Consider the following 230,686-nt stretch of genomic DNA (forward strand, 5'->3'; position numbering starts at 1 on the left):
GGCATATACAGGAAGTATTGTGTTAGATTCAAGACCGAATAAACCTCTCCTACTAGGCGCAATATTCAGTGCAGTTGCAGCTTTAGCTCATTTGGGCTGCATTATATTTGGTGGTGATTGGTATCGCTTCTTCGGTGCGGTGGAGCAAATGGCTAAGATGGCTGAAGCCGGTGACTCTCACCCTACAATTGTTACATCTGTTTTAGTTATAATTCTTACAATTTGGTCTGTTTACGGACTGTCTGGTGCTAGATTAATAACTAAACTTCCACTTCTACGTACCGCTTTAGTTCTCATATCATTAATTTATGCATTACGTGGAGTGTCATTCGTTGCATTAATGCCTATGTTTCCTGAAAATAGCATTACATTTTGGCTTATAAGTTCTGCAATATGTCTAAGTATCGGTATGTTATATTCAATTGGTACTTATCAAAGTCGGTCAAAGTTAAGTGTAAAATGAGGCGTTATATATGTAAATCTACTTGACTCTAACCTTACGTGATAGTTGATAATTCTATTTGTTATTAACAGTATGCCTTTGGAAATTTATGTTAAATAATATTTATAGTGTAAGTAAGCTAAGTGAAATTACGGGTGTAACAATTCGAACACTTCATTATTACGATAAGGTTGGTCTGTTAAAGCCACACCGACGTGCTGATAATCACTATCGTGAATATACGCAAGAACACCTTGCCTTACTTAAGCAGATTATTATTTATCGCGAACTGGACTTTAGTCTTGCTCAAATAAAAGACTTAATTTACGCCAAAGATTTAGATTTTATACAAACGTTGAGTAATCAAAAAGCACTACTGTTAAAACGACAAGAAGAAACTCAAGTAATTATTAACAGTATCGAGGTTACGATGAATGTTTTAGCGGGTGAAAAAAATTTAGAACTACTTTTCAGTGACATGCCAGAGGGTTTTAATGAAAAAGTAATGAAACTAAAGGGAGATGATACATTTGACTCTATGCTTTCATCACTAGGCAGGCTTAGTAAAAATGAAATAGAACTATCTAAAAAGCAAACAGATGATTGGGCATTTGACTACAAGTCAGTGTTATCAGTTTCTGTAAATTCTGAACAAGTTCAGAAAAAGATAAAAGAACATTATAATCTTATGAATAGTTTATTTAGAAAAATTCATGGTGATGACTTTAAAGGTATAGGCTATAACGGTTACTTGATACTCGCAGATAAAACCATATCAGAACCAATTACTAAAGCTTTTTATGAAAATTATCAAGTTGGTATGGCAGCTCACCTCTATGAAGCGATGATTATTTTCGCTGATAAAGAGTTGAGTGATATGTTGAAGAGTATAAGTAATTAGTTTTATATGTTTGGTGGGTTTATTATCCATAAAAGCTGTTCAAGTGGGACTTTAGTCTTCCCCCGTTTAAGTGGACACCTCCTCATCACCTTGAGGAGGCTATTTTAAATAATCAATTGCTTGGCTGGTAACACATTGCGTTAAACTTTTTTGACGCTCCTCGCGAGATAATGAAGCAATAGCGCGTTTAACTAGTTTCATTTTTTCTTTACGTTCTTGCGCTGGTTTATCTGCTAATTGTTCGTAAAAACAACCTTCAAGGCCAAAATTAATTGCCACATCAGACTTTAAATCATTGTCACCTAAACACGTCACAAGCTTTTCAGCTAATTGTTCTCTGTCCATTTTAGTAATCAAATCAGTCACGCGGTAACCAATAGGGTCAACCTTGCGAGCACGATTACAGGCAAAAAACATATCAGCCACGGCAACTACGGGAATAAGCGCTTCATGTTGATTTGAAAACTTATCTTTGAGCCATTGCTGATATTGCTCATCTGATAATTGTGGCTCTTGGGCAGCTACCGCCGTAGCTAAACTCACACTAGCTAACATTAGCCCAATCAATGTAATCCTTTTCATTGATAACTCCTTTAAACGAATCATACTCGGCTATTTTAGCACGCCCACTAGCAAACGTGTTTAATTAAGACGTTTTGATTGCCAATATTTAGTGCCTTTAACGGTTGCTTGTAACGCTAAGCCATTTTCTGTTAATTGATAAACAGTAATATTCCCAACGGTCACACCATAACTAAGCTGATCACCTTTATCATTTGATTTAGCAGCAGCATCGGCCTCGGCGCCGAACGCCCAACCCTTTTCAACAAATTGATTTAATGCTTTTTCGGTATGAAAGACAAAAAGCGCTCTAAAATCTTTTGCGCCTAAGCCTAGTCCTAAACCGGCTTCTCCCATTTCCATGAATGTTTCTTTTCCGGTTAGGTTATTTTTTACGACACCATAACCAGTGCCTGCCGAAAACAAAATAATATTGATTTGCGCATTGCTAAATACCGCATAGCCTGCACTGCGTTCAATTTCTTTTTTAATGTTTGGAGACAATTTAGTGAGATCATTAACAACATTATGGCGCATTAGGCGAATCTCAGCTCGCTCCTGTGCAGGCGTTAGGTCATCTGAAGTAGATTGACAACCAACAAGTAATGATAAAAGTGTTAACGTAGCAAGAACTCTCATGGCAATCCTTAGAATTAAAGTGATTTAAAATAATTATGGCCTAACCAAATGACAAAAGCTAAACAGCCCCTAGTTAATTAGGTATCTGGCCAGTGCAAATGTTGCCAGGCCAGCTACAACCGTTAATAGCATATTGCGTCGCCACCAACTCACCAAAATAGCAACAAGCGCCGCAGGTATGTATGGGTTATTTATATCAAGCCACAACTCGCCCTTGGGCATCAATACAGCTGGCGCAATGATGGCAGACAACACAGCGATAGGCACATAATTTAGCCCGCGTTTAACGCCTTCAGGTAAAGAAATTTTGTTGGCAAAAGCAAAAAACACGTAACGTAGCGAGAACGTCACAGCCATCATACCGAAAATTAATAGCCACTCATTCATTTTGCGACCTCCGGTGCGGGAATGTTATTTTGGTATTTTTCAATCACGAGTGCCACAGCGATGCCACACAAAGCGGAAAAGAGTAGCCCTGTTTTATTTGGCCAATGGTAGGTAACGATAGAGAGTGATGCTGCCACTAAAGCACACATCAGTGTTGGCTTATTATGCAGGCTCGGTACAACTATGCCGAGAAAGGCAACGGCCATTGCAACATCTAATCCCCAGTCACTCATATTGGGCACTGTTTGAGATAGATAGACCCCAATAAATGTGCATAATATCCAATTACTGTACATAAAAAGTGCTGAACCAAAGTAATACCACGCAAAGTTTGGCGAATTAGGATGCTTTTGCAAGTAATGTGATGACACGGCAAAGGTTTCATCCGTCAACAGAAATGCCATAGGAATACGCACTTTTTGGCTGAATCTTTTTACATGAGGCAACAAGGTTGCGGCATAAAGCATATGACGAATATTAACAAATAATGTTGTAACGATAATAATGCCAACGTTAGCGCCGGCTGCAATTAAACCGATTGCGATAAATTGAGAACTTCCAGCAAAAACAAACACCGACATCGCGATTATTGCCCAATGAGACAAGCCAACCGATTGCGCTAACGCACCATAAATAATACCAAAAGGCATTGACGCAACAATCAATGGTGTAGAGTGCTGAGCACCTTTAAACATTGTATTTAGCTTTGGATTCAAAACATGTCCTTTGTCATGATAGGTTGGCAATTGGCATAAAAAAGCAAGTAACCTAAGTTACTTGCTTTATACGGTGATGACTACATTGATTTGTTATACGTTAGCACTTTGTTGATATATATGAACATCTCGCTGTGGGTAAGGAATCGTAATACCCTGCTTATCAAATGCCAGTTTAACCGCTTCAATGGTATCAAAATGCACAGCCCAATAATCTTGCGATAATACCCAAGGTCTTACTAAAATATTGATTGAACTATCAGCATGAGCTGAAATGAAAATGTCGGCCTCCGGATCTTTTAAGATGCGTTCATCGCCATCGCAAATCTCTTTTAATATCGCTTTTGCTTTAGTCAGATCGTCGTCGTAACTAATACCAAAGGTCATATCGACACGTCGCGTTTCCTCAGCAAATACGTTCTTGACACACCCATTTGACAATAAACCATTGGGTATAATGACACGCTGATTATCTAAAGTGCGAATAATCGTGTTAAAAATTTGAATTTCATCTACCGTACCAACATAGCCTTGCGCATCAATAACGTCGCCAGCTTTGAAAGGCTTGAAGAATAAAATTAATATGCCGCCGGCAAAATTAGACAGGCTTCCTTGTAAGGCTAAACCAACCGCTAAACCTGCAGCACCCAACATGGCTATTAGCGAGGCGGTTTCAATACCCACCATTGATGCAAAAATGATCACCAATATCGCTTTAAGCGTGATATTGAAGATACTTAATAGAAATTGATGCAATGTCACTTCTACTTTTTTCTTGGTCATCGCAACATCAAGCAGTTTGACAAACTTTTTGATGATCCACGCACCGATAAACCAAACAATTAGTGCGGTTAATAACTGTGTACCGAACTGAATGCCCATTTCTGTCATCATTTGAACATATTGTTCAACATTATCCGTGTTCAAGTCCATCTTCTCTCCCAGTGATTTTTTATTTACCTAAAAGTATAGCTAGTTAATTTAAAAAGATATGGTAAGTCACTTTAAGATAAAGACATTAACTCCAAAATATGACCATTAACCTTATCAACATCAAACAGCCTCATCGCGAAGTCTCGACTAGCCTCTGCCATCATCGGCCATTGTTCTTGGTTATCTAAAAACCACTGCATGCCTTGCGCTAATTCATGGCTATCTTTTACGTTTACCAATAAGCCATTTTTATTGTCGATAACCGTTTCTCTGCAACCAACAGCATCTGTCGTTAAAATTGGCCGACCAATAGACATTGCTTCTAAAACAGTACGAGGTAAGCCTTCGTGATACGAAGGTAAAGTATATATGTGACATTGTTGGATAAAAGGCACAACGTCTTTTGTTTCGCCAAGGTATTCAATAATCCCCTCTTCGTGCCAACTATGTATTTGCGCCATCTCTATTTTATCTGGCGATGTATCTTCAGGGCCAACAAGCAAGAATCTCGCACTGAGGTTTTGTTGTTTTACTTGTTTGGCTGCCGCGACATACTCCCGAATGCCTTTATCACCTAAAAGCCGAGCAATCAGCAAAAACGTAGGTGGCTGTTCAGGCAGTGGTGTCTGTGGATAATGAGTTAAACTGACCCCTGAACCATGCACACGTGCAGCTTGAGATTGCTGACACAAACCTAATTGAGTAAATAATTGCAAATTATCATTATTTTGAAAAATAACCTTAACGGCATTTTTCAAGCTTACACGATAAAGCATTTTCACTAGGGTATTGACTGCGTTTCGCACTAGCCCGCCCTTTTCAAATGCGTAACCAAGGCCGGTTATAAAGCCATAAAATTGAGTAGATTTGCGTGTTCGAGCCGCTAATCCCCCCCAAATAACAGGTTTAATGGTATAGGCGAGTATTTTATCTGGCTGAAAATCATTGACCATTTTACGCAACTGCAAAAAGGTTTTTATATCCACAATAGGGTTCAAGCCATTACGCTGTACGTCGTAAGACTGAAAAGTAGCGCCAAGCGATTCAACCCCTTTAATTACCTGTTCAGAGGCAGGAGCAGACATGACGAGCACTTGGTGACCGGCATCAACCATCGCTTTAATCATGGCGCCACGAAAACTTAAAATGGAATCAGGGTATGCACCAATAACAACTACTTTCATGCTTTTTCTCGACTAATAAGTGACTTTATAAAGTGACGCTCTGCAGCATTACAAGCAATGTAAAATGTCAGCAAGCTATAAACAACAAGCATAGTAAACACACCTGAAGACAAACCAAACCAAGACCTTGAGAATTCAGATTCTATATAGGTTCCAAATCCTATAGAGGCCAACATTACAGGCACAATAAAGCCTAAGCCTTGACTATAAAATCTCGACATTTCTAGGCCAATAACACGCGACAAATATATCCCCACGGCAACCAACTCACCTAAAATTAACGCAATCATAGTGCCGAAAGCAGCGCCAACCAAACCATATTGGTCGACAAGAGATATTGAGATAAAAATATTGAGTATCGCGGTAGCTAACAGCATCAAACTTCTCACTTTATGCTTATTCATCGCCTGTAAAACGGCGTTGGTAGAACTTTGTGCTAAGACAAAAATGAACGGAAACATTGGCAACAGCGCAACAAAATAAGCTTGCTTAAAGTCTGGCCCGACAAATAGATTAATAAACAAAGGACCAAAGACAATAAATGCAGACAGGACAAAACCTAGCACTATCATTTGCATTCGTGCAATGCGAATCAGTTCAGATGTAATGTCTTCAGCAGAGGCATTAAGGGTAACCATTTTAACGATTTTAGGTGTAAAGACGTTTGAGATGGCACTGGCAAAGGCAATAAAACTCAAGACAAGTTGATTGCCGATATTGTATATAGCAACGGCAGCACTACTCACCATTAAGCCAATAATAAAATTATCTACTCGCCAATTTATTTGGTTAACAATCACGTTTAAACCAATAAACATGGTGTAGCCAAACACCTCTTTGACGAGTGTTTTGTCGATCGATGAGAAGGATATTTTGATCTTAAGATTTATAAACACATAGTAGAGACGCATCAACAGCTGCAATGCATTGATACAGGTGTCTATAACAACAATATCAATAATATCGCCGCCCATCCAAAGCGCAAAAACAACAAACGCACAGCGTAATAAGAATAAGATAACTTGCGAGCCTTTCTCAAAAACAAATCGTTCTTTAGCGGTAATAACGCCAGTAAAGGTATTGCTCATTAATGTCATGGCGATATTAACCATCAGAATCAGAAACGTTTGTTGTAATAACAAGATTTCATTCGCAGAGAAAGATGCTGAAAACATGGCTGGCAACTGAAAATAAAACACGCCACCGACTGCCATAGCAACGATTGTAACGCCACTATAAATAATCAGCATTAACCCTATAAACCTTGATTGTGCTGATATGTCTTTTGTTGCCTGATATTTTGATAGAAAACGAATAGCGGTATTAGCTAACCCCATCTCCAAAATAATAAGATATAAAATAATTGAAGAAACCAGGCTGTAAACACCGTATTGCTCTACACCAACATAATGAATAATGAATGGAATTAACAACAGGCCAAGAATATTTCGTATCGCGATAGAAACATAACCGAGTAATACGCCAAATTTTCGTTGTTTTGCAGCTTCCATGACTACGCCTTACGATAGGTGTTATAGATGATCATCATGACAATAAAATAACTACTATATTTACCTAAGTTTTGTAGACTTAAACAATATAGAAGAAAAACGATGATAGGCAGGTAAGAAAGCCGGTAAAACGAAAAGTTTTGCGTGCGAATTTTTTCTGCTTTAAAACCTATATAAATAAAATACATAAATAAAAAGCTACCTAAAATACCAACACTGACAAGCATTTCTAAAAACGTATTGTGGGGCCCAACAACCTCTTCAAATATTTTGTCAATTTCGAAATAATGATTGTAATAGCCCAGATAACCATTAATACCAGCACCGAACAACATATAATCAGGCTCTTGGACGAGAAACATGTTAACGTATTCCTTAGCAATATCACTACGAGCACCAGTTAATTCCGACAAGTTATCACTATCAAAACGCGACATAATATCAAGGTTCATATGCTCTGTTGCTCCTGATAAAACGAGGAAAAATCCCGCTAATAATACCAACGCTCCACCAAAGAGTGTTCTGAAAAATATCTCACCGATTGCTGAACGAAAATAAAGTAAAAAGTATAAAAACAAACTAAAGAAAGAAACCAAGAAAAAGCTGCGTGAAACGGTTAATGCGCCTGCGGCTAACAGCCCTCCTACAAGTACTAAATGGCTAAACCGAATCGACTGTTTAGGCACGCTCGGCAAGTAGAAAAAAATCAACAACAAGCACAATAGACCGAAGTTATTGGGATCACCGGCACCACCTGAAAACCTCGCTATGGCATCAGCATGGTAAAAGGTAACGGGATGAAAAATATCTTTTAACAAACCATAGAAGGTTGATGTGATAAAACCTAACAATAAAACAAAGCGAAGCTGACTAAACTCAATATATTTTCGTTTATCAAACAACAATAAGGTGACAAACAGGAAAAGAATCATCCAACGTACCGTTTGCGTAGAAAACATAACGGGGTTGTTAATAACATGAGCCAGTTCATACCCGATTACAACAATCGTTGCGATAACACCAGGGATGTAATACTGCGTATTGAACAATTGAGTCATCATATAGCGACCAAATATCGCTAAAAAGATTAACGTTGCCAATGAGATAGAAATATAAGGAGAACCAACAAATACGTTTAAACAAGGCAGCAAAAAGAAAATTAGTTGAACAGAGCGGTAAAACGGCAAGAGAAACGCTACACCTACGCCAAATAGAACCACCACAATCAATAAAATTGGCACTTGTGTAATGGCAAACAAAAGAATTAATATCCCAATAACGATGAGTTCAGGGCAATAAACTAGCCGCTTCAGCATAACTATCGAGCCTTAAGGCCTTCTTGATACAAATCGACTAACTGACCGACAACTGCATCAATACTATAATTTTTATGTCTAAACGCCTGCTTAACATCGTCGTCTTCAAGGTTTTTTTCTTGTAAGTAATTTAATTGTTCAATCCACTCATTGGGGCGCTCAAGGCTCAAAAACTCTACCAAAGACAACCCCATGTCAGCTTCTAAAGAAATGGTATCTGAAACAAAACAAGGCAACTTAGCGGCTTGTGCTTCTAACATTGCCACCGAAACGCCTTCAAATAACGATGGCATCACAAATGCTTGGGCTGCGTGTAGTAACAATGGAATATCATTATTTGCTGGTAATAATGAAAAGCGATGTTGTTGTCTGGTTTCAATAATATCTTGAGCAAAATTCTCTTTTAATGGACCATCGCCTATACACACAAAATGTAAATCAGGATCTAATTGCTTAGATATTGCTAATGTTAAAAAGAACTGGTGATTCTTTACCTCACTAAAGCGACCAACATGAAGTACTAATTTTTTGTCTTTAGGAAGGTGATATTTATCAAAAACCGCAGCGACAGGATCAGCTAAGTCTTTAGAGGGTAAAAATTTTTCCACTTTAATGGCATTATTGAGCACAATAAAAGGGGCATCACCAAATAAAAATTGCCCTGCTTTCTCACCACACGCGACATATTGATTACTAAAACGTTTAGTGAGGGATTTTATTAAGCTAAAAGCAGGTGCTAGCCATGACAGCTCAAGACCTGCTGTGTGAGAATGACATACCCGAACCGGCACCCTATATTTCTTAGCAAGACTTAGCATGACAAAATTCTTGAAGCTATTATGGACATGAATAACATCATATTTGCCATCAGGTGAGAGCAAAATTTCCTTAACAGCCTTGATATGGGCAAGCGGTGATTGCCTAAATGTAGGGATACAAAAAACGCGACACCCTTTGCTTTCGAGTTCCTCGCGATATTGCCCATCGTTAAAACAAATAAAGTCAAACTGTACGCACTGTGTATCTATTTCTCTTAGCCAATTTAAAACCACAGAAGAAATCCCGCTAAGGCCAAGCTGAGGTATAACTTGTAAAACTTTTATAGGTTTATCCATCGCAACGATAGGCCTTATAAAACTGTTGTTCACTAAAACTCAAAGAAAAGCCACGCGCGCTAAACTTTTCATCAAGAACGGATTTACTTGGTACTGGAATGTCCAATAATGATAGACATTGCTCCGCCCAAACGCTGGCTGGCTCGTCTAACGATAGCCTTATACACAATCCAAGCTCAATATCGACTTCTTCAGGTAGACTGTCAGATACAAGACAGGGCAAGCCAGCTTTTTGAGCTTCCAATGCTGCAACACCTAAACCTTCAGTAAAACTGGGCATTAACATCGCATCAAAATATGGCAGCAGTTGATAGACATCATTGCGCTTTCCCCAAAACCTAACATGTTCAGATAAACCTAGGCCATCTACTTTAGCTTCAATATCTCCTTTTAACTCGCCATCCCCTATTAAATGGAGGTAAACGTCATCACGTTGATCAGCCATAGCCTTGAGTATATCAATCATAAAGTGATGGTTTTTCACTGGGTAAAATCTTGCAACAGCTACAATATGGACGCCTCCATCGGCACCTAAAACTTGCGCTTTATCGTCGATAAGGTCTTCTTTATGAGAAATTGATTGATAATTAAAAGCATTCGGTACAACGGTAAACGCAGCATCACCATACAGATATTGACCTGCTGCTTTTGAAATGGCAAAACGTTTCGTTGCAAACACATTAATTAAACTGCGGCCAGCAAATAACATGAGAGAGGTAAATGCAGATGGCGCACTCGTACTAACATTACGGGCATGACTCACTCTTGCTCGAGTACCGGCAAAAAAGGCGACCATCAAGCATAAGCCTGCATGAAACGAAGTATGCGCGTGAATGGCGTCATATTTCGGTACACGTTTGAGAAGTTGATAAAGATCCGTAATATGCTTTATCAAGCTTTTGCGAGGATTAGTTAACACATGAATAACCCCACCAGTCGAAATTACCTCGTCGGTAAAGTGGCAAGTTTCGTCGGTCATAATGGCAAAGTCGTTAGTTAATACTGTTCTATCTTGATTTCTATAGAGATCCATCATACGACTTTCCGCGCCACCTAGGTTTAAGGTAACGAGAATATGCAGAACACGTACTGGTTTCTGTACTTCTTTGTCAGTCATTATTGGAAACTATTTTTGCCGGCACACCAACAGCTGTAGCTCCGGCTGGCACATTTTTTAAGACAACTGAATTAGCACCAATTTTAGCTCCATCTCCAATAGTCACAGGGCCTAAAATTACCGCGCCAGCGCCGATAAAAACATTTTTACCAATTACCGGTGCACCATTAGCATTGCCGCTTTTCCCGTTACCACCAATCGTGACATTTTGATAAAGCACTGAGCCTTCACCAATTTTGGCATTTTTATGAATAACGACGCCTAATCCGTTGTGGAAAAAACCAACGTTTGGCCCTATATCAGCCGTGAATTTAACATCACAAGCAAAAAAGACACGAATGAATTTCCAAATTAGATTAGGAAGAAGAGGAATACCTTTAAGATATAAACGTCGAGAAAGATAATACCAACGAACTACAGCATGCATATTTATTGAAGTGGCTTTTTTTATTGTAGCTTCAATTTACTCCGGTTACAGTGGAAAATAAAGTAAAAAAGATGTAAAACAGGTAACTCAGCCGTATTAATAAATCAATAATAATAAAGAGACGACGATGTACCGATTTTTTAAACGCCTGCTTGATATTCTTTTATCAGCTAGCGCGTTACTGATTTTATCGCCACTGTATGTAATCGTATATTTCAAAGTAAAACAAAATTTAGGTAGCCCTGTTATCTTCTCTCAAGAGCGCCCTGGCCTAGATGGCAAAATTTTCAAGATGTTTAAGTTTCGGAGCATGAAAAACGCTGTTGACGACAACGGTCACCCGTTGCCTGATGAACAAAGAATGACTACTTTTAGCCACAAGCTACGTAATTCAAGCGCCGATGAGTTGCCGGGGTTGTGGAATGTATTAAAAGGAGACATGAGCTTAGTTGGGCCGCGCCCTTTGCTCGTTGAATACTTGCCCTTGTATAACGAACGACAAGCGAAAAGACATGATGTTAAGCCCGGTATAACTGGGTGGGCTCAAGTTAATGGTCGCAATACATTGTCATGGGAAGAAAAATTTGAATATGACGTGTGGTATGTAGAACACATGTCACTTTGGTTAGACATAAAAATACTTTTTTTAACCGTAAAGAAAGTGTTCATCAAAGAGGGGATTAGTGCGCAAGGTGAAGTCACCATGCCTAAATTCAAAGGCTCTCAGCCATCCAAATAATATTAAAGATAGAGTTTACATTATGTTAAATACCGCATTCTCGCCTTGGCCAAGTTTTACCAGCGAAGAAATCGAAGCAGTTAGTAACGTACTTGCATCGAACAAAGTAAATTATTGGACTGGCCAAGAAGGTCGCCAATTCGAACAAGAATTTGCTCAATTTAGCGACTGCCAATACGCTGTTGCTGTTGCAAATGGTACCTTAGCACTTGATTTAGCCTTAGCTTCACTTGAATTATCAACAGGTGATGAAGTCATTGTCACCTCTCGAACGTTTATTGCTTCGGTTAGCTCAATCATTAACGCTGGCGCAACACCCGTATTTGCTGACGTCGAATTAGACAACCAAAACATCAGTGCTCAAACAATCGAAGCGGTCATGACTGATAAAACCAAAGCGATTATTTGTGTTCATTTAGCTGGCTGGCCTTGTGACATGGATCCAATTATGGCGCTGGCCAAAGCAAATAATCTATCTGTCATTGAAGATTGTGCACAGGCACATGGTGCAAAATACAAAGGCCGTTCAGTGGGCTCAATTGGAGATATCGGCGCCTGGTCATTTTGCCAAGATAAGATTATGACCACTGGCGGCGAAGGTGGCATGTTAACCACCAATAACGAATCTATCTGGCGCAAAGCATGGGCATTTAAAGATCATGGTAAATCATATCATGCCGTTTATGAAAAACAGCATCCGCCGGGTTATAGATGGTTACATGAATCGTTTGGTACTAACTGGCGTTTAACAGAAATGCAATCGGCTATCGGTCGAATTCAGTTAACACGCATGCCTCTATGGTTTGAAAAACGAAACCAATACGCTCAAGCAATTTTTAACGCATGCCAACCATTTGAGTTTATTGACGTACCGTCAGTGCCAGAAGACATCGAACATGCGTTCTACAAATGCTATGTCCAAGTAAAACCTGATTTATTACCTCAAGGGATTAATCGCGACACTATTATTCAGCAGTTTTCTGATGCAGGTATACCGTGTTTTAGCGGGAGCTGTTCAGAAGTGTATAATGAAAAAGCGTTTGATAATACTAATTTTCGCCCGGACTCGCCTTTACCAAATGCCGTAGAACTTGGAGAGACCAGTTTAATGTTTTTAGTGCACCCAACACTGACCGATTTAGAAATAGAAAAAACATGCAATGTAATAACGGATATTTTTCAAACAATTAAAAACGGTTAAAATGTAACAAATCAGTTAATGACTTTGTAACAAAATATTGTCACAATGAGTCTAGGTAAAAGCCTTATCAATCGATAAGAGAAAGAGGCTGGATGTAATGGCAAGACCAATTGATTTAATTCCAAGCTCTGTAAAATTAACGCTAGCAATTAGTTATGACTTATTTGCACTAACCTTAGCGTTTTTTTCAGCTTATATAATTAGGCTAGGGATCGCCGATGTAACATTTAGTAGTGCCGAGCTATTTAGCTTTTCAATCACTACTGCCACCGCTATCAGCCTGTTTTATTTTACAGGCGTGTACAGCTCTGTGGTGCGTTTTTTTAATGCAAAAAACACCGTTCAATTGCTATTTTTGCTGTTGTTCACCAGCATTATTAGCTCTATTAGCGGTTTTATTTTTGACGCCTTTGTACCACGTTCAATTCCAATCATTTTCTTTGTATTATCCTTTTTCCTCATTGCAGGCGCTCGAGCCCTAGTAGGCTTAGCGTCAGAGAAGCATTGGCTAGAAGAACGTGAAGGGGTTGTTATTTATGGTGCAACATCTACAGGTCGACAATTAGCTGAGACCTTAATGAATGGCCAAAAATATCAACCACTTGCTTTTATCGACCAAAAAAGTAGATTCCATGGCAGAACATTAAATGGCTTGAAAACCTACGACCCGAATGACTTAGAAAAGCTTGTTAAAAAACATGGGCAATTTAAAGTTTTACTTGCCCTAAGCAACGTTGAGCCAGCGCGTATTCACGATATAATTGCCAAGCTAGAGCCATTTGCTTTAGAGCTACTTACTATTCCAAGTATGTCAGATATTGTTTCTGGTAAGCGAAAAATTGATGAATTACGCGAAGTATCAGTTGATGAGCTTTTAGGTCGAGAAGCTGTTACGCCAATTCCTGAGCTTCTCGCTGAGAATATTTACCACAAAGTTGTCATGGTTTCTGGCGCTGGTGGGTCAATTGGTAAAGAGTTGTGCCGACAAATTATCGGTCAAAAGCCTACTAAACTTATTTTGCTTGATGTTAGCGAAGCCTTTTTATACGAAATTAATCAAGAGCTTACAGAATATTTAAGCGAAAATTCCATTTCCATTCCATTAGTTGCACTCATTGGTAACGTGCAAAATGGTATGTTAATGACGCGTATTTTTAACCAACATAAAGTACAAACCATTTACCATGCCGCTGCCTATAAGCATGTGCCAATGGTTGAGAATAACGTCATTGCAGGCATTACTAATAACATTATTGGTACCTATGAAATTGCGCAAGCGGCTGTCTTTTGTGAAGTTGAAACCTTCGTATTGATTTCAACAGATAAGGCTGTTCGCCCAACCAATGTCATGGGTGCAACCAAACGCATGGCTGAATTAGTATTACAAGGTTTAGCCAAGCGAGACCACAACACTCGCTTTGTAATGGTGAGGTTCGGTAATGTGTTGGGCTCATCTGGCTCTGTAGTACCCTTATTTAAGAAACAAATTAAAGCAGGCGGACCTATTACCGTTACACACCCTGATATCATTCGTTACTTCATGACCATTCCAGAGGCCGCGCAATTAGTTGTGCAAGCCGGCGCTATGGGCAAAGGTGGTGATGTATTCCTGCTTGATATGGGTGAGCCAGTGAAAATTGTTGATTTGGCCTATAAAATGGCTCACTTAATGGGTTTAACCGTTAAAGATGAACAAAACCCAGACGGCGATATTGCCATCGAGTTTAGCGGTTTGCGTCCTGGCGAAAAGCTTTATGAAGAATTACTGATTGACGATAATGCCGAAGCAACCTTTCACCAACGTATTTTAACAGCGAATGAGCAATCAATCAGTTGGATGGAAGTCTCTCGTATTTTACTTCGCTTAACAGAAGCAATGGAAGAAGAAGACATCAGTAAAATAAAACAACTATTGATGGATGCGCCGCTTGGTTATCAGCCAAAAAGTAATGCTCAACCACAACATGATGAAGCGGCTCAAATAGCCGAAAATGAAGAAAAACTTAAAGCGATTTCATCAACGAGCTCAAACATTGTTGCCTTCCAGCAAAAATAACCCTATCAAACGCTCTGCACCACAGAGCGTTTTATTTTTTTATCATTAAATAAACATTAGCATAGTCAGGATAATGTTTATTTGCTTGATGATAATCGTGCCAGCCGAAGTAGCTTTCAACTAGCCAATCTAACTGAAAAAGATTGTTATCAAAAGCGCCACCTTCATCAGCCAAAATACCTAGGTGTGACTGTTTTATCTTATGTTCATTGAATGTGATAAGAAACAGCTTACCAATACCAAGCTGCCTAACATTGCCAGCAAAAGCAACTCGTGGCTTTAAATCAATTTTATTCTCGATAGTTTTTCCATAACCTTTGATACCGTTAACTTCAGCAAAATACCAATAACGAGCCTGCTCTGTTTTTCCAAGGGTATAGTCATAGGCAATACCATTGTTTCTATGAACATTAAAAAATCTAAGCTTACCACCAACCTCTAGTACACCAGTACCTTGAAGCAATACATCATGCAGACCAGCTTCCGATAACCAAATAAGCGGTTTTGCAAGTCCATCTTTTTCAAGCGCACCATTAATAATTTGTTGGCGAGTATACTTAAATCTTGTTAGCAACCCTTGTTTAGCGGCTGCTTGCTCAGGCGATAATCCGATTTCATCGAACGGCAATTGGTATAAAGCAACGGGATAATCTGGCGTTTTTACTACGCTAGCTTTTAGACGCTTTGTGTAGTATTTGGTTAGGAATATCTTATCACTGGGGATTGCCCTGAGCATTTCAGACTTTCGCTTATTGGTGCTGTTGCTCGCGATCTTGAGTGCTGTTTGATTATCAGGTTGCCATTGATAAAACGAAAAGTGTTCAAGCAAGAACATACGTTCAAGTAACTTGTTACCTTTACCTTCTTGGACAAGCTGGCATAGATAGGCCAGTGTTTCTTTTACTTTGGCTGTTGATACCTCGGCGGGTAAAATCGGCTTTTCTTGCCAAGCATTATCACCATCGACAACAGATTGATAACCCAAGACACTCTTAGCAACTAGGCATAGTGCTTTTTGATCAACGGCTGAAAGTGATTGAATATCAGGAGACTGTGATAATGTGAAAGTTGACGAATAAGCGTTCGTTGCTAGCCCGATTATAATAAAAAAAAGGAAACGTAAGAATGCACTAGGCATATAATAATCCATGACAAAAATAACATTTACTTTAGCATAACTCACTCCCCAAAAAGCAAAAAAGTAGCCGAAGCTACTTTTTAAATTAGAGAGTAAATTAACTGTTTAACTGTTCGTAAATCGACGAGCAGATATTAAACCAATAAAAGTTAATAGCATTAACACGATTGTTGAAGGTTCACTTACCTGAACCGGTAACGATGCGGGTAAACTTACTAAACGATTAGACGGAGGCTCTTGATATGAAGTATCTCGAACTAAAAAACTACCAAGCAACGTCTCAGTATAGGTAAATTTAAAAGCAAAACTAAAATGACGATAGGGATCACTATCATTAACGTAAAACAGATGATTGTATGTAGAGACACGATCTTGACCAGTTGAATCAACCATACCATATAAAAATTGATGAGTTGGTACACCATAGTATTGGTAATCAAAACCCATAAATTGAGTTAACGACTCCCATGAACTCTTCTTACTCGGCTGTTGAGCTAAACCATAATTATCATAACCAAAATTCGCTAGAAACGTTTCCGCTTCAGTGGCTGTTGCATAACGCCAGCCATCAAAGTCACCACCTTGACCCAATTCAACGAGCACGTCATTGTACGAACGATTATTTGTCTCATCCCAACGCAGCCAATCTAACTTTTGATCGGTATCAATGACAAAATTTGAATCACTAATAAGCGTAGCGTTAGCGCTAAGACTTAAACACGCGATCATGCAGATAAAAAAACTTTTCATCTTCAACTCCCCCAGCCTAGATTATTTTTGTTATTTGTTCTGGTACTACCATAGATATGGCGATTGATCTCATATTTACATTGTCTTAACAACAATTTACGTGAATTGCTTTCATATTTCTTCCTTATTTCATATAACAGTATCAAAGAAGACCAAAAACTAGACAAAAATATTAACCCTCTATAGCTTTCAAACAACTAGACAGTGTTTGTCGCTATTCAATTTCAAAGGTAATTGGAATGGTCATAGTATGAAGAAACAACAATCTATTCTAAAAACATGTCAGAGTGTTTTATGGGCTTTTTTAGGTGTACAAAGTGACATAAATAGAGAACAAGACTTTACACAAGGTAGTGCCTTACAATTCATTATTATTGGTATTGTCGCCGTTGTACTTTTTATTGTAGGCTTGATGTGGATAGTGAGCGCGGTATTACCTTAACCTTTAAAGTAAACTAACATACAAAGGCTATCGATAGAGTGCTAATAACTCACCGACTTTCTTACGATTACTGCCTTTTTGACTGATCGTACGTGCAACTTTTAGCTTTTTAATTTTTTCAGCGTGTTCGTAAATTTTGCGTGTCCAAATAGTGTCATGATTGCTAATCAACACCGTCGCTTTATCAACACTCGATGTCACCTCTTCTGCAACATTAGCTAGGTCAGCCTGTTCATCAAGACCAAAGCCGTTGCCGGCATAACTCGTAAAACTCGCTGTTTTGCTTAACGGCACATAAGGAGGATCGCAATACACTACATCGTTAGGTTGGACGCGAGCAAATGTTTGTCGGTAACTTTCACAAACAAACGTCGCAGATTGCGCTTTATCAGCAAAAAAGTTTAATTCCTGCTCCGGGAAGTAGGGTTTCTTGTACTTACCAAAAGGCACATTAAAGCCACCTGATTTGTTGTATCGACATAAGCCGTTGTAACCATGTCGATTCATATACAAAAACATTAATGAACGAAAGTAAGGGTCTTTACTCTCGTTAAAGTCTTTTCGGTACTGATAATATATTTCTGACTGGTTATGCTCTGGCGTAAAAAATGCTCTGGCATCTTCAATAAAGGCATCAGGCTTTGTTTGTAAAAGGGTATAGAGATTGATTAAGTCTTGATTAATATCGTTGAGCAAATAATGCTTATAATCACTGTTTAAGAAAATAGACCCTGCGCCAACAAATGGCTCGATTAACCTATCCCCTTTAGGCAACATTTTATTAATGACATCACTTAAGCTGTATTTACCACCAGCCCACTTCAGAAATGCTCGCTGTTTTTTCTTCATTACAGCCTTAACTGCCTAACACTAACCACAAAGGCTAGATTGTATCGCTAAATTACTTTAATTGGGAGCTTTCAAAAGCAGAGATTTCATCTTTTATTGCTGAAATATCTTTGATCCAAACATGTCGAGCTAATAAAGATGGCTCTAGCGAAGCCAAAGCTTGCTGCGCTTCAATTTTCGTTGGATAAATCTCAGATGTTAATACCTGTAGTTGTTTATCTGATAAAAGTCTTTGATAACTTAAGTAGCTTAGGCTTGGAAACTGATTAATAAACGATTGTTTAACGGATTCTTGGCTAAAGCCCCCATATTGAATGACATAGCCTTGCTGGCTTATTTTGTATATATCATGCTCAGGATAAAGTGACGGTTTAGTGACGACTTGCTTTAAACTTTCAGGCTGGCTGATTAGCGGTTCTTTAACTCGTTCTTTTTTTAAATCCGACAAGGTTAATGCGGCCAAAATATCTACTGGTTTGGCAATTTCTATCGCGGTAACTTCCTCTTCAACACGAATACCATTTAGGGCATTCAATACATCTAGAGGTTGAGCCGCAAGTTGATTAATCGTGTTTACCTGTGAATCGGCTTCAGGCGTCAGTATTTCATTAGCCATAACAGGTTTAGTAAGCTCAGTTTCAAGTGATATTGGCTCTGCTGACGTTAGGTTTGAAAAGTTAAGAACATCCATTTGCCACAAGCTATAAGTCGCAGCCAATAGAAGTCCAGAAAGCGATGCAAATAACGCAGTATACAAAGCGCCTTTAGGCAAAGAAAAAAGTGTCGTTGGTCTTTTTAGCGCTTTCGATTGTAAATTTATAAGTTGCGCATCGTCTGCCTTTACAATTGTTACTTTGTCCTTAAACAACAGTGCATTATCAAAAATAAGGTAGCCTGTTTCTGCGCTGCCGACTAACAGCACTTGGATATCTTGATGACTCTTTTTAGCGATCTGAGCAAGTTGACAAACTTCGTGAATAATTTGCAAAGACAAGCATTGGCTATGTTCAAGTACTATTGAAATCGCTTGGCGCTGTTTTTTCATCATGTTGATGATACTTACAGACAGTGGCTCTTCTGGATCAAATAATTGCTCGCCAAAGAGTTGTTCTACAATGCGACAACGCATTTGAATATTATTCAGCTGGCTTGAGCAAGATATATAGGCAAGATTGCGATTGTTATCGACAGACTCGATATAATGAGAAGCAACATGATTATAAGCGGATTGATCATTACCTAAGACATAAACAGCCGGCGTAGAAAAACGCAATGTATAGTCAACGCGAGCATGCACACTAATATTAGTGACTGCTTTAGTATTTTCTTGCGTCTCTACTGTTCTAGCATGAGCGATATGCGTTAAGTTTTTCAATGCTGACATAACAAACCTTCTATTAAGACAAAATTTGTTTTAGCACTTCCTCACTTATATCATCGCGAATTTCAGATTGGCCAATCGCTGTTGGTACAATTAAACGCACCTTACCAGCTAAATTCTTTTTATCACGGCGCATATGTTTGATGAATTCTTCAAAGCCCATTGATGATGGTGCTTTAATTGGTAAATCAAAATACGATATTAACGCTTCAATGCGTCGACAATCTGACGTACTTAACAAATTTAATGTTTCTGCTAATGTCGAAGCAAGTACCATACCAGTTGCCACAGCTTCGCCATGTAACCAATTACCGTAACCCATTTCCGCTTCAATGGCGTGACCAAAGGTATGTCCTAAGTTTAACAATGCTCGAACACCGGCTTCTGTTTCATCGCAAGCAACAATGTCAGCTTTGCATTGGCAACAACGCTCGATCATAAACGCTAGTGTTTCTTGGTCGTTCGCCTTAATTTTTTCTTTGTTTTCTTCTAACCAAGTAAAAAATTCAGCGTCGCCTAAAATGCCATACTTAATAACTTCTGCAATGCCTGCATTAAATTCCCGAATAGGGAGTGTCGATAGACTGTCGGTATCTATAACAACGGCTTTAGGTTGATAGAAAGCACCTATCATGTTTTTCCCTAAAGGATGATTAACGGCAGTTTTACCACCAACAGAAGAGTCCACTTGCGATAACACTGTGGTAGGTACCTGAATAAAATCTATGCCTCGTTGGTAACAAGCTGCAGCAAAGCCCGTAATATCACCGATCACACCGCCACCTAAAGCAATCATGGTCGTGTCTCGACCATGAGCATTAGCTAGCATATGCGACATGATTTTATCAAAGTTAGCGAGTGTTTTTTCAGCTTCACCATCAGGTAATATGACTTCATCTACATTGAAATCAACAAGCTGTTTTTTAAGTTTTGCTAAATATAACGGAGCAACAACGTCGTTTGTGACGATACAAACACGTGTTGATTTGATATGGGAGTGAATTGGGCCATTGGTAGACAATAGCCCAGTATCTATATAAATGGGGTAACTGCGATCTTCCAGATCAACAACTAAAGTAGCCATTTATTAAAAGTCTAATTTCTCAACAATTTTATTAGCAACAACTTTAGCGCTTTGATCGTCGGTTTGAACAACGACATCGGCGACTTCTTCATAAAGTGGATTGCGTTCTTTTGCCAAATTTTCTAAAACAGTTCTCGGTTCTTCTTTTGTTTGTAAAAGAGGACGGCGACGATCACGCTGTGTACGTGCTACTTGTTTGTCAATTGTTGTTTCTAGGTATACAACAATGCCGCGTGCCGATAATCGATTGCGAACTAAACTACTCACTACAGATCCGCCACCAGTTGCAAGTACAATACCTTGCATACCAGTCAAATCATCAATTACTGACTCTTCTCTTTTGCGAAAACCTTCTTCACCTTCAAGATCAAATACCCATGCAATGTCAGCACCTGTGCGGCGCTCGATTTCCTGATCAGAATCAAAAAATTCTAAATGCAACTTATCTGCTAATTCTCTACCGATGGTACTTTTGCCGGCACCCATTGGGCCAACAAGGAAAATATTACGCTTCTCTGCCATTTTCGACTTACTTACAACTCTTAAATTATTTGATTTAGGGTAAGAGGGAACTCCCTCGAGATTTTTTCAAGGGCGCAATTATCGCAATTGTTGAGGGTAAAAAGCAAGTAAGTGTTTATAAAAGTATCTACTTACTTGAGAATTCAAGTACTAGGCTATTAATCGCAACATAAAAAACAAATATTTATCAGCAGCTTACACAAGGATAACAATAAGATTCTATGTCTGGTTTAATCCATTATAGTCGGAAGAAATTGGGCGAACGATAAAGGTTTCGCCCGATTATTTAACCTCGTTCGATTAAAAACGCTCGGTTACAATGCGCGGTGTTACGAAAATCAGTAACTCTTTTTTCTCACTGAAGTTGTTGGTATTTCTAAACGCCCAGCCAAAATAAGGGATGTCACCTAACACTGGAACTTTAGAAACTGAGTTAACGATAGACTGTTGGTAGATGCCACCTAATACAATCGTTTCACCATTATTTACCAACACCTGTGTACCTATGCGTTGAGTATCAACCGCAGGAGCACTGCCATTTGAAACTTCAGATACTGTATCTTGCGTTACGATTAGGTCAAGAATAATACGATCATCTGGCGTAATGTGTGGCGTAACAGTCAAACTTAAAACAGCCTTTTTAAATTGTGTCGTCGTTGCACCACTTGAAGCAGCTTCTTGATAAGGTATTTCTACACCTTGCTCAATGTATGCTTGTTTTTGATTCGACGTAGTAATACGCGGACTCGCAATAATTTCACCTTTATTTTCTCGCTCTAACGCACTTAATTCTAAGTCGAGAATCGTACCATCAGCTAGGCGTGCTACTTGAAAGGCGATACTACCTGCTGGATTTGCGACAGGTAAGTTAACATTCATTCGGTCATTTATACTTGGGACTGATCCAGCACCTGCCGATTCATTACCTTCAACAGAGCCCGACGAGCTATTTTCACCATTTGTACTGGTTACGCCCCAACGAATACCAATCTCTTCATTTATATTATCTTTAACGGTCACCATTCTTGATTCAATGACGACTTGACGGATTGGAATATCAAGAACAGTGACCATACGCTTGATATCTTCAATACTTTTTGCAGTATCGCGAATAAGCAATGTATTGGTACGTTCATCTACACTTACGCTGCCGCGTGGCGATAGGATGCTGTTTTCTTCGGTTTTAACTAAGTTAGCAATATCAGCTGCTTTAGCATAATTAACTTGCACATATTCAGAGTATAGCGGTGCTAACTCAGCAACCTGCTGCTTAGCTTGTAAGTCTCTTGCTTCTCGAGCGGCTAATTCATCACTTGGCGCAACCATAAGGATGTTGCCTTCCATGCGTTTATCTAGCCCTTTAACTTTTAAAATAATATCAAGTGCTTGGTCCCAAGGAACACCATCTAAACGTAACGTAATATTACCACTTACCGTATCACTAGTGACTAAGTTAAAACCGTTGTAGTCAGCGATAATCTGCAAAACTGTGCGCACAGAAACGTCTTGGAAGTTCAAAGAAATTGCGCGACCAGTAAAGTCATCACTATCACCTAAATAGCCAGGTACCTTTTCTTCCTTAACAACGGCTAACGAAAATACATTTCCAACTTGCTGATGTTTAAAGGTAAATGCACCTTCAATATCAACAACTAAACGAGCGTTTCTGCCATCTTTAAAGGTTTCAATGCCTGTAACAACCGTACCAAAATCGGTTACATCTAACTTATAAAGTAGGTCTTCAGCAATTTCCGTGTTGTGAAATTCAATAAATAATTTACCAAGCTTATCGCTTACATCGACAGCGACCATTGAGTCTTCAAGAAAAACTAAAACCTGCGCTTCATCATTACGACCTTTTCTAAAGTCGATGGTGTCTACTCGGTTAATGAAGTTACTGCCAACAGGGCTAATTTTGGTTACTGGTGAATCTTTAACCGCTTTATTTAACAACAAAGAGAAAGTATTTTGACTTTGCTTTACGTCGAAAATACTGAGCGTATTTAAATGAATAGTCGCAACAACGTTACCCGCTAACTTCTGCACTGAAACATGATTTACACCAGCATGCTCGATAACAGTATCAGCTAATTTTTCATCAAAGCTATCTGCTTCAAAGGTAATTTTAATTTGTGCTGGCGACATAAAGGTACGCACACTTGGCTGAACAGAGATGGTTTCTGACAAACTAAAGCGCAATTCTATTTCGTCATTTTGCAGCGTGTTATAAGAAATGCCCGTTAATTGACTGGCAAATAGAGAAAACGGTAAAAATAGCAATGACGCCATTACCAACGTTCTCATTGCTCGAATTTTTTGCATTAAATTATTCTTATTCATAATATTATCTAACAAGTTACTTCCCTTGCCCTTGTGACTCTACATCGCTCATTGCAATAGTAGTTTCTCTTTCTGACCAACAACCCGTGCCATCAGGAATTAATTCAATTACTGTAACATAGTCGTCAGTTACACCAGTAATACGGCCATGATATAGGCCTAAATAGCTATCAATGGTGACTCGATGTAAGGTTGCGTCTGAGGCTTCAACTAATGCCCATGTTACACCAAGCTCACCTAAAGTGCCTCGCATTGTTAAGCTACTAATCGCATACTTTTCAAGTGGTTGCTTACGACGACGAGGATCTGGACTTAAACACCCTGCCATTTGTTGCATTTTTTCTTGAATAGCTTCTGGTTGCGGCTCAACAAAAGGGCTTCTTAAGGATTGTGCTGAATATTCAAAGTGATTAAACGGCATAATTTCTGGCATCGGTTGCACATAATTCGTCGTGTTTTGCTTTACCTGTTCGGTATAAGCCTGCAAGTCGCTATGATCACCAAAACAGCCACTTAATGCCAAAAGGGAAATAGATGTCATCAAGGTTTTTTTCATGATTGACTCTCCCGATAACGATACGTTTTAGCTTGAATCTTTAACGTAAGGATATCTTTGTTTTGGTCGTTAATTGTCATTTTAAAATCTTGAATCGTGACAATCCTTGGTAACCCAGCGATTTTAGATACAAAATTACCAAAGTCATGATAATTACCAACAACTTCAATATCGATTGGTAACTCTACGTAAATTTCCTGAATAATTTCAGGTTGCCAATTAATATGCTTAAAGTTCAAGCCACTCGTTGTGCCCACAAAAGTGATGTCATCTAATAAGCCAGGTGTTTCATGACTTTCAGGTAAACTTTTTAGTTGGGTGGCAAACATAGCTTCAGCATCTTCCATTTGCTGCTGGAAGGTCTCTAAGTTTGCAGCGATATGGTATTTTGCTTGATACTCTTGTTTTAATGTTTGTTCTTGTTGCGCGGTGTTTTCTAAGTTTTTAATTTTATCGCTCACAACAAGGAAAAAGCCTAATGCTAAAGTAAGTACCGATAAGAAAACGGCTAGCATTATTTTTGCAGCTTTCGGCCATTGCCCAATATTATCAAGCTCAAGGTTGTCGAATTGCGAAAGATCGATATTCACTAATTAGCTCCTTGAGTTTGTGGTTGAGTATCATTAATACCTTTGATGCGAATCTTCATTTTAAAGTTACTGAGTAACTTACTTTTCTTATCGTCATTTACAATTGATTCGAGATTTGCATCCGTTAATAAATCTGAACGCTCTATCGCTCTCATCATGTTAGCTAAATGGTTATTCGATTCACTTTTGCCGATAACCTCAAGCATATTTGCTTTTTTCTCAAGGCTAGTTAAATAAACACCAGTAGGTACAAGTTGAGCGAGTTCATCAAGCACCTGCGTACCGACATTTCGGCTTAACTGTAATTGCTCAACAACAGCAATACGTTTTTCTAACTCTGATTTCTTTTCCTTTAACGATTGAATTTCACCAATGCGAATATCAAGCTTTTGGATCTCTGTTTGCAAATACTGGTTACGCTTCAGTTGACCGTCAATTCTTAACTGATAAAACTCACCAATTAGCCATACGATTGCCAACGCACAAACCACAACAGCTGCGAGTCCAGTAAAGTACTCTCGTTGTTTTGCCTTTTGCGCTTCTTCACGCCACGGGAGAAGGTTTATATATGCCATGGGCTAAAACTCCTCATTGCCAAGCCTGCTGCAACCATAAGTTGTGGCTCAACACTGGCCAATAAATTTTTATCTACCGACTCTGCCACCATCATTTCTTTGAACGGCTGTGCGATTACGGTATGCACCCCTAACTCATCAGCTAGTAAGGTTTGTAATCCTTCAACCATCGCCGTACCACCGGATACAACTAAATAGTCGACTTTGCTCTTACCGCTTGAGGTTAAAAACATTTGAATGGCCCTGCGCACCTGTTGGACAAGCATCGTGTGAAACGGTGCAAGCACTTCAAAAGTATAATTTGGCGGTAACTCTTTAGAGATTTTTGCTAATTCAGCTTCTTCAAAAGATTTATTGTAGTAAGAAACAATCGAGCGAGTGTACTGTTCGCCACCAAATAGTTGGTCACGACTGTAAATATGCTGGCCTTTATCTGTCGCGGAAAACAGCATCATCGTTGCACCAATATCAACAATGGCAACAACTTTCTCTTCTGCATCGCTTGGTAATAGAGGTAAGCACAGATCGTAAGAACGACTCACTGCATAAGATTCAATATCAATGACTTTAGTTTGAAAGCCACCCGACGCTAACGCTGAGACACGCGCTTCGACTGACTCAGTGCGGGCTGCACTTAATAATACGTTTACCTTGCTTGGATCTGATTCGTTTACGTCGAGGGTTTCGAAGTCAAGACTAACTTCATCTAACGGGTAAGGAATTAAGCTATCGGCTTCAATTTCAATTTGGTTCGCCAGTTCTTCTTCCGTTAAGTTAACATCCATATAAATCACTTTCGTGATCACTGTTTGACCTGAAACAGCAGCAGAAGCCTGATTAACCTTTGCGGCTATTTTTTTTCTAACTTTGGAGAGAATTTTACCAACGGCTTCTATATCTTGGATTTCCCTGTCGATAACTGCGCCACGTGGCATAGCTTCAACCGCTATAGCCTCTAAGGTATAGCCATCGGTACCTTGCCCTAGCAATACTGCTTTGATACTGTGAGAGCCAATATCAATGCCCACCATCATCGGTGCTTTCTTTTTCCATAGGCTGCTTAGCATAACGTCCTACTAGCTTTTTTTATAATTATTTATAACACTTTATGTGTATAAATACATTTATTACATGGTTTTACACGATATACTAGCGATATCTGTATTTTTTAACAAATATTAGGCTTAATTTGTGTTTTCGTTAAAAAACTTTATTAAATTAGCGCTATTCGGATTTATCGCCGGTGTTATCGCCTTACTAGTAATTTATATCAGCATGCGCGATGAATTGCCAAGTGTTGAATCACTAGAAGAAGTGAAATGGCAAACGCCGATGCAAATCTTTACTGCTGACGGTAAGCTAATTTCTCAGTTCGGCGAAAAGAAACGCATTCCGTTGTCATTAGATGACATGCCTCAGCATTTAATTGACGCCATTCTTGCGACAGAAGATGAGCGCTTTTATTATCACTTTGGTATCGACCCTATCGGCTTATCGCGCGCGATATTCGGTCAGATTATTGGCCAAAATAAAGGTGGTGGTTCAACGATCACCATGCAGGTTGCACGTAATTTCTTTTTAACACGTGAACAAACTTATACGCGAAAAATTCGTGAAATTTTCATATCACTTCATATCGAAACCATTTTAACTAAAGATGAAATTCTTGCGCTTTACATGAATAAAATCCCGTTAGGGCATCGTTCATTTGGTTTTGGCGCAGCCGCACAAGTATATTACGGTAAAGAAGTACACGAACTCACTCTGGCTCAAGCTGCGGTTTTAGCAGGTTTACCTAAAGCACCATCAACCTTAAACCCTATTCGCTCACCGGAGCGGGCAAAAGCACGTCGTTCAATTGTACTCGATAGAATGTTAACGACGGGTAAAATCACGCGTGCGCAATATAACGAAGCAAATAATGCCCCGATCACAGGTAAACGCCATGGTGCTGAAATTGAAGTAAACGCGCCTTATGTGGCAGAAATGGCCCATCAAGAAATGTTAACAAGGTTTGGTCGAGAAGAAGCCTATACCGGCGGATATAAAGTGTTCTTAACAGTGCCATCTAAATTGCAACTTGCAGCACAAAATGCTGTTGTTAAAAACCTTTTTTCATATGACAAACGCCATGGCTATCGTGGACCCCTACAAGAATTGCGACCAATCCCTGATTCGTTAGAAGTCGGTCAATCGTTAGAAGTATCTCCAGATACACCACTAACAGAGGAAGAAATCAGCGAAACGTTAGCGTCAGTAAAAGGCTTTCAGTCATTGATTCCTGCAATTGTCACGCAAGTCTCGGAACAGTCAGCAACGATAATCTTTAAAGATTTAAGCCAAGGAGAAATTCCTTGGGAAGGCATGCACTGGGCTCGTGAATTTATTAGTGACTACAAACAGGGGCCACCACCTGAAACAACTGACGACATATTAAAAGTCGGCGATATGATTTTTGTTAGAGCGCTCTTTGAAAATCAGTTTGAGTTAAGTCAATTACCTCAAGTATCGAGTGCTTTAGTTGCATTAAATCCCGACAATGGTGCAATCCTAGCTACCGTAGGTGGTTTTAGTTTTAAACAAAGTGAATTCAATCGAGTAACACAAGCAAAAAGGCAAGTGGGCTCAAACATTAAACCATTTATATACTCTGCTGCACTAGAAAAAGGCATGACACTAGCGTCACTTGTAAATGATGCGCCTATTAATAAGTGGGATAGAAATTCCGGCGTTGCATGGAGACCAAAAAATTCTCCAGCAACATACAACGGTCCTATTCGCATTAGACGTGCGTTAGCAGAATCCAAAAACGTTATCGCTGTTCGCTTGCTTCGTGAGGTGGGTTTAACAAATATTATCGATCACTTGTCTCTATTTGGTTTTGCGCCCGATGAACTGCCAAGAAATGAATCATTAGCACTGGGGTCTGCATCACTCACACCGATGGAAGTTGCAACAGGTTTTGCAACCTTTGCTAATGGCGGCTTTTTAGTTCAACCTTATTTGATTGATCGCATTGAAGATGCTTTTGGCAATGTGTTATTCAATGCAAACCCTTCGATGGCGTGTGATCCATGTTTAGTTGAGAGCAAGAAAACTGACAATGAGTTACTTGAAACTGAGGGAGAAGGTGCATCCACATCAGATAACGTTAAATTACCAGTTCCTGCCGTTACGTCATTGCCAGCTACACGTAATAATAATGCCGATGTTACTTATTTGCCTCAAGCTGAAAGAGTCATCAGCCCACAAAATGCTTACTTAATAACAGAAGCACTTAATAGTGCGATTTGGGGGGCGGATTGGTCAATAAAACCAGGTTGGCAAGGCACTGGCTTTCGAGGAAGAACGCTAAAGCGACGTGACATCGCAGGTAAAACAGGCACTACAAATGAAGCAAAAGATGCGTGGTTTTCTGGTTTTAGTCGTCGCATGGTTGCAACAAGTTGGATAGGTTTCGATGATCCGTCACGCAATTTAGGCCAAACAATTAGTAACCGTAATTTAGGAAAAAAACAAATTACCGGGAAAGAGTTCGGTGCTAAATCAGCACAACCAGCTTGGATCACTTTCATGGAAAATGCCCTAGAGGATTTACCTGTCGAACCTTTTGAGCAACCAATAGACGTTGTAACGGTTCGTATCGACAAAGCGACGGGCAAGCTAACCAATAAAACAGATAAAACAACCATATTCGAATATTTCAAGTTAGGTACAGAGCCAACAGAGTTCGTTAGCCAAGACAACAGCAGCGAAATTTTTGAAGATTCTACAGCTGACGATATCTTTTAACTGCCAACCTCTGCACCATAAGGGTGCAGAGATGAGCGAACATCAATCAAATCACTGCTCCAATATCAAGCAATGAAAACATAAGCAATTGAAATAAATAGGTAATTTATTAGTGGCATATTAGTTGTAACCTTTCATACTTAGATATGAAAGGAGTACTTATGCTAGATAACTTTTTAATGCAGCACGAATTACCAAACAGCTTTGCCTACACGGCAAACAAGTGGTTCGTTCCTGTTGCAAATGAGTTATCAGATATCATTGCTAAAAATAAGCAGCCATTCTTTATTGGTATCAATGGCTGCCAAGGCTCTGGAAAATCGACACTTGCCGACTTCTTAGCCTCATACTTTCAAGAAAATCACCAGATTAATTGTGCTGTACTATCCCTCGATGACTTTTATCTCTCATCAAATGAAAGAGACCATTTAGGTAAAACGGTTCATCCACTTCTCAAAACTCGCGGTGTACCTGGCACGCATGATATTCAACATATTCATGAGGTACTCAAAAAGTTATCGAATAAAGAACCAACAAGGTTGCCGCGCTTCAATAAAGCAATTGACAACCCTTACCCAGAAACAGACTGGCCATTAGCTACCAAGGTCGATGTTGTGATCTTTGAAGGTTGGTGCTGGGGAGTAACACCTGAACAAATTAGTGCGCTAGATACGCCATGTAATGCACTTGAAGAACAGCATGATAGCGAGAATATATGGCGTCGTTACGTCAATGAAAAGTTGGCTTGCTACCAAGCACTTTACCAGTATATGGATACTTGGTTAATGCTACGCGCACCAGCCTTTTCAACTGTTCATCAATGGCGCTGGCAGCAAGAACAAAAACTCGCTGCAAAAACTTCATCATCAGCGGCAACTAACGTGATGACAGAAACCGAAGTTGCTTACTTCATCCAACACTTTGAACGTTTAACAAAACATTGTTTGAACACATTACCACAGGAATGCAATTACGTTTTTCAACTAGATTCAGAGCGAAATATCGCTGACTTAAGGAGTGCACATGCAAAGTAACACTAAGTGTATCGTATTTTCAGATTTAGATGGCACCTTGCTCGATCACTTCGACTACAGCTTTAACGCGGCATTGCCTGCCATTGCGACACTGCAGTCAAACAATATCCCAATTATCATTAACACCAGTAAAACATTCGCCGAAGTGGTTGATTTACAGAAGAACTTAACGATTAGTGCTCCCTTTATTGTAGAAAATGGTGCCGCAATTTTCTTCCCCAAAAGTTATACCTCGCAATGCCCTGATGAATGTATTGAGTACGGTGACTATTGGATGAAGACTTTTAGTCAGCCTAGGACGGCTTGGATTGAATTACTAAAACGAGAAGGCAAGGCATTCCAAGATCAATTTCAAGGTTTTTCAGAACTCACTAATAAATCGATTGCCAACTTAACGGGTTTGTCTCTTGAAGATGCAGACAAAGCCAATCAACGTCTCTTTAACGAGCCTGTTTTATGGCATGACACACCTGCGAAGGCTCAAGCATTTATTGACCACATAAGATCTCATGGCGCCAATGTATTAAAAGGTGGCCGTTTTATCCACGTCGGTGACTTTACTGATAAAGGTCGCGCCTTAAATTGGTTAACAAACCTTTATCAAAGTGCGAGTAACACAGCAATTAAAACCATTGCATTAGGAGACGGTGAAAACGACACGGCCATGCTAGAAACGGCGCATATTGCCGTACAAATACGATCGCCTGTGCACAGTTTTCCCATACTAGATGACGAAAATTTTATATACCAAACTCGCGAATACGGGCCAAAAGGATGGGCCGAAGCAATGAATTTTTTATATCAGGATTTGCTTATACAAAACGCGTTAATTACTGAGCGACAGGAGAAAAAATATGGCTGATTTCTATCAAAATGGGGTGGTTACCACCCTTCACAACTTATCAAAGCGTAGTCATGACTCCTTAGAACAAGAATTGCTGAAGTTCTCCAAGCAACGACCATTAGGGCTTATTCTACCCTCTTTGTTTTCTGAACTTGAAGGCGATGCGTTGCCAGCAATCGTTGATGAGCTAACAGATGTGCCTTACCTAAGCCAAATTGTTATTGGATTAGACAGAGCAGATAAGTCTCAGTATCAACATGCTTTAAAGTTTTTTGAAAAGTTGCCACAGCATCACCGAATTTTATGGAACGATGGTCCGCGCCTCAAAGCACTTGATGCTAAATTAGAAAAGCTTGGCTTAGCCCCTAAAGAATTAGGTAAAGGTCGTAATGTTTGGTATTGCATGGGCTACATTCTTGCCACTAATAAAGCAGAATCTGTAGCATTGCATGATTGCGATATTGTCACTTACGAAAAGTCTTTATTAGCAAGATTGCTCTATCCAGTTGCTCACCCACAATTTAACTATGAATTTAGTAAAGGTTTCTACGCTCGCATCGCCGATGGCAAAATTAATGGCCGTGTATCTCGTCTATTAGTTACGCCGCTTATCAAGGCATTAAAACGCACTGTTGGCTGTAATGAATATTTGGATTACATGGATAGCTTTAGATATCCACTTGCAGGTGAGTTTTCATTCCGACGTGATGTGTTATCTGATTTAAGAATTCCTAGTGACTGGGGTTTGGAAATTGGTGTACTGAGTGAAATGCAACGCAACTATGCCCACAATCGAATTTGCCAGGTAGACATTGCTGACGTTTATGATCACAAGCATCAAGATTTATCTTTAGATAATCAAAATGCCGGTCTGTCAAAAATGTCGATTGATATTACGAAAGCATTTTTCAGAAAGTTAGCCACGCAAGGTCAAACCTTTAGCACAGAAACATTCCGTTCGATTAAAGCAACATACTTCCGTATTGCGTTAGATTATGTAGAAGCCTATCGACATGATGCACTAATGAATGGCTTAACGTTAGATGTTCACAATGAAGAAAAAGCGATAGAAATGTTCGCTAAGAATATTGTTTCTGCAGGCCAGATCTTCTTAGATAACCCGATGGAAACACCTTTTATGCCGACATGGAACCGTGTACAAAGCGCTGTTCCTGATATTCTAGAAGAGCTCAAAGATGCTGTTGAGCGTGATCACGAAGAATTTAGCTAATTTTAGGTTTAACATAAAAAAAATAGGTAAATCAACATGACTGTGGTTTTAGACAATTTAGCACAAAAGATAAGTAGCCAATTAGCCATTATCTATGAGGATGTTGATATCGATCTCGATTACCAAGCATTTGCTAATCAACTCATTGATATTATGCAAATATCGGTATCAGTTCAAAGCCCTGAACCCTATCAAAACCATTGGTCAGAACAAGATATCATTATGATCACTTATGCCGATAGCGTGATCAGTGACAATCAATTACCTCTCGTTAATTTGCGCAGTTTTATGAACCAATATGTGGGGGCTTCCATTAATAGCGTTCATATACTGCCTTTCTTTCCGTATAGCTCCGATGATGGCTTTTCAGTTATCGACTATTCCAGCGTGAATGAAGCACACGGCAGTTGGCATGATATTAAAGCAATTGCCAATGAACGCAGGCTAATGGCAGATGTTGTTATTAATCACTGCTCTAGCAGAAGCAAATGGTTTGAAAATTTTACAAAAGGTGAAGGGACAGGTCACGACTACTTTTTCACCTGTAATGCCGATGATGATGTCAGTGCAGTTGTCAGACCAAGAACTTCACCTTTATTGCGAGCAACCGCGACAGCAAATGGCGAACAACACGTTTGGTGTACTTTCAGTCATGATCAAGTCGATTTTGACTTTAGAAACCCTGAAGTTCTTGCCCAATTCATTAAAATTTTCCGCCAATATTTAGATGCTGGAGTCAGTATATTTAGACTTGATGCTGTTGCCTTTATCTGGAAAAAATTGGGTTCACCATCAATCAACTTGCCCCAAACTCATGAAATAATTCGCTTGATTCGTTCATTGGTCGAACATGCCAAACCAGATGCCGTATTAATTACCGAGACTAATATTCCAAATACGCAAAACCTTACGTATTTCGGTAACGCTAACGAAGCACACTGTATCTATAATTTCTCGTTACCACCGTTACTCATTAACACCCTGATAACCGGCAACTGCCTTTATCTCAAACGTTGGTTAATGAGTATGCCGCCAGCACAAAACGGCACGACTTATTTTAATTTTATCGCTTCCCATGATGGTGTTGGCCTGCGTCCAGTAGAAGGTCTGCTATCTGAAGATGAAGTTGATACGTTGATTTCAACCATGCAAAGCTTCGGCGGTGTGATTTCGTGGCGCTCGACCCCTGACGGCGATCAGAAAGCCTATGAAATGAATATTGCGTTAATTGATGCCTTAAAAGGTACCGTTGACGGTATTGATGAGTTAGGTTTTGAACGGTTTATTTGTGCTCACGCCATTATGTTAGCATTAGAAGGTATCCCTGGAATCTATATTCATAGCTTATTAGGTACCAGTAATGACTATGATAAACTAAATCATACACACCATAATCGCTCAATCAATAGGCGACGTTGGTATGCTGATTTATTGGCAGAACACCTTGATGATGAAGAAAGCTCGCATGCTCGAATTTTATCGTCAATGCTGACATTGATTGATTTACGTAAAGCCCAACCCGCTTTTCATCCTAATGCAACGCAATTTACCCTGCATTTGGGTCTTTCATTATTTGGTTTTTGGCGTCAGTCACTTGATAGACGCCAAAGTATTTTCTGTATTTCTAATATAACTGACCAACTTCAATCGGTGCCTATTGGTGAACTCAATTTGGTCTTAACTGAAACTTGGTATGATCTGATTAGTGGCCTCGTAATTTCAGATCTAACTCAACTCCTAGATTTATCGCCTTATCAAACTGTCTGGCTAACCAATAAAAAACCGGAGTAGACTCCGGTTTTTTTTTCAAATATCAACGAAAATACTTCTTAGGTTATTTCAGTCAATGCGATATCTAGGTTTTCGCGAGCAACGTTAATAATTAACGCCGTTTCATCACAGTTATCTTGCCTTGGACATAAATCACAATCCTTCATGACCTTTTCAGGCAATAAGCTTTTATCACTTATTTCAAAACCTTTTTGTTCAAAAAACTGCGGTTTACGTGTTAAAACAAATACCTTATTTAACGCAAGATTTTTTGCTCTTACCATTAAATGATCGACTAAGGCTTTTCCGTATCCTTTACCTTGATAATTTATCGATACGCCTAATGAGCGAATTTCAGCGAGACCCGTTGAATAAATATAAAGTGCTGCACAGCCGCATACTTGGCCATTAACTTCGATAACAGCAAAATCACGAATCGCTCTAATCAATTCATCTTTACTGCGCGGTAAGTTCTCTTCTTTACTCGCCCAGTAGTCTACTAATTTAGAAATCGCGCGTAAATCTGTCAGCTTAGCATCACGAACAACATAGTCAGCTGCACCTAAATTATGGCGATATTTATGAATAATCTCGCCAACGGGTGCTTTACCTGTGCCACCTAAGATATTGCGTTTATCAACAAGATATTCGAGCTCTAAAATAGGATAAACATCTTGTTCAATCAGTGGCGAGAATTGCTGCAGTTCATCTAAGCGAAGACTCTCAATCGGCTCTTCTTGATTAAGTGCATAAAGTACAATTTCACCCGATATTTCATGAGCGGTTCTAAAAGGAACACCTTTAGATACTAAATAATCAGCAAGCTCAGTCGCATTAGCATAACCTTCACGCGCAGCTTTTTGGCAACGTGCACTATTTAATTCAATTGAATTAATCACTTCACCAGACATTAATAAGCAGGTATGCCATTGCTCTACCGCTTCAAACAATCCTTCTTTATCTTCCTGAAGGTCTTTGTTATAAGCCATTGGTAAACCTTTTAAGGTAACCAACAAGCTTTGTAGTGCACCGTATACACGACCGCATTTACCTCGAATGAGCTCGAGTGCATCTGGGTTCTTCTTTTGTGGCATCAATGATGAGCCTGAAGTCACTTGATCACCAAGCGTGATGAAATTCGCTTCACCAGAATTAAAGAAGATAAGGTCTTCAGCAAACCGTGAAAGGTGCATCATCGAAGTACTTGCACTAAACAAAATATCGAGTACAAAATCTCTATCTGAGACAGCGTCTAAACTATTTACACAGGGGCTATCAAAACCTAACGACTGCGCTAATTGATGGCGATCAATCGGATAGGTAGTGCCCGCTAAAGCGCCTGAGCCTAACGGACATTGATTCATACGTGCTCGAGCATCAACTAATCGGCTAGCATCACGCTTAAACATTTCAACATAGGCTAAACACCAGTGAGCAAAACGAATAGGCTGAGCACGTTGCAAGTGGGTGTAACCCGGCAGAATATGTTCTTGATTATTCTCTGCTAACGTCAATAGCTGCTGCTGCACTTTATCGAGGGCATCAATCAATATATCGACTTGTTCACGTGACCAAAGTCGCAAATCTGTCGCGACTTGGTCGTTTCGGCTTCGCCCCGTATGGAGTTTTCTCGCGATATCTCCTAGCTGCTCTGTTAAGGCTGCCTCTACCCAGCTATGAACATCTTCTGCACTTGATTGGGTAACATCAATATCGCCCTTTGCCACTTTTGCTGACAAATCAATAAGTGCTTGTTCCAATTGCTCTTGCTCAGACTGAGTTAAAACACCTGCCTGACATATTGCTTTAGACCAACCAATTGAGCCTTGAATATCTTGTTGAACCAAAATATGGTCAAAAGGTAATGAGTCATTAAATGCTTTAAACAACTCACTACTGCCTGCCTTAAATCTACCACCCCATAACGCCATAACTATTTCTCCGACGATGCTTGTTTTGATAATGCTGCAATACGGCTTGATAAACTGTATAAACGAATGAAACCCTCTGCGTGTTTTTGATCATAAACGTCATCTTCACCGAAGGTGGCAAACGCCTCAGAATATAAACTGTTCGGTGATTGACGTTGAGTAACCGTTGCTTGACCTTTATATAACTGCACAACGACATCACCTGTCACATCTTGTGCTAACGATTCAGCCGCAGCAAGTTGTGCTTTGGCCAAAGGTGTAAACCAACGACCATCGTAAATGACATGTGAAAACTCTAAACCAACCGACTCTCTAAACTTCAGAGATTCTTTATCTAAAATTAAGCTTTCAAGCCCTTTATATGCTGCCATAAGCACCGTACCACCTGGTGTTTCGTAACAGCCTCTTGATTTCATACCAACAAGACGATTTTCAACAATGTCGATACGGCCAACACCTTGTGCTGCCGCTTTATCGTTTAAATACATGAGCGCTTCAAATGGTGATAATGCTTTATCATCAACTTTAGTCAGCTGACCTTCTTCAAAACTTAAAGTGACGTAGTCTGGTGTGTTTGGTGCATCCAGTGGATCAACTGTCATTGTCCAAACTTCTTTAGATGGCTGGCACCACGGATCTTCTAATTCCCCGCCTTCATGTGAAATATGCCAAGCATTAGCGTCACGTGAGTAAATTTTAGTTAACGATGCGGCACAAGGAATATCACGCTCAGCTAAATAATCGAGCAAATCTTCACGCGATACCATATCCCACTCACGCCACGGGGCTATCACTTGTAAATCTGGAGCAAGTGCGGCGAAACATGCTTCAAAGCGCACTTGGTCGTTACCCTTACCAGTACAACCATGACAAAGGGCATCAGCGCCCACTTTACGTGCTACTTCAACATGTGCTTTAGCGATAACAGGACGTGCCATCGACGTACCAAGTAAGTATTGGCCTTCATAAACCGCACCGGTTTTAATTATTGGGTAGATATACTCACCAGTAAAGGCTTCTTTGAGGTCAACCACATGACACTCGCTAGCGCCTGATGCGATAGCTTTTTCTTCAATTCCAGCCAACTCTTCTTCACCTTGGCCAACATCGGCACAAAATGCGATAACTTCACAGCCATCATAGTTTTCTTTTAACCATGGAATGATTGCTGAAGTATCTAATCCACCGGAATAAGCTAATACGACTTTCTTTACTTTTTTATTTGTTGATAACGCCATTTTCGTCTACCTAAATTCTGTTCACATCTTTAAATTAATTGCTTAATAAGTCGCTATGATGACGACTCACTAAATAACGTAACTAGCACAGCATTTTGTGCCCACATTCTGTTTTCTGCCTGCTGAGTCGCAAGTGAGTAGTCACTATCAAACAACGCTTCGGTAATTTCATGGCCAAGATGTGCCGGCTGACAATGCATAACAAACTTAGCACCTGTAGTTTTCACCATCTCGTGATTGACTTGAAATGGGGCAAATTTTTCGAGGGTTTTTGCCCCTTTTGACTCATCGCCCATCGACACCCAAGTGTCAGTATAGATGACATCTTGTTCACCAATATCTTGGGCATTATTGACTAAACGAATTGTTGCTCCTGACTCTTTCGCAAGTGCTAATGCTTGGCTATATATATGCGCTTCACCAGAAAAACCCATTGGGCTAACAAGTGTAAAGTCGATACCAAGAACGGCTGCCGTCAACATCAAAGAATTAGAGACATTGTTGCCATCACCAACATAGGCAAGTTTCACATCACTTAAATCATCAAACTGTTCCGCTACCGTTAAGAAGTCAGCTAATGCCTGACACGGGTGATACAAGTTGCATAACGCATTGATAACCGGAATATCAGCGTGTTCAGCAAGCTCCTGTAATACTTGATGCTCAAAGACCCGTGCAACAATTGCATCAGACCAACACGCTAAATTTTTAGCAACATCAACAACACGTTCGCGTTCACCAAGTTGGCCATTTTGTTGACCGATATATAACGCGTGACCACCTAATTTTTGAATGCCAATATCAAAGCTAATATGTGTGCGCAATGAAGGCTTTTCGAATAACATAACAATTGATTTACCTGCCAGCGCTTGATTGAAATTCGCAGGATTTTGTTTTATTTGCTTAGCCAATTTAATTAACGACAAAACCTGTGCTTTTGTCTGCAAATCATCAGCTAAAAAATGAGAAAACGACATTGTACTTCCTTAAAAATACCTATTTAAAACGAAATTTGTTTGGGTTTGGTTAACAAGAAGGCTGAATTTTTGTGCCAACTGATTGACCTGCAACGAGCGATAAAATTTGCTCGGGCGATTGCCAACTAGCAACCGCGATACTTCGTCGTAAATGATTTGCCGCTTCAAACGCAGCGTTTACTTTAGCGGTCATGCCACCAGCAATAACACCATCAGCAATGAGCTGTTGCGCTTGAGATTGATTTAATTGAGAAAGATATTCACCATCGGCACCTTTGACACCGTTTACATCCGTCAACAGTAGCAGCTGCGCATTAAGCAATTGGCAAATAACGACCGCTGCATCGTCTGCATTTACATTAAGCAATTGGCCATCTGGTAGTGCACCGATAGAGGATATTATTGGTAAACACCCAGATTTTAATAAGGTATCTAATAACTGACTTGAGTTGGCACTGACTTGCCCGACAGCTTCAAGCTTTTCATCAGCCAACTGACACGTAGTCATCGCACCATCGGCCAAAGAGAGACCAACGGCTAGTAATTGCTTTTTATTAGCAGTGGCGACTAAGGTTTTATTAACATAGCCAGCTAAAGCTCCACTAATTACGGGTATTTGGTGCCTTGGCGTTACACGCAAGCCATCTATTTTTTTCGTGCTATAACCAGCCTGACATAACATGTTGTCAACCACATACCCGCCACCGTGAACCAAAACAATGTGTTGATTTTCTGCTTGTTTAATCACATTAAACAACGACGACAACGCTTCCTCTTTCGTAAGAATAGCACCGCCAACTTTAATCACTAGGGGTTGTTTCATGACAGACTTCCTATATTAGATAAACTCACTGTATTGGGTACTAAGTATTCAGTTGATGACCATCCATAACTTAAATTAAAGCACTGAACCGCTTGTGCAGCCGCGCCTTTAAGCAAATTGTCAATCGCACAGCTAACTACAGCTACCTGCTTTTCTTCATCTACTTCAAAATAAACATCGGCAAACGGCGTATGAGCAACATGATCAATTTGGGGCCATGACTGCTTAATACGTACAATGGGTTGGTCTTGATAAGCATTTTCAAATGCTTGAGTAACATCACTTTTATTAACGCCATTTTTTAATGACAAGGTAACGGTTGCTAATAACCCTCGTTTAAATGGTGCTAAGTGAGGATTAAAGATTACTTGTGCGCCAGCTTCTTGGGAAATTTCAGGCTGATGACGGTGAGCTAAAATATTATACGGCTTGAGACTTACTTCGTTAAAGCTAGTTGCTAGGTTCGCATTTCGACCGGCACCACTTACACCGCTAATACCATTGATAACAATAAGTTGATTTTCATCGACTAATTGATTTGTCATAAGTGGCTTAATAGCTAATAGACTAGCCGTAGGGTAACAGCCTGGCACAGCAACTAATTTTGCTTTGGCAATGGCTTCAGGGTGCCATTCAGCTAAGCCATACTGAGCATCTGAGACAGCACTTGGGTATTGGTGATCAAAACCATAATATGTAGGATAATCATCAAGCGATTTAAGACGAAAACCACCTGATAAATCGAACACTTTAACGCCTTTTTCAACGAACTTTGATGCCCACTGTGCACTAAATTCATGTGGCGTTGCAAAAAAAACAGCGTCTAATTGACTCCCAAAGGTCTCGAACCATTGAGTAGAAAAAGTGAGCAGAGGTACATCTATAACCCCCTGCCAGCGAGCATGTAAGTCCGCAAAGTTCTTTCCGTTGGAAGTACTGTTTTCCGATATGACTAAGTGTTCTATCGAAACTTTTGAATGCTGAGCTAATAATCCAGCTAACTCAGCGCCGACATAACCACTGGCACCGATAATTGCGACCTTCTTCATGGCAAAACCCTAAAATGCAAATTTATTCACTAAAACAATAATTGACGATATAAAAACCATGTTATGAAATTGAGTAAAAATTCATAACTAATTAAGGTATTAAAGCTTATCGTCGTAATTTCAGAGAAAACATTTCAAACACCTAAAGATATGGCTATGTAACAATTAGGGTAAACCTTAACAAGAGAAAAATATAAATGCAATAAAATTGCATAATTATTTATAAGGGAGTTTCTTTTGATTATCGCTCTTGTTCGTAAACAGAACGATTCCATAGTTTTTGATGGTTTTTTATTGAGAAGTAGTCATTAGGGAGCCAGCATCGAGGTAAAACATCCAACTCTCTGCGCTCTTCATAGTTGGACGAGATTACTTCTAAAATCTCAAGTAAACGTTTCTTACTAACACGAGCAAGACGTTTGGCAGTTTGAGTAAAGTGTAGGTTACTTGTTGTTTCAATAACCGTATTTTGACCATGACTTATAAAGGTTAAGCCACGAGTTGCTGGCCGACATATCGGTTCTTCGGGGTTTTCAGGGTACAAAGAACACACAATAGCATATTCGTAAGTATCCATATCATTGCCATCAGAGGCTTTAGGGATATACGTAACACCGTAACCTTGTGGAAACATGCCAACCACTTTATAAAAGCTATCTACAACACGCTGGCTACAAGCACCTCTTTCGGCATTGGTATTTAATACGCTAAATACTTTAGGAATTACTTTATAGTTATAACTATCTTTCGTTGATAGCACTATAGACGCATAAATTTGTGGGACTTTAAGCAAATTACCGATACTGTTTTGTGGATTAACACCGCGCTTAAGTAACTTTTTAACAAACATCAGTTTAGCTTTTTCGTCTTTAACGAAACGATCTCTATCTTCTTTAGAGTTACCAATATAGTTGAGTGTGCCAATGCCTTCATTGACATATTTCATCGTTTCTCTAAAGGAAACTTGCAAGAGTGCCTTACGCTGCTCAATGTCTAACGTTCGATAAGGATCTTCTTTACCATTTTTTCCGCATAATATTTCACGTGCTTCTGGATGAAAGTTACCAATATCTTGTGCAAGCGCAGCTGATACCACGGCAACCTTTACCTGCTCACAAAAATACTTATGTGCTGCAGGATTAATTTCTATGAAGTCCTGGTAGCGCTCTGCAGGAATGTCATTTAGGTATTGATTGATAAATTCGTCGTTAAGTTGCTCTTGTGTTAGTAAATCATCTAATAGGCGTAGGCACAACACCGCCTTATACAAAGGCTTATGTTGTTCATTTTTTTCAGCAATTTTACTGCCTTCAGTTGGGCTAAGTAGTTGAATAGTACCTAAAACTAGTGACGATTTTCGAATGGTATCTTCAGCACTATCACCTTCGGTTAAACCAATGATTTCATGAACAATTTCCAAGAAGTGTCGATGCCTATCAAAACGCTCTGCAGAAAACTCTTGCTTAAATTCTTCAAGCTCAAGTTGGGCATGTTCTAAGGCAATTTGTCTATTTTTAACTTTACTGGTTTGTGCCACTTCTAACTTGGCTTTTTGCTCAATAATATTGCTTTCGAGTTCTCGTTGTCGTGTTTCTCTAGCTGGTTGTAACTCATAAAACTCAATAGCACGTTTCAAGATCGAATCATCACTAGGTGCTAAACCATAAATTTTGTTTAGCAGCCCTTTGATTTGTGTTGTGATAATTAAATCTTGTAAAACTTTCTTTGCCATTTAGTTCGTCAACTAGCCTAAATTTTTGAAAATATACAAAAATGCTAGTTAATAAACGAAACAATCACAAGCAAAATTAATGATATTTTACACCTTGTTACGTGAGTGTTTTAATAATTGACGGAATAGCGAATTATTTGTTAACCCGTTTTTCGCCTCAAAAGCCTAATAAAGTACAAATAATACGGGTTACCGATATGAACGTTAGAAGTTAGCGGTGCTAACTGCGCTGCATTTGAAAGAAAGAACTAAAAAATCCAGTATTAACCATGTCGTTAATACTGAATTTAAAGACTCTATTTGCGTTAGCGCATGAGTAACTTATTCGTTTAACCCTTTAATTTTAACTTGATGCTGTTTAGTTGATAGTTGTTCACAGATCGCAACCAAATCAGAGTGTATGCCACCTGCCGTAACATCTCTGCCTGCACCCGGTCCACGAATGATTAATGGGTTATCTTGATACCATTGGCTTTCAATTTTGAAAATATTATCGCAAGGATTTAAGCGAGCAAAAGCATCATCAGTATCAAGAAATGCCAATCCGACGTTAGCTTGATAGCCGTCTTCATTAATTTCAAATTTCGCGATATAACGCAAACATTTACCTTCAGATTTGGCTTGTAATAATTGGTTTTCAAAGAGTTCATCAAGCAAATGTGATTGCTTAAGAAAATCTTGCGTTGATAACGAAACCAATTGTTCAGGTACCAAAGATTGGCATTCGATATCTTCCAAAGACAAAGTAAAGCCGGCTAATCGCGCTAAGATCAGTAATTTTCGCTGAACATCTCGGCCAGATAAGTCTTCACGAGGATCAGGCTCTGTTAACCCTTGTGATAAAGCATTCGTTAATAACTCAGAAAAAGGCACGCTGCCATCGTATTGTTCAAATAGCCAAGATAAAGTACCTGAAAAAATACCTGAAATAGCTTTGACTTCATCACCACTGCGTCGTAAGTCATTAATCGCAAAATTAATTGGTAAACCAGCACCTACCGTCGTATTACCTAGCCAAACACTACCATTTTGCTCTGCTAATGCCGTTAAGCCATTGTAATACTCAGTAGAACTAGACGCTGCCCACTTATTCGCACCGATAACATGAATACCTTGTTGAAAGAATTCACGATATAGCAAACTAAACGTTTCACTTGGCGTAATGTCGACCACTATCAACTCATCATATGGGTGATTTTTAAGCCAGGTTAGTAATAAGGTTTCATCATAATCTTTTGCTTGTTTTTCAAATTGCAATAGTGCTTGTTTCGGGCTAATGCCATCTGTATTAATGAGCGCTTTTTTAGAGCTAAGCAAACCGACTAAGTGGACATTTTCCAATACGGATTGACGTTTAATTTGATTCGGTAGCAAGGATAGAAAGCGCTCACCAATATTACCCAAGCCAGCTACGACAACACCGATATGTTTAGCATCTTTTGTCATTTCATGATGCACAACATTGGTTAGCTCAGGACTACAACTATCAGGTAGCACGCTAATGATGCTGTGCTCTGAAGTAGAAGAAACAACATCAAGTGTTCTTGTGTTTTCTAATGCGCGTTTAAATCTGGCTTTAACATCACCTCTTTCAGCAACCTTATGGCCAACGACAGCAATGATTGCAACAGGTTTAAAGGTAACGTCTCCTACTTTGCTAGCAAACCATTGACTGACTGCTTTTTGCTGCTCTTGTTTGATTACCATGAGTGCTTGCTTTTCATCAAAGCAAATAGGTGAGAATCGGGTAAATGCTTCAGGCTTTGACAACGCAGACAAATGCTCGCTACTCACTAACAACACGTCATTGGAGTAGGTAACTGACAGTTCTTGTTTAGCTAAAAAGCCAAACTTGCCAATTTCGGTACCACTGATTTCACTATCAAATGAACTAGCAACATGTAAATGCGTAGCATGCTCTTCTAGTGGTTTTAAGGTATTTACATGAAGCACAGGATTACCTAATCGACCAAGTTCTCGTGCTACTCCATTAGGTAAACGATGCAATTTTCTAGCTGCAGGCACAACGCGCGGATCTGCACTATAAATACCGTCGACATCGGTCCATAACGTAACATTAGCAGCGCCAGTTAACGCTGCCATAATTGTTGCCGAATAATCAGAGCCATTGCGTCCTAATGTACAAGACTGCCCGTTAACGTCGCGCGCAATATAGCCCGTTGCAATGGTCAGTTGATGAGTTTGCTTAAGCTGATTGAATTGGTCGCGACTATAGTCATAATTAACTTGTGGCTCTTGCTCTGAGGCTATTTGAATAAAATCTCGCGAATCAAGCGCATGACTAGGACAAATACGTTCATTAAGCACTGCTGATAATAAGCGTGCTGACCACACTTCACCAAAGGCTAAAATGTTATTGCGTTGCTGCTTGTAATCATTTGCGAGCCAATCTGATAGCTGTAAAAAATCATCACTTAGCTGTTTTGTTAAATAGCTACTATTTTGCTCGTTAAGCAGCTCAGCAATTAACCCTTTTAGCTGAAAATGCAGGTTATTTAGCGCTTCAGTATAATCAACTTCGTCTTTTGCTAACTGGCATAGGTTGAAAAGTTGATCGGTGACACCACCGTTTGCTGAAACAACAACAATATCGTTGATTTGGCAATGACGACAAATGATATCGATAACTCGCTCAATACACTCGCTATTAGCAAGGCTACTACCGCCAAACTTATGAACATTAATGGCTAATTTCCCAGTGTGGGTATTTGCGTGTTTAATTAAATTTTCTATGGTCATTACTTATATCAACTAACAATCTGGGAATTCAAAACAATTTACGGATTTTGGCTACACTGTAGGCCATGGGCTAAATCAGCAATAATATCATCAACATGTTCAATGCCGACAGAAATTCTTACCAATGACTGGCTAATACCTGCCGCTTTTTGTGCCTCAATATCCATGCCGGCATGCGTCATCGTAGATGGGTGGCTAATTAAGCTTTCAACACCCCCCAATGATTGGGCAAGCGTAAAGAGGGATAAGTTATCAAAAAGCGCTTTAACTGCTTCTACACCGCCCTTCACTTCGAAGCTCAACATAGCGCCAAAGCCATTTTGTTGTGTTTTAGCAAGTTGATGCTGTGGGTGGCCAGTTAAGCCTGGGAAATAGACTTGTTCGATTGCTTCATTGGCGTCTAAAAACTTAGCTACGGCAAGTGCGGTTGCTTGATGCTGTGCAATACGCAATGGCAGTGTTTTAAGACCGCGAAGCGCCAAATAGCTATCAAAGGCTGATCCCGTAATACCTATACAGTTCGCCCACCAAGCAAGCTCTTCACCAAGCGCTGGATCTTTTGTCACAAGTACACCACCTACAATGTCACTATGACCATTTAGATATTTGGTTGTTGAGTGGAAAACAATATCTGCCCCCAACAACAACGGCTTTTGTATAACAGGCGATAAGAAGGTGTTATCAACGGCAACTAAAGCCCCTGCTTGCTTAGCCTGTTCGCTAATTTTTTGAATATCAACAATCCTCAATAACGGATTGCTTGGTGTTTCAATCAATACTAGCTTAGGTTGAGATAACAATGCTTGTTCAAGTGCTGCGTCATCACTTTGATCAACGACAATAAGATTAAAATTACCTTTTTTCGCTAGAAACGAAAATAATCGGTAGCTACCACCGTAACAGTCGTGAGGAATTACGACGCTATCACCAACGCTGACTAGCTGTAATAACAAATGAACTGCAGACATACCTGTACTGGTAACAATGCCTGTAGAGCCTTCTTCTAGGTCAGCTACAGTTTGTCCAAATGTGGCACGTGTTGGGTTACCAGTGCGCGAATAATCAAAGTCTCGCTTCTCATTAAAGCCTTTTAAAGCGTAGGTGCTAGACAAATGTATTGGTGCAACAACAGCACCATGGTGCTTGTCGATATTAATGCCACCGCGAGCTGCTTGCGTTTCAATATGTGGTTTGCGCATCTTTTGTCCTGCAATAAAGTATCATAAAAAAATAGGCGTTTAGACGTCTATAACTCTAAACGTATTGGATTAGCGGGTCAAGCTATTTTTAGACGTCTAAACTTCTACACATTCATAGTTGACTGTTTTCTCACAACCAGTACAATTCCAATGGTTTAAAAACTTTTAGAGGTATTTTCATGGCGAAGTGGAATGGTGAATATATAAACCCATATGCCGAACATGGTAAAAAAAGCGAACAAGTAAAAAAAATAACGGTATCCATTCCTTTACGTGTATTGAAAGTGTTAACTGACGAGCGTACAAGACGCCAAGTCAATAACTTGCGTCATGCAACAAATAGTGAATTGTTATGTGAAGCGTTTTTACATGCCTTTACTGGGCAACCATTACCTGATGATGAAGACTTAACAAAAGATAATCCTGAGAAACTACCAGCGAGTGTTCGCAAGGTGCTTGCAGAAAATGGGATTACTGATTTTAGTATCTTTGAAGATGATGAAGAATAATCATCTTAAATAAAAAAACGCGCCTGTTGGCGCGTTTTTTTGATCTAATACTCTCTAGATAAAGTAGTTTTCAGGCAATTCAATTTGAGCAACGCCAGATTCAATTGCCGCTAATGCGACAGCGCGAGCCACTCTTGCACATAGACGAGAATCCATTGGCTTAGGAATTATATACTCTTTACCAAAGATCAGTGATGTTTCACCGCTTGCTAAAAGTACTTCTTCAGGAACAGGTTCTTTAGTTAATTCTCGAATTGCATTCACCGCAGCAATTTTCATTTCATCATTTATTTTCGTCGCACGAACATCTAATGCCCCTCTGAAAATAAACGGGAAACATAACACGTTGTTCACCTGATTTGGATAATCAGAACGACCTGTCGCGATGATCACATCGTCACGCGCAGCTTTGGCAAGTTCGGGTTTTATTTCTGGATCTGGATTTGAACAAGCAAAGACAACTGGGTTAGGTGCCATCAATTTTAGTTGCTCAGCAGACAGTAAATTAGGGCCTGAAACGCCAACAAAAACATCTGCGCCATCAATCGCTTCTTCAAGTGTGCGTTTGTCTGTATTATTAGCAAAGAGCTTTTTATATTCGTTCAAGTCATCACGGCGTGTGTGCACAACACCCTTGCGATCAAGCATGTAAATTTTTTCACGTTGTGCACCACACTTAATCAGTAGCTCCATACAAGCGATTGCGGCAGCACCTGCGCCCATACAAACAATATTAGCATGCTTGATGTTTTTACCTTGAATCTCTAGTGCGTTAATCATACCCGCAGCAGTCACAATCGCCGTACCATGCTGATCATCATGAAACACAGGTACCTTGCAACGTTCAATTAATGCTTTTTCAATTTGGAAACATTCTGGTGCTTTAATGTCTTCAAGGTTAATACCACCAAAACTATCAGCAATATTAGCAACAGTAGAGATGAACTCTTCAACCGTATTGTGGGTTACTTCAATATCAAATGAATTAATGTCAGCAAAACGTTTAAACAGAAGGGCTTTACCTTCCATTACCGGCTTTGACGCCATAGGACCTAAATTACCTAATCCTAAAATTGCAGTACCATTTGAGATAACGGCAACGGTGTTACCTTTACCTGTATATTTGTAGACATCATCTGGATTCTCTGCGATTTCTCTTACCGGCTCTGCTACACCTGGGCTATAGGCCAGTGAGAGATCTTTTGACGTTTCAGCAGGAGTAGTAATTTCAACGCTAATTTTGCCTGGCGTTGGAGCGGCATGGTAATCAAGAGCTTGCTGACGTAAATCGGCCATTAGTATTTCCTAAAAAGTCTACGATGATAAAGAAACTGTGTTTGAAAGTTTTCTTGAAAAGCTTCAAGTACGCATATGGTAAGTGATTGCTTTCTCGCAATTCAAGAGCTGACAAAGCCTACCAGTTAGTATGACACTGAAAATAGTGCAACAGCTCTAAGCTAAATTCACATTATTTTGTTAAATATTCGCTATGCCTTTTTGCAATATTTCATTAATGTGTTTCTAGAGGATCACAACTAATGACAACATTTGGTGAATTTTAAAGCTTTTTAGATACTATTTGATTCGTGTTTAAGTTATCAAATAACAGGGAAATCAATGCGTATTAGCGCCCAGTTTTGAAAGCAATAGATGGATAAATATGTAATAAAAAAATTTATATTTTTTTGTTATGTAATAGAAAGTTTGGACAAAAAAAAGCCAACACGATGGTTGGCTTTTTTTCATTTTTAATATCGAATCGATTATTCGAAAGGGTTTACCAAGATCATTGTTTCAACACGATCTGGGCCTGTTGAAATAATATCAATTGGGACACCTGTAATTTCTTCGATTCGCTTAATATAAGCGCGAGCATTATCAGGTAATTGCTCTACTGTTGTAGCACCAACAGTTGACTCTGACCAACCAGGCATAGACTCATAAACTGGTGTGATTTTCTCATAACCTTCAGCTGCTGTCGGTGGCACGGTAATGATATCGCCTGCTTCAGTCTTGTAGCCAGTACAAATCTTTAACTCTTTAAGGCCATCAAGTACGTCTAATTTAGTTAAACAAAAGCCACTAATCGAGTTAACTTGAACAGCACGATGCATTGCAACAGCATCAAACCAACCGCAACGGCGTTCACGACCTGTTGTTGCGCCAAATTCATGACCAACTGTACCTAAATGATTACCAATTTCATCATCTAATTCTGTCGGGAATGGACCTGAACCAACACGCGTTGTATAAGCCTTAGTAATACCTAAAACATAGTCAATATGACGAGGACCAAAACCACAACCCGTTGCTACACCACCAACGGTAGTATTTGAAGAGGTTACATATGGGTAAGTACCGTGATCAATATCTAAAAGTGTACCTTGTGCACCTTCAAACATAATAGATTCGCCAGCAATACGTGATTGGTCTAGTAATTCAGCAATATCAGCAACCATATCTTTAATGATATCTGCTACTGCCATTACATCAGCAAGTACTTCATCATAACTTACTGGCTCAACCTTATAGTAGGTTGTTAGTACAAAGTTATGATATTCCATAATTTCTTTTAACTTAGCAGCAAAAGATTCTTTACAGAACAAATCACCAACACGTAAACCACGACGAGCAACTTTATCTTCATACGCTGGGCCAATACCACGACCTGTTGTACCGATTGCTTTGCTACCACGTGCTTTTTCACGAGCTGCATCTAGTGCGTTGTGATATGGAAGAATTAGAGGACATGCATCACTGATAAGTAAACGTTCACGTACTGGTACGCCACGCTCTTCTAGCATTTTGATTTCTGTCATTAACGCTTTTGGACAAAGTACAACACCGTTACCAATTAAACATTTTACGTTGTCACGTAAAACACCTGATGGAATTAAGTGAAGTACGGTTTTTTCACCGTTAATAACTAATGTATGACCTGCGTTGTGACCACCTTGATAACGAACAACAAATTTTGCTTTATCCGTTAAAAGGTCAACAACTTTACCTTTACCTTCGTCACCCCATTGGGTGCCCAGAACTACGACGTTTTTACCCATTTTCACATGTTGGTAAGAAAATTAGGCGGGGATTCTAACAAATATCTAAGGTCAGTAAAAGTGTTAATTGCACACTTATTAACCAAATCATCATTTTAATTTTCATTTAGGAATAAGTAATTGTTTTAGTTAAGCATCCAAAGTAAGACAGCACCTATAACCATAATAGACAGACCTATATTTCGAATATTAGCTGTCGGCTCTTGTGCTATTTTCGCTACATAGGCACGCCATTTATTAGGGAATAAAGCAGGAACAATACCTTCAATAATCAAGGCGATAGCAAATGCTGTTAGGAGTAATTCTAGTGACATAAATTAACCCGAAAAAAAAGCCATGACATGGTCATGGCTTTTTGATTTATTTTGAAGATTTACTATCTTTTAAATAATTAAAGAAGTCTCCATCAGGTTTCACCACCATGATGTCATTCTTGTTACTGAAACTCTTTTGGTAGGCTTCTAAGCTTCTATAGAAAGAAAAGAACTCTTTATCTTGATTGTAAGCATCAGCATACACTTTAGCTGCAAGTGCATCACCCTCACCTCGAATTTCAAAAGCTGTCTTCTGAGCCTCTGCAAGCATAACCGTAACTTTTGCATCAATCGTTGCACGGATAATTTCCGATTGCTCTTGACCTTCAGAACGGTGTTCTTTTGCTACTGCTGTACGTTCAGCTCTCATACGGTCATAAATTGAATTACTCACCTCAGTTGGTAAGTTAATCGCTTTAATACGCACGTCGATAACTTCAATACCTAAGTCTTCTTTTGAGCTTTCTGCACTTTCTAACGCTTTTGACATAATGCCATCACGATCACCAGAAACAATTTCTTTTATTGTGCGTGCACCAAACTCTGTACGTAAGCCGTTATTAACTTTTTGCTTAAGTAACGCAGATGCATTATCAACATTACCTGATGTACGTAGGTAGAACGTTGAAAAATCAACGATTCGCCATTTTACGTACGAATCTACCATTAAGTCTTTTTTCTCTGCTGTTACAAAACGATCAGGTGCTTCATCTAACGTTTGAATACGCGCATCAAACTTGGTCACATTTTCAATCATTGGGACTTTGAAGTGCAAACCTGGTTCATACACCAACATTTCTTGTGTATCCGCATCACGTTTAATTTTCTTAAATTGGAAGGCAATTGCACGTTGCCCTTCGTTGACAACAAACACTGACGATACAAACATCACTAACAATAGTGAGATAACAATCATTACAATATTTTTCATTGTTTAGTTTCTCCCACTATTAAAACGATCTGAACGGCCAGAAGCACTATTCATCGTCGTTGAAGGTTGTTGTTGTGACGTTGCCGAGTTCATCGGTTGCGATGTGCGCGCTGGCGCAGTGTTTTGTTGATTGATCATTTTATCAAGCGGGATGTACATCATATTATTACCGCCTTCAACATCAACCATTACTTTGGAGGTATTTGCATACACTTTTTCCATCGTCGCTAGGTATAAGCGCTCTCGTGTCACTTCAGGTGCAGCTTGGTATTCTGGTAACAGCTTTGTAAAGCGTGCTACTTCACCTTCTGCGTCTAAAACAGTTTGTTGCTTATAAGCTAACGCCTCTTGCTCCATGCGGCTCACTCGACCACGAGCGCGAGGCTCTATGCCTCTTGCATAGGCTTCAGCTTCACGTATGTAGCGAATTTCATCTTCTTGTGCAGAAATAGCGTCATCAAATGCGTCTTTCACTTCTTCAGGAGGACGAGCATCTTTAAAGTTAACGTCAACAACCATTAAGCCCATGTTGTATGGCTCAATAATCTTCTCAAGTTCTTGCCAAACACTTTGACGAACTTGCTCACGACCACTTGTTAGCACGTCATCCATTTCTGAATGACCAACAACATAACGTAATGCACTATCTAATGCTTCGCTTAAACTACTATCAGCATTCGTAACGCTGAAAATATAATCACGGGCATCAATAACACGGTACTGCACCTGCATTTCTACACGTACTACGTTCTCGTCTTGCGTTAACATGAAACCAGATGCTGGCAAATCACGTGTGGTTTGCACATCAACAGGAATAATGTGTTCGACAAACGTCCACTTCCAACTTAAACCCGGCTCTACTAAACCAACATATTCACCAAAACGTAATTTAACACCTCGTTCCGCTTCTTTAATTGTATAGATACACGAGTAGGCATAAACAACTAATGCCACAAGTAGGGCTACAATAATAACGGCACTTGGGAAACTGTTGCTTGATTTATTTGATGAGCCATTGGAGCCACCAAATACGCCGCCAAATTTATTGCCTAAGTCTTTAAACAAATCGTCTAAATCAGGTGGACCTTGATTATTGCCACCTTTGTTTTTCCAGGGATCTTTATCATCTTTCCCCGGTTCATTCCAAGCCATGATGCTCTCCGAATAGTCACTAAAAAAATTATTTTGCTGATATTAGTATCATTTTCGACAAATTAAGAAGAAAAGACAATAGATCAGACTGTTAATGCTCAATAAAGTGTTCAATCGTTGCTGTTTTTGCAATTCGATTCCACTCTCTTTCTGGTAATTTGACGGCTAAGATGCAATTACCTTGGTCGTCATAGCTTTCTTTTGTAATACAGTTTAATTGATAAAACTCACCACGAAGCTTGCCTGCTGAAGGAGGTATTCTCAATGTATGCTGAACAATTTGAACGCCTAAACGTTCTGCTAACGCTTTATATAACAATTCAACGCCTTGGTTAGCACGAGCAGATAACCATACACGAATTGGTAACCCATTCTCATCTCTATCGATACGTGGCGCAATATCATTTAGGTTATCTATTTTGTTACAAATTAATAACTGGGGCACATCGCCAGCATCAATCTCGTTAAGTACTTCTTCGACTTGTTCCATGTTTTCTTGGCGACGTTCATCTGAAATATCAACCACATGCAACAATAAATGAGCCTCACGTGTTTCAGTTAACGTTGCTTTAAACGCCGCAACTAAGTCATGAGGTAAATGGCGAATAAAACCTACGGTATCTGCGAGGATAACCCGACCAACATCTTCAACATCGATGCGCCTTAACGTTGGATCGAGTGTTGCAAATAGCTGATCAGCAGCATATACGTCAGCTTGCGTAATCGTATTAAATAATGTTGATTTACCAGCGTTAGTATACCCGACTAAAGAGACAGTCGGTATTTCAGCGCGGGTTCTTGAGCGTCTACCTTGCTGTCGCTGCTTCTCAACTTTATCTAAGCGCTTTTGAATATTATTCATGCGCTCACGTAATAATCGGCGGTCTGTCTCTAACTGAGTTTCACCAGGACCACGCAAGCCAATACCACCTTTTTGACGTTCAAGGTGAGTCCAACCACGTATGAGTCGAGAACTAATGTGACGTAATTGCGCAAGTTCAACTTGTAATTTACCCTCATGGGTACGTGCTCGTTGAGCAAAAATATCTAAAATAAGCGTTGTACGATCGACAACACGACATTCACACAGTGCTTCAACATTTTTTTCTTGAGATGGGCTAAGGCTGTGATTAAAAAGAACAACGTTTGCGCTATGTAGTTTTACCGCTTCTGCTATTTCTTCTACCTTACCTGAGCCGACAAAATATTTGCTATGGGGGGTGTTTCGCTTGCCAGTAATCACATCAAGTGCCGAAACACCTGATGATGACACTAACATTTCAAATTCTTGTAGATCTTCTCGACTGCTTTCGTCAGGAAAATCTACATGAACTAAGATTGCTTGCTCACCTGCCTGATAACGATCAAACAAATGAAGTACTCCTAATGGTTGGTACTACAAGCATTAATCCTGATTGTCCATTGGCTGGTTAAAGCCACCTTGATTACTTGTTGGAGCAGGATTAGTGTTTACAGCACGAGACGGCACAACCGTTGAAATAGCGTGTTTATACACCATTTGGCTTACCGTGTTCTTTAATAAAATAACAAACTGGTCAAATGACTCGACTTGGCCTTGCAGCTTAATGCCATTTACTAAGTAAATTGCCACTGGAATGCGATCACGACGTAATGCATTCAAAAATGGGTCTTGTAAAGATTGCCCCTTTGCCATTATTGGCCCCTTTTTTTTATTGTTAGTGAAATAAATTTTTTTAATTCAGCAGGTTAACTAGCTGTTAACATTCATTATACACAATTGTTTATAATTTGCTTATTTGTGATGTAATTACTTGTAAATTGTTGTTGTCTTCCATTTCCAACCAGGTGAGTTCATCCCAACCTCTTAACCACGTTAATTGACGTTTAGCCAATTGTCTAGTAGCACATACACCTTTAAAGATCATTTCATCAAAATCGTACTCACCATTGAGGTGTTGCCACATTTGACGATACCCGACACATCGAATCGATGGTAAGTTTTCATGTAAATCACCACGGGCCTTTAATTGCACAACTTCTTCTTTGAAGCCTTGTTCGACCATTTTATTAAATCTTATTTCAATACGTTCATGCAAGGTTTTTCGATCTTTAGGCGTGATTGCAAATTGTAAAACATCCCCGGTTAAACGTTGACCTTTTATTGCGGTTAATTGTGTCAAAGTATTTCCTGTAATACGGAATACTTCTAACGCACGTGTTAGCCGTTGCGGGTCGTTCGGATGAATACGATTTGCAGATTCAGGATCTATTGTTGCCAATTCGGCATGTAATGCGTCCCAGCCCTTTTCTTGCGCTTCTTTTTCAATTTGCGCCCGAATATCTGCATTTGCTTCAGGCAGCGGAGAAATTCCATCAATTAAGCTTTTGAAGTACATCATAGTACCTCCTACCAACAAAGGAATCCGACCACTTTGGCGAATTTCCTCAATTGCTTGCAGTGCGTCCTTACAAAACTCAGCCGCAGAGTAGCTTTCTAATGGATCAATTAAATCAATTAAACGATGTGGATACTTAGCCAACTCTTCTGACGTTGGCTTAGCCGTACCTATATCCATCCCCTTAAAGACAAGGGCAGAATCAACACTAATAATCTCACACGGCAGGGTATCGTATAGCTCCATCGCTAACGCAGTTTTACCTGACGCGGTTGGCCCCATCAAACAAATGACAGGTGGTAATTTATTATCAGCGGACATAACTTACATCTTTAATTGGCTTGTACTGGATGTAAGGTCAACTATAGACGAATTCAAGGCAATATATTGATTAAAGTCATTTTGATGTTGGTTTTGCATTTGACGCCAAACAGGTAAATAACTATCTGTATCAATTTGCTCAGGCACAAGACGTGTTGCTAAAAAGTCTAACCAGTATTCAGTGATCGTTTCTTGTTGCTGTTGAACGTCAGTTAATTGCGCTAGGAAATTTAAGGCTTTTTGAATAAACTCGTTGATATCAAGTGCCCGCAATAGTGCTGGAAATTGCTTGATAACCACACCTTGTTGATAGCTTAAAACAATACCAGACTGCTTAAACAGCGCCTCAAATTGTTCGATTAAACTGATATGTTCTTGGACAATGTTCACTTTAATTGGCAACAATAAAGGTTGGCTCACTAAACCCGTTGCCCACTTTTCTTGTAATGACAATAAATAGGATTTTTTGGCTAAATTAATCGCGTCAAATATTTTCAGTTTACCTTCATCAATAATCAGTCCATATTGATTTTCAACAACAGCTAACAAAGATAGTTGCGGTGTACTAGCTTCGCCATCAACTAAAGCGTGTTCTCGCTCGGCAACAAATGCCTTAGCCGGTGTCATTAACGATTGGTAGTTTTGGCTCGCCTGTTTTGACACTTGGCTACTACCATAATGGCTAACGTTACTTGCTTGACTTGAATGGTGATTTTGACTGTTCGTAGATGCCAAAGGCGTAACGTAGCCTCTAACCTCATTAGTTTGTTCAGGCCGATTTAAAGGAGAAATAGCTGGCGATGAAACCACTGCAGGTTCTTGAACTGGGTATTGGTCTTCATCCTGATATAAAGCAGGTTCGCTAACACTTGCTAACGCTTTGTTGCATACCGAAAAAATAAAGTCGTGAATATAGCGCCCTTGATGAAATCTAACTTCATGTTTAGCAGGGTGAACATTCACGTCTACTTCACGGTGATCAAGCGTTAAATATAAAACAAACGCTGGATATTGATCACTTGCAAGGTACTCGCTGTAGGCTTGTTTAATCGCGTGATTAATTAATTTATCACGCATCATCCGCCCATTCACATAGCTATAGCATAAGTCGTTTTGACTGCGTGAAAACTGCGGTAGGCCTATCCAACCCCATAACGTTAAATCATTGTGATGAGTTTTGACTTCAATGGCATTGGCTAAAAAGCTTTGCCCGCAAACTTGCCCGATACGTTTGGCATAGCTTTCTTCATTTGCACACTGGCGATAGTGTTTAATCTGCTTACCATTATGCGTAAGAATAAAACTGACATCGAAATAGGCTAATGCGATGCGCTTGATCACTTCTTCAATATGAGTAAATTCTGTTTTTTCCGTACGCAAAAATTTGCGCCTTGCTGGTGTATTAAAAAACAAGTCAACGACATCAACAGTTGTACCATTGGGGTGCGCTGCTGGTAACACCTCAACAGCCATATCTCGACCTTCAGCTTTGGCTTGCCAGGCTTGTTCCTGTGCTTCGGGTTTTGATGTCAACGTTAAGCGTGCAACTGAGCTAATACTGGCTAATGCTTCGCCTCGGAAGCCTAAACTAGCAATGGCTTCCAAATCATCTAAATCTTTTATTTTTGACGTTGCATGTCGACTTAACGCCAACGTTAATTCGTCTTTAACGATGCCTTTACCGTTATCAACGATACGGATGCGCTTTGAGCCACCTTTTTCAATGTCGATACGAATTTTGGTTGCACCGGCGTCAAGGCTGTTCTCAACCAACTCCTTAACAACAGATGCTGGGCGCTCAACAACCTCACCTGCTGCGATTTGGTTAGCAAGGCGAGCGGGTAATATTTTTATTGTCATTTATGATTTCTTAGCAAAGGTTAATCGGCGCGGGGAATTTTTAAGGTCTGGCCAATTTTCACCGTATTAGAACGCAAATTGTTAGCCTGTTTTAGTTTACTGACAGACACATTATATCGTTGCGCTAATACCGATAAGGACTCACCGCGACTAACCGTATGCTTTTTAACAGCAATGGAAGCGTAGTGACTACCAGCAGGTGGATTATTTAAAAAGTAGCTTCTAATACCATCAAACATCGCTTTGGCTAACTTTTGTTGATGCTTAGGGTTAACGAGATTTCGCTCTTCTTGATGATTTGAAATAAAGCCAGTTTCCACCAAAACAGAAGGAATATCGGATGCTTTTAAAACGGCAAAATTACCATTTTGTGGCGTCTTTTTATGCATTTTAGTAATTTTGCGCATACGGCTAATAACGCTAGAGGCAACACCATGGCTAACTTCTAATGAATACTCTTTATTCATATCAGCTATTGTAATCGCGAGGTTATCGTCATTGGTATTTTTGATCACACTACCGCCACCACCCAGTAACTCTGAGTTTTTCTCTCGGTTAACCAACCATCGCGATAATTCGGATTCAACACGTCGGTTAGTCACTAGCCACACAGAGCCACCGCTCGGTTGTGGCGTGTGAAATGCGTCAGCGTGAATAGAGACTAAAAAATCTACATTTTTCTTACGGGCAATTTTAGATCGATCATTAACATGAATATAGTAATCGCCTGAACGAATAAGCTCGCCCTTTAGGCCTTTTTCTTTATCAATCAGCTTCTTTAATCTTTTGGCAATCGCTAATGTGACATTTTTTTCATAATTGCCACGATAACCTATTGAACCAGGATCTTCGCCACCATGCCCGGCATCTATACCAATGACAATATCTTGTTTTTGCTTCGGTGATTTAGCGGCGGTGTAAGACTTTTTTTGTTTGTCGTATAAATCGATTACCAAACGGTGACCATATTGGCCCGCTGGTGCTAAAGGAAACACAGAAGTTTTGTAACTCGCGTTAAGTTCAAGCACAAGCCTAGTTGTACCGGTTTTCTTTGATTTACTGGTGCGAATTTTTTTTATTCGGGGATCATTTTTACCAATATTAGCTAAATTAACGTTGCGCTTTGAATTCTCAAAATCGATAACTAATCGATGAGGGGCACTTAACGAAAAATATTTATATTTAGGTTGTTTGTCTAGATCAAACACTACGCGAGTATTTTCTGGCGCCGGCCAAACACGAATAGAGTCGATACTATTCGCTGCCAAACCTTCAAATGAGGCTAGCAATAAGACGAACAATAGTGCTCGTTTTAGCTTGTTTAATTGACGCTCAAGATACATATCTTTCCTACTACTGCGCGTTTAACCACTCAACTAATTGCTCACCTAACGACGATTGAGCAATCAACTCCACTTCACGTTGTTCACCACTATACGACAAATTAATAATGAAATCAGGTGCTGGAATCATTCCTTCGCCACGCTGCGGCCATTCGATAAATGAACAACTATTTTCATTAAAATAATCTCGTATGCCCATATATTCAAGTTCTTCAGGATCAGCAAGGCGATATAAATCAAAATGATATACCTGCCAAGGCGCTAAATCATAAGGCTCTACCAGCGTATAGGTTGGGCTTTTAACATGACTATCATGCCCCATCCCTTGAACAAAGCCACGAGTTAGCGTTGTTTTTCCAGCGCCTAAATCACCATTTAAATAGGCGACAACCCCATGATTCAATTGTTTTTTTACGGCCTGCGCGATCAATGACCCTAGGGCTGTGGTTGCTTGTTCATTTTCTAAATTAGCTTGATACTGGTTCATAAACACTTTGTAGTAATGTTGGAAATACTGAAAATAAGTCACTTGCTAAAAGGCCAACATAGCCTTGTTCAGCGGCGATATTATCACCTGCTTTGCCATGAAGATAAACTGCTAATCGCGTTGCGTCGAGTAAATTATCTGTTTGCAAAATCAACGCACCAATCATGCCGGCTAGCACATCCCCCATGCCACCAGTCGCCATAGCATGATTGCCCGTCGTGTTGATAAAGACCTGTTTACCATCACTGACCAAGGTACCAGGTCCTTTTAATAAGCAAACACATTGATATGTATTAGCTATCTTTTTTACAGCATCGAATCGATTGTTTTCAATAGCCGCTATACTACAACCAAGTAAAATGGCAGCTTCTTTTGGGTGTGGCGTTAAAACGCGAGCACCAGTATGACCTTGCATTAACGTTTGATTACTTGCTAGCAAAGACAAGGCATCTGCATCGATTACAAGATCAAGATCAGAACATAACATAAAATCTAATAATGACTGTGCCCATTCACTCTGACCAAGACCAGGGCCAATCACCGCCGCTTTAGCTTTTTTCAACGCTATGTTTGCTTGTAAATCTGCAACATCACTACCCGCAAGCATTAACTCATAACGATTGTTCATAATCATCGAATGATTTTGCTCAGCGCTTAACACACTGACTAAAGGCGCTCCGCACCTCAACGCTGCTTCACTTGCTAATCGGATAGCGCCTGGCATACCGGATTGACCACCGATCGTGAGTAAGAGTCCAATATGACCTTTATGCTGATGTATCACCCGTGGTAGTAATGTTGGTAGGTTTTCCGTTGTTTGACGTTGGGTCGTTGTTTTTACTAGCTGACAAAACCGATGCGCGAGTGATAATGATTCAAATACCAGCTCACCAACATGATGACAAGCCTCTCCCGTTAACAAGCCTTGTTTCATCGCCATGAAAATTACCGTTGCTTTAGCGATAATTGCATGGCTTGATACCTCTCCTGTTGTTGCGTTAACACCAGACGGTACATCGATACTAACCACAGGAAGTTGACGTGCCTGTATCATGGCAAAGAAATTGGCGACTAACGATGGCAACTGGCCTTTGAAACCAATACCGAACACAGCATCAACGACCAATTGATAAGCTTCATACTTAGAATCGTCTGGAACAAGTACATCTTGATCAACTTCTTCGATTTCACCGCCGATTGCTAAATATTCGTCACATGCCTGTCTCGCATCGCCCTTTAATTGAGCAATACGGGCGAATAACACGACTTTTACTGTAATCGATTGCTGCAGTGCTAAACGCGCGACCACAAAACCGTCACCACCATTATTTCCTTTACCACAAAGCACCAACAGAGAATGGTTTGGGTATACGCTATCGATATAATTAAACACTGCTTGGCCAGCACGTTTCATCAACTCATACAGCACAATACCTTTGCTTTGAGCAACCTCGGCTTCTTTCGCTAGGACAGTTGTGCCTGCATAAGCAAGCTGTGGTAAACTTTGCATCACCATGTATCATTCAACTTCTATTTTTCGTGAACTCATCTATTAACTATCAAGCACTTGCAGAAAAAATCAAGCGTTGGGGCACTGAACTTGGCTTCGCACAGGTTGGCATTTGCGATATTGACTTAGCAGAGCACGAAGAAAAACTGCAAGCTTGGCTAGATAATAGTTATCACGGCAACATGGACTATATGGCCAAGCATGGTTTAGCCAGAGCAAGACCTGATGCGATTCATCCAGGCTCAATACGTGTGATCAGCGCACGGATGAATTACCTACCACAGCAAGCTAAATTTGCCAAAATACTGAATAAACCCAAACATGCATATGTTAGTCGTTACGCTTTAGGTCGTGACTACCACAAACTTGTGCGTAAACGCTTAAAACAATTAGGTGACAGAATTAAGCAATATTGTGAAACGTTAGACTTTCGCCCGTTTGTTGACTCTGCACCTATACTCGAGCGCCCACTAGCAGAAAAGGCAGGTCTTGGTTGGGTTGGCAAACATAGCTTGTTGATTAATCAGCAAGCTGGCTCATGGTTTTTCTTAGGAGAGTTATTAGTCAACATTCCACTACCTGTTGATACACAAGTGCCCGAACAATGTGGTCAGTGTGTTGCCTGTCTTAAAATTTGCCCAACACAAGCAATTGTCGAGCCTTACGTTGTTGACGCAAGACGATGCATCTCCTATTTAACCATTGAACTACGTGATGCGATCCCTGTTCAATTAAGACCGTTAATCGGTAATCGAATATATGGCTGTGATGACTGCCAGCTTATTTGTCCTTGGAATAAGTATGGCCAACTGAGCCAAGAAGATGACTTTCAAGCGCGACAAGACCTCGATAATATTGAATTACTCGGTGTGTTTTCATGGGATGAAGAAACTTTTCTTGAGAAAACGCAAGGTTCTCCGATAAGACGAATAGGTTTTGACTGTTGGCAAAGAAATATCGCAGTTGGCCTAGGCAATGCTACCTATGATCCTGACATAGTGGCAGCATTAAACCAAAAGCGAGAGTCAGCTAGTGAGATGGTTAAAGAGCATATTGATTGGGCATTAGACCAGCAGCTTAGCAAGGCGCAGCAGCAAATAATCCCAGTGAATCAAAGGCTGCAAGCACGCCTGGTTCGCAGCATAGAAAAAGGCCTACCTAGAGACGCTTAAATTGCCTCGGCAAATGCGACGAGCCCTTTAATATCTCGCTCTATCTCTGGCATTAGTCGATGTGCATCATTAAACGCTTGATGTTCAATGCAGTGCAACAATTGCTCACTCCATGCATACAAGGCTTTACTGGCAATGATTTGACTCACTTTTTGTAAGGTTTGTGCTTGTTGTTTTGCATTATCCGTTGATTTGACCGCCAACGCATACTTTAACTGTTCGCAGGTTGTTGTCAGTTGCTCCATATAATCATCAACCATCAGTGCAGCTAATTCTGGTCCACCCATGTTTTGTGCATATTTTTCAATATCAAAACTCACCTCAACTGGCTCAACTTGTGCGTTTTCATCAGTAACTGGCTTTGTTGGTCTAGCTGTTTTTTGTTTTGCTAGCTCAGGCTGTTTCACTGATTTAACTGCTAACCACGGTTTTAACAACTCAACCCATTGCTCAGCCGTTGACGATAACGATAGTTGCTTTATTTCAATGACATCGGTTGCATTAAACGAGTGTTCTGATAGTGATATCACTAAACGCTTAACCTTTTTATGATGTGCAAGCTGATCAATATCCGCTAATGCCATGTCTGTTACTAATACACGATGAAGACCACAGCCCCATTGGTTTTGTGCTTCAGTCGATGAGCTTACGATGGTTACATTTAACCCTAACCAATTCAGTAGTGACGCTAAAGGTTGATGCTTCACTGTATCTTCAACAGCGACCAGCACTTTGATATTGGTGTTAACCGTATCTATCGATTGAATTTGGTCATGTTGATATGACAAATTATGTTGCGCTTTTGAAGATAAAAAACGATTGAGCTCAGCTAATAAACAAGCAGCCAGTTTCATGTTTATATTGAATGAATAACTATCATATTGGCTTTGAGGTAATTGAGGTGCGTCGTTTAATATAAACAACTTAGGCATCAATCGTTCAGGCAGTTGTTTGATCAAGGTATTAATTTGATGTGCATCATGATGCCCTTGTTCATTGGCACTAATCACTAAGCCAATTTTTTGTTTTTCTAGACGGCTTACTTCAAAGAAGCTTTGAGCATGCTCTAAACTGCTCACCGCAATTACATCACTACATACTGGCTTTAATAATGCGTCCAGCCATTGTCGATTCGCTTCCTCTTTAACAATCACAACGACACGTGTGCCGAGTTTAGGTAGTTCCCACTGCGCTTTTAGTTTTTCAACGTTGTCTGGTGTCGCATGTGGTAAATCAAACGCAAATTGCCAACCATGGCTTTCTTGCACTAATTCTATATTGTCGGCATGCAAATAAGTTAACAAGCTGCGGGCAAAATACGCTTGGTCAAAGGTGAGTGTCTTAGGCTGTTTTTCAAGTTGATGACTGACTAACAACATGGCTGGTGGGATTGACGATAACGCTTCTTTTTGCTGATAGTTAAATTGATACCGAATAACCAATTGCCCTGCATTCTGATCAACAATATGTGTACTTAGCGCTAAACCACCTGGCTGCTGTGTAAACTGCGCCTCGATTAAATACGCGATAACGTAATGATAAGTTGGTAAATCCAATAAAACGTTGATAGTAGATAAACCAAGTTGTTCACTAGTTAAGTGCTCAAAACTAATGTGTTTATCAGCGCCTGCTTTAAGCTGAGCATTATAGACATGTGCGGCGATGGTCTGTGATAGGTCAACGGCGGTTAACGATAAATTAGTGTCGTCAATATGTGTTTGTGCCCACAATCGCCCACCTTCACTCCATTCAATTAATTGATTAAGTTGTTGACCAAGTTTTAAAGACGTTCTATCACTTCGCTTAATACTTTGTTGGCTAAGATGGCTTCGAATCAGCTGCTGCTGAATATGGCTGAAGATTTTTTGTTCGCCCAACCACTGCTTTTGTTGTGCCTGAGCCAATTGTTCTGCAGAGCCAGTGAACTCTGATTCCTGCAGTAATTGCGCTGAAGAGTTGTAAGCTAAGGTAAATAACTTACTGTTAACGACACTAAACTTAATCGTTATTTGATGGCTTTCGTCAATCTTCACGTTAACTTGCACACTATTTTCAGGTGTTAGCGCTCGCAGTTTTTCAATAATTTCATGACATTGAGCTTGAGTAAACAGGCGACGCCACGAGTTAAGTTGGCTTAATTGATGATCACAATTTGCTAGATTGTTAAACCAATTCAAGTGTTGCTGCTCAACATCAAGCATCGGATTGTTTTCGGCGTGCATAATGGTTATGACGTTATGCCCGATAAGCCCATCGAGTAAATCTTGGTATTCGCCTAACAGACTTTGATAGGCGACCTCGTCATGCTCGGGCTGAAAGACATGATTTAGTTGTTCTAAAATGGTTTGTTGTGTATGAGTTTCAATCGAAATCGCAACATCTTGCTCTTGATTTTTGCTCACTAACGTCGTGACTAGTTGCTGTGTTTTCTCATCTGTTTGCTTGACCCGTTTAAGCATGCCCGATAGCAATAAAAAGATGGTACATAGGCTCAAGCCCAGGATTGCGACTAACCCTAAATAAAGGTGACGTTGCGTAAGCGACACGCCAAACTGCTCAATTAACTTGGCAAGCCCAAGGATAGGCTTATTAATAGGTCGTTTATTAATGTCTTCAACTTTTTTCAGCTTTTCATTTTGCTGAACCAGTTTATCGAGATAATCATGACTAACACGGATATGTCCACGCCATTTCGCGATAAGGCGAATCTCGCTAAAAAGATTATTACTTAACGCATTGAGGTGGTTAGCTAATTCATCATTTTCGGCCTGTAATTGATCTTGGTAAACGCCCTGCCATTGACTAAATTTTTCAGCATGTAACTCAAGCTCGTCAATTTCATTAATCGACGATAAGTAGGTTAATTGGCTTAATGTATCTGCTACTTGGTTTATATGACGATTTGCGTCTTGGTAGGCTTGAATATCATGGCTAACATTGGTGTGAGCAATTGCGCGAGAAGCCGTTACTCGATCACTGACTTTGTCGGCTAACACTTGATTGTATAAATTTGCTTGGCGATCACTCATCACCGCAATTAGGTCAATCATCGAGTGATTTACATAATTAATTAAAACAAGCGCATCATCGGTAATTGTCGCATTACGAGCTTCGTTGTTGGTGATTCGCGAGACTAAATTATCAAGCTCATCATCATTTAAAAAAGGAAAGTAACTGCGTCCAAAACCGCTAATTTTTTTTATGTCGTTGAGTTTTTCTTCTAAGCTCTGGTGACGATCGGCAAAACTTAATTCGCTTTGCTTTTGTTGCAGCTCAGAGATGGCCTCATCAGCCTCCTCAAGTAAAACAGATAATTGTTGTTGGCGTTCAAGTGCCGGCAGATATTGCTCAGAAATAGCTTTATCTTGCTGATAGCTTTGCCAAAGGAAAAGGCCACAACTCCCAACAATAAGTAGAGAGAAAAACGTAATACCAATTACTTTGTTATAGAGCAGTTCAAAACCTGACTTTTTATCAGCCAAAACAATTTCCTTTCATTTGGTACGTTCAATAAAAAACCTACTTACTATAAAGTAAGTAGGTTTTCAGGGAAATTGAAATTTATCAAATCGTTAACATTTAATCTCGGCGTTTAGCTACCCACGCCCATTCCATGAAGCATTCAATTGGCTGCTGACCCGACTCATCAGTAATAGACACTGGCACCATCATGTCACCTTTATCTTGCGTTTCAATTTGCGTAATTTGCTCTTCGGTTAATGTAGCGTGAGCCGTTAAATCACCTACCATGCGTCGTTGATATTCAATTTTCATCGACTTTAGCAATGGAACATGGCTATCGGGAACGTTCATGCCGAACACAATACCCGTTGCTGACTCCGCCAACAAAGACGCGGCAATGGCATGAACACCACCAATATGGTTTTGCACGCGTTTTTTGTTTTCAATTTTCAACTCAACAGCGCTGTTAGTCACCGATAACAACTTTACGTTTGATGTTTTTGCATATTTAACTTGCGAGTTAAATACTTTGGTTAGCAAAAATGGACGAAGAGACGCTGGCCCTTTATTGATTTTATTAACTACCTTTGAAAACTTATTCGCCATGACAATTACCTTTTAATCATTTTTTAACATTTTGCCTTAAACTGGTCTGACCTGCAATAAAGAAAATTTTGCCATAAAAAAAGCCCCTTTATTGATAAAGAGGCTCTTTGTTAAGCATTTTTTTTATAGTTTAAAAAAATGTTCTTGGTAAACTTTTAACTCTTCAATTGACTCACGAATATCATCAAGTGCCAAATGCACGCCTTTCTTTTGCACTTTCGCTAACACGTCAGGCTTCCAACGACGAGCTAACTCTTTAACCGTTGACACATCTAAGTTGCGATAATGAAAGTAGTCTTCAAAATCAGGCATATATCGATTAATAAAACGACGATCTTGGCCAATACTATTGCCACACATCGGTGACTTACCCGCTGGTACAAATTGAGAAACAAAAGCGAGTGTTTCTTTAGTTGCCGTTGCTAAGTCAATTTTACTGTCGCGACAACGTTGGGTGAGGCCAGATTTACCATGATGTTCAATACACCAGTCACTCATATTATCTAGCACATCATCGCTTTGATGAATCGCAAATACAGGGCCTTCCGCTAGAATATTTAGCTGGCTATCAGTAACAATAGACGCAATCTCTAAAATAACATCAGTCGCTGGTTCCAAACCCGTCATTTCTAGATCTAACCAAATTAAATTGCTGTCATTGCTTTGGCTCATAACTTTCCTTAAATACGCTGCTTCTTTAAATGTAGACAAGCATTAGATGAATTGACAATTAAACAGTATAATACGCCAGATGTACCCTAGTACAACACTAAAATCACTAACAAAATTGAGTTTACGTGGCTAAATCAAAAAAATTAACAAAAGGTCAACTTCGTCGGATCAAAGCGAATCAAGCGAAGAAAATTGAAAAACAAGACCAAATACAATGGCAAGACGACGAATTATCAGAGCCGATTCAGGGCCTGGTTATTAGCCGTTTTGGTCAACATGCAGATGTAGAGTTATCTGATGGTACTATATTCCGTTGTAATATTCGTCGCTCGATAGACTCGTTAGTGTGTGGCGACAAGGTCATGTGGCGCCAAGGTAAAGAAACTCAACATACGATATCAGGCGTTATAGAAGCCGTTCATGAACGCCAAAGTGTACTATCGAGGCCTGATGTCTATGACGGCGTAAAACCCGTCGCAGCCAACATCAATCAAATATTTATCGTGTCGTCGGTGCTCCCCGCTTTTAACCCTGATATTATCGACCGTTACATTGTTGCTTGCGAACAAACTGATATCACTCCGATTATTGTGTTAAACAAAATTGATTTACTCGATGATGATATTTTCAAAACCATCGAAGAAAGCTTGCAAATATATCGAGATATTGGCTATCAAGTGATTCTTGCAAGTAATAAAACCAGTGACGGTTTACATGACATCAAAGCGCATCTAAAAGATAAAGTGAGTATATTTGTAGGACAATCTGGCGTTGGTAAGTCCACACTAACAAACAGTTTAATGCCTGAATTAGGCTTAGAAACAAAAATTGTTTCTGAAAACTCTGGGCTAGGCCAACATACAACAACAGTTGCTAGGCTTTATCACTTTCCAGAAGGTGGTGATCTTATCGACTCACCAGGCATTCGAGAATTCGGCCTGTGGCATATGACGCCAGACCAAGTCTGTGACGGCTTTATAGAATTCGAAGATTTCCTAGGCACGTGTAAATTCAGAGATTGCAAACATAAAAGCGATCCTGGTTGTGCGCTTGTGCAAGCAGTAGAAGAAGGCAAAATACACCCTGAACGCCTAGCAAGTTTTCAACGCATCATGGAGAGCATCCATGAAAATTTACAAACCACCCGATTTAACCAATAGTTTTAAAGGATCATTAAGTGTTCATTGATAAATTAAAAATCACTTTACAATACATTATGCCTAAGCATTTGATTTCTCGTTTAGTCGGCAAGTTTGCCGCCGCAGAAATGGGCACTATGACAACCAAAGCAATAGAGTGGTTTATTAAAGCCTACGGCATCAACATGGCAGAAGCGAAATTCAAAAATGCCAGTGACTTCAAAACGTTTAATGATTTTTTCACCCGAGAATTAGAAGAAGGTGCTCGTCCAATTTTAGCCGACGAAAAGAGCATTTGTTACCCAGTAGACGGGGCAATTAGTCAACAAGGTGATATTGTCGATGGTCAACTTATTCAGGCAAAAGGCTTTGAATACAGTTTACAAAGCCTTTTAGGTGGTGACGAAGAAACATCAGCGCCATTTCAAGGTGGTAAATTCTCATGTATCTACCTTGCGCCTAAAGATTATCATCGTATCCATATGCCGATGGATGCAACCCTAAAAGAGATGATTTATGTGCCGGGTGATTTATTTTCAGTTAACCCACTAACGGCAAACAATGTTCCTGATTTATTTGCCCGCAATGAACGTGTCGTTGCAGTCTTTGATACTGAAAAAGGCCCAATGGCAATGGTACTTGTTGGCGCAACTATTGTCGCAAGTATTGAAACGACATGGGCAGGCACTATCACGCCACCAGCAGGAAAAGATATTTTTAAATGGCGATACCCGACAACTGGCCATGGCGCCATCACGTTCAAAAAAGGTGATGAAATGGGACGCTTTAAATTAGGCTCAACAGTCATTACGACTTTTGCACCTAATATGGTTACGTTTAATCAAGACGCAGGCCCTAAAACGGTAACTCGTTTAGGTGAGCATTACGCAGATTTAGTATAAATCATGAAGATCATTGCACACCGTGGCGCTAGCGGTACACATGTTGAAAATACGCTCCCCGCGTTTAAACAAGCCATTATTGATGGTGCTGATGCGATAGAACTCGACGTTCAGTATCATCACAGTGGTGCTTTGATCGTTTCCCATGATACCTATCTGTTATTTAAATCTGATGTAAAGCACATCAATGATTTAACACTTGATGAGCTGTTATCGATTGAATTTGCCGATGGCTCATCCTTAACGACGCTAGAAAAAGCATTGAGTGTGATCAAAGGACAATGTGACGTTAATATCGAGGTGAAGTCTGCTCCTTTGTTTTCAGTTGAAGCACCTGATGGACTAATCGACGAAGTCCTAACACGCATTGAACAGGTGATTTGCGATGCCATAGAACAGCATAGCTTTCAATGGCACCAATTTACCTTGTCGTCATTTAATCACACGTTAATTACATCAAGTTTACAACGTATGCCTGCACTCAAATTAGGTGCGTTATCAGCATCAAGTCCACGTAGTTATGCGAAATTTGCACAAGATTTATCGGCATATTCCATCAACTTGGCGATAGACTGTATTAACCCGGCAATGATTGACGATGCTCATCGTCGTGGGTTGAAAGTTTGGGTCTATACCGTTAATAATACGCAAGATATCAAGTGGTGCCACGCTTTGGGCGTTGACGGTATATTCACTGATTTTCCCAAGCAAAGTCGTGCTTTTCTCGACAAACTTAGATAATGTAAATGTTACGAAAATGTCACATTTTACTTGCTGATATTTTCGACAACGTATACGATTGATATCGTATTACGTCTTAGAAATTGGTAAAGGATCCTCAAAATGGCTCATGATAAGTCTGAAATCAAGCCTACAGAAGCTGAGCTCTCGCTGTTAAATGTACTGTGGGATTTAGGCCCGGCAACAGTACGCGAAGTGCATGAAAAAATTAGCCTGTCGCAAAAAACTGGCTATACAACTGTGTTAAAAATTTTACAAATCATGCATGACAAGAATTTAGTCATTCGAGACGAAAGTAAACGTGCTCATGTTTATGCTGCGGCAAATAGTCAAACCCATACCCAATCGTCTTTACTCAAAGATTTAATTACCAAGGCTTTTGGTGGTTCAAGATCAAACTTAGTAATGCGTGCCTTGGATGACTCAACGACCAAGCAAGAAATTGAAGACATTAAAACGATTTTGAATAAATACGAGCAGGAAGTTAGCTAATTTAAACTATGCAAATACTTTTAGACGAAAGCATCTTACTTTCTAGTATTGGTCTTACTCTTGTACATTTTTTGTGGCAAGGGTTGGCGGTTGCCTTCGTGTTAAAAATAGTATTTTGGTTACTACCTAAAGCTAACGCCCAATTGCGCTATATCGCTGCAACGATTGCCCTGTTTAGTTGCCTACTCCTGCCATTTATAACGTTTTTCTATATCTATCAGCCAGAAAACATCGTCAATCAAGCTGTTCAATTGTCGCCTATTGCAACACTATTCGATCTAAACCAGAACCAAAGTGAACAAGCACTGTGGCAACAAAGTTTTGCAGAGACTCTGCCACACCTCACCATTATCTGGTTAAGCGTTGCAGCACTGCTTGCCTTAAAGATGTTATTGGAAATGCGCAGTGTTAACCGCTTACCTTATGAGCAAAGCGTTGAAGCGAGTCTAAATCTTGAGCGACGTTTTACACAGCTTTGTCAACGTATGGGCTTTGATAAACTGCCCAAACTCCGTATTTCCTTGAAAACAAAAGTACCGATGGCAATCGGCTTTTTGAAACCGGTCGTCGTGCTTCCAGCATCAATGGTCACCGGCTTAACACCCGCACAGCTAGATATGTTGATCTTGCATGAGTTAGCTCATATTCGTCGACACGATTACTTGGTTAACTTGTTGCAGTCATTTGCTGAGATCATTTTGTTCTTCCACCCAGTTATATATTGGATTTCTAAGCAGATGCGTGTTGAGCGTGAATTCTGTAGTGACGACATGGCGGTTAAGCAATGTGGTAATGCGATCGCTTATGCACATACGCTTGCCGACACCGCAAGCTTATGTCACAAGCATCGTAATCAATCAATTCCTATGATGGCAATGGCAGCGTCAGGTGGAGACTTAAAAGAGCGCATTTTACGTTTAGTGCAACCACATCATTGCACACAATCTAACGATACCAGTAAATGGTTAGCGTCTATTGTCGTGATTGGCTCAATTGTATTATTTGCTGCCAGTCAACTGGCCAAAGTGAATAACCTGGTATTAAGTTCAACGCCAAGCATCTTAATTAATAGTGTCGCTAAGCCACAAAGTTTAGCGGTATTTGAAGCCAGTAGCGCGTTATTTGAAAACGATACACTTCCGCCATTATCAATCGCTAAACAACTGTTGGGTGAAGATGACTATAAATCATCACCTAATAGCTACTCTCGCCCGGCAACTTTGCAATCTGATCAAGAAGATGAACGTCCGTCGCCTGCGATTGAAGTTGTTGAGCAAAACAGTAAAAGCCCCGAGCTCAAGAACGCAACTCGTATTGAAAAACCTCATGAGGTTGTAGCGCCTAAGAAAGAAAAAACCATTGTTACTAAAGTGCCTGAAGTCGCAAGTAAGCCATTAGATATCATTGCCCAATCCAAGATTCCTGAAAGCAAATATGCAAAAGAAGTACAATCACTCGGGCAGCCTCAAGCCAATGATATTAAGCCTATTTCAAAGCCACAAAAAACAGTTGAAACAAAACAAATAGAAATACTCCCGAAAAGTATTGCACCTAAACTGGTGAAATCAACTGAGCCGAAATACCCAATCGTCGCGAAACGTAAAAAATTAGAAATCGAGATGTTGGTCAATTTTACGATAGATAAACAGGGTTACGTAAAAGACATCAATTTTGAGTACAAGCCTAAAGTAAGTTACTTTAGAACAGCGATTAGAAATGCGTTGAGCCAATGGCGATTCAAACCTGCAGAAGAAAACGGCAAAGCAGTTGAAAGCAAAATGTCGAAAATCTTTTCATTTAGCTTAGCTCACTAACACCAACAAACAGGTAAATGGATTTACAATGCCAGCATTTAAGTACTTTACATTATTCAGCCTTATACCTTTACTATTTGTTATGAATTTACATGCCAAGGGCTATAGCCAAGAAGAAAGTTTACCTGCAAACACACCGACCATTTTAAGTGCTTGGCAACAAGGTAATTTTGACACCTTCCAAGGCGTTAATGATCTTCGTGTTAACTATGCTAGTTTTACAAACCCTAACCACAAGCAATGTATCGTGTTGGTGCCTGGTCGCACAGAAGGTTATTTGAAATACCAAGAGCTTGCCTATGACCTAACGAATCAAGGCTTTAACCTCTTTATTATTGATCATCGTGGTCAAGGGATTTCTGAACGTATGTTACAAAATCCACATAAAGGCTATGTAGCAAGCTTTGATGATTATGTCGAAGACCTAGATTATTTTATAGATAACATTGTCTCACCTAACTGCCCTGCCAACACTAAGCCTTTTTTGCTTGCTCATTCAATGGGTGGAAATATTTCAGCGCTTTACTTGGCAAAACACAGTGAAAAGATTCAAGCTGCGGTGCTGGCTTCACCAATGATAGGCATTAACGCGGGTGGTTTACCTTTGTGGCTAGCGAGTGCTGTTATCAACGTAAGAGTATGGTGGGATAATAATTTTAATGACGAAAGTCAGTATTTTCTAGGCCAGCAAGGCTATGGACAATACCCTTTTGAAGATAATGCGTTAACACACTCTAAAGAGCGCTTTGATTTCTTTAAAAACGTTTACGACAACACTCCTGAGATTCAACTAGGTGGGGTGACAAATGCATGGTTGAAGCAAGCATTAATCGCTCGAGAAACTATTTTCGCTAGCTTATCAAACATCACGACACCTTTAACAGTGCTTCAGTCTGGCGGTGATACCGTCGTAGACAACATTGATCAGTTTAGTTTTTGTCAGCAATTGCACCAAGCACAGCCACAGTCGTGCCCAGAGGGTAAGCCGCAAGTTTTTGATAATGCTTACCATGAGTTATTTTTCGAAATAGATGAGATTAGAACACCTGCACTTGACGCAACCTTAGCGTGGTTTGAAAAACACCAATAGATCAATTGGTGAGATTGTGCTGAAGGATTAATTTGGATCTAAATGGATAATAACGTCAGCGTTTGGAAACTGAACTTTCAATAGTGCTTCTACTTCATCACCAATCCCATGTGCCACTTTTAATGGTAGATCTCCTGAAACTTCGAGATGAAACTGAATAAACGAGACTGGGCCAGAGGTTCGTGTTCTTAGATCATGAAAGCCATATACTTTCGGATGACTTTTGATAATACCAACGATTTTATCTTTATCTTCCGGCGATATCTCCTCATCCATCAGGCCTTTAACACTCGTTGAAACTATCTTAAATCCGCCCCAAAACAAATAGATTCCAACCAAACAAGTAAATATACCATCAACTTCAGGTGCTAAATATTGCGTTAAACCAAGCGACAATAAAACACCAAGGTTTAAGATAACATCTGATTTGTAATGCAAAGCATCAGCACTTATCGCGACACTTTTTGTTTTTTTAATGACCATTGATTGAATAGCGACCACAACAAAAGTTATTGCTAATGACGCTATCGTTACCCAAACGCCAACACTCACTTGGCTAATAACCACTGGCGATAATACTCTTTCTATACCTGCTAGCATCAAAATGCCCGCTGATCCCATAACAAAAGCTGATTGTAAAAGCCCAGCAAGACTTTCCGCTTTGCCATGGCCAAATTTATGTTCTTCATCGGGTGGTGCTAATGCAAAGCGTAAAATGACTAAATTAATACTTGAAGCAAAAAGATCGAGAATAGAATCACTTGCCGATGCAAGCATGGCACTCGCATCGGTAACAAACCAAGCAAATAACTTAATAGCAATCATCAAGATGGCACCAAAAAAAGCACTAAACGCCGCAAGGCGAACTAGTTTGGCATATTGTGCGTGTGTCATTTGCATTTTTACTTAGTCGCCAACGAGTTATCTATTTATACAATAGCATAACCTACATTCGCTAAATCAAAACGATTGGCTAATACTTGTTTGCGCTAGCGCAAGTTATTGCAGCAAGAAATCATAAACATCTAGTGATATACTCTCGCCACGAGTTTTGATAGAGAATTTTGTATGTTAGACGTTGTATTATTTCAACCAGAAATCCCACCTAATACAGGTAATATCATTAGATTGTGTGCCAACACAGGTTACCGACTACATTTAATCGAACCGTTAGGATTTGATATCGATGATAAACGCTTAAAACGTGCAGGCTTAGACTATCATGAATTCGCTAACCTAAAACGTCATGCTAGCTACGAAGACTTTGTTAAAAATGAATCACCAAAGCGGGTATATGCCATTACAACCAAAGCCACAAATTATCACCATAATGTGAGCTTTGAGGCTGGCGATTACCTATTATTTGGTAGTGAAACTAAAGGGTTACCTGAATCGGTAAGACAGCAAATACCTGACGAGCACAAAATTCGTATTCCAATGTTAAAGGAAAGCCGCAGTATGAACTTATCCAATGCAACTGCAGTAATCATTTTTGAAAGTTGGCGTCAGTTAGGTTTCCCAAACGCGGTTTAATGGGATTTTTTTAAGATACGCTTGAGCACCATCTAATTGGCGAGAGAGTAAAACTTGTTTGGCTAATAGAACATAGCAAGCGGCTATTGTAGCCGCTAGAGACTATTCAGTTTTTGGCGTACGTGCGAGTAATTCTTGAGCCGCTTTTTGAGCAGACTTATTTTCATAAAGCACTTGATAAACTTGTTCAACAATAGGCATTTCAACGCCTAAACGTTTAGCAAGCATACTAACTTCTTTGGTATTACGAAAACCTTCAACAACTTGCCCTATTTCTTCTTGGGCAGTGTCTACATCTTGGCCTTTACCTAGCGCTAATCCAAAACGTCGATTACGCGACTGATTATCAGTACAGGTTAAGACTAAATCACCTAAACCAGCCATCCCCATAAAGGTTGTTGGGTGTGCACCTAGCTTTTCGCCTAGGCGAGTCATTTCCACCAAACCTCGGGTAATTAACGCGGTACGAGCGTTAGCACCAAAACCAATACCGTCAGCCATACCGGCAGCGATGGCAATAACGTTCTTCACAGCACCACCGAGTTGAACACCGATAAAGTCATTATTTCGGTAAACGCGAAAACGCTTTTCACAATGTAAACGTTGCGATAATTCACTAACAAAGTCTTCATCAGTAGATGACATCGAAATAGCGGTTGGCATTCCCGCAGCCATCTCTTTTGCAAAGGTTGGCCCTGATAACACAGCTAACGAAATAGCTTCACCAAGAATTTCTTGCGCAACATCTTGCAATAAACGACCGGTTTCATGATCTAAACCTTTAGTTGCCCAGGCAAGTTTTGCCTCGGGTAGCAAATAAGGTTTGATTTGATTCAACATGTCGCTAAAAGCGTGGCTTGGCACGACCACAAGTATATTAGTACTTGCAGAAATCACTTTGCTAAGATCAGCAGATAGCGCTAACTTTTCAGGGAACTCGACACCCGGCAAATACTTCTCATTGCTGCGCTGTTTTTGCATTTGCTCAATGTGATCATTATCACGCGCCCATAATAGTGTTTTATTACCATTACGCGCTAAACAAATAGCTAAAGCAGTGCCGTACGAGCCGGCACCAACAACAACAATATCATGCGACGTTTGCATACGAATTAGTGCGTTTCTGTGTTTTGTGTTTGAGCTTGTGCACGTTGTTGTTCAACGTATTGTGCAAATAGCGCGTCAAAGTTGACAGGAGCTAGGTTTAATTGTGGGAATGAACCTTTATTTACTAAGCTAGCAACCGTTTCACGTGCATATGGGAATAATGTTGCTGGGCATAAAGAACCAATAGCATGTGCCATTTGGCCTTCTTGCATGTTTGCAATAGCGAAAATACCCGCTTGTTGAACTTCTGCTAAGAATGCAACTTTACCATCAATTTCTGCAGTAACTGTTACGGCTAACACAACTTCATAAGCGTCATCAGCTAAACGGTTTGAGCGAGTATCAAGATCTAACTTAATTTCAGGCTTCCACTCTTGTTGAAAAATAGCTGGTGAATTCGGCGTTTCAAAAGAAATATCTTTTGTGTAAATACGTTGAACGTGGAACTGTGGTGCTTGTTCGTTTTGCTGTGCACCTGATTGAATATCGTCAGCCATTTTTTACTTCCTATTTTAAATTTTGGGCTTTTAAAGCGTTGAATTATTTATTTAACAATTCATCAAGTTGATTACGCGCATGTAACGCAAATAAATCGTCACAGCCACCAACATGATGATCATTGATAAAGATTTGTGGCACTGTATATCCACCTTGGCTTCGGTCGATCATTTTTTCACGCAACTCTGGTTGCTGATCAATTTTATATTCCGTGTATTGAACTTGCTTTTGTTCTAATAACGCCTTCGCGCGAACACAATACGGACAATAAACTTTAGTGTAAATTTCTACAGTTGCCATAATTTACTTCTTAACGGTTGGTAAGCCTGCTGCTACCCAAGCACTCATACCACCTTTTAATAAATTCACAGAAGAATAACCTGCTTTTAATAACTGACTTGCAGCTTTATTCGCAGACATTCCTTGCGCACATACCACAATGATGGGTCTGTCTTTATATTTTTCAAGGGTAGTAAGCTCACCTTTTGTGATTTTTTCATTCGAACAATGTACCGCATCAATAATATGTTGCTTGGTAAATTCATTGTTAGCACGAATATCAATGACCACACCATTTTCTTTATTTACTGTGAAGGTTAATTCTTGTGGTGATAACTGCTTGATTGGCGACATTTTAATTTTGATGCTTGTAAAAATTATCAAACCAAATATCACTAACCAAACACCCGTTAATACAGCGTTATTTGCTAAAAATGTAAAAAATTCTTCCATCAAAAATTCCAAGGGTTTTAGTTATAAAAAAATTGGCTACAGTATACAGGCTAAACTGCTAATACCAAACTGAATAATAATTTCCATTTCGGCATAGAATTTATGCAATTTTGCCAGTGAATTTTAAACCGTTGTGTGTAAAATAGAGCTCAGCTTTCATTTCAAATATACATTCACCTAAGTAGGGATATGGCGATGCCAAACAAGAAGTCAACGGTATTATTAATTTTAGATGGTTGGGGATATAGCGAAAAAACAGAATCTAACGCTATTTATCATGCAAAAACCCCAGTGCTAGACGAGCTTAATGCCCGTGTGCCAAATATGTTAATTAATACCTCAGGCATGGCCGTTGGTTTGCCAGATGGCCAAATGGGTAACTCTGAAGTAGGCCATGTTAACTTGGGTGCAGGTCGCGTTGTTTATCAAGATTTCACGCGAATTACCAAATCAATTGACGACGGTGATTTCAATGATAACCCTACCCTAGTTGCTGCTGTTGAAAAAGCGGTAGAGAAAAATGGCGCCGTTCATGTCTGTGGTTTAATGTCACCCGGCGGCGTTCATAGCCATGAAGACCATATCTTCGCCATGATAGATTTAGCCATAGCAAAAGGCGCGACTAAAATATATTTGCATGCTTTTTTAGATGGTCGTGATACACCGCCACGTAGTGCGAAAGCGTCACTTGAAAAAGCACAAGACAAGTTTAATGAAATTGGCGTTGGGCAAGTGGCATCGATTAGCGGGCGATACTTTGCAATGGATCGTGATCAACGATGGGAACGTGTTGAACAAGCATATAACCTCGTTGTTGATGGTGAAGCCAATTATCAATTTACCAATGCTGTTGATGCTTTAGAGGCAGCATACCAACGTGATGAAAATGATGAATTTGTTAGCGCCTCAGCTATTACCAATGCGGCTGGTGAAACAATAAGCATGAACGATGGTGACAGCTTAATTTTCATGAACTTTAGAGCAGACCGAGCAAGACAATTCACCCGCTGCTTTACGGAAGAAAACTTTTCTGGCTTTGCTAAGAAGTCAGCACCTGCATTATCAGACTTTGTCATGCTGACTGAATATGCCGCTGACATAAAAACGAGTTGTGCTTTCCCACCTACATCATTAAACAATGTACTTGGCGAGTGGCTTGAAAAACATGACAAAACACAATTACGTATCTCAGAAACTGAAAAATATGCTCACGTGACCTTTTTCTTTTCTGGCGGTAAAGAAGATGAATTTAACGGTGAGAAACGCGTATTAGTGCCTTCACCACAAGTTGCTACTTACGATTTACAACCTCAAATGAACGCTGAAAAGTTAACTGATGAGCTTGTTTCAGCTATCGAAAGTGGCGACTATGACTTTATTGCATGTAATTACCCAAATGGCGATATGGTTGGTCATACCGGTAAATTTGACGCCGCTGTTCAGGCCTGTGAAGCGGTAGATGCGTCAATTGGCCGAGTACTAGCTGCTTTAGAGAAAATCGGTGGAGAATGCTTAATTACCGCTGATCACGGTAACGCAGAGCAAATGGTAAACCCTGATACCGGCCAAGCACATACTGCCCATACCTGTGAGCCAGTGCCTTTACTTTATGTAGGTAGAGATGCAACGCCAGCAAATTCAGGCACGCTAAGTGATATTGCGCCAACAATTTTAAACCTGATGGGCCTACCGCAGCCTGAAGAAATGACAGGCACAAACTTAATGCAGATTAAGTAGTTTATGCCTAAAGTTTCACTGTTTATTGTTATTTGGGTGTTAAGTAGTATTTGCTACTTAACACCTTTTGCCGTGGTCGCCAATGATGAGGCGCGCACCAATGAACAGCTTGAAGCGGTAAAAAAAGCCATTGCTAAACAACAAGCGAGCTTGAAGCAGTCGAATAAAGCTCGCGATAAAATTCTAGCCGAATTAAAACGTGATGATATTGCGATTGCTAGGGCTGCAAAGGCACTGAGCAAAACTCAAACGTCATTAAAACAAACGGCTGAAAAGCTCGTAGCATTAAAAAAGCAAAAAAAGCAGTTAACCGAACAAAAAAAATCACAAGAGCAATTACTGGCCAAACAATTAAGAGCAGCTTATTCAAGTGGTCAGCACGATTACTTAAAATTGCTACTCAATCAAGAAGATACGAGCGATGTTCAACGCACCTTAAAATACTACCAATATTTAAATGATGCTCGTATTGAAGAAATAGAAGCCTTTCAAGCTACAATTGCTGAGTTAATTGACGTAACAACCCAATATCAGAATCAATCAACAAAGCTTGAAGAATTGCGTGTCGTACAAACTCAACAGCAAGAAAAGTTAAAACAACAAAAAAGTCAACGAGCCAAAAGCATCGCCAAGCTCAATAAATCGATTGAATCGAGTAATGACAAAATCGAGCGCCTAAAACAAGAAGAAGATAGCTTAGTTGCAGCGCTTGCCGAAATTGAAAAGCTTGCCCGAAAAGAAGCTGAATTAACCGGTTTAAGTCAACTTAAAAAGAAGCTCACGTGGCCAGTTTCAGGCAAACACTTGAATCGCTTTGGTACGAGAAAACAAGGCTATTTAAAATGGAAAGGCATTATGATTGCCACGCCTGTCGGTAGAACTGTATCCACCATTCATAGCGGCACCGTATTATTTGCTGATTGGTTAAAAGGCTATGGCTTAGTGATTGTTGTTGATCACGGTGATGGCTACATGAGTTTATATGGCCATAACCAAACATTATTGAAAAATGTTGGCGATCGTGTTGAATCTGGTGAGCCAATTTCGTTAGCAGGGCAAAGTGGCGGTAAAGCTGATTCTGGGCTCTATTTTGAAATCCGCCACAAAGGAAAAGCCGTTAATCCTAGACTATGGTGTCGATAATCGGTTGGTTTACTCTCTTGTAACTGACTGTTAAGCTAACTACATTAAACTATAAAAATAATAATTTATTACTCGTGCGTATCATCCTCATTTTACTTATGATTTTCCCATTAGCCTTTAGCGCTCACAGCGCTAAAGTGGCAATTATCATTGATGATATTGGCTACCGTAAAACAGACCAGAACGCGCTAACGCTGCCTGGCAAAATATCCTACGCGTTTCTTCCTCACACCCCCTTTGCCAAAGAACTAGCAGAACAAGCAAATAGCTCTAAAAAAGATGTTTTATTGCATATCCCAATGGAATCAACCAGTGGAAAACTATTAGGTCCTGGCGCCATTACCAGTGAAATGAGTGAAGAGAAAATCAATGCACAATTAGCACATGCATTGGCTGAAATACCTTTTGCGGTAGGTATCAATAACCATATGGGCAGTCATTTAACCAAGCTAAGAAAACCGATGGCAAGTACGATGAAGTTTTTGAAGCAACACCAACTGTTTTTTATCGACAGCATGACTACTTCTCAAAGTAAAACCCGTGCATTAGCCCATGTTTATGGTGTGCCGCATCTACAACGTCATGTATTTCTGGATAACCATACCGACGCTCATTATATTGAGCAGCAATTCAAAGTGCTCATTGATAAAGCCCAACTTGATGAGTTTGCTATTGGTATTGCTCACCCACACCCAGAAACGATAACAGCTCTGAAACAGTTAATTCCTCATTTAGCTGCACAAAATATTGAATTAGTGCCCGTTTCGACGCTATTTAACCAATTAAATAACACGCGCACGGCTCAACTCACGTCCGAATAGCGTTAATTAGGCACCTTGTGCTTAATCATTAATTCACGCAAATGCTTCACAGGAATAGCGTAAGTAATACCGCTAGGTTGAGAGATCACACCTTCTTTGCTTTTTTGAACAAACACTTTATTAATAATACCAATCACTTCACCGCTCTCGATGTCATACATTGCAGAGCCACTATTACCGGGATACGCCGTCGCATCTAATTGATAAACTAGATAAGGGTTTCTTAGTTTTTTCAACATATGGATATTCATTTGTCGACTATCTGCTACCGGCGAGATAGTTGGCGTTATACTGGCAATGATGCCACGATGTGTAACTGGATAAAGCCCTAATACACTGGCAATGGGAAATCCTGTAAAGGCAATATCTAACCCTTCATCAACAAATTCATCATCAGCTAGTTTAAACGTGGGTAGTGAAGTATTTTGTAATTTTAAAATAGCTAAATCGTATTCTTTAGAATAACCAACAACGCTTGCTTTAATCGTTTTAACTTGTTTACCACTGCCCGCAAAAACAACATGTTGTTGATTAAGCGATTGATCAAGAGACTCAGGTAACACATGATAATTAGTTGCCACATATTGACCGTTACCAATAGCAAAACCAGAACCACGAATTTCAGCTTGTGGCCTACCCGTTGGTGTATAAATGCCAATACCAACAACTGAAGGTTTAACTTGTTTTAACGTATCTACTAAATTACTTGCCCACAATGTAAAAGAAAGTAGGTTCAAACCAAGAAAGAGCAGTACAAAGCGCATTTGAAAATCCATGTTAATCAATGAAAAAGATAAAAATTATTTCTAATAGTGAGCAAAAAATCGCTTTTTGACCATACTTGTTTATACCGAAGAAGTTTAACACTATTAATAAGGTATTATGCAAAAGCAAAAACAAGTTGTGCCTATCTTTGCAGGTGGAGGCACTCGGCTACCAGCGCATGTCGGTATTTTAAAAGCCCTAGAAGAGCATAACATCGCCTTTGATCATCTTGTCGGTGTATCAGGTGGCAGTATCATCAGTAGCTTATATGCTAGTGGCTTAAGTTGTGAAGAAATCAAGCTAATAGCACTTGAAACCAACTACAATAAATTTAGAGAGTTTTCCTTATTTAAGCTGCTACGCAATGGCGGCTTAAGCTCTGGTGATGTTTTTGAGCAATGGATAGACAGACTGCTGCGCGGTAAAACCTTTAAAGAGCTTGATAAACAACTGCACATTGTCGCGACTGACGTTAAAAAGGGCTCGCCGGTAATTTTTGATGCTGAGCACACGCCAGATCTTAAAGTATCGATGGCGGTGCGCTTTTCAATGTCGATTCCTTTAGTGTTTAGTTTCAAACCGTTCGGTAATCACCTAATGGTAGACGGTAGCATTTTATCAGAAGATGCACTGCATCGAGATTGGGCGAAAGATGGTACGCCTGTGCTATGCTTTCGGTTAAGAGGCGAGCATGAAACTGACGATTTAAACACGAATGGTATATTTCCAATTTTTAATTATATAACGCTATTAATTCGTACCTTTATGACAACGATTTCTCGCGAATATATTAATGATGCCTTTTGGCACAATACCGTTGTAGTAAATACCGGCAATAGCTCAGCCGTAGATTTTACAATGAGCAGTGAAAAGAAAGAGCGCTTATTTCAAACGGGATATAAAACAGCATGTGACGTTTTACCCGTGAAAGTTGGCATTGAGCACATTTAATGCTAATTAATCACGAAAAAAGCTAGCTAGGTCAAAAATGTACGATATACTAAATTTACATGTAGTTTGCGAGCTAGCAAGTAATTTTAGCTCTCGAGAGAAGTTTAAGGGGTCAAACTCAGGATGAATTGGAGTAAAAAAATACTCAACGCTCCCATCATTGGCGACGTAACTAAAAAAGTCGCGTCAATGAAAGCTAATAGTGATGCGCAAAACATTGCCGCGCATTTCACTCAGTTTTTACAACCTGTATTTGCTGATACTCCAGAACTTAAGGAAGAAGTATTTAAAATTCGCCATAACGTTTATTGTGAAGAGTTAGGTTTTGAGCCTATTCGGCCAAACGGTATGGAAACCGATGAATTTGACGAACAGTCAATGTTCGCCATGATCAAACACAAACCGTCTGATAGCTACGCTAGCTGTGTGCGTATAGTGCGTGCAGCAAACGAAGGTGAATTACTGCCCATTGAAAAATACTGTGCGGCAGCGATCGAAAACCCTAAATTAGATCCGCGTAACTTTGATAGAAAAGAAGTGTGTGAAATATCACGATTAGCAGTTAGGGCAGAGTTTCGTCGTCGTCGTACCGACCAATTTACAGGGTCGGCAACCGGTGTTATCAGTGAGCACAGTTACTCAGAAACTGAACTTCGTTGCTTTCCATTTATTGCTATTGGTTTATATATGGTTGCTGCTTCTATGGCAATAGACTCAGGCATCAGACACGTTTACGTTATGATGGAACCTCGTTTAGCTCGCAGTATGAAGTTCGTTGGCATTAAATTTGAAGCCTTAGGTACACCTGTTGAGTACCATGGTACGCGCGGACCATATTACATCAACCCAGATATTTTCTTGAACAACCTGACACCAGGTTTCAAATCTTTATACGATGCCATTCATGACGATTTAGCTACACAGCTAGTAGATACCATAGAATAATAAGGATATTGCATGTTCGACTACGATAAAGCGTTTAGCCGTAATATTGGCTGGGTTACCAAAGAAGAACAAGCTGAACTAAGAACAAAGCGCGTTGCCATTGCCGGTGCAGGTGGTGTTGGTGGCGCTCACTTGCTAACACTCGCCCGATTAGGTATTGGCAACTTTTGCATTTCTGACTTTGATGATTTTGAAGTCCACAACTTCAATCGCCAATTTGGCGCGTTTATGTCTACCATTGGTGAAGATAAAGTCGCCGTCATGGAAAGAATGGCGCGAGACATCAATCCAGAAGCTGACATCCGCTCATACCCTGAAGGCATTTTCGCTCACAATGTAGATGACTTTTTAGAAGGTGTTGATCTTTATGTCGACAGTCTAGATTTTTTTGCATTGGAAGCGCGAAAGGTTGTTTTCCAAAAGTGTTATGAAAAGAATATTCCAGTTGTTACCGCAGCACCATTAGGCATGGGCTGTGCTTTTCTATGTTTTATGCCTGGAAAAATGAGTTATGAAGAATATTTTCGTTTTGAAGGTAAATCTGAAGACGACCAGCTTATCCAATTTTTAATTGGCCTGTCACCTGCCATGTTGCAGCGCCCTTACCTCGTTGACGAAACAGCCGTTAGCTTCCATGAAAAACGCGGGCCATCAACAGGTATGGCAGTAAACCTTTGTGCCGGTATCGCAGAAACCTACGCATTAAAGATTTTACTCAATCGCGGTGAAATTTTGCATGCACCTCACGGTTTACACTTCGATGCCTACCGAAACAAGCTAGTAAAAACTTGGCGACCATTCGGTAATGCCGGTTTAATGCCAAGAATCATGTTTATGATTGCTAAAAAGGTAGTTGCAAAGTAATATTTAACGTTACATAACATGGACTTTCAGGAAGTTTCACATGGTTTCGTTAAGCCGCATTCTCACTATTTTATTCACCTTATTCATTTTTGCTTGCAGCCAGCAAAAATCTGTTGAAGAACAGCTTTCTGAAGCACAAACCTACTATAACAATAGCGACTACCCTGCCACTGTTATCACATTAAAAAACTTACTCCAATCATCCCCTGATAGCGCTCAAGCTAGGTTATTGCTAGGCAAAACTTATTGGCAACAAAATAACGTGATTGCCGCAAAGAAAGAACTCGATCTTGCAAAACAAGCTGAGCTTGAATCAGAAGAATTGGTTATTTTATTGGCTAAAGTCGCTTTGCTAGAAGGCGAGCAAGATCAAGCGATTGCTTTGTTAGATGATGAGGCGTTTTTACAAAACAATACCCAAATTGAAAGTTTAATCATCAGAGAGCAGGTAGCACTAGAAAAGAAAGATATTGCTCAAGCTAAACAATACTTGATTCAAGCACAATCGATTGACAGTGAGCATTATGAAGTATTAATGGGCGAAGTTTTACTGTTAGCACGAACACAGACTCCTGATTTAGCGTTAGAGAAGCTTAATCAATACGCTCAGGCCAAAGAACTCGATAAAAGAGCGCTGAACTTAAAAGCTCAGCTAGAAATGTACACGCAAGATTATAATGCAGCGGCGCTCACGTTCTCAAAGCTTTATAGCCAATATCCTCAAGAGTTAAATTACGGTATTTTGCAGTCTGAATCATTGATGAAAGCACAAAAGTATGAAGATGCTAGTTCTGTTATCGCAAGTTTAAGTAAAAGCTATATTGATCATCCTGCCGTTTTACTTCAAGAGGCTAAGTTAGCAATACAGCAAAAAGACTTTGAGATTGCTAAAGACAAATCGTCTCAAGTACTAAATATGACTGAAAATCAAACGGCTCAGGTCATTCTTGGCTTAAGTCATTTCTATTTGGGGAACTTTCAAGACGCTTATTATCAACTTTCTCCCCTAGCAGAAGCAACGCCTGCTGAACATATGCTTCACAAAGTGTTAGCGATAACTCAACTTGAACTTGGCTACACAAAAGACGTGCTAGAAACGATGGAAAACATCAGCGTAGAGAATGAAAATAACCAAGCATTCTACAGTGAGGTTGGCAGCCAATTAGCACTTAAAGGAAAGACCAAAGAAGCTGAGCAATTGTTTAGTCAAGCAAAGCAGTCGGCGCCCAATGATCCGCAAGTTTGGCTTAAGCATGGTGTTGCCAAACTTGCGACCAATGATCAATCTGGCATAGACGATCTAATTTACGCTCAATCTATTTCACCAGAGTCTACTCAATCAAATTCACTACTCATTTTGGCTTACGTTAAAAGTGGTGATTTAGAAACTGCGGCCAAGCTAACTGAAGAATGGTTAGCATTAACACCGGACAATAACGTTGCGCTGTTGTTAAAGGGTAATATTGCACAGCAAACAGGAAAAAGTGCCTTAGCAAAAAGCAGTTATTTAGCTGTTTTAGAGACTGATAATACGAATAATACCGCGCTATATAACCTTGCAATCCTTGAAAAAGGAGAAGACAACTTAGTAGCGTCTGACACTTATCTGAAACGCCTATTATCATCAAATAGCAGCCAACCAAAGGCATTTCAGCTTTATCTTAGTAACCAAGTAACCAAGCAAAACCGAATAGATGCCCGTGCATTTTTGCAATCACTTGTTAGCGAGACCAATGAGTGGCCAGAAATATCAATTGGTCTGACTTATATCCAAGATAATGACATAGACAACGCAATTAAAGTGTTGGAATCACTAAACAATAAACTAAGCGAGAATTCACCTAACCAATATTTCGCCACGTTACTCGGTTTGTATGCCCAGACAGAGCAAAAAGATAAGTTTGAATCACTATTTGCAAACTGGGTGTCTATTCAGCCAGATAATAGGAATGCGCTTGTTTTATACGTTGAATACCTAACAAAGAACGCAAAACACACTGACGCGCTACGATTAACGCAAGAAAGCTTAAATAGATCATCTTTAGCAAGTAACAACGCGCTAAAATTTTATGAAAGCTATTTGTTAATGGCAACGGAACAAGTAGAACAAGCTCAGCGAAAAGCGAATGAATTGGATAAACTTATACCAAATAATTCCGCCGTGAATAAACTATTAGGGCAAATATCTATAAAGCAAAAGCAATTCTACAAAGCGGAAGGTTATCTGTATAAAGCTTATACATTAAAGCATGAAACTAGTTCAGCGATGCTTTATGCGCAATCACTTGCCGCTCAGAATAAGAAAAGTGATGCTATTTCGTTTTTAGAATCAGTATTGGAAACAGAGCCTGAAAATGAATATGTTCATAAATACTTAGCTGAACTTTATATCGGCGTAGATAAAAACAAAGCCATAGAACATTATCAAAATATGGCGACTTTGATAGAAAATGATCCGGTTACCTTAAATAACTTAGCTTGGTTGCTTAATGAGGATGGCCAGGCAACTAAAGCTCTTAACTATGCGCAACAAGCATATCAACTACAACCTAATAACCCCGATATCATTGATACATTAGCTGTTGTTTTAAATGACAACAATCAAACTAAACAAGCCATTACACTGTTAGAAGAAGCACACACTAAATTCCCTAACCATCAAGGTTTAAAGCTAACTTTAGATAAGTTGCTTGGCAAACCGACTGACAATTAACAGCCTAGGATTAGCCTTGTAAAACAAAAATGCCTCGACCATATGATGATCGAGGCATTTAATTGATAAAGACGAAAACCTATTTACTTTGAGAAAGTTCTTTATTCTTTTGTTTAAGCAATTTATCTACATATCTTGCCATTTTCACTTTCTCTTTTATGGTGGTATCTAAAATGTCTTCAACTTCTTTTAACGTTGATTTTATTGAATCTAAACTTGCTGCTTCTATTTCAGTTGTGATGGTTTGAGTTGCTGTACTTTCACTTATTGGTTTAGCATGAAGCGAACCGGTTAACTCAATTTCCATTTCTTCAGCTACTTGGTTAACCGCTTCAACGTCTATCACGTTCAAATCTTCTAAAAAACCAAACAGTAAAATACGATCTACAAAAATATTAATCTTTCTTGGTACACCGCCAGTTTTATCATGAATAACCGCATAGGCCCCTTCATCAAAAACATGTTCCTTATTACAATTTGCTTGCTGCAAGCGGTGATCTATATATTCTTTTACTTCTGCTTCTGATAGAGGCTTTAAATGTGCAGATGCAATAATTCGCTGCCTAAACTGTTCCATATCTGGCGCTTGAATAATGCCTTTTAATTCCTCTTGTCCTAATAGGAAACTTTGAATTAACGGCTTATTGTCAAGCTGAAAATTAGATAGCATACGAAGTTCTTCAACCGTTTCAGAAGGCAAATTCTGCGCTTCATCAACAATTAATAACGCCCTTTTACCCTGTTGATTAAGTCGAATTAAAAACTGTTCAATACCTTGCAATAACTCTGCTTTACTTGAACCTTCAACCTCTATTTGAAATTCTGCTGCTACCAAAGCTAATAGTTCATGAGGGTTTAAAATTGTTGTCACTAACTGCACAGCAACAATGTTAGCGTCATTAATATTATTGAGTAGATTACGTGCAATTGTTGTTTTACCAGTTCCTATTGGCCCTGTAATAACAATAAAGCCCTCGCCTTGGTCAAGACCATATTGAAGATACGATAAAGCTCTTTGGTGATGATTAGAGGCGAAAAAGAATCGCGGATCAGGGCTCAACTGAAATGGTTTTTCTTTAAAACCATAATAGCTTTCATACATCTGGTTAGAAGTCCTTAATAAATTTCAACGTTACACGACTTTCTTTATAGTTGAAGGTTTCTTGACTAGAGTCGCGATTAACATGAGCTAACGTTACATTAAAATTAAACTTAGCATTCAAGTCACGTTTGTAATTAATCGCATATTGGCGATATCTATCTGTTCGTTCATTTTCGGTTTGGTAATCAAAAAGCTTCTCGGTATACGTTAGCTTTAAATCAACCGTTGAATAACCACTAACCCGTCTATCAATTTTAAAGTTTGCCCCTGAATTTCGATCTGAAATACGTGTTTCAAGGCTTTCTCTGTCATTAAAATTCAAATCAAAACTAAATGTGGTTCTAGGTAACTTTAGTTCCGACGTCCAAGCAACACGTTTGTTTAATGAAAACTCATTATCTTCAATAATCTCAAAATCATTAAATGTCACTAAGTTATAATCATCAAAATTAAAGTTATCACCCGGCTCTACATAACATTCACTTGATTCAATAAAGTCGATAGGACACCAAAATGCACCTTGAGGTAAGTATTCGTAGTTATCACGTGTAAAAACTTGTACTTCTTCTGAATAACGAATGCTGTTGGTTAAACGCTTATTGCGGTGCGTTAAATCTAAAGAGTAGCTTTCACCATAAAAGCGCTGTCCGTAACTTGCATTCAAGGTCGTGCGACTTGTAGGCTGCCAATTCACTTCAGCATTTACGTACTCTTCTTGCTCTTCACCATCAATATTCTGTTGTTCATCTTCAGGCTTGTTATAACTAACATCTAAATAAAAGCGCGGTGTAACTAACCAGCGTAAACCTACCCCGTAAGAGTTAGACTCATATGAATTATTGTTACCAACATTACCCGTGTTATCTTCGTTATAAGCGCGAATAAATGGATTAATTTTGTAATTCGTTATCCAACCTAACTTCAGCTCTGCGATATGACGTTTTGAGTCTTGATCGTTATTGGTGCGCTCCAGATAATTGGCATTAAAATCCCAAAATACATTTCTAGAAGCATTACCATTTTTGGTGAGAATTTGGCTAGAAAAACCTTCTTGTTCACCTATATCATCGTCAGCTTGGTTCAGGTTATACGTGGCATTAGCAAAAAATTGAAAGTCACTGTTATCTATTTGATATTCGAAGCCGCCGCTATATCGCTCAGTTTGCACAGTATCACCGGACACAATATCAGCTAACGCATTTCTAGCGCCATTTCTTGCTTGGTTTTCAACCGTGGCACTAAAAACCAATGCAATACCATTTGGCCAGAGGGCAAAACGACCATTGGTATCGAGCTCTAAAAAACCGTCATCAAGATCGTGATCATGGGAATACGTGGCATAAATACTTGAAGAATTGAAAGTAAATTCAGCGCCTTGCGCTAAATAATCAAGACTGAAGTCAATTCCTAACTGACTGACTAAACTCTCTGTTTCGCCAGCATCCACTAATTCAACATTGTCAGTATAATTTTCTTCCAATGTTAAACTTGGTGTAAAGTCCCACTCACCTGCGTGAGCGGTATGTAAAGATGTAAGAATCGCTAAACAAATTACTGATAATTTTTTATTTGCCGTACCCATAGCCATAGTAGCCATACATATCCTTGTGTGATCTTATTGCTTTATTCACCACAATACCGACAGCAAGATCTTCATTAAGATTTTCAGTCGCTGCCTGAACATTTTCTATTCTCGTTTTTGACTCTTCTACCACGATTAAAGCCTGTCCCATTAAACTAGCTACAACAGGCGTCTCAGTGACACCAATCAATGGTGGACTGTCGAAGATTACAACACGATCTGGGTAACGTTTAGCCAACTCTTCGGTGAGGTTAGCCATTCTACCACTTGCCAACAACTCATTAGAAAGGTGATGAGGGTTACCTGCGGGTATCAATTTTAAATTAGGAATATTAGTGCCGTAGATAATTTCATTTACTTGCTCTTTCTCGCCAAGTAAATACTCAATCAAGCCCGAGTTATGATCTAAACCTAATTCTCTTGAAATACTCGGACGCAAAACATCTGAATCAACAAGAAGCACAGTTTTATCTTGCTCTAAAGCAATACTTAACGCGAGGTTTATTGCGACGAATGTTTTCCCTTCGTTTGGTGTTGAGCTTGAAACCATAACCAAATTACTATTTTTTAATGTTTTCGATGCAGGACCAAAAGCATTATTAAACAATTTACGTTTTATTTGGCGAAATTCGTCCTTAATGCTTTTTCTTGTCCCGTTATCTATTAAGTAACCGCGACTTTCAAGGCTCTCAATGTCAATTTCCAACAATAAGTCTTTAGCTGTTATCACAGAAGATTTTTTAGCAGGTTGAGAATTTTCGGTTTTCTCCTGCGCCGCCTCAATAGAACTTTTAGATTCTACACTCTCTGAATCTGAATTACCTTTAGCGTTTCTTTTCGCTAGTGCTTTTTCTATCGTACTCATTAGCCCATTAAACCTCTAATTGGTTCCTTAATTACACTTGGAAATAATGAATAAATCATAAAAAACGTCAATAAAAATAAAAGTAACATATTCGATAAAATAAAGAGCCAAGTTTTCTTTTTGTGCCATTCTTGAAGGCCTAAAGATTCAGTTGCTGAAACAACACCAAATACTGGAATACCTGTAGCGCGAGACACTTGTGCACCAGATGTCACAACAGGTTTCAACTCACTAATCAATAACGACAAACCAACGCCTACACCAAAACCAAGTACTGTGACAATTATATAGAATAATGCTCTATTTGGCCCTGCAGGCTCACTGCTAACTCTAGGAGGGTCTATAACTCTAAATTGTATCTTATTGGTCGTTTGATCGGCCTGCTGTGCCAAAGAAGCGGTTTCTTTTCTTACAAGTAATTCTTCATATTTTTGTTGAGTAATTTCATATCCACGATTTAGTGCAACTAATTCAGCTTCAATTTCAGGAAGGGTATGGATCTTATTTTCTAAATCAACAACTTGCTCTCGATAATTTTGCGCTCGAACTTCAAGGGAAGCAACAAGGTTTTCGAGATTATTAACTTGAATTTGCGCCTCTTGAACAACTGGGTTTTCACTATAAGCCAACGTGTTTTTGCTTGATGAATTGGTTGAAGCAATATATTCATTAATTTCTTTAGTCCGTTGCTCTTTCAAGTGTGCTAAACGTCGATTAACTTCAATCACCTCAGGGTGCATTTCGGTATACTTAAGTTGCAGTAAGTCAAGGTTTACTTCTAGCTCAGCGATACGGTCATCATATGTTGTTTTTATTGTAGATGAGTTTTGTACCGCATTGCCTGGAGATAATTCGTTTTGAGCGGGTATAGTTAATTGTTGCTTTGCTGACTTGAGTTGTGTTTTGGACTCTAACAATGATAATTCAATGTCTTTCAATTGCTCTTTGGCAGTACTTAGCTTTTCGTAATATCCACCATTTTGATTAGGCAATACATCACTATATTTTTGTTTAAAATCCGTCAACCGGGCTTCTGCAGCTAATAATCGGCTCTCATACTCTCGAATTTGATCATCTAAGAACTCTTGCGCTGCATCTGCGTCTGTCCTGTTTTCTCCTAGTGTATTTTCAATAAAAACCGTTAAGGCAGATTGCACAACAATACGAGCAACCTCAGGATCTTTATTCTCGTAACTAATCGTATAAATATTCTCGTCGCGCCCTCGGCCAACTTTCTTAATATCTATATCTTCTTTCAATCTTTCAATTAAATTTTCATAGTCCTGAGCGGTCGTAGCTTGAATATCAAGGTCACTCATGCGAGTAATTTTTTCAACGTTTGGACGACTTAAAAGCGTTCTAACCATCAGTTGGATTTGAACATTAGGGTTGTTCTCTACGGTAATGCCTTTTAATAAAGGGCGTAAAATCGATTGTGTATCAGCATACACCCTAGCTTCTGACTCATAAACATCATCCATTAACGTGACATAAGCCCAACCAATTGGACAAATAACCCAAGTCGCTACCATTAAGTAGCGACGTTTAATCCAGATACCTTTTAAATAGTCAACTATTTGTTCGAATAGTTCTTGCATTCCTGACCTCTAACTACTAGGAAAAATTAAAACCATGTTTCAGGGATTACAATAATATCGCCTGGTAATAAATCTGCGTTTGCAGAAATATCGCCATTTTTAATTAAATCTTCTAAATAAATGTTGTATTGCTTTTGCTGACCATTCTCTACACGCACTAAAACGGCGTCGTTACCATCGGCGAACTCCGTTAAACCGCCAACTTGAATCATCACATCGAGTAATGTCATGTTTTGCGTGTAACTTAATGCCTGGGGCTCAGCAGCTTCACCTATGACTCTGATTTGCTCACTGAATGGGCCATTAAAGTCATTCACGGTGACAGTGACGATTGGGTCGCGTAAATAAGTTGAAAGCGTTTGTTCGATCGAACGCGCTAGTTCCGTTGGTGTTTTGCCTGAAACAGGGATATCTTCAACCAATGAAGTCGTAATCATGCCATCTGGGCGAACAACGAAACTACCTGAAACTTCAGGGTTTCTCCAAACGAAAATATTTAAAACGTCTCCCGGACCAATTAAATATTTATAGGAGGAAATGTCTTTAGTTACGGATGGTTGGATTGTTGCACTAGGCAAATTAGGGTTACTACTACAACCACCAATTATAAGCGTTACAAGGACCAAATTTAATATTTGACGATATTTTGTTATTAGTTTTTCCATGGTGCTGACCTGTCAATGACATCAAAATTAACGATTTTGTAAACAACGTAACAGATTGTATTTGATTTTCATATATCTTTCACTTAATTATGGCGTTATTTATAAGCTACGTTTTTATTACACTAGGCTAGCATTCTTTACATTCATACAACAATCGATTCTAATAGCGATGTTAGAGGAACTTTCATTATTCATTAGGACGATAGTTAGCTTATGGCAAGCCCCAAGTTTCGTGATGTATCTACAGGTAGTAAATCGCTTGTTTTAATTGAGTTTATTATATTTGCTTGCGCATTAATTTTCGCGGTATATATCAACACGGCATTTAATCTTTTTAGACACGTTGAAATTGAAAACAATGTTATTTTTGTTTATGCCATGGTTTTCGCCCTAGTAACCCAATTATCCTCTTTAGCATTAGGCTTATACAACTCTAAACTGAGAGAAAATTTTAGAGGGGTACTTCGACGAGTTCTGATAGCGATTTCAATTAGTTTTTTTATTGTAACGATAATAAACCCGTTATACCGTCCTAACGAATTACCAATAGAAGCCTTAGCACTGGCTTCTTTAATTAATTTTGTTTCTACTAGCCTGTTCCGAGCATTTACCTTCAAAGTTGACTTTTTCGGTTTAAATAAACGTAAAGTGTTAGTGCTTGGCGCTGGAGAAAGAGCGTCGATAATAGAAAGACGAATGCGACGTGATGTTGACCGTCAGAATTTCAATATCCATGGATTTGTAATTATGCAAGGCGATATTGAAGATGGTGTAAAGCATGAAACACGCATCCTTCTAGAGGATTCTTTAGTTTCTTACGCGTTAGAAAATAACATTGATGAAATAGTTGTAGCGGGTGATGAAAGAAGAAACAACTTACCTGTAGACGAGCTGTTTGCATGTAAAATTCGCGGCATTGAAATCACTGAAATTTTGGATTTTATAGAGCGAGAGACCGGGCAAATAGCCGTAAACCTTATTTACCCTAGCTGGGTAATATACTCTAACGGTTTTGCATCTAACAACTACCTGAGAAACACACTAGATTGGATTTTTAACGCCTCAATGGCCTTCTTTTTAATGTTGCTAGTTTGGCCTATTATGTTAATTACTGGCATCCTAATTAAGTTAGATGAAGGATTTGATGCACCGATATTTTACTTTCAACAGCGTGTTGGACTAGATGGACAAGCGTTTAACATCATTAAGTTCAGAAGTATGCGCATTGACGCTGAGAAAGATGGCGCTCAAATGGCGTCAGAAGATGATGACAGAACCACAAAAATTGGCAAATTCATACGCAAATATCGCATAGACGAACTCCCTCAAATTTATAATGTAATGAAAGGTGACATGGGCTTTGTTGGCCCAAGGCCAGAACGTCCAGAATTCGTTCAAGGCTTAATTAAAAACCTGCCATATTACAATGAACGCCACAATGTAAAGCCAGGGCTAACAGGGTGGGCACAGCTTAAATATCCTTACGGGTCAACTGAAGAAGATTCTTTAGAAAAGCTAAAATATGATCTGTACTATATTAAACACAGAAGCTTTTTATTAGATTTACTCATTTTAATTAGAACGGTAGAAATCGTTTTATTTGGCAAAGGGCGTTAAACGGAATGAGCAGTATAATTACCAACGCCATGACGGTAGATGTAGAAGACTATTTTCACGTATCCGCTTTTGATCAAGTTATTGATCCTAAAGACTGGTCGAATTACCAACCTACAGTCGACTATAACACGAGAAAGCTTCTAGATTTATTTAGCAGACATAACACCAAGGCGACATTCTTTATTTTGGGTTGGGTAGCTCAAGCTTTTCCTGAGCTTATTAAAGAAATAGCAGACCAAGGCCATGAAGTCGCTAGCCATGGTAGTAATCATCGAAGAGCTACAACTCAATCACCACAAGAGCTAGAATTAGATATTGCAACGAGTATTGATATATTAGAGCAAGCTTCTGGACAAAAAGTTACTGGCTATCGTGCACCTAGCTTTTCAATCAACAAGTCTAATGAGTGGGCTTTTGAGTTATTGGTAAAGCTTGGAATAAAATATAGCTCGAGCACTTACCCCATTGAACACGACTTATATGGCACGCCAGACTGGCCAAGATTTAAATATTGGCGTGATGAAGGGTTATGGGAAATACCAATCCCAACATTGCGAATAAACAATAAAAATACTGGCATTGGTGGCGGAGGATATTTTAGGCTTTATCCATATTTTCTATCGAAAAAAAGAATTAATAAATTCTTATCAACTGAAAAGCAGCCTTATAGCTTCTATTTTCACCCTTGGGAAATTGATCCTAATCAGCCAAGAGTAAAAGGGGCTTCATTTACATCAAATGTTCGTCACTATATAAACTTAGCATCAATGGAAAATAAAATTGAAAGACTGTTAAAAGACTTTCAATGGTCTAGCATGCACTCTGTTTATAATATTAAATAAAATATGGGCGATTGACTTGGCTAAGCTACCTGTAAATAAAACAATCGAAGTGAAGTTATTTATCTACTTAGCTATCTGGTTGCTTACCTTCTATAAAGGCATTGAAACAGCAGTAGATGTTTGGATAACCTCTGAAATTTATAATCATTGTTTGCTCATTTTACCGATTGTTGCCTATTTCATTTATTTAAAACGTGCAGACATAATTCAAAAATATCAACAAGAGAGTATGCTTTGGGTAGCGCCGTATATATTACTGCTAGCCATTTATACTTTTGCTAGTTTTGGTGATATAAAAATATTAATGCATGGCGCCGCGTTTAGCTCCTTGATTGTTATTATTTATGGTGCAATTGGATGGCCAGCAACCAAAAAAATAATTTACCCGTTAGGCTTGATTCTTTTTTGTATTCCGATTGGCGATCAGCTTGTGCCATTTTTGCAAGAATTAACCACTGATATCGCAGTTCCATTATTGGAATGGACCAATGTTCCGATATACAGGAGTGGGCTATACCTTGAAATCCCCGAAGGACGCTTTCTAGTAGCTGAAGCTTGCTCTGGTATTAGCTTTTTAATCTCAACTTTTGCATTTGGCTATATTTATAGCTACGTATCATTTAGTAGCATTAAAAAGCGCGCTATATTCATTTCACTTTCCATCATTGTTCCACTATTAGCTAATGCCTTGCGTGTTTATGGCATTATTCTCACGGGCCACTTGACCAATATGGAGCATGCTGTTGGTGCCGACCATTTGATTTATGGTGGCGTATTCTTTGGTGTAATCTTATTTATTTTGATTTTCCTTGGAGAGATATTTAGAGATAAAGACCGCAAATTAACTAGTTCATCGGCTTTAACGACAAATAATAATGTAAGCATAAAATTAGTATCAATAGCTTCTGTGCTATTTGTTTGCTTTTCAGTGACAACTGCGATTTGGATATCTAAAGGGACAAGCACAACACAGTATGACCTATCGCCTGTAAAACTAACCAATATCAACATTCAAGAGGTTAGCAAGCTAAAGTGGCTTCCCCCTATTAATAATGCTTCACTAGCGCAATATTTTAATGTGGGCACTGTGGAGCAACATACACAATTGTTCATCGCTCAATTTAATGAAGCAGAATCAGAATTAATTTCATCGCAACATAGATACTTTAATGACGATTCTTGGACGCCAACAAAAGCAGCAACATTATCGCATGCTTTCGGTGAAGCTAAACAATTAGCATTGGTGAATAGTGACGATAGAAAGTTATTTTTATATGTAGTATTTGAGGTTAATGGCCGCTTCTATGCAAGTGAAACAAAGACGAAGTTATATCAAACATATTTAAAAATGATTGGGCGAAACCCTAACGGAAAATTAATAATTTTGGCTAATGAAAATAGCGAAATAGAGTTGCCGAGGCTCAATGTTATTTTTGGCTCGATTACAGAAGTAAAAAATACTAATCAAGGTAACTCTTGATAAGATCTTTTGTTAGCTTTTCGTTCGTTACATTACCATTAAAAACGCCTTGAGAACCGCCTCTTAGGGTAAACCTTTTATTCGAAATATTACCTTCAACCCAAATGCCTGTTGTAGGCTTAAACCTAAGTTCAATAGCATTAGGATAATGATGATTGAGTAGAATTACATTCCCTACTATCTGAGTATCTATAGTATCTTCAACTATGATCCCAACATCGGCATACGGGTGTTCTTTTACTTTATCATGATAAATAACATTTCCTTTAATCTTGCCTCCCTGCGCATTTAATTTTCCACTCCACGGTCCTTTACGCATACCAAAGCCAATACCACGATCAGAATTGAGAATAACGTTGTCTTCAACAGTGTTGTTCTGAGAGTTATTCCACAAATGAATTGCATGCTCGGCAATGTGTTTTCCTGGGCTAGCGATATTTGCAAAAACATTATTATTGATTCGCCAATTATGGGCAACGTGAGCGTCTATTCCACCAATATACCAATTAGGGCCAATGCCTTTTGAATACCAAAACAAGCAATTTTCGATCACTACGTTGTCTGAAGTAACAGACAAATTCTTGCTATTAGAAGAAGACTTAAGCAGCTGTTCATAGCTATCTTGAAAGACAACGTTTTTAATAGTGATATTTGACGCGCCGAATTCCCCACGAATTTGAACTAAATGGTTACCCACATTTTTTAATGTAACCCCATGTAAAGAAAAGCCACTCGCATTAACGTTGATCAAATTATCAACACCCGCTGTTTGTTTCATTCCTTGCCCGCTAATAACAGTGCTAAATGGTTGACTTGATTCACCGTAGATATGAATATTAGGGGCATTAATTACGAGTGGTTTATCTAAAGTATACAAGCCCGGCTTAAGCTTAATTTTGGTATTCCCGTTCTTATTTGCTATAGAAAGCGCACTTTTAAACGCTTCAGAGTTATTTACGGCTATGACTGGAGATTCAGGACTTGATGCATCATTATTGATTACTACTGATTGCAACTTTTTTAAATATAGCACTTTGATATCTATCGGCTTAGCTACGGCAATAAGCGGCGTAACTAGCCAAAAGAATAAAATAAATTTAAAACAATTAATCATTTCTCATCTTTATTATTTTTGCCGGGTTACCGGCTACAATTGCGTAATCTGGAACGTCATTAACTACCACAGCACCAGCGGCTACTATGCATTGCTTGCCAACATTCGCCATCACTATAGCTCCATTGCCAATCCATGAATTTTCACCAATGACAATTCGTTGGAAAACGCCACCTTGTTCTCTAATAGGTATGTCGAGATCACTGATGTTGTGCTGAGATTTGCCACTTAAAATATGCACACCACTACCAAGTAGGCAATCTTTCTCAATTTGACACTTCCCAATATTACCTTGAGGACCTATATAGACACCTTCTTCTATCTTAGTATCCTGGTGAGAGAAAATTGTACCAAATCCGATAAACGCAAAGGGTGAGCAGTGATTCAATGTAACCCGATAAAAATTTGCTCTTAAATAACTACCTAATTTACCAGGCACCAACGACAAAAACTGGGAAAAAGATGCAATCAAGCTATCTGCATTTGCTACCCCTTTAAAGCAATAAAATAAAATAATGAATGGAAATATGGCGACCAAACAAATAATGGAGATTAGTTGCTTTAATAGTAATTTCATTTTTGTTTCATTTTATCTGTTAATTTTAAACCAATAATAAAGACGATACTCATCGATCTTTTATGAGCAAGTTAATGTAACTTACGGCAAACTCTTTGCAAAAGAGCCAGCCTCAGTTTCATAAATTAGATACTTCATCTATACATCAAGAGCATATATGAATATAGACATTACTCTTGAGTAAACTGTTTCAACGGTTCAAGTTGTGCCTGCCAAGAGTACTCTTCAACAATCAGTTTGTATGCATTCTCTTTGATTGAGCTTTTAAGCTCTGCATCATTTTCTAACTGATTAATTGCAACGATAAATTCGTCTGGTGTATTCGCTATTAAAATTGATTCATTATCATGACAATTTATACCTTCGGCACCCATCGGAGTTGAGAGAACAGGTAATTTACAAGCAAAAGCTTGCAACACCTTATTTTGAACACCTCGAGCTAACCTAAAAGGTGCAACAAAATAATCAGCTTGATGATAATACGGCAAAATATCATCAACAAAGCCTGTTACATCTATTCCTTTATACTTTGTTAATGCCTCGACTTCTGATGAAGGCTTCATACCAGCAATAATAAACTGAGCATTAGGGTATTCATTCAAAACACTTAACCAACAATTATCGACAAACCAAACAACGGCATCAACATTAGGTTTATAGTCCATCACTCCGGTAAAGATGAATACAGGATCTTCGTTTTGATGCGACTTCTCAGGAGGATAAAAACTTTGGGTATCAAGCCCATTCCCTAACACTTTAACATTAGGAGCGTTACAGACCTGATCATTAAACAATTCCACTTCTTTTTCAGAAATTAAGTAACACTCATCAAAAACTTCGGTAATTCTTCGCTCATAGTCTGCAATTAATTTATGTTCACGACTATAAATATAGCTCATTGGCAACGATGAAGATTGAACATATTGCAGCCATTTGTCTGAGTCTACGTCCATGAAATCCATCACTAGTTTAGGCTTATAACCTAATTTACTAAATACTTTAGAGCAAAAAATATATTTAGCCATTGCTGAGCTAGTACATATCACGACATCCATTCCTTCTTGGCGCAATTGCTCATCAAAAGCTTGTTGAAGGTGCGCAGAATAAAAATTTGTGACACTCAGAGATTCACCTGTAAGCATTCCCTTGATTAGCCTATTAACTTTGTGTTTTAAAGAAAATAAAGAACATGAGACATTGTCTAATTCACATTGTAAACCGACACTATGAGCTGTATCTGTTGTTTCATTCATTGGAGAAAAGACTGTAACAGCGCACCCTAATTCACTTAAATGTTTGACTTGGTTGAACGTGCGAATTTTTTCGCCTTTGTTCGCTGGAAAGGGGATGCGTTGCGCTAATACTAGAAAATTTAACATTAAAATTTTAAGGGTTACTGATAAACACCCACTAAGATAACTATTTCCTAGAAAAAAAGTAAGCGTTAATAAATTTGTTTTTAATTTGTTAACAAATTCAGGCATTATAGGATTTCTTATATCCCTTTTATTTGCAGTGTAATTCGCAATGTCTTCTATTATAAAAGAAAAAACATTAGTACTAACAGAAAACTTCCCCCCTATATCAGGAGGCAGTGGGCGTTGGTTTTGGGAGCTTTATTCAAGATTACCAAAAGAAGAATATTTGATTGTAGCTGATAACATTGAAGGCGCTGCTGAATTTGATAGCACCCATGATGTTTCCATTATCAGAATCCCATTAAAATCTGCAGAATGGGGCATTAAAAGCTTTCAAGGGTTAAAATTTTATTTCAACACGATAAAAAAGCTTAGAAAGATAATTAAAGAACATAACATCACTAAAATTCACACAGGGCGTGTCATTCACGAAGGGGTTACAGCTTGGTTATTAAGCTTATTTACCAATGTAAAATTCATAACTTATGTTCATGGTGAAGATGTAGAAACAGCAGCAACAAGTGGCGAACACAACTTAATGGTAAAACAGGTCTGTAAACATGCAGAAACCATTATATGTAACAGCCTGAACTCTGCCGATATTGTCAAAAGGCTTGGATATGCCACAGATGAAAAAGTTAAAGTATTACACCCAGGGGTAGATGCTTCGAGGTTTGTTCCTGCGGAAACTGACGATAAGTTTAAGCAAGAAATGGCGTGGACTAATAAAAAAGTGATCATCACAGTAGGTCGACTGCAGCAACGCAAAGGTCAAGATATGATGCTCAAAGCTATGCCTGATATTTTAAAATCACATCCCGATGCTTTATATGCGGTTATTGGTAGAGGAGAATGTAAAGAGCAGTTGACTCAATTAGTAGACGAGTTGAACCTAAAAGATAATGTTCAGTTACTAGACGAGATTACTGATCAGCAAATGATTCAATGCTATCAGCAATGTGATTTATTTATTCTTCCTAACCGAACAATAGGTAATGACATCGAAGGTTTTGGCATGGTACTAGTTGAAGCACAAGCTTGCGGAAAGCCTGTTATTGCTGGTGATTCTGGTGGCACAAAAGAGACAATGGTAGTCAATGAAAGCGGATACATACTTGACTGCACGAATAACGCAGTTATAGCTAATAAAATCAATCAATACCTTGAATACCCTGAGCAGTTAAAAAAAATGGGCTTAGTTGGCCGCTCACATGTTGAAAATGAACTCGATTGGGTGGCTCATGTGGAAAAGGCGAAACAGATATTCTCAAATAACTAATGAGCGCTAAACTAATTAATAGTGCGCTTTTGTCATCAGGAGCGCAATTTCTTAATAAACTCCTAGGGTTAATTAGTACTTTAATTTTAGCGCGAATCCTTACACCTGAAGATTTTGCGCTAATTGCTCTTGTATCAATCACATTATATTTTTTTGATGTCTTATCTAACGCAGGAAGTGAGCAGTATTTAATACAAAAGACTCGTGTTACATTCAATGATTTAAACACAGCTTGGAGCCTAGATGTGCTTATTAAAAGCATTATCTTTATATTGGTCGTCATTTTCGCTCATCCCATTGCGATGTTTATGGAGCAACCTGAAATATCCCTAGCAATAATTGTAGCGTCAAGCGTATTAATTATACAGGCGTGTAAACCACCTCAATTAATATTATTAAAACGACAATTAAATTACGCTTTATTGTTTAAACTCTCGCTATTGCAAAAAATTACTTCGTTTATGGTGGTAATCCCCTCCGCTCTATATCTCAAGAATTTTTGGGCATTTATTATTGCAGATATTGTTGCAACCGCTATTTATGTTGGTATGGCATACATGGTGATAGGAAAACGACCTAAATTCAGGTTTACCGAAGTGAAAAATCAATGGTTATTTTCTAAGTGGTTGCTGGCAAAAAGTGTATTGGGCTATATGAGATCACAAGTAGATACAATAATAGTTTCTAAACACTTTTCCTCGACGATACTTGGTAATTATCATATTGCTCGTGATATCTCTATGATGCCGGGGCATTATTTATTAGCTCCAGCAATCGAACCATTATTAGCTTCTTTCAGCCAGTTAAAAACAAAAACCAAAAAATTTTTTCAACATTTTTGCAATGTAACTTTGGTAATTTCATTACTTAGTGGTCCAATTGCTGTTTTTATACTATTTAATGCTGACTTAATTATCACCGTTTTATTAGGAAAACAATGGCTAATAGCACAAGGAATTTTACAAGTGTTTGCCTTTTTATTTCTTTATTGGGTTTATTGGTTATTAGTAGAGCAAGCACTGGTTGGGCAAGGTAAAGTAAAATTGCTCTTTTGGTTTGATTTTATATCGCTAGCTTTAACAATATTTTGTCTGCTAGTGCTATTATCTCAACGTCAGCAAATTGTTGAAGTTGCTGTTTTACGTGTTGTTACAGGTATTTTCTTAACTTTTTTTGCTCTTATGTATTTGCTAAAAAACCAAGTCACAGAGTTGTTAAAAGTTATCGCATTCATTAGTTGGCCATTATTAGTTAGTTTGATGGTCGCTTTAATTTTACAGGAATTACCATTATTGGATAATGCTGTTGCGGACTTGCTGCTCAAAGGAGCAAGCTATTTCACTTTATTGGGAGGTTTATTTTTTTTGTTATTGGCCTGCTTGAAACATATTTCAGTAGAACATAAGTTAGTTTATGAGTTCATAAAAATGAAGTTAAGATTACCTTGAATCGACCAGAATAACCTAGACATTTTTTGGGTTCATATGGACTGCCCAGAGTCTCCTAGACAAATTTAGCCTATTCTTTTTGCATAGGAGAGATAGTTATGAGCGGACAAAGATATACCCCAGAATTTAAAGAAGAAGCAGTCAAACTGATCATTGAACGAGGTTGCTCAGTAACCGATGTTTCAAAACGATTAGGGGTTTCTCAGCATAGTATTTATAAATGGATTAAAGCGGTACAACCTCCGGTAAGTCATAAAGAAGAATTAGAACTTATCGAAGCAAAGAAGGAAATCCTTCGACTTAAAGGGCAACTCAAGCAGACTGAAGAAGAACGAGATATTTTAAAAAAGGCCGCAAGGTACTTTGCAAGCCAGCCCGAGTAAAGTATCTGTTCATTCTCGAGCACAGCAATGAATTCAAGATAATGACGATGTGTCGTGTATTGAAGATTGCTCGAGCGGGCTATTACGCGTGGCTCTATGAACCCGAGTCTCAGAGAACGAAGGAAGATAAAAGGCTGCTACTGCTCATTCGTTCTTCTTACGATGCAAGTTACGGAATTTATGGTTATCGCCGTATAACTCTCGATTTAAGAGAGTTAGGTGAATGTTGCAGCCAAAACCGAGTTCATCGGATTATGAAAGCCAATGGCATTGCCGCTGTTAGAGGTTATAAACGGCACAAAAGCTACCGCTATGGTCGACCCTCCATTGCCATGCCAAACCACTTAAATAGAGAGTTTACAGTTGCCGCGCCTGATAAAGCCTGGGTCACGGATATTACCTATATCCGTACCTGGCAAGGCTGGCTTTATTTGGCGATTGTACTCGACCTGTATTCACGAAAAGTGGTCGGATGGTCGATGAAATCAACCCTGGCTAAAGATATCGTATTAGACGCGCTGTTAATGGCTGTTTGGCGTCGTAGACCACATTCGTCTGTGATCATACACTCAGATCAAGGCTCACAGTACAGCAGTGGAGACTGGCAAAAGTTCTGTCAACGGCACAATTTAACACCCAGCATGAGTCGTCGTGGCAACTGCTGGGATAATGCCGTTGCCGAATCTTTTTTCAGCAGTTTAAAGAAGGAAAGAGTTAAAAAAAGAATCTACAAAACACGTGAAATGGCCCGTGCCGACGTGTTTGATTATATCGAAATGTTCTACAATCGAATAAGGCGTCATACTCACCTCGGCGGTGTGAGCCCTGAGGTGTTTGAGGCAGCCTCAAAATAAGGCTATTGAGTGTCAGGAATTCTCTGGGCAGTCCACTCCGCTATTTGAAAAAACCGTTTTGTCGTTTTGCTTTACTATACATTTTCCATATTTATCTTAAACACGTTTATTATTTCTTTAGTTAAAACGTGTCATGTGTTACAACATTTTGAAAGTAAATATTTAGTTTATGGTATCTCTAAATTCATTTTAGTAATGATATCTAGCTGCCTTTAAGTGCCTGCTTTTTCTCAATTGTGTAATTCAGCAACTAATTTTGTTAAATTGAAGCTTCTTCGGATAAACCTAACCTACGTTTGGTGAAGGCTAACAAATCAAAAGAGAGTGTCATTTGGTGTCTTATAAATTAGTTTTATTTTCATTATGTATTATATCTAGTATCTACTTTTTCGTTGGTGTCGGGGATCAAAATGAGATAAAGAAAAAGCAAGAGAAATCGACTGTAATTGAATCAAAAGGGGAAAATAGTTCAGAAAATTCAAAGGCACTCAATCACAGAAAAGATAAAGTTTTACTCAAAGGTAAATATTTGGAACTAGTTGGTGGCTTTGAAATCCCACGAGTTGCGATTGGTAATAAGCATACTAAAGCTTTTTATTTTGATTTATTGCCAAATAGTAACCGGTGGGTTTCGGGGCATGAAAAAAAACATTTGGTGTTTTATCAAGAGCCCGTAGGTTTCTATTCAAAAGATCCAGCTGATTGGCCTGCACTAGAGGTTATTCGTACTGTTCCTGTTATGGAACAAAGTAAAAAGATATCCCCAACAGGCGTGTTATGGCTTGACGAATTTAATGTGTTGGCGTCAGGTAGAAAACATTATCGTAGTGGTTATGAAAAAAATTGGTTAATTAATTACAATCTAACAACTGGCAAAGAAACCCGCTTTGATATTGATTCAGCAAATGACGAAAGTTACAAACCTTTTCAGATTTTACAGGCTTTAGGTGGCGGATTTATTCGATTGCATGATGACGAACTTAAAAGCAAGCTTGCTGACGGTAATGGTTTTCTATTAGGTCGAGGTGGATACGACACCTTAGGGTCACCTTTGGGGCCAGCTATAGGAGCATGGGATAAAAAGTCTTCAAGTGTTGAATTCCTACTCCATTATCCTCGAGAATTTCCGGCAACACGTGATTCGTATTATTTCTTTCCAAATAAAGATCCAAAGACTTACAGCAAAGCACGACTTCCAATTTGGAAGTTTCCAAATAAAGAGCATGGTTATTGGATTGCAGGTGATGTTGGTGGCATCACGCAAATTAATCACCCACAAGTAAAAGGTATCTTAGTAACAAAAAATCAAGCGCGTGGATTGATGGATTACCGAGCACAAGGGGATAGCGGCTCAGGACGATTTTTTCTTGTAGCCAATCCGATGGAGTTTTATGGAGCTCAGGGAAAAGGTAATCGAGGTAATCATCGACAAGAAACATTAAATCAAAATTATGCAGAAGGAACTTATGGCAGGCTAGGTTTAGTGATTGCCCCTCAGCAGCTAGTTGAGGTTAAGCAGGGAGTTCGTAAAGTACATGACGTTACTTTTAGTGAATTTGAGTGGCCTCAAATGCATATACCATGGGTTGAATCAGCTCGCGTTCCTACTTTTTTAAGCTCAGTGACTTGGGATGATGCTCGCCAATTACTATGGTTGTCAGTAGGCACGAGAAAAAAACGGTATTTAGTTGCATATAAGATCGTAGTTGATGAGAATAGACCTAGTGAGAGAAAAAATTTACCCTTATATATAGAATAATTATGAATTGTCCTAATTTTATTGTTATCGGTGCACAGCGTGCAGGTACTACTTGGCTACATTTATGTTTAAATGAGCATCCCGAAATCTTTCTGCCGGAAGAAAAAGAGATTCATTTTTTTGATTTACACTACGAAAAAGGTTTGCATTGGTATTTTGAACATTTTAAAGGTGAAGATAAGGTTTTAAATGGCGAGATCACGCCAAATTATTACCAATACCCTGAAGCCTTGGCAAGAATGAAACAAAATGTGCCAGATGCCAAAATTATTTTTATTTTAAGAGAACCAAAATCGAGGGCGATAAGCCAATTTGATTTATTTAAGCAAGATAACTTCAAAAATTTTACTTTTGCGCAAGCCATAGAGAAACATCCTGTTATTATTGATTTAAGCCTGCAAGGACTTCATTTACAGCGCCTATATGAACACTTTGAACACGATCAAGTTTTGGTGTTACTGTATGATGAACTAGCCAATAACCCACGTAAACTATTGCATAAGGTGACTAAATTTTTAGGTATTAGCAGCCAGTTTACCCCCTCACTGCTACATAAAAAAATGAATAAAGTCGTATTCCCTAAAACTCAGGCGTTTATTCGGAAAATAGGTCTGAGTTGGCTTATTGAGTTGGCCAAAAAGTCACGTTATTCAGAAAGGGTAAAAAAACTAGGTGAACGTAAACCAGTTAATAATAACTCATTTAAGATTGATGATGATGTTCAACAATGTTTTCTAAAAGATATAGAATTGATCGAACAATTAACCGGAAAGAATTTATCGCACTGGAAGCTTAAAGTGTCTTCTTAATTTAAATAAGCTATAGAGTAATAAGATAATCGGCAGTGGCCATTTTAACCAGTAAGTCACTTTTTCAAAATAGTACTTTTTGGTAATAAAGTGTTTTACGCTTTGCCAATTTTTGTACTGTAAACCGTATTTTTCAACTAAGTTTTTGATTTCTTTTTCACTATAGCCTTTATCTTCATAGAAAGGTCTTATTATATTGGGCGATTGGTTTATTTCTTTAATTGAATACGGTAATACTACGCCAAAATCTGGGTCATAAGTATAATTAGATTTAGTGCCGATTGTTTCAACAATGACGTGACCAGGGAATGTTACAATTTGATTCTGAATATTATTTTTACTAAGTAGTTGCGACATTATCATTGAAGCATCACCGCAAATACCAATACCACGGTAAAGGCTTCTATCATAATCTGCAAAATGATAACGCTTATATTCAGGTATTGTTGAAAACTTACCCATTAAATATAAAAAGTAATTTTCCCATATAGGAATTAACTGATTAAATTTAGTGGCGTCGTATTGTAGCCAATGGATATGAGCAAGGCGTTTAGATATAACGTGCGTTACCCTCTCGCTATAACTTATTAAATTGTCTTCACTCTCCCACACCAATAATGGAATAGCTTCTTGATAGGTATAATTTACGTCATCGTGAAAACGTAAATTTTCTTCTTGAATATTAGTTGGTTCGATACTCATAAAAATACCAACAATATTTACTGATAGCAATAATATTGCTAGTGAAAATATAACGATATAAAAGCTAATACTTATTTTAGGTGACATCTTTCGGCCTATTGGTTGACTGGTTATCTTCTCTAGAAGCAGACCTGACGACATATATATTATATACCGCGGCAGCAAACATTATTAACCAATATAAAATTTCAGCACGCATTCTATTTAGAAAAGTCATGGTTATGATGAAAGTCAGAAATCCTCCTTGTATAGCGACCACTTTATAATATTCATCAATTTTATTTTGTCTTTTTAATTGTGTCCTGCATTGACTAAGACATCGCCATGCACTAAAAAGCATTAATAGAAATAATGCCAAGCCTAAATAGCCAACCTCTGTTAACACTTCAAACCAAGTTGAATGAACACTTCTACTTTTTTTAGTAATACTGTTTGTGTCTGGCATATATAGTGGAGCGTAGTAGTTGAAAGTTCTATACCCTTCTCCTAATGGGTAATCTTTCGCCATTTCCCACGCCGCAACCCAGTATAATGTCCTTGTTGCACCAGTCTCCCGTTCGTCTTTAGCTTCAATTTGCTCACTAATACCTTTAATTCGAGAGATAAAATCATCATCAGCTAGGTAAATACCACCACTTAAACCAAGTACGACAATTAACATAGCAATTTTCTTTTGGTGTGCTTTCTTAAATGAAGATGACAACATAAAAAAGAGGTAAAAACTAACGCCTACAAGCACACCTAAAAACGCACCGCGACTATTTATTAAAATAATAGCATTAGCAATAAATATACCCGCAATGGCAAATAATGCTTTTTGAAAAAGCGACTTTTTAACCCACATGTAGTGCAGTGTTAAAACTAATGTAGGGGCTATTGCTGCAGCCAAGCCATTAGCATCAGGTGAATCAACTAGTCCGACCCCTTCTACACGGTTGCCAGAGTTCCTGCCAACTTGGAAAACGTAAAAACTGACATACCAAGCACCAAAAATAAAACCATATAACATTTTATTAATGTCTTCATGCGAGCACACCATTTTATAAACAATTGCCATTATGATGATAGATTTCAGATAAAAAGTTGCAAACTCAGCATGGTATTCTGGAAATACAGCATAAAAATAAGTAACCCAATATAAAGCCACTAGTATAATTGCCCAGCGCAACGGTGGCGCTTTGAGGATCTTATTTTCTTTATATTTTTTATAGTTAATCAAGAAAAGTGAAAAGATAACTAAGACAATGAAAAACGAGTAGCTTAGATCTGGCACTTGTTGTCCCCACCACCTCGTTGCAGGGTTAAAAAAGTACACAGCTTGATAGACACAAAATGCGACAATAGCGGCATTACGGTAACTATATATAACCCCACCAATAAGGACACTATAAAAAATTAAAATGCTAATCATATTAGTTCTTCAATCTTTGCCATTTGTTTTTTAGCCAAACTCGTTTAAGTTGGTATTGTATTTGAAATTCACCTAATACTTTTTGATGAATTTTGTACCATAATACGCAAAGTTTATTGGGTTTAATGGTAGTTCCGTATAATTGGTAATCACAAGCAAGCATCTCTTGTTCTGTAACGTAATCAATGATACCTATTTGTTGTGTATTTAAACCTTTTTTCCATTTATCTGAATATGATTTGTCAGGTTTTTTATTAGTGTTTATATTAGATTTATTGGCTTTATATTTTGCAGATTGTTTGTAATATTCCGTAATAGAGTCATCGTAACTACAGCCAATAAATCCACATACTTTTTTCATTATTGTTTCGAGATCCGAAACAAGATCTTCATAACGAATAATCAATACTTTATCAGGGTGCTCGACAGCAAATTTACGCTGTAATGCTACCTCGCTGCGCCATCGCAATGCACCAGTATACGCATTAGTCCCCAGCCCCCACTTATTTTCTATATATGAACGGACTACGGCACGGGGGTCTCGTAGAATAATAATAAATTTGGCATCATCAATGAATAGTTGAAGTTTATCTAGGTGCTCTGTTAGTTGAGGGTCTTTCACTCCCCAGTGGGTTTTATTTTCTTGCTTCATTAAATCGATAATATTGTGCTGATGACGCTTTTGTATTTCTAGGTCAATCGCATGGCAAATAGATGATTTATCATGGTTCGCAAATACATTATCGACACTAATTTCATTTTGAATAAATAACGCGGGGTGTGCTGATAAAATTCTTGTCAGCAAAGTGGTGCCGGAACGTTGAGTCCCTAAAATAAATAAATTTGGTATAGATTTCATTGTATTCAAGTTACTTATTCCCTAGCTTCGCCGTTATTTTTTTAAAGAGTAACCGGCATTCATCAAATAATGGAGATTTGAATAGTTTCAAACTTAGTAACCATAATGGTATTAAAACTATCATGAGAGATATTAACACTAACAAAGGGTTTGTACTTTCAAAAGGAAGATAGAGGCTAACTATGTAACACCCTAAGGCACAAATTGTAGAAATAGCAATGATTTTTAACAATGAAATAGCTAACTTTAACAAAGCGATGTTCAGTATTTTCCATAACATCAAAGAGGTTAAAAGGTAATCTACAATGCCAATCAAAGCTAAAAGCTTTGCTACATAAATTAGACCTTGTTGAAAGCCGAAAAATACCGCAATAGTGGTAATGCTTAAAATTGTTAATTCTTTTAGAAAAAGTAATTTTTCAAAACCTTGAGTAATGAATAAACTCGGTGAGAAAATGTGGAAATTTCTGAATATTGCCCAAAAGACTAAATACTGAATAAAAGTAACTGCTTCTAGCCATTGCTCTCCAAATACTAATAATATGAGAGAATAGCTCGCTAGTCCACAAACTAATAAACAAGGCACCAACATGCTTGCCATGATTTCTTGCACTTTGATGTAAGCATTTTCAACGTTGCCTGCTTGGCGCTTTTCTTTAGCTAAATAAGGAGTAACAACCGGGCGAATGCCCTTGGTCAGTATTCCAGTAGTAAATTCTAAAAATCCGGTACCACGGGAAAACTGAGAAACTTGTGACAAAGACCCTTGTTTACCAATAATGAGATCGATAACACTGATAGACATACGTCGACAAAGGTTAGTAAAGGTGACAAATATACCAAATGACAATAAATCTGTTCTTTTAGAAAAGCGGGGTTTTAGGGAATATTTACCATTGTAGAGCTTGAGTATTAATAATAATTCTAAAACATGGGCGCATAAAATTGCGACAACCATAGAGAAATAACTGAAACCTAATAAAATTAGAGCCAAGGTTATAATAAAGTTAAGTAGTGGCGGCAATATGTTTACAAAAAATAAAGATTTAAATTCAAAGTTACGAAACATTAAAGCCTTTGCAGTACCAATAATCGGGGTAAAGAAAAAAGTAAGGGATAATAAGCGCAATAAATTATCGATATTTTCATGCTGATAAAACTGTTCGACAAAGAATGAAAAGGCAACCAACAATAAAGCTAAGCTCCAGCAGATAAGGCCATTCAAGCCTAAAACTTGTTGCACATCTAACTCGGTTAATTTTTCCTTTCGAACGAGATAACCTCCAAGTCCAAATGATTTTAATTCATTAGCAAAAAAGACAATTGCCGTCGTAATCACATAGACACCAATTTCTTCGGGCGTCAATAAACGAGCAACAGTCACTACAATGGCAAAACCAATCATAGTAGCAATATATTGGCTAGAGGCTGAATATAACGTGGATTGTCTGATATTACTCAAAGCTTTATTTCCGTGATATTTATAGATGAAATAATATTATTGCTCTAAGAGTAAAATAGCCTTAAAGCTCATAACCATGAGATTGTATTATGTCGCCATATTTTGTATGGAAATACTCGGTTATTTCATCTGAAAAATGCTTTTTCCATTGATTACTTTCAGGGTCACGCATGTGTGTGGCGAGATGGCCTTTTGCTTTTTTAGCAACAGAGGCTGAATATTTCTTCGCAAAGTGCTCGCCAATTTTAGTCGCTAACCAACCTAATTGGTAAAACTCAAAGACTTCTTGGAATGTCGCCAGCTCATTACCGAGCATTTCTTCATAACGAATGAGCTTAATATTTGGATTATCAACGGGCCAATAGCGCATTGATTCAAAATGAAATTTCCTGAATTCTATCTCAGCCATTAAACCTTGTTCAAAATCTAAGCGATTGAGTAGTTGTGCGTAACTTTCACCTGCTTTCATTTGGCTAGGAATATTACCATTAACAACTTGCCAATCTTGCTCACTTGGATCAACAACTTCACACCAAGGCTCAGCGGCTTTTTTATGATAAAAATAGCCAGAAATAATCATATCTCTAGGATCTCGAATAAAACGTGTAACGCGATAGTTGTCTCCTAGCGATGTTAAATCGATAGCATGATTATTAACGGAAGTGAGTTGGTAGTGTTGCCTTTTATCGTAGAAGTCAGCCAACACACTGTTAAAATGAACATAACCACTTGATTTAAATGGGCTTTTATTATAAATCCCTTTAAAAACTCGAGCAAAATATTTAGTCAAACATTTATGGTATGAGCAATGTACTAATATTGGTGGTTTACTTTGTATCATTATTTGTCCCGTGATTCAGCTTGGCTATTTTCAAAAAAGTACTCAGTACTAACTCACATTCCTTTTCTAGTGGCTCGAACCATTGAAAGTCAGCATAGCCCTGCCATTTGTTTTTTTCTGATGGGTTGATAACGTTACAAGCTTTGGTAAATTGTGATGCTGGCAAATCTAACAATTTGGCCATCTTTGCGAGGTTATTTTGTGGGTTTTCAGCCATGTTTTCATAACTAATTGAAAGATTCGCGTGAGCTAAACCATGTAAATAAGATAACTTCCATAAATAATAAAAGCGTTGGTAAGGATGTGGTGTTTGTTTTAAACATAAAAATGGATAAAACTTTTTCAAGTCTTCACACCAGCTATCAAGATAAAAACTATCACAATATGTTGTTAGGACATCATCTTTATTCATCAACTGTTTATCAGTTAGAAAAGAGCACCATTGATCTCTTGGGTTACGATAAAGGTGTATTATTTTTGCATTAGGAAAGTTTTTTCTTAACCAAGGTAGTCTAAAGTCAATACGGTTAAATTGAAGCACAGGTCTTCCTTCAGCACTTTCAATTAGCTTCTCAATATACTGCTTCATTTTAGGATGCCACGAGTCTTCGCTTAGTAGTAAATCTTTTCTAATCCAATATTCCTCGAAGTATTGCTTTAGTTCACATAAACCTTCATATTCATCCCAGTAGGTTTCCACTCCTTTATGTGTTCCATCTACACCGCTTCCTCTCATATTAGAATCAAACCATTGCCTTTCATTAAATGGTTCATAATAAGCAGTAACATTTTCCATTTGTCTAAAAAAATTCCAAAATACTGTAGAACCAGAGCGAAACCTACTTGTTATAAAAATAATATCATCTCGATCACAAGTATTTTTTTCCACTGGAGTATAGTCGTAATATGGGTTTTTTAAATTCTCAATAGCATCTACATTAACAACATTTCTACGTATAGTTTTTGTTAAAGTCTCTTGGACATTTTCATGCTCTAAAAACTTATTGAATACTGAAATCAAATGTTTTTTTAACATTTAACACCTTTATAATGGGTTGAGTATTGATTAACCATTTTTGTGGTTTGGAAACGATTATTGAAAATTTTCAAACAACTATCGTTCCAATGTTTTTTATTAAAAGTATCTAATAACTTAAGTATATTGTGTGCAAACTCACCCGTTTCATCATTTAAAGACACAAACCCATTAAACTTATCTTCGATGACTTCAGGGTTGCCACCCGCATCAGTCACTGCACAAGGTGTTCCTAATGACATAGCTTCTAACAGAGTCATCGAAGTTCCTTCACTTAACGATGAAAGTAAAAAAATGTCCATCAAGGCTATATGGTTGACCGGTTTAGCGATGTAGCCCGTAAAGATAACTTTCTCGTTAATTGCTAGCTTTTCAACGAGCTTTAAGAGTTTTTCTTTTTCTTCACCGTCACCAACTATGAGCAGGTATGTATTAGGGTGTTCTCTAAGCACCATATCAAACGCTTCAATCATCATTGTTTGGTTTTTAATAGGATCAAGCCTTGCAACGGTACCTAGTATTTGGGCTCCTTTAGGAATATTTAATTCGTCACGAAGTTCTTCAATCTTTTTTTCATCTGCAACCAAAGGTTTGATGCCGTTATAAATAACTTGAATTTTATCTTCAGGAATAAACTCATAATCAACTAATGCTTGCTTGGTTGCTTTTGAAATCGCAGTTATATGGTCGGTTAGCCCAACTAGAATCGGGTTGATGAATTTCCGTTTCCAACTTGATGAATCAGGGTAAAACCGGCCATGTTCAGTAAAGATTACTTTTGCGGTTGTGAAAGCCGAAGCCAAAGCACCGTATACCCATGGCGTGTATTGGTGACAATGTAAAATATCAACGTTTTGAGATCTTATGTACTTTCTAATATCTTTGATCACTTTTATGTCAAAGCCACCAGTCCAATTAAGATGAGAAACCTTGTAGCCCTCATCAATTAACTGCTGACCAAATGGACCTATACTTGGCTCGATGCACAAAATTTCCACATCGAAGTTATCTTTATCTAAACCTTCTACTAGGTTTTTAATTACTGTTTCGGTGCCACCTATTCGCATATCGTAAGTGAGGTGTAAAAGCTTTATTCTTTTTGTCATAACTATTGCCGCATCTCTTGAAGTTTATTACCGTAGACTATTCTGGTAGTGTGGTGCTGCTAATAAACATCCAGTTACGCCTAGAATATATTGACCGATAAACCAGCTTTCAAAGAGCTTAGCTATATATTTCTTTTTTTTCATCGGCTTCATGGTGATCATTTTTAAACCTGTCATTGATTAAAATAAGCCAATGTATCTTCATGCACTTGTGCTGGCGGCACATCCTCCAACAATTGTTGTTTACCACCCGGTTTCTTAAACCAATAAATGCCTCTCGGGTTATGGCCACCAGCTTTGGTTTCATTCATTTTATAAAAGTGCTGTTGGAATGTGTAGCGTTGCTCACCTGAGCTAAATTCTGCTTCGGCCTTAACCTCTTTAGTACAACGGCATTGAACATGAACTACATTTTCTTTGACACTAACTAAAAAGAGTTTATTGGTTCCAACGTGGAAATATTCATTGCTATCTAATTCGAAGCTATTTAAATGAGCTTCTATTTCTTTAGCTTGCTCAGGGGAATTAGCATGTAAATGAAATTGCTCTGCCATGACTGCACGGTATTTAACATCTGAAGGAATATCAAAGGTATCGTAGAAGGCTTTTTCACTATTAATATGATAATAGAAGCGCTCACTTTCAGTATAGGGTTCTTGGCTTAAAGCCGTAACAAAAATAATAGCAGTATCATCACCCACAAGGTTTAAAAACTCACCCAATAATTTATCGGTGTTTTTATAGGCAAGTAAAATCGCATCGGCTTTATCGGCATCGATATCAGCAGAGGTTAATCCAAAAGCTTGAGGGTCAAAATCTCGCCAATAGTGATGCTGGTAATGTGCGACCGCATTGGAAAAAAAAGTACAGTATTGTGGTTGCTCTTTGCGGAAATAATGTTTAAAGATATCAAACTGCACCCAATCTAACATCATCGCTCGTTTCCATGAGAGCTCAGCTTTAAATTTTTCACTTATGACCTGCTTGGTTAATTTACAGAAAGTAGAAAGTGATACACCTTGTTTTAATATGCTTTTAAGAAAAGCTTTTGATGAAACATTTGCTGCTTGTGAGTGCCCTTGAACCGATTGACTTACAAAATTATAAAAGGTATTCATTTCACCACTAGGGAATGGGGCAACATCTTGTGTCCAAGGATCTGGTAAAAATCGACCTGAAAATTTTTCAGAATAAGAAGCGTTCATACTGCCACAAACCCAGCTTTTTATTCCTTGTTTTGTTAGTTCATCCCAAGTGAAAGTACCTTTATATTTTTTAATTTCATTCAGACGATAAATGCCATGCTCATCTCTGTTCTTACCAGTATGGACATCTACCCATTGAATCCAAGGATTTAGATCATCACCTGTGGCATCGGTAATGGTTTCCCTTAATTCACTCTGTTGTTTTAATTTAGCAAAATTCGGCAACTGTCCTTGTTGAATGAATCTATCCACTAAATCTGGGCATAATTCATTAAATTCTAGAGTTAATAGTTTTTTCATTGTATCAGTCCTAATCGAATATTTGGCTTTTACTGGGTTTGTCACTAGGTTTGTGTTAATTTCCGTATTCATCCCACCACATTTGAAACATAAGCATGCTCCATAATAAGCTAGCGTGATCGTATTTGCCCGACTGATGCTCTTGCCAAAGCTGATTAATGCTATCTCTTCTAAAATAATTTATCAGACCATCGGTGCTAGCAATTAACTTTTCTTGCGCTATGTCTTTTATTTCACCTCGAAGCCATTGTGCTAATGGCACAGAAAAGCCCATTTTTTTCCGGTATAAAATATCATTAGGAAGCATGGGTTTAAAAAGCTCTTTTAAGATGTGTTTTTTCTCACCTTTAGGGTTTTCTTCATTTACCTTAAACTTGCTGCTTGAAGCGATGCTTGCAGATTTTTCAACTACCGTATAATCAAGAATTGGCGCTCTCACCTCTAACGAATTTGCCATACTCATTCGGTCAACTTTTACCAAAATCCCGCCCGGTAGGTAGGTTTTCATATCTGTATAAAGGATTTTAGATAGGTGGTCTTTACCATCCGCTTTTTGATACTTATCTATTGTTACTTTCGACGGATGATAATCGCCTAATTCAGCTGAAACATTCTCTTTTACGATAAAGCTCCACTCATCATCAGTCATAAATGAATTAGAAATATAAAAGCCCATTGCAGCATCTACACTCAGTGTATTCAACAACGATTTAGCTTTTTTAAATGGGGCTGCATTAATACTGCCAGCCAATTGCGCGCCGATTGGAAATAGCGATTTGCGCATCCAGTTAGGGAATTTGTCTCGTAACTTGTTTTCCAAGTAATCTACCGAATACTTTTCATAGCCGGCAAACACTTCATCGCCACCATCGCCTGCAACAGCTACCGTTACCTTTTGTCGCGCTAATTCGGATACAAAGTATGTCGGTACTAAAGATGGGTCAGCAAATGGCTCGTCAAAAAATTTAACAATGTGCTTTAAGTTGTCTTTTACATTTTGATGAACAGTAAATTCATGATGATCGGTTTGATATTTGTCGGCGACGATTTGTGCGAATTCAGTTTCGTTGAATTGTTCATTGTCGAAGCCTATTGAGCACGTTGTTATTTTATGTGGTTCGTTTTGGGGATTCTGACCTTCGTCAGAATGACTCTGTGTATTATGGGTATCACAGGCTTGGTTTTGACGGTCTTCGTTATTGCCGTTTAGATTCCCGCCTTCGCGGGAATGACAATTAGGGACGCCGGAATTATGATTGAGATTCCCATTTTCATGGGAGTGACACCCCAGGGTGTTGGAATGATTGGCCTGTTCGCTTTCATTTGCCACTTGTGACATTAAAGCAACTACGCCACTAGAGTCTACACCGCCGCTTAAAAACGCGCCTAATGGCACATCTGACACCATTCGGTTTTTAGTGCATTGTTTAAGTAACGCTGTTAGTTCATCAATGTTCTGTTCTTCGGTTAAATCATTTACGTTTGCAAATGAAACATCCCAATACTGCCATGTTTTTACTTCTTCTCTAGTCACTGTCATACAATGACCAGGCTCTAGTTTATAAACGTTCTCAAAAATGGTTTTAGGATCAGGGATGTATTGATAGGCAAAAAAATCGTAAACTGCATCCGTTCGAATATTTTTAGGAAAAGCATTAATAGCCATTAATGATTTAAGCTCTGAAGCGAAGTAAACATCACCTTCATTTTGATAATAATAAAGTGGCTTTTTACCTAAGCGATCTCTTGCAATAAATAAGGTTTGTTCTTGAATATCCCATAAAGCAAATGCAAACATGCCATTTAAATAATCAACACATTGCTCACCATGCTCTGCAAATAAGGCAAGAATAACTTCAGTATCGGTATGAGTATTAAAGGTATAACCTTTGTTAATTAAGGCTTCTCTATGTTCTTGGAAATTATATATTTCACCGTTAAAGGCAATTACGTAGCGTTTATCAGAAGAAAACATTGGCTGCACACCGGCTTCTGATAAATCAATGATCGCTAAACGTCTATGGCATAAACCAATATTTTCATCATAATAAACATTACCTGCATCTGGGCCACGATGAATTATCGCTTCACCCATTTTTTCAAGTGATGCTTTTGTCGCAGGCTCGGCGTTAAATGTTGTATATCCAGCTATTCCACACATAATTAAAGGCTTATATATTTCCTTAAAGAACTTCCCATGCCAGTTGCTACGCCAACAGGTAATTTACACCAAAGCTTTTCAATTAAAGGGCGTAATCTGTTATTGCCAACGCCAGCACTTTCAATTACGGGTTTTCCTTGGTAAAAATCATACCAATCTAACCCTTGAGGCTGAGCCCCCCATTGCGCTTTAAATTTGTATGTACCTTCACCAGGCGTTGAGCGACCAAAATCAAATGAAGTAATGCCATTATCTGAGGCATAACTTAATAATGTCCAATACAACAACATGTTAGGCGCTAGCTTGTTATAGTCACCATTAGTTGAAGCCCAAGGAATAACACAAGCTTGGTTATTAACAAGAATTAAACCTGCCCCTATCACTTCACCTTTAAAGTAAACATTGGCAATCACCGCGTTTTCTTTATAGTTTTCAACAATTGATTGAAACCATTGAAAGCTATGTGCGGGAGAGCCTAAATCACGCATATTTTTACAATAAACTTGGTAAAAACCATCTAAATGAGCTTTATCGTTTCCTGTAGAAGCTGTTAGGCCATTTTTAGTCGCTTTTCTAATTTGGCTACGTAATTTGGACTTAAAGCTTTGCATTAATTCTTCAGAAGAAGATGGTAAAGGCAATACCATACGCACTTTTTGCAATGTCGAAGGCTCTCTATCACGTGCAGCATGGGTACGATATTCTATTTTAGCAATTGACTTTTCAGCACCTAATTTAAAAGCTTCAGCTAAAAGTTGTTGCTTAATTTCATCAGAGTCGGCCAGCACACCACCTAAGTCACAATAGGGTAATGATGATAACTTACCCGCCATAAATGGTTTTTTAATATAAGCCAATGGAAAAACGCCAACCGTTTTACCATTTTCGATTGCCATTAGTCGATATACCGAAAATTTATAAGCTTGTTCCACCGTAGCTAACCAAGCCCATTGATGGTATGCCGATGCATTAGCATTATTACTCACGTATTCATCCCATGAGTTATGGTTACTGCTAGATGCAAAAATTACTTCCATATTATGCCCTCCCCGTTGTCATCGATGCTTTAACTTGCGACAAGGTACAAAACTCAACATCTGCTACAGAAGTTAAATACTGCACAACGTGTTGAATACGCTTACAAATAAGTTCACGGGCATGGGGCTCATTATTTAGCCCGGTAACTCGTTCAATTAAACTCGAGCTATGAAGGTACATATGAAAAACACTATGGTTATTCTTTAATTTTGACTTGACTAAACGAACCATGTCGTTTTCAGAACATAATTCCGGGCTTAAATAGAGTTTTCTAAGTATAAGTGTATGCCACAGCAGGCCATTTATTCTTAGCCAATTAAAAGGTGGCTTCTCGCATAATTTATGGAGTTTTTGTGCTAAAGATGTTGATGAGCGATTAAAGCCACAGGTTACAGGTATTTCAAAAATATCACGTTGTTCCCCTGCCTCATTGGTGTTTTGAAAATCAGGCCAATAAGGTACTCGAGAGGCATTTTCACAGGTAAAATGGTCGTTAACGTAGAGCGGATAAATACTAGTATCTACATCAATACCTTGGTCAATCAGTAATTTAAGCACATCACCATTTATTCCCCAGCGCCCAGTTCTAAATGATTTTGGCTCTACGCCAATGTTTGCTTCAATTTTTTCTATCAGCTGGTTTAGCTTTTGCTTGGTTTGTTCAACAGATAAATTAATAACGTGGGAAGTAAAATCACTGGTTTCATTGAAAAATGGTGGATTAGCCCATGGATGTAAATGCGCACCAATTTCACAGTTATCGCTACCAAATGACTTTAGTACCTGTGAAGCGTATTCGTCATTGGCTACAGGGTAGTCAACTAAATAAGTAGGTTTGATTTGTAGCTCTTGGCAAAAGTTTTGAAAAGCAGGTAGCTCCTTTGTATTGTCTACACAAAAGTTATCATTAGGAAATGGTCCTGACCAATCCCATTCTTCTTCTGTGTCTACACTTAAAACAAAGAAAACCTTTGGCTTATCCATTAGCTAACAAGCTCCTGAAACAGCTCTGCATATTCATTAGCCATACGTTGGGCTGAATAATGCTGATTAACATAGTCCCGCGCATTGTCAGCTAGTCGCTGTGCTTCTTCTTCATTAAACAATATGGTTTCCCAATATTGCGTAAGTAATTGCTTATTACCTAATGGCGCAAGCAAACCTGATTGTTCATGTGTAATAAGCTGATCAATGCCTGGTATGTTATAAGCGGCGACTGGAATTCCCATTGCAGTAGCTTCCATCAAGCATCGCGGAATACCTTCTAAAGAAGAGGTCATGGCAAATAAATCAAATGACTGCAAGAGCTCTAATCGGTCATCTCTAAAACCCAAAAAATGAATATCGGCATTAGATGAAAGTTTACTGGCGTAAACCTCTAATTCGGCTCTTTGTTCGCCATCGCCAAGTAAGCTTAATTTAAGGTTGCCATGCTTTTGTTGCAACTCATCAAAAATATCGAGCAAGTCGAAAATATTTTTACGGCTAATCATTTGGCCTACAAAACCAATATGCTTAACTTTTGTATCTTTATTTAAAGGCTTTAAACGTTGCTCATCAACTTCTGATAAGTCTACACCATTTTGAATATAAACAAGCTTAGGCTCTTTAATACCGTATGGTTTTACGTCGGTACAAAGCTGTGGAGACAAAGGTACAACTTTGTCTGCAAAACGCATAGCCTGGCAACCCAACCATATAAAGCTACGTAATTTTATATCTTTTGCATTTTCAAAACCGTGCGGCGTAACAACTACTTTTACCCCTGCCTTTTTTGCAGCAAGTATTCCTAAAATATCTGATTTGTAACCGTGAGTATGAACAACATCTATAGCGTGTTCTTTAATTAAGCGAGCAAGCTTACCAACGACAGATAAATCAAAAGGGTTACTCATTGGTACTTCGTGAGTTACGCCACCTAGTTGCTTAAAGTGCTTAACCAGCTCTAAATCTTGAGAGTTTTCTTCTAAGGTAATGGCAAGTTCGCTTGTGAACTTGTCTGAATCTAGGTGTTTACTTAACGCTAATACCCAGCGCTCGGCACCATAAAAACCGGTAGAACAAATAAACTGCAGTACTTTAATTTTCTTATTATTAGCCATTATTTGTATGCTTCCTTGACGCTAATAGTGCGTATCACTCCCAAAAATGTGCCTTTTGCTCTAGCAGGAAAATAAACCAAATAAAACTTCAACACCTCGATAAAAGGGATACTGCCTTTTGCCAATGAATGAAGCCTAAAGGTATAGGCTAGAACCGGAAGTAAAAATATTGTTAATCCAAATAGCGATAATAAACTGTTATGTATTAACAATCCAATAGCAAATAATAAAACACCAAACATAACTGCGGGCGGTATGAGAAAACTCGGCACTTCTCGTAATGGAATGTTGCGACCTTTGATGGATTGAAGATTCGACTGCCCTCGCCAAACCTCTTTTTGAAACATTGGTTTAAGTTCTTTATCTTCACCTAAATGAACATAATTGGCTTTAGAAGAGTAATACAATGTTCCTAATTGGTTTACCTGATCAGTAAAATAATAATCTTCACACGTTACTAAATGCGCAGGAAACCCGCCAACCGCATCAAATGTATTGCGTGATAAAAACAAGTTTCTCCCTGGTAAAAAAGATACATTTTGGTCTAATTCTGCATTACTTAATACCGTTCTAATTTGCTCTAAATAAGGAGGAGCCTCACCGTTTATTTGCATTGCAGAAACCAGCTTTCTCTCCTTGTTCTCCTCTAATAACTCAAGCATGGTCGATAACCAATTATTCGATAACTTCACATCAGCATCTAAGAAGGCTAAATACTCGCCCGAGGATTGCTGAGCGCCTAAATTGCGTAACTCAGATATGGTTAGGTTGTTATCTGCGAGCAATGTGGTGAATGACAATTGATTAAAATGCTCAGCACAGTCAAGCGATTCATTTTGGCTAACTACAATCACCTCAATTGAAGCAAGGTCAAACGATTGAGATTGGATTGACTCAATCGTTTGCACCAACATTTCTTCTCGCCCTTTATGAGGGATAATAAATGATACCAACATTAATTGAGTCGCTCCGCGAGTTTCTTGAATTTGGCGTTTCTTGTTGCTAGCCACTGAACTTCTTTCTTCAATGATGTTTTTGCTAGCGTAGCAAGAAAAGTCGCTACATGGTTATTTGAACTTGATGCATACAAATACTTTTGTTTACTATGCTCAATATTCATTGCTTTATTTAAATTTTTATTCAAAAAATAACGAGATCGAGCGCCAACATTTTGCATTAGCAACACTAATATTCGGGTGTAAGTATTTGTTGGTTCGTTTTTTAACTCATTATGAACATAATGATAAAAGTATTCTGCTTTTTCAAAGAGCTTTAGACTTACGTCGTTATCCATGCAAAGCTCACTCGCCGTATATAAAATATTTGCTTTTCTCAAGTCTTGGGCAACCCAGGTATGATTTGGGTATTCAAGCTTTTCTGGGGTATTTAAATAAGGCTGTTCATTCTCAAGCATCCACTGCGCAAAATGAGCTAATAACGAATCACTATAGGCAAATGATTCATCAAATTGGCCAATTGAGCGTTTAATTTCTAAATACCTAATAACCGCTTGTAGATAAACGGTATAAAACCATGATGCCTCTATGTTGTCTAATTCTCTCAGTGATAGGTCTTCACTCGGTGACGCTGTATTTTTAATGACAAGGCTCGCTTTATCTAAATAACTTTGAGCGCCTGTGAGTTCGTAACTATCAAGCAATGCAACAATGAAGTGGCCTGTACCTCTATCTAACGGGTATTGCCCAGTTAGCTTGTTTTTATATCCTGGCAATGCCTTGTTTTTAATAGAAATCAGCAATTCGCCAACGGTCCCTGTACCATCATAAAAATTGCCAATCCAATCAGTTAATTTAATGACTGATTGTTTTGACGTTTCATCACCCGTTAAAAAGTAATGAAGCATTAAGCCTGATGTATAGCAGTGCTGCCCACCAGGGCCACCGCCTCCAGCATGATCTTCATAAACATCACTTTGCTGAAGCTTTGAGTATGTTCTGTGTGAACTTGTTTTTGCAGGCACGTAATGGTCTGTATGCCAAAACAAACCATTATTGTATTCGGGCTTATCTAATTCTGTTTGGTATATATCAATATCTTTTACATGCTGAGTAAGATCGTTGGCTAATTCAAGCCACTGTTTGTTTCCAGTAAGCAGGTATTGTTTTAAAAAACCAAGCAACGGATCATACTGGTTATTATAATGAGAAATCATTTCATCATTCCCATCAAACTCTGCTGCTTCATGATCGGCGAATAGTTCTCCAAAATTGCGCCAACCATATTCATCTATCACTTCTCGCTTAGCAAAAAAGTTATCCTCACCATTTAAGCCTAATTTAATAATGTTTTGTAATTCTTGATCATGCTCAGATCCGAGGTTTTGAATGACTGCCGAGTTGATTAAGTATGACTGGCATACAGCAATTTCAGTTTTCTTGGCATTAGGTGCTGCTTGACAAGGTGTCAAATCAAAATGAATGACATGCGTTTTTTTCTCACCCGGTTGAAGCTCATGCAGACCATGCTCACTTTTAGGAAACAAGCCAATCGTTAATCGTTCGTTATTTAATTCGAGTTTCTTTGGGAAGTTCTGCCAGAATTGCTCTACGCGCACTGCTAAAGGGTTAGCATTATGCTTTGCTGACAACGTAGGTTCTGCTCTTAGGCCATCAATGCTGTCAATCGCGTTTAATTTGTACCCTCTAAATGGCAATACGTTTTCATTTTGTGAATTAACATGACTATCTGATTGCCAGTTGTCACCGCCACTACTTGCTTGATACAAACTAAAGTCACCGGTAAGTGTTTTATCAGGCAGGTCGTTTAACGTTAATTTTGAATCTGTAATATTTTCTAAATTAAGGCTGAGCTCAGAAAATAGCACCGAGTTTTCGTTACCTAAATCCCATTTTCCTTGATGATGAACCATAGGCTTTGGGTTGTGGATTACAAACTCAACTTTGACTATGTTTTCAATAAAATTAATAAAGAAACGACAAACGAAATTTAAAAAGTTACCACTGCTACTATCTAGTTTACCTGAGTACTCAGCTTCAGCGATAAAAGATGTCTGTTTTGTAGTTAATGAAGTGACTACCGCATCCCAATGAACTAAATCACTGTCACAGAAAAATGGCGTAAATGGTATCTCATGACACATTAAGGTTGTCTTAGAAAAGCTAAACAGCCTGTTATCGAGTGAAAAAGTTACTTCTTGCGCAGTTTCTCTTTTTTCTACCTTTGGCAAAATACAATTATTCGAATGAAATTCTGGTGCGCTTTTAATAAATGCACGTTTAATATCTGCATTTTGGGGTAAAATGAAATTACATCTTACCCACTTTAATGACCCATTAGGCCAAACAGATAGCGGTAAAAATTCACTTGAATATAATTGCCCCTGAGGATCTATTACGGCATAGTTAGATAAATCAAATACTTCCCCATTTTGAATCGGGAAAGAAAAAGTTATCAATTGATCTTTCGAGCGAGTATTTCCATGCTCGTTTATTTTTATAGGGACTTCCAACATTATCCAAAACAGATTGACTAGTTATTAACGTTCAAGTTACAAATAGTGCTAGTTCAACTGCTTGAAGTCAATGGTTTGCAAGGATATAACATTAAAAACACGATACATGATTCAAATCTAGATGTTTCTCTTATTTCTTGCCATGAAATGCCTTTCAATAAACTCAATCAAATTTGGCTTGAAATAGAGAATAATGCCGAATGTCATGTGTTTCTCTCATGGTCTTGGATTTCATGTTGGTTAAGATCATGCCCGCAAGAATATAAAATATTGCTATTTAGCGATGAAGGAAAACACAAAGGCATTGCAATTATTTTTGAGTCTAAACGAAAGCTCTTTAAGCTGCTTAATGTCAAACAATGGTTTTTAAATAGAACAGGTAATGAAAAGTACGACCAATGCTGGATTGAGTATAACGATATACTTGCTGTTAAAGGCTTTGAAAAGCAGGTCGCTGAATCATTTCAACGTTTTATTGCTTCATCAAGCCAGTTTGATGAACTTATCATTGGTATGTCCAACGATAATAGATACCAAAAAATTAATGGTTATAGCACAGAGACTCTTTTAGCTGACCAAGGCTATTTAGTGAATTTCAACGAAATAAATAACGACTATCTAGAAGAAATACCATCAAGAAATACTCGGCAAAAGATAAATAAAACTAAACGTTTACTTGAGAGCAAAGGCGATTTAGGTTTTGAAATTATTAGCGATAAAACGAAGAAACTAGGCTTACTCCCATTTATTAGTGAAAAGCATAAGAAAAAATGGGATTCCACTAAAACTCCAAGTGGTTTTAACAACCCTGTGTTTCTGAAATACTTTAAAGCATGCTTAGAATCTGATTTTTCACAATTGGCTACCCTGTCTTTAGATGGCAGGCCAATAGCCGTATTAGTTAATTACATTTATCAGCAAAATATCAATTTCTATTTATCAGCAATAAATTACGACCAACATGCTAAGTTACAACTAGGGATGCTTGTGCATTCACTTGCGATAGAACACTACAGAAAGCAAGGTTTTATAGTTTATGACTTTTTAGTGGGAGATGCTCGATATAAAAAGTCATTATCCACTGATAGTTATCAGCAGATAATGACTCGTATTTATAACAATAAGTTTTCGTTAAACTTAGAAATGAAGCTAAAGTCACTTAAAAATTAAATCATAATGTTCTTCAATTTGTTTATTTCGTGGCGCAAGCTTTCTAGCCTTGGTAATCAATTGCTTACTTTCTTCTAATTTTCCATTTTTTAATTTAATCATTGCCGCCGTATCAAAAATATCTGGGCTTTTGGCAACCAAGCTTAATGCAGTATCAATATACTCTTCGGCTTTTTGCAATTGATTTTTTTCATATAGTTGCCATGCTGCATTGTTTAACGCGATGACATTTTTAGGCTGTACCGCTAGCAATACATCATAATATTTTAGCGACAAATCAGCGTCAACAGTCATCAAAGCAGTAGCAATGAAAGATAGTATAGCCGTATCCTCCGGAGAGCCATTCAAATGCTCATCAATAAATAATTCAGCACCTGATAAGTCGTTGTTGTCAATATAGGCAGCTGCAATTAATGTCGCATATTTCGACGTTGGAAAGACCGAATAATAGGCCAGAAGTTCAGGAAGGGCGTCATTGAATTTACGCTCACTTTGAAGTACTCTTCCGTTCAGTCCTCGGTATAAATAATCAGCTTTATTGTCCGAAAATTTATTTAAAATACTTTTAGTTCTCTCTAAGTTTTTATCTTCTAATGCAAACTCACCAACCCTTATATTTAAAACAAAAGAGTCTTGATTGTCCTTCACTGCATCATTAAATACCTGTTTAGCTTTGTTTAAATCACCACTAAATTCATAAAACATGCCTAAAGCTAACCATGACTCTGCTATATTAGGTTCATATTCGACCCAAAGTTTAAAGTGATTCTCAGCTTTGTCTTGTTCTTTTGATTGAACATAGCTTTGGCCAAGCAACATCCAATACTCTTTACTATATGTAAACTCTCTACTTGGTTTTTCTTGCCCCAACGATGCAATGACTGATGAAAATTGACCGTCATTAAAAAGTGCCTGAGCTTCATATAGCTTAACATTTGGATTGTTTTTGGCCTCAGCTGGCATATTAGCAAAGTAAGTAACAGCATCTTTTTGAAGTGAAAGCGCATTTGTTAACCAAACATAACTTTTCAATAACTGAGCATTTCCCGGTTGGATATCAAGTGCCGCCGTTAAATAATTTAGCGCTTTATCAAAGTCACCGCTTTTAAGGGAGATCTCATGAGAGTAAACTAAATATTGAATATTCTGATTGTCTTGCTCATAAACTTCTTTATATAAGCTTAACGCTTGTTCTTGATTGTTAGTTTTTCGATAAAGGCTCGCTAAAATAAGCGTCGCGACTTGACTATCAGGAGCATGTTTTTGCCATTCTTTTGCAGCATTTATCGCTCGATCATACTTTTTTTCTGCAGTGAAAGCATTGATTAAAAAAACATTAGCATGTTCCAATGTTGGTTCTTGCAGAATAGCCTGTTCAAGTGTATCAATTGCATTTTCACTATTAAATGCAAGTTGAATAAGTGCCTTTTGTGATAATAGCTTAACATCAGAACTTTGATATTCATCAAGCTTATCTAAACTGGTTTTTGCCGCCGCTTTATCACCTTTTTTTAGCATTTCATATCCGGTTTTCGCTATAAAATATGCATCATCGTCGCTGCTAGGTGCTTCAACCAATGCCACCAACTTTTCGGCTTCGTCAACATTACCGTTCATCATCTCTAAAGAAATTAACAACTTCAATGCAGGGTGAGTTGGCGAAATTTTATCTTTCACAGAGATTAAGTATGAGTACGCAATCTCATATTTTGCTTGGTAATAGGCACTAACTCCAGCAAGAACACGGCTGCCGTCATCGTCAAGACCATTTTGAAGTGCTTTAGTTAAATATGATTCTGCAGACACAAAATCGCCGCGTTTATATCGACTAACGCCAATAAGGTTATTTGCTAAAGGATGATTTGGGTAAACACTAATAATCCCACTTAATTCTTTTTCAGCTTCTTCATCCTTTTCTAACTCTAACAAAGATTTGGCTATAACAAATGACACGCGATGATCATTGATAAAGCTTGTTTGGTATTCTCTGAGTAGCTCAATTGCTTGATCATATTCACCGGTAATATATGCTAGTTGGGCTTGAAAAAACTTAGCTTCTGATAATTCTGGATTACTTTCTATAATCTCATTGAGTATCGCACTAGCAGCTGAAGTATTTTCACTTTTTAATTCAGAGAAAGCACTTCCGATTCCTTGGTATACTGATTCACCCGATAAGTCGTTTAATTGTTCGAGCATATCGTTAGCTTGCTCTTCCTTTGATTCGGCTATATAACCTAGAGCAGCATATAAATAAGCTATATATTGATTATCTTGACTTAATTGAGGTAATTGTTGAGTGCCTGATATTAGTTCTTCACTTTTCCCTTGTAAGTCATAAGATTTTAATAAATTATGAAAGACAGGGTTAATATCCTGCGTTAATGTGATGAAAGTGGTGTATTCCTTTTCAGCTTCTGCTCCCATACCCTGGGTTAAATATAAATCACCCAACGCCTTTCGTAGGTTTGCAGAATTAGGATATTTAGAAAGGCCACTTTTTAATATTAGTATCGACGTTTTAGGGTCAGAAATATTTTCTTTCGCATCTATAGCATATTCATTTTCTGATTTATTAGGTGTGCATGCCATCATAAACGCTAAAATAATTGCAACACTTGAAGTTCTTTTAATTGATCTCATAAATAAAGCCAATCCATTCGCATTAGATAATTCATATTACTTGTTCACAAAAAAAAATCCAACGCATTAGCGTTGGATTTTCAAATACTTTCAATTAACTGACGATTATTTAACTTTTCTGCGTCTCGCTGCAGTTAAGCCTAATAAACCTAAACCTAATAGCGCAATTGAAGTTGGCTCTGGAACATCTTGCACTAGTCGTGAACCTAATGTTGTAGAACGTGCTAGTAAGTCGTACGAATTACCTTGGTCATCTTCACCAGCTGCACGAATCGTATCACGCACATCTCTCCACTTGTTTGTAATTTCAGCAGGAATACCATTTACACCATCTGTAGCAGGATTACCAACACAACCACCGAAAGTGCCATCTGGACAACCATTACCCATAGCTGTTACTTGAGTCGCGTTTTTACCAAACGGTGCTAAATTGTTAAGGTCGTTAACAGTACCACCATTAGCATTATCTGCATATTGCCATTGACCAGGTACTGGAGCATTAACACCTAATACGTCATCTGTGCGGAATTGACTACTTAAAGTACCTTCCCAAATACCGCCCATAGCAACTGCGTCATTAAACTCATCGCCTGCATAGTTGTAAAATAAATCGTCAGCTGCATAAGTACCAGATGCTTTCATATCTAAAACAATGTTGCTAATAGTGTTAGGCACTAAACTGTTTACGTCGTAGCTTGCACCTAACATTTTGTTGCCCGTTTCATTACCATTACCGTCGAGTTCAACAACAAATAAATTGATCATACCGTCTAAGATGTTAGCTGCTAAGCTTTCATTTGGTGTCGTACCTAAAAGAGGTAGGTCAGTTGTTCCGAAATCGTTGTAGATACCATCAGCTGAACCTAGAACACCAGCACCTAAAATAGTTGCATCAAAGTTTGTTACGATAGCCTCACCATAAATTAGGTAATCAGCCTGTAATTTCCATGTGTCACCATAGTTACTGCCGAATGCATCTGGCGTGAAACCCGTAATGTCAATTCCTAAACCGAAGTCAAAAACAAAGTCACCGTCTTCAACAAAACCGTCGCCGTCAGCATCTACATAATATGAAACAGCTTGATAGCTTTCAGTTACCATATCCGAGATTGTGATACCATTAGTACCGCTATCACCGTCCTGATCCTGATCAATTGTTACTACACCTGCAAAAGCTGATGTGCTTAACATTAATGCAGCTACTGCACTTAACTTGAATAATCCTTTCATAATAAAACCTTTTTTAATTTTGTTACGCTCTGACCTGTTAATGCATACACCGCGCCAACTTTTCAAGCCGCTGTTTTACAAGGGAAAAATAAAGATCGTTTATTCTTCAACACGATCATTGTAAAAAATATAGACACTTATTTACGCTTTATAGAAAGCTTGATACCAATCCACAAACTTAGTTACGCCAGCTTCAATCGAAGTATTCGGTTTAAAGCCAGTTATTTCAAATAAGTTATCAACATCTGCATATGTTTTATAAACATCGCCCGGTTGCATTGGCATATAATTTTTCTGTGCTTTGATATTAAGCGCGCTTTCCAGTGAATCGATAAAGCTTTCTAGCTTTACTGGATTACCATTACCTATGTTATAAACTTTATAAGGCGCAGAGCTTTGTGCTGGCGATCCTGATTCTACCGTCCAATTCTCGTCTTTTTGAGGGATAACATCTTGAATACGGATAATACCTTCAACAATATCATCAATATAAGTAAAGTCTCTGCTTAGGTTACCGTTGTTATATACGTCAATAGGTTTCCCTTCAGTAATTAGCTTGGCAAATTTAAACAACGCCATATCAGGTCTGCCCCACGGGCCATAAACAGTAAAAAATCTTAAGCCAGTTGTAGGAATACCATACAAATGGGAGTAGGTATGGGACATAAGCTCATTTGATTTTTTCGTCGCCGCATAGAGAGAAATTGGGTGATCAACGCTATCAGACGTTGAAAACGGGGTTTTACTATTTAAGCCGTATACAGAGCTAGATGATGCATAAACTAAGTGTTCAATATTGTGGTGTCGACACCCTTCTAAAATAGTTAGATGGCCTACGAGATTTGAATCGGCATAAGCCATCGGGTTATCAAGTGAATACCTAACACCGGCCTGTGCTGCCAAGTGAATAACACGCTGAAATTGTTCAGCTTCAAATAACTTAGCAACTCCCTCTCTATCGGCTAAATCTAGCTTTTGAAAACGGAAGTTTTGATATATTTCGAGCTCTTTTAACCTTGCATGTTTAAGGTTTACATCGTAATAATCATTCAAATTATCAATACCTACAACCTCATGGCCTGCTTCACATAGGCGTTTAGTCAAATAAAAACCAATAAAGCCAGCGGCACCAGTTACGAGATACTTCATTAGCCTGCCTTTTTAACACTATCGCCACGGCCAATACCGTAGTATGCAAAGCCACGATCTTTTAGTAGTTGCGGATCGTATAAGTTACGACCATCGACAATAACCTTATGATTTAGCATTGCTTCAATTAAATCAAAATCTGGTGCTCTAAACTGGCTCCACTCTGTACATACAACAAGAGCATCAGCACCTTTTAATGCTGATTCTTTGGTACCGACTAAATCAAGGCCTTGTTGAGCGCCAAATATACGCTGACATTCTTCCATTGCTTCAGGATCATATGCTTGCACTTTTGCACCTGCCTTCCATAAAGCTTTCATAAGTTCGATTGAAGATGCTTCTCGCATATCATCTGTCTTAGGTTTAAATGATAAGCCCCAAACAGCGACAGTTTTACCAGCTAAGTCACCATCAAAATAGTCATTAAGGTTTTCAAAAAGCTTCTGTTTTTGGGCGTAATTAACTTTTTCAACTGCCTCTAAAATCGAAGGTTGGTAATCTATGCCATTAGCCGTACGAATTAATGCTTGAACATCTTTAGGAAAACACGAGCCACCGTAACCACAGCCAGGGTAAATAAATTGATAGCCAATGCGAGAATCAGAGCCAATACCGTGACGAACCGCTTCAATATCGGCGCCAAGTAATTCCGCAAGGTTTGACATTTCATTCATGAATGAAATTTTTGTCGCTAACATACAATTCGCTGCATATTTAGTTAATTCAGCAGAACGTACATCCATAAATATCATACGATCGTGATTACGATTAAATGGCGCGTATAACTCACGCATAACCTTACGAGAATTTTCATTTTCTGTACCAACCACAATGCGATCTGGTTTCATACAATCACCAACCGCAGCTCCTTCTTTTAAGAACTCTGGGTTAGATACCACATCATAGTCAATATCAACTTTACGAGACGCTAATACCGATGCGACCTTTGCAGATACTTTATCTGCCGTGCCCACAGGTACAGTAGATTTATCAATAATAACCTTTGGTGAGTCCATATAAGAGGCAATCGTTTCCGCTACTGCTAAAACGTATTTTAGATCAGCTGAGCCATCTTCATCTGGCGGGGTTCCTACCGCAATAAATTGGATTTGGCCATGTGAAACACCTTCTTCAGGATTGGTTGTAAACTTCAACATGCCACTTTGGTAGGTTTCTTCAACTAGTGGTGTTAAACCTGGCTCATAAATTGGAATAATACCTTTTTTAAGGTTCTCTATTTTATTTGCATCAATATCAACACACATCACATCATGGCCGACAGACGCCAATACAGCAGCCTGAACAAGCCCAACGTAACCAATACCAAAAACTGTTACTTTCATTTATTTTTCTCTCAAAACTTTATTAATTATTCATCGCTTTGTAAGTGCGTCACTATTAAGTTACAAAGATTCCGTACAAAAACATTACGGAATGACGAATTACATGATTCCCTATAAAACCGCTAGGGAATGACACACTACTATGCATTTATCTCTAAGTTATATTTTTCAATCAAGCTATACAAGGTAGGTCTTGTAACGCCCAATAACTCAGCCGTTTTAGACATATTACCTTCTGAGAGCGCATAAGCTTTTTGTATGGCGATAGTTTCCGCAGATTCACGTACAACGCGCAAGTTTAAATCTAACGTATAATCGTCATTCACTTCATCAAAAAAACCTAAATCTAACGCCGTTACTTGAACGCCAGTACTCATGATCACGGAGCTTTTCACTTTATTTTGAAGCTCACGAATATTACCCGGCCACTGATGATTTCTTAGCGCTTTTATTGCGTCTTCAGAAAACCCTTTAGCCTTTGAATTATATTCTTGGGCATATAAGGTTAAAAAGTATTGGGCAAGTATCAAGATATCTTCTTCACGATCTCTCAGTGGTGGAATATCAAGGGTAAACTCACTAACACGATAAAATAGATCTTCACGGAAGGTTTTATCTGCCACCATTTCTTGTAGGTTTTGATTGGTTGCACAAACAACGCGTACATCAACAGAAATTTCTTGCCTGCCACCTAAACGCTCTATCTTTTTCTCTTGTAAAAAGCGCAGTAGCTTAGCTTGCAGATTAAATGGCATATCGCCAATTTCATCTAAAAATAATGTACCGCCTTCAGCACATTCTATTTTACCTTTTGTCGTTTTATGCGCGCCGGTAAACGCGCCTTTTTCAAAGCCAAATAATTCGCTTTCTAATAAGGTTTCTGGAATAGATGCACAGTTAATTGCAATAAAAGGTTTAGATTTACGATCACTTGCTAAATGCACGGCGTTTGCGGTGACTTCTTTACCTGTACCACTTTCACCGAGTAATAACGCGGTAATCGCCGTTGGCGCTATGCGCTTTACCATCATTCTTAAGCGTTCAATTGGCGCGCTGTTGCCGATAATGCCTATATCGCTACCGGCAACTGAGCGCATTTTATGATTTTCAGCTTCAATCGCAGCAAGCGTGAAAGCGCGAGAAACAATCACTTCAATGACTTCTTGGTCAATTGGTTTTTGATAAAAATCGTAGGCACCAGCCGCTATTGCCTTTAATGCATTCGTTCTATCGTCATTACCTGTAATAACAATCACTTTAGTATGAGGGGCAATAGTTAATATTTCTTGTAGGCACGCTAACCCTTCTGATGCGTTAGCTTCATCTGGCGGCAAGCCTAAATCTAACGTCACTACTTTAGGTTCAAAACGTCTTACGGCGGCTATAGCACTTTCACGATCATCAGCTAACGCTGCATCATAGTCAGATAAGCTCCATTTAAGCTGCTTTTGAATGCCTTTGTCGTCATCTACGATCAGTATTTTTTCCATGTTTATACTTGTAACCTTTTTATTTATTCTTATGCGCTATTCGGTAAACGAATAGAAAATTTACTTCCTTCACCTGGCCTACTTGTTACCACAAGTTGACCAGATAAACTCTCCGCAAATTGTTTGGCTTCGTATACGCCAATCCCCATACCAGCATTGCCTTTTGTTGTATCGAACGGCTTAAATAAGCGATTTTCAATAAAACTTTCCGTCATGCCACTGCCATGATCTTCAATTGTAATATCTACTATACCATCGTGACAACGTAACAGCACATTAACTTTTTCATCTGATTCTGATGCTTCTTGTGCATTTTGAATCAAGTGATTCAGCACTGAGGAGAGTGTTTCACCATCGACAAACATCTCTATATTTGAATGCTCTAAAAACTCTACTTTGGGTTTTCTGACGTTACACTGCTTAACCACTTTTTCAATCAGATTAACAACATTGACTGTCGATTTATCGGCGCCCATCGCTTGCTTATTTCGTAGCTGATTAAGCATTTTATCTAGCCGGGTAGTTGCCGATTCCACCGTCTCAAAAACGTCGTCTATAAAAGCGGGATTATCTCTATGCTTAACGGCATTCGCATTTATCAAGGCAAGTTGCGCCTGCACATTCTTAAGATCATGAACAAGAAAAGCAGACATACGGTTAAACGCATCAAATTGCTTTGATTCTGCAAGCCTGTCATTAGCTTCGTTCAGCGAAATATAGTTTGTTAGCTGTTTAGTAATAGCAAAAATAAGATCACGATCTTCCCAATTCAACGCTTTTTGCTCTTTACGCTCGCCAATTAAAAACAAGCCATAAAATGCTTTACCAACAAATAGCGGAATAACCAAGCTAAGCTTTTGTTGCTGACACCATGATTGATTTAAGAACAGCCCTTCATACAAATTTGGCGATTTCTGATATTCGTAAATATCGATAAGCCAACTTTGATTTTTAAAATAAAGCAAAATGTCGGCTAAGTTTTGTTGAAAATCTTCCACTTCATATTCAACCCAATCTTGCTGATATTTAATTTCTCCTTCGCGAAAGTTAATCGCCTTAACCAGCATGATACTCTCAGCATTAACTTTTTTACGAACAATCTCACACGCCATTTGGTGTGGCGACTCAGCGCTGGTTGTTTCTAACTGCTCAATAAGCTCTAACCATTCCTCGCGATATTCATATTTATTGGCGAAAAAGTTTTTAGTAATAAATACCTTTACTTGCTTCCTGAGGTTTTCTGTCATCAAAAGTGCGGCAAGTACTACCCCACCTAACACGAGAAATGAAACCGAAATCAATCGCCCCCATTCACCACCAAAATAATTAATGGCATAGCCGGCAAAAGCCATAACGAGTAGATATAAACCTGCAATTAATAACATTGAGGAATAGAAAACAACATTACGCGAAACAAACACGCGTACTTGTCCGTTTTGGATACGGCGCGTACTAATAAGTAGAAGTGGTGCAACAATAACAGCTATAAAACCACGGCTATACCAAAAGTCAAAATCAAGCTGCCCGAGCATTGATGCTTGTGCGTAAATAACGAAATCAAAAAGAGATAACGCCGCTACAGCAATAACCAGCGGCCAGATAGCCCATCGAACTTCACCGGTAGAGCTTCGATAAAGTTGTTCGAGTAGCACTAAACTCCATAAATTTAGCATGATGAACAATAGGAATAGATAACTTGTAGAAAGTCCAGCGCCGACGGTTAAGCCAAAACAGCAAAGTGTCAGTGCACTCCAAATAACAATGTATTGCCTAACATAGTGGTTTTTTAATAACTGAGAAAAAGACTTAAATTCTACGTTACAGCTAAGAATGAGGATTGACCAAGCCGCAATTTTTATCGTATCAATCGCCATTACCCATAATAGGCTATAACCAAATTCAATTTGTGCAGCAGCAACGACATTGGCACCCGCTGTTATCAGTACACAACCAATTAACCAAAGCGCCAATAAACTATTATTGCGAGCTGCAAATAATAATAAGGCAAAAACAACATACGCTAGCCCAGCAAGGGCATAACCAATAAACCCTACATACTCCATTTATTCGTCCATATTTTTAGCTTTGGTAAATAGCTCCGTTAATACGGGTACCAAGAAAAAACTTGATAGCGCAGATACACATAAACCTGAAATGATAACTATGCCTAAAGGCTGCCATAAACTACCACCAAACATGGTTAACGGTAATAAACCACCAATGGTCGTTAACGTTGTTAATAAAATAGGGGTGAATCGAGTCGCACTGGCTTGGGTTATTGCGTTGACTTTATCGTCGTCAGTTAATAAATTTCGATTGGCTGTATCAATTAAAATTATCGCGTTATTAACGACAATACCGAATAAACTAATTAAGCCGATAAACGCCATCATAGAAAACGAACTATTTGTTAAAAACAAGCCAATAGCGCTACCTGCAATTGCAAATGGAATCGAGGTAAAAATTATCATCGGCTGCAAAATAGAGCGGAACTGCAATACCAAAATAGCAAAAATACCTATTGCCGTGACTAACAATATTTGTGACAAGCCAGCAAAGTTCTCTTGGCGAGATTCTTCTTCTCCCCCTAAGTTGTAGCTCATGCCTATTGGCATATCGTAGTTATCTAAATAATTTACAACTTGCACCGTTAATTCATTAATTGAATATCCGGTGTCGGCATCCGCTGAAACTTTTGCCATTCTTAGCTTTTGATAATGGAAGAACTCTGGCTGACCTTTCATGAGTTGAATATCGGCTACTTGGCTCAACGGCAATAACTCATTGCGAATATTGCTGATATACACCTTGTCAAAACTCTCAACTTCAGGTGATTGATTTCTAACAACAATAGGATAACTTTCACCATTAGGATCGTTAAACCAGCCAACAAACGCGCCAGAAAGCACCGTTTGTAATGTCGTATCTAACCCTTGAATATTGACGTTGGCCAAGCCGGCTTTTTCATAATCAATCGCCATATTAACGATGGTATTCGCTTCGCCAATTGGGTTATCAACATTAATCATGCCTTGCTGTTTTATCATAAAGGCTTCAACGTCTTTCGCTACTCGCTCGAGATCTTTTAAGTTTTCACCCATCAAGCGCACGGTTACCGGTTTGTCAGTGACAGGCCCTTGTGTGAATTCATTGACGGTAATTTTTGCCTGATGCCAATTAGCGAACTCCTTTCGTAAATCACCGACAAAGTTGCTCATGGTGTCTTCTTTGTAGTCATTTAAGACCACAACAATTTGCCCATATTTAGACACACCACGTTTCGGCACTTGATTGTAATATATTCGAGGGTTAGCAGAGCCAACATTCAATCCAATACTTTCAACAAAATCAAAGCTATCAATATGCTTAGCTACCGCCTGCATGACCTCATTAGTGCCTTGCAATGCCGTATTAGCGGGCATTTCAATATCCACCATTACCATAGGCTTTTCTGCTTTGGGAAATAAGCTGACGCCTACTTGGCCAAATACTGAAAACATACCGACTAACGCAATAATACCAACGGCTAAGACAATGTACTTAAATCGAATCAGTTGCACTAAAACAGGCGCATAAATATTTTCCGCAAAACGATTTAGATACACTTGCAAGGTTTTAATCTTGCTGGGTTTTTGACTAAACGTTAAACGCGCTAGTAGTGGAGTAAGCGTTAACGCTAACAATAAAGACGCGAATAATACTAGAACAACGGTAACCGGCATTGAACGTAAAAAATCACCGGTAGAGCTCGATAACATCAACATCGGCAAGAAGGCAAACATCGTCGTTATTGTGCCACTAGTAATAGCCCAACCTACAATACTAGCCCCTTGAGCAGAGGCTTTCATTTTGGTTGTGCCCGGTTTAGCCATTTCTCGATGAATACTTTCAGTAACAACTATCGCGTTATCAACCAATAAACCAAGCGCAATGATCAAGCCGACTATCGACATCTGCTGTAAACCAAAGCCACTCATATCCAGCCAACCAATGGCGATCATAAAGCTTAACGGGATAACAGAGACAACGACTAGCGCTTCACGCAAACCTAAAAAGATCAGCGACATAACCCCAACAAGCACCAAGCCCTGAATTAAATTGTCAAAGAAACCGTTTACACGATATTCAACACTTTGCGCCTGCTTGAATAATGCATCTATTTGAATATCTTTCGGGATACTTTCTTTAAACAAAGCTATCTCATCATCAATCGCTTTAGTGAGATCAAAAATATTGGTATTTTCTCTTTGCTCAACAGTGATAAAAATAACCGGTTTTTCATTGTAATACGCCAAATATGACGGCTCATAATTGGTTTCGCTCACTTGAGCGATATCTTTTAGTCGTAAAACATACTCATCGTTAGTAACAATTATCGTATTTTTCAGCGACTCAACATCTGTAAAGTTACCACTGGTATTTACATTGAAACGACGGCTCGACGCATCAACAAATCCTGGCGTAATATTCAGAGCCCTACCCTGCAATACTGAATTCACATCATTTACACCAATACCGTAGTGCTGAAGCAAGTCTAAATTTAAATCGACAGCAACCACTTGCGGTGGATAGCCCCAAATATCAGATTTTCGTACCGAAGGGATCGCCTCTAAGCGTTTCTCTAACTGCTTAGCGTAAAACTCCATTGATTTATAATCAGTTGGCTCACTCCACAACGCTAGTTGCATCACCGCGACACTCTTTGGCGTCGCTTTTAAGACTAATAGCTCTTGAATACCTTCTGGTAGGGTCGGCTTTACTTCGGCAACCGCTTGTTTAATGCGGTCATAAGATAAATCAGCATCAACACCATAAATAAAGGTAACTTCTATACGAGCACCGTCATTTTTGATTTGCGCTTCAATTTTTTTGATATTTTCAATTTCAGAAAATGACGCTTCAATAGGGTCAACCACTAAGGTTTCGATATCTGCTGGAGACGCGCCAGGATAAACAATCTCCAACAAGGTGATCGGCATATCAAATTGCGGATCTTCCGAGCGCGGCATCGTGAGATAAGAAACAAGGCCCAAAAGCACCATTAAAATAATAACGGTCAGCGTAAATTGCGCGTTTTTTAAGGCAACTAAAGGTAACTTCATGGGCTACTTCACCACATCTAAATGTTGCCATCCACGAACAACCACCTCAAGTTTTGGCTGGTTGCTGGTCGCCGTTAAGTAAATATATTGGTTATCGAGTTTATAAATACGAAATGACTGATGACTCACGTTATCACCAGATTTAGTCATAATAATAGCTTCACCACTATCATCTATCGCAACCAAAGCGTCAATTGGTAAACGATATACCGAGTCGTTAGAAGCAATATCAATAGTTACTTGAGCAATTTGCCCTGCAACGACACCTTGTTCAAGTACTAATTTTGGCAATAAAACATCGACTAAAAACAAGTTATTTGCCGTATTGGCCATCATCGGAACTTTACTAATTTCACCAATCACTTTACCTAAACTCGGCAGTAATACATCGACTTGTTGACCTAGCCTTACTTGTGAAATTTCGCTATCGGTTAGTGCTATTTTTACCACCCAGTTTTTTTCTAGCGCGGCAACACTCAATGCAGGAGTACCAGGAGACTGTAATTCGCCAAGATCGGTATGGCGGCTTAACACCACGCCGTTATAGGGGGCAAAAATTTTCGCTTTTTCTAGATTGTAATAGGCTGCTTGGTAAACATTACGAATGGTTTCAACATTTGTTTGTGCCAAATCTAATTCTTGTTCTGTATTAAGCTCTTTTTCGAATAAATCCTTAGCACGATTATATTCTCTTTTAGCTTGCATTAACTCAGCGAAACGACGGTTTTTTTCCGCTTTTAATTCTTCATTATCAAGGGCAGCCAATAGCGTACCTTTTTCAAAGTAGTCACCTTCATCTACCGCTAAATAATCAAGGTATCCGCTTGCTTTAAACGATAAATTAGCCGTTTTCTTAAAGCCTAAACGGCCTGTTCGGGTAATTGATTGCTGATACGGTTGAACCTCTATTTGTTCAACTGCATAGTTTTGCGCGAGAGACCCATTAGCCCCTCCTAGCCAACAAAGAAAAAATATGGCTACCAAGAATAACGATTTGAAAATATTCATCTGCTTACTAAGTGCTTTAACCATAAAGTAATTATAGTAAATACTTTAGGCTTATTAACAATTAAAGTACATCAAATTTACGTTAAATCCCGATTAAAAGTTACGCCAAAAACAAGCGTTATATTTACTAACAATTATCCTCTTTAGAAAATGGCTTACGACTAGTGCTAATTCAGGGCACGTGTTAACGTAATAAAGTAAAAATAAACACAAGGAAAACAAGATGATAAAAACAATATTTAAACGTCTTGGTCAGCTACTCTTACTAGTGGTTGTCTTGGCCGGCAGTTTTGCCGCCCATGAATGGTATGCCCAAAAACCATTTATGTTTAGAGCGTTTCTCGACCGTACCATGGTAAAAATGGCATTTGATAGCCCTGAAACCTTAACATCACTTGGCTTTTTAGAGTCGATGGGCATTAAAGGTCATAATGCTGAACTTGATGATGACCGCCCAGAAAAAGGTGATGAACTTTTTGCACAAGTAGAGCAAATTCATCAAACATTGCTAACTTACCAAGATGAAGACTTAAGCGAAGATGACCAATTATCAAAAGAAATTGCCTTGTATTTGCTTGAATTTGCCGACACAGCGAAGGCATTTCGATACCATAATTACCCAGTTAACCAATTGTTCGGTATACAAAATGGTTATCCAAGTTTTATGGAAGCACAGCATCAAGTAAACGATGTTGAAGACGCAGAAAACTATTTATCTCGCCTACAAAAAGTCAAAGTAAAGTTTGAGCAAAACCTACAAGGGCTAAAAATTAGAGAAGACAAAGGTATCATCCCTCCACGTTTTGTCATTGATCGTGTATTAGAGGAAATGACTACCTTTGTTGAAACGCCGGTAGAAGAAAACATTCTCTATACATCACTTGAACGTAAAATTGATGAAGCAGAAGATTTCCCTGCAGAAGAAAAAGGTAGAATTTTAGCTTCAGCACAGGAAAACATTACTCAATTCGTACATCCTGCTTATCAACTGTTTATAGACTACTTCACAAAACTAGCGACCAAAGCGACGACTGACGATGGTTTCTGGCGATTGCCACAAGGTGATGAAGCGTATCGTCAATCGTTGAAATTTTTTACAACGACCGATTATACGCCTGACCAAATTCACCAAACTGGTTTAGTGGAAGTTGATCGTATTCAAAGTGAAATTTTGACAATTCTGGCTAGCGAGGGCTACAACGCAAGTAATGGTTTTACCGCCGCAATTGATGAACTTGCAGCCGATGAAAGTCAGTACTATGCAGATTCTGACGAAGGTCGCGCGCAAATCCTTGAAGATTATCAAAAAATCTTAGACGAAATAGAAGCAGACATCGACAATGCCTTTAGAATTCGACCAAAAGCAGGCATGGAAGTTGTGCGTATTCCTGAATTTAAAGAAAAAACTTCACCAGGTGCTTACTATCAACAACCTGCAATTGACGGTTCACGACCAGGTCGTTTCTTTGCTAATTTATATGACATTAAAGCGACGCCAAAATACAGCATGCGCACCCTTGCCTACCATGAAGGTATTCCAGGCCATCACTTCCAAATTGCTATCGCGATGGAATTAGAGGGCATGCCATTATTTAGACGAATGTCGCCATTTACCGCTTACACTGAAGGCTGGGCGCTTTATACAGAACAAGTTGCTTGGGAGCTAGGTTTTCAAGACAACCCGCTAGATAATGTTGGCCGACTACAAGCTGAATTATTTAGAGCAGTGCGCTTAGTGGTAGATACCGGTATTCACGCTAAACGCTGGACACGTGAGCAAGCAATTAACTACATGAAAGCCAATACAGGTATGGCAGAAAGTGACGTAATTTCGGAAATTGAGCGTTACATCGTTATGCCAGGTCAAGCAACCTCATACAAAACAGGCATGATGAAAATTTTAGAGCTGAGAACTAAAGCACAAAATGCCTTAGGTGATGAGTTTGATTTACGTGATTTTCATGATGTTGTGCTGAAAAATGGCGCGGTGCCACTAGCTATTTTAGAGCGTTTAATTGATAACTACATTGCTGAAAAGCAAGCGGGTTAATGATCGTGTAAACAATAATGTCATTGACGTACTAACAATAATGTCATCACAATACCGTCATTCCCGCATTCACAATACCGTCATTCCCGCATGTTGTTAGCGGGAATCCCACTTAAAAAGATCCCGTGTAAAAACATCACGGGATGACGAGATTTGGAAACACCCTCATCTCGGGATGACGAGATTTAATAAAGACATAAACGTTAACATCACAACAAAAGACAAAGCTTTTTCTTAGTGCTAAAATATCGGTTCTGATAATATAAAGCGATACAACATGTTAGCACTGCGTTCATTATTTTATTTATTATTAACACTACCGATAAAACTACTGGTTAAATGCAAAATTGTTCCTGACGATTTTGTCACCTCAGGCAGTGTAAAAACAGATAAACCTATTTTTTATGTCATTCGACATCAATCGGCGAGTGATCTTCTGTCACTACAAAAGGCATGTAAGCAGCTTAATCTCCCAGATCCTCTTGAACATGTTGAAATCAAAGGTCAAACGTTTAATAGAACACTTTGTATTGATAAACCAACGCCACTATTTAAATGGCGAACAGTTGGTAAAACCAATGCTATTGAGCAAGGGTTAAACCTCCTAAAAGAGCATCAAGAAGATAGTTCGCAAGAAGCTCAACTCATTCCAGTAAATTTAACTTGGGGTCGAGCGCCAACAGTTGAAAAAAATAACGCGAACGTTGGCACCATTTTGGCGGATCAAGAGTCACCAAATTGGTTACGTAAGTTTTTCATCGTATTATTTTTAGGTCGTCATACCTTAGTTCGTTTTTCAAACCCTGTTTCTTTGCGTTATATGGCGGACAAACATGGTAGTGATGAAGACACAGCACATAAGTTATTGCGTGTGGCACGTTTTCATTTTCACCGACAAACCATCGCTGCTACAGGCCCTCGCTTAATGGATCGTGAGCAAATGTTCACTGCACTATTTGCTAACCCTTCAATAAAGCGCGTTATTGCTGACGAAGCTAAATCGAAAAACCTACCCGTTGAAAAAGTGAAAAAACAAGCTAAAGCAATGATGTATGAAATTGCTGGAGACTATCGTGAATCAATGATTCGCGTTGGTGAACGTATGCTTGGTTGGTTATTTAACCGTTTGTATAACAAAATCAACGTAGAAAATACCGATGTATTAAGACAAGCAGCCGAAGACGGCAATGAAATAATCTATGTACCGTGTCATCGCTCTCATATGGATTACTTGCTACTTACCTACGTTATTTATCACCAAGGCTTAGTAACGCCGCGTATCGCAGCAGGTATCAACTTAAACTTCTGGCCTGCTGGCCCAATTTTCAGGAAAGCTGGCGCATTTTTTATTCGCCGTAGTTTTGGCGGTAACCGCTTATATTCCGCTATTTTTAGAGAATATTTAGGTTTACTTTTTGATCGTGGTTATTCGGTAAAATACTACACCGAAGGTGGTCGCAGCCGAACAGGTCGATTGCTATCTCCCAAAACCGGTATGCTCGCGATGACAATCCAAAGCTTACTGCGTGGTATTGATAGACCGCTGACTTTAGTGCCTGTTTATATTGGTTACGAACATGTTATGGAAGTTGCCACCTATCACAAAGAATTAAGCGGTAGTAAAAAGAAGAATGAATCGATCTTAGGTGTGTTAAAAGCCGTTAAGAATCTACGCAATTATGGTAAGGGCTTTGTCAATTTTGGCGAACCGATTCATTTAAACCAATATTTAAACCAACATGTACCTGCATGGAAAGATGATATTGACCCTATCGACCCACAAAAACCTAGTTGGTTAACACCTACCGTTAATGGTTTAGGTGATGTGGTGATGACCAAAATCAACAAGAGTGCGGCACTTAACGCCGTTTCACTGACAGGTTTAATATTGCATGCAACCGATAACCAAGCACTATCTCAAGGCGAGCTTGAAGCGCAAATGGACTTTTTCTTGTCGATGGCAAGAACAGCTCCGTATAGTGAATTAGTAACCATTCCTGAAGAGTCGGGGCATGAATTAGTTAAAGACTTAATTTCTCTAAATAAAGTCACCGTTGATAAAGATAGCTTAGGCGCTTACTTGTCTCTCAATGAGAAACAATCTTTAGAGATGCGCTATTATCGCAATAATATTCTACATACCTATTTATTACCTTCTTTAGTATGTCGAATTTTAGATAGCCACCACAAAATTTCACATCAAGAATTAGTCGAACAAGTTCAACTCATTTGGCCATTGCTTAAATCTGAGTTTTTCTTATGGCAAGACGCAGATACATTAGCTTCGCAAATTGACCAAGTGTTAAATGCATTAGCATCACAAGGGATTGCTAAATCTACCAAAGCAGGTTTTTGGTCATTAACGGAAGATGTATGTATGAAAGCGTATGTACAAATTATGAGTGATGTAATCGACGAAACCATGCAACGCCTTGTTATTGTCAGTCAGTTAACATCACGATTAGCACCGATTGCCAAGAAAACGCTAGAGCAAAACATGGTATCGATCGCTAATCGACTATCCATTTTGAATAATATTAATGCCCCTGAGTTTGTTGATAAAAAGGCACAGTCAGCCTTAATTATGGCGATGAAAGACAATGGCTATATGCATGTTTCAGACGATAACGAACTCGTGGCTGAACCGAGCTTGCAGGCGCTTAAAAAGGTAGTAAGTAATTTAGTGAGTATTGATGTGTTGCAAAGTATTACGCGTTAATCAATGATATAAAATGAAAAAGGCAACTTTAATCGTAAGTTGCCTTTTACCTTAGAAAACATTAACAACAATCTGTATTGAAAGATTAATCGGGTTTATAGCGTTACTTGTTAGAAATACTCGATTAAAATGGCAACAAAAATAATCATGCCAACAAAGTGATTGTTTAAAAAGGCTGCAAAGCACTTGTCACGGTTACGATCAACAATCAACATTTGCTGATAACAGAAAAAACCCGCGGCAATAATCAAACTTAAATGAAACGGCCAACCAAACGCTAGAAGCTCGCCTGCACTATATAGCAAACCTAAGGTTAAAATCTGCAAAAAGCCGATAATTTTCTTATCATTTTCACCAAATAAAATCGCTGTAGATTTTACGCCAATTCGTAAATCATCATCACGGTCTACCATCGCATACATCGTATCGTAAGCAACAGTCCAGGTAAGGTTAGCAAAAAACAAAAACCAAGCAGCTAAAGGGATGTAGCCCATCACTTCCGCAAACGCCATGATCATGCCCCAGCTAAAGGCAGCGCCCAATACAACTTGCGGCAAATTCGTGTAGCGCTTCATAAAGGGGTACAGGGTCGCTAAAAATACTGCGATAAAAGACAGCTGTATCGTGTACCAAGATAATGAGGTGACCAAACCAAAGGCAGCAGCCAGTAAACAAACAAACAACAAAATGGCTTGCTCTGGAGAAATAAGGCCCGTAACGAGTGGGCGCTGATTGGTTCTTTTTACTTCACCATCTACCTTGCGATCGGCAAAGTCATTAATCACACAACCAGCACTGCGCATTAGGAACACGCCTAACGTAAAAACAAACAGTAAATGCAATGAAGGAAAACCTTCAGCAGCTATCCATAGCGCCCAGTACGTTGGCCATAACAGTAAATAAGTACCAATAGGCTTATCAATTCGGGTAATTTGCTTTATGCCTTGCCAGCGTTGAGATAGCGTATAACTCATGATGTCGTCTCGCTTTTAGCTTGGTAGGCTAACGCACCGGGTAGAAAAACTTCGGCGACTAAAAAAGGTTTGTTGTTAACTAAAAACGTTGAACGTCTGCCCCAAAATTCCATTTCTTTTGATAACCCTAACGTGTCGTTTAACTGTGACAACTTACTTGTTGCGGAAAACTTAGCAACTTGCAGTGCTTTTCGCTTCAATGTTGGTGAATTGAAAATAACTTGGCCAAGTGGTTGCTCTCCTAACTCGGCAAGTACTTTTTGCTCCCCCGTTAAACTGGTTAATGGTAACAAACTGCGGGCAAAAACTTGAGGCTGGTCGTCACAATACAGAATCACTTCCCGCACTAATACACGATCACCTGCCTTTACATAAACACATGCTTCATGCTCATCACAGTAAGTGATTTGTTGACCTAGTACTTCTAAACGGAATGTCTTAGCATTTGCTTTTAATCGCGCCGTTAAAGAACTTTCATCTAGCAGCCAATCTTTAACATACGTATTCACCGCTTCGGGAACAGTATCTTGCCAGTTAGCATTTAGGTTAATCGGGAATAAGTGTTGTAAACTACTCATATTCAGCAACATTAAATTTATCTAGCGCGTATAATAACAGTCTGAAAATCTGAGTCTACGACACCAACCTTTATATTAACCGAATTTTTCTGGAGACGTTTCTTTACATGTCTTGGCTGAACACTGCTTCTCTAAAAGCGAGCTTAAAGCTGGCTTGGCCTATTTCACTGCAAAACACGCTCATTACCCTATTGGGTATGGTAGACGTGATGATGGTCAGTCATCTTGGCGATGCTGCCGTTGCTGCTGTTGGCTTAGGTAACCGTATTCAGTTTGTCGTACTGGTCATAATTATGGGGCTTGCTTGGGGTGTTGGCATTTTAGTCGCTCAATATTGGGGGGCCCAACAGCAGGAAAAAATTCGACGCACCGTATTAATGGGGGCATTTATTGGCGTCTTCGCCATGATTCCGATCGTAATCGCTTTTTTCTATTTTGCCGACGATGTTATCGCCATTGGTAGTGAAGATAGTGAGGTAATAGCTTTAGGGCAAAGTTACCTATGGATCACCATGCCAAGCCTGTGCTTAATTGCCGTTATTATGGTGTTAGAGAACGCCTTAAGAAGTATTAATCAAGTTCGGCTACCTATGGTATTAAGCGCCATTGCTATTGCCATCAACATAGTACTAAATTATTGGTTAATTAACGGTGGCTTGGGGATACCTGCGCTCGGTGTAGATGGCGCAGCCCTTGCAACAACAATATCAAGAGCCATACATTTATTAATTCTCATTTATGTACTGATCAAAGTACTACACCCAATTGTTCCACACATGGATGACATCAAACTTCTTTCTCAAAAAGGGCCTTGGTGGAAACTGCTTAAAATAGTCTGGCCTATGATGTTCAGCTTTGGCGTTTGGTCATTAGGTACATTTGTCTACCAACTAATTTATGGCCAAATGGGTACAAAGGAATTGGCTGTTATGAGCCTATTGTCACCTATTGAGGGCATGTATATTTCTTTATTTTTTGGTTTTGCTAGTGCCTGCGCAATCATGGTTGGGCAAAAGCTTGGGGCAGATCAATATGATGAAGCTTGGGTAACGGCACGAAGTTTTATTACACTAGCGCCAATGGTAGGCCTTGCACTGGGCGTTTTACTTTACATGGCAAAGGCTTGGGTTTTCATTCCTTTTGCTGATTTACCAGCTGAAACTTTGACCCTTGCAAGTGATGTTTTCTTAATTATTGGTCTAGGCGCTTGGATCAAAATAACCAACATGACCCTAGCGATGGGAGTGTTAAGGGCAGGAGGCGAAACCAAGGCCTGTCTTTATATCGATATCATCGGTATGTGGATTGTCAGTATTCCATTAACCTATTACTGTGCTTTCCACCTGAATTTACCATTATTTTGGGTAGCGCTAGCAGCATACTCAGAGGAAGTAACTAAATCCTTCCTGTTTTTATGGCGAGTATTACAGAAGAAATGGATGCGCAATTTAGCTAAAGCATAACACCTATTTGCCGATAGTTAATGAGCATTAGATGTAAATAGTACCTGACCATTGCGTTAAATCAGGTTATGATCCACATTATTATCATGAGTTAACAAAGTTTCTAGATTATGAAAAAACTGATTTCTTGTTTGTTACTATTATCCTGCCTAACCTCTGCCAAAGCGGCTGAATATGCGTATTACGGCTTTGAACCCGATATAGTGACTAACTATGTTTCTTCTCAAAAGAAAATGGGCTTTGTACGACTAACAGTAGAGCTAATGATTGAAGGCACATCAAACTTAGAATTAGTTGAGCATCATTCGCCATTATTGCGTGACGCGATTATTACGGTAATCGGACAGCAACCAGAAGAAAAAATTAAATCTATTCGTGGTCGTAGCGAAATTCAAAAACTGTGTGAAGATCGCGTCAAAGAATTACTATCGAAAGAAACAGGCCAGCCATTAGTTAAGAAATTACTTTTTACTCAATGGTTAGATAATTAGGGGCTGTTAAACCAAATCATACTAAAAGGCAGCTGTTAAGCTGCCTTTTTTGTTTTTACTTGTTCTGTGCTTGCTTATGTCTTATCGAATACAAATAAGCTAAAAAGCAACCGCTGAGCAAGCCGGTTAAATGTGCTGTATTAGCCACATTCACTGGCAGTAAGTCGACAAAACCTAGTAATAACCAAACCAGTAACATGCCGATCACCGGCTTAGATAAATTCAGTCCTTTTTCTGGCATTAAATAGCCCATCCACCAAACATAACCAACAACAGCATAAACAACGCCAGATAAACCACCAAAATTAGGGCCGGATACATAAAATTGGCTGACATTAGACACAATAGCGCTAACGAAAAAAACGAGTACTAGATGGCGTATACCTTGCGTTTTTTCAATTGCACCACCTAGTTGCCACCACCACATTGTATTGAATGCGATATGTAACAGGGAAAAGTGAAACAATGCTGGCGTAAACAAACGGTGAGGAGCTGAAAGAACGCTTTCGACAGACAAAGACGAATAAAACTTCAAACTATTAAACATATCCATGGCAAAGCCAAAAACACTAAGCCCATAAACAAGCCAACATGCGATGAACACCGTTAAGGTCACCATACCTGCATGTGCTAGAAAATTACGTTTAAAAACAGTCAGCAAATTATCATTTGAATCAGTAAGCTCTGTGACCTTGCCTTGATGCCAAGCAGCTTGCTGATATTTATCGTGATGAGGGTTTTGAATAAAGGCTTCAAACAGTGCCTTTGCGTGATCATGCAATTCTCGATCACATAAAATCACATAACCCTTATCTGATTGCGCTACTTGAGCCGCAATCTTTTTGCTTTTCAAATAGTCACAAAACACCAAGGCAATATTTTGCTGATTAACTTCAACAAGTGGTGTTAATTCAGCATTCATCATTATTTTTCTACCTGCTCTGGGCACATTGTTTGCCACATCTCAAAACCACCATCTAAAGAATAGACATCTGAGAAGTCTTGACTGGCAAGAAATTGTGCTGCTTGTTGGCTAGAAATGCCGTGATAACAGCAAACAACCGTTGGTTTATCAAGGTCTGCATCACGGATGAAGTCACCTAAGTTGTCGTTGGTTAAATGCAGCGCGTGATCAATACGACCATTAGCAAATGCATTTGCATCACGAATATCAACAATAACAACCTCTTCATTTACCAAACGTGTTTTTAACGTGTCGGCAGTAATATGTTGAAAAGTATCAGCGGGAGTTGAGGACATTACATCACCTAAAAATTCAAAATTATGATTAACAGTATATTAAAAAAGGGAGCTAGGCTCCCCTTTTTTAAAGGTTTTTACGAGTTATAACGAATTACGATTTTTCACTTGTCCAATCTAAAATAACTTTGCCAGATTGTCCTGAGCGCATCACATCAAAACCTGATTGAAAATCATCAATCGAGTAGTGGTGCGTAATAATTGGTGATAAATCTAAACCTGATTGAATTAAACTCGCCATTTTGTACCAAGTTTCAAACATTTCACGACCATAAATACCTTTGATCGTCAGCCCTTTAAATATCACCTTGCTCCAGTCAATGGCCATATCGTTACCTGGAATACCTAACATGGCTATTTTACCACCATGATTCATATTCTCTAACATATCGGTAAATGCCATTGGTACACCAGACATTTCAAGGCCAACATCAAAACCTTCAGTCATACCTAGTTCAGCCATAACATCTGATAGCTTTTCCTTGCTAACATCTACAGCGCGCGTTGCACCCATTTTTCTCGCTAACGATAATCGATACTCGTTGACGTCGGTAATCACCACATGGCGCGCACCAACGTGCTTGGCCACTGCAGCGGCCATTATGCCGATTGGACCTGCGCCGGTAATTAAAACATCTTCGCCCACTAAATCGAATGATAATGCAGTATGAACAGCGTTACCAAATGGGTCAAAGATCGCAGCTAAATCGTCAGAAATTTCATCAGGTAATTTAAATGCATTATAAGCGGGAATCACAAGGTACTCAGCAAATGAGCCTTCTCGATCTACACCTACACCTACCGTATTTCGACATAAGTGTGTGCGACCACCACGACAATTACGGCAATGACCACAAGTAATATGACCTTCACCAGACACACGATCGCCTACCGAAAAGCCTTTGACTTCTTGGCCCATATCAACAACTTCGCCAGCATACTCATGACCTACGACCATAGGCACAGGAATCGTTTTTTGTGACCATTCATCCCAGTTATAAATATGAATGTCTGTACCACAAATTGCCGTTTTATTAATTTTAATTAATAAATCATTGTGACCCATTTTAGGCTTGGGCGAATCAGTCATCCAAATGCCTTCTTTGGCGTGTAATTTAGCTAATGATTTCATCTAAAAATACCTGTCTTTACGTACTAAATAATACCCATGTCTTTACCGATGCGGGTAAAGGCTTCAATGGCTTTGTCTAACTGCGCTTTAGTATGAGCGGCTGAAATTTGTGTACGAATACGCGCTTGACCTTTTGGTACTACCGGGAAAGAGAAGCCAATTACGTAAATACCTTCAGCTAATAAGCGATTAGCCATTTCACTCGCTACTTTAGCGTCACCTAACATCACAGGAACAATCGCATGATCTGCGCCAGCACAAGTGAAACCTGCTGTTTCCATTTGCGTTCTAAAATACTGAGCATTGTCTTTTAATGTTTTACGTAACTCACCGCCTTGCGCGAGTAAGTCGAGTACACGGATTGATGCGCTAACGATTGCCGGTGCTAGTGAGTTCGAAAATAAGTATGGACGAGAGCGCTGCCTTAACCATTCAACAATTTCTTTTTTCCCTGAAGTATAACCGCCAGATGCACCGCCCATTGCTTTGCCTAACGTACCAGTAATGATATCGACACGCCCCATAACCTCACAATACTCGTGGCTACCGCGACCTTCTTCGCCAACAAAACCAACGGCATGTGAATCATCAACCATAACAAGGGCGTTATATTTGTCGGCTAAATCACAAATGCCTTTCAAGTTAGCGATCACACCGTCCATCGAAAATACGCCGTCTGTCGCGATTAACTTATAACGGGCACCCGCTTCATCAGCGGCTTTTAAACTCGCTTCTAGTTCAATAAGATCGTTGTTTGCGTAACGGAAACGTTTAGCTTTACATAAACGCACACCATCAATAATCGATGCATGGTTTAACGCATCACTAATGATGGCATCTTCAGGCCCTAATATCGTTTCAAAAAGACCGGCATTAGCATCAAAACACGATGAATAAAGAATGGTATCTTCCATCCCCAAGAAGTCGCTTAACTTCTGCTCTAATGTTTTATGAATATCTTGTGTACCACAAATAAAACGAACTGATGCCATGCCAAAACCATGATCATCTAAGCCAGCTTTCGCGGCCTCAATTAATGCAGGGTGATTTGCTAAACCTAAGTAGTTATTGGCACAAAAATTAATAACCTGCTCACCAGAATTAACGGCAATGGCAGCTTGTTGTGCTGTTGTAATAACACGCTCGTCTTTGTACAAGCCTTCTTCTTTAACCTGATCAATTTGACCTTGCATATACTGATAAAAATTCGATGACATAGCCGCCTCGTTGTAAATAATTTGTAATAACCCAGATTTTCGGAATTTTACGCTATATTAATATAAAAATCATGTATCTCAGTATTCGAGAACTCTACTAAAATACAAATTTGTTAACCTTGATTGCCAGTTAATGCAATAATAGCAAATGCTAGCAAGTTTCGGTGACATTTTCTCGCTTGTTGATACCTACCAGACTTAGTTATACTGTTGATTAATCACTAGTTACCAATCAAGAGTTATTTTTGAACGCCCAACTCTCGCTTTTTGCTTATCGCATCGTCATTTTATTGCTAACGCCGATCTTATTGTTGGCATTGTTCATTCGCTCAATAAATCATAAGGCCTACCGTGCGCGACTTGCAGAAAGACTTGGTTTTTTACCTAATCACTTTAAAAAAAATGGCATTGTCATTCATGCTGCCAGCGTAGGTGAAGTATTAGCATTAAAACCCTTAGTAACTGAGCTGCTTGCCCTACATCCAACAAAAATCATCACCTTTACAACCTTTACTCCAACAGGATCAGCGCAAGTTAAACAACATTTTGGCGATCGTGTTCAGCATTGTTATTTACCCATTGATAATCCACTATCAACACACCTCTTTTTAAATAAATTAGTACCGAGCAGTTTAATCGTCATGGAAACTGAATTATGGCCTAACTTAATTGCTCAAGCTAAAAACAGAAAGATTAAACTACAGCTCATTAACGGTCGTTTGTCGGATAACTCAATGAAAAGCTATCGTAAGCTTACATGGCTGATTACTCCATGCTTGAAAAGCTTTGATGATATCTTGTGTCAAAGCCAAGACAACCAAGTAAATTTTCTCTCGTTGGGCGCAGATGGTGATACAACTATTGTGTCAGGCAATTTGAAGTACGACATAAGACTCACAGACCAAACCATTGCAAAGCAAGCAGAGCTCGCTGGATATTTACAAAATAAACGCCCTATTTGGCTTGTTGCCAGCACCCATCCTGGCGATGAAGAAATAATATTGAATGCTTTTCAACAAGCATTAGAAGCACAACCCGATTTATTACTTATTCTCGTACCTAGGCATCCTGAGCGTTTTAATGATATAGCCAATTTATGTCAACAAACCTATCAGACCGTCAGGCGCAGTGAACAATCAACTGTATTAGCTGAACATCAAATTTGGCTACTTGATAGCTTAGGTGAGCTTATGGCGGCATTTGCCTTAGCCGACATTGTGACCATGGGTGGCAGCTTTAGCCATATTGGTGGTCACAACCCACTTGAGCCGGCTTTTTACCACAAAGCGATTATTGTTGGCCCTAATATGTCTAATTTTAAAGACGTTATGCAAACAATGGCGAAAAACCAAAGCATAGTGCAGCTAACAGGTGATCGAGATTATGCTGCTCAATTAGCTAACCATCTAGGATATTTGCTTAAAGATGAAGAACGACGTATATCGCTAGGTGACAACGCAAGAAAAGTGGTCGATGAAAATCAGGGCGCGTTGGCAACAACATTAGAAAAAATAGACCAATACCTGAAGTAACTTCAAATATTGGTCAATGGTTTTATTATTATTGTCGAGGGCAACAGCCCCATATAGCTATAACTTACTTTAGAGAGAAGATTGTGAGTTTACGCTTTTGCTTTTTGTTTTTTTAACATCACGAATAAATTATCTTTTAAATTTAATCGCTTAAACTTGCGTTGCTCCAAATATTCGTCAGTCGTGTTTTCAACACCCTCTTCGATGCGAATCACTTCTTTATTTACATCATGATATTCATTAAATAAACGTGCAAAATGTGCGTCATTCATTTTTAAGTCGTGAATTTCATCATGAAACTCTGGGAATTCGTGGTGTAGATCATGCTTTTCAATAGACATCTTATTACCCCTAATCAATGATACTTGTTAAGTTAATAATACCGAGCAAAGCAGAATATTTATTGATCTGGCGCAAGCAAAAACCAACCATTATAAAATCATTTTTTGATGCTAATTTATTGAAAATATCAGGTTAAATCTTGATAGGGATCCTATTGCAATTCATCAATATGAGTGACAAGTTGCTGAGTACTGATATTTGCCATTAACAATACCGATAACAGGGGGAGAATCTATAGCTTGAATACCCTTAATGGTGAGAAGCCATTGACCCAGCATTAAGGAATCACCACAATAGGCGCAGAATAGAAATATAAGGCAATTATTTTGAAGCCAAGTGCAAATCTAAAACCTTGTCAGTTAGTAGTGATTGACTCTTCATCATATTACTTCGCTTATGATGCCAATAAGATTGATCAGCCAAGCGTAGACATTTTTAATTCCAAATATTGGCAATCACAACAGGCAATTGTAGGAACTGCGCAAGGTAGAGGCACAACCTATTTTATTGACTATCAACAACAAGCGTGGGTTTTAAAACACTATTATCGCGGCGGATTAATCGGCAAACTGATCAAAGATAAGTATATTTATTTAGGGATAGAGAAAACCCGTGCAAAAAGGGAATTTGATTTATTAGTAACAATGCAAGCTCTACAATTACCCTGCCCTGCGCCTATTGCAATTGGTATTAAAAAGCATGCCTTGACCTATCAAGCAGATTTAATTACCGAACGCATTCAACACAGTCAAGATGTTGTCGGCATACTAAAAAAACAAACCATATCAGCTGAGCAATGGCAACTTATTGGTAAAACCATTCAGGACTTTCATCAACATGGCATCTACCATGATGATCTAAACTGTCATAACATTTTGCTCGACAATCAAAATCAGGTTTGGCTCATCGATTTTGATAGAGGGGAACAGAAACCTATAGATAAAGGCTGGCAACAAGATAATTTAGATCGGCTATTACGCTCATTTAGAAAAGAAAAAACTCGCCTGAGCGAGTTTTATTGGCAAGAATCTGATTGGCAATCACTACTAAGTGGCTACCACAGCGCTACTTAAGCGACTGTCAGCATTTCCTCTTGGCGCTTTAAATAAAGATCACGGGCTTTAATAAAATCAGGTAATGCTTTTGGTGTGGTATATGGTCGAATCAAGGCAAATATTTTCAAAACACCTTCAAAAAATACCGAAGAATCAATCTCAGGGTTTAAGTTCTGGGTTTGATAGAAGCTAAGCCAGAAAGTATTCACAATACGTAAAACACTAACTAAATCGGGTAATTCTTCATCTTCAAAGGCAATCATATCAACATCGCGTAGCGAGATTAATAAATCACTTACCTGCTTACTAATATACTCTTGAACTTCTACATATTTTTCACGCAGGCTTGGGTTCTTATCAAGCAACACAGGTAAATTAGCGTAGAAGAATCTAAAGCGAGACATTGCTTGGAATACTGTATCCATGTAGTTGATAATTGCATCAAGCGGTTCAATATCTGGTGAGGCAATAGGAAACGTATCAAGCAGAAGTTTACGTGCGTATTCTTCATAAATAGACAGGATAATGTCTTCTTTATTACGGAAGTGATAGTACAGGTTACCCGGGCTTATACCTAGGTGAGCAGCAATATGATTTGTTGTAACATTTCGCTCTCCGTGCTCATTAAATAAATCAATACTGGCTTGAATTATTTTATCCCGCGTTTTCATAATACTCGTCTACTCTCACAACCTCGAATTTTTCTATCATACTATCAAAACTTCATAAAACGGAAGTGTTTTCGAGCAAATACTTTAAGTCCTAGTTTTTTCAAACATTACAAATACCTAACGGAAAAATTAGCAAACTATTATCAAATATAGAGTTTTTACGTCATCAACTTAATCTTGACATCTGTTAGATAATAAGAATAACTATAATAAAACTATCTATAAAAATGGAATAAGAATAATGATCGAACAATGGCACCAAGTGGTGAAGTCACGTGATTTAAGCGCACTATCTGAATTAATTGCTGATAACGCTGTTTTACACTCCCCTGTTATCCATCGACAAATAGCAGGAAAGAAAATGGTTCAAATGTACCTTACCGCTGCTTTCCATACTTTTTTAAATGATACATTTACCTATATTACTGAAGCACACGCTCAGCCTGAAACAGGGCAAAAAGTTGTCTTAGAGTTTACGACAGAAATTAATGGTATTTTTGTCAACGGCATAGATATGATCACCTTTGATAGCGAAGGCAAAATCATTGAATTTAAAGTGATGGTTCGCCCATTCAAAGCGTTAAATTTAATTAATGAGCACATGATGGCATCACTGGAAAAGCTCGGTATGTCATTTAGCTAATGAATCAGACTAGGCAAATTTACGACGGCCATTTACAATAACCTAATAAATCATAAATAATGTTGAAATTATGCCAGTAAAAGCTATTTATCCGGGTACCTTTGACCCTGTAACTAACGGCCATACCGATTTAATCACACGCGGTAGCAAGCTATTTGATGAAGTGATTGTTGGTGTGGCAGCAAGTCCTAGTAAAAAGCCATTGTTTTCACTTGAGCAACGTGTTGAATTTATTGAACAAATAACACAACATTTGCCCAATGTAACGGTTGTTGGTTTTAGTGGGCTATTAGTTGATTTTGCCAAATTTCATCAAGCGACTGTCTTAATTCGAGGCTTAAGGGCAGTCTCTGATTTTGAATATGAATTTCAACTTGCCAATATGAACCGACGTTTGAGTCCTGACTTAGAAAGTGTTTTTTTAACACCTGCCGAAGAAAACTCTTTCATCTCATCGAGCTTAGTTAAAGAAGTCGCCCTACATAACGGTGATGTGAGTCAGTTCGTTGACCCTATCGTTAAACAAGCCATTGATGGCGCATTAAAGAGATAAACCAATCACTTCATAAAACATGAGTAGCGACCTTAGCACTGCTCATGTTGCCAATTCGCAAGACTCTTCAATTACTTTTTCTGGCATTTTTTGCAATAAACAGAGCTTCTATTTGATTGCCTAATTTCTGTAAGTTCAGTATCACAGACTAAACACGGTTCTCCACCACGCCCATAAACATTTAAAGACTGGGCAAAATAACCTGGCTTACCATCTGCTTGAGTAAAGTCTTTTAACGTCGTACCACCTTGAGTAATTGCCGCCGCAAGCACAGCTTTAATGGTATCAACAAGAATACTTAATCTGCGCTTACTAATATCGCCAGCATGCGTTGTCGGTAAAATACCGGAAAGAAATAGCGCTTCATTTGCGTAAATATTGCCAACACCGACAACAACAGGATTATTCATTAGGAAGTTTTTAATGGGTGTTTTTCGCCCTTTAGCTTTCTCAATTAAATAATCTACATTGAATTCATCACTAAGTGGTTCGGGTCCCAATTTAGCTAAAACACCATCGATATCCTGATGTTCAGGTAACCAAAGTACAGCGCCAAACCTTCGCGGATCATTTAATCGCAATACTTTTTTATTTTTAAAAACCAAATCGAAATGATCATGTTTGATTGGCGCAACATCATTAGAAATCACGCGAATGGCGCCTGACATACCCAAATGTATCAATAAGGTACCCGTATCAAAAATCAACATTAAATATTTACTGCGACGCTGAACATCTAATACTTTGTGGCCTTTCAAGGTTAAAACGTCTTCTGGAATTGGCCACCGTAGCTGCCAGAACCGAACAACAACGTCATCAACTTGCTGGCCTTTGATATGCGGCAAAATACCTAATTTACAGACTTCAACTTCAGGTAACTCTGGCATTTAATAGACCTCTTGCGTTTGTAGAACAGCTACCGGTAACAGCTGCTGATATAGCTGACGTTCACCTTGAAACCAATATGTTTCACCACTCGGTGTTTGCTTAACAACCAATAGCGCATCTGGTGTAGGCAATAACATGAAATAGTATAAATCACTTTGTCCGGCGATAAGAGCAGAAACAATCGTCGCCTTTGCTTTATCGAAATATTCTGGCTTGTCAATGGATTGCAATGCCACATCATGCCACGTGGACATCATTTGTTCTAAAGGTTGACCAGCAATAACATTGGGCAATGAACGCCATGTTTGCCCAATGCGCTCAATTGACACTAACTGATTAACCGTTAAGGTTAAGATAATTTCGTGATCTTCAATTAAACTCACTGACGAAATTAACTGCTCGCTCGCTTGCTCTTGCTTATTTTGCGTCATGTTAATCAATAGAATAAATGCCATCACCGCATAGATAATAACGTTATTCCAGCCAGCTCTTGATAGTCTTATCATTAAAATCCCCTACAACATGTACAAGCATGATACTGAATTTTAGGCATAAAAAAACCCAGCAATTTGCTGGGCCTTTTAAAACTAATATCAATTACTTGATTTTAGCTTCCTTGTACATCACGTGCTTACGTGCTTTAGGATCAAACTTTTTGATTTCCATTTTCTCTGGCATAGTCTTTTTATTCTTATCAGTAGTATAAAAATGACCTGTACCAGCAGAAGAAACTAAACGAATTTTATCACGCATGGTGGTTCCTTAGATCTTTTCGCCACGAGCACGGATATCAGTTAATACTGCATCAATGCCTTTCTTGTCGATAATACGCATACCTTTAGGAGTAAGGCGTAATTTAACGAAACGGTTTTCACTCTCTACCCAAAAACGGTGAGATTGAAGGTTAGGTAAGAAACGACGACGAGTCGCGTTTCTTGCGTGAGAACGGTTGTTCCCTACGACTGGTTTTTTGCCAGTAACTTGACAAACTCTAGACATATGTCACTCCAAAATTAATTTCAGCTCGAGTTATTTTTCACCCGCGGCCGTCGCCGAAGGATCCCGAAAAAGGTGGCATATTATAGGGAAAGTTAGAGGGTAATGCTAGCCTAAATAACATTTTCCTACGTTATAATTATGAAAGCCAGTAAAAACAAGGCCGTAAGACTAGAAAAACAACAACAAACGGTGGGAATATACGTCTATTTCAGTACTTTTTTACACCACAATGTCGAATTTAAACCCGAATATGCCATTAATCTTTCTTTAGTAACTGGATCAATTTTGCTTTAAGGGTTTTATCTTCGTCACTATCAAGCAGAATACGAATAATATGAGACTTCGCTAATTTGGTTTCGTCGGCGAGATATTGCAGTTGATTAATGGCTTGCTCATTTAAAGTGAAGGTAGCATGTCGATAGTTTTTCTTCACTTTTTTCACAGCAATAGAAGCTGAAGATGACGCACTGACCACTTGAGGTTTACCTTTAGCGTAATTGAGCGCGTCTTCTATAAAATCATCGACATTAACAGCTTTTTTCGCATCCTTTCGTTTAACTGCAGACTTTTTAAGATCAGTTAAACTCATGCTTATTGTCCGGTTTCATAGCTAAAACTTCTTCGGCTATAGCAATAATTTCCTGCGCAGCCTTACCTTCAGGATCAACTTCAACTACTGACGACCCCTTTTCTTCACTATCATCGTAAATATTTCGGTTAAAGGTCACAGCATTCAATACGTTAATACCATATGACTCACACACTTCCTTCGCTTCTAAAATACGCTTTGCTTGGGTAGGTAATGCAGGGCACTGGGTAATAACAAATGACGCCAACATTTTAGGATTGACCATTTTACAGGTACTTAGCATATCTTCCATATGTGGTACTGTTTTCAAGTCACGACGTTTCGGCCTTAAGGGGATCAATACGTGATCGGCAACTGACATGGCCGCTCTCAGTGCTAGATTGTCTTGGCCACCACAATCAACAATCACATAGTCATAATGTTGCACCAAGCTAAGTAAATCATTGCGAATTTTACCGTAAAGTTGAATACAATTAATTGCCGGCAAACTTGGATCGGTATTTCTGGCTTGAATCCAATCAGACGTTGTTCGTTGAGGGTCACAATCAACCATCAAGACAATCGCCTTTTTATCTCTAGCAAAATAGACTGCGAGGTTTTGCGCTAAACAACTTTTACCGCTTCCTCCTTTTTCACCACCAACCAATATCAACATAGTACTTATCCTTATTTACAACGACTAATCTTGAAACAGCAAGGCAATCTCATAATTAGCATCTCGGTTAACACTTCGAATCACGCGTGCCTTAATATAAACAGGAGGATCCTTTTGGAGGGTTAAGTTCATTTCAACGGGCGTGTAGAGTTCAATCTTATTGATACTACTGACTTTAATCCCCTTCCGAGAAATATCTAAACAAATGCATTGCTCTTCCATTTCTTGCGCTTGGTGTTGCCAACGCAACTCAACGAGCTCACCTTCCATATCTAACCTGATATGCTGCCGGCGCTCATTTGTTTCGTCATTTTCAACCATTCATACTCCTAAATTTTTTGCAAATGACAATTTCCCTCTATAAAACCTAGTGATCCTTTATTGAGATAGCAAGTTATTTTTCTAGATATTGCCATGCTCAGCAAATGAGTATGTGGTACTACCAGCAACGATAATATGGTCAAGTACGTCGATGTCTAACAATGTCATCGCGCTTTTTATACGATTCGTGATGTGTAAATCGGCACCACTTGGACTAGCAACACCACTTGGGTGATTGTGACATAAGATGATGGCAGCACCGTGCAAGCTCAAGACTTTTTCAACCACTACGCGAGGATACACTGCAGCAGCATTAATCGTTCCAAAGAACAGCTTTTCAAAAGAAATTACTTGATGTTGGTTATCAAGCACTAACATGGCAAAAACTTCATTAGGCTCATGTTTAAGTTGAGCGTGTAAAAAGTCTTTTGTTTTTTGGCTTGAGGATAATGTTTGACCCGACTCTAGGTCTTCAGCCAAATACCGCTTGGTCATTTCTAAGCAGGCTTGCAATTGCGCATACTTTGCCGCGCCTAATCCATGGGTTTGACAAAACTGCTGCTGACTGGCTTGATACACGCCAGAAATACTGCCAAATTGGACAAGTAACTGACGAGCAAGATTGACCACATGATGCTCTTTTGTACCGGTTCTTAAGAAAATGGCAAGTAACTCAGCATCACTTAATGCATGAGCACCATATTGAAGTAACTTTTCTCGCGGCCGCTCATTTTGCGGCCAAGACGCTAACCTTTCCATGTTTGCAACTATCCTTCCTAGACAAGTGCTGTGTATTATCGATTATAATGATAAGCTATTGCATTATTAATGATTAAGATTAGCAGGTTATGGCAGTTTTACAGGGCAAAAAAATTCTTTTAGGTGTAACAGGTGGTATTGCTGCGTACAAAGCACCAGAGCTTGTTCGTCGTTTAAAAGATCACGGCGCAGATGTTCGCGTTGTATTAACCCAAAGTGCTAAAGCCTTCGTATCAGAGCTAAGCTTACAAGCGGTTTCTGCAAACCCCGTTTCAGAAAGTTTGCTCGACCCTGCCGCAGAGCTAGCAATGGGTCATATAGAGCTAGCGAAGTGGGCAGACTTAGTCCTTGTCGCACCAGCGACCGCTAATATGTTAGCTAAATTATCTCATGGCTTAGCTGATGATTTGTTATCAACTTTATGCCTAGCAACAAGTGCTCCTGTCGCCATTGCTCCTGCGATGAACCAGCAAATGTGGCACGCTAAGGCAACACAAGAAAACCTATCTACTATAGTTAAACGTCAGCACCCTATTTGGGGACCTGTCTCAGGTGATCAGGCGTGCGGTGATGTGGGTTTAGGTCGCATGTTAGATGTACCAGCGTTAGTTAACCATTGCTTATCACACTTTGAAAGTTCAACTTTATACGCAAAAGAGCTAGCGAAAGGCCAGCATTGGGTTATCACGGCTGGCCCAACAAGGGAGCCTATCGATCCAGTCCGTTATATTAGCAATCATTCGTCAGGTAAAATGGGCTATGCGCTAGCAAGTGCTGCCAGTAAATTGGGCGCAAATGTCACCATAATTTCTGGCCCAGTTACTCTTCCCACACCTGATGGCTGCCAACGAGTCGATGTAGAAAGTGCCCTCTGTATGCACGAGCAAGCACTAGCACTTGCGCCACAAGCTGATGTTTTTATTGCCTGTGCTGCTGTTGCTGACTATCGTATTGCACAGGTAGCAGATCAGAAAATCAAGAAAACAAACGATGAGATGACAATTAACTTGGTCAAAAATCCAGATATTGTCGCCGATGTAGCTAAATTAGCCAGTAAACCTTTTACGGTCGGCTTTGCCGCAGAAACACAAGATGTTGCTACTTACGCAAAAGATAAGCTTGCTCGTAAAAATTTAGACATGATTGCAGCAAATGACGTATCTGCTGAAGGACAAGGGTTTAACAGCGACAACAATGCTTTGAGCGTGTTTACATCAACAGAGCAATTTGACATCAGTTTAGCGAGCAAAGGCCAAGTAGCTGAACAACTTGTTTCTCTTATTGTCAAACAAAACAAAAAGTAGCACGTAAGTAAGCACCTACAAACTAACGATATATAAATTGGCAATCCGGAAGGTTCACGCTACAATGGGTGTTCTTTTTAGTCGTTGATTAACGCGATTTAATCACAAACATTTTGAAGTCACTTTATGTCTGCAACACCAAAAACAAGTAGAAAACAACAAATCTTAGAGTGCCTTGCTCTAATGCTTCAAACAAGCCCAGGACAGCGTATCACCACAGCGAAACTTGCTGCAGAGGTAGGCGTTTCAGAAGCGGCACTTTATCGCCACTTCCCATCTAAAGCTCGTATGTTTGAAGGCCTTATTGAATTTATTGAAGAATCAATATTTTCTCGCATCAACTTAATACTTACTGATCATAAAGAAGCGATTGTCCGCTGCCATCATATTACTCACGTGTTACTCATTTTTGCCGAGCGCAACCCAGGAATGTGCCGCATTTTAACGGGTGACGCTTTAATGGGTGAGAATGAACGTTTACGCATTCGTGTTCATCAGTTCTTTGAAAAATTAGAATCACAGTATAAGCAAGTATTACGTGAACGTAAGTTGCGTGAAGGCAAAGGCTTTACCATAAACGAACAAGCGTTAGCTAATATATTAGTATCTTTTAGTGAAGGTAAAATTAGCCAATACGTTCGTTCTGGTTTTACAAAAAAACCAAGTGAAGACTTTAGCGAACAATGGTTATTTTTATTAGCCGATAAATAATTCAACTTACAAGGGGCTGTTGATCTTTCATCAACAGACCCTAACACCCTTTTGGTTACGTGCTAATCTTTATTGGGATAATAGAAACAAATTTAAGGAGTTTATGTGAGCCAACTTTCACAACTTCAACCGAATAAATTGTGGCAAATTTTTGAAAAAATTTGCTCAATCCCTCATCCGTCAAAACATGAACAACGTATCTCAGCATGGATTCAATCTTGGGCCAAAGAGCTTGGGTTGTCTGTCAAAGAAGATGCGGTTGGTAATCTTTTTATAAAGAAAGACGCAACACCCGGTATGGAAGATCGACGTGGCGTAATTTTACAAGCACACATGGATATGGTGCCGCAGAAAAACGCGTCAACAGAGCATGACTTTTTAACGGATCCTATTCAGCCTTATGTTGATGGTGATTGGGTAACAGCAACCGATACAACACTAGGTGCCGATAACGGTATTGGCTTGGCATCAGCTATGGCTGTACTTGCCAGTGATAATATTGAGCATGGACCACTTGAAGTACTTGTAACGATTGATGAAGAAGCTGGCATGACGGGCGCCTTTGGTCTTGAGGCTGGCTGGCTTGACGGCGATATCCTCATTAATACTGATTCAGAACAAGAAGGTGAAGTTTACATGGGGTGCGCTGGCGGTATCGATGGCAGTGCGACCTTCAAACTAGAAACAATGACAGTGCCAAAAAATTACCTATCATTTAATCTTGCCTTATCCGGATTAAAAGGTGGTCATTCGGGTGTCGATATTCACACCGGTCGCGCAAATGCCAATAAATTAATTACTCGATTACTTCTAGAAGCAACCAACAAATTCGGTATTCAATTAACGGAATTAAATGGTGGTAGTTTACGTAATGCTATTCCTCGTGAAGCTAATGCAAGCTTTGTAGTAGAAGAAAGCAAAGTCGAGGCATTAAAAGCATTGATTGTTGAGCACCTTTCAACAATTAAAACAAGTTTATCAAGCGTAGAGCCTGATATCGAGATGACATTAATTTCACCTGAAACCTTTGATACTTGTTGGCAACTAGAAAGTCAGTTGCAAGTTTTACGCGCATTAAATGCTTGTACCAACGGTGTGATTCGCATGAGTGACGATATTGAAGGTATTGTTGAAACATCGTCAAATTTAGGTGTGTTACGCACAAAAGGCACTACATTTAACGCCCTCGTATTAATTAGAAGCTTACATGATGATGGCCGTGATGATGCACAAACCATGGTGCAATCTACATTCGAACTCGCCGGTGCGAAAATTGAATTTAGTGGCGCCTACCCTGGCTGGAAACCAGATACAAGCTCAGCCATTATGCAGGTGGTACGTGATACTTACCAAAGTATTTTTAATAAGCTACCAGAAATCATGGTGATTCACGCAGGTCTTGAGTGTGGTTTATTCAAAACGGCTTATCCAAACTGGGATATGGTCTCGATTGGCCCTACGATTAAATTCCCCCATTCACCAGATGAAAAAGTAGAAATAGCGACTGTTGAACAATATTGGCAGTTGTTAACCGCAGTATTAGGTAATATTCCTACGAAGTAACAACCATAAAAAAACGCCTCATCTAAGGCGTTTTTTTTCAAAGCGATTTAGCAAAAGAAACGATTAATTAGGCGCGCTTCTTCTTTGTGTAAGCTAAGCCAATTAAGGCAAAACCAAGTAACACGATACTACCTGGCTCAGGAACAGGAACACTTGTTACTAAAGCTTGACCAGCTACGCTCTCATAAACAAAATGAGTAAATAACGCATCTTGACCGTCAAAATCAATTTGTAAAAAGCCATAACAGGTTAAACAACTACTTAATCCCTGCACACCCAAATAATTGATGCCAATGTCCATTTGCATAATAAAAGCGGCACGCGATAAAGATGTCATTGCTAAGCTACTGTCAACAGTAACATCACCATTAACTGGGTTTAAGAAGTTTGCATGAAATGTTGTGCCCACACTTCCCGACGCCATTAAATAAAGTTGACCTAACTCACTAGGTAACACTGGTGCGAGACCATCGGTATGAGTTAATCTAATTTCAAACCCAGGAAGATCGTTATCTAAATTAAACGTTGTAGGAACAGAAAAATCCATAGAGTCGTCGCTAATAGGTGCGTCGAAATTTATCGTGATAATGCCCGCTGTTGCATTTTGCGTTGCAAAAAGAAAAACAATACTGGTGAAAAGCGCTAAAATTACTTGTTTCATACTTACCTCAACTACCATGTATCAAAGGATACACTACTACTACTACACCTAACAAAGCAAAAAACAAGCCAAATTAAAATAATTACTTAATTACAACAACTTAACAAAAAACAAAAGTTCAAGCATTGGCCGATGTAAAATTTATCGACACAACAAAACCGACTAACAACAAAAGGTAACAAGATGTTGTTATTTCAATAACGTGCGTGCAATCAAGCCATATTAATTGAGGTCGCCGTCAAGCCAGTACTTACTGCCGGTTAAGTTGGCATCAACTAAAATACCTTTATCATTCAATACAAAAACGGCTAAGCCATCACTGAACTTTGCGCCAAGTTCCGCTGAATCTTCCATAATCACGGCACCTGCTTCTGTACTGCCTTCCCAGCCTTGGTTCCAAGCGTCAGAAGTAAATGTTTTAAATTTCTCTTCAGTTTCAAAAAGCATGACTTGCTGATAAAACTTTCCACCAATACCAAGGGCTAAACCAGCACCAAACATATTCATATAAACTCTATCGCCGGTAGATTTATCAACCGCAACACCAGAGCCACCATTAGTATGAAACATCAAAGAAAACTTTCTCGAATCAAAAACCGCATAACCATAAGCTTTATCAAAAATAGCTTTTGCCGCAGGAGTTTGCTGAAATAGCTTGGCTAAGCTTACATTAGCCATGGTGTTAAGCGCATTGCGCGCCTCATCAGGTGTTTCTGGCTCTAACATTTCAGCTACCGCATTTTCACCTTTTTCAACCCACTCTGCCGATTTATCCCAGGCAGCACTACTCCAGTCTTTCGTGTTTTTCCAAGCTTCTTCACTAAATTCAGTAGTGGCATCCCATGCATCTTTCGATGCTTCTGAAACTTTTTTGCCGGCTTCTTTCATTTTATCTAGCCAACTTTGTCCATTTACTTCAGTGGTTGTGAATGAAAAAACACTACCAAGAACAATACTTGCAATGAGTGTGAGCTTTCGCATGTGAGTTACCTTATTAACACATTAATATCCTTAGTTTATCAGCTAACTCACATCTTGTTAGATTCAATATGTAAATAAAACAAAAAAAAGCAACGCCAACTGGGCACTGCTTTTATGTAGTCACGTATTGTTTGATGGGTGATAAAGCTTAAAACTGATAATTGAACTCTATTTAATGTTCGCCATCTGTAAAATCAACCTCATCACTAACGTCAGAAAAATAACAAACATTAGTAAGTGGAATAATGTGATAATTCAGCGCTACTTCCTAGATGTTATTTGTACACTTGCCAGGTATCATCTTTGTTTTGACACAAAGTGACTTTATTGTCCACGTATAGACCACTCGCTGACATGACCTCTACGTGAATGATTTTACATGGTTTTCTATTTATTCGTTTAGTCTCGGCAAGTGATACTCTGTTTAAGTTTCTGTTCGTTTCATTTCTTTTTTCATAAACACTAGCACTCTCATCATGCAGTAGCTGTCGAACTAACTCTTCTATAATCTTTTTGTCTTGGTCGTTAACCCATGTGGCGCTTTTTTCAAACGGCTCAATAATCGCCTTTCCTAAGCCACCTACTACTTTAAGCGGCGCTTTAAAAATACCTCTGACGACACCATATACTGCATCTTCGCCTGTGGTTTTACCAATATTCCCTAAATTTTCAACCATCACTTCTGTACGACTCAACAAAGGAGGAATGCTTTCTCGAGTGACTTGAACTTCAGCTAAAACATCAGGAATTTGTTGATTTGTTTGAGCTAACTGCTCAGAAAAATTATTTACCGAGACAACAATCCCAGGTAACTGCTGCTCAATGTTGTCAATTCGAGTAAGAATATCTGGCACAACATGTCTAACCATAGCAACTTCTTTTAAAATGCTTGGCACCGTGTTTCTGACTTGTTGAATTTCTGAAAGTATTGCTGGGATTTGCAGCCTAACTTTAGCCATCTCACCTACCACTGTAGGCACAAGCTCTCTAGCCTGTTCGACTTCAGTCAAAATGCCAGGGATAGCTTGCCTGACAAGTGCGACCTCTTCAGTGATTGGCGTAATTTTACTCGAGGTATCGTTAATACTTTCGGCAACAGTAGGCAAAACTTCGCTTAATTCAACAATTTTCAAGGTGAAGTGAAATAACGCGCCAGCCAAGCTAAACAGGCTTAATGCTAAGATATAAGTTGCGAGATTCTTATTCATCATAATGAAAATCCGTTTAATTAACCCCGATAATAGGTAGTCAAATTAATGTATCATAATATGCCTGTAATTCAGTCAATGTTTAAGTTAAATTAACAATGAATGAATAATCCCTATATATCATTTATACTTTATATTTTAGTCGGTTAGCCAATGCAAAATAGGAATTTAAAGTGAACTTACGTTTAATCACCAGTTTTATCCTGCTTTTATTTTGCCATTCACTTTATGCCGCTAGTTGTACAGACGTTTTTCCTGATGGTTTCAATCTACTAGGCACTGATGCTCAAGCATTTGAAAATATTCCCGCTAACACATCTACAGATTCTATTTACGATGGTATTGTCGTCCCACGAGGCGATAACTTCTTTTTGTTCGGAAACTTATCCAATAAAGAAAACCTTTATATCGCTCCAATAACTGGCTCAGAACAAACCAGTCGAATATACATTAGAGGCGCGGTTTCTTGGCATAACGCTAATATCAATGAAGGCGGCAATCCAGAAGATGTCATCATCTACATTGAAGGTTCGCTCAACATCTCGGGGGGCAACACAGACATTAACGCGATTATTTATGTTGAAGGCGCAGTAAGTCAATCAGGCGGTGGAGCAGATATATCGGGCGCAATCACTGCCGGTTCGGGCAGTGCTAACGTAAATTACGACGCAGACGCGATAAATAATGCTGACTTTAACGATTTATGTGAAAACACTACCGCACTCAGTTACCCCTACTACACAGACTTTGAAGATAGCAATACCGAATGGGATTTCAGCGGAGAATGGGCAATTAACACTAACGCCTCAGGTGATCGGGTCGCAAACTCACCTACTCAGTTTTTAGATAATAATCCAAATGAAATTGACCAAAGCTACTATAGAGATTTCTATGCGACACTAAATCAGGCGCTTCTAATACCGAATGATGCCGTGAACCCTACCTTAAAATTCGCTTATAAGGCGCAATTAACTAGTGGTGATATCTATATTCAGGCGTCAACTGACGGCAGTACGTGGCAACAAATTAGACGAATTACAGAAGAATATCGACACGATACCTACACATACCACGAGATCAATTTAAATGCCTTTAAAGGTGAAAACCTTCAAATTCGTTTTCGCCAGTATATGCATGCAGCAAGTGGACCTCGGCTGTTCATCATAGATGACTTATCAATTGCCGATCTAGATTTACCTGATTTAGGGTACCCATATACAAACACGTTTGAAACGATAGATGAGCGAAGTCATTTCAATGATGAAGCTGATTGGGGCATCAACACAGCCCATGACGACTACTACCCTGCTGATGGCAGTTATTTTTTAGATAACAATACCTTAAATGTTGATCAACGTTACCACCGTACCCAATATGTTACCCAAGCTGGATATATAACACTACCAAGTGATGCTAGCAACGTAGTAGCCAGCTTTGACTACAGAGCTGAACTAAACACAAGTGATTATGTTTTCTTTCAAGTTCAAGAATACGGCTCGAATAGTTGGGTAAATTTAAATACCTTTGATAGCCAAGAAAACCATCCAGATTATACAAACTATGAATACGCATTAACCAACTACGCCAACAAAAAAGTCCGTTTTCGCTTGAGGCAATACCATGGTGCTACAAACGGTGCTCGTATCTTTAGTATTGATAACTTTTACATCGGCGAACAGCCTGTAACTTATTATGACTTTCCATACTTTAATGATTTTGAAGAGGCGGTATCAATACCAAATACAAACGGCCGAGATCATTGGAATGTTGAAGGAGATTGGGGATTAAACAAAGCCCACGATTCTACTTATGTGCCTTACCAAGGTGAATACTTTTTAGATAACAATAGTGATAATGAAGATCAGCGTTATCATCGAAATCACTATGCGCGACTTAATGGCTATATCCCTATTCCGAGTGATGCTAGTGCACCTGTTGTGTCTTTTTGGCATAACCCAACGATTTTTTCAGGCTTTGTTGATTTACAAATACAGGTTGAAGGCAGCAATAGCTGGCAACGTCTATTTAGGTTTACCGATCAGTTAAGTCATGAAGACTATGTTAAACAAGAAGTTAGCCTCGATAATTATAGAGGTAATAACGTACGTTTTAGGTTCAGACAATACTGGCATTCTGAAAATGGCAGTAGAGTTTTTAGTGCTGATAATTTTTACGTCGGCGAAAACGATTTACCTGTTTTAACCTTCCCGTATTTTAATGATTTTGAAACGCCGGAATCTACCGCAGAGATTAATGGTCAAGATCAATGGAATGACGCTGCTGACTGGGGCATGTCTACAACCCATGATATAGACTACATACCTTATAGTGGCAGCTATTTTCTTGATAATAACGCGAATTTTGTTGATCAGCGTTACCACCGCAATCACTATACTGACTTATTAGGTTACATTCCTATTCCAAGTGACTCAGAAGCGCCAACGCTGAGTTTTTACTATAAAGCCAATATTTTTTCGGGCCAAACTTACCTTCAGGTACAAGAGCAAGGTTCAAATACTTGGCGCACACTAACGACCTTTACAGATCAATTAAATCACGGTACCTACGCACGTCACGAGTATTCGTTATCAAGCTATAAAGGTAAAAATGTTCGGTTTAGATTCCTACAATATTGGAACAGTGCAACGGGCGAGCGTCTGTTTACCATTGATGATTTTAAAGTTGCAGAGTTAGCGCTTGACACTTATGAATATCCATACCTAAACGACTTCGAAACGGCAGTTTCTACCGATGAAATTAATGGCCAAGATCATTGGAATCATCAAGGCGATTGGAATATATCGACGGCTCACGATACTGAGTATTACCCGCGAAGCGGTGCTTACTTTTTAGACAACAATGCCGACAATGAAGACCAGCGTTATCACCGTAAACATTATGTTGAAATGAATGGTTTTGTCCCTATTCCAGCCGACGCCGAAAGTCCTGAACTTAGTTTTTGGTATCGCGCCAATATTTACAGTGGGCAAACCTATGTTCAATTGCAGGTAGAAGGCACCAATACTTGGACCAATTTACAAACCTTTTCAGAGCAATTTACTCACGCTACCTATGCGCGTTATGCCTATTCTCTTGATAATTACAAAGGTTCATCGGTTCGTATTCGTTATCGCCAGTACTGGAATGCTGACAGTGGTGGACGTGTATTTACCGTAGATGACTTCAGAATTGGTGACAATGATCAAACATCTTTAGGCTACCCGTATCTAAATGATTTAGAGTCATCGGCTAAACGACAAGAGTTTATTCATGAGCATGACTGGGGAATTTCTCAAGAGCATGACGTCGATTATGTGCCATACGAAGGGGATTGGTTCATCGACAATAATGCTGATTTTGAAGATCAGCGTTACCATAGAAACCACTACGTCACCTTGTCTGGCTATGTCCCTATTCCAAGCAACGCGACCTTACCAACACTAAGTTTCTGGTATAAAGCGAATATATTCTCCGGCCAAACATACGCCCAAATAAAACGCAGAAATGAGTCTGTATGGCGCAACTTGTATACCTTTAGAGAGCAATTTAGCCATAGCAACTACACACGTGCTGACTTAAACTTGGATAGTTACAAAGGCGATGAAGTCATTATTCGCTTTAGACAATACTGGAATAATGATTCAGGCCCTCGTCTATTCACTGTAGATAACGTGCGAATTGGTAACTTCGAAAATGTGACCTACAACTACCCGTATTTCAACGATTTTGAAACCAAACAATCAACAACATCCATCAGTGGCCGAGATGATTGGAATGATGAAGGTGATTGGGGCTTATCAAATGAAGATGATGTCTCTGGAACATCGTATTCTGGTAAGTGGTATTTGAATTCAAATCCTGATGATGAAGACCAACGTTATCACCGTAATCACTATACTACGATGCGTGGCTTTGTCCCGATTCCTGCTAGTGCCAACAACCCTGAAGTGAGTTTTTATTATACCGCTGATATTAGCAGTGGTTATGTTGAATTGCAGATTCAACGAGAAGGTGAATGGCGTTGGCGACGCCTAGAACGATTTGGAGCTGCTGAAAATACGACAACCTATACTAAGTTTGTTGACGACCTAAGCCAATATAAGGGAGAAAATGTACGCTTTAGGTTCCGTCAATATTTCCATAGTGGCAGCGGTGCACGATACTTCTCAATAGATGATTTCTTTGTCGGCCAAGATGTACTATCTCTTTGGTATTTTGAAGAGAACTGGTTAGATAGCTCAGGCCAAGGCATCACCCTATCGCCAGTTAACAACCCTACTTTTAGCAATTCAAATAGAGCTAAAGATGGTCCTGCGGAGAGTGAAACAAGTACCTGTTTTTATACTGAGTATGATGGCTCAAACTATAGCCGAGCAACGAATACAGCATCAGTAAGTCAAATTCCAGAGCTAACCGTGTCACTGTGGGCTAAAGCAAATGCATTTACCAGCGGCTTGCAAGCGCTATTTACTAAAGGCAGTGGCTTCGGCATATACTTAAATGCGACGGGACATGTTGAATGGCATTACGGTGACCAAATACTTACCTCAACAACACCTCTTGTTGTCAATGAATGGCGACATATCACAGTCACCTTTAGTTCAGGCGATCAAAAGCTTTATTTTGACGGTGGTCTAAATACCAGTGCAAGTCACAATGTGACGTTATCAAATATCGAACAGGATATTTTCTTAGCCACTGAATTTGACGGCACTACCGTCAATACCGCTCGAAACTTCAACGGTGATCTTGATGAAGTTCGATTTTATTTTTCTGCCCAAGACAGCGATGCAATCAATCAAGATATTAATAATTTACACCCATGTGATATTCAGGCGCAGCCGCATCATTATCTAATAGAGCACAGCTCAACAGGCCTCACTTGTGCGGCTGAAACAGCAACGATAAAAGCATGCCTAGATGAATCATGTACCGAATTGAGTGACCAAAGTGTCACTCTTGATTTAACCGGTAACAGTGTCGTGAAAGCGACAACAACATTTACCGGCGCAACAACCGTGAACTTTAACCATACGAATGTTGAAACACTTACCTTAGGTATTGCCAACGAATCAACGCCAGCAACTGACGCCACAACCTGTTTTAATGGCATAGATGACAGCTGTAATATCGCCTTTGAAAGTGCCGGGTTCAGGTTTTTATATGGTACAAACAATACAGATATAGATGCACAAATTGCCGGTCAAACCTTTACTGAGGACGTTAAAGTACAAGCAGTAAAAGATAATAACGGTGTCTGTGAAGGGCTATTTTCTGGCAACGTGGCAATTAAACTATCTAAACAGCTGTCTTCATCGTCATCTAACGGTCTAGCATTCGAAGCAGCTGGGCAAGATGTGCCGACATTACCAACCTATTCCTCGGACATTACTATCAATTTTGGCGCCGATAGCATCGGTGTTATCCCAAGTGTTGTTTATTACGATGCTGATCAAGTACGTTTGTATGCATCATATAGTGATGCCGATATATCACTATCTGGCAGTAGTAATGCCTTTTGGGTGCGCCCTGCCTCATTAGTCCTGACGGCGGGTAACACTGCAAGTACCAATAATTTAGATCAAAATGCTGGTGGCGCATTGGCGCACTATAAAGCAGGCGACTTATTCTATTTTAATGTAACAGCAGTTAATACAAATGGTGATACCACGCGTAATTACCAACCGCAAAACACTGTGAATATGAGCGTGACTCGCAATGCACCTATATCTAGCGATGCCGCTGAAGGACTCTTTACCTATGCAAGTTCATCAACGATAAGCTCATCAGATAGCCAGCAGGTTTCGTTAACAACCTTTAGTAATGGCTCTTCTAGCTTTTCAGCAGCGAGTTATAGTGAAGTAGGTGAAATTACCATCGATGTAGAAGACACCAATTATGGTCAAAACCTACTAGGCGACCCACTCACAGTGTCTAGCCAAGCACCACTAAGCCTAGTGCGGTTTACGCCAGCTTACTATACGCAAAGTGTTGTTGATCATGGTTCTATCGTAAATAATGTTAACGACACAGTTATCAGCACCTGTAATAACGAGCAATCTTTTGCTTATATTGGCCAACGAGATGCCGTAGACAATAATAAAGGTAGCCTGCGCTATAATTTATTATTGCCAAATAAACCGGTCATAAAAATCAGCGCATTTAACGCAAACAATGAACTGACGCTAAATTACCTAGATAGCCAAGTTACGCTTGGTGATACCAGTGTCGATATTTTACCGCCAACAAACGATCGCCTCGTGCAAGGTACAGACAATAATTTACTGCCGATGGCAGGTACAACTTTTAGTGGTCTGATTGAAAGCTTTGGTGTAACTGGCGTTGAAAAAGGTAGCGTGCACTATACCTTATCCGACGAAGATAACTTTTACTATCAACGAACCTCTGAAAGTCAGGTCTCTGCATTTGAGCCTAATTTCGATCTTGTTGTTAATAGTATTGTCGATGCAGATGGTATTTCACTTGCTGATCCAGCCCTCATCGCTAACCCTACAGAAGATATTATGCTAACGGGTGTCGCAGAAATGCGTTTTGGCCGATTAGTGGTTGATAATAGCTTTGGCCCAGAAATTTCAGATATTAGACAAACCTTGCAAACTCAGTATTTACGAGATGGACAATTTATCATCAATAGTCAAGATAATTGCTCACCAATACAATTAGCCAATATGAGTCTTGCAAGCACGGGTAGCCTATCTCCAAGCGATACGCGTGTAATTGGCAATGATGGCAGTATGATTGTAGGTACTAATGACACCTTGTTACTTGAAGCAGTGAGTGAAGGCAATACCGGTGAAATCCAAGTAAATTATGATGCGCCAAGTTGGCTAGAGTATGACTGGAGTGCTTCTGGCACATTAGATGAAGACCCTATCGGCATTGCAACCTTTGGCCGATTTAGAGGTAACGACCGAGTTATCCATTGGCGAGAAAAAGGAAATTAAGCCAGTGACGCTATGCCATAAAAAAACGCAGTGCCTAATGCACTGCGTTTTTGTTTATCATTAAAGAAAATTGCTTAATATTTTGCCGCTTGACCTTCCCCAGGCAAGCTCGCTTTAATAAATTCGCGAATATCTTGGTTGGCGGCGTCAAGATCTGGTGCGCGCAAGTACATCATATGACCTGACTCATAACCTTTAAACGACAAACGAGATGACATCTTGCCACTCGGATCTAATTGCCACATGGTGTATTTCGCATCAAAGTAATTTGTCGCACCATCGTAATAACCCGCTTGGATCATGACATTTAAGTAGGGATTTTGCGCCATTGCTTGACGTAAATTTTCACCGGTTTTGTTGTTACTTCTATCCCAAGGGCGAACAGGGCCAAACATATTATATTTAACATCCGTTTTATAACCCAATTCATCACGCAGGTAATGATTAATTGCAGGAGTGAAGCTGTGTAACCATGATGTTAATTCCGCATAGTAGTCAGGACGAGCACCAATGTTTTGCTTATCAATACCTAAATAGCGAGAATCTAATCGACCAACCGTTTGCTCTCTATCTCTTAATAACGCTTTCCAAAAATACGATGTGTCTACCGTTAGGTTAGCACCTAAAATTTCTTCAACCGATAAGCCAGAATATTGTGCCACTTGCTTGGCAATCGCCTGCTTTTCAGCAGCACTGATAAAACCACCTTTAGCAATCGCTGGTAAGTACTGGTTAATCGTAAACGCTTCTACTTCATCAAGCAGGCTATAGAGATCTTTCGCTTGCAAGGTGTCGCTTAAGGCTTTGTGATACCAAGCTGTAGCAGCAAAATAAGGCAAACGATTTGCCGCTTTTACTGGGCCGTTACGTTCAATACCAATATCTGTAGGCGAGACTAAAATAACACCGTTTAAATACATCCACTGACGATTTTGCAATTCTAGCGCTAAACCTGAAACACGTGTTGTGCCATAGCTTTCACCAATAAGATACTTAGGCGAGCGCCAGCGATCGTTTCGACTTACAAATGTAGAAATCCACTCGGCTAGATATTTCACATCCGCGTTCACACCAAAAAAGGCTTTCTTCTGAGTGTCTTTAGACGGCATTTTACCATTTTTATCTGCCAGTACACGTGAAAAACCTGTATTAACAGGGTTAACAAACACAATGTCTGCGACATCTAATACTGAGTGAGGATTTGTTTTAACACCATAAGGTTGTAATGGGTAGCCTTCGCTATCAACATTTAATACTTTAGGCCCGGTGTAGGCAACATGCATCCATACTGAAGCTGAACCAGGTCCGCCGTTAAAAGAAATCAATAAAGGGCGGTTAGCGTTGTTTTTAATGTCAGTTCGTTGGTAGTAGGTATAAAAAAGGCTGGCGGTGGTATTACCTTCATCATCCCAAACCGGCTGTGTGCCAACCGTAGCACTGTAGCGTACTTTTTTTCCTTTGATCACGGTTGTGTGATCCGTTGTTGTTGATTCATCACTGACCAATAAACGACTATTTTGCGCTAACGCACTCGTCGACAGTATTAATGTGATTAATAACAAATAAACTAATTTAACCATGTTTCACCCAATTTTATTTTTATCTCTCTACAGACTAAATCGACTCTTGGTAAAATAAAAATAAAATAGATGAAACCACATAAATCATCGCCAAATGTCAATTGGCTCACTCAGTTAACAGACTATTAACCGTGATGTTTCGCGACATTATTGATGTAGATCAAGAAAATAGACAGATTGACAACTAGGCTCTATTCTTAGATTGCCAAGACAATAAGGCAAAGGGTAAATTTACCCCCGTTTTTCCTTTATTTTTGCTATGGGCTTATTTGATGACAACAACGAACAATGAAGTCATATTTCCTCAACATGAACAACTAGTTTCGATCACTGATACATATGGCACCATTACATACGCGAATGAAGTGTTTTGTCGTATCGCTGGTTACGAAGAAAGTGAATTAGTAGGACAGGCGCATAATATCGTAAGACACCCAGATATGCCTAAAGCAGCCTTTGCTGATATGTGGAGTAAACTTAAACGTGGTGATTCATGGCGTGGCCTGGTAAAAAACCGATGTAAGAATGGCGACTACTATTGGGTAGACGCTTATGTAACACCACTTTATGATGGCAATGAAATTACTGGCTTTCAATCTGTGCGTTGTCGCCCTACTGAACAGCAAAAAAAGGACGCTCTAGCACTTTATGATGCCATTAATGCGGGTAAAAGTGTCAGTGAATTCAGCACTAATTTTTCATTAAAATATGTGTTAATGGCTTTGACAACAATGTTAGCCATGATCTTAACTTATGTTTTAACCTCTTCTGCATTGGCTAGTGTGATCCCTTTAGTTTTTGCTATTGCAATCTTTGCGATATTCCAACAAGAACTTGTCGGTATTCCACAATATGCAACATCACTCAAACAAACGATTGATAGTCCGTCACGCTGGCTGTTTTCAGGCTATGGATTAAAAGCCTTGTTAACCTATCCAGAAAAACTTGCCTTTGCCAAAATCCGCACCGTACTTGGCAGAGCAGAAGACGCTGGCCATAACCTTGCAGCGGTTTCTCATGGTCTTGCCGAGTCAGCCGAACAAAGCTTAAACGGTTTAGTTGAAGAAAATACACAACTTAATGAACTTGCTTGCGCAATAGAGCAAATGAGTAACAGTATTAGCGAAGTTAGCAGTCATTCAAATGTTGTGTTTGAGTATGTAGGCAACGTGCAAACCATCTGTGCTAGCACTAAAGACAGTATTAATAGCAACAAAACGACCATTGGTAGCCTTGCTGATGAAGTCGATGAAGCAGCAAATGTTGCTACTTCGCTTGTCAGCGACGCCGATCAAATTGCCACTATCATGGCTGAAATTGAAGGAATTGCTGATCAAACTAACTTACTTGCCTTAAATGCGGCTATTGAAGCAGCAAGAGCAGGAGAACAAGGGCGTGGCTTTGCTGTCGTTGCCGATGAAGTGAGAACCTTAGCGAGCCGCACACAATCCGCTACTGAGCAAATTCAAATATCTGTACGTGAACTTCAATCGACGATTAGTCATTGGAGTAAAACCATGCAACAAAGTAAAGACAATGTTGATGCGTGTAACGAGCAATCAACGCAAGCCACAATCGCCATGGATGAAGTGATAAGCCTCGTTGAGCAAGTGAATACGATTGCACAAAATGTATCATCGTCAACAGATGAACAAGCAGATGTTGCTAGTAGCATTAATCAACGCGTTAATAATATTGCTGAAATATCACAACAAAACAAAGAGATAGCTATATCAGTTAATGACAATGGTACGGCGGTGAGAAAAAGTGTTGAAGATATCGAGCACTTAAGCGATACGTTTCGCTAACAAATTTAACATAAGTTACCTAACAAATTAAAAGCTGGCTTGCTATAAATAAGACTTATGCGCACAACCAAGGATAGATCTAGCACCATGAACAAAGTCGCCGTATTTAGTAGCAAACGATATGATCGTAAAATTGCCGATGAACACATTCAAAGTTCTCAAATCGAATTTACCTTTTTCGAATCGGCACTTTCGGAAGAAACTGTGCATCTAGCTGAAGGTTATGATGCAATCTGTATTTTTGTGAATGATGAAGCCAATGAGAGTGTGTTAGCAACCCTGCATAGCTTTGGCATTTCTATCATTGCGCTGCGCTGCGCAGGTTACAATAATGTGGATATTAAAATAGCTGAAAAGCTCGGTTTCACAATATGCCGAGTACCAGAGTACTCGCCTGAAGCAGTTGCTGAGCATACGGTTGGCTTAATGCTAACCTTAAGTCGTAAATTTCATAAAGCCTATAACCGTGTTAGAGAAGGCAATTTTGCACTCGACGGCCTCATGGGCTTTAACCTATACCAAAAAACTGTCGGTATTATTGGCACAGGTAATATTGGTATAGCAACGCTTAAAATCATGAATGGTTTTGGTTGTCGTATCTTATGCTCCGATCCAGTCCAAAATCCTGAGGCGATTAAATTAGGTGCGACTTACGTTAATCTTGATACCTTATTTAAAGAAGCCGACATCATTAGTTTGCATTGTCCATTGCTACCCCAAACACAACATATCATTGATAAAGATGCCATTAGCAAAATGAAGAAAGGTGTGATGATCATCAATACCAGTCGCGGTGGCTTGATTGATACTAAAGCAGTTACTAAGGGGCTTAAAAAAGGTCAAATAGGCTACTTAGGGCTTGATGTGTATGAGCTTGAAAGCGGCCTATTTTTTGAAGATTTATCGGAAGAAATTATACAAGATGATATTTTTCAGCGTTTAACAGCTTTTAGTAATGTCATGGTGACAGGTCATCAAGGCTTTTTCACTGTGGAGGCCTTAAATACCATAGCCTCGACCACATTAAACAACCTTAACGCCCTGTTAAATAATGAACCATTAAATCCTGAGTTTTTAATCGGTGGTCAATAAGGATATTTGAGGCTGCCAATCTAGCCACCCTTCATCCATTTCAGTATGCAATTGGAATATGGTTTGTGGCACATTTGTTTCTGCTGGCATTTCAGGTGGTGTTGCGAATTCGATACCACCTGCAATCAAGGTTTCAATTGTGCTCGCTTCGACAGAAACACCACTAAATAGGCCACCATCAAACTTCAATCCGCTCGCATTCCAAAACTTACTGTTCGTTTGAACAAGTGGTGCAAAACGCTCAGGAATATTGAGGTAAATTAAAACATGATCTGCTGTTGGCGCTAATTCAACGCCAATCACTTCACCGACTTTTACTTGACGATAAAGCACTGGATTCCCGACCCTTAGCGATCCTCTCGCTTTGGCTTTAAGTGTTAAATTCAAGCCATAAGCAAGTGTTTTAACCGCAGGTTCATAGCTTTTAGCAACAAAATGCTCTGTTGGTTGACCATCGCCAGGTAGCATAGAAATAGAACCACCAGAAATAAGCTCTGAAACATTTTTATTACCGACAAGACCTACTTGCGGTCTATCTAACCAAAATTGACTGCCTTTTTTTGCTAAGCCTTTACCAAGATCATTTAAAAAGCCGATCGCTGTAACGCCAAGATCGTCCTCTTTGAAAATTAATTTGTTGAGTTCCCCTACTTGCTGACCGCGATGGATTATCGGCATGCCTGCTTTAACATCAGCATAATCTTTAAAGTAAATGGAAATTGATTTTCCAGCCGTTTTAGCTTGATATTTATCAACAAATAAACGGTAGCTTATACCTTCTTCTACTGCTAGGTCTTGTTGTTCAGCGACATCAGGATTTAAGAAACTAATACCGCCTTTAACCACACTGTCTAGGGTTTCAGTTTTCACGCTGAAATTAGCGATATTGCCTTGTACATTGATTCCGCCGGCATTATAAAATCGTGTAAAAGGCGAAATAAGGTGTTGATGCTCACTATCAATCGTAATGTGTACATCGACAAATTCAGGCTCTTCACTCAAGGCTACATGGTCTATTTGGCCAACAGTAATACCTCGATAACTCACTTTACTATAGCGGCTAATGCCACCACCATGTGCAGCCTTTAAAACCAGTTGCAGCCCTTCTGCATGTAACGGTTTTTTCGGCGGGTGCTGGCTCAAGACAAACTCTTTTTGAGCTGTGCCCTCGCCCGCATACAAGCTTACATAAGCACCGCCAAAAAGCGCCGTTGTATCAGTAATCCCAGACAATGATATTTCAGGTTTCACCAAAAAGAATTGCGCACTATGGGTTAATAAAAATTTGTACTCAGGTAATAAGCCACCTTGAGCGTAAGCTACTTTGCCATCCGTCGACGTGGCATGTAATGAGCCAATTTCAAGGTCCTGATAAATGATTCTCATATCAGGCTTTATATCGGTTAGCTGCGGTGGGTAAGCTAATGTAAATTCAACACGTTGCTTGGCAATATCTTGGCTATCATAAAGAAAAAATTCACTGCCATTTGATGGCGTATCTGAATCCTTCAATATACCCGTATCAAAAGCAATACCGCCCTTAAGTAAGGCTTGAATAGCTGGCGTTTCAATCTTAACGCCTTGCAAACCTGCAGATATTTTCACGCCACTGGCATGCCAAAAGCGGCTATCTTGGGAAACGTATTGAGCATATTCAGGCTCAATAAAAATGGAAATATCAAAGGCGTCAGGTCCTTGCGGTTGCAACGACTGAACATTACCTACTTTTTGTTCTTTATAGAAAATACCTGAACCAACAGTCACGGATTGCAATTCTTTGGCTTTGAGCGTTAAATGAACACCCGGCTCTTGGTAAGAAAGTGGCGGCTTTTTATTTAATACAGTGAAGGCAGTTTCTTGTTGACCATCTTCTGATAACACAACACTTAGGTGGGCACCTTTTAGTAAGGTACTTAGGTTTGTCACGCCACCTAAATCAATATTAGGGCTAACAACATAGAACTGTGTTTTATTCGTAAGATAAGGTGCTAAACGAGGATTAATTTTCGCTTTAGCCGACAGCATATGCTTGTCTGCATCTATCGACGTGATTTCATCAACCCGACCTATACTCATGCCGTGATAAACAACTGGAGCACCTTGCTCAATGCCTGAATCCCACGAAAACGTTAGCTCAACTTCATAACCTAGCTTAGCTGTTTCAAAATCTTTATGGAGCGTGAAGCGCTTACCACTTTCTATTTTGCCCATATCACTACTTTGCGCATCATGATCAAAGGCGATACCACCAGCAATAATTGACGCTAACGATTGGGTTCTCACTGTAATACCATCGCTAATAGAGCCAGTCACTGCAATACCACTGGCATTCCAAAAACGAGACGATGTATTCACCAATTGAGAGAATTCTGGTTCAATAAAAACATCAATTTCCACTTGGTTTGATGCTTGTAAATAACGATAACCCGAGACATAGCCAACCGTTAACTGCTTGAAAGTAACCGGTGAATTTTTCTCGATCGAGCCTAAGGTATTGGCCAGTAACTTAATATGTAAGCCAGGCGTTGTCATATCTAAAGGCGGCTGCTCTGTTAAACCAACGAAGCTTCTTTTCGCTTCTCCTAGGCCGGTCAAATCAGGTTTCATATTGATATAACTACCTGATATTAACGTATCTAACCCTTTGATACCTTGAAGGGAAACATCTGCAGTAACAAACCAAAATTGTGTATTATCGGTAAGCGCCTCAGCTGTAGAGCCAATCATTTCAACTTCGACAATAACACTTTCTAAACTATCCGAAACGGTAAGGTTTGTAACTTTACCTGCAGTTAAACCGCGATAACGAACCTCAGTTTGACCTACGGTAATACCATTAGCACTTTCGAACTCAATGGTGATAAAAACACCTTGATTAGCTGCGGATTTAATAATAAGCCAGCCGACAAAAACAAAAGCGATAAATGGCACAAGCCATATAGCGGAAACACCTGAACGATTAACAACATTGGCTGGTTGATCAGTCATTATTTTTTTTATCCCAAAGTAGTCGAGGGTCAAAACTATGGGCGGCAAACATACTAAATACCACCATTAACGTAAAATAGGTTGCGCCAGGTGCTGGTTGCACATTGGTAAAAATTCCAAACTTTACTAATGCGCCAGATAACGCGACGACAAAAACATCTAGCATAGACCATGGGCCAAGAAATTCGACAATTTTATAAATTTTGCCAGAGTATACCCGAGAAAAAGTCAGCTTTTGATAAGTTGCCAGCACTAAAAAGATTAAACCACAAAGCTTTGCCAAAGGCACAAAAAAACTCGCCGTAAAGACAATAAACGCAATTGGAAACATATCTGCTTCAATTAACGAATTGATTCCCTCGAGTATGGTCATAGGCTCTGCTACACCAAGTTCATAGTAAATCATAATAGGAAATAAATTGGCTGGCACAAACATGATCAGCGCACTGATTGTCCAAGCGAGTGTATATTGAAGGCTTCTTGGATGACGCAAGTAAAAATGACCATGACAACGACGACAACGCATATAGTTTTGTATTGCCGGCTGCAGTTTGTGACATTTTGGACATCGAGCAAGTCCGTGTTCCTTCGCCGTTTTATGCATCAGATGCCTGCTCTAACGTTTCCCAAACATAATGATGATCGAGTGTTATATGGGTAAATATCGAACACAATAACAAACCGACAAACATCGCAAGCCCTACATTTAACGCAATATCGGCATATTCTGCTAATTTGTATAATGCGACACTTACCCCTAGAAAGAAAACATGAAGCATCGCCCAGCTATCAAGAAAGTGATAGGAGCGAAAAAATTGGCGGTGCGTTTGATTTACTTGGTTGCGCTTTATTGCCAAACAAATATAAAGCACTGTCACTAGTCGTATTGCAGGAATCGCAATCGTAAAAAGAAAAAGCCCCATAGCGACGATCAAAAAATCTTTTTGTAATAGCATAACAAGACAGTCTACCAATGAAACTTCCGCATGCTGGCCAACCAAGGTAGCACCTACCATCGGCATTGAGATACCAGGGACAAACATCAGCAAACCCGCAATAGCGATCGCTATTGTACGGTTAATAGAATCTGCTTTAGCTTCGCTAATTTTACAGCCACAGCGAGAACACAAGGCAATCTGTTTCTCTTTCAACGGCAAGGCAGGATAAAGTGCGTCACAACGAGGACATGCAATATGTTCATTACTCATAGCAATTCACTTTATCAAAAGAAGATAACTTAATAATAAATTAAGCGAAATTAAAATAGCAAATGCTATTTTTTAAAGATAAAAAAAGCAGCCGAAGCTGCTTTTTTCTTAATACGTTATTCTATAACGATGACATGTATTGAGCTAATGCTTCAATATCTTCATCTTTCAGACGCACTGCAATGTTACGCATCATTTTGCTACGATCATTTGCACGGTCTTCAGAGCGGAACTTAACAAGCTGCGCTTTTAAGTAATCAACATGTTGGTTAGCAACACCAGGGAAACCTGCTTTTGCCATACCTGTACCATCAATACCATGACAAGCTGTACACGCTGTGATACCACGTGCTGCGTCACCACCTGTATATAGTTTTTTACCAATATCGTTCGCAGTACCAGAACCTTCAGTCACTTTTTGCGTTGCAAAGTATGCTGCTAAGTTTTTCATGTCTTCATCAGACAACGCGGCTACCATACCCGCCATGACTGGGTCTGCACGCTCACCTGATTTAAAATCAGCTAATTGTTTAGCAATGTATTCTTCGTGTTGACCTGCAATCTTAGGGTACATAGCAATTAATGAGTTGCCGTCTGCAGCATGACACGCTACACAAGTACCAGAAATCGCTTTACCTTTTTCAACATCACCAGCAACGATTACTGGTGCAGCGCCTTTAGCAGCACCTGTTTTAGCAACAGCTTTTACCGCAGGATCTTTAAAGTATGCACCTAAGTCAGCAACATCTTGAGCTGAAAGATTCATTGATACTTGATTCATCGCAGCATTTTCACGAGAACCATCTTTAAAGTGATTTAATTGCTTTTCAATATATTCTGGGTGTTGGTTAGATAAATTAGGGTTAATCAACACTAATGAATCACCATCTTTACCATGACAACCAATACATGCTGTAATGCCACGCGCTGTATCACCTTGTTCGTATAAGTGCTTACCTGCTGCTGCATCTGGAACAATTTTTGGTGCTGCTGGTGCTGCCGCAACAGCAACTGGTGCAGATCCTGAATCAGTTGACGCTGATGCTCCTGAACTATCCATGCTGGCGAAGTAAGCACCTAAATCAGCCATATCAGTTTCTGATAATGGTGCTGCCATTGGCGACATTAAAGGATCTTTACGAGAGCCATCTTTAAATGCTTTAAGTTGCTTAACAATATAATCTGCGTGTTGACCCGCTAAGTTAGGGTACATATCTGCAGTACCAATACCATTAGCACCGTGACAAGCAGCACAAGTTGCTGCCTTAGCTTTACCAGCCTGAGCGTCGCCAGCAGTTGCATTCGCAGAAGCTAACATACCAACGCCCAACACTAGAGAAAAGATTACGTTTTTCATTGATCACTCTCTATTTTTTATTGGTGGCTAATTAAAATTAACCTTCGTATAACTGTAAAAATTAGACATATTTTACACGAATATTGTCATGGTGTAAGAACAAGGTGTAAAAAAACCTACTAATTTTCAGGTTATTTGTCGGTCTGATCAAAAATTAGATATAATATCGACAATTGTTTTACGAGGAATCGACTTTGTCTGATCACACAATCAACTTAAATAAAGCACATTTCACCATTAGTGCACCTGATATTCGAAAATTACCTAATGACGACGGTATCGAAGTCGCTTTCGCAGGACGTTCAAACGCAGGTAAATCGAGCGCATTAAATACGCTAACCCGCCAAAAAAGTTTAGCACGTACGAGTAAAACACCAGGACGTACTCAATTAATCAATGTTTTCGAAGTAGAAGAAGGCATGCGTTTAGTTGATTTACCCGGTTATGGTTTTGCGAAAGTGCCATTAGAAATGAAAAAGAAATGGCAAAAAGCGCTTGGTGAATACTTAGAGAAACGTGAGAGTTTGCAAGGTCTTGTTGTATTAATGGATATTCGCCACCCATTAAAAGATTTAGATCACCAACTCATTGAATGGGCAGTAGAAAGTGAATTACCTGTTTTAGCGCTTTTAACCAAAGCCGACAAATTGTCGCAAGGTAAAGCAAGTGCGCAAGTACTCGACGTCAAGAAGAAGCTAAAACCATTAGGCGGCGACATTAAAGTTTATGGCTTTTCATCACTTAAGCGTACCGGTTTTGATCAAGCGACTCAGGTTATCAGCCAGTGGTTTAGTCAGAATATAGAAAATACTGAAGAAAGCGACGAGGTCGCAGAGTAAACGTTTAAAGGCAGCCAAGGCTGCCTTTTTTATTACTTACGTCCAAACCATTAGTGCACCGCCAGCTGCAAAACCAAGCACTAAATAGACAATAGGCACTTTTACTTGTTTTAGTAAAAAGAATCCTAACACTACTAGCGCCATATCTTGCCCACTATTAACTGACGACGTAAACAACGGTTGATACAGTGCACTAAATAACAAACCAACAACCGCGGCATTAACCCCTTGAATAGCGCCTGATAATTTTGGAATGTTAGCAATACTTTGCCAATGCTTTAAAAACGCTAACATCAGTAAAAAGCCTGGTAAAAATATGGCAAATGTTGCAGTTAATGCACCTAAAATTGGTGCTTGTGGCGCTAAATGAAAGCCCAAGAATGTAGCAAGGGTAAACATTGGGCCTGGCACAGCCTGCGCAGCAGCATAGCCGGTTAAAAAGGTATCTGTAGATATTGAGTCTGCGAGCAGTTCCTGTAACAAAGGTAATACGACATGACCACCGCCAAACACTAAACTGCCTGCGTAATAAAAGTCTGCGGCTATTTTTGCAAAAACAGAGCTTGATGAAAGCATAGGCAGACCAACAAAGAGCAAACCAAACGCAATAAATGGTAGCCATGCAAGGTTTAACTGAGGCGTTGAATCTTGTTCGCCAGTCAGCGTTGTATTCGTAAGATATTTAGCTCCCCAAAAAGCAGCAACGCCAATCACCAGCATTTGCGGAGCAATGCCCGGCATGACAAGCAAAAAGGTAGCGGTTAATACGGCAACCGACTTTGTTTTATGAGCAGGACAAAAACTTGAGAACATCGTGAGTACGGCGTCAGCAACCACGACAACCGCCAATAGTTTTAAACCATGAACAATACCAAAGAAATAGACACTGTCTAACCACGCTTGGCTCATCAAGGCCAATATGATCATCAGTGCGACTGACGGTAACGTGAAGCCTATAAACGCAGTAAAAGCGCCTAAGACACCCGCCTTTCGATAACCCAAGGCAAACCCAACCTGACTAGAGCCAGGACCAGGGAGAAACTGACTAAGGGCAACAATTTGGCCATACTCTTGTTGGCTCAACCAACCAAGTTTTTGAACAAACCGCTGATTAAAATAACCAATATGCGCTGCTGGGCCACCAAAGCTAAGAAACCCAAGACATAAAAAGTGCCAGAAAATTTCGAGATATGTTTTCATTCTGAATAAAATTGAGAGTTATTGAAGCTATTGTAGATTTTATATAGTGATTATAACAAGAGGGCTAAAAATAACTAAGAACATCAGATTACTACATTATTTGGTCAGCCCAGACTGATGAATCCAACACGCGGGGTGGATACTTGAACAAATTCGCCCTGTTTTGGTGCAGTTTTGGCCTGCTCCTCAATCACTTTTTTAGGTGCCTCAAGTGTTGTTGTTTGCTTAGGGTCGAATTGTTTTACTGTCATGCTGTGCCTTGGTGAATCAGGTGAAAAATAAGGCGCATATTATATAGGAAAAGGCTTAATAGAGGAATCTAATAAGCCTTTTTGAGTTAGATTTAAAATTAGAAGCAACTTTTTTCTGGATGTTGTATCACTTCACATGCGTGGCTGAATACCTTTCCGTCATACCAAGCAATTGTGTGTTCATATCGGTCCTTTCTGTCAGACACATTCATGCAGGTTGTGAATTTATAAGCGTCAAATCCCGCCCCTAAGGAATAGTCGGGACTAAATCCAATCCAACTATAAACAGATTTAATTCCATTTTTGTTAAAGCAACCTTTACCTGTTAAATCAACTCCTCCAGTAAATGGGAGTAATGTTGAAAAATCTGTAACTCCACCGCTAACAATAATTATTCGCTTAGTTTGCATACAGGTATTTCTTACACAATTGACAATGTAGTGCAGGTTATTTTGGTTTCTATAGTTAATTGCAATTTCCGGTGAAAGACAGGCGTTTTTTGTCTCATCCTGAGGCCATCTTGAGTCATTGATTGCAATTGCTAGTAAATCATTTGCAGAACTTAACGTATTGGATTTTTTCAAATGATTTAATAATGAAAAGCAGGCCTCTTGTTTTTCTTTCGATTTTTTTCTATCTACTGCAATGAAGTTGTCATATAAAGTGTGAGCATTTTCATTACTTACCTGTTCTTTAAAGCCAACATCAAAAAATATATTTCTTTTGTCATAGCCTTTTATGTCAAAAACAACTGTTGCAGCCGTATCTTCATCCCCATCAGGAAGTTCATTTATTTTGCCGCTGTTATCAAAGTATAGTGATTTTTGATATACCCCTTTATTTAAATTTACTCCCCCTTTATACGTTAATGTAACGTCTTTATTGTCTATTAATACAGAAGAAATAGTATCTATAGCGGATTGGGCTACATCAGATACACCTGGGGTAACATCAATTGCACTATATGCTTTTGCCATATTTAAAAGGCTTTTCGTAAAACTAGATGCGTCACTTTTATCAACTGAAAAGAAATCAACTTTAATTAAGACTTGTTGATTGGGGGTGTTGAAATATGAATCTATAAGGCGAATATCCTCAGTAGTTACGCGGGTTAACTTATCATCTTTAATTTCAAATCTTTCAAGGACGACAGGCGGAACTATTATTGTTTCAACGCCATCTCTTTTGGTGATTACGGTTGCAGTTACTATTAAACTTTTATCATCATCGGTAAAAAATTTAACTATGCCAGAACTCTTTTCTGGCAAAATAAGATTGCCGCTTTTGTAATTTAAATCAAGATAGTAGTTTTCTGCGTATGCAAATGTTGAAAGCATAAGCAAAAAGAAAGCGTTAATTATTTTCATGTTGACCTGCCTATTATTATTTCTTCCTGTGGTTAAAATATAGACAGGTAAAATGGTTTTAGCAAAACGAGTAATTTATCTTAAATTTTAATTCTTTAGGTTGAATCTGACTGAATTGACCAGACTAACCTAGACACTTTCTTGGTTGATAAAATAGGTTTTATCATAGTCAGCCGGAGGCTGATTATTTAAATAACCTGCTTTCGTTTACTGTTATAAAACATGTCGATGTAATAGAAAATGTCTTCATTAGCTTTTTCTCGATTTAAGTACTTTCGTCGCTTAATACGTTCACGCTTTAGTAGCTGAAAGAAGCTTTCTGCAACGGCATTATCATGACAATTCCCTCGACGACTCATGCTCAATGATAAATTATGTTCAGTTGCAAAGCGTTGCCAATCATATCCTGTAAATTGACTGCCCTGATCGGGATGAATAATGACAGTCTGTTGAGGCTTTCTTCACCATACGGCTGCGAGTAACGCACTCACTGCGAGATCTGTAAGCATCATCGATTGCATCGACCAGCCAACAATTTGGCGAGAAAAATAGATTTATCTCCTCATTCACAAGAAAAGCTTAATACCGTAGCAACATTATTAAATGAAAGACTTAGGAAAACATTGAAATTTAAGGCACATCACACATGATTGAAAAGGATGTTGCGATGAACACTTGAATCTACAGCGGCTTCCTTTAACGGGTCACGCTATTGCTACCACAGCGTTTTAGCTAGAGATAAAGGCAATTGGTTGAGATATCTAACCGCTGGGCAACACTTGCCACAGAATGGCCTTTTTTCGGTGACTTGTTTTACAGCCTGTATTTTAAATTCTTCAAGAAATCTTTTAGCGCTCATTCATCCTCCGAGTGCACAAAGTTTACAACTTATTTGTGTCTAGGAAAATCTGGGCAGTCCACAGAAAACCAAAGGTTGAGAGCAGATAACATAACTAAAGAGACAGGCAGAAAAAAGCCGATGACAATATCATCGGCGCATTTAGCTATGGGGAAAGCTAGAAAATATACAAATTATTACAACAGGTGTTCACAAGGAACAAATACATTATAGAGTAATTACTTTATTCATGTAAAGAGCTTTTACTCTAAAAATGATAAAAAAGTGTTCTTCAGTTGTAAATAGGATGAATTTTGTCGGGAAATCAATCAGATTCGCTCAAATCAAATTAACCTTCGTATAGAGTTTTTTGAATAATTTAACTCAAAAATAACACTCAGATTTTATTAAAAGAAGTTACGGCGTAGTGTCCCAAATTTGCTAGAACTAAAAAAGGCTACTGTATTAGTAGCCTTTTTAAATCAAACTTACCGAGTATTAAAATGAACGTACTTTGCGGCTTAAACTAATAACCGCTATAGCAACTAACATTAAAAACACGGTTGTTGGTTCTGGCACACTAGTCACGGTTACGCTTGATTGCCCTTCAACTGATACAGACAACTGCTGCACCGGTGCAAAAATATCAAATGGGTCAGATAAGCTAAACTCACTAATATTTAAGCTAAAGTCAGTAACACCAGCAGTTAACGCTGTTACGTTAAATTGTGCAAGCATAAAATCACCACCCGCATATGGTAAAAAGTCTACGAATGATATGGCCAACTCAGTTTGCGTTTCGAGTGCCGATACACCGAATGGAAAACTCGGTAAATCACTAGAAAAAGATGCTGAATCATAGCTAAATACCGATGGATCAAATAGCACATCTAAATCAAACACATCAAAAAAAACAAAATTTGTAGCAAGTAACGAAACTTCAACACTATCACCAACTGAGACTTCAGTTTGGTCCACTGAAACGGTAATAATGCCGGCATTTGCTGAAAGAGGTAAATGCGCTGCGACGATGACGAGTAATGTCATTATTAAATTTTTCATGTTAATTCCTTATTTTTCTTCTTAAGCCGTCTTACGCGCAGCCTGCATTAGTGCATAAGCTCATCATTACGCGAGCATCCATCATGGTAATAAAACCATCGTTATTTAAATCAAATGACATCTCGATAGGTTGGCTCATTTGAATCGCTCTCATTAGGCCGTAAATATCGTTAATATCTACATCACCATCGCCATCAAAGTCACCAGTGAGGGCAGCTGGAGCAAAGTTAAAACCAATGACGACAGGATCATGGTCTGACATGCGGTAAGCGTCAGGCGCATAAAAGTTGTTTTGTTGATCATGTGATTGAAATTCTAGGTTGTAGTCAAGCGCACGCGGCTCATCAGCATTAATATGCCATTCGGTAACGCCAGTCACTTTGGCAGACAATTCTGCGCTCGCAAGTGCATGGTCTAAGTAACCTAATTCACCATTAAAAATGTATGAATAAGCTAATTCACCACCAAAAGCCTCTACCAAGTTAGTAAACCCATTATCGGTAATACGTGTAATCGCCTCTTCTTTTGCATAGGCGTTTAAGTCACCCAAAATTAGGAAGTCATTATCTTCACTACCTGTTGGGTCTGACGCTAACCAATCAACCAGTGCAGCAGATGCGTTTGCACGCGTTAATGCACAGTTACCTTGGCCATCATTAAGATCTGGGTCGCCAATTGAATCACAATTAGAGCCCTTTGATTTTAAGTGATTTACAGCGACGGTGAAGGTTTCACCCGTCATCGTCGTGAAACTTTGTGCTAAGGAAGGACGATTTTTATTATCGATAAACAGTGCATCAACCGAGCTGTCTAATATCGCAAAGTTACCTGTTAATGTTGCGCTAGCAGGTTTGTATATGATCCCTACCTTTATCGCATCAGTGCCGATAGTACCCGTATTAACGTAAGCGTAAGTATTCGGCCCAGCAACCTCATTTAATCCATCAACTAAATCAGATAATGATGCCTGTGCGTTATTTTCTAATTCAACTAAACCAATAAGGTCTGCATCAATTTTATGAATCGCTTCAATAATTTTGGTACGTTGGCGGGTGAATTCCTCCGCACTATTTGCACCACGACAACTCAATGATGAAGGGCCACATAGCGCACCATTTTCATCAATAGTTGTAAAATAGTTAAGTACATTGATACTTGCCGCCTTAAAGTTACCACCAACATCTGCCGGTATTTCTGAACGAGGGTTATCTTGTGTAAAAACGATTGGCGTTGTAGGTTGAATTCGGTAAGAACCAAAGCCGTAGCTCATTACACCACTGATTAACGCAGAATCACCTGCTCGCAGTGTATTATTTGCACTTAGGCTAGGTGCAGGGTAAACAACAACATCTGGATTTTGCGCGGAAAGGCCGTCGTCTAAAATGATCTGGTTTCGACTCAAGTTAACTTGGTGCGTTGCATACCCGTCAACACTCGGCTCATTGGCATGAGTAAATTGATACATTCTTTGATCAGAAAGCACCACTTCACCATATCTAGCTAAATTGTAATTGCTGGCAACTTGCAATGTATTTGAAACTGACACTAACATCCCTTCTACAGCTTCAAACTCATCTAATGTATTTACTGGCATCGTTATAGACGAAGTGCTAGCTGGCACATCTTCGGCACAGATAACTGTTTGAGTAATATTGGTTAATGTCGTTAACTCATAAAGTTCACTTACCGTACCTTGAATACGAACAAGGTCACCAGCTTTAACGATTGTACTGGTATCAGAAACAAACAAGCCTTCAGAGGTGAATGTTGAATTATCATGGTCGCCATCTTCTTCTTGAATATAGTAGCCGTTTAATTGCCCTGAGGCTTGAAAGCTCGCAGTGACAACCCCTTCAATAATAACGCCACTATTACCATTTAATGGGCTAACCTCATCACTCCCTTGAATGGTATGTATCAAGGTTGCAGGGTCATAACAAACACCAAATTGTTCGTCATTGCTGCTACCACATGAATTTTGTTGGCCCGGTGTTGGAGATGCTTGCTGAAAAAGGCTTGTGCTTAATGCAGAGGCTTCACAGCGTTGATTCGAGTGAGTATCTTTACTACCTAGCTCATCTTCGTTTACTTGAGGTTGCTCAGGTGTCAATAATGCTAGCAAGCCAATATCGTCAGCATCGTTTGTATCATAAACCACGGCATCAACTAAATTGTCAGTCGTAATTGGCGTATCATTAGTAAAAGGGCCTGAAACAACGGCAACCGCATCGGCACCATTTTGAATGAGATTAGTGTCAGGGCTAACATCTAAATCACAATTAGGGGTATTTTCTGCGTTAGCACACAAAACGAAATAACCTTCGCTATTTGTTTCAAAGCCATCTAACGCATATGTACGGTAAACGGAATCACCATTGCCATTTAAAAGCGCAATACTTAGCCCTGAAAGGTCATTATTTCCTGAACCACCATCAAATAATTCGACAAACTCAGCAGAATCAGTGCTCGTTTGGTCAGCATCAACTTCATTGATCACGATATCAACTACAGGCTCTCCACCACAAAGATTATATTCGCCAGGTGTTGGTAAATGTTGCTCATAAACCGAAGTATTAAAAGCTCCACCAGTGCTATCAGCGCATCGTTGGTTTGACTCAATATCTTTATCAATAGTGCCGTCTTCATTCACCTGCGGTTGACCCGGCGTTAACAATGACAGTAACACCGCATCATCAGAGTCATTCGTGTCGTACACTAGCGCGTCAATCAGATTATCTGAGGTTATAGGTGTATCAATAGTAAAGTCACCCGAGATAATAGCGATTGCGTCAGCGCCATTTTGAATGAGGTTGCTATTAGGGCTTACATCAAGATCACAGTTTTCTGTGGTCTCGCTGTTACCACACACCACGAAATAACCTGTTGGTGATGTCGTTTGACCATCTAAGTTAATCACTTTATAGATGCTGTCATTACTACCATTGATAAGCACAATATTAATACCTGACAAGTCAGTGTTACCTGCACCACCGTCAGTTAATTCAATAAATTCGGCAGTATCAGTACTTGTTTGATCAGCATCCACTTCGTTAATTAAAATATCTGCGCAAGCGGCCCCTGACATGAGGTAAATGGCTGATGAGACAAATAAGCTTTTCAGCTTGAATGTCGGTGAATTATTTTTATTGTTCATTGTCATTCCTTCAAATAAAAAAGTTAGATTCTTTAACAAACGTATTCTTCACACACACCTGAGTAGGCTCAGGGCTAACAGCTTCATAACGTGGATGATGAAAAGAGTTAATAGGCGGTAAAGGTAACAACCTGTTGTTAATATTTTGTGAAGAAAAGATTTCGAAGAGATAAACCAAACAATAAAACGGAACAATTAGTCAACTTTAATAACCAAGAAAAGCCATTTATAAAAGGGAAATAAAGCGATTCACAAAAAAGATGACCATTTGATTATTTTTTTATGACAACCATAGTTCCCTCACTGAGGAACGGTAAGTACGCTCAACTCACAGCTGATATCAATGACTGAGATGAGCACGAATAATTCAGTTATCGGTGTCAATTTTTCGGAGTGTTGAATGCTCAAGTATCTGAAAGCTATGCGCAGAAGTAGAAGAGATCATTAAGCAAATGAATGTAGCTCAATTCGGTCTGTTAATTAACATGCTCGAATATGAAAGAAACACACAAGATAGGTGACAAACACGTTGAGTGGTTAGAAGCTCAAAACTGTAGTGCAAGAGTACGTGTTGTCACCAATATGGTTTTAGAAAATATAGTTAAAGACAGCAGGCTTCAATCACCAGAGCTGTTTATTGCGTTGTAACAATCGCTATGTATTTTCCATCACTACTTACCGATAAACGGCCAAGTGAGCCACTAATAAGTTGATTTACATTTTGCTGTTCAACCCAGCGCCCTGCTGTTTTACTGCTTGACCAAACCATTAGCTTACCGTTATTAAACCTTAAAATATCGCCATTAGGCGCCCAAGCATATTCATAATTGTCATCAAAAATTGGCGCTATAGGTGTGATAGCAAACTCATTAGGATCAAAAGCTTTAATCCACACCATGCCATTCGTTTGTCTATGTACAAAACTAAATCGGTCACTCTTTGGTATTTGTTGTGGTGAGCTTGGTAGCGCATGACCACTAACAAAGCGATTGATGTTTTTTTCTAGATTAAGATATTGCACACTCCAGCCATATCGAGACCAAAACAATACGTTACTCGTCGTTGCATCATAATGATAATAGCCTACCGGCTCTTTTGAATTTAACAGCCATGATTGTTCATTGGTTTTGCGGTTTAATTGCCAAACACTTTGATAGGGATTAAAGCCTTCACTGACAAAGCTAATATTCCCTGTCTTCCCTACTGGTTTTGGTGAGAATTCACTGTGTTCGGTTTCGGTAAGTTGTGTCAGTTGATTGCTTTTAATGTTGAACTGATAAATATCAGTTTGCAGGCCATCTCGAGAAGAGGTAAACAAGACACTATCATTTGTCGTCATGAAGTAAGGCTGATTGTCATAATCATCGTTATTAGAAATATTGCGGCCATTGGTTAGCTGGTATTGACCTTTTTCTATCGTTAAATCGAATAGATAAATTTCACTATCGGCTGCAAACTTCTTGCTGTTTTGCCCGTGACTGGTAATCGAAAATGCCAGTAGCAAACCGGTCATCACAAAAATTAGCTGTTTCATATTATTACTTCTCCACATATTCACCTGTCTCAAGTAAAACACAAACGATTGATTTTTTGTAACATTTCATTATTTTTAAGTGCCTGTTTCATGGCGTAATGCCGCGCAGCCGTAGATGCTTTAGGTTTAACATTGTGACATCGCAGCTTGTTGGTTATAGTCATTAATGGGTTAAGTGAAAGTGCCTGAAACAGATGAAACAAATAGCAATTGTTATAGCGAGTTGTTTAATTCTTTATTCATGCGGTGGTGGCGGAAGCAGTGATACGCCGATTAACACGCCTGATATACCTACAGAACAACCCATCACCTTGCCTTTGGTAAATGATTATGCCCTGATTAGTACAGACGATCTGCTATCACAAGTAAATGAACAATTAAGTGGCTTAGCCATTGATGACTTTCTCGACGAAGCTTATCTCATCATCAATGAAAGAGAGATTGAGAACAGTATCTCTGACGGGCTTTTCGATAGCATTAATACAGAAGCACCAGAGCTTACCAATATTTCAGATGAATTTAATCGTCAATCGGGTGCTTTATTTGATCACATACTCACCCTTTTACAAGGCTTTGAACAGAGTACATTTAGCCCACAACAGCAAATATCATTTGATGTTTTTAGCAAAGATTTAACCTATCAAAGTCAATGGGTAGAAAACCTTTCTTACAACTACCCTGCTACCTATGGTTTTTGGGGTTGGCAAGGCAGTACCGAAACCTTTTTTACGCAAGCGTTTACGTTTAACAACTTAGAGCAGGCTCAATTATTCCTGACCTTATTGAACCAAACGCAACGACGCTTCCAACAAATTGAAACCTTGTTAGACAATAGGGCTAACGATGGCATTGTTGAACCCCATTGGACCTTTAGTTACTCACAGTCATTAGTTGCTGATGTTGCCGCGTTATCGCCGCAAGAAACTAGCTATTATCAAGCATTTGAAGAGCAACTAAATGCACTAAGCAATATTGATAACGCCGAAAAGCAAACCTTGCTAGCGACACTACAAGCAACCATTGAACAAAAGGTTTTACCGGCTTACCAAAACCTAGCAACTAAAATGTCGTCTTTAATGGCGCAAGCGCCTGACCAAATAGGATTTGGTCAGTTTGAAGGTGGCCAAGAGTTCTACCAATTTACCTTGAATTACTATACCAATAGCACGCTAAGCGCCGAAGATATTCATCAACTCGGACTGGATGAACTTGACCGAATTCACCAAGAAATGCGCCTATTATTTTCCCAACTAGGTTACCCTGCTAACGAATCTTTAAGCCAATCTTTTGCTCGAGTTAATAGTGATGCGCCGTTAATTCTTGCCGCCAATGTCAAAGAAACCTATGAAGACTTAATTGCACAAGCCTATTTAGAACTGCCAACCCTATTTAATAGTTTACCTGAGCAAGAAGTTATTGTTGTTGGAGGTCAATCAGGAGGCTATTACATTGCTGGTTCTGATGACGGTAGTCGACCAGGTGCTTTTTATGCCAATACAGTAAACAACCAACCCTATACAACTATGCCTACGCTGGCTTATCACGAGGCGGTGCCCGGCCATCACTTGCAAATCGCACTCGCCAATGAACTTGATCTACCGATCTTTAGGCGAAAAGCCCACTTTACTTCATATATTGAAGGCTGGGGTTTATATGCTGAACGCTTAGCCAAAGATGCAAATTGGTACAGTCAAGACGTATATGGTGATCTGGGTAGGCTACAATTTGAAGCCATGCGTGCAGCTCGACTGGTGGTAGACACGGGCATTCATCATTATGGTTGGAGTGTTTCACAAGCCAATGACTTTCATGTAGAAAATGTCGGTTTTGACGGTTCGATTTCTCGCTACAGTGTTTGGCCGGGTCAAGCTGTTGCCTATACCATCGGTATGCTTAAAATACTAGCGTTACGAGAACAAGCAGAAGTGGCATTAGGTGAGCTTTATGACATTAAAACGTTTCACGATGTCGTATTGAATAATGGCGCTATACCATTGGATGTATTAGAGGATGTCGTTAATCACTACATTACCGATACGTTGGCGCGCAATGATTAATTGGCATTATCTTCTGTAGGAGCTTGCTCCTGCGCTGCTAATTGCGCAATTTTTTCTCGTTCGGCTTTAGAAATATAGCGAGGCTTAGTGCTTTTATGCAGCTTCGCATTCGCTTTTTTCATTTTTGCTTTTAACGTTTGCTTTACTTTTTTCTTTCGGTTCATAGGTGCTTAACACACTCATTATTGTCAGCGGTGCCCTATTTTAGCGCAATCAAACCATCATTGCTTTATATTTGCTAAGCCTTGCTCAATCAAGGCAACACAATCTTCTGGCGATTCTAACGGCATTAAATGACCATAGTTCGCATTTTCTAAAAATTGATGCTGCCCATCGAATGACTGCCATTTCTGCCAACTTTTCTCAGTAAAATACAAGGAAGGTTTACCCCTGATCGCAACTACTGGCACGTTAACTTCTGATAACTGCTTATACAAGCTCGGCGCCGACGCGTAGTTTCTCGCTTCCCAAAGTTTTGGAAAAGCCAATCGCAAGCCGTTGTCACCATCAGCCACTAAGCTATGTTCGGCAAGCAAATTTAAATTGTGATCATTGATTCGTTTAAACACATTGCGTTGGCGGCAGTCGTTAAAAAATTCAGCTTTACTTGCCCAATGTTGTGGCTTGTTAACCGTATACTTTATTGGCTGAATGTTCTTCTTTAGCTTAAAAGGCAGCAGCGGCAACAACCGCGCCAACCAAGGTGATGCCATTGCGGGCTCTATCAGCACTAATTTTTTAAATAAATCAGGTCGTTGATTAGCAGCAAATACCGTTGCTGTAGCGCCCATAGAGTGTCCCACACCGATAACGGGTTCACCTACATGATGATCTAAGAAGTGAATGAGATCTTGGGCATAAATTTTCCAGTTCAGCTTTTTAGGTACTTCAGTATTTGGCCAAGTCGCTCGGTTGTGTAAACTTGTTACAGCAAAGTTTTGGGCAAGCATCGTTAATGATTGTTGATAGCAACCAGTAGGGAAGCCGTTAGCACCAAAAAAGTGCAATGGTTGGCCAGTTGTAGACCATTGACGGTAATGTACGCCATTTTCCATGTTCATTTAATTGCGTCCTTTTTTGAGCTTTTGGTTAACACGTTTAGCAATATTTCAATATGTTAGTAAACTAATATCATCGCTTAATTATTACCATAATTCATTCGGAAAGACCTATAATGAGTGAACGCATTTTACTGCTTTTTGCTCACCCTTCGCTTGGTCGATCACAAGTCAACGGCCCAAGGTTTGAACTTGCCAATTAGCTAGACTCTGTCACCGCTGTCGATCTTTACGCACATTATCCTCGGTTTAATATCAATATTGACCAAGAGCAAAAATAATTGGTAGACCACAATATTATTATCTTTCAGGTCCCATGATACTGGTATTCAATACCTGCAAACGGCGAAAACGGCAAAGCATTGCATGGCAAAACGTTTCTCTGTGCGATTACTGCAGGAGGTAAAGTAGCCGCTTAATATGCAACCGTTACAATCACTTACCGTAAGCGAATTACTGCAACCATTAGAGCGAATAACTACTTTAACAGGTATGCGCCAATTACCACCTTTTGCCTTATTTAGCTCGCGCTCATCGACGGTTAACAGCAAACTCGATAGTCACTTAAATCAATGGACAGTAGTTGCTATTTCGATTATCGGATTATTAGCAGACGGTATCTATATGGAAGAGAACGAGGTTTACAGTTTATATCCTATCCATCAATTAGTAGGTTTTATCGTGTTTTTTGGCGCATGAAGAATGGCTAGCATGATACTAGGGGCTGTTGAACTTTCATCAACAGCCTCTGCTTTAGGCTAATTTTGAAGATAACAAGGCGAAAATCGTTAATGTAGTTGTTCTACCTTAACGATTTTCAACGATGTTAGGTTTAAAATTAATCAAAGCCCTTTGGGTTGACTTGAAAAAGCGATATTCTTTGTTGCTTAAAGTGTATTTGGAACAACCAAACATTATTTGAAGCGCCGCGAATCTCATCTTTTTCAAGGCAACACAGTTACAAACTGAAAGATCAACAGACCCTAGCCTTTTTTGATTGTTAACCCCTTAAATTTTATCGCCATCAACATTAAGTATCACTGGTTCGCCATAACCTAACTCTTTGATTCTGCTTAGCTGAGTATTCGCATCGCCAACAATCAAATACACCATAGTTTGCTCATCTAGGTAGGCTTCAATTGTATCAATCACTGCTTGCTGACTAACACCTTGAACATAGGCTTGCTGATCTTCAACATAGTTTGTTGGTAAATCAAATCGACTCATCATATTCAACATACCAAGCAATTGATTCAGGGTCTCAAATCGTCGAGAGTTTCCTTTTATAATCATATTCTTAGTAACAGCCAAATCTTCCTTAGTGAAGTTTTCGTTATAATCACCCACTAATGATTTGAATATTTCTAACGATTCTAGCGTTACGTTAGTTCTGACTTGCGATGATGCAACAAAAGGCGATTGGTACCCTGCACCGCGCATATATGAATACGCCCCATACGTATAACCTTTTTCAATACGCAATGTTTGCGCTAAACGCGCACTCATACCGCCACCTAAACGGTTATTCGCTACTTGAATAGGGTAATAGGCCTCATCTGAACCAGACACAAGCGCCTTACCTAACATAATGACTGACTGCTTAGCGTTAGGCATATCAATAAAATAGATTTCAGGTTTAGTGCGCGCCGGTGCAGAAGGCTGTACTGGGATATCAATTGACTGACCTTGCCAAGAGTCAAAAGCTGATAACGCTTTTACCACACGCTGCTGATTCACGTCGCCAACAATTTGAAAGCTTGCTAACTTAGGCGAGATAAACTGTTGGTAATATGATTTAACATCATCAAGTGAGACGTTTGCTACCGAATGTTCAGTGCCACCAAGTGGTTTGCTGGCGACATGCTCCGCGCTGTAAATTAATTGACTAAAAGCGGTTCTAGCAATCGCATTGGCATTTCCTTTAGCCGCTTTAATTTGAGTTAAACGCGCCGCTTTTAAACGTTCAAATTCACTTTCTTGCCAACGAGGTTGCAATAACATTTCTGATGCAAGTTCGATGGTTTTTTCAAAGTTTTTAGCTAAGGTATTACCCCTTATCGTGATGCCTTCGTACGACGCGCTAATAGATAAGCTAGCACCAAGCAAGCCGATTGCCTCTTCAAGCTCTTGTGGTGTTTTATTTTGCGTACCTTCATTCATTAATGCTGCCATTAGTGACGCAGTACCTATTTTATCTTTAGCATCGAGTTGCTGGCCTCCTTCAATCGTTAGATTGAAGTTAACAATAGGTAATTCATTTTGCTCAATACCTGATAATACAATGCCGTTTGTCATTTGTTGTTGCCAAACATCAGGCACCGTTAACATTGGTAGCTCACTTAATGGTGGCTCACTTCGATCATGCTTCGTCGGTGTTTTTTCATAACTAATAGCATCATTCTCAACAAACTTTTGCTCTTTACCTTGAACAACGACTTCCTCAACAACATTTGCTTTTGTTGAACCTGTCACCACTAAGTCTGGTTGATCTTTTGGCACGAAACTCGTGATGATCGCCGGTTGTTTATAAATATATTTTTTAAAAACGCGTTTAACATCATCGACAGTTACCGCAGTAATATTAGCAATATCTTGCTTGATAAACTCAGGTGAGCCGGCAAATTCATTATACTCGCCAAGCTTTTGTGCTTTATCTAAAACACTCTCAATTTCATAGTAAAATGAGGTTTCTTGTTCCGCTTTTATTTTCGTAAGCAAGGCTTCGTTAAAGCCTTTCTCATCAAAGCTCTCAAGTGCTTCATTAATGCCCTGGTAAATTGCATCAAGCTCCACACCAGCTTTACCGCGCACTAACATTGTAAAGGTGCCGGCAATTTCTTGTGATGAATTCCAAGCATAAGCATTGGGCGCTAGCTTTTTATCATCGACAAGTGTTTTATATAACGGCGCTTGTTTACCCGATGATAAAATTTCACCCAAAGCATCTAACGCGTAGGCGTCGGGGTGGTATTGTTCTACCGTTGGAAAAGTGAGTCTAATTTCTGGTAACTTGGCAAAGTTATCAAGATGATATAACTTTTTCGTTTCTGTCAATGTGACAGGTTGTGGTGAGAGTTTACCGACTGGCTTACCCGGTTTAATTTCACCGAACCAACGTTTAACTTTTTCTTTCGTTTGCGCAATATCAAAATCACCGGCAATTACCATGGTTGCATTCGACGGTACATAGTATTGCTCATAAAATTCTCTAACGTCTTCAAGTGTTGCCGCCTGCAAATCGGCTAAGTCACCAATCACTGTCCAATTGTAGGGATGTTCTGTTGGATACAGTGCTTTTTTAATGACATGACCAGCATGGCCATATGGGCGATTGTCGACACGCTGACGTTTTTCATTTTTTACGACTTGCTTTTCACGCTCTAGCGTTCCTGCATCTACGGTATTGATCATAAAACCTAAGCGATCTGAATCAATCCATAAAAGTTTATCAAAGGCATCTTTGGGCACCACTTCATAATAAATAGTACCGTCACTCCATGTACCACCATTGCGACTACCGCCTAATTCTGGAATCATTTTACGGTTAGCACCTTTAGGCACATTCTCAGAATCGTTAAACGACATGTGTTCAAAAAAATGAGCAAAACCTGTTCTGCCTGGCTTTTCACGACTTGAGCCCACGTGGACAATCGTTGAAATTGCGACAATAGGATCTGATTTATCTTGGTGAAGGATAACTTTTAAGCCGTTATCTAAGGTAAATGCTTCATACTCAATATCGAACTGCTGCGCAGCTGGTGTTGAAGCGAACTTAGTTGGCTGTTCGATGGTATTGCTCGACTGACATGCCGTAAGCAAGGTGATGCTTGCTACGACAGTAGCAAGCATCGACTTTTTAAATTTTTGTTTTGTATTCATGGAGCTATCCTAGCTTTTTGAGTAGTAAGGCAATACCCACTACGTATCGTTAACCTCCAGTTAACATAACTGATTAATCAATAAATAGCACTCTAAGGTGTCGCGTTAATTGGTACATTCGTCGAATAGGCATCAGCTTGCTCGAACACCTTTTGCCAAAAATTAGCTGAGATCTCGCTGATCGCATTTGATTCAGCATTCATCAAAATGGCAAAGCCTATATTCAATTTAGGCGCATAACCAATATCCGCTCTAAACCCTTGCACCCAACCACCGTGATACACCAACTCATGGTCATTAACTTGGTAAATGCGCCAACCATAACCATAATGTGCGTCTGTGACAAAGTTACGCCAGTATCGACGTCTCAGATCTTTCTTTGTTCGAATGTAAGGTGTGGTTACACGAGCTAACAGCTCTGGCGACAGCACATGAGGCACATAGCCCATATTGGCTCTTAACCACTGCGCCATATCAGTAATACTGGCGTTAACACCTGCAGCAGCTGGCACTTTGTAAAAGTCGTCATTCACCTTAACTTGCTTCCAGGTGTACCTCATTTTGTGTTTGCCGTTACTTTTACGCGGGCCAATTGGCTTTCGTTGCATCAATACATGAGGCTTAGCGCGATTATATTCCGCCAAAAAAGCTGCTTGCCCCACTGAGGCTTGCGCCATATTCAATGGTTTGAAAACTCGTTCGGCTAATAAACTTTCGTAGTCTTTTGGTTGGCTTGCTTCGATTACGTCTTGTAGGAATCCATAAAGAATATTTTGATAGCCATAACATTTTTCTGGTTGGCAGATGGGCGACAACCTGTCAAAACGACCAATAATCTTGTGCATGCTCCAGTTTTCATGCAGTAAGTTGTCGTAAGTATTAGGCAATAAACCACTGCTATGGCTAAGCACATGATGCACTTTAATCTGTTGTGCAGCGTCAGCTTGTTTTAATGAAAATTCAGGCACAAAGTGAGTAATTGGTGCATTGATATTCACCTTCCCTTCTTGCGCAAGTTGAGCTGTTAACGTGGCTGCAAAAGGTTTTGATACTGAGGCCAAACGAAAAACGGTCGTTGGCGTTACCGCTTGTTTGCTGTTTTTAGCCGTATGACCAAACGTTTCGATAGCAACAATATCGTTATTTTTAACAATAACATAGCTCGCCCCCGGTATACTTTTTTCGTTCAGTAACTCCTCAACATATTTTGAAAATTCATGATTAAAAGCTGCAAGAGGTTGGCCGTAAGCTGTGCTCATGGCACTGGCCATAATGATAAAACCTAAAAATAGGCTGGCAAGCGAAATTAAAGGCAATGTGAGGTTTCCGTGATCAGTCATTTATTCAAGGGTATTGTACATTTTGCTTCACAGAACTTCGAATACTTCAGCGCAATGTTGCAAGCTTACTTGTAAAACAATGTGTTACATGGCATAAATTTACAACTTATTAACACAGGTAAGCAACCCGTAAAGGAATAACAATAATGTTAAAAATAGAAGGATTATCCAAAACCTACGACAATGGTGTGCATGCATTAAACAATGTCACCCTAGATATTCCGAAAGGTATGTTTGGTCTATTAGGTCCTAATGGCGCAGGAAAATCGTCATTAATGCGCACAATATCAACGTTACAAGATGCTGATGCCGGCACTATTACATTCGATGGCATCGACGTTTTCTCTAACCCACAAGAGTTACGTCAACGCCTAGGTTATTTGCCACAAGATTTTGGCGTATACCCTAGAATATCAGCTTATGACTTGCTTGATCATATGGCGATTTTAAAAGGTATCGATAATAAAGGTGAACGCAAAGAAGCGGTAGATGGGTTGCTCGCACATACCAATTTATACCAACATAAAAGTAAAGCGGTTAGTGGGTTTTCTGGCGGAATGCGCCAACGCTTTGGTATTGCACAAGCACTATTAGGCGATCCTGATTTACTGGTTGTTGATGAACCAACTGCTGGCTTAGATCCGGAAGAGCGCAACCGTTTCCACAACCTTTTAGTGAGTTTAGGCCAAGAAAAGGTCATTATTCTTTCAACGCATATCGTTGATGATGTTTCTGAGCTTTGTCCAAATATGGCTGTGCTTGCATCAGGTCAAATCTTACTTGAAGGTAACCCAATAGAGTTAACCAACAAGTTAAACGGACAAATTTGGCGCAAAACAGTCAGCCAACAAGAGGCACTTGAAATCGAACAAAATTTCACAGTGATTTCAAAGCGCTTGTTTGCCGGTCAAACAATTATCCATGTTATTGCCGATAGCGCGCCAGAAGGTTTTGAAACAACCCCGGCTAACTTAGAAGATGTTTATTTCTCGACCTTAAATTCGCACCGTAGTGCAGCCTAAGGAGAGCAAAATGTTAGCTAAAATGTTTCTCTTTGAGTGGCGATATCTCGTTCGCCAACCTTCGTTCATTGTCACCAGTAGCATATTCTTTTTACTGACGTTTTTCGCAACGGTAAGTGACAATGTACAAATAGGCGGTGGCGGTAACGTATTATACAACGGTCCATTTGCGATTGCGCAAACCCTTTGTATTATGGGCCTATTTGCCATGTTTTTGGTGGTTAACTTTGTTGCCAGCACAGCGACTCGTAATGAAACCTCAGGTATGTCTGAGATTTTATATAGTAAGCCAATTAATCCTGTTAGCTACCAATTAGGTCGCTTTTTAGGTTCTTTCGCAACAGTTGCTACCGTTTTCGCGTTTGTTCCTTTAGGTATTTTATTAGGCTGCTTTATCGGTGACATTGCCGGTTGGGTAGATGAAGAGCGCTTAGGTCCAACAAACTTATCTTATTATTTTACTGCCTACTTTTATATTTCACTGCCAACACTCTTAGTGTTGTCTTGCTTGTTCTATGCGTTTGCGAATCGATTTAAATCGATGATGGCAGCTTACTTAGTTGCTGTTGGTTTATTCATTCTTTATAACGTTGCAGGCCAGCTATTTTCCGAGCCTGGCTATCGAGATATTGTTGCCCTGCTCGACCCGTTTGGCTTCAACACCTTTGGTGAAGTGACTCGTTACTGGACGATGCACGACAAGAATAATACAGAAGTTGAACTTTCAGGTATTTTGTTGCAAAACCGTCTACTTTGGTTAGGCATAAGTGTTGCCATTATGGTGTTATTTGGTGGTTTCACGAAAAAAGTGAAATTAGGCAACAAGCCACAAAAAGCAGTGAAAGAATCAGATGAAAACTGGCAACAATACTTAGCAAATCGTATCGATTACAAAAGCCAAGGTATTCATACTGCATCTCATCTATTACTGAGAATTAAGTTTGAAGTCAAACAGGTTGTTTTTAGTGCACCATTTGTAGTATTAAGTGTATTGACGATATTTTCATTAGTTGGTCCATTATTTGATCCTGATGGCGTATTTGGCACCCCAAATTGGCCGATCACGCAAACCATGGTGCAATTAATACTGGGTGCAACGAGTCTGTTATTAATGATCATCATTGCTTATTACAGTGCGGAGGTCGTTTGGCGCGAGCGCAATTCTGGCATGGGAGACATGATCGATGCCTTGCCAGTTAATAACATTACCTTTTGGGTATCTAAAATCATCGCCATTTCATTAGTCATGTTGTTGCTATATATCATTGGCACAGTAGTGACGGTTATTAACCAAGCTATTCAAGGTTACTTCAACTTTGAGCTCAGCCAATATGCTATTCGATTGGGCTACATCTATTTAGTGCCAGCAATTATGACCGTTATCCTCGCGTTTTTCTTGCAGGTAATTAGCCCGAACAAATATGTCGGTATGCTGTTGTTTGTCGTTTATATCATTTCAACCTTAGTGCTAAGTAACTTTGGTTTTAGTCACAATATGTTCCAGTTTAGTGGCGCACCAAATGTATTCTATTCAGATATCAATACTTATGGTCATTTCATGACTGCGCATAACTGGTACATGGTTTACTGGGGTGGTTTATCGATTGTTTTAAGTGCTGTGACTTACGGCTTATGGCATCGAGGTCCAGCTCAACCATTGAAAGTACGATTAAAGCGCATGTCATACTACATGGGTGGTGCTGGTAAAGTAGCCGTTGCCGTTGGTCTTATCATGTTTGTTAGTGCCGGTAGTTATATTCATTACAACACACGCGTGTTAAATGAATACGTTATCCAAGACGACAGATTAGACAATCAAGGTGATTACGAGAAAACTTATGGTGCGCACAAAGAAGCACCAATTCCTACGGTCACCAAAACTCATGCTAAAGTTGATATTTACCCTGCAGAGCGACGCATTGAAGCCACTGCAGATATCACCATGGTGAATAAATCTAACGAAGCGATCAAAAAGTTTCTGATCAGCAAACCAAGTTTCACCAAAGAGTGGGCAGTTGAGATTGAAGGTGGTGCAAGCCATAGTTATGAATCTCGTTTTCGTACTGCTTGGTTTGAATTCGACACCCCGTTACAGCCCGGTGAGTCTCGCACAGGTAAATTAACAGTCACCCGTGCACAAGACGGTTTTACCGATGGAAGCAATGACTTTTCTCTCGTTGAAAATGGTACGTTTATCGATAACTACTCGTTATTCCCAGCGTTTGGTTACAGAAACGATTGGCAAATTCGAGATAAACATGAACGTAAAAAACGTGAACTAGCGCCGTTAGAGCGTGCCCATAAGTTAGAAGAAACACAGTATTACAATGAAAGTTTCTTCGGCAAAGGCGTTGGCTTTATTGATTTTGAGGCGACAATCTCAACGTCTGAAGACCAATTCGCGATAGCACCTGGTTATTTACAAAGTGAAAAGGTTGTCGATGGACGTCGTATTTATCATTATAAAATGAATGCGCCTATTGTGAACTTTTACTCAATAATGTCGGCTCGCCTAGCGTCAAAGAAAACCGAATATAAAGGCATTAATATCGAAGTGTATTATCACCCAGCGCACGGTATGAACGTTGATCGCATGATCGAATCGGTTCAGGACTCGATCGACTACTTCACGGAAGCTTTTGGTCCATATCAGCATCAGCAAATGCGCATAATTGAGTTTCCTGGCTATCGCTCGTTTGCTCAAAGCTTTGCGAACACAGTGCCTTACTCAGAGAACATTGGCTTTATTACCGACCTACGAGATCCTGAAAACGTTGACACGGTTTACTATGTAACTGCGCACGAAGTGGCTCATCAGTGGTGGGGACATCAGGTGGGCGCTGCGAACGTTCAAGGTAGCGCGATTATTTCAGAAAGCTTATCTCAATATGCCGCTCTTATGGTACTTGAGAAAAAATACGGTAGTGAAAAGCTTCGTAAGTTTTTGAAATATGAGTTAGACCGTTATTTACGTGGCCGTAACGTTGAAGATATTGAGGAAATGCCTTTCATGCGTAGCGAAGGACAGCAATATATTCACTACAACAAAGGCTCGGTAGTGATGATGGCAATCCGCGACCGTTTAGGTGAAAAGAAACTAAACAAAGCACTTGCTGAGTTTCTTGCGGAGTATAAGTTTAAAAGTACGCCGTACCCTACAACGGAAAATCTTTTAGCTTACATTAGCCAAGATACCAGCGACCTAGAACGAGAATTTGTTCGCGGCTTATTTGAAGAAATCACCTTGTATGATTTAAAAACTAAAGACGTTGAAGTTAGCGAGCTTGATAGTGGTAAATTTGAAGTAAAAATTACGATTGATGCAGGTTTATTGCGTGCTGATGGCCAAGGCCGTGAAACCGCTGAAGACTTTGTTGATATGATAGATATTGGCTTATTTAGCGATGATCCAGAAGATTTATCCGCTGAGAATATCGTTCAATACTTGGAAAAACATGAAATTAAAACAGGAGAAAACATCATTACGTTGACCGTAGATGAACAACCTAAATATGTTGGTGTTGATCCATTTGTTAAATTGATTGACCGAGATAGCGCCGATAATATTTATAAATTATAAGCGCTAAAAATAAGGTCAGAGTACTAAGCAGTGCACTGACCTTTTTATTGTTACGCAGAATTAGTTTTCTGGGTATGATAATGACGTAACCCATGTGCTTTTTCCTTGCTCCACTAAAGAATCAATGGAATCGACTTTTGAGTAGCGTTAAACCCGTGAGAAAAAACTGCTTTAGTGTAATGGGCATAATAACAAACAAGGCATAGCCTTTATCAAAATCAGGGTTCGCATGACAATAGTAGGCGATTTCTTTTTTAGTGTTTTCACGAAAGCTTGCTACTTCCTGAGGCGTATAGTTTGTTGTTCTACCTGCGTGCACAACACAGGTGCGTTGTGCAAACTCACTAAACGTACCGTCAGGGTTAAACCTTAAAAACAGCTGCTCACATGTTTTGGGCATAGTTGCCGACGGGTAAATGATCGCAACATTTTTAGCCATCGCTCGATACATGGCCGGACTTAGCATAGTGTCGGCATAAAAAATGGGGGTTAGTGGATGTTTCAGTTTTAATTTACCAACAACAAGTAAACTAAAATCAAAGGTATTTCCGCCTTGGCGATGTTCTGGATAAAAGGCGGCTGACGCTTTGACCAAAATAGCGTCGCCATCTCGATGTAACGTTAATAAGCAATAGCCAACGATGTCAGTTCCATCGAAATAAAGCCTAAGCTTGCGACCAAACGCACTGTTACAGGTAAAATATTTTTCAAAATACTGGCTAGCATCTACATTGGCAAAACTTGCAGAAATTAAGAGCAGCAACTGTGCGCTATGCTCAGTAGAAAGCCATTGCTTATTTTGACAAAAGTCCTTTTGAATTAGCGCCATACATTACTTCTATATAGTACATTTAAGATTGATTTTGACTGAATTCAAATACGATTACTAGACCTTGCTGAGGTAAACTAGGTGCTGGGTACCGCCATTGACTCAAGGCTCGTTTGGTTACTCTCAATACCTGACGATCAGCCGTAGAATCAAGCTTATCTATGTTGATAACGCGTCCAGATTCGTCAATATCGTAACGTAATTTAACCATGCTATTTTCTACATCAAGCTTTTTAATATCAGGTAAAACCTTATAAACCGGCTCAATACGATATTGCTGGTGCTGTAGTTTCGGTATAGAAATATTAAGATTAGGTACGTTGATTACTGACACATCTTCTGCAAGAACATGGTGGTCTTCTGTTGGCTTGCTTAACGTTGACGTAGGCCTTGCCTTAACGATTGGTGGTTCTGGCAATGGTTCTTGAGCTTGCACACCTGCGCTGTCCTGCCTTGCTTTATTTATCTTAATTTCGACGACAGCGGGTGTTGAAGTAGGCGCTATCGGTAATGGCTCTGCTGGCTGTTTTATCAAATAGGTCATTACCGCAAATGTTGCCGCAGAAAACAAACCACCACCAATCACCAAAAAAGCAGACTTAATGGCAGGTTTTCTAACCGCGGTGGGATTTGAATCTAGGTCAATATTAGGCGCGTCAAGATTAGCTTTTCTTTGTTGGTAAAGCTGAGCTAAGTCTTGCTCAAAATCTTTATTACTCATCATTATGTCCTAGTAATACCTTTAAATGGTTTTTACCGTATCTCAATCGGCTCTTAACGGTTTCAAAGCTTTCACCTGTTAGTTGGGCGATTTCAGTTAAGCTAAACCCTTCTTGTTGAAATATTATCGCTTCACGTTGAAAAAAATTGAGCTTTAACAGTGCATCATTAAATAGCTTCACTCGATCGGCTAATTCAAGCTCTGATTGCAATGTTTGAGAGTGAAAGGCGTGAATGTCTTCAGTGATGTCGACAAAATGTTTAGTCTTGCGTAGTTCATCGATAAGACTGCGTCTCGCTATGCTAAACAACCAAGATTTAGCATGAGTAAATTGATGACTCCCTTTGTGATTTATCACTTTCAGCCATGTCATTTGAAGGACATCTTTCGCAAACTCTTCATCCGATAAACTTAATAAATAATGAAAAACATCTCGGTTGTAACATTCAACCACACGCGCTAGAGCGCTACGATCACCTTTAGTGTAGTAGCGCTCTAATAAGTGTTCTGGTGTGGATTCGGCCGACAACCAGCCTTTTATTCTTCTAGGTAACTTCATCAAATGCTAGGTGCTCTGATCCATCTTAAAATCAAGCTGAACCGTTAAACTGTGCTGCATAACTTGCTGGCCATCGACGGTTTTTGCTTGATACTTCCATTTACGTAGTGCTTGTTTAGCCGCTTTATTGAATATTCTTTTTGGCTCGGCATTAATCACTTTAACATTAACCACCTGCCCTATTTTATCAATATCAAAACCTAACACGACCCAACCTTCAATACCATTGCGACTTGCTTCGATTGGATAATTTGGATTAACACGGAAAATAGGACGTGCGCTAGCATCCCTTGGCCCGGAGAACGTCCCGGAAGCAACACTACTTTTAATTTGCACGGTAGGCGGTTCAAAACTAATAGATGTATCTAGTAAATGTGAATCATCTATTGTTTCTTTTAGCGCTAGCGGTTTTGGCTGCACTTTCGGTGGCGCCAATTTTATCCGCTCTATTTTTACTACTTGGCTTTTCTCTGGAGTGCGTGCAACTGAGACAGGAACGGCTTTAGGTGGCTCTTGAAAAACCACCTGCCCATTGTCTATCAAGCTAGCCATAAAGATAAATAGGCCAAACGTTGTCGCTAAACTTGCAACACCAATAAAAATTATTTTTCTCATAATTACCTCACAAATAAATTGACAATAAGTGTGATCACGAAAGCCTTCCTTATTGGCTTACAAATAAAACGTTTTAGAAATGAATAAAGGGTTAATGGCAGTAAAATAATTTAAAATGTAATTTTACAACAAGATATTTTGGATAAAAAAAAGCCGATGAGTTAATCATCGGCTTATTAGCTATGAGGAAAGCTAGAATATACAATTATTACAACAAGTGTTCGCGTTGAGGAACGATTTGAATTATAGAGTACCTACTCTATCTTTGTAAAGCTCTTTTTGTAGCTTTTTTACATTTACGTGTGTTTTTTTCAACAAAAAATAAAGAAGTGGTGTTTTATTAGCCATGAACTGTAATAAAGCCACATTTAATGTGGCTTTATTTTTTTGATATTGGCTAGGGGCTGTTGAGCTTTCATTTTAGCCTCTGCTTTAGGCTAATTTTGAAGATAACAAGGCGAGAAGAGAGTAATGTAGTTGTTCTACCTTAACGATTTTCAACGATGTTAGGTTTAAAATTAGCCAAAGCCCTTTGGGTTGCCTTTAAAAAGCGATATTCTTTTTCAAGGCAACAGAGTTACAAACTGAAAGATCAACAGACCCTAATTATGCTTAGCTTTCTTCAGGAATCGAAACATGCATATGACCACCTTTATAGTCAATAGTCAGTAAAAAGTGCTTAAAAACATCATAGCCAATAATCGCCTCTACTTTACGTCCTCGCATTCGCGTACCTAAAGTACGATGTTGGCTTTCTAAGTTTAAGGTTTCACCGTCTGCGGGAAAGGTGACAGCAACATCATCAAGCGTAAACGGCCCAAACTCTACGCCAGCAGTGGTTGCCTGTTCTGTAAAGGCACTGTCATTAACACCAGAAATAACGATATTACGTTCAACTTCTTCAAGCAAACCTAAACGAGAAGCCACACTTCTTGAAACAAGCAGCCCACCTGTACTACCGGTATCTAATAAGCCCCAAATGCTTTTCTCTCCAATCTTTATATTCACCAATGGTCGACCGGAGCCTTTTTGAGCTTGGAACTTTATGTTTTTAAGTTTTGGTAGATCGATGATATTTCTTTTCACTAAACGCATCTTTTGATTTGGGTAATCTATTTGAACAACAAAGGAAGCAAAGAAACCGGCACCAATAAGCATACCTTTTTCATGGTGGCCTAGTCGTATTTCCACGACATCATCGAACTTTATATTCGCACCAAATAGGTTTGCAGGAACTTGGTCATATGACTGACGTCTTTCTTCACCCACCACCCCTTGGATTAACATTTTTTGCCCTTTAATTAACTTCGGTTTGTGCTTAATTAGGAATGCCGTATTGATTCCGTTGACTTGGGCACCACTGTCTAATATTGCATGAGTTTCAATTCCCGCAACCGTCACAGGTATCATGATGTGACCATTATCAAGAGTAAAATCTAGCCACTGAGATACGCCAGCATAAGCGCTGACTGAAAAGAAAAATAAAACAACAGAAATGAATTTGAACATAACGCTTCCTTGCATATCAATAAGTTACGTTCAATAAGTTAACTTACGTCACGGCAAATGTAAACAAAAGGTTAATTTCGTAAGGCTTTAAAACAGGTTTTAATTCATCACGTTAACTCCATTAACGTGATGAATTATCCATTAATGGGCTTGATCCCAGTTTTCACCAACACCAGCTTCGGCAATGAGTGGGACAGACAAGCTCACTGCATCATTCATAATCGTAACGAGCTTTTCAACGGTTTCGTCGAGAATGTCCTGATGAATCTCAAAAATCAATTCATCATGTACCTGCATTGTCATGGTTATGCGTTGATCATTTTTCTCTAATAGCCATGCGTGCACTGAAATCATAGCTTTTTTAATGATATCAGCTGCAGTACCTTGCATTGGTGCATTGATCGCCGCACGCTCAGCCGCTTTTTTACGAGCTTGGTTCTTAGACTTGATATCAGGTAAATACAGGCGACGCCCATAAAGTGTTTCTACATAGCCTTGTTCACTCGCTTTTTGACGAGTGTCTTCCATATAAGTTAAAACACCTGGATAACGCTTAAAGTATAAGTCCATATAATCTTGTGCTTGTTTACGACCAATACCTAATTGTTTAGATAAACCAAAGGCTGACATGCCGTATATCAATCCAAAGTTAATCGCTTTTGCACTGCGTCGTTGGTTTGTTGTGACTTCTTCTAGCGACACGTCAAAAATTTCTGCCGCAGTCGCTTGGTGAATATCTCGCCCTTGGCTAAACGCATTTACTAAGCCTTCATCTTGAGATAAATGCGCCATAATACGTAATTCAATTTGAGAATAATCGATGGCTACAATCTTATGATCTGCTGGTGCAATAAAGGCCTGTCTGATCTTACGCCCTTCACTACTACGAATCGGAATATTCTGTAAGTTAGGATCTGTAGAAGATAAACGACCAGTTGCCGCAACCGCTTGATGATAAGACGTATGAACACGCCCCGTTTTACTACTGATCATTAACGGCAATTTATCGGTATACGTTGACTTCAACTTACTTAAACCACGGTGCTCTAAAATTAATTTAGGCAAAGGGTAATCTAACGCGAGCTCTTGCAGCACTTCTTCTGCAGTAGATGGAGCACCTTTTGGCGTTTTTTTGATTACAGGAATTTGTAAATCTTCAAATAAAATTTGCTGCAATTGTTTAGGCGAGCTTAAGTTAAATGCCTTACCAGCAATATTATGTGCCTCTACTTCAAGCTCTGCTAACCGACTACCAATCACATCACTTTGCTCATGTAATAAATCAGGGTCGATTAAAACGCCAGCTTGTTCCATGCTTGTTAATACAGGCATTAGTGGCATTTCAATATCATCGAATACAGACAATTGTAGTGTTGACTTAGCCAGTTTAGGATAAATAACTTGATGCAAACGCAAAGTAATATCAGCATCTTCAGCGGCGTAATGACCGGCTTTATCAATATCAATTTGGTTGAAGGTTAATTGTTTTGCACCTTTACCAGCAACTTCTTCAAACTTAACGGTTTGGTAGCCTAAATATTTATTTGCCAATGCATCCATGTTGTGGCGTGTTGCGACACTATTTAAGCAGTATGACTCAAGCATAGTGTCATAAGCGATCCCCTGAAGTTTAATATCATAATGACTGAGTACATTCGCATCGTACTTCAGGTTTTGACCTACTTTCTTAATTTCTTTGCTTTCTAATATTGGTTTTAGTTTGGCCAGTGCCTGTTCAAAATCAACTTGGATAGGCGCGCCTTCATAATCATGTGCCAATGGTAAATATGCAGCTTTACCGACTTCAACACTAAATGAAACACCAACTAACTTAGCAGCCATATAGTCGATCGATGTTGTTTCAGTATCAAAGGCAAAGACATCAGCCGATTTGATTTTTTCCAACCAAGCATCAAAAGCTTCATCAGTTAGAATAATGTCATATTCTGCATCGAGCTTTTCTGGCAAAGGTTCATCTTCTTCAGAATCATCGACAATTTGCTGAGTTCCAGCTTTGTCGCCTGCCTTAAGTTCAGCCAATAAACGTTTTAATTCAAACTGGCTATAAAGCTTTTCTAGTTTTTCAGTATTTGGAGCAGTCGGTAAAATTTGATCCACAGATTGATCTAACTCAACGTCTAACTTTATTGTTGCTAAATCATAAGAAAGCGGTAAACGTTCTATTGCATTGCGAAGGTTTTCACCAATTTTACCTTTAATTTTATCGGCGTTTTCAATGACACCATTGAGTGTTTTATATTCCGTTAACCATTTAACCGCCGTTTTAGGGCCACATTTGTCAACGCCTGGAATGTTGTCGACTTTATCCCCCATTAGCGCAAGGTAGTCGATAATTTGATCTGCACGTACACCAAACTTTTCAACAACACCATCAACATCCATAGCGGTGTTAGTCATGGTATTTATCAAGCTAACATGTGGCGTTACGAGTTGCGCCATATCTTTATCGCCTGTCGAAATAATGGTGTCGATACCTTGTTGGTCAGCTTGGTTTGCTAGCGTACCAATGACATCATCAGCTTCAACGCCTTCTATCACCAATAATGGTAAGCCCATTGCTTCAATGATCTCATGTAAAGGAGCAATTTGGCTGCGTAAATCTTCAGGCATTGGCGGGCGATTGGCTTTATATTCTGGGTACATGTCATTTCTGAATGTTTTACCTTTCGCATCAAATACCACGACCACATTTCCTTGTGGATATTCTTTTTGCAAGCTCTTAATCATATTCAGTACACCGGTAATCGCACCCGTAGGTTGGCCATCTGACGTTGATAGAGCTTGAAGATAAGGAACATGGTAGGCGCGGAAAAGATATGATGAGCCATCGACCAAGATAATTGGGGATAAGTTTGTCTTATTCATGTGATTGTATTTGGTGACAAAATAATGGGGTAAGCATGCCACAAACAGCGCGTACTCTCCACCGATATTGACGACAGTGGAAATAATCAGACCCACCTGTGGATAACTCTGTGCAAAAGCCACGAGAAATGCGACATACAAAAAGTCAATTTGATGTCGTTTATTTAACTATGCAATTGATTTTATTAAAAAAAGGTAAGACAAAGTTCCTTTTTTAAACACATTTCTTGTTTTTGTTTTTTTGTGAATAAAAATTTTTTATCCATTTTTATTTTGTTCGTTTTTACAGCAGAGACGCAAAAACGAGTTAAAAAGGTTAACAGAATCGAGAGGGAATACCAGCTAATTATTAAAACTTTTTTAAATTAATATGACAGATTAAAAGAACAAAAAAACATAAGCCATAAGATACAAGGCCTGACTAAAAATACGAAAAAAACGGTAGGTAAAATTGGGTCACTCACTACCGTTTTTTTACGATTTTTTATTAACGCATTGTCACGAATTCTTCAGCCGATGTTGGGTGAATAGCAACAGTATTATCAAAGTCAGCTTTAGTTGCCCCCATTTTAAGCGCAACAGCAAAACCCTGTAGTAATTCATCACTACCAAAGCCAATTGAATGTATACCAACAATCTTCTCTTCTTTACCAACACACACAAGTTTCATGCGTGTTGGATCACGATAATCTTCTGTCATCGCTTGGTACAACGCGGTAAATTGCGAGCTGTATACTTTAACTTGGTCTTCGCTATATTGAGCAATCGCTTCAGGCTCTGATAAGCCTACGGTGCCAATCACAGGGTGGCTAAACACAACCGTAGCTACGTTTTCATAATCCAAATGCTCATACGGTTTGTTGTTAAACAAGCGTTCAGATAAACGTCGTCCAGCCGCAACTGCCGTTGGCGTCAATTGAATACGCCCAGTGTTATCACCAACAGCAAAAATGTGTTCAACATTGGTGTTTTGATATTTGTCAGTAGGAATAAAGCCTTTTTCATCAAGGTTTACGCCAGTAACCTCTAGATTTAGATTATCTGTTGCTGGCTCACGGCCAATCGCCCAAACAAGCTGTTCTACTGGCGCTAGTTGTTTACCATTTTCTAAATGAACGACTAGCTTACCGTCACTTAGTTTTTCAATTTTAGTTGGCACACTATGGTTGTGAAGTGTTGGGCCATGTTTAGCCATTTGCTCAACTAACGTATCACTTAACATAGGATCAAAATTTCTCAATGGTTTTTCTTTACGAACAATCAAGTCAGTTTTCGTGCCCAATGCATGGAAAACACCAGCAAGCTCGACAGCAATATAACCAGCACCAACGACTGCTACACTAGTTGGTTGCTCTGTTAGTGCAAAAAAACCATTTGAATCAATACCATACTCTGCACCTGGTATTTGCGGTATAGATGGTCGGCCACCTGTTGCAATTAAGAACTTGTCCGCCGTATATTGCTGGCCGTCTACTTCAATTGTATTGGCGTTAACAAATCGCGCAAAGCCATTGATTAAAGTAACATTATTACTATCAAAACCTCGCTGATAGGCCGCATGAATACGTTCAATGTAGGCTTCTCTGTTACCAACCATACGTTGCCACGAGTAGCCCTGTTGAGAAACGTCAAAACCATAGTCATGGCTGTATTTTAACGCATCGGAAATTTGCCCTGCATACCACATGGCTTTCTTGGGTACACAACCAACGTTTACACAAGTACCGCCAACTGCGTTTGCCTCAACGATAGCGACTTTTTGACCATGCATTGCTGCTCTGTTAGCAGACGCAATGCCACCACTACCGCCACCTATGGCAATATAATCAAAATGATTAGACATAATTAACCTTCACGTGTTTTGAATGCTTGAAGTAATAGTTGGGCATAAAGTGTCGAATTACAAGCATTGCCACAAGAATATCAGCCAACTTAGGTGTCTCTATATTCTTTTGCAAGCCTATCACCAATATCCTGTGCTGGTATTGGTTTACTAAATAAGTAGCCTTGAATGTAACGACAACCCAGGCTTGTTAAGTAATCAAGTTGTTGTTGTGTTTCAACACCTTCAGCAACACAGCGCTTATTTAAGCTATTGGCAAGTACTAAGGTTGCGTCAACAATCGCTTGATCTGTAGGGTCTTCACCAATACCCGCTGTAAAGCTGCGATCAACTTTAATAATATCGAGAGGTAGTTGCTTTAAATAACCCAGTGACGAATAACCAGTACCAAAATCATCTAAAGCGAGCTCTATCCCCATTTGTTTAAGCTCATTCATGGTTTCAGTGACCTTATCTGGCTCTTTGATCAATGCAGACTCGGTTATCTCTATTTTCAATGCGCGCGCTGGTAAGTCGAATTTTTCTAATAAACAACGTACCTGACGTATCAATTCTTTATCATTGAAGTGCACCGCTGATACGTTTAGCGATAGATAAAAGTCAGGCACGATTTGACGCCAAGCCTTAACGTGTTCTAGACCTTTAGTTAATGATGTAACCGTCATTTCACCAATTAGTCCAAGCTCTTCAGCCATGGGAATAAATTGAATCGGTGAAATCATGCCGTCTTTCGTTGGCCAACGCAGTAGTAATTCAACACCAACACTTTTCTTATTTTGGGTATCGATAATAGGTTGGTAATAATTAACAAATTGACTTTCTGCGAGCGCAAATTTTAGACGCGTTTCTTGTTTTACTCGCTCAGCAACTTGCTCATTCATTTGTTCAGTAAAAAACTGAAAGTGATTGCGCCCATTTTGTTTTGCATGATACATGGCAATGTCTGCACTTCTGAGCAACTCAGCAGAATCATTGGCATTAAACGGGGAAATAGCGATACCAATACTCGCGCCAATAGTGACGATATGTTCGATTAACGTGAACGGCTGTGCTAAACAATCAATGATGCTTTGTGCAATTCTTGCAACATCTTTCATTTGCTCATAGTTTTCAATCAACACAACAAACTCATCACCACCTAAGCGGGCAATGGTATCTTCTGTGCGCAACGCATTTTTTAGGCGTTCGGTGACAACTCTCAATAGCATGTCGCCATAGTCATGTCCTAGGCTGTCGTTAACTTGTTTGAATCTATCTAGGTCGATAAACAGTAATGCCATCTCTGAATTATGGCGCTGCACAACCATCATGGCATGTTCAATTCGATCAAGTAACAGCGTCCTATTTGGCAGCCCTGTTAAATGATCGTAATTGGCCATATAGCGAAGCTCTTGCTCGGCATTTTTTTGCGCCGTAATGTCCGTAATCAAGCATACATAGTGCTGTTGTTTATCATGTTGCGATACACCCACCGTGATATTAATAAGCACATGATATTCTTTGCCGCCTTCAATGGTGACTAGCTCGTCGCCACGCCAACTTTCACCTGGCGAGAGTGCTTGAATTAACTCGATATAATGCTGTCGCTTGGTTGGAGGGAGTGTTGCTGCAAACTTAGCGATAGGTAAGTCTTCTTGTTCCCAACCAAATACGTCACGAATCGCTTGGTTAGCGGTTATTTTCGTTAGATCGTGATTAAGAATAACCACCCAATCTTTTGTTTGAGCGAAAGCTTCCCCGTAATATTGTGCCCTTTCCTCATCGGCTCTCGTTTCCGTAATATTGGTATAAGAGCCTGTTACACGATTAGGTTTACCACTTTGATCAAGGGATACAATTTTTCCAAGGTCTTTAAACCATAACCAATCACCGTTTTCAGCCTTTAGACGATAGGTACAAGCAAAGTTTTCATTAAGATCGGCACGTTGTAAAAACTTTTGCCAAGCACTAAGAAATTCAGTTTTATCTTCTGCATGAATCAAATCGAGGTGTTGTGAAAAATGATAAGCACTTTCTGCATAGCGATAACCCAATTCTTGGTTGATTCTTTGTGAAAACAGCATATTATCGCCAGCCTGCCAATCCCAGACATCGCTATTGCTGCCTTTAAGTGCCAGCTGTAATCGATTCTCACGGTATTTAACTTCTTCATGGGCTTTTAGTAACGCTAATTGACGCAAGCGGCGTCGATAAATAGTCAGCGATAAAAGCGTTAATACGACAATTGTATATAGTGTATAAGCTAAAGGAGAGCTCCATGGCGCATAGGAAACAGCAAAGTGAATATTAAGAGGCTTAGATTCAACACCAGAATCAGGCGACACAGAAGTCACCTTTAATGTATGTTTACCAGAGGCTAAGCGAGGAAAAACAACAAAGTTATCTTTTGTTGCTGGGAACCTAATTGACTCAGGACCTTGGAGTTCAAAAACATATTTTTGTTCCCCCATATTTAAGAAATCAAAGTCAGTAAATTCAATGCGCACCCCGACATCATCGTAGTTCAATGGCACAGTGATATTTTGAGAGGTGTATAGTGGGAATGCTTTTTCCGTTGATAGCACTTGAAAATTAGAGATTTGCACATCAAAAATCTGTTTTTCTTCCGACAGTTTTTTTAACAATATTGGATCGACGAGGCTAAAGCCTGCAGTAGAGCCAAAAGCCATATGACCATTAGTTAATTTTAACACCGCACCTAAATTAAATTCCTTTCCTACTAGGCCGTCTAGCTCGTTGAAATGACGTATTTCTTTAGTTTTGGGGTCAATCGAGTAAATACCATTATGACTACTAAACCATATATCACCTGCACTATCTGCTATCAAACCATAGACATTATTATTGATATCATGACTTTTATAGTTTATTTCAGTGATTAATTGATAACTTGATGCATCTAAAACGATAATCCCATCGCCGTATGTGGCTAGCCAAAGCTGGTTATACTCGTCGATATATGAATTGATAAAAGGAGACCATTCAGCACCAGCAACACCAGCATTATCATAGACTTTTATCGTCTGTTGAGTGTCTACATTCAATGTATAAAGCGCATTGCCACTTGAAAACAAAACATGATGTTCATCTAGTTTTTGTAGAAAATATCCTAAGTTGCCTTTTAGGCCGTTCTCCTCAAAGTGATAGCGTTTTACTATCGCCCGCTGATTAAAATCAATAACAACTATTTCATCTCGACTGATATACCAGCCAATATTATTTTCATCAAAAATGAGTTGATTATAGTCACCATTGAGTAGCGACTTTATCTCAGACTTATTATCAAAGAAATCAACATAGCCACTTTGCATATCTAAAAGGTAACTGTTGTAACCCGTTATGACAAGTAGCTCATCTTGATTGATAAACCTCAACTGATATACATGGTTTTCGCCATACATGTAATTGTCGGTTAGATCTTGGTAATAATGGCGGTAATCATTGGTTTGAAGATTCTTTTTCGTTAAACCGTTAGACGTACCTATCCATAATTCATCAGGGTTAGTTGGCGACTGCTCAAAGCCCCAAACATCGCCAACCGGTAAACTGTTTATGGTATTGCGAGAATAGACCGTATTGTCAATTGCAGCACTAGGCTTACTTAACACCAATAAGCCACGAGAGCTTGTACTTAACCACAACCGTCCTAGATGATCACTCGATACATGGATCACACGTTCATCACTAATTTTATCGGATAGTTGGTTGGCGGTTGTAACTAACTCTATGCGATTACTGTTTAGCCGATAGGCATATAAGCCTTGTTCGGTAGCCACATAAAGCGAGTTATCAAGTAAGTGAAAATCCCACACCGAGGCACTGCTTTCAATCTGTTGATATGCAAAAGACTCGTCGCTACCAGCAACTTGTTTTAATGCTTGAAAATTTGCCGAATAAATACCGCGGTTAGTACCAATATATAGGGTGCCTTCAATATCGATAATTAAACGGTATATTTTGTTAGCTTCCAAAATAAGCTTTTGATCTGATTGCTGGTTAGGTAATACGAGCGGCAACTTCACTAAGGTTGATTTGGCTAAATCATAGATATATAAACCTTCTCGGGTACCAATAATTGCCGTATTGTCATGCACTAAAAACGATAGCACCGCATAAGGTGTTTGAAACTTACCACTAAGTTCGGCTAATTGAGTGACTTGATACGAATGAACATCAACACTTAGCAGCGATGTAGAAGTCAACATCAACAGCTTGTTGTTATCGGCCAACGCTATTGAAATAATATAATCATCAAAGCGATTTGACGGAGCATAAACGGAACGATAGTCATTGGTTTCTGGATTAAAAAACACTAAGCCTTTTTTTTCTAATACCAGCCAAATATTGCTATTCGTATCCTGCAAAATATCTTGAGCAATATCATCGGCAAAAACATCGTCTGGCCCCTTAAAGGATCTAAATCGATAGCCATCAAAGAGATCAACGCCATTCTCATTTAATGCCCAGATATAACCTTTTTTATCTTGAATTAGTTGATTAATCGTTCCTTGGGATAAGCCACTATCTGTGTCTAAATGCACAACTTTATGGTACTCATCTGCCTTGGCGACCACAGCCAATAAAAAAGCGAAAAATAAAACAGAAAGCCTAATCACTTCACTCACACCAACCACTTTTTGAATAACAGCAATGTAACATTTTGCTACAGCACAAGTTTCATTATAGATTACAAAAAAATAAACCTATTATCTATAAGGTTTTATCATGGATAAACACAGAATAAATGCTTGAATTTATGCTTATTCGTCACTACATATTAACTATCATGAACAACAATAAGCTCTTTATGACAAACGCATCACTACAATCGGATTTATTACCCCAATTCTCAAACATTCAACCTTCAGCAATTAAAACAAATGTCGCCTCTGCCATTGAACATTGCAAAACCGTGATTGAAAGTGCATTGGCAAACAACGAGCACTACACTTGGCAAAACCTTATTATGGTGATTGACGATGCTGACGACAAGTTAAGTCGCTTATGGTCACCGATTGGCCACTTAAACTCAGTAAAAAGTAGTGATGAACTGCGTGAAGCCTATGAATCGTGCTTACCACTACTATCGGAATACTCGACGTTTGTTGGTCAACATAAAGGCTTATACCAAGCTTATGAACAAATCGCGCACAGCGAAGCGTTCTCATCGCTGACACCACCGCAGCAAAAAGTGATTAACGACGCGCTGCGCGATTTCAAACTCTCTGGTATTGCTTTACCGCAAGCCGAACAAGCGCGTTATGGCGAAATCGTTACGCGATTATCTGAGTTAGGTTCAACATTTAGTAATAATTTACTCGACGCGACTCAAGCATTCACAGTAACTATTGAAAGTGAAGGTGAATTATCTGGTCTGCCACAAAGCGCGAAAGATGCTGCAAAAGAACTAGCCAACAGCAAAGATAAATCTGGTTGGTTATTCACTTTGGATTTTCCAAGTTATTTACCTGTCATGATGTACGCTGATAACGAGTCATTGCGCGAAACCATGTACCGAGCCTTTGCTACACGTGCGTCTGAACAAGGTCCTAACGCTGGTGAATATGACAATTCAGCTGTGATGAGCGAGATCCTCGAATTGAGACATGAGCTTGCTCAACTATTAGGCTTTAGTAACTTTGCTGAAAAGTCGTTAGCAACAAAAATGGCGTCATCACCTGATGAGGTTTTTGGTTTTTTACATGATTTAGCCAACAAATCAAAGGCACAAGGCCAGAATGATTACCAAGAGCTGATTGCATTTGCCAAAGAAAAACACAACAAAACTGATCTACATGCATGGGATTTACCTTATTACAGCGAAAAGCTTAAACAAGATCGTTACGCAATTTCTGACGAACAATTACGACCATACTTTCCTGAAGAGCGCGCAGTAAATGGGCTTTTCACAGTAGTACACAAACTATTCAATATCACTATCAAGCAACGCAATGATATTGATGTATGGCATGAAGACGTCAAATTTTTTGATATTTTTGACGAAACGAATCAACTGCGCGGTAGCTTCTATCTCGACCTTTATGCACGAGAGAAAAAGCGTGGTGGCGCCTGGATGGACGAATGTGTTTGTCGTCGTGAATTAGCTGATGGCAGCATTCAATTACCTGTCGCTTACCTTACTTGTAACTTCAATCGCCCTGTTGGCGATAAACCTGCACTATTTACACACGACGAAGTGGTCACCTTATTCCACGAATTTGGTCATGGCATTCACCATATGCTAACTAAAATTGGTGATAGTGGTGTTTCAGGTATTAACGGCGTGCCATGGGATGCGGTTGAGCTACCAAGTCAGTTTTTAGAAAACTGGTGTTGGCAACCTGAAGCATTAGCTTTCATCTCTGGTCATTACGAAACCAATGAGCCGTTACCGCAAGATTTACTCGATAAAATGTTAGCGGCTAAAAACTTTCAATCAGCGATGCAAATGCTACGCCAGCTAGAGTTCAGCCTGTTTGACTTTACCATGCACGCCAATTATTCACCGGCACGTGGTGATGAAATTCAAAAAGTATTAAATGAGATACGTCAGCAAGTTGCGGTAATAAAAGCCCCTGAATTTAATCGTTTCCAACATAGCTTTGGTCATATCTTTGGTGGCGGATATGCTGCGGGTTATTACAGCTATAAATGGGCTGAAGTATTGTCAGCAGATGCTTTTTCTAAATTTGAAGAAGAAGGCATTTTTAACGCGGATACCGGTCATGCATTCTTGACCAATATTCTTGAGAAAGGTGGTTCTCAAGAGCCTGCTGAATTGTTTATGGCCTTCCGTGGCAGAGAGCCAGAAATAGGTGCTCTTTTACGTCATAGCGGAATTGAATAATGGCGCAAGAGTCTTTTAAACAGTTATTGCAGCGCGCTGTAGAGCGTAAAGGTAGCCTCGCCAATGTTAATTTACTCATTGGTGACGCGCCAAATGAACATGCATTACTGGCGCAGCAAGATGCGCGCTATTTAGCGCATTTTACCAAGAAAGTTTTCCAGTCGGGCTTTGTTTGGCGGGTTGTTGAAAAGAAATGGCTTGATTTTGAAGAGGTTTTCTTTTCCTTTGATATTGAAAAAATTCTCATGATGCCAGAAGAAATGCTAGAGCGAAAAGCAAGTGATCCCAAAATCATTCGCAACTTCAATAAAGTAAAAACGATAAAAGCGAACGCTCAAATGATATTCAACGAGCAACAAAATGGTCATACATTTGCCGAGTTTATCGCCAACTGGCCAGCCGACAACATTATTGGTTTATGGGCGTACTTAAAAAAAGAAGGCGCGCGCTTAGGCGGTAACACCGGTCCATATGCATTAAGAGCGCTCGGTAAAGATACATTTCTTCTTTCACGAGATATTGAAGCCTATATGCGTGCATTTAAGATAATTGATGGCGGTGTTAACGCCAAAAAAAGTCATCAAGCCATACAAGCGTGCTTTAATCAGTGGCATCAAGAAAGCGGGCTAAGCTACCAACAGCTTAGTCGACTCGTGGCAATCGCAACCGGCGATAATCATCTACAGGCGGAATAACAATATGCCAACTATTGCACTGGGCTATTGCGACAAAGTTGATGTCGATTTAGCAAAGAAAATTGCTCAACAATGGCAATTTGAATATATCGGCGATGCTGCTGCGGCAAAGCACAGGCAAGATATCGATTTCCTTTTACAGGTTGATAACCAAACATTGTCGTTAAAGAAATTAGATGAGCCGAAACTCGGTGGCGTATTGGTCGATTTTGTTGAAGGCGCTAGTGCTCATCGTCGAAAATTTGGTGGTGGCCGTGGTCAAGATATTGCTAAAGCCGTTGGTCTTAAACATGGTTTTACACCGACGGTGTTAGACGCCACGGCAGGGTTAGGCCGAGATGCTTTTGTCCTAGCTAGTTTAGGCTGTCAGGTTACCCTTATCGAGCGCGTTCCAGCAGTTGCCGCGTTATTAGAAAATGGTATTGAGCGTGCTCTACTTAATGTAGAGACCGCAACAATTGCCCAAAACATGCAATTACAACACTGCTCTTCAATTGACGAAATGCAGCAATATGGTGAACACGATATTGTCTATTTAGACCCTATGTACCCACATCGTGAAAAGTCAGCAGCGGTTAAGAAAGAAATGCGCGTTTTTCAAACCTTAGTTGGTGAAGATCTAGATGCTGACAAATTATTTGAACCAGCATTTGAGCTGGCTAAGTACCGCGTTGTAGTTAAGCGCCCAAACTACGCTGAGCCAATAGCAGGCAAGAAACCTTCCACGAGCATTAAAATGAAGAAAAACCGTTTTGACGTTTATGTTAAACAAGGCATCCCTAAAGCATAAAGTTATCAAAACGGTTGTATGCCATAACAACAAGTAATAAAAGCGTCACTTAACTGAAACAAAAGTGAAATATAAATCACCGAGAATAGTTATTTCGTTCTTTAGGAGATTTACCGATTGCGTGTTTCATCATTTTCTCGACTTTCAGTCATAGCAATTAGCCTTTTCACCGTATTGTTCTTTCTTGCTATGTATCATGTAGCAACAACACTCACCGACAGCAAACAAAGGCTTTCAACATATCAGGCAGTTAAAAAGACAACGGAAGTAGATTTCTACCGTACCATAGCCAGCTACCTATCTTCAGGCGACGCCAGTTTATTAACGGAAGCTGAATCTCACTTAGACAAAATTAAACAACTCGCTAGCGAAGTAAATATTGCTAACTTTTCAAACCAACTTAGTGCACAAGCAGAGCAGCTAAAGCAAGATTTAACGCTAAAGTATCGTGCAATGGGCAAACAAAGTGGCGACCCGATGGTGCTTTTACGCAATAGCGAACAAGGCATGCTTGCCAGTAACCAATCATTGGCCGATTACGTTGAGCAAAGTACTGAAATCAATCAACAAGAACGCATTGACTATTTAAAAACGATACAAGCCATTCATCACGGTATCACTCAGTTATCGTTACAACGAGAAAAGCTGTTTTTAAATCAACAAACCACGCAACAATCTATTAATCGAGAAACAAACAACCTCAAAGCATTACTCGCTCGATTAGAAAATATGCCGTCGTTAAGTATCTTTGACGAATCAGATGTCGATGAAGACGACCTATTATTTGATGAAGACGAAGACGCAACAGAGCTTAGCCAAGAGGCTATTGACGAGCTCAACTCGATTTTGAATCGTTACCTAAATGATTTAGGTAATACGTTCGATCAAATCACTCAGCGCCAGCAAGGGCTAAGTATTCTGCAAGCTGACGTTGCCGAGCTTGAACAAACCATTAAAGCGAGTGAAACCTTTATTCTTGAAGAACAAGAGCAAATTAACCAACAGTTAAAAGTGATTGTGGTGGTGATGCTTGTTTTCTTGACGACATTTTTGGCAAGTAACTACTGGTTGATGCGCTCTGTTGTATTAAGCCCGTTACGCAAACTACGTGACGCTTTCGTGTCTTTAGTACAAGAAGGACGCGTTGATAACATTACAGGGATTTCGCCAAAAACCGAGTTAGGCGAAATTTCATCAAGCTTTAACCAGATGGTAAATAAACTGGCGGAAGAAGATAAACAAAAAGCGGAACAACTTTCGTTAGTCGCCAATGCCATGGAAACCATGGAAAGCCAAGCTTATCAAATTCTAACGTCATCAAATTCAACTTCTGAGCAACTCACTGCTGTAGATAACATCATGACGGAATTGTCACAAGTCACTGAAGTCGTTAACACGCTATCTCACCAAGTCGTTGAAAATGCGCAAGCAACTCAACAAGCAATGGGTGAAAGCCAGCAAATGGCAACGGAAGTATTAACGGCAAGTGATGCGACAAATCAAGCTGCGACATCTGGCAAAAATGCGATTCAGTCCTTAAGCCAATCAGTGGAATCAGTGGGTTTAATTGTCGATGTGATTAGTTCTATTGCCGATCAAACCAACTTATTAGCATTGAATGCAGCTATTGAAGCGGCGCGTGCTGGTGAACATGGTCGCGGTTTCTCGGTAGTTGCTGACGAAGTAAGGCAACTCGCCGGAAAAACACAAGACTCACTAAATCAAGTAAGCCAGCGACTAGAGCAGTTAAATCAAGCGAGCCAAGATCTCACTGACACCATCTTTGACATTGAGCAAGCGTCCACCAAACAAAAAGACATTGCTCTATCGTTAAAAAACAACGCAGAGGTAGTGGTTGAGCAAGCCGTAACCTCAGCGCAAGTATCACAAAATTCACTGACTCACATCAATGAACAGCGTACTCACTTCACCCGTTTTGAAACTGCAATGGTACAAGTGAATGAAGAAGTAAACTTATCAAAATCACGCGCTAAGACAATTTCTGATGATGTTGCGCAACAGGTCAAAGACATTAGTAAAACCCTTCAATAACACTCAAGTTAGCCTAGCACTCACGGTGCTGGGCTAATGATTTCTCCGCCATGTTAAACTACAATTAAGCAAGAACATCAACATACCTTCTTGTGACAACAATTAGCCGCAGACAAGTGTCGTTTGATTACGATGAACTTGTGCAATCTCACTAGCGACACTGGCAATATACTGTAGACAAGAAAACATTAGGAAACGTCCTATGGCCAAGTCTCTATGTAAGTGGAAGAAAAAGGACATTGAAAAAAGTATTCATGAGCTCATTCACCTGCTTGAAAAACCAAGATTTGTTTGCAAGGATTGTGCACGGTGCGCACATGACAAAGGCTTTCTTTGTAAGCCCATCAAAATGAAATAAATTCTCAACAATACGATAAGAAGAAATAATGATTAAAGTTAATGAAAAAATGCCTATTGGCCACCTACAACAATTAGTTGATGGCAACCTTGTCACTCATAATTCAGCTGAACTGTTTGCTAACCGTAAAACTGTCTTATTTGCTGTGCCGGGTGCGTTTACCCCGACATGTTCAGCAGCACATTTACCTGGCTATGTTGTTAAAGCCGACGAGCTCTTTGGTAAAGGCGTAGATCAAATTGTTTGTTTATCGGTAAATGACGCCTTTGTTATGTCTGCTTGGGGCGACGCTCAAAATGCTGACAACATTATGATGCTGGCTGACGGCGATGGCAGTTATAGCCAAGCCTTAGGTTTAGCGATGGAAACCGGTGAGTTTGGCGGCTTACGTTCAAAACGTTATGCAATGATCATTGAAAATAATGAAGTTACGAGCTTATTCATTGAAAACCCTAAAGAATTTGAAGTAAGTAAGGCTGAAGTGGTTTTAAAAGATTTATAACATACTGAAAACAAGAACAATTATCATTTTAAATAACTGTTTTTATTAACTTTTTTGTGAGCTTTTTATTGAGTTCTATCGTAGTTACAGGCAGAATCCTGTTTATAAATTTTTAAAATAGAGAGAGCATCATGTTAAAACCAGAAATGGTCGACAAGCTTAACGATCAAATCAATTTAGAATTCTTTTCTTCAAACCTGTATTTACAAATGAGTGCATGGTGTGAAGAGCAAGGCTTTGAAGGTGCGGCTGAGTTTATGCGCAAGCATGCAATTGAAGAAATGGAACACATGAACCGCTTATTCACTTACGTGAGTGAAACCGGTGCTCTGCCAATTTTAGGCACTATTGAAGCGCCATCTCATCAATTTGCTTCTTTAGGTGACGTGTTTCAAGAAACATACAAGCACGAATGTTTAGTAACCGAGCGCATTAATTCACTAGCGCACGCGGCTTTCCAAAGCCAAGACTATTCGACCTTCAACTTTCTACAATGGTATGTTGCTGAGCAGCACGAAGAAGAGAAGTTATTTAAAGGTATTTTAGATAAAATTGAATTGGTTGGTGAAAACGGTCAAGCACTATTCTTTATTGATAAAGACCTTGCTGAGCTAGCTAAAACAGGCTCTCCAAGTATTATGACAAGCACTGGTGAATAACACCTAACACTGTTAAAAAAAGGCTTCTCAAATGAAGCCTTTTTTATTGTCTGAAATTTATGGTTATTCGCTATTAGTTAGCAGGTGTTGTGCTAGTAATGTGGCACTAAAACCCGTTGGCGAATTATCGTCTTCTTCTATCACTAAAAACTGATTGCTAGAGGTTTCATCTAAGATCATTTCAAAACTCGCTAAGATAACATCACTACTGTTATCTTTCGCTGTTAAGTAGACTTCATAGGTATTGTTATTGAGCGTTAAACTATCGGTGTCTGCATAACCCGCAGCAAGTTTATTATCCGCCGTAGTAATCGTTTCACTTGAGCGCACAAAATATGCGTTAACTGCGCTATAAAGTTCGTCATCAATCAAGTTGACTAACATGACTTGATGACTGTAAAGGCCCGTTAATTGACTGTTATCAACGACCAAGCTGTGCACGGTAAATTCAATTTCATCAACTTGCCCATCTCCGTCTTCATCAACATCACCGTCACCGTCTTCATCGACATACTCTTCATCACCATATAGAAATACGGTTTTTGCACTATTTTCAGGTAAGGATAAAAGATGGTTTTTCAACAACGATTGGTTTTGACCACTGATGAGAACATCTAGGCTAAAATCGCCATTCTCATTAACAACTGATTCGGTGTATTGGCCAATGGCTATTGCTTGAGCGACTGGGTCGTTATCTGTCCCTTGTAAATAGACATCTACCTCTCCTTGATATTCAGGAAAGTATTCATCAGCAAGACCAATTGCGTTGTAAAAAGAAACTTGCGCCTGAGCATTCACATCTGACAATGCCACTATCGCAGTATTTGAAATACGGTCCATCAAATATGGCGATTGACTATTACTTGGGTTTTCACGAATAGCCATTAAGTATTGCGCAGAATAAGAAAACGCAACTTCTTCAGATTCAAAAACAACGTCTGTATCACCACTAGCTGTTAAATAGAAAATATAGCTACCCTGCTCTAGCTTTTGATTTTCTAACAAGGTTTGGTAGTTAGCTGTATCAAACAGAATCGCTTCATTAAAGGTTTCGTCTGTTTTCGAATAATAGACATCAAGAGGCACTTCTTGGCTATTGAGTACACGTAGATTAAACAGGTCGTAGGTATCATCGTCATCGTCAGCAATCATTGGATATTGATAAACGCTCACTTGTGCCAATTGCACATCGTTGTCGATAACGACAAAATGCATGGTGTCTTCTGTGATTTCAAGTGGGCCTTGATCAATAATGGCTAACTCAGAACGTTCCGAACTGTCATCATCTTGCCAAGCAAGTTCATAGAAATAACTAGCCGATGGGTATTGTGCATAGCTTAACGCCTCACCATACCCTAAGCCGTTATAGGTAATTTCAACTGCATCAGTTTCACTGGTTTCTAAATCTTCATCGACGGTAAAAATAATGTCTGGTGCATTACTCGATGCATTATAAAACTTTACATAACCAACGCCACTATCATCACTACTTGAGCCACACGCTACCAGTAAACTGGTTAACAAGGCGGTACACGTTGACTTGATCAGCCAAGGTTTTTTTTCTAATTTTTGCTTAAACATACTACTCCCAAACTCTCAGTAAAGTCATTTTATAATTGCTGCATATTGCGCAGTCCGAGGTAGTAGAACACATGACTTAGGGACAAGTTCATACCTTTACGAACTCTTTGCGTTTCTTTACGCAGCTTTACGTAGCTTTAACATGGTGCACAAACCGTGCAGTTCAAAAGCTTGCTAGCTACTAAGACCAATAACTTTTATAATGCCGCCATCAAATATGGTGAGGATTAGCAGTGAAACAAACAGATGTCTTAGTTATTGGTGCAGGTGCAGCGGGCTTGATGTGCGCCGCTACTGCGGGTTATCGAGGCAAGTCTGTTACTGTAGTAGACATGGGTAAAAAGCCCGGCAGAAAAATTCTTATCTCTGGCGGGGGGCGCTGTAACTTTACGAATGAAAACGCAAGTCCTGAAAACTATTTATGTCAAAATCCTCATTTTGTAAAATCTGCCCTTAGCCGATATACCGCACAAGACTTCATTGAGTTAGTTGAACGCCACGCCATGCCCTTTCATCATAAAACATTGGGACAGTTATTTTGTGATAATGGCGCACAAGATATTGTCGATATTTTGATGACCGAATGTGAATGGGCGCAAGTTAACGTGGCGATGCGCAGCGAAGTACTCTCAATAAAAAAGCAAGCGGAAGGCTTTATTGTTAAAACGACAGACACTGCCTATCAATGCCAATCTTTGGTGGTCGCTAGTGGTGGGCTCACTATGCCTAAACTGGGCGCAACGCCAATTGGTTATAAAGTTGCTGAACAGTTTGAACTCAACGTTTTACCAACAACAGCTGCTTTAGTGCCATTTACATTACATGATCACGACAAACAGAAATTTGATGGCCTTTCAGGCATTAGTTTGCCAACCAAAGTAACCAGTGAAAATGGCGTAAGTTTTCGCGAAAACATTCTGTTTACTCACCGCGGCATTTCTGGACCAGCAATTTTACAAATATCTTCTTTTTGGCAAGCTGGCCAAGCAGTCACTATTGATTTGCTACCTGACACACCAATTGATTCATTGATTAAATCGTGGCGTGACCAACACCCACAAAAGTCTTTAAAAAATATGCTGGCTACCATCATGCCAAAGCGCTTTGTAGAAATGCTGGTTCAACACAAAGACATTACCGATAAAAGCATTAACCAAATGAGCAATGACGAAGTGACTTACCTTTCACAATACCTACATCAGTGGCAAATAAAACCAAACGGCACAGAAGGTTATCGCACGGCAGAAGTCACTTTAGGCGGTGTTGATACCGATGAGCTCTCTTCAAAAACTTTCGAAAGTAAAAAGGTGCCAGGCTTGTTTTTTATTGGTGAGGTAATTGATGTAACTGGTTGGTTAGGCGGTTACAACTTCCAGTTCGCATGGAGCTCAGGTGTCGCATGTGGACAGGCGTGTTAATTAGATTGAAGGAATTATAACGAAGACATTTTGCTAAGAACGAAGACAATCTCTTTATGATATTACAACTCAAAAGGCTTAACTAATTGATAGTTAAGCCTTAAAAAATAGTCTTCGTTTCTAAAGGTTAATCACAGAATTCGCTAATCAATTTTTGTTGCTAAGTGGAGTTGTGTAGAAGCGTTGCTCAATTCCATAAATGTATATCACAACTTGATCAGGCAGTTTTCTCAAATCTAGCTTGCATTAACTCGCCATTATACAGGGTGCCAAACACACTTTATTTTTACCCGTGGTTTTTGCTTGATATAGTGCTTTATCTGCTTGATTAATCATATATTCTAGATCGACCTCTTGCAGAGGTTTTTCATTAAACTCACCAAATTCAGTGCCGGCTACGCCAATACTGACCGTCAATGTAAATGGCTTCACTTTATTAACAGCAACAGGCTGGCTTTCTATTTTTTCACGTAAGCGTTCGGCTTGAATATTCGCCTGACTTTGAGAAGTCTCGGGTAAAAAGATAATAAACTCCTCGCCGCCCCAACGTGCTGTAATATCATCTTTGCGAGCAATATCCTGAATAGAGCGTGCAACCTCTTTAAGCACAATATCACCACCGTAGTGGCCATAGGTGTCGTTTACTTGCTTAAAGTCATCGATATCAATAATCACAATCGCAACATCGCGTTGTTTACGAATAATATGGTGCCAAATTGGCGCACTAATTTCTTTAAAACCGTAGCGATTATTTAAGGCCGTTAAGGCATCACTTCGTGCGTGGTGCTCAGCTATCACCTTATCGCGTTTAGCCATTCTAAATTGACGCGCTAGAATCATGGCTAAAACGATAGCTTCAAATGCCATACCTACTTCTATCGCTTTAAAGGTGTAATCGTTGTACGGCACAAGAATACCCGCAACAGCTAACGAAGAAATGGTAATACATATCGCCGCAACTACTGAAGAGAATAGAAAAATAACGGCAAATGGTTTTTTCTCTTTTAAGGCATACCAACCCATCGCAATAAATAACGTAACAAAGCCACAATTGAGAATAAATGCCAAATTAATAGAGAAAACCAACTCGTCTAAAAAAAAACCAAACATCATACCCGTAGGGATAATGATGGTCGTTCTGATCACAAATTGATCTAGCTTAGGCGCATAGGCTTTGGTATCAAGTAGATGTCTAGCAAAGTGCAGCCCCGCCACACTATAAGTAATCATCAAAAATATGTCGGTCCAGTCTTGAAAATAAGGACCGTAATCTGGCGTGAAGACCGCATGAAGTTGTCCTGTATAAGACAAACTATTGATGACAAAACCAATTAAATAAAGGCTATAAAGACCGTATTCTTTTTGTCTAACAAACACAAACAAAACCAGATTGTATAAGCCCAACGCCAGCATAATGCCGTATAAGAAACCATATTGATAACCAGCAGCAATATCTCTGCTAATCG

The 230,686-nt window shown here is 39.2% G+C and carries 188 protein-coding genes and 1 pseudogene (1 of these 189 cut by a window edge); 63 read left to right on the plus strand and 126 right to left on the minus strand.

Annotated features, from left to right (window positions below; all coding sequences use genetic code 11):
* Positions 1-19 precede the first annotated feature (19 nt).
* The gene (locus QQK02_RS07460) at positions 20-463 is read left to right on the plus strand and encodes a hypothetical protein (protein WP_284207559.1); all 444 of its coding nucleotides are present in this window, start codon (positions 20-22) and stop codon (positions 461-463) included.
* A gap of 88 nt (positions 464-551) precedes the next feature.
* Entirely contained in the window at positions 552-1,343 is a 792-nt protein-coding gene (locus tag QQK02_RS07465; protein WP_284207355.1) for a MerR family transcriptional regulator, read from the plus strand.
* Positions 1,344-1,442: 99 nt separating this feature from the next.
* On the opposite strand, the gene QQK02_RS07470 is transcribed toward QQK02_RS07465, so the two are convergent.
* The 11 genes from QQK02_RS07470 to QQK02_RS07520 form a co-directional block, all read right to left on the minus strand.
* Positions 1,443-1,925, minus strand: coding sequence for a hypothetical protein (locus QQK02_RS07470; RefSeq protein ID WP_284207356.1), 483 nt, complete (start codon positions 1,923-1,925; stop codon positions 1,443-1,445).
* Positions 1,926-1,985: 60 nt separating this feature from the next.
* Complete coding sequence (locus QQK02_RS07475) at positions 1,986-2,543, minus strand: lipid-binding SYLF domain-containing protein (RefSeq protein ID WP_284207357.1); 558 nt, start codon at positions 2,541-2,543, stop codon at positions 1,986-1,988.
* Positions 2,544-2,612: 69 nt separating this feature from the next.
* Positions 2,613-2,930, minus strand: coding sequence for an AzlD domain-containing protein (locus tag QQK02_RS07480; protein ID WP_284207358.1), 318 nt, complete (start codon positions 2,928-2,930; stop codon positions 2,613-2,615).
* Positions 2,927-3,625, minus strand: coding sequence for an AzlC family ABC transporter permease (locus tag QQK02_RS07485; protein ID WP_284207359.1), 699 nt, complete (start codon positions 3,623-3,625; stop codon positions 2,927-2,929). Before QQK02_RS07485 ends, QQK02_RS07480 begins: the two co-directional genes overlap by 4 nt.
* A gap of 114 nt (positions 3,626-3,739) precedes the next feature.
* Positions 3,740-4,579 (minus strand): mechanosensitive ion channel family protein, encoded by an 840-nt coding sequence (locus QQK02_RS07490; RefSeq protein WP_284207360.1) that lies wholly within the window; start codon positions 4,577-4,579, stop codon positions 3,740-3,742.
* A gap of 71 nt (positions 4,580-4,650) precedes the next feature.
* Positions 4,651-5,763, minus strand: coding sequence for a glycosyltransferase family 4 protein (locus QQK02_RS07495; RefSeq protein ID WP_284207361.1), 1,113 nt, complete (start codon positions 5,761-5,763; stop codon positions 4,651-4,653).
* Positions 5,760-7,274 (minus strand): oligosaccharide flippase family protein, encoded by a 1,515-nt coding sequence (locus QQK02_RS07500; protein WP_284207362.1) that lies wholly within the window; start codon positions 7,272-7,274, stop codon positions 5,760-5,762. The genes QQK02_RS07495 and QQK02_RS07500 overlap by 4 nt, the downstream gene beginning before the upstream one ends.
* A gap of 2 nt (positions 7,275-7,276) precedes the next feature.
* Entirely contained in the window at positions 7,277-8,590 is a 1,314-nt protein-coding gene (locus QQK02_RS07505) for an O-antigen ligase family protein (protein ID WP_284207363.1), read from the minus strand.
* Between the two features lie 2 nt (positions 8,591-8,592).
* Positions 8,593-9,705: a glycosyltransferase gene (locus QQK02_RS07510; protein ID WP_284207364.1), complete on the minus strand. Its 1,113-nt coding sequence runs from the start codon at positions 9,703-9,705 to the stop codon at positions 8,593-8,595.
* Positions 9,698-10,822 carry a glycosyltransferase gene (locus QQK02_RS07515; RefSeq protein WP_284207365.1) on the minus strand — a complete coding sequence of 375 codons (1,125 nt, stop codon included), beginning with the start codon at positions 10,820-10,822 and terminating at the stop codon, positions 9,698-9,700. The genes QQK02_RS07510 and QQK02_RS07515 overlap by 8 nt, the downstream gene beginning before the upstream one ends.
* The gene (locus tag QQK02_RS07520) at positions 10,815-11,249 is read right to left on the minus strand and encodes a serine O-acetyltransferase (protein ID WP_284207366.1); all 435 of its coding nucleotides are present in this window, start codon (positions 11,247-11,249) and stop codon (positions 10,815-10,817) included. The genes QQK02_RS07515 and QQK02_RS07520 overlap by 8 nt, the downstream gene beginning before the upstream one ends.
* A 127-nt stretch (positions 11,250-11,376) precedes the next feature.
* Here QQK02_RS07520 and QQK02_RS07525 point away from each other — a divergent pair, with 127 nt between their 5' ends.
* The 3 genes from QQK02_RS07525 to QQK02_RS07535 all read left to right on the plus strand — a co-directional run bounded on the left by QQK02_RS07525 (position 11,377) and on the right by QQK02_RS07535 (position 15,245).
* Positions 11,377-11,988, plus strand: coding sequence for a sugar transferase (locus tag QQK02_RS07525; protein WP_284207368.1), 612 nt, complete (start codon positions 11,377-11,379; stop codon positions 11,986-11,988).
* Between the two features lie 22 nt (positions 11,989-12,010).
* On the plus strand, positions 12,011-13,189 hold the full coding sequence (locus tag QQK02_RS07530) for a DegT/DnrJ/EryC1/StrS family aminotransferase (protein WP_284207369.1): 1,179 nt from the start codon (positions 12,011-12,013) through the stop codon (positions 13,187-13,189).
* A gap of 97 nt (positions 13,190-13,286) precedes the next feature.
* Positions 13,287-15,245: a polysaccharide biosynthesis protein gene (locus QQK02_RS07535; RefSeq protein WP_284207370.1), complete on the plus strand. Its 1,959-nt coding sequence runs from the start codon at positions 13,287-13,289 to the stop codon at positions 15,243-15,245.
* 31 nt (positions 15,246-15,276) lie between these two features.
* Here the strand turns inward: QQK02_RS07535 and QQK02_RS07540 are convergent, their stop codons facing one another.
* Positions 15,277-16,383, minus strand: coding sequence for an MltA domain-containing protein (locus tag QQK02_RS07540; RefSeq protein WP_284207371.1), 1,107 nt, complete (start codon positions 16,381-16,383; stop codon positions 15,277-15,279).
* 105 nt (positions 16,384-16,488) lie between these two features.
* Entirely contained in the window at positions 16,489-17,133 is a 645-nt protein-coding gene (locus QQK02_RS07545; protein ID WP_284207372.1) for a PEP-CTERM sorting domain-containing protein, read from the minus strand.
* Positions 17,134-17,383: 250 nt separating this feature from the next.
* Between QQK02_RS07545 and QQK02_RS07550 the strand changes: the two genes are divergently transcribed.
* Positions 17,384-17,575: a DUF2970 domain-containing protein gene (locus QQK02_RS07550; protein ID WP_284207373.1), complete on the plus strand. Its 192-nt coding sequence runs from the start codon at positions 17,384-17,386 to the stop codon at positions 17,573-17,575.
* Between the two features lie 27 nt (positions 17,576-17,602).
* Here QQK02_RS07550 and QQK02_RS07555 read toward each other — a convergent pair whose 3' ends face one another.
* The 9 genes from QQK02_RS07555 to QQK02_RS07595 form a co-directional block, all read right to left on the minus strand.
* Complete coding sequence (locus tag QQK02_RS07555) at positions 17,603-18,424, minus strand: Dam family site-specific DNA-(adenine-N6)-methyltransferase (protein ID WP_284207374.1); 822 nt, start codon at positions 18,422-18,424, stop codon at positions 17,603-17,605.
* 52 nt (positions 18,425-18,476) lie between these two features.
* Positions 18,477-19,808 (minus strand): SPOR domain-containing protein, encoded by a 1,332-nt coding sequence (locus QQK02_RS07560; RefSeq protein ID WP_284207376.1) that lies wholly within the window; start codon positions 19,806-19,808, stop codon positions 18,477-18,479.
* A 13-nt stretch (positions 19,809-19,821) separates the two neighbouring features.
* On the minus strand, positions 19,822-20,889 hold the full coding sequence (aroB, locus tag QQK02_RS07565) for a 3-dehydroquinate synthase (RefSeq protein WP_284207377.1): 1,068 nt from the start codon (positions 20,887-20,889) through the stop codon (positions 19,822-19,824).
* A 3-nt stretch (positions 20,890-20,892) separates the two neighbouring features.
* Complete coding sequence (aroK, locus tag QQK02_RS07570; RefSeq protein WP_284207378.1) at positions 20,893-21,411, minus strand: shikimate kinase AroK; 519 nt, start codon at positions 21,409-21,411, stop codon at positions 20,893-20,895.
* A 300-nt stretch (positions 21,412-21,711) separates the two neighbouring features.
* Positions 21,712-23,751: a type IV pilus secretin PilQ gene (locus QQK02_RS07575; RefSeq protein WP_284207379.1), complete on the minus strand. Its 2,040-nt coding sequence runs from the start codon at positions 23,749-23,751 to the stop codon at positions 21,712-21,714.
* A gap of 16 nt (positions 23,752-23,767) precedes the next feature.
* The gene (locus QQK02_RS07580; protein WP_284207380.1) at positions 23,768-24,307 is read right to left on the minus strand and encodes a pilus assembly protein PilP; all 540 of its coding nucleotides are present in this window, start codon (positions 24,305-24,307) and stop codon (positions 23,768-23,770) included.
* Positions 24,304-24,897 carry a type IV pilus inner membrane component PilO gene (locus QQK02_RS07585; RefSeq protein WP_284207381.1) on the minus strand — a complete coding sequence of 198 codons (594 nt, stop codon included), beginning with the start codon at positions 24,895-24,897 and terminating at the stop codon, positions 24,304-24,306. The genes QQK02_RS07580 and QQK02_RS07585 overlap by 4 nt, the downstream gene beginning before the upstream one ends.
* Positions 24,897-25,472 carry a PilN domain-containing protein gene (locus tag QQK02_RS07590; RefSeq protein WP_284207382.1) on the minus strand — a complete coding sequence of 192 codons (576 nt, stop codon included), beginning with the start codon at positions 25,470-25,472 and terminating at the stop codon, positions 24,897-24,899. Before QQK02_RS07590 ends, QQK02_RS07585 begins: the two co-directional genes overlap by 1 nt.
* Positions 25,460-26,539, minus strand: coding sequence for a pilus assembly protein PilM (locus tag QQK02_RS07595; protein ID WP_284207383.1), 1,080 nt, complete (start codon positions 26,537-26,539; stop codon positions 25,460-25,462). Before QQK02_RS07595 ends, QQK02_RS07590 begins: the two co-directional genes overlap by 13 nt.
* A gap of 124 nt (positions 26,540-26,663) precedes the next feature.
* Between QQK02_RS07595 and QQK02_RS07600 the strand changes: the two genes are divergently transcribed.
* The 5 genes from QQK02_RS07600 (at position 26,664) to QQK02_RS07620 (ending at position 34,164) form a co-directional block, all read left to right on the plus strand.
* Complete coding sequence (locus tag QQK02_RS07600; RefSeq protein WP_284207384.1) at positions 26,664-29,264, plus strand: penicillin-binding protein 1A; 2,601 nt, start codon at positions 26,664-26,666, stop codon at positions 29,262-29,264.
* Positions 29,265-29,425: 161 nt separating this feature from the next.
* Entirely contained in the window at positions 29,426-30,298 is an 873-nt protein-coding gene (locus QQK02_RS07605) for a P-loop NTPase fold protein (protein ID WP_284207385.1), read from the plus strand.
* On the plus strand, positions 30,288-31,160 hold the full coding sequence (locus tag QQK02_RS07610; RefSeq protein WP_284207386.1) for an HAD-IIB family hydrolase: 873 nt from the start codon (positions 30,288-30,290) through the stop codon (positions 31,158-31,160). The genes QQK02_RS07605 and QQK02_RS07610 overlap by 11 nt, the downstream gene beginning before the upstream one ends.
* Positions 31,153-32,373, plus strand: coding sequence for a glycosyltransferase family protein (locus QQK02_RS07615; protein WP_284207387.1), 1,221 nt, complete (start codon positions 31,153-31,155; stop codon positions 32,371-32,373). Before QQK02_RS07610 ends, QQK02_RS07615 begins: the two co-directional genes overlap by 8 nt.
* A 36-nt stretch (positions 32,374-32,409) precedes the next feature.
* Positions 32,410-34,164, plus strand: a complete 1,755-nt coding sequence (locus QQK02_RS07620; RefSeq protein ID WP_284207388.1) for a sugar phosphorylase — start codon at positions 32,410-32,412, stop codon at positions 34,162-34,164.
* 38 nt (positions 34,165-34,202) lie between these two features.
* Here the strand turns inward: QQK02_RS07620 and argH are convergent, their stop codons facing one another.
* The 8 genes from argH to metB form a co-directional block, all read right to left on the minus strand.
* On the minus strand, positions 34,203-36,074 hold the full coding sequence (argH, locus tag QQK02_RS07625) for an argininosuccinate lyase (protein WP_284207389.1): 1,872 nt from the start codon (positions 36,072-36,074) through the stop codon (positions 34,203-34,205).
* A 2-nt stretch (positions 36,075-36,076) separates the two neighbouring features.
* Complete coding sequence (locus QQK02_RS07630) at positions 36,077-37,312, minus strand: argininosuccinate synthase (RefSeq protein WP_284207390.1); 1,236 nt, start codon at positions 37,310-37,312, stop codon at positions 36,077-36,079.
* 53 nt (positions 37,313-37,365) lie between these two features.
* Complete coding sequence (locus QQK02_RS07635; RefSeq protein WP_284207391.1) at positions 37,366-38,289, minus strand: ornithine carbamoyltransferase; 924 nt, start codon at positions 38,287-38,289, stop codon at positions 37,366-37,368.
* Positions 38,290-38,338: 49 nt separating this feature from the next.
* Positions 38,339-39,112, minus strand: coding sequence for an acetylglutamate kinase (argB, locus tag QQK02_RS07640; protein WP_284207392.1), 774 nt, complete (start codon positions 39,110-39,112; stop codon positions 38,339-38,341).
* A complete protein-coding gene (gene argC / locus QQK02_RS07645; RefSeq protein WP_284207393.1) occupies positions 39,109-40,161 on the minus strand; it encodes an N-acetyl-gamma-glutamyl-phosphate reductase in 1,053 nt (350 codons plus the stop codon). Before argC ends, argB begins: the two co-directional genes overlap by 4 nt.
* 241 nt (positions 40,162-40,402) lie before the next feature.
* A complete protein-coding gene (locus QQK02_RS07650) occupies positions 40,403-41,893 on the minus strand; it encodes a hypothetical protein (RefSeq protein WP_284207394.1) in 1,491 nt (496 codons plus the stop codon).
* 321 nt (positions 41,894-42,214) lie between these two features.
* Entirely contained in the window at positions 42,215-44,653 is a 2,439-nt protein-coding gene (metL, locus tag QQK02_RS07655; protein ID WP_284207395.1) for a bifunctional aspartate kinase/homoserine dehydrogenase II, read from the minus strand.
* Positions 44,654-44,691: 38 nt separating this feature from the next.
* Positions 44,692-45,852: a cystathionine gamma-synthase gene (gene metB, locus QQK02_RS07660; RefSeq protein WP_284207396.1), complete on the minus strand. Its 1,161-nt coding sequence runs from the start codon at positions 45,850-45,852 to the stop codon at positions 44,692-44,694.
* A 179-nt stretch (positions 45,853-46,031) separates the two neighbouring features.
* On the opposite strand from metB, the gene metJ reads away from it, so the two are divergent.
* The gene (metJ, locus tag QQK02_RS07665) at positions 46,032-46,361 is read left to right on the plus strand and encodes a met regulon transcriptional regulator MetJ (RefSeq protein WP_284207397.1); all 330 of its coding nucleotides are present in this window, start codon (positions 46,032-46,034) and stop codon (positions 46,359-46,361) included.
* 54 nt (positions 46,362-46,415) lie between these two features.
* Here metJ and QQK02_RS07670 read toward each other — a convergent pair whose 3' ends face one another.
* The 12 genes from QQK02_RS07670 to QQK02_RS07725 form a co-directional block, all read right to left on the minus strand.
* On the minus strand, positions 46,416-47,657 hold the full coding sequence (locus QQK02_RS07670) for a malic enzyme-like NAD(P)-binding protein (protein ID WP_284207398.1): 1,242 nt from the start codon (positions 47,655-47,657) through the stop codon (positions 46,416-46,418).
* A gap of 467 nt (positions 47,658-48,124) precedes the next feature.
* Positions 48,125-49,420, minus strand: a complete 1,296-nt coding sequence (locus tag QQK02_RS07675) for an adenylosuccinate synthase (protein ID WP_284207399.1) — start codon at positions 49,418-49,420, stop codon at positions 48,125-48,127.
* A 125-nt stretch (positions 49,421-49,545) separates the two neighbouring features.
* Complete coding sequence (locus QQK02_RS07680) at positions 49,546-49,734, minus strand: DUF2065 domain-containing protein (RefSeq protein WP_284207400.1); 189 nt, start codon at positions 49,732-49,734, stop codon at positions 49,546-49,548.
* A 46-nt stretch (positions 49,735-49,780) separates the two neighbouring features.
* Positions 49,781-50,665 (minus strand): protease modulator HflC, encoded by an 885-nt coding sequence (gene hflC, locus QQK02_RS07685; RefSeq protein WP_284207401.1) that lies wholly within the window; start codon positions 50,663-50,665, stop codon positions 49,781-49,783.
* Positions 50,666-50,668: 3 nt separating this feature from the next.
* Positions 50,669-51,817, minus strand: a complete 1,149-nt coding sequence (gene hflK / locus QQK02_RS07690; protein ID WP_284207402.1) for an FtsH protease activity modulator HflK — start codon at positions 51,815-51,817, stop codon at positions 50,669-50,671.
* A 91-nt stretch (positions 51,818-51,908) separates the two neighbouring features.
* The gene (gene hflX, locus QQK02_RS07695) at positions 51,909-53,189 is read right to left on the minus strand and encodes a ribosome rescue GTPase HflX (RefSeq protein ID WP_284207403.1); all 1,281 of its coding nucleotides are present in this window, start codon (positions 53,187-53,189) and stop codon (positions 51,909-51,911) included.
* 33 nt (positions 53,190-53,222) lie between these two features.
* Entirely contained in the window at positions 53,223-53,492 is a 270-nt protein-coding gene (gene hfq, locus QQK02_RS07700; protein ID WP_284207404.1) for an RNA chaperone Hfq, read from the minus strand.
* An 88-nt stretch (positions 53,493-53,580) separates the two neighbouring features.
* Positions 53,581-54,516, minus strand: a complete 936-nt coding sequence (miaA, locus tag QQK02_RS07705; RefSeq protein WP_284207405.1) for a tRNA (adenosine(37)-N6)-dimethylallyltransferase MiaA — start codon at positions 54,514-54,516, stop codon at positions 53,581-53,583.
* 3 nt (positions 54,517-54,519) lie between these two features.
* Complete coding sequence (gene mutL, locus QQK02_RS07710) at positions 54,520-56,376, minus strand: DNA mismatch repair endonuclease MutL (RefSeq protein WP_284207406.1); 1,857 nt, start codon at positions 56,374-56,376, stop codon at positions 54,520-54,522.
* Positions 56,377-56,396: 20 nt separating this feature from the next.
* Positions 56,397-57,719: an N-acetylmuramoyl-L-alanine amidase gene (locus tag QQK02_RS07715; protein ID WP_284207407.1), complete on the minus strand. Its 1,323-nt coding sequence runs from the start codon at positions 57,717-57,719 to the stop codon at positions 56,397-56,399.
* Positions 57,720-57,729: 10 nt separating this feature from the next.
* On the minus strand, positions 57,730-58,206 hold the full coding sequence (gene tsaE / locus QQK02_RS07720; RefSeq protein WP_284207408.1) for a tRNA (adenosine(37)-N6)-threonylcarbamoyltransferase complex ATPase subunit type 1 TsaE: 477 nt from the start codon (positions 58,204-58,206) through the stop codon (positions 57,730-57,732).
* The gene (locus QQK02_RS07725; protein WP_284207409.1) at positions 58,187-59,722 is read right to left on the minus strand and encodes an NAD(P)H-hydrate dehydratase; all 1,536 of its coding nucleotides are present in this window, start codon (positions 59,720-59,722) and stop codon (positions 58,187-58,189) included. The genes tsaE and QQK02_RS07725 overlap by 20 nt, the downstream gene beginning before the upstream one ends.
* Positions 59,723-59,745: 23 nt before the next feature.
* Here QQK02_RS07725 and queG point away from each other — a divergent pair, with 23 nt between their 5' ends.
* Positions 59,746-60,888 (plus strand): tRNA epoxyqueuosine(34) reductase QueG, encoded by a 1,143-nt coding sequence (gene queG, locus QQK02_RS07730; RefSeq protein WP_284207410.1) that lies wholly within the window; start codon positions 59,746-59,748, stop codon positions 60,886-60,888.
* Here queG and QQK02_RS07735 read toward each other — a convergent pair.
* From QQK02_RS07735 to orn, 3 genes are all read right to left on the minus strand, one after another.
* Positions 60,885-64,370, minus strand: coding sequence for a hypothetical protein (locus QQK02_RS07735; protein WP_284207411.1), 3,486 nt, complete (start codon positions 64,368-64,370; stop codon positions 60,885-60,887). The genes queG and QQK02_RS07735 overlap by 4 nt on opposite strands.
* A 97-nt stretch (positions 64,371-64,467) precedes the next feature.
* Complete coding sequence (locus tag QQK02_RS07740; RefSeq protein ID WP_284207412.1) at positions 64,468-64,956, minus strand: DUF4442 domain-containing protein; 489 nt, start codon at positions 64,954-64,956, stop codon at positions 64,468-64,470.
* Between the two features lie 123 nt (positions 64,957-65,079).
* Entirely contained in the window at positions 65,080-65,628 is a 549-nt protein-coding gene (orn, locus tag QQK02_RS07745) for an oligoribonuclease (RefSeq protein ID WP_284207413.1), read from the minus strand.
* Between the two features lie 125 nt (positions 65,629-65,753).
* Between orn and rsgA the strand changes: the two genes are divergently transcribed.
* From rsgA to QQK02_RS07775, 6 genes are all read left to right on the plus strand, one after another.
* On the plus strand, positions 65,754-66,788 hold the full coding sequence (rsgA, locus tag QQK02_RS07750) for a small ribosomal subunit biogenesis GTPase RsgA (RefSeq protein ID WP_284207415.1): 1,035 nt from the start codon (positions 65,754-65,756) through the stop codon (positions 66,786-66,788).
* Positions 66,789-66,805: 17 nt separating this feature from the next.
* The gene (gene asd, locus QQK02_RS07755) at positions 66,806-67,669 is read left to right on the plus strand and encodes an archaetidylserine decarboxylase (protein ID WP_284207416.1); all 864 of its coding nucleotides are present in this window, start codon (positions 66,806-66,808) and stop codon (positions 67,667-67,669) included.
* A 3-nt stretch (positions 67,670-67,672) separates the two neighbouring features.
* On the plus strand, positions 67,673-68,410 hold the full coding sequence (locus QQK02_RS07760; protein WP_284207417.1) for a glycerophosphodiester phosphodiesterase: 738 nt from the start codon (positions 67,673-67,675) through the stop codon (positions 68,408-68,410).
* 102 nt (positions 68,411-68,512) lie between these two features.
* Positions 68,513-68,902 (plus strand): BlaI/MecI/CopY family transcriptional regulator, encoded by a 390-nt coding sequence (locus tag QQK02_RS07765; RefSeq protein WP_284207418.1) that lies wholly within the window; start codon positions 68,513-68,515, stop codon positions 68,900-68,902.
* An 8-nt stretch (positions 68,903-68,910) separates the two neighbouring features.
* Positions 68,911-70,716: a M56 family metallopeptidase gene (locus tag QQK02_RS07770; RefSeq protein ID WP_284207419.1), complete on the plus strand. Its 1,806-nt coding sequence runs from the start codon at positions 68,911-68,913 to the stop codon at positions 70,714-70,716.
* A 28-nt stretch (positions 70,717-70,744) separates the two neighbouring features.
* Positions 70,745-71,806, plus strand: a complete 1,062-nt coding sequence (locus QQK02_RS07775) for an alpha/beta fold hydrolase (RefSeq protein WP_284207420.1) — start codon at positions 70,745-70,747, stop codon at positions 71,804-71,806.
* Between the two features lie 27 nt (positions 71,807-71,833).
* On the opposite strand, the gene QQK02_RS07780 is transcribed toward QQK02_RS07775, so the two are convergent.
* Positions 71,834-72,700 (minus strand): cation diffusion facilitator family transporter, encoded by an 867-nt coding sequence (locus QQK02_RS07780; protein ID WP_284207421.1) that lies wholly within the window; start codon positions 72,698-72,700, stop codon positions 71,834-71,836.
* A 174-nt stretch (positions 72,701-72,874) separates the two neighbouring features.
* On the opposite strand from QQK02_RS07780, the gene trmL reads away from it, so the two are divergent.
* Positions 72,875-73,339, plus strand: a complete 465-nt coding sequence (gene trmL, locus QQK02_RS07785; RefSeq protein ID WP_284207422.1) for a tRNA (uridine(34)/cytosine(34)/5-carboxymethylaminomethyluridine(34)-2'-O)-methyltransferase TrmL — start codon at positions 72,875-72,877, stop codon at positions 73,337-73,339.
* Between the two features lie 102 nt (positions 73,340-73,441).
* On the opposite strand, the gene gpsA is transcribed toward trmL, so the two are convergent.
* The 4 genes from gpsA to QQK02_RS07805 are packed head-to-tail and all read right to left on the minus strand — an operon-like array spanning position 73,442 to position 75,676.
* Entirely contained in the window at positions 73,442-74,446 is a 1,005-nt protein-coding gene (gpsA, locus tag QQK02_RS07790; protein ID WP_284207423.1) for an NAD(P)H-dependent glycerol-3-phosphate dehydrogenase, read from the minus strand.
* A 5-nt stretch (positions 74,447-74,451) separates the two neighbouring features.
* Entirely contained in the window at positions 74,452-74,943 is a 492-nt protein-coding gene (gene secB / locus QQK02_RS07795; protein WP_284207424.1) for a protein-export chaperone SecB, read from the minus strand.
* A 43-nt stretch (positions 74,944-74,986) separates the two neighbouring features.
* Entirely contained in the window at positions 74,987-75,244 is a 258-nt protein-coding gene (gene grxC, locus QQK02_RS07800) for a glutaredoxin 3 (RefSeq protein ID WP_284207425.1), read from the minus strand.
* Positions 75,245-75,247: 3 nt separating this feature from the next.
* Positions 75,248-75,676 carry a rhodanese-like domain-containing protein gene (locus QQK02_RS07805; protein WP_284207426.1) on the minus strand — a complete coding sequence of 143 codons (429 nt, stop codon included), beginning with the start codon at positions 75,674-75,676 and terminating at the stop codon, positions 75,248-75,250.
* A 195-nt stretch (positions 75,677-75,871) separates the two neighbouring features.
* Between QQK02_RS07805 and gpmI the strand changes: the two genes are divergently transcribed.
* The 3 genes from gpmI to QQK02_RS07820 all read left to right on the plus strand — a co-directional run bounded on the left by gpmI (position 75,872) and on the right by QQK02_RS07820 (position 79,377).
* On the plus strand, positions 75,872-77,413 hold the full coding sequence (gene gpmI / locus QQK02_RS07810) for a 2,3-bisphosphoglycerate-independent phosphoglycerate mutase (RefSeq protein WP_407705025.1): 1,542 nt from the start codon (positions 75,872-75,874) through the stop codon (positions 77,411-77,413).
* Between the two features lie 3 nt (positions 77,414-77,416).
* The gene (locus QQK02_RS07815; RefSeq protein WP_284207428.1) at positions 77,417-78,556 is read left to right on the plus strand and encodes a murein hydrolase activator EnvC family protein; all 1,140 of its coding nucleotides are present in this window, start codon (positions 77,417-77,419) and stop codon (positions 78,554-78,556) included.
* Between the two features lie 137 nt (positions 78,557-78,693).
* Positions 78,694-79,377 carry a divergent polysaccharide deacetylase family protein gene (locus QQK02_RS07820; RefSeq protein ID WP_284207429.1) on the plus strand — a complete coding sequence of 228 codons (684 nt, stop codon included), beginning with the start codon at positions 78,694-78,696 and terminating at the stop codon, positions 79,375-79,377.
* 2 nt (positions 79,378-79,379) lie between these two features.
* Here the strand turns inward: QQK02_RS07820 and QQK02_RS07825 are convergent, their stop codons facing one another.
* Complete coding sequence (locus QQK02_RS07825) at positions 79,380-80,141, minus strand: S1 family peptidase (RefSeq protein WP_284207430.1); 762 nt, start codon at positions 80,139-80,141, stop codon at positions 79,380-79,382.
* 118 nt (positions 80,142-80,259) lie between these two features.
* On the opposite strand from QQK02_RS07825, the gene QQK02_RS07830 reads away from it, so the two are divergent.
* The 4 genes from QQK02_RS07830 (at position 80,260) to prsT (QQK02_RS07845) (ending at position 85,615) form a co-directional block, all read left to right on the plus strand.
* Complete coding sequence (locus QQK02_RS07830; protein ID WP_284207431.1) at positions 80,260-81,093, plus strand: patatin-like phospholipase family protein; 834 nt, start codon at positions 80,260-80,262, stop codon at positions 81,091-81,093.
* 189 nt (positions 81,094-81,282) lie between these two features.
* Positions 81,283-82,038, plus strand: a complete 756-nt coding sequence (locus tag QQK02_RS07835) for a PEP-CTERM/exosortase system-associated acyltransferase (RefSeq protein ID WP_322790599.1) — start codon at positions 81,283-81,285, stop codon at positions 82,036-82,038.
* A gap of 12 nt (positions 82,039-82,050) precedes the next feature.
* On the plus strand, positions 82,051-82,902 hold the full coding sequence (locus QQK02_RS07840) for a ThiF family adenylyltransferase (protein ID WP_284207433.1): 852 nt from the start codon (positions 82,051-82,053) through the stop codon (positions 82,900-82,902).
* 40 nt (positions 82,903-82,942) lie between these two features.
* The gene (gene prsT / locus QQK02_RS07845) at positions 82,943-85,615 is read left to right on the plus strand and encodes an XrtA/PEP-CTERM system TPR-repeat protein PrsT (RefSeq protein WP_284207434.1); all 2,673 of its coding nucleotides are present in this window, start codon (positions 82,943-82,945) and stop codon (positions 85,613-85,615) included.
* A 79-nt stretch (positions 85,616-85,694) separates the two neighbouring features.
* On the opposite strand, the gene QQK02_RS07850 is transcribed toward prsT (QQK02_RS07845), so the two are convergent.
* From QQK02_RS07850 to QQK02_RS07870, 5 genes are read right to left on the minus strand one after another with little or no spacing between them, the layout of a single operon-like run.
* On the minus strand, positions 85,695-86,717 hold the full coding sequence (locus QQK02_RS07850) for an XrtA/PEP-CTERM system-associated ATPase (RefSeq protein ID WP_284207435.1): 1,023 nt from the start codon (positions 86,715-86,717) through the stop codon (positions 85,695-85,697).
* A 4-nt stretch (positions 86,718-86,721) separates the two neighbouring features.
* Positions 86,722-88,314, minus strand: a complete 1,593-nt coding sequence (locus QQK02_RS07855; protein ID WP_284207436.1) for a TIGR03016 family PEP-CTERM system-associated outer membrane protein — start codon at positions 88,312-88,314, stop codon at positions 86,722-86,724.
* On the minus strand, positions 88,283-89,164 hold the full coding sequence (locus tag QQK02_RS07860; protein ID WP_284207437.1) for an XrtA-associated tyrosine autokinase: 882 nt from the start codon (positions 89,162-89,164) through the stop codon (positions 88,283-88,285). The genes QQK02_RS07855 and QQK02_RS07860 overlap by 32 nt, the downstream gene beginning before the upstream one ends.
* Positions 89,164-90,762: an XrtA system polysaccharide chain length determinant gene (locus QQK02_RS07865; RefSeq protein WP_284207438.1), complete on the minus strand. Its 1,599-nt coding sequence runs from the start codon at positions 90,760-90,762 to the stop codon at positions 89,164-89,166. The genes QQK02_RS07860 and QQK02_RS07865 overlap by 1 nt, the downstream gene beginning before the upstream one ends.
* 26 nt (positions 90,763-90,788) lie before the next feature.
* Positions 90,789-91,427: an XrtA/PEP-CTERM system exopolysaccharide export protein gene (locus QQK02_RS07870; protein ID WP_284207439.1), complete on the minus strand. Its 639-nt coding sequence runs from the start codon at positions 91,425-91,427 to the stop codon at positions 90,789-90,791.
* Positions 91,428-91,640: 213 nt separating this feature from the next.
* Between QQK02_RS07870 and QQK02_RS07875 the strand changes: the two genes are divergently transcribed.
* The 3 genes from QQK02_RS07875 to xrtA are packed head-to-tail and all read left to right on the plus strand — an operon-like array spanning position 91,641 to position 95,366.
* Complete coding sequence (locus QQK02_RS07875) at positions 91,641-93,044, plus strand: TIGR03013 family XrtA/PEP-CTERM system glycosyltransferase (protein ID WP_284207440.1); 1,404 nt, start codon at positions 91,641-91,643, stop codon at positions 93,042-93,044.
* Positions 93,045-93,049: 5 nt separating this feature from the next.
* Positions 93,050-93,886 carry an XrtA system polysaccharide deacetylase gene (locus QQK02_RS07880; RefSeq protein ID WP_284207441.1) on the plus strand — a complete coding sequence of 279 codons (837 nt, stop codon included), beginning with the start codon at positions 93,050-93,052 and terminating at the stop codon, positions 93,884-93,886.
* 16 nt (positions 93,887-93,902) lie between these two features.
* Positions 93,903-95,366 (plus strand): exosortase A, encoded by a 1,464-nt coding sequence (gene xrtA / locus QQK02_RS07885; protein ID WP_284207442.1) that lies wholly within the window; start codon positions 93,903-93,905, stop codon positions 95,364-95,366.
* Here xrtA and QQK02_RS07890 read toward each other — a convergent pair.
* The 3 genes from QQK02_RS07890 to QQK02_RS07900 all read right to left on the minus strand — a co-directional run bounded on the left by QQK02_RS07890 (position 95,347) and on the right by QQK02_RS07900 (position 98,436).
* Entirely contained in the window at positions 95,347-96,480 is a 1,134-nt protein-coding gene (locus QQK02_RS07890) for a right-handed parallel beta-helix repeat-containing protein (protein ID WP_284207444.1), read from the minus strand. The genes xrtA and QQK02_RS07890 overlap by 20 nt on opposite strands.
* A complete protein-coding gene (locus QQK02_RS07895; RefSeq protein WP_284207445.1) occupies positions 96,473-97,057 on the minus strand; it encodes an acyltransferase in 585 nt (194 codons plus the stop codon). Before QQK02_RS07895 ends, QQK02_RS07890 begins: the two co-directional genes overlap by 8 nt.
* Before the next feature lie 170 nt (positions 97,058-97,227).
* Entirely contained in the window at positions 97,228-98,436 is a 1,209-nt protein-coding gene (locus QQK02_RS07900) for a TIGR03087 family PEP-CTERM/XrtA system glycosyltransferase (protein ID WP_284207446.1), read from the minus strand.
* A 148-nt stretch (positions 98,437-98,584) separates the two neighbouring features.
* Between QQK02_RS07900 and QQK02_RS07905 the strand changes: the two genes are divergently transcribed.
* From QQK02_RS07905 to QQK02_RS07925, 5 genes are all read left to right on the plus strand, one after another.
* Positions 98,585-99,754: a glycosyltransferase family 4 protein gene (locus QQK02_RS07905; RefSeq protein ID WP_284207448.1), complete on the plus strand. Its 1,170-nt coding sequence runs from the start codon at positions 98,585-98,587 to the stop codon at positions 99,752-99,754.
* Positions 99,754-101,202 carry an oligosaccharide flippase family protein gene (locus QQK02_RS07910; RefSeq protein ID WP_284207451.1) on the plus strand — a complete coding sequence of 483 codons (1,449 nt, stop codon included), beginning with the start codon at positions 99,754-99,756 and terminating at the stop codon, positions 101,200-101,202. The genes QQK02_RS07905 and QQK02_RS07910 overlap by 1 nt, the downstream gene beginning before the upstream one ends.
* Positions 101,203-101,300: 98 nt before the next feature.
* Positions 101,301-102,439 (plus strand): IS3 family transposase gene (locus QQK02_RS07915; protein WP_284207452.1). Its coding sequence is split into 2 segments (ribosomal slippage): positions 101,301-101,559 and positions 101,559-102,439, totalling 1,140 coding nucleotides; the frame shifts between segments, so codons are not numbered across the junction.
* Between the two features lie 334 nt (positions 102,440-102,773).
* Complete coding sequence (locus QQK02_RS07920) at positions 102,774-104,198, plus strand: hypothetical protein (protein ID WP_284207453.1); 1,425 nt, start codon at positions 102,774-102,776, stop codon at positions 104,196-104,198.
* Between the two features lie 2 nt (positions 104,199-104,200).
* Positions 104,201-105,007 carry a sulfotransferase family protein gene (locus QQK02_RS07925; RefSeq protein WP_284207455.1) on the plus strand — a complete coding sequence of 269 codons (807 nt, stop codon included), beginning with the start codon at positions 104,201-104,203 and terminating at the stop codon, positions 105,005-105,007.
* Here the strand turns inward: QQK02_RS07925 and QQK02_RS07930 are convergent.
* The 14 genes from QQK02_RS07930 to QQK02_RS07995 form a co-directional block, all read right to left on the minus strand.
* Positions 104,975-105,796 (minus strand): hypothetical protein, encoded by an 822-nt coding sequence (locus tag QQK02_RS07930; protein WP_284207456.1) that lies wholly within the window; start codon positions 105,794-105,796, stop codon positions 104,975-104,977. The two genes, QQK02_RS07925 and QQK02_RS07930, sit on opposite strands and share 33 nt — an antisense overlap.
* Positions 105,786-107,120: an O-antigen ligase family protein gene (locus QQK02_RS07935; RefSeq protein WP_284207457.1), complete on the minus strand. Its 1,335-nt coding sequence runs from the start codon at positions 107,118-107,120 to the stop codon at positions 105,786-105,788. The genes QQK02_RS07930 and QQK02_RS07935 overlap by 11 nt, the downstream gene beginning before the upstream one ends.
* A 1-nt stretch (position 107,121) precedes the next feature.
* Entirely contained in the window at positions 107,122-107,979 is an 858-nt protein-coding gene (locus QQK02_RS07940) for a sulfotransferase family protein (RefSeq protein ID WP_284207560.1), read from the minus strand.
* Between the two features lie 10 nt (positions 107,980-107,989).
* Positions 107,990-109,441, minus strand: coding sequence for an oligosaccharide flippase family protein (locus tag QQK02_RS07945; protein WP_284207458.1), 1,452 nt, complete (start codon positions 109,439-109,441; stop codon positions 107,990-107,992).
* Positions 109,442-109,502: 61 nt separating this feature from the next.
* Positions 109,503-110,282 (minus strand): sulfotransferase domain-containing protein, encoded by a 780-nt coding sequence (locus QQK02_RS07950; RefSeq protein ID WP_284207459.1) that lies wholly within the window; start codon positions 110,280-110,282, stop codon positions 109,503-109,505.
* Positions 110,269-111,318, minus strand: coding sequence for a sulfotransferase domain-containing protein (locus tag QQK02_RS07955; protein ID WP_284207460.1), 1,050 nt, complete (start codon positions 111,316-111,318; stop codon positions 110,269-110,271). The genes QQK02_RS07950 and QQK02_RS07955 overlap by 14 nt, the downstream gene beginning before the upstream one ends.
* On the minus strand, positions 111,312-112,424 hold the full coding sequence (locus QQK02_RS07960) for a glycosyltransferase (RefSeq protein WP_284207461.1): 1,113 nt from the start codon (positions 112,422-112,424) through the stop codon (positions 111,312-111,314). Before QQK02_RS07960 ends, QQK02_RS07955 begins: the two co-directional genes overlap by 7 nt.
* A 173-nt stretch (positions 112,425-112,597) precedes the next feature.
* A complete protein-coding gene (locus QQK02_RS07965; protein WP_284207462.1) occupies positions 112,598-113,929 on the minus strand; it encodes a hypothetical protein in 1,332 nt (443 codons plus the stop codon).
* Positions 113,930-113,984: 55 nt separating this feature from the next.
* The gene (gene asnB / locus QQK02_RS07970; protein WP_284207463.1) at positions 113,985-116,090 is read right to left on the minus strand and encodes an asparagine synthase (glutamine-hydrolyzing); all 2,106 of its coding nucleotides are present in this window, start codon (positions 116,088-116,090) and stop codon (positions 113,985-113,987) included.
* A gap of 2 nt (positions 116,091-116,092) precedes the next feature.
* Complete coding sequence (locus tag QQK02_RS07975; RefSeq protein WP_284207464.1) at positions 116,093-117,127, minus strand: FemAB family XrtA/PEP-CTERM system-associated protein; 1,035 nt, start codon at positions 117,125-117,127, stop codon at positions 116,093-116,095.
* A gap of 1 nt (position 117,128) precedes the next feature.
* Entirely contained in the window at positions 117,129-118,112 is a 984-nt protein-coding gene (locus QQK02_RS07980) for a polysaccharide deacetylase family protein (RefSeq protein WP_284207465.1), read from the minus strand.
* Positions 118,112-119,230, minus strand: a complete 1,119-nt coding sequence (locus QQK02_RS07985) for a glycosyltransferase (RefSeq protein WP_284207466.1) — start codon at positions 119,228-119,230, stop codon at positions 118,112-118,114. The genes QQK02_RS07980 and QQK02_RS07985 overlap by 1 nt, the downstream gene beginning before the upstream one ends.
* Positions 119,230-120,240, minus strand: coding sequence for a glycosyltransferase (locus QQK02_RS07990; protein ID WP_407705026.1), 1,011 nt, complete (start codon positions 120,238-120,240; stop codon positions 119,230-119,232). The genes QQK02_RS07985 and QQK02_RS07990 overlap by 1 nt, the downstream gene beginning before the upstream one ends.
* Positions 120,186-122,666 (minus strand): hypothetical protein, encoded by a 2,481-nt coding sequence (locus tag QQK02_RS07995; protein ID WP_284207467.1) that lies wholly within the window; start codon positions 122,664-122,666, stop codon positions 120,186-120,188. Before QQK02_RS07995 ends, QQK02_RS07990 begins: the two co-directional genes overlap by 55 nt.
* Before the next feature lie 102 nt (positions 122,667-122,768).
* Between QQK02_RS07995 and QQK02_RS08000 the strand changes: the two genes are divergently transcribed.
* A complete protein-coding gene (locus QQK02_RS08000; RefSeq protein WP_284207468.1) occupies positions 122,769-123,893 on the plus strand; it encodes a GNAT family N-acetyltransferase in 1,125 nt (374 codons plus the stop codon).
* Here QQK02_RS08000 and prsT (QQK02_RS08005) read toward each other — a convergent pair.
* From prsT (QQK02_RS08005) to QQK02_RS08040, 8 genes are all read right to left on the minus strand, one after another.
* Positions 123,879-126,536: an XrtA/PEP-CTERM system TPR-repeat protein PrsT gene (gene prsT / locus QQK02_RS08005; RefSeq protein ID WP_284207469.1), complete on the minus strand. Its 2,658-nt coding sequence runs from the start codon at positions 126,534-126,536 to the stop codon at positions 123,879-123,881. The two genes, QQK02_RS08000 and prsT (QQK02_RS08005), sit on opposite strands and share 15 nt — an antisense overlap.
* A 105-nt stretch (positions 126,537-126,641) precedes the next feature.
* Positions 126,642-127,766: a PEP-CTERM sorting domain-containing protein gene (locus tag QQK02_RS08010; protein WP_284207470.1), complete on the minus strand. Its 1,125-nt coding sequence runs from the start codon at positions 127,764-127,766 to the stop codon at positions 126,642-126,644.
* Between the two features lie 141 nt (positions 127,767-127,907).
* Positions 127,908-128,915 (minus strand): NAD-dependent epimerase, encoded by a 1,008-nt coding sequence (locus QQK02_RS08015; RefSeq protein WP_284207471.1) that lies wholly within the window; start codon positions 128,913-128,915, stop codon positions 127,908-127,910.
* Entirely contained in the window at positions 128,915-130,258 is a 1,344-nt protein-coding gene (locus QQK02_RS08020; protein WP_284207472.1) for a UDP-glucose dehydrogenase family protein, read from the minus strand. Before QQK02_RS08020 ends, QQK02_RS08015 begins: the two co-directional genes overlap by 1 nt.
* Positions 130,259-130,398: 140 nt before the next feature.
* Positions 130,399-131,748 (minus strand): PEP-CTERM-box response regulator transcription factor, encoded by a 1,350-nt coding sequence (prsR, locus tag QQK02_RS08025; RefSeq protein WP_284207473.1) that lies wholly within the window; start codon positions 131,746-131,748, stop codon positions 130,399-130,401.
* Between the two features lie 29 nt (positions 131,749-131,777).
* A complete protein-coding gene (gene prsK / locus QQK02_RS08030) occupies positions 131,778-133,811 on the minus strand; it encodes an XrtA/PEP-CTERM system histidine kinase PrsK (RefSeq protein WP_284207474.1) in 2,034 nt (677 codons plus the stop codon).
* Positions 133,812-136,850, minus strand: coding sequence for an efflux RND transporter permease subunit (locus QQK02_RS08035; protein ID WP_284207475.1), 3,039 nt, complete (start codon positions 136,848-136,850; stop codon positions 133,812-133,814).
* A gap of 3 nt (positions 136,851-136,853) precedes the next feature.
* Positions 136,854-137,858 (minus strand): efflux RND transporter periplasmic adaptor subunit, encoded by a 1,005-nt coding sequence (locus QQK02_RS08040; protein ID WP_284207476.1) that lies wholly within the window; start codon positions 137,856-137,858, stop codon positions 136,854-136,856.
* Between the two features lie 223 nt (positions 137,859-138,081).
* Here QQK02_RS08040 and QQK02_RS08045 point away from each other — a divergent pair, with 223 nt between their 5' ends.
* Together QQK02_RS08045 and plsB are read left to right on the plus strand one after the other, a co-directional pair.
* Positions 138,082-139,908: a DUF885 domain-containing protein gene (locus tag QQK02_RS08045; protein WP_284207477.1), complete on the plus strand. Its 1,827-nt coding sequence runs from the start codon at positions 138,082-138,084 to the stop codon at positions 139,906-139,908.
* Positions 139,909-140,185: 277 nt separating this feature from the next.
* A complete protein-coding gene (gene plsB / locus QQK02_RS08050) occupies positions 140,186-142,627 on the plus strand; it encodes a glycerol-3-phosphate 1-O-acyltransferase PlsB (protein ID WP_284207478.1) in 2,442 nt (813 codons plus the stop codon).
* Positions 142,628-142,737: 110 nt separating this feature from the next.
* On the opposite strand, the gene ubiA is transcribed toward plsB, so the two are convergent.
* Positions 142,738-143,601: a 4-hydroxybenzoate octaprenyltransferase gene (ubiA, locus tag QQK02_RS08055; RefSeq protein ID WP_284207479.1), complete on the minus strand. Its 864-nt coding sequence runs from the start codon at positions 143,599-143,601 to the stop codon at positions 142,738-142,740.
* Positions 143,598-144,179 carry a chorismate--pyruvate lyase family protein gene (locus QQK02_RS08060; protein WP_284207480.1) on the minus strand — a complete coding sequence of 194 codons (582 nt, stop codon included), beginning with the start codon at positions 144,177-144,179 and terminating at the stop codon, positions 143,598-143,600. The genes ubiA and QQK02_RS08060 overlap by 4 nt, the downstream gene beginning before the upstream one ends.
* Before the next feature lie 107 nt (positions 144,180-144,286).
* Here QQK02_RS08060 and QQK02_RS08065 point away from each other — a divergent pair, with 107 nt between their 5' ends.
* Positions 144,287-145,642 (plus strand): MATE family efflux transporter, encoded by a 1,356-nt coding sequence (locus QQK02_RS08065; protein ID WP_284207481.1) that lies wholly within the window; start codon positions 144,287-144,289, stop codon positions 145,640-145,642.
* 110 nt (positions 145,643-145,752) lie between these two features.
* On the plus strand, positions 145,753-146,133 hold the full coding sequence (locus QQK02_RS08070) for a flagellar basal body-associated protein FliL (RefSeq protein ID WP_284207482.1): 381 nt from the start codon (positions 145,753-145,755) through the stop codon (positions 146,131-146,133).
* A 55-nt stretch (positions 146,134-146,188) separates the two neighbouring features.
* Here QQK02_RS08070 and glpG read toward each other — a convergent pair whose 3' ends face one another.
* The 4 genes from glpG to QQK02_RS08090 form a co-directional block, all read right to left on the minus strand.
* Positions 146,189-147,058, minus strand: coding sequence for a rhomboid family intramembrane serine protease GlpG (gene glpG / locus QQK02_RS08075; protein WP_284207483.1), 870 nt, complete (start codon positions 147,056-147,058; stop codon positions 146,189-146,191).
* Positions 147,058-147,393: a thiosulfate sulfurtransferase GlpE gene (glpE, locus tag QQK02_RS08080; RefSeq protein ID WP_284207484.1), complete on the minus strand. Its 336-nt coding sequence runs from the start codon at positions 147,391-147,393 to the stop codon at positions 147,058-147,060. The genes glpG and glpE overlap by 1 nt, the downstream gene beginning before the upstream one ends.
* Before the next feature lie 94 nt (positions 147,394-147,487).
* Positions 147,488-148,525, minus strand: a complete 1,038-nt coding sequence (tdh, locus tag QQK02_RS08085; RefSeq protein ID WP_284207489.1) for an L-threonine 3-dehydrogenase — start codon at positions 148,523-148,525, stop codon at positions 147,488-147,490.
* A gap of 23 nt (positions 148,526-148,548) precedes the next feature.
* The gene (locus tag QQK02_RS08090) at positions 148,549-149,742 is read right to left on the minus strand and encodes a glycine C-acetyltransferase (protein ID WP_284207490.1); all 1,194 of its coding nucleotides are present in this window, start codon (positions 149,740-149,742) and stop codon (positions 148,549-148,551) included.
* Between the two features lie 245 nt (positions 149,743-149,987).
* On the opposite strand from QQK02_RS08090, the gene waaA reads away from it, so the two are divergent.
* Positions 149,988-151,274, plus strand: a complete 1,287-nt coding sequence (waaA, locus tag QQK02_RS08095) for a lipid IV(A) 3-deoxy-D-manno-octulosonic acid transferase (RefSeq protein WP_284207491.1) — start codon at positions 149,988-149,990, stop codon at positions 151,272-151,274.
* Positions 151,275-151,363: 89 nt separating this feature from the next.
* Here waaA and QQK02_RS08100 read toward each other — a convergent pair whose 3' ends face one another.
* Positions 151,364-151,615, minus strand: a complete 252-nt coding sequence (locus tag QQK02_RS08100; protein WP_284207492.1) for a YdcH family protein — start codon at positions 151,613-151,615, stop codon at positions 151,364-151,366.
* 327 nt (positions 151,616-151,942) lie between these two features.
* On the opposite strand from QQK02_RS08100, the gene QQK02_RS08105 reads away from it, so the two are divergent.
* Positions 151,943-152,689: a 3-deoxy-D-manno-octulosonic acid kinase gene (locus QQK02_RS08105; protein WP_284207493.1), complete on the plus strand. Its 747-nt coding sequence runs from the start codon at positions 151,943-151,945 to the stop codon at positions 152,687-152,689.
* On the opposite strand, the gene QQK02_RS08110 is transcribed toward QQK02_RS08105, so the two are convergent.
* Positions 152,686-153,342, minus strand: coding sequence for a TetR/AcrR family transcriptional regulator (locus tag QQK02_RS08110; protein ID WP_284207494.1), 657 nt, complete (start codon positions 153,340-153,342; stop codon positions 152,686-152,688). The two genes, QQK02_RS08105 and QQK02_RS08110, sit on opposite strands and share 4 nt — an antisense overlap.
* A 241-nt stretch (positions 153,343-153,583) precedes the next feature.
* Between QQK02_RS08110 and QQK02_RS08115 the strand changes: the two genes are divergently transcribed.
* Complete coding sequence (locus tag QQK02_RS08115) at positions 153,584-153,985, plus strand: nuclear transport factor 2 family protein (RefSeq protein ID WP_284207495.1); 402 nt, start codon at positions 153,584-153,586, stop codon at positions 153,983-153,985.
* 70 nt (positions 153,986-154,055) lie between these two features.
* Positions 154,056-154,538, plus strand: a complete 483-nt coding sequence (gene coaD, locus QQK02_RS08120) for a pantetheine-phosphate adenylyltransferase (protein ID WP_284207497.1) — start codon at positions 154,056-154,058, stop codon at positions 154,536-154,538.
* A gap of 71 nt (positions 154,539-154,609) precedes the next feature.
* On the opposite strand, the gene mutM is transcribed toward coaD, so the two are convergent.
* The 8 genes from mutM to radC all read right to left on the minus strand — a co-directional run bounded on the left by mutM (position 154,610) and on the right by radC (position 158,749).
* Positions 154,610-155,425: a bifunctional DNA-formamidopyrimidine glycosylase/DNA-(apurinic or apyrimidinic site) lyase gene (gene mutM, locus QQK02_RS08125; RefSeq protein WP_284207498.1), complete on the minus strand. Its 816-nt coding sequence runs from the start codon at positions 155,423-155,425 to the stop codon at positions 154,610-154,612.
* Complete coding sequence (locus QQK02_RS08130) at positions 155,426-155,932, minus strand: hypothetical protein (protein ID WP_284207499.1); 507 nt, start codon at positions 155,930-155,932, stop codon at positions 155,426-155,428.
* Positions 155,933-156,023: 91 nt separating this feature from the next.
* Complete coding sequence (rpmG, locus tag QQK02_RS08135) at positions 156,024-156,179, minus strand: 50S ribosomal protein L33 (protein WP_044834320.1); 156 nt, start codon at positions 156,177-156,179, stop codon at positions 156,024-156,026.
* A 9-nt stretch (positions 156,180-156,188) separates the two neighbouring features.
* Complete coding sequence (rpmB, locus tag QQK02_RS08140) at positions 156,189-156,425, minus strand: 50S ribosomal protein L28 (RefSeq protein ID WP_284207500.1); 237 nt, start codon at positions 156,423-156,425, stop codon at positions 156,189-156,191.
* A gap of 256 nt (positions 156,426-156,681) precedes the next feature.
* Positions 156,682-157,014, minus strand: a complete 333-nt coding sequence (locus QQK02_RS08145; RefSeq protein ID WP_284207501.1) for a replication protein RepA — start codon at positions 157,012-157,014, stop codon at positions 156,682-156,684.
* Positions 157,001-157,669: an AAA family ATPase gene (locus QQK02_RS08150; RefSeq protein ID WP_284207502.1), complete on the minus strand. Its 669-nt coding sequence runs from the start codon at positions 157,667-157,669 to the stop codon at positions 157,001-157,003. The genes QQK02_RS08145 and QQK02_RS08150 overlap by 14 nt, the downstream gene beginning before the upstream one ends.
* A gap of 24 nt (positions 157,670-157,693) precedes the next feature.
* Positions 157,694-157,990, minus strand: coding sequence for a PilZ domain-containing protein (locus tag QQK02_RS08155; protein ID WP_284207503.1), 297 nt, complete (start codon positions 157,988-157,990; stop codon positions 157,694-157,696).
* Between the two features lie 81 nt (positions 157,991-158,071).
* Positions 158,072-158,749 (minus strand): RadC family protein, encoded by a 678-nt coding sequence (radC, locus tag QQK02_RS08160; protein WP_284207504.1) that lies wholly within the window; start codon positions 158,747-158,749, stop codon positions 158,072-158,074.
* A gap of 89 nt (positions 158,750-158,838) precedes the next feature.
* Between radC and coaBC the strand changes: the two genes are divergently transcribed.
* From coaBC to QQK02_RS08175, 3 genes are all read left to right on the plus strand, one after another.
* A complete protein-coding gene (gene coaBC, locus QQK02_RS08165) occupies positions 158,839-160,053 on the plus strand; it encodes a bifunctional phosphopantothenoylcysteine decarboxylase/phosphopantothenate--cysteine ligase CoaBC (protein WP_284207505.1) in 1,215 nt (404 codons plus the stop codon).
* A gap of 126 nt (positions 160,054-160,179) precedes the next feature.
* Positions 160,180-160,764 carry a nucleoid occlusion factor SlmA gene (gene slmA / locus QQK02_RS08170; RefSeq protein ID WP_284207506.1) on the plus strand — a complete coding sequence of 195 codons (585 nt, stop codon included), beginning with the start codon at positions 160,180-160,182 and terminating at the stop codon, positions 160,762-160,764.
* Between the two features lie 105 nt (positions 160,765-160,869).
* On the plus strand, positions 160,870-162,327 hold the full coding sequence (locus QQK02_RS08175; RefSeq protein WP_284207507.1) for an aminoacyl-histidine dipeptidase: 1,458 nt from the start codon (positions 160,870-160,872) through the stop codon (positions 162,325-162,327).
* A gap of 67 nt (positions 162,328-162,394) precedes the next feature.
* Here QQK02_RS08175 and QQK02_RS08180 read toward each other — a convergent pair whose 3' ends face one another.
* From QQK02_RS08180 to QQK02_RS08190, 3 genes are all read right to left on the minus strand, one after another.
* Entirely contained in the window at positions 162,395-162,988 is a 594-nt protein-coding gene (locus QQK02_RS08180; protein ID WP_284207508.1) for a PEP-CTERM sorting domain-containing protein, read from the minus strand.
* 222 nt (positions 162,989-163,210) lie between these two features.
* Positions 163,211-163,969 carry a YSC84-related protein gene (locus QQK02_RS08185; RefSeq protein ID WP_284207509.1) on the minus strand — a complete coding sequence of 253 codons (759 nt, stop codon included), beginning with the start codon at positions 163,967-163,969 and terminating at the stop codon, positions 163,211-163,213.
* Positions 163,970-164,244: 275 nt separating this feature from the next.
* Positions 164,245-165,180 carry a hypothetical protein gene (locus tag QQK02_RS08190; protein ID WP_284207510.1) on the minus strand — a complete coding sequence of 312 codons (936 nt, stop codon included), beginning with the start codon at positions 165,178-165,180 and terminating at the stop codon, positions 164,245-164,247.
* A gap of 170 nt (positions 165,181-165,350) precedes the next feature.
* On the opposite strand from QQK02_RS08190, the gene QQK02_RS08195 reads away from it, so the two are divergent.
* Complete coding sequence (locus QQK02_RS08195; protein ID WP_284207511.1) at positions 165,351-172,142, plus strand: LamG domain-containing protein; 6,792 nt, start codon at positions 165,351-165,353, stop codon at positions 172,140-172,142.
* 74 nt (positions 172,143-172,216) lie between these two features.
* On the opposite strand, the gene QQK02_RS08200 is transcribed toward QQK02_RS08195, so the two are convergent.
* Positions 172,217-173,722 (minus strand): S10 family peptidase, encoded by a 1,506-nt coding sequence (locus QQK02_RS08200; protein WP_284207512.1) that lies wholly within the window; start codon positions 173,720-173,722, stop codon positions 172,217-172,219.
* Between the two features lie 272 nt (positions 173,723-173,994).
* Between QQK02_RS08200 and QQK02_RS08205 the strand changes: the two genes are divergently transcribed.
* Together QQK02_RS08205 and QQK02_RS08210 are read left to right on the plus strand one after the other, a co-directional pair.
* A complete protein-coding gene (locus QQK02_RS08205) occupies positions 173,995-175,530 on the plus strand; it encodes a methyl-accepting chemotaxis protein (protein WP_284207513.1) in 1,536 nt (511 codons plus the stop codon).
* Positions 175,531-175,617: 87 nt separating this feature from the next.
* Complete coding sequence (locus QQK02_RS08210) at positions 175,618-176,622, plus strand: 2-hydroxyacid dehydrogenase (RefSeq protein ID WP_284207514.1); 1,005 nt, start codon at positions 175,618-175,620, stop codon at positions 176,620-176,622.
* Here QQK02_RS08210 and QQK02_RS08215 read toward each other — a convergent pair.
* From QQK02_RS08215 to QQK02_RS08230, 4 genes are all read right to left on the minus strand, one after another.
* The gene (locus tag QQK02_RS08215) at positions 176,605-179,610 is read right to left on the minus strand and encodes a PqiB family protein (RefSeq protein ID WP_284207515.1); all 3,006 of its coding nucleotides are present in this window, start codon (positions 179,608-179,610) and stop codon (positions 176,605-176,607) included. The two genes, QQK02_RS08210 and QQK02_RS08215, sit on opposite strands and share 18 nt — an antisense overlap.
* The gene (locus tag QQK02_RS08220) at positions 179,603-180,214 is read right to left on the minus strand and encodes a paraquat-inducible protein A (RefSeq protein ID WP_284207516.1); all 612 of its coding nucleotides are present in this window, start codon (positions 180,212-180,214) and stop codon (positions 179,603-179,605) included. Before QQK02_RS08220 ends, QQK02_RS08215 begins: the two co-directional genes overlap by 8 nt.
* Positions 180,207-180,818, minus strand: a complete 612-nt coding sequence (locus QQK02_RS08225; protein ID WP_284207517.1) for a paraquat-inducible protein A — start codon at positions 180,816-180,818, stop codon at positions 180,207-180,209. The genes QQK02_RS08220 and QQK02_RS08225 overlap by 8 nt, the downstream gene beginning before the upstream one ends.
* A gap of 121 nt (positions 180,819-180,939) precedes the next feature.
* Positions 180,940-182,175 carry a c-type cytochrome gene (locus QQK02_RS08230; RefSeq protein ID WP_284207518.1) on the minus strand — a complete coding sequence of 412 codons (1,236 nt, stop codon included), beginning with the start codon at positions 182,173-182,175 and terminating at the stop codon, positions 180,940-180,942.
* A gap of 194 nt (positions 182,176-182,369) precedes the next feature.
* On the opposite strand from QQK02_RS08230, the gene yihA reads away from it, so the two are divergent.
* A complete protein-coding gene (yihA, locus tag QQK02_RS08235) occupies positions 182,370-183,014 on the plus strand; it encodes a ribosome biogenesis GTP-binding protein YihA/YsxC (protein WP_407705027.1) in 645 nt (214 codons plus the stop codon).
* Positions 183,015-183,050: 36 nt separating this feature from the next.
* Here yihA and chrA read toward each other — a convergent pair whose 3' ends face one another.
* From chrA to QQK02_RS08270, 6 genes and pseudogenes are all read right to left on the minus strand, one after another.
* Positions 183,051-184,214 carry a chromate efflux transporter gene (gene chrA, locus QQK02_RS08240; RefSeq protein ID WP_284207519.1) on the minus strand — a complete coding sequence of 388 codons (1,164 nt, stop codon included), beginning with the start codon at positions 184,212-184,214 and terminating at the stop codon, positions 183,051-183,053.
* Between the two features lie 104 nt (positions 184,215-184,318).
* Positions 184,319-184,465, minus strand: a complete 147-nt coding sequence (locus tag QQK02_RS08245; RefSeq protein ID WP_284207520.1) for a hypothetical protein — start codon at positions 184,463-184,465, stop codon at positions 184,319-184,321.
* Between the two features lie 98 nt (positions 184,466-184,563).
* Positions 184,564-185,832 (minus strand): hypothetical protein, encoded by a 1,269-nt coding sequence (locus QQK02_RS08250; RefSeq protein ID WP_284207521.1) that lies wholly within the window; start codon positions 185,830-185,832, stop codon positions 184,564-184,566.
* 129 nt (positions 185,833-185,961) lie between these two features.
* Positions 185,962-186,380, minus strand: a pseudogene (locus tag QQK02_RS08255) (DDE-type integrase/transposase/recombinase); the annotation flags it as partial.
* Positions 186,381-187,168: 788 nt separating this feature from the next.
* Positions 187,169-187,732: a PEP-CTERM sorting domain-containing protein gene (locus QQK02_RS08265; RefSeq protein ID WP_284207522.1), complete on the minus strand. Its 564-nt coding sequence runs from the start codon at positions 187,730-187,732 to the stop codon at positions 187,169-187,171.
* A gap of 31 nt (positions 187,733-187,763) precedes the next feature.
* Positions 187,764-190,886: an ExeM/NucH family extracellular endonuclease gene (locus tag QQK02_RS08270; protein WP_284207523.1), complete on the minus strand. Its 3,123-nt coding sequence runs from the start codon at positions 190,884-190,886 to the stop codon at positions 187,764-187,766.
* A gap of 495 nt (positions 190,887-191,381) precedes the next feature.
* Here QQK02_RS08270 and QQK02_RS08275 point away from each other — a divergent pair, with 495 nt between their 5' ends.
* Positions 191,382-191,534: a hypothetical protein gene (locus QQK02_RS08275; protein WP_284207524.1), complete on the plus strand. Its 153-nt coding sequence runs from the start codon at positions 191,382-191,384 to the stop codon at positions 191,532-191,534.
* Here QQK02_RS08275 and QQK02_RS08280 read toward each other — a convergent pair.
* Positions 191,521-192,420: a TolB-like translocation protein gene (locus tag QQK02_RS08280; protein WP_284207525.1), complete on the minus strand. Its 900-nt coding sequence runs from the start codon at positions 192,418-192,420 to the stop codon at positions 191,521-191,523. The two genes, QQK02_RS08275 and QQK02_RS08280, sit on opposite strands and share 14 nt — an antisense overlap.
* 194 nt (positions 192,421-192,614) lie before the next feature.
* Here QQK02_RS08280 and QQK02_RS08285 point away from each other — a divergent pair, with 194 nt between their 5' ends.
* The gene (locus QQK02_RS08285; protein WP_284207527.1) at positions 192,615-194,477 is read left to right on the plus strand and encodes a DUF885 domain-containing protein; all 1,863 of its coding nucleotides are present in this window, start codon (positions 192,615-192,617) and stop codon (positions 194,475-194,477) included.
* On the opposite strand, the gene QQK02_RS08290 is transcribed toward QQK02_RS08285, so the two are convergent.
* Positions 194,474-194,641, minus strand: a complete 168-nt coding sequence (locus QQK02_RS08290) for a DUF2986 domain-containing protein (RefSeq protein ID WP_284207528.1) — start codon at positions 194,639-194,641, stop codon at positions 194,474-194,476. The two genes, QQK02_RS08285 and QQK02_RS08290, sit on opposite strands and share 4 nt — an antisense overlap.
* Positions 194,642-194,698: 57 nt before the next feature.
* Positions 194,699-195,538: an alpha/beta fold hydrolase gene (locus QQK02_RS08295; RefSeq protein ID WP_284207529.1), complete on the minus strand. Its 840-nt coding sequence runs from the start codon at positions 195,536-195,538 to the stop codon at positions 194,699-194,701.
* Between the two features lie 417 nt (positions 195,539-195,955).
* Between QQK02_RS08295 and QQK02_RS08300 the strand changes: the two genes are divergently transcribed.
* Positions 195,956-196,234: a hypothetical protein gene (locus QQK02_RS08300; RefSeq protein ID WP_284207530.1), complete on the plus strand. Its 279-nt coding sequence runs from the start codon at positions 195,956-195,958 to the stop codon at positions 196,232-196,234.
* A gap of 309 nt (positions 196,235-196,543) precedes the next feature.
* Here the strand turns inward: QQK02_RS08300 and QQK02_RS08305 are convergent, their stop codons facing one another.
* The gene (locus QQK02_RS08305; RefSeq protein ID WP_284207531.1) at positions 196,544-199,414 is read right to left on the minus strand and encodes a M16 family metallopeptidase; all 2,871 of its coding nucleotides are present in this window, start codon (positions 199,412-199,414) and stop codon (positions 196,544-196,546) included.
* A gap of 92 nt (positions 199,415-199,506) precedes the next feature.
* Positions 199,507-200,754 (minus strand): serine hydrolase domain-containing protein, encoded by a 1,248-nt coding sequence (locus QQK02_RS08310; RefSeq protein ID WP_284207533.1) that lies wholly within the window; start codon positions 200,752-200,754, stop codon positions 199,507-199,509.
* Positions 200,755-200,900: 146 nt separating this feature from the next.
* On the opposite strand from QQK02_RS08310, the gene QQK02_RS08315 reads away from it, so the two are divergent.
* Together QQK02_RS08315 and QQK02_RS08320 are read left to right on the plus strand one after the other, a co-directional pair.
* Positions 200,901-201,776 carry an ABC transporter ATP-binding protein gene (locus tag QQK02_RS08315; RefSeq protein ID WP_284207534.1) on the plus strand — a complete coding sequence of 292 codons (876 nt, stop codon included), beginning with the start codon at positions 200,901-200,903 and terminating at the stop codon, positions 201,774-201,776.
* Positions 201,777-201,786: 10 nt separating this feature from the next.
* Positions 201,787-205,356, plus strand: coding sequence for an ABC transporter permease/M1 family aminopeptidase (locus tag QQK02_RS08320; RefSeq protein ID WP_284207535.1), 3,570 nt, complete (start codon positions 201,787-201,789; stop codon positions 205,354-205,356).
* 121 nt (positions 205,357-205,477) lie between these two features.
* Here QQK02_RS08320 and QQK02_RS08325 read toward each other — a convergent pair whose 3' ends face one another.
* The 8 genes from QQK02_RS08325 to QQK02_RS08360 form a co-directional block, all read right to left on the minus strand.
* Positions 205,478-206,185: a hypothetical protein gene (locus QQK02_RS08325; protein ID WP_284207536.1), complete on the minus strand. Its 708-nt coding sequence runs from the start codon at positions 206,183-206,185 to the stop codon at positions 205,478-205,480.
* Between the two features lie 22 nt (positions 206,186-206,207).
* Positions 206,208-206,909, minus strand: coding sequence for a hypothetical protein (locus tag QQK02_RS08330; RefSeq protein ID WP_284207537.1), 702 nt, complete (start codon positions 206,907-206,909; stop codon positions 206,208-206,210).
* Positions 206,899-207,465 carry an RNA polymerase sigma factor gene (locus QQK02_RS08335; protein ID WP_284207538.1) on the minus strand — a complete coding sequence of 189 codons (567 nt, stop codon included), beginning with the start codon at positions 207,463-207,465 and terminating at the stop codon, positions 206,899-206,901. Before QQK02_RS08335 ends, QQK02_RS08330 begins: the two co-directional genes overlap by 11 nt.
* Positions 207,466-207,471: 6 nt before the next feature.
* Entirely contained in the window at positions 207,472-208,080 is a 609-nt protein-coding gene (locus QQK02_RS08340) for an energy transducer TonB (protein WP_284207539.1), read from the minus strand.
* A gap of 612 nt (positions 208,081-208,692) precedes the next feature.
* Entirely contained in the window at positions 208,693-209,589 is an 897-nt protein-coding gene (locus tag QQK02_RS08345) for an aspartyl protease family protein (RefSeq protein WP_284207540.1), read from the minus strand.
* Positions 209,590-209,730: 141 nt separating this feature from the next.
* Complete coding sequence (gene polA / locus QQK02_RS08350; RefSeq protein ID WP_284207541.1) at positions 209,731-212,475, minus strand: DNA polymerase I; 2,745 nt, start codon at positions 212,473-212,475, stop codon at positions 209,731-209,733.
* Positions 212,476-212,962: 487 nt separating this feature from the next.
* Positions 212,963-214,318 carry a glutathione-disulfide reductase gene (gorA, locus tag QQK02_RS08355; protein ID WP_284207542.1) on the minus strand — a complete coding sequence of 452 codons (1,356 nt, stop codon included), beginning with the start codon at positions 214,316-214,318 and terminating at the stop codon, positions 212,963-212,965.
* A gap of 89 nt (positions 214,319-214,407) precedes the next feature.
* Positions 214,408-218,943: an EAL domain-containing protein gene (locus QQK02_RS08360; RefSeq protein WP_284207543.1), complete on the minus strand. Its 4,536-nt coding sequence runs from the start codon at positions 218,941-218,943 to the stop codon at positions 214,408-214,410.
* Positions 218,944-219,125: 182 nt separating this feature from the next.
* Here QQK02_RS08360 and prlC point away from each other — a divergent pair, with 182 nt between their 5' ends.
* The 6 genes from prlC to ftnA all read left to right on the plus strand — a co-directional run bounded on the left by prlC (position 219,126) and on the right by ftnA (position 226,221).
* A complete protein-coding gene (prlC, locus tag QQK02_RS08365; RefSeq protein WP_284207544.1) occupies positions 219,126-221,165 on the plus strand; it encodes an oligopeptidase A in 2,040 nt (679 codons plus the stop codon).
* A complete protein-coding gene (locus QQK02_RS08370) occupies positions 221,165-221,860 on the plus strand; it encodes a DNA-3-methyladenine glycosylase I (protein ID WP_284207545.1) in 696 nt (231 codons plus the stop codon). Before prlC ends, QQK02_RS08370 begins: the two co-directional genes overlap by 1 nt.
* A gap of 4 nt (positions 221,861-221,864) precedes the next feature.
* Positions 221,865-222,650: a class I SAM-dependent methyltransferase gene (locus tag QQK02_RS08375; RefSeq protein ID WP_284207546.1), complete on the plus strand. Its 786-nt coding sequence runs from the start codon at positions 221,865-221,867 to the stop codon at positions 222,648-222,650.
* A 117-nt stretch (positions 222,651-222,767) separates the two neighbouring features.
* Positions 222,768-224,702, plus strand: a complete 1,935-nt coding sequence (locus tag QQK02_RS08380; RefSeq protein ID WP_284207547.1) for a methyl-accepting chemotaxis protein — start codon at positions 222,768-222,770, stop codon at positions 224,700-224,702.
* A 386-nt stretch (positions 224,703-225,088) separates the two neighbouring features.
* Positions 225,089-225,562: a peroxiredoxin gene (locus tag QQK02_RS08385; RefSeq protein WP_284207548.1), complete on the plus strand. Its 474-nt coding sequence runs from the start codon at positions 225,089-225,091 to the stop codon at positions 225,560-225,562.
* A 131-nt stretch (positions 225,563-225,693) separates the two neighbouring features.
* Positions 225,694-226,221, plus strand: coding sequence for a non-heme ferritin (gene ftnA / locus QQK02_RS08390; protein ID WP_284207549.1), 528 nt, complete (start codon positions 225,694-225,696; stop codon positions 226,219-226,221).
* Positions 226,222-226,284: 63 nt separating this feature from the next.
* Here the strand turns inward: ftnA and QQK02_RS08395 are convergent, their stop codons facing one another.
* A complete protein-coding gene (locus tag QQK02_RS08395) occupies positions 226,285-227,802 on the minus strand; it encodes a hypothetical protein (RefSeq protein ID WP_284207550.1) in 1,518 nt (505 codons plus the stop codon).
* A gap of 233 nt (positions 227,803-228,035) precedes the next feature.
* Here QQK02_RS08395 and QQK02_RS08400 point away from each other — a divergent pair, with 233 nt between their 5' ends.
* Entirely contained in the window at positions 228,036-229,220 is a 1,185-nt protein-coding gene (locus tag QQK02_RS08400) for a BaiN/RdsA family NAD(P)/FAD-dependent oxidoreductase (protein WP_284207551.1), read from the plus strand.
* A gap of 246 nt (positions 229,221-229,466) precedes the next feature.
* Here QQK02_RS08400 and QQK02_RS08405 read toward each other — a convergent pair whose 3' ends face one another.
* Positions 229,467-230,686 carry the 3' portion of a sensor domain-containing diguanylate cyclase gene (locus tag QQK02_RS08405; protein ID WP_284207552.1) on the minus strand. The gene runs 553 nt beyond the window's last position, so 1,220 of the gene's 1,773 nt are visible here — the last part of the coding sequence; its start codon lies off the right edge, out of view — the gene reads right to left on this strand; the stop codon is at positions 229,467-229,469.

Origin of the sequence: Thalassotalea eurytherma (assembly GCF_030161415.1) — a bacterium.
GTDB classification, from domain to species: domain Bacteria; phylum Pseudomonadota; class Gammaproteobacteria; order Enterobacterales; family Alteromonadaceae; genus Thalassotalea_G; species Thalassotalea_G eurytherma.

What these genes read in the sequence shown, in the direction of transcription:
- QQK02_RS08150 (WP_284207502.1), bottom strand. Translation starts at nt 157,669, where the DNA reads ATGTTGATATTGGTTGGTGGTGAAAAAGGAGGAAGCGGTAAAAGTTGT.
- QQK02_RS07855 (WP_284207436.1), bottom strand. Translation starts at nt 88,314, where the DNA reads ATGGCTACTATGGCTATGGGTACGGCAAATAAAAAATTATCAGTAATT.
- QQK02_RS08285 (WP_284207527.1), top strand. Translation starts at nt 192,615, where the DNA reads ATGAAACAAATAGCAATTGTTATAGCGAGTTGTTTAATTCTTTATTCA.
- QQK02_RS07620 (WP_284207388.1), top strand. Translation starts at nt 32,410, where the DNA reads ATGACTGTGGTTTTAGACAATTTAGCACAAAAGATAAGTAGCCAATTA.
- QQK02_RS08100 (WP_284207492.1), bottom strand. Translation starts at nt 151,615, where the DNA reads ATGTCTATTGAAAAGCATGATCTACACCACGAATTCCCAGAGTTTCAT.
- QQK02_RS07520 (WP_284207366.1), bottom strand. Translation starts at nt 11,249, where the DNA reads ATGCATGCTGTAGTTCGTTGGTATTATCTTTCTCGACGTTTATATCTT.
- QQK02_RS07940 (WP_284207560.1), bottom strand. Translation starts at nt 107,979, where the DNA reads ATGAAATCTATACCAAATTTATTTATTTTAGGGACTCAACGTTCCGGC.
- argC (WP_284207393.1), bottom strand. Translation starts at nt 40,161, where the DNA reads ATGAAGAAGGTCGCAATTATCGGTGCCAGTGGTTATGTCGGCGCTGAG.
- QQK02_RS08275 (WP_284207524.1), top strand. Translation starts at nt 191,382, where the DNA reads ATGAAAGAAACACACAAGATAGGTGACAAACACGTTGAGTGGTTAGAA.
- radC (WP_284207504.1), bottom strand. Translation starts at nt 158,749, where the DNA reads ATGGAAAGGTTAGCGTCTTGGCCGCAAAATGAGCGGCCGCGAGAAAAG.
- aroB (WP_284207377.1), bottom strand. Translation starts at nt 20,889, where the DNA reads ATGGCTACTTTAGTTGTTGATCTGGAAGATCGCAGTTACCCCATTTAT.
- QQK02_RS08270 (WP_284207523.1), bottom strand. Translation starts at nt 190,886, where the DNA reads ATGAACAATAAAAATAATTCACCGACATTCAAGCTGAAAAGCTTATTT.
- QQK02_RS07840 (WP_284207433.1), top strand. Translation starts at nt 82,051, where the DNA reads ATGTTCGACTACGATAAAGCGTTTAGCCGTAATATTGGCTGGGTTACC.
- QQK02_RS07515 (WP_284207365.1), bottom strand. Translation starts at nt 10,822, where the DNA reads ATGACTGACAAAGAAGTACAGAAACCAGTACGTGTTCTGCATATTCTC.
- QQK02_RS07545 (WP_284207372.1), bottom strand. Translation starts at nt 17,133, where the DNA reads ATGAAAAGTTTTTTTATCTGCATGATCGCGTGTTTAAGTCTTAGCGCT.
- QQK02_RS07930 (WP_284207456.1), bottom strand. Translation starts at nt 105,796, where the DNA reads ATGTCACCTAAAATAAGTATTAGCTTTTATATCGTTATATTTTCACTA.
- QQK02_RS07740 (WP_284207412.1), bottom strand. Translation starts at nt 64,956, where the DNA reads ATGGCGAATAAGTTTTCAAAGGTAGTTAATAAAATCAATAAAGGGCCA.
- QQK02_RS08280 (WP_284207525.1), bottom strand. Translation starts at nt 192,420, where the DNA reads ATGAAACAGCTAATTTTTGTGATGACCGGTTTGCTACTGGCATTTTCG.
- QQK02_RS07540 (WP_284207371.1), bottom strand. Translation starts at nt 16,383, where the DNA reads ATGCCTAGTGCATTCTTACGTTTCCTTTTTTTTATTATAATCGGGCTA.
- QQK02_RS07475 (WP_284207357.1), bottom strand. Translation starts at nt 2,543, where the DNA reads ATGAGAGTTCTTGCTACGTTAACACTTTTATCATTACTTGTTGGTTGT.
- polA (WP_284207541.1), bottom strand. Translation starts at nt 212,475, where the DNA reads ATGAATAAGACAAACTTATCCCCAATTATCTTGGTCGATGGCTCATCA.
- QQK02_RS08220 (WP_284207516.1), bottom strand. Translation starts at nt 180,214, where the DNA reads ATGCATAAAACGGCGAAGGAACACGGACTTGCTCGATGTCCAAAATGT.
- QQK02_RS07490 (WP_284207360.1), bottom strand. Translation starts at nt 4,579, where the DNA reads ATGGACTTGAACACGGATAATGTTGAACAATATGTTCAAATGATGACA.
- QQK02_RS07870 (WP_284207439.1), bottom strand. Translation starts at nt 91,427, where the DNA reads ATGGAAAAACTAATAACAAAATATCGTCAAATATTAAATTTGGTCCTT.
- QQK02_RS08185 (WP_284207509.1), bottom strand. Translation starts at nt 163,969, where the DNA reads ATGCGAAAGCTCACACTCATTGCAAGTATTGTTCTTGGTAGTGTTTTT.
- tdh (WP_284207489.1), bottom strand. Translation starts at nt 148,525, where the DNA reads ATGAAATCATTAGCTAAATTACACGCCAAAGAAGGCATTTGGATGACT.
- QQK02_RS07605 (WP_284207385.1), top strand. Translation starts at nt 29,426, where the DNA reads ATGCTAGATAACTTTTTAATGCAGCACGAATTACCAAACAGCTTTGCC.
- metL (WP_284207395.1), bottom strand. Translation starts at nt 44,653, where the DNA reads ATGACCATAGAAAATTTAATTAAACACGCAAATACCCACACTGGGAAA.
- QQK02_RS07485 (WP_284207359.1), bottom strand. Translation starts at nt 3,625, where the DNA reads ATGTTTAAAGGTGCTCAGCACTCTACACCATTGATTGTTGCGTCAATG.
- argH (WP_284207389.1), bottom strand. Translation starts at nt 36,074, where the DNA reads ATGGCGTTATGGGGTGGTAGATTTAAGGCAGGCAGTAGTGAGTTGTTT.
- QQK02_RS08295 (WP_284207529.1), bottom strand. Translation starts at nt 195,538, where the DNA reads ATGAACATGGAAAATGGCGTACATTACCGTCAATGGTCTACAACTGGC.
- QQK02_RS08250 (WP_284207521.1), bottom strand. Translation starts at nt 185,832, where the DNA reads ATGAAAATAATTAACGCTTTCTTTTTGCTTATGCTTTCAACATTTGCA.
- QQK02_RS07635 (WP_284207391.1), bottom strand. Translation starts at nt 38,289, where the DNA reads ATGTCGTTTTCTCATTTTTTAGCTGATGATTTGCAGACAAAAGCACAG.
- QQK02_RS07825 (WP_284207430.1), bottom strand. Translation starts at nt 80,141, where the DNA reads ATGCGCTTTGTACTGCTCTTTCTTGGTTTGAACCTACTTTCTTTTACA.
- QQK02_RS07480 (WP_284207358.1), bottom strand. Translation starts at nt 2,930, where the DNA reads ATGAATGAGTGGCTATTAATTTTCGGTATGATGGCTGTGACGTTCTCG.
- rpmG (WP_044834320.1), bottom strand. Translation starts at nt 156,179, where the DNA reads ATGCGTGATAAAATTCGTTTAGTTTCTTCTGCTGGTACAGGTCATTTT.
- QQK02_RS08180 (WP_284207508.1), bottom strand. Translation starts at nt 162,988, where the DNA reads ATGAAACAAGTAATTTTAGCGCTTTTCACCAGTATTGTTTTTCTTTTT.
- prsR (WP_284207473.1), bottom strand. Translation starts at nt 131,748, where the DNA reads ATGGAAAAAATACTGATCGTAGATGACGACAAAGGCATTCAAAAGCAG.
- prsT (WP_284207434.1), top strand. Translation starts at nt 82,943, where the DNA reads ATGGTTTCGTTAAGCCGCATTCTCACTATTTTATTCACCTTATTCATT.
- QQK02_RS08370 (WP_284207545.1), top strand. Translation starts at nt 221,165, where the DNA reads ATGGCGCAAGAGTCTTTTAAACAGTTATTGCAGCGCGCTGTAGAGCGT.
- QQK02_RS08210 (WP_284207514.1), top strand. Translation starts at nt 175,618, where the DNA reads ATGAACAAAGTCGCCGTATTTAGTAGCAAACGATATGATCGTAAAATT.
- chrA (WP_284207519.1), bottom strand. Translation starts at nt 184,214, where the DNA reads ATGAAAACATATCTCGAAATTTTCTGGCACTTTTTATGTCTTGGGTTT.
- QQK02_RS07715 (WP_284207407.1), bottom strand. Translation starts at nt 57,719, where the DNA reads ATGTATCTTGAGCGTCAATTAAACAAGCTAAAACGAGCACTATTGTTC.
- gorA (WP_284207542.1), bottom strand. Translation starts at nt 214,318, where the DNA reads ATGTCTAATCATTTTGATTATATTGCCATAGGTGGCGGTAGTGGTGGC.
- ubiA (WP_284207479.1), bottom strand. Translation starts at nt 143,601, where the DNA reads ATGAGTTATACGCTATCTCAACGCTGGCAAGGCATAAAGCAAATTACC.
- QQK02_RS07525 (WP_284207368.1), top strand. Translation starts at nt 11,377, where the DNA reads ATGTACCGATTTTTTAAACGCCTGCTTGATATTCTTTTATCAGCTAGC.
- QQK02_RS07535 (WP_284207370.1), top strand. Translation starts at nt 13,287, where the DNA reads ATGGCAAGACCAATTGATTTAATTCCAAGCTCTGTAAAATTAACGCTA.
- QQK02_RS08040 (WP_284207476.1), bottom strand. Translation starts at nt 137,858, where the DNA reads ATGAATATTTTCAAATCGTTATTCTTGGTAGCCATATTTTTTCTTTGT.
- QQK02_RS07960 (WP_284207461.1), bottom strand. Translation starts at nt 112,424, where the DNA reads ATGACAAAAAGAATAAAGCTTTTACACCTCACTTACGATATGCGAATA.
- QQK02_RS08015 (WP_284207471.1), bottom strand. Translation starts at nt 128,915, where the DNA reads ATGAAGTATCTCGTAACTGGTGCCGCTGGCTTTATTGGTTTTTATTTG.
- glpG (WP_284207483.1), bottom strand. Translation starts at nt 147,058, where the DNA reads ATGATGAATGCTGAATTAACACCACTTGTTGAAGTTAATCAGCAAAAT.
- QQK02_RS07610 (WP_284207386.1), top strand. Translation starts at nt 30,288, where the DNA reads ATGCAAAGTAACACTAAGTGTATCGTATTTTCAGATTTAGATGGCACC.
- QQK02_RS08345 (WP_284207540.1), bottom strand. Translation starts at nt 209,589, where the DNA reads ATGTTCAAATTCATTTCTGTTGTTTTATTTTTCTTTTCAGTCAGCGCT.
- hflK (WP_284207402.1), bottom strand. Translation starts at nt 51,817, where the DNA reads ATGGCTTGGAATGAACCGGGGAAAGATGATAAAGATCCCTGGAAAAAC.
- coaBC (WP_284207505.1), top strand. Translation starts at nt 158,839, where the DNA reads ATGGCAGTTTTACAGGGCAAAAAAATTCTTTTAGGTGTAACAGGTGGT.
- QQK02_RS07880 (WP_284207441.1), top strand. Translation starts at nt 93,050, where the DNA reads ATGAGCAGTATAATTACCAACGCCATGACGGTAGATGTAGAAGACTAT.
- QQK02_RS07985 (WP_284207466.1), bottom strand. Translation starts at nt 119,230, where the DNA reads ATGGCTAATAATAAGAAAATTAAAGTACTGCAGTTTATTTGTTCTACC.
- QQK02_RS07770 (WP_284207419.1), top strand. Translation starts at nt 68,911, where the DNA reads ATGCAAATACTTTTAGACGAAAGCATCTTACTTTCTAGTATTGGTCTT.
- QQK02_RS08070 (WP_284207482.1), top strand. Translation starts at nt 145,753, where the DNA reads ATGAAAAAACTGATTTCTTGTTTGTTACTATTATCCTGCCTAACCTCT.
- mutL (WP_284207406.1), bottom strand. Translation starts at nt 56,376, where the DNA reads ATGACAATAAAAATATTACCCGCTCGCCTTGCTAACCAAATCGCAGCA.
- QQK02_RS07815 (WP_284207428.1), top strand. Translation starts at nt 77,417, where the DNA reads ATGCCTAAAGTTTCACTGTTTATTGTTATTTGGGTGTTAAGTAGTATT.
- QQK02_RS07965 (WP_284207462.1), bottom strand. Translation starts at nt 113,929, where the DNA reads ATGAAAAAACTATTAACTCTAGAATTTAATGAATTATGCCCAGATTTA.
- hfq (WP_284207404.1), bottom strand. Translation starts at nt 53,492, where the DNA reads ATGGCAAAGGGGCAATCTTTACAAGACCCATTTTTGAATGCATTACGT.
- QQK02_RS07630 (WP_284207390.1), bottom strand. Translation starts at nt 37,312, where the DNA reads ATGGCGTTATCAACAAATAAAAAAGTAAAGAAAGTCGTATTAGCTTAT.
- QQK02_RS07725 (WP_284207409.1), bottom strand. Translation starts at nt 59,722, where the DNA reads ATGGTGATGCAAAGTTTACCACAGCTTGCTTATGCAGGCACAACTGTC.
- QQK02_RS07580 (WP_284207380.1), bottom strand. Translation starts at nt 24,307, where the DNA reads ATGAAAAAAACCTTGATGACATCTATTTCCCTTTTGGCATTAAGTGGC.
- gpmI (WP_407705025.1), top strand. Translation starts at nt 75,872, where the DNA reads ATGCCAAACAAGAAGTCAACGGTATTATTAATTTTAGATGGTTGGGGA.
- QQK02_RS07905 (WP_284207448.1), top strand. Translation starts at nt 98,585, where the DNA reads ATGTCTTCTATTATAAAAGAAAAAACATTAGTACTAACAGAAAACTTC.
- QQK02_RS07615 (WP_284207387.1), top strand. Translation starts at nt 31,153, where the DNA reads ATGGCTGATTTCTATCAAAATGGGGTGGTTACCACCCTTCACAACTTA.
- QQK02_RS07860 (WP_284207437.1), bottom strand. Translation starts at nt 89,164, where the DNA reads ATGAGTACGATAGAAAAAGCACTAGCGAAAAGAAACGCTAAAGGTAAT.
- QQK02_RS08065 (WP_284207481.1), top strand. Translation starts at nt 144,287, where the DNA reads ATGTCTTGGCTGAACACTGCTTCTCTAAAAGCGAGCTTAAAGCTGGCT.
- QQK02_RS08245 (WP_284207520.1), bottom strand. Translation starts at nt 184,465, where the DNA reads ATGACAGTAAAACAATTCGACCCTAAGCAAACAACAACACTTGAGGCA.
- grxC (WP_284207425.1), bottom strand. Translation starts at nt 75,244, where the DNA reads ATGGCAACTGTAGAAATTTACACTAAAGTTTATTGTCCGTATTGTGTT.
- QQK02_RS08200 (WP_284207512.1), bottom strand. Translation starts at nt 173,722, where the DNA reads ATGGTTAAATTAGTTTATTTGTTATTAATCACATTAATACTGTCGACG.
- QQK02_RS08325 (WP_284207536.1), bottom strand. Translation starts at nt 206,185, where the DNA reads ATGGCGCTAATTCAAAAGGACTTTTGTCAAAATAAGCAATGGCTTTCT.
- QQK02_RS08010 (WP_284207470.1), bottom strand. Translation starts at nt 127,766, where the DNA reads ATGAAAGGATTATTCAAGTTAAGTGCAGTAGCTGCATTAATGTTAAGC.
- miaA (WP_284207405.1), bottom strand. Translation starts at nt 54,516, where the DNA reads ATGTCCGCTGATAATAAATTACCACCTGTCATTTGTTTGATGGGGCCA.
- QQK02_RS08330 (WP_284207537.1), bottom strand. Translation starts at nt 206,909, where the DNA reads ATGATGAGTAATAAAGATTTTGAGCAAGACTTAGCTCAGCTTTACCAA.
- QQK02_RS07590 (WP_284207382.1), bottom strand. Translation starts at nt 25,472, where the DNA reads ATGGCATATATAAACCTTCTCCCGTGGCGTGAAGAAGCGCAAAAGGCA.
- QQK02_RS07935 (WP_284207457.1), bottom strand. Translation starts at nt 107,120, where the DNA reads ATGATTAGCATTTTAATTTTTTATAGTGTCCTTATTGGTGGGGTTATA.
- argB (WP_284207392.1), bottom strand. Translation starts at nt 39,112, where the DNA reads ATGAAACAACCCCTAGTGATTAAAGTTGGCGGTGCTATTCTTACGAAA.
- QQK02_RS08190 (WP_284207510.1), bottom strand. Translation starts at nt 165,180, where the DNA reads ATGATGAATAAGAATCTCGCAACTTATATCTTAGCATTAAGCCTGTTT.
- QQK02_RS08060 (WP_284207480.1), bottom strand. Translation starts at nt 144,179, where the DNA reads ATGAGTAGTTTACAACACTTATTCCCGATTAACCTAAATGCTAACTGG.
- QQK02_RS08020 (WP_284207472.1), bottom strand. Translation starts at nt 130,258, where the DNA reads ATGAAAGTAACAGTTTTTGGTATTGGTTACGTTGGGCTTGTTCAGGCT.
- QQK02_RS08090 (WP_284207490.1), bottom strand. Translation starts at nt 149,742, where the DNA reads ATGTCATCGAATTTTTATCAGTATATGCAAGGTCAAATTGATCAGGTT.
- QQK02_RS08320 (WP_284207535.1), top strand. Translation starts at nt 201,787, where the DNA reads ATGTTAGCTAAAATGTTTCTCTTTGAGTGGCGATATCTCGTTCGCCAA.
- QQK02_RS07760 (WP_284207417.1), top strand. Translation starts at nt 67,673, where the DNA reads ATGAAGATCATTGCACACCGTGGCGCTAGCGGTACACATGTTGAAAAT.
- QQK02_RS07975 (WP_284207464.1), bottom strand. Translation starts at nt 117,127, where the DNA reads ATGGAAGTAATTTTTGCATCTAGCAGTAACCATAACTCATGGGATGAA.
- QQK02_RS08110 (WP_284207494.1), bottom strand. Translation starts at nt 153,342, where the DNA reads ATGAAAACGCGGGATAAAATAATTCAAGCCAGTATTGATTTATTTAAT.
- trmL (WP_284207422.1), top strand. Translation starts at nt 72,875, where the DNA reads ATGTTAGACGTTGTATTATTTCAACCAGAAATCCCACCTAATACAGGT.
- QQK02_RS07850 (WP_284207435.1), bottom strand. Translation starts at nt 86,717, where the DNA reads ATGTATGAAAGCTATTATGGTTTTAAAGAAAAACCATTTCAGTTGAGC.
- plsB (WP_284207478.1), top strand. Translation starts at nt 140,186, where the DNA reads ATGTTAGCACTGCGTTCATTATTTTATTTATTATTAACACTACCGATA.
- slmA (WP_284207506.1), top strand. Translation starts at nt 160,180, where the DNA reads ATGTCTGCAACACCAAAAACAAGTAGAAAACAACAAATCTTAGAGTGC.
- QQK02_RS07775 (WP_284207420.1), top strand. Translation starts at nt 70,745, where the DNA reads ATGCCAGCATTTAAGTACTTTACATTATTCAGCCTTATACCTTTACTA.
- QQK02_RS07910 (WP_284207451.1), top strand. Translation starts at nt 99,754, where the DNA reads ATGAGCGCTAAACTAATTAATAGTGCGCTTTTGTCATCAGGAGCGCAA.
- gpsA (WP_284207423.1), bottom strand. Translation starts at nt 74,446, where the DNA reads ATGCAAACGTCGCATGATATTGTTGTTGTTGGTGCCGGCTCGTACGGC.
- QQK02_RS07980 (WP_284207465.1), bottom strand. Translation starts at nt 118,112, where the DNA reads ATGGATAAGCCAAAGGTTTTCTTTGTTTTAAGTGTAGACACAGAAGAA.
- QQK02_RS07500 (WP_284207362.1), bottom strand. Translation starts at nt 7,274, where the DNA reads ATGGAAGCTGCAAAACAACGAAAATTTGGCGTATTACTCGGTTATGTT.
- QQK02_RS08115 (WP_284207495.1), top strand. Translation starts at nt 153,584, where the DNA reads ATGATCGAACAATGGCACCAAGTGGTGAAGTCACGTGATTTAAGCGCA.
- QQK02_RS07780 (WP_284207421.1), bottom strand. Translation starts at nt 72,700, where the DNA reads ATGACACACGCACAATATGCCAAACTAGTTCGCCTTGCGGCGTTTAGT.
- metJ (WP_284207397.1), top strand. Translation starts at nt 46,032, where the DNA reads ATGGCGAAGTGGAATGGTGAATATATAAACCCATATGCCGAACATGGT.
- QQK02_RS07950 (WP_284207459.1), bottom strand. Translation starts at nt 110,282, where the DNA reads ATGATACAAAGTAAACCACCAATATTAGTACATTGCTCATACCATAAA.
- QQK02_RS07890 (WP_284207444.1), bottom strand. Translation starts at nt 96,480, where the DNA reads ATGATTAATTGTTTTAAATTTATTTTATTCTTTTGGCTAGTTACGCCG.
- QQK02_RS07835 (WP_322790599.1), top strand. Translation starts at nt 81,283, where the DNA reads ATGAAAGCTAATAGTGATGCGCAAAACATTGCCGCGCATTTCACTCAG.
- rpmB (WP_284207500.1), bottom strand. Translation starts at nt 156,425, where the DNA reads ATGTCTAGAGTTTGTCAAGTTACTGGCAAAAAACCAGTCGTAGGGAAC.
- secB (WP_284207424.1), bottom strand. Translation starts at nt 74,943, where the DNA reads ATGGCTGACGATATTCAATCAGGTGCACAGCAAAACGAACAAGCACCA.
- QQK02_RS08340 (WP_284207539.1), bottom strand. Translation starts at nt 208,080, where the DNA reads ATGAGAAAAATAATTTTTATTGGTGTTGCAAGTTTAGCGACAACGTTT.
- QQK02_RS08395 (WP_284207550.1), bottom strand. Translation starts at nt 227,802, where the DNA reads ATGTTTAAGCAAAAATTAGAAAAAAAACCTTGGCTGATCAAGTCAACG.
- QQK02_RS08225 (WP_284207517.1), bottom strand. Translation starts at nt 180,818, where the DNA reads ATGAGTAATGAACATATTGCATGTCCTCGTTGTGACGCACTTTATCCT.
- prlC (WP_284207544.1), top strand. Translation starts at nt 219,126, where the DNA reads ATGACAAACGCATCACTACAATCGGATTTATTACCCCAATTCTCAAAC.
- QQK02_RS08305 (WP_284207531.1), bottom strand. Translation starts at nt 199,414, where the DNA reads ATGAATACAAAACAAAAATTTAAAAAGTCGATGCTTGCTACTGTCGTA.
- QQK02_RS07530 (WP_284207369.1), top strand. Translation starts at nt 12,011, where the DNA reads ATGTTAAATACCGCATTCTCGCCTTGGCCAAGTTTTACCAGCGAAGAA.
- QQK02_RS07955 (WP_284207460.1), bottom strand. Translation starts at nt 111,318, where the DNA reads ATGTTAAAAAAACATTTGATTTCAGTATTCAATAAGTTTTTAGAGCAT.
- QQK02_RS08265 (WP_284207522.1), bottom strand. Translation starts at nt 187,732, where the DNA reads ATGAAAAATTTAATAATGACATTACTCGTCATCGTCGCAGCGCATTTA.
- QQK02_RS08045 (WP_284207477.1), top strand. Translation starts at nt 138,082, where the DNA reads ATGATAAAAACAATATTTAAACGTCTTGGTCAGCTACTCTTACTAGTG.
- QQK02_RS07465 (WP_284207355.1), top strand. Translation starts at nt 552, where the DNA reads ATGTTAAATAATATTTATAGTGTAAGTAAGCTAAGTGAAATTACGGGT.
- aroK (WP_284207378.1), bottom strand. Translation starts at nt 21,411, where the DNA reads ATGGCAGAGAAGCGTAATATTTTCCTTGTTGGCCCAATGGGTGCCGGC.
- QQK02_RS07805 (WP_284207426.1), bottom strand. Translation starts at nt 75,676, where the DNA reads ATGGAAGAATTTTTTACATTTTTAGCAAATAACGCTGTATTAACGGGT.
- tsaE (WP_284207408.1), bottom strand. Translation starts at nt 58,206, where the DNA reads ATGAACCAGTATCAAGCTAATTTAGAAAATGAACAAGCAACCACAGCC.
- QQK02_RS07595 (WP_284207383.1), bottom strand. Translation starts at nt 26,539, where the DNA reads ATGCTAAGCAGCCTATGGAAAAAGAAAGCACCGATGATGGTGGGCATT.
- QQK02_RS08300 (WP_284207530.1), top strand. Translation starts at nt 195,956, where the DNA reads ATGCAACCGTTACAATCACTTACCGTAAGCGAATTACTGCAACCATTA.
- QQK02_RS07495 (WP_284207361.1), bottom strand. Translation starts at nt 5,763, where the DNA reads ATGAAAGTAGTTGTTATTGGTGCATACCCTGATTCCATTTTAAGTTTT.
- QQK02_RS08215 (WP_284207515.1), bottom strand. Translation starts at nt 179,610, where the DNA reads ATGACTGATCAACCAGCCAATGTTGTTAATCGTTCAGGTGTTTCCGCT.
- QQK02_RS07925 (WP_284207455.1), top strand. Translation starts at nt 104,201, where the DNA reads ATGAATTGTCCTAATTTTATTGTTATCGGTGCACAGCGTGCAGGTACT.
- coaD (WP_284207497.1), top strand. Translation starts at nt 154,056, where the DNA reads ATGCCAGTAAAAGCTATTTATCCGGGTACCTTTGACCCTGTAACTAAC.
- QQK02_RS08155 (WP_284207503.1), bottom strand. Translation starts at nt 157,990, where the DNA reads ATGGTTGAAAATGACGAAACAAATGAGCGCCGGCAGCATATCAGGTTA.
- QQK02_RS08375 (WP_284207546.1), top strand. Translation starts at nt 221,865, where the DNA reads ATGCCAACTATTGCACTGGGCTATTGCGACAAAGTTGATGTCGATTTA.
- QQK02_RS07895 (WP_284207445.1), bottom strand. Translation starts at nt 97,057, where the DNA reads ATGAAATTACTATTAAAGCAACTAATCTCCATTATTTGTTTGGTCGCC.
- ftnA (WP_284207549.1), top strand. Translation starts at nt 225,694, where the DNA reads ATGTTAAAACCAGAAATGGTCGACAAGCTTAACGATCAAATCAATTTA.
- QQK02_RS07510 (WP_284207364.1), bottom strand. Translation starts at nt 9,705, where the DNA reads ATGGATAAACCTATAAAAGTTTTACAAGTTATACCTCAGCTTGGCCTT.
- prsT (WP_284207469.1), bottom strand. Translation starts at nt 126,536, where the DNA reads ATGAGATCAATTAAAAGAACTTCAAGTGTTGCAATTATTTTAGCGTTT.
- QQK02_RS07550 (WP_284207373.1), top strand. Translation starts at nt 17,384, where the DNA reads ATGAAGAAACAACAATCTATTCTAAAAACATGTCAGAGTGTTTTATGG.
- QQK02_RS07875 (WP_284207440.1), top strand. Translation starts at nt 91,641, where the DNA reads ATGGCAAGCCCCAAGTTTCGTGATGTATCTACAGGTAGTAAATCGCTT.
- QQK02_RS07650 (WP_284207394.1), bottom strand. Translation starts at nt 41,893, where the DNA reads ATGGCAAAGAAAGTTTTACAAGATTTAATTATCACAACACAAATCAAA.
- QQK02_RS07575 (WP_284207379.1), bottom strand. Translation starts at nt 23,751, where the DNA reads ATGAATAAGAATAATTTAATGCAAAAAATTCGAGCAATGAGAACGTTG.
- QQK02_RS08335 (WP_284207538.1), bottom strand. Translation starts at nt 207,465, where the DNA reads ATGAAGTTACCTAGAAGAATAAAAGGCTGGTTGTCGGCCGAATCCACA.
- orn (WP_284207413.1), bottom strand. Translation starts at nt 65,628, where the DNA reads ATGAGCCAAAGCAATGACAGCAATTTAATTTGGTTAGATCTAGAAATG.
- QQK02_RS08310 (WP_284207533.1), bottom strand. Translation starts at nt 200,754, where the DNA reads ATGACTGATCACGGAAACCTCACATTGCCTTTAATTTCGCTTGCCAGC.
- QQK02_RS08385 (WP_284207548.1), top strand. Translation starts at nt 225,089, where the DNA reads ATGATTAAAGTTAATGAAAAAATGCCTATTGGCCACCTACAACAATTA.
- QQK02_RS07470 (WP_284207356.1), bottom strand. Translation starts at nt 1,925, where the DNA reads ATGAAAAGGATTACATTGATTGGGCTAATGTTAGCTAGTGTGAGTTTA.
- metB (WP_284207396.1), bottom strand. Translation starts at nt 45,852, where the DNA reads ATGCGCAAACCACATATTGAAACGCAAGCAGCTCGCGGTGGCATTAAT.
- QQK02_RS08145 (WP_284207501.1), bottom strand. Translation starts at nt 157,014, where the DNA reads ATGAGTTTAACTGATCTTAAAAAGTCTGCAGTTAAACGAAAGGATGCG.
- QQK02_RS07865 (WP_284207438.1), bottom strand. Translation starts at nt 90,762, where the DNA reads ATGCAAGAACTATTCGAACAAATAGTTGACTATTTAAAAGGTATCTGG.
- QQK02_RS07680 (WP_284207400.1), bottom strand. Translation starts at nt 49,734, where the DNA reads ATGTCACTAGAATTACTCCTAACAGCATTTGCTATCGCCTTGATTATT.
- QQK02_RS08290 (WP_284207528.1), bottom strand. Translation starts at nt 194,641, where the DNA reads ATGAACCGAAAGAAAAAAGTAAAGCAAACGTTAAAAGCAAAAATGAAA.
- QQK02_RS07505 (WP_284207363.1), bottom strand. Translation starts at nt 8,590, where the DNA reads ATGCTGAAGCGGCTAGTTTATTGCCCTGAACTCATCGTTATTGGGATA.
- hflC (WP_284207401.1), bottom strand. Translation starts at nt 50,665, where the DNA reads ATGAAAAATATTGTAATGATTGTTATCTCACTATTGTTAGTGATGTTT.
- QQK02_RS08230 (WP_284207518.1), bottom strand. Translation starts at nt 182,175, where the DNA reads ATGAAAAACGTAATCTTTTCTCTAGTGTTGGGCGTTGGTATGTTAGCT.
- QQK02_RS08035 (WP_284207475.1), bottom strand. Translation starts at nt 136,850, where the DNA reads ATGAAGTTACCTTTAGTTGCCTTAAAAAACGCGCAATTTACGCTGACC.
- glpE (WP_284207484.1), bottom strand. Translation starts at nt 147,393, where the DNA reads ATGTCCTCAACTCCCGCTGATACTTTTCAACATATTACTGCCGACACG.
- QQK02_RS07675 (WP_284207399.1), bottom strand. Translation starts at nt 49,420, where the DNA reads ATGGGTAAAAACGTCGTAGTTCTGGGCACCCAATGGGGTGACGAAGGT.
- asnB (WP_284207463.1), bottom strand. Translation starts at nt 116,090, where the DNA reads ATGTGTGGAATAGCTGGATATACAACATTTAACGCCGAGCCTGCGACA.
- mutM (WP_284207498.1), bottom strand. Translation starts at nt 155,425, where the DNA reads ATGCCAGAGTTACCTGAAGTTGAAGTCTGTAAATTAGGTATTTTGCCG.
- QQK02_RS07670 (WP_284207398.1), bottom strand. Translation starts at nt 47,657, where the DNA reads ATGGCCGATTTACGTCAGCAAGCTCTTGATTACCATGCCGCTCCAACG.
- QQK02_RS07765 (WP_284207418.1), top strand. Translation starts at nt 68,513, where the DNA reads ATGGCTCATGATAAGTCTGAAATCAAGCCTACAGAAGCTGAGCTCTCG.
- QQK02_RS08205 (WP_284207513.1), top strand. Translation starts at nt 173,995, where the DNA reads ATGACAACAACGAACAATGAAGTCATATTTCCTCAACATGAACAACTA.
- QQK02_RS08130 (WP_284207499.1), bottom strand. Translation starts at nt 155,932, where the DNA reads ATGATAAGACTATCAAGAGCTGGCTGGAATAACGTTATTATCTATGCG.
- QQK02_RS07555 (WP_284207374.1), bottom strand. Translation starts at nt 18,424, where the DNA reads ATGAAGAAAAAACAGCGAGCATTTCTGAAGTGGGCTGGTGGTAAATAC.
- QQK02_RS07830 (WP_284207431.1), top strand. Translation starts at nt 80,260, where the DNA reads ATGCAAAAGCAAAAACAAGTTGTGCCTATCTTTGCAGGTGGAGGCACT.
- QQK02_RS07560 (WP_284207376.1), bottom strand. Translation starts at nt 19,808, where the DNA reads ATGTCAGCATTGAAAAACTTAACGCATATCGCTCATGCTAGAACAGTA.
- QQK02_RS08315 (WP_284207534.1), top strand. Translation starts at nt 200,901, where the DNA reads ATGTTAAAAATAGAAGGATTATCCAAAACCTACGACAATGGTGTGCAT.
- QQK02_RS07900 (WP_284207446.1), bottom strand. Translation starts at nt 98,436, where the DNA reads ATGTTAAATTTTCTAGTATTAGCGCAACGCATCCCCTTTCCAGCGAAC.
- prsK (WP_284207474.1), bottom strand. Translation starts at nt 133,811, where the DNA reads ATGGAGTATGTAGGGTTTATTGGTTATGCCCTTGCTGGGCTAGCGTAT.